Annotated in this window: 211 protein-coding genes, 4 tRNA genes and 1 pseudogene (2 of these 216 cut by a window edge); 82 read left to right on the top strand and 134 right to left on the bottom strand. The window is 67.8% G+C overall.

Annotated features, from left to right (window positions below; all coding sequences use genetic code 11):
• The 4 genes from NI1_RS07785 to mftF all read right to left on the bottom strand — a co-directional run.
• A protein-coding gene (locus NI1_RS07785; RefSeq protein ID WP_067816159.1) for a non-ribosomal peptide synthetase crosses the window boundary here: on the bottom strand, window positions 1-9938 show its 5' portion. Its footprint begins 9178 nt before the window's first position; only the first 9938 of its 19116 coding nucleotides appear in the window; it begins with the start codon at window positions 9936-9938; its stop codon lies off the left edge, out of view.
• Window positions 9938-21472, bottom strand: coding sequence for a non-ribosomal peptide synthetase (locus NI1_RS07780; RefSeq protein WP_245663124.1), 11535 nt, complete (start codon window positions 21470-21472; stop codon window positions 9938-9940). Before NI1_RS07780 ends, NI1_RS07785 begins: the two co-directional genes overlap by 1 nt.
• Before the next feature lie 514 nt (window positions 21473-21986).
• Window positions 21987-23342, bottom strand: a complete 1356-nt coding sequence (locus NI1_RS07775) for a GAF domain-containing protein (protein ID WP_067816156.1) — start codon at window positions 23340-23342, stop codon at window positions 21987-21989.
• Between the two features lie 210 nt (window positions 23343-23552).
• On the bottom strand, window positions 23553-24953 hold the full coding sequence (gene mftF / locus NI1_RS07770) for a mycofactocin biosynthesis glycosyltransferase MftF (protein WP_067816153.1): 1401 nt from the start codon (window positions 24951-24953) through the stop codon (window positions 23553-23555).
• A gap of 208 nt (window positions 24954-25161) precedes the next feature.
• On the opposite strand from mftF, the gene mftR2 reads away from it, so the two are divergent.
• On the top strand, window positions 25162-25782 hold the full coding sequence (gene mftR2 / locus NI1_RS07765; RefSeq protein WP_084522778.1) for a mycofactocin system transcriptional regulator MftR2: 621 nt from the start codon (window positions 25162-25164) through the stop codon (window positions 25780-25782).
• Between the two features lie 64 nt (window positions 25783-25846).
• Entirely contained in the window at window positions 25847-26902 is a 1056-nt protein-coding gene (locus tag NI1_RS07760; protein WP_067816150.1) for a ferredoxin--NADP reductase, read from the top strand.
• On the opposite strand, the gene NI1_RS38775 is transcribed toward NI1_RS07760, so the two are convergent.
• Both NI1_RS38775 and NI1_RS07750 read right to left on the bottom strand, forming a co-directional pair.
• Window positions 26899-27465, bottom strand: coding sequence for a transglycosylase SLT domain-containing protein (locus tag NI1_RS38775; RefSeq protein WP_218026712.1), 567 nt, complete (start codon window positions 27463-27465; stop codon window positions 26899-26901). The genes NI1_RS07760 and NI1_RS38775 overlap by 4 nt on opposite strands.
• A 300-nt stretch (window positions 27466-27765) precedes the next feature.
• The gene (locus tag NI1_RS07750) at window positions 27766-28473 is read right to left on the bottom strand and encodes a DNA alkylation repair protein (protein ID WP_157535055.1); all 708 of its coding nucleotides are present in this window, start codon (window positions 28471-28473) and stop codon (window positions 27766-27768) included.
• 163 nt (window positions 28474-28636) lie between these two features.
• On the opposite strand from NI1_RS07750, the gene NI1_RS39150 reads away from it, so the two are divergent.
• Window positions 28637-29305, top strand: a complete 669-nt coding sequence (locus NI1_RS39150) for a DUF3761 domain-containing protein (RefSeq protein WP_067816144.1) — start codon at window positions 28637-28639, stop codon at window positions 29303-29305.
• A gap of 202 nt (window positions 29306-29507) precedes the next feature.
• On the opposite strand, the gene NI1_RS07740 is transcribed toward NI1_RS39150, so the two are convergent.
• The 4 genes from NI1_RS07740 to NI1_RS07725 form a co-directional block, all read right to left on the bottom strand.
• Window positions 29508-29762 carry a hypothetical protein gene (locus tag NI1_RS07740; RefSeq protein ID WP_067816141.1) on the bottom strand — a complete coding sequence of 85 codons (255 nt, stop codon included), beginning with the start codon at window positions 29760-29762 and terminating at the stop codon, window positions 29508-29510.
• The gene (locus NI1_RS07735; RefSeq protein ID WP_157535004.1) at window positions 29762-31903 is read right to left on the bottom strand and encodes a hypothetical protein; all 2142 of its coding nucleotides are present in this window, start codon (window positions 31901-31903) and stop codon (window positions 29762-29764) included. Before NI1_RS07735 ends, NI1_RS07740 begins: the two co-directional genes overlap by 1 nt.
• Window positions 31904-32084: 181 nt before the next feature.
• Window positions 32085-32708, bottom strand: a complete 624-nt coding sequence (locus NI1_RS07730) for a TetR/AcrR family transcriptional regulator (RefSeq protein ID WP_157535054.1) — start codon at window positions 32706-32708, stop codon at window positions 32085-32087.
• 5 nt (window positions 32709-32713) lie between these two features.
• Window positions 32714-33067 carry an SPW repeat domain-containing protein gene (locus NI1_RS07725; protein WP_067816132.1) on the bottom strand — a complete coding sequence of 118 codons (354 nt, stop codon included), beginning with the start codon at window positions 33065-33067 and terminating at the stop codon, window positions 32714-32716.
• Window positions 33068-33223: 156 nt separating this feature from the next.
• Between NI1_RS07725 and NI1_RS07720 the strand changes: the two genes are divergently transcribed.
• Window positions 33224-34483 carry an NAD(P)/FAD-dependent oxidoreductase gene (locus NI1_RS07720; RefSeq protein ID WP_245663123.1) on the top strand — a complete coding sequence of 420 codons (1260 nt, stop codon included), beginning with the start codon at window positions 33224-33226 and terminating at the stop codon, window positions 34481-34483.
• A 59-nt stretch (window positions 34484-34542) separates the two neighbouring features.
• On the opposite strand, the gene NI1_RS07715 is transcribed toward NI1_RS07720, so the two are convergent.
• Window positions 34543-34905 carry a DUF1330 domain-containing protein gene (locus NI1_RS07715; protein WP_067816126.1) on the bottom strand — a complete coding sequence of 121 codons (363 nt, stop codon included), beginning with the start codon at window positions 34903-34905 and terminating at the stop codon, window positions 34543-34545.
• 144 nt (window positions 34906-35049) lie between these two features.
• On the opposite strand from NI1_RS07715, the gene NI1_RS07710 reads away from it, so the two are divergent.
• Window positions 35050-35814 (top strand): glutamate racemase, encoded by a 765-nt coding sequence (locus NI1_RS07710; RefSeq protein WP_067816122.1) that lies wholly within the window; start codon window positions 35050-35052, stop codon window positions 35812-35814.
• A 65-nt stretch (window positions 35815-35879) separates the two neighbouring features.
• A complete protein-coding gene (locus NI1_RS07705) occupies window positions 35880-36119 on the top strand; it encodes a hypothetical protein (RefSeq protein WP_067816119.1) in 240 nt (79 codons plus the stop codon).
• A gap of 75 nt (window positions 36120-36194) precedes the next feature.
• On the opposite strand, the gene tuf is transcribed toward NI1_RS07705, so the two are convergent.
• The 7 genes from tuf to hppD form a co-directional block, all read right to left on the bottom strand.
• Complete coding sequence (gene tuf, locus NI1_RS07700) at window positions 36195-37385, bottom strand: elongation factor Tu (protein WP_067816115.1); 1191 nt, start codon at window positions 37383-37385, stop codon at window positions 36195-36197.
• A gap of 116 nt (window positions 37386-37501) precedes the next feature.
• On the bottom strand, window positions 37502-39607 hold the full coding sequence (gene fusA / locus NI1_RS07695) for an elongation factor G (RefSeq protein WP_067816112.1): 2106 nt from the start codon (window positions 39605-39607) through the stop codon (window positions 37502-37504).
• Between the two features lie 155 nt (window positions 39608-39762).
• A complete protein-coding gene (gene rpsG / locus NI1_RS07690; protein ID WP_040813378.1) occupies window positions 39763-40233 on the bottom strand; it encodes a 30S ribosomal protein S7 in 471 nt (156 codons plus the stop codon).
• The gene (gene rpsL / locus NI1_RS07685; RefSeq protein ID WP_067816109.1) at window positions 40233-40607 is read right to left on the bottom strand and encodes a 30S ribosomal protein S12; all 375 of its coding nucleotides are present in this window, start codon (window positions 40605-40607) and stop codon (window positions 40233-40235) included. The genes rpsG and rpsL overlap by 1 nt, the downstream gene beginning before the upstream one ends.
• A gap of 279 nt (window positions 40608-40886) precedes the next feature.
• Window positions 40887-41453: a DUF3558 domain-containing protein gene (locus NI1_RS07680; RefSeq protein ID WP_084522777.1), complete on the bottom strand. Its 567-nt coding sequence runs from the start codon at window positions 41451-41453 to the stop codon at window positions 40887-40889.
• Entirely contained in the window at window positions 41450-41986 is a 537-nt protein-coding gene (locus NI1_RS07675; protein ID WP_067816103.1) for a DUF3558 domain-containing protein, read from the bottom strand. The genes NI1_RS07680 and NI1_RS07675 overlap by 4 nt, the downstream gene beginning before the upstream one ends.
• Before the next feature lie 36 nt (window positions 41987-42022).
• On the bottom strand, window positions 42023-43225 hold the full coding sequence (hppD, locus tag NI1_RS07670) for a 4-hydroxyphenylpyruvate dioxygenase (RefSeq protein ID WP_067816101.1): 1203 nt from the start codon (window positions 43223-43225) through the stop codon (window positions 42023-42025).
• 138 nt (window positions 43226-43363) lie between these two features.
• Between hppD and NI1_RS07665 the strand changes: the two genes are divergently transcribed.
• Window positions 43364-43882, top strand: coding sequence for an Lrp/AsnC family transcriptional regulator (locus tag NI1_RS07665; protein WP_067816099.1), 519 nt, complete (start codon window positions 43364-43366; stop codon window positions 43880-43882).
• 137 nt (window positions 43883-44019) lie between these two features.
• On the opposite strand, the gene NI1_RS07660 is transcribed toward NI1_RS07665, so the two are convergent.
• The 9 genes from NI1_RS07660 to NI1_RS38710 all read right to left on the bottom strand — a co-directional run bounded on the left by NI1_RS07660 (window position 44020) and on the right by NI1_RS38710 (window position 54573).
• Window positions 44020-44664, bottom strand: a complete 645-nt coding sequence (locus tag NI1_RS07660) for a GntR family transcriptional regulator (protein ID WP_067816097.1) — start codon at window positions 44662-44664, stop codon at window positions 44020-44022.
• A gap of 27 nt (window positions 44665-44691) precedes the next feature.
• Window positions 44692-45684, bottom strand: a complete 993-nt coding sequence (locus NI1_RS07655; RefSeq protein WP_067816095.1) for an isopenicillin N synthase family dioxygenase — start codon at window positions 45682-45684, stop codon at window positions 44692-44694.
• Window positions 45685-45710: 26 nt separating this feature from the next.
• Window positions 45711-46874 (bottom strand): nitrate ABC transporter substrate-binding protein, encoded by a 1164-nt coding sequence (locus tag NI1_RS07650; RefSeq protein ID WP_067816092.1) that lies wholly within the window; start codon window positions 46872-46874, stop codon window positions 45711-45713.
• Between the two features lie 42 nt (window positions 46875-46916).
• Window positions 46917-47705 carry an ABC transporter permease gene (locus tag NI1_RS07645; RefSeq protein ID WP_084522776.1) on the bottom strand — a complete coding sequence of 263 codons (789 nt, stop codon included), beginning with the start codon at window positions 47703-47705 and terminating at the stop codon, window positions 46917-46919.
• On the bottom strand, window positions 47702-48517 hold the full coding sequence (locus NI1_RS07640; RefSeq protein ID WP_084522775.1) for an ABC transporter ATP-binding protein: 816 nt from the start codon (window positions 48515-48517) through the stop codon (window positions 47702-47704). The genes NI1_RS07645 and NI1_RS07640 overlap by 4 nt, the downstream gene beginning before the upstream one ends.
• 105 nt (window positions 48518-48622) lie before the next feature.
• Window positions 48623-49963, bottom strand: coding sequence for an amidohydrolase family protein (locus NI1_RS07635; protein ID WP_067816089.1), 1341 nt, complete (start codon window positions 49961-49963; stop codon window positions 48623-48625).
• A gap of 390 nt (window positions 49964-50353) precedes the next feature.
• Window positions 50354-51463, bottom strand: a complete 1110-nt coding sequence (locus tag NI1_RS07630; RefSeq protein WP_067817882.1) for a winged helix DNA-binding domain-containing protein — start codon at window positions 51461-51463, stop codon at window positions 50354-50356.
• A 69-nt stretch (window positions 51464-51532) separates the two neighbouring features.
• The gene (locus tag NI1_RS07625; RefSeq protein WP_067816086.1) at window positions 51533-52507 is read right to left on the bottom strand and encodes an NADPH:quinone oxidoreductase family protein; all 975 of its coding nucleotides are present in this window, start codon (window positions 52505-52507) and stop codon (window positions 51533-51535) included.
• A gap of 83 nt (window positions 52508-52590) precedes the next feature.
• Window positions 52591-54573 carry a serine/threonine-protein kinase gene (locus NI1_RS38710; RefSeq protein ID WP_067816084.1) on the bottom strand — a complete coding sequence of 661 codons (1983 nt, stop codon included), beginning with the start codon at window positions 54571-54573 and terminating at the stop codon, window positions 52591-52593.
• 180 nt (window positions 54574-54753) lie between these two features.
• On the opposite strand from NI1_RS38710, the gene NI1_RS07615 reads away from it, so the two are divergent.
• Together NI1_RS07615 and NI1_RS37795 are read left to right on the top strand one after the other, a co-directional pair.
• Entirely contained in the window at window positions 54754-55527 is a 774-nt protein-coding gene (locus NI1_RS07615) for an acyl-[acyl-carrier-protein] thioesterase (protein WP_067816081.1), read from the top strand.
• 99 nt (window positions 55528-55626) lie between these two features.
• Window positions 55627-56100 carry a hypothetical protein gene (locus NI1_RS37795; RefSeq protein WP_157535003.1) on the top strand — a complete coding sequence of 158 codons (474 nt, stop codon included), beginning with the start codon at window positions 55627-55629 and terminating at the stop codon, window positions 56098-56100.
• Between the two features lie 58 nt (window positions 56101-56158).
• Here the strand turns inward: NI1_RS37795 and NI1_RS07600 are convergent, their stop codons facing one another.
• The gene (locus tag NI1_RS07600; RefSeq protein ID WP_067816072.1) at window positions 56159-57826 is read right to left on the bottom strand and encodes an FAD-dependent oxidoreductase; all 1668 of its coding nucleotides are present in this window, start codon (window positions 57824-57826) and stop codon (window positions 56159-56161) included.
• A gap of 224 nt (window positions 57827-58050) precedes the next feature.
• Between NI1_RS07600 and NI1_RS07595 the strand changes: the two genes are divergently transcribed.
• On the top strand, window positions 58051-58542 hold the full coding sequence (locus tag NI1_RS07595) for a SixA phosphatase family protein (protein ID WP_067816070.1): 492 nt from the start codon (window positions 58051-58053) through the stop codon (window positions 58540-58542).
• 13 nt (window positions 58543-58555) lie between these two features.
• Here NI1_RS07595 and NI1_RS07590 read toward each other — a convergent pair whose 3' ends face one another.
• On the bottom strand, window positions 58556-58756 hold the full coding sequence (locus tag NI1_RS07590; RefSeq protein WP_067816066.1) for a hypothetical protein: 201 nt from the start codon (window positions 58754-58756) through the stop codon (window positions 58556-58558).
• 72 nt (window positions 58757-58828) lie between these two features.
• Between NI1_RS07590 and NI1_RS07585 the strand changes: the two genes are divergently transcribed.
• On the top strand, window positions 58829-59197 hold the full coding sequence (locus NI1_RS07585) for a VOC family protein (RefSeq protein WP_067816064.1): 369 nt from the start codon (window positions 58829-58831) through the stop codon (window positions 59195-59197).
• Window positions 59198-59235: 38 nt separating this feature from the next.
• On the opposite strand, the gene NI1_RS07580 is transcribed toward NI1_RS07585, so the two are convergent.
• Together NI1_RS07580 and sigJ are read right to left on the bottom strand one after the other, a co-directional pair.
• Complete coding sequence (locus NI1_RS07580) at window positions 59236-60426, bottom strand: NAD(P)/FAD-dependent oxidoreductase (protein ID WP_067816061.1); 1191 nt, start codon at window positions 60424-60426, stop codon at window positions 59236-59238.
• Between the two features lie 81 nt (window positions 60427-60507).
• The gene (gene sigJ / locus NI1_RS07575) at window positions 60508-61512 is read right to left on the bottom strand and encodes an RNA polymerase sigma factor SigJ (protein WP_157535002.1); all 1005 of its coding nucleotides are present in this window, start codon (window positions 61510-61512) and stop codon (window positions 60508-60510) included.
• 103 nt (window positions 61513-61615) lie between these two features.
• On the opposite strand from sigJ, the gene NI1_RS07570 reads away from it, so the two are divergent.
• Window positions 61616-62059: a MerR family transcriptional regulator gene (locus NI1_RS07570; RefSeq protein WP_245663122.1), complete on the top strand. Its 444-nt coding sequence runs from the start codon at window positions 61616-61618 to the stop codon at window positions 62057-62059.
• Window positions 62056-63063: an aldo/keto reductase gene (locus tag NI1_RS07565; protein WP_067816054.1), complete on the top strand. Its 1008-nt coding sequence runs from the start codon at window positions 62056-62058 to the stop codon at window positions 63061-63063. Before NI1_RS07570 ends, NI1_RS07565 begins: the two co-directional genes overlap by 4 nt.
• 152 nt (window positions 63064-63215) lie before the next feature.
• Here the strand turns inward: NI1_RS07565 and NI1_RS07560 are convergent, their stop codons facing one another.
• The gene (locus tag NI1_RS07560) at window positions 63216-64019 is read right to left on the bottom strand and encodes a dioxygenase family protein (RefSeq protein WP_067816053.1); all 804 of its coding nucleotides are present in this window, start codon (window positions 64017-64019) and stop codon (window positions 63216-63218) included.
• Window positions 64020-64089: 70 nt separating this feature from the next.
• Window positions 64090-64746 carry a GTP cyclohydrolase II gene (locus NI1_RS07555; RefSeq protein ID WP_067816051.1) on the bottom strand — a complete coding sequence of 219 codons (657 nt, stop codon included), beginning with the start codon at window positions 64744-64746 and terminating at the stop codon, window positions 64090-64092.
• 100 nt (window positions 64747-64846) lie between these two features.
• Here NI1_RS07555 and NI1_RS07550 point away from each other — a divergent pair, with 100 nt between their 5' ends.
• From NI1_RS07550 to NI1_RS07535, 4 genes are all read left to right on the top strand, one after another.
• On the top strand, window positions 64847-65305 hold the full coding sequence (locus NI1_RS07550; protein ID WP_067816048.1) for a MarR family winged helix-turn-helix transcriptional regulator: 459 nt from the start codon (window positions 64847-64849) through the stop codon (window positions 65303-65305).
• A gap of 76 nt (window positions 65306-65381) precedes the next feature.
• Window positions 65382-65864: a carboxymuconolactone decarboxylase family protein gene (locus NI1_RS38635; protein WP_067817880.1), complete on the top strand. Its 483-nt coding sequence runs from the start codon at window positions 65382-65384 to the stop codon at window positions 65862-65864.
• Between the two features lie 3 nt (window positions 65865-65867).
• A complete protein-coding gene (locus NI1_RS38630) occupies window positions 65868-66179 on the top strand; it encodes a GNAT family N-acetyltransferase (protein WP_067816044.1) in 312 nt (103 codons plus the stop codon).
• Window positions 66176-67147 (top strand): pirin family protein, encoded by a 972-nt coding sequence (locus NI1_RS07535; RefSeq protein WP_067816041.1) that lies wholly within the window; start codon window positions 66176-66178, stop codon window positions 67145-67147. Before NI1_RS38630 ends, NI1_RS07535 begins: the two co-directional genes overlap by 4 nt.
• Before the next feature lie 21 nt (window positions 67148-67168).
• On the opposite strand, the gene NI1_RS07530 is transcribed toward NI1_RS07535, so the two are convergent.
• Window positions 67169-68008: a helix-turn-helix transcriptional regulator gene (locus NI1_RS07530; RefSeq protein ID WP_067816037.1), complete on the bottom strand. Its 840-nt coding sequence runs from the start codon at window positions 68006-68008 to the stop codon at window positions 67169-67171.
• A gap of 199 nt (window positions 68009-68207) precedes the next feature.
• Here NI1_RS07530 and NI1_RS07525 point away from each other — a divergent pair, with 199 nt between their 5' ends.
• Window positions 68208-69215: an aldo/keto reductase gene (locus NI1_RS07525; protein WP_067816034.1), complete on the top strand. Its 1008-nt coding sequence runs from the start codon at window positions 68208-68210 to the stop codon at window positions 69213-69215.
• Between the two features lie 110 nt (window positions 69216-69325).
• Here the strand turns inward: NI1_RS07525 and NI1_RS07520 are convergent, their stop codons facing one another.
• From NI1_RS07520 to NI1_RS07510, 3 genes are all read right to left on the bottom strand, one after another.
• On the bottom strand, window positions 69326-69796 hold the full coding sequence (locus tag NI1_RS07520; protein ID WP_067816031.1) for a PaaI family thioesterase: 471 nt from the start codon (window positions 69794-69796) through the stop codon (window positions 69326-69328).
• A 98-nt stretch (window positions 69797-69894) separates the two neighbouring features.
• Window positions 69895-71409 (bottom strand): malate dehydrogenase (quinone), encoded by a 1515-nt coding sequence (mqo, locus tag NI1_RS07515; protein ID WP_218026711.1) that lies wholly within the window; start codon window positions 71407-71409, stop codon window positions 69895-69897.
• 100 nt (window positions 71410-71509) lie between these two features.
• Window positions 71510-72040, bottom strand: coding sequence for a CGNR zinc finger domain-containing protein (locus NI1_RS07510; protein ID WP_067816027.1), 531 nt, complete (start codon window positions 72038-72040; stop codon window positions 71510-71512).
• 39 nt (window positions 72041-72079) lie between these two features.
• Between NI1_RS07510 and NI1_RS07505 the strand changes: the two genes are divergently transcribed.
• A complete protein-coding gene (locus NI1_RS07505) occupies window positions 72080-73018 on the top strand; it encodes an EamA family transporter (protein ID WP_067816024.1) in 939 nt (312 codons plus the stop codon).
• A gap of 114 nt (window positions 73019-73132) precedes the next feature.
• Window positions 73133-73780 (top strand): DUF8020 domain-containing protein, encoded by a 648-nt coding sequence (locus NI1_RS07500; protein WP_067816021.1) that lies wholly within the window; start codon window positions 73133-73135, stop codon window positions 73778-73780.
• A 4-nt stretch (window positions 73781-73784) separates the two neighbouring features.
• On the opposite strand, the gene NI1_RS07495 is transcribed toward NI1_RS07500, so the two are convergent.
• The 16 genes from NI1_RS07495 to rplJ all read right to left on the bottom strand — a co-directional run bounded on the left by NI1_RS07495 (window position 73785) and on the right by rplJ (window position 95264).
• Window positions 73785-74243, bottom strand: a complete 459-nt coding sequence (locus NI1_RS07495; protein ID WP_157535001.1) for a hypothetical protein — start codon at window positions 74241-74243, stop codon at window positions 73785-73787.
• A 153-nt stretch (window positions 74244-74396) separates the two neighbouring features.
• Window positions 74397-78350 carry a DNA-directed RNA polymerase subunit beta' gene (locus NI1_RS07490; RefSeq protein WP_067816015.1) on the bottom strand — a complete coding sequence of 1318 codons (3954 nt, stop codon included), beginning with the start codon at window positions 78348-78350 and terminating at the stop codon, window positions 74397-74399.
• A gap of 107 nt (window positions 78351-78457) precedes the next feature.
• On the bottom strand, window positions 78458-81943 hold the full coding sequence (gene rpoB, locus NI1_RS07485; RefSeq protein ID WP_067816012.1) for a DNA-directed RNA polymerase subunit beta: 3486 nt from the start codon (window positions 81941-81943) through the stop codon (window positions 78458-78460).
• A gap of 477 nt (window positions 81944-82420) precedes the next feature.
• Complete coding sequence (locus NI1_RS07480; protein WP_067816010.1) at window positions 82421-83113, bottom strand: hypothetical protein; 693 nt, start codon at window positions 83111-83113, stop codon at window positions 82421-82423.
• Between the two features lie 13 nt (window positions 83114-83126).
• Window positions 83127-83960, bottom strand: coding sequence for an Rv1363c family protein (locus NI1_RS07475; RefSeq protein ID WP_084522773.1), 834 nt, complete (start codon window positions 83958-83960; stop codon window positions 83127-83129).
• Between the two features lie 52 nt (window positions 83961-84012).
• Entirely contained in the window at window positions 84013-85251 is a 1239-nt protein-coding gene (locus NI1_RS07470) for an MCE family protein (protein ID WP_067816007.1), read from the bottom strand.
• Window positions 85248-86471, bottom strand: coding sequence for an MCE family protein (locus NI1_RS07465; RefSeq protein ID WP_067816005.1), 1224 nt, complete (start codon window positions 86469-86471; stop codon window positions 85248-85250). Before NI1_RS07465 ends, NI1_RS07470 begins: the two co-directional genes overlap by 4 nt.
• The gene (locus NI1_RS07460) at window positions 86468-87727 is read right to left on the bottom strand and encodes an MCE family protein (RefSeq protein ID WP_067816003.1); all 1260 of its coding nucleotides are present in this window, start codon (window positions 87725-87727) and stop codon (window positions 86468-86470) included. The genes NI1_RS07465 and NI1_RS07460 overlap by 4 nt, the downstream gene beginning before the upstream one ends.
• Window positions 87728-87729: 2 nt before the next feature.
• The gene (locus tag NI1_RS07455; RefSeq protein ID WP_067816000.1) at window positions 87730-88737 is read right to left on the bottom strand and encodes an MCE family protein; all 1008 of its coding nucleotides are present in this window, start codon (window positions 88735-88737) and stop codon (window positions 87730-87732) included.
• Window positions 88738-89826 (bottom strand): MCE family protein, encoded by a 1089-nt coding sequence (locus tag NI1_RS07450; protein WP_174564461.1) that lies wholly within the window; start codon window positions 89824-89826, stop codon window positions 88738-88740. It abuts the gene before it with no gap.
• Window positions 89823-91175, bottom strand: a complete 1353-nt coding sequence (locus tag NI1_RS07445) for an MCE family protein (protein WP_067817871.1) — start codon at window positions 91173-91175, stop codon at window positions 89823-89825. The genes NI1_RS07450 and NI1_RS07445 overlap by 4 nt, the downstream gene beginning before the upstream one ends.
• Entirely contained in the window at window positions 91172-92038 is an 867-nt protein-coding gene (locus NI1_RS07440) for an MlaE family ABC transporter permease (protein ID WP_067815997.1), read from the bottom strand. The genes NI1_RS07445 and NI1_RS07440 overlap by 4 nt, the downstream gene beginning before the upstream one ends.
• Before the next feature lie 3 nt (window positions 92039-92041).
• Window positions 92042-92836 (bottom strand): MlaE family ABC transporter permease, encoded by a 795-nt coding sequence (locus tag NI1_RS07435; RefSeq protein ID WP_067815994.1) that lies wholly within the window; start codon window positions 92834-92836, stop codon window positions 92042-92044.
• Between the two features lie 10 nt (window positions 92837-92846).
• Window positions 92847-93905 carry an ABC transporter ATP-binding protein gene (locus tag NI1_RS07430; protein WP_174564460.1) on the bottom strand — a complete coding sequence of 353 codons (1059 nt, stop codon included), beginning with the start codon at window positions 93903-93905 and terminating at the stop codon, window positions 92847-92849.
• Between the two features lie 357 nt (window positions 93906-94262).
• A complete protein-coding gene (rplL, locus tag NI1_RS07425) occupies window positions 94263-94640 on the bottom strand; it encodes a 50S ribosomal protein L7/L12 (RefSeq protein ID WP_067815988.1) in 378 nt (125 codons plus the stop codon).
• Between the two features lie 63 nt (window positions 94641-94703).
• Window positions 94704-95264 carry a 50S ribosomal protein L10 gene (rplJ, locus tag NI1_RS07420; RefSeq protein ID WP_067815986.1) on the bottom strand — a complete coding sequence of 187 codons (561 nt, stop codon included), beginning with the start codon at window positions 95262-95264 and terminating at the stop codon, window positions 94704-94706.
• 382 nt (window positions 95265-95646) lie between these two features.
• Here rplJ and NI1_RS07415 point away from each other — a divergent pair, with 382 nt between their 5' ends.
• Window positions 95647-95964 carry a hypothetical protein gene (locus tag NI1_RS07415; RefSeq protein ID WP_067815983.1) on the top strand — a complete coding sequence of 106 codons (318 nt, stop codon included), beginning with the start codon at window positions 95647-95649 and terminating at the stop codon, window positions 95962-95964.
• 111 nt (window positions 95965-96075) lie between these two features.
• Window positions 96076-96348 (top strand): hypothetical protein, encoded by a 273-nt coding sequence (locus tag NI1_RS07410; RefSeq protein ID WP_157535000.1) that lies wholly within the window; start codon window positions 96076-96078, stop codon window positions 96346-96348.
• A gap of 85 nt (window positions 96349-96433) precedes the next feature.
• On the opposite strand, the gene rplA is transcribed toward NI1_RS07410, so the two are convergent.
• From rplA to NI1_RS07360, 10 genes are all read right to left on the bottom strand, one after another.
• Window positions 96434-97144 (bottom strand): 50S ribosomal protein L1, encoded by a 711-nt coding sequence (rplA, locus tag NI1_RS07405; RefSeq protein WP_067815978.1) that lies wholly within the window; start codon window positions 97142-97144, stop codon window positions 96434-96436.
• Window positions 97145-97215: 71 nt separating this feature from the next.
• A complete protein-coding gene (gene rplK, locus NI1_RS07400; RefSeq protein WP_067716510.1) occupies window positions 97216-97650 on the bottom strand; it encodes a 50S ribosomal protein L11 in 435 nt (144 codons plus the stop codon).
• Between the two features lie 168 nt (window positions 97651-97818).
• Window positions 97819-98616, bottom strand: coding sequence for a transcription termination/antitermination protein NusG (gene nusG / locus NI1_RS07395; RefSeq protein WP_067815975.1), 798 nt, complete (start codon window positions 98614-98616; stop codon window positions 97819-97821).
• A gap of 119 nt (window positions 98617-98735) precedes the next feature.
• Window positions 98736-99125 (bottom strand): preprotein translocase subunit SecE, encoded by a 390-nt coding sequence (gene secE / locus NI1_RS07390; protein ID WP_067815972.1) that lies wholly within the window; start codon window positions 99123-99125, stop codon window positions 98736-98738.
• A gap of 29 nt (window positions 99126-99154) precedes the next feature.
• Window positions 99155-99227, bottom strand: a tRNA-Trp gene (locus NI1_RS07385).
• 244 nt (window positions 99228-99471) lie between these two features.
• Entirely contained in the window at window positions 99472-100530 is a 1059-nt protein-coding gene (locus NI1_RS07380) for a fused (3R)-hydroxyacyl-ACP dehydratase subunits HadA/HadB (protein ID WP_067817868.1), read from the bottom strand.
• 199 nt (window positions 100531-100729) lie between these two features.
• Entirely contained in the window at window positions 100730-100900 is a 171-nt protein-coding gene (gene rpmG, locus NI1_RS07375) for a 50S ribosomal protein L33 (RefSeq protein WP_029925945.1), read from the bottom strand.
• Window positions 100901-100944: 44 nt separating this feature from the next.
• Window positions 100945-101017: transfer RNA gene (locus NI1_RS07370), tRNA-Met, on the bottom strand.
• A 79-nt stretch (window positions 101018-101096) separates the two neighbouring features.
• Window positions 101097-101169, bottom strand: a tRNA-Thr gene (locus NI1_RS07365).
• Between the two features lie 266 nt (window positions 101170-101435).
• Window positions 101436-101518 (bottom strand) — tRNA-Tyr (locus NI1_RS07360).
• A 139-nt stretch (window positions 101519-101657) separates the two neighbouring features.
• On the opposite strand from NI1_RS07360, the gene NI1_RS07355 reads away from it, so the two are divergent.
• Window positions 101658-102149, top strand: a complete 492-nt coding sequence (locus NI1_RS07355; RefSeq protein WP_067815968.1) for a YajQ family cyclic di-GMP-binding protein — start codon at window positions 101658-101660, stop codon at window positions 102147-102149.
• 77 nt (window positions 102150-102226) lie between these two features.
• Here NI1_RS07355 and htpX read toward each other — a convergent pair whose 3' ends face one another.
• Window positions 102227-103108 carry a zinc metalloprotease HtpX gene (gene htpX, locus NI1_RS07350; protein ID WP_067817865.1) on the bottom strand — a complete coding sequence of 294 codons (882 nt, stop codon included), beginning with the start codon at window positions 103106-103108 and terminating at the stop codon, window positions 102227-102229.
• 196 nt (window positions 103109-103304) lie between these two features.
• Complete coding sequence (locus NI1_RS07345) at window positions 103305-104327, bottom strand: polyprenyl synthetase family protein (RefSeq protein ID WP_067815965.1); 1023 nt, start codon at window positions 104325-104327, stop codon at window positions 103305-103307.
• A gap of 169 nt (window positions 104328-104496) precedes the next feature.
• On the opposite strand from NI1_RS07345, the gene NI1_RS07340 reads away from it, so the two are divergent.
• Together NI1_RS07340 and NI1_RS39145 are read left to right on the top strand one after the other, a co-directional pair.
• Window positions 104497-105771: a geranylgeranyl reductase family protein gene (locus NI1_RS07340; protein WP_067815961.1), complete on the top strand. Its 1275-nt coding sequence runs from the start codon at window positions 104497-104499 to the stop codon at window positions 105769-105771.
• 69 nt (window positions 105772-105840) lie between these two features.
• A pseudogene (locus NI1_RS39145) lies at window positions 105841-105980 on the top strand (helix-turn-helix transcriptional regulator); the annotation flags it as partial.
• A gap of 6 nt (window positions 105981-105986) precedes the next feature.
• Here NI1_RS39145 and NI1_RS07335 read toward each other — a convergent pair.
• Together NI1_RS07335 and NI1_RS07330 are read right to left on the bottom strand one after the other, a co-directional pair.
• A complete protein-coding gene (locus tag NI1_RS07335) occupies window positions 105987-107630 on the bottom strand; it encodes a purine-cytosine permease family protein (protein WP_157534999.1) in 1644 nt (547 codons plus the stop codon).
• 230 nt (window positions 107631-107860) lie between these two features.
• On the bottom strand, window positions 107861-108364 hold the full coding sequence (locus NI1_RS07330) for a DUF2505 domain-containing protein (protein WP_067815955.1): 504 nt from the start codon (window positions 108362-108364) through the stop codon (window positions 107861-107863).
• Between the two features lie 72 nt (window positions 108365-108436).
• Here NI1_RS07330 and NI1_RS07325 point away from each other — a divergent pair, with 72 nt between their 5' ends.
• The 3 genes from NI1_RS07325 to NI1_RS07315 all read left to right on the top strand — a co-directional run bounded on the left by NI1_RS07325 (window position 108437) and on the right by NI1_RS07315 (window position 114447).
• Complete coding sequence (locus NI1_RS07325; RefSeq protein ID WP_245663163.1) at window positions 108437-108976, top strand: DUF3592 domain-containing protein; 540 nt, start codon at window positions 108437-108439, stop codon at window positions 108974-108976.
• Between the two features lie 37 nt (window positions 108977-109013).
• On the top strand, window positions 109014-109736 hold the full coding sequence (locus NI1_RS07320; RefSeq protein ID WP_067815952.1) for a demethylmenaquinone methyltransferase: 723 nt from the start codon (window positions 109014-109016) through the stop codon (window positions 109734-109736).
• A 154-nt stretch (window positions 109737-109890) separates the two neighbouring features.
• Window positions 109891-114447 carry a bifunctional nitrate reductase/sulfite reductase flavoprotein subunit alpha gene (locus NI1_RS07315; RefSeq protein WP_067815949.1) on the top strand — a complete coding sequence of 1519 codons (4557 nt, stop codon included), beginning with the start codon at window positions 109891-109893 and terminating at the stop codon, window positions 114445-114447.
• A gap of 6 nt (window positions 114448-114453) precedes the next feature.
• On the opposite strand, the gene NI1_RS07310 is transcribed toward NI1_RS07315, so the two are convergent.
• Window positions 114454-115488 (bottom strand): aldo/keto reductase, encoded by a 1035-nt coding sequence (locus tag NI1_RS07310; protein WP_067815947.1) that lies wholly within the window; start codon window positions 115486-115488, stop codon window positions 114454-114456.
• 82 nt (window positions 115489-115570) lie between these two features.
• Here NI1_RS07310 and NI1_RS07305 point away from each other — a divergent pair, with 82 nt between their 5' ends.
• Window positions 115571-116179 (top strand): TetR/AcrR family transcriptional regulator, encoded by a 609-nt coding sequence (locus NI1_RS07305; RefSeq protein ID WP_067815944.1) that lies wholly within the window; start codon window positions 115571-115573, stop codon window positions 116177-116179.
• Here NI1_RS07305 and NI1_RS07300 read toward each other — a convergent pair whose 3' ends face one another.
• Window positions 116180-116764 (bottom strand): TIGR03086 family metal-binding protein, encoded by a 585-nt coding sequence (locus NI1_RS07300; protein ID WP_067815941.1) that lies wholly within the window; start codon window positions 116762-116764, stop codon window positions 116180-116182.
• Between the two features lie 177 nt (window positions 116765-116941).
• Here NI1_RS07300 and NI1_RS07295 point away from each other — a divergent pair, with 177 nt between their 5' ends.
• Window positions 116942-117175 (top strand): DUF8836 family protein, encoded by a 234-nt coding sequence (locus NI1_RS07295; RefSeq protein WP_067815938.1) that lies wholly within the window; start codon window positions 116942-116944, stop codon window positions 117173-117175.
• A 94-nt stretch (window positions 117176-117269) separates the two neighbouring features.
• Window positions 117270-117539: an Rv3202a family protein gene (locus tag NI1_RS07290; protein ID WP_157534998.1), complete on the top strand. Its 270-nt coding sequence runs from the start codon at window positions 117270-117272 to the stop codon at window positions 117537-117539.
• 44 nt (window positions 117540-117583) lie between these two features.
• On the opposite strand, the gene menD is transcribed toward NI1_RS07290, so the two are convergent.
• Window positions 117584-119215: a 2-succinyl-5-enolpyruvyl-6-hydroxy-3-cyclohexene-1-carboxylic-acid synthase gene (gene menD, locus NI1_RS07285; protein ID WP_067815933.1), complete on the bottom strand. Its 1632-nt coding sequence runs from the start codon at window positions 119213-119215 to the stop codon at window positions 117584-117586.
• A 211-nt stretch (window positions 119216-119426) separates the two neighbouring features.
• On the opposite strand from menD, the gene NI1_RS07280 reads away from it, so the two are divergent.
• Complete coding sequence (locus NI1_RS07280; protein WP_067815930.1) at window positions 119427-120254, top strand: siderophore-interacting protein; 828 nt, start codon at window positions 119427-119429, stop codon at window positions 120252-120254.
• 113 nt (window positions 120255-120367) lie between these two features.
• Here the strand turns inward: NI1_RS07280 and NI1_RS07275 are convergent, their stop codons facing one another.
• Window positions 120368-120814 carry a DUF6918 family protein gene (locus NI1_RS07275; protein WP_067815927.1) on the bottom strand — a complete coding sequence of 149 codons (447 nt, stop codon included), beginning with the start codon at window positions 120812-120814 and terminating at the stop codon, window positions 120368-120370.
• Window positions 120815-121158: 344 nt separating this feature from the next.
• Between NI1_RS07275 and NI1_RS07270 the strand changes: the two genes are divergently transcribed.
• The 11 genes from NI1_RS07270 (at window position 121159) to NI1_RS07220 (ending at window position 130157) form a co-directional block, all read left to right on the top strand.
• A complete protein-coding gene (locus tag NI1_RS07270; RefSeq protein ID WP_067817862.1) occupies window positions 121159-122052 on the top strand; it encodes a 1,4-dihydroxy-2-naphthoyl-CoA synthase in 894 nt (297 codons plus the stop codon).
• Window positions 122053-122124: 72 nt separating this feature from the next.
• Window positions 122125-122520, top strand: coding sequence for a VOC family protein (locus tag NI1_RS07265; RefSeq protein ID WP_067815924.1), 396 nt, complete (start codon window positions 122125-122127; stop codon window positions 122518-122520).
• A gap of 98 nt (window positions 122521-122618) precedes the next feature.
• Window positions 122619-123863 (top strand): inorganic phosphate transporter, encoded by a 1245-nt coding sequence (locus NI1_RS07260; RefSeq protein WP_067815921.1) that lies wholly within the window; start codon window positions 122619-122621, stop codon window positions 123861-123863.
• Window positions 123864-123874: 11 nt separating this feature from the next.
• Window positions 123875-124144, top strand: a complete 270-nt coding sequence (locus NI1_RS07255) for a hypothetical protein (RefSeq protein ID WP_067815919.1) — start codon at window positions 123875-123877, stop codon at window positions 124142-124144.
• A gap of 25 nt (window positions 124145-124169) precedes the next feature.
• Window positions 124170-124553, top strand: coding sequence for a DUF3349 domain-containing protein (locus NI1_RS07250; protein ID WP_084522765.1), 384 nt, complete (start codon window positions 124170-124172; stop codon window positions 124551-124553).
• A gap of 104 nt (window positions 124554-124657) precedes the next feature.
• Window positions 124658-125794 (top strand): o-succinylbenzoate--CoA ligase, encoded by a 1137-nt coding sequence (gene menE / locus NI1_RS07245; RefSeq protein ID WP_067815916.1) that lies wholly within the window; start codon window positions 124658-124660, stop codon window positions 125792-125794.
• Window positions 125795-126130: 336 nt separating this feature from the next.
• The gene (locus NI1_RS07240) at window positions 126131-127141 is read left to right on the top strand and encodes an ATP-binding cassette domain-containing protein (RefSeq protein ID WP_067815913.1); all 1011 of its coding nucleotides are present in this window, start codon (window positions 126131-126133) and stop codon (window positions 127139-127141) included.
• A complete protein-coding gene (locus tag NI1_RS07235) occupies window positions 127138-127977 on the top strand; it encodes an ABC transporter permease (protein ID WP_067815912.1) in 840 nt (279 codons plus the stop codon). The genes NI1_RS07240 and NI1_RS07235 overlap by 4 nt, the downstream gene beginning before the upstream one ends.
• A gap of 75 nt (window positions 127978-128052) precedes the next feature.
• On the top strand, window positions 128053-128454 hold the full coding sequence (locus tag NI1_RS07230; RefSeq protein WP_067815909.1) for a hypothetical protein: 402 nt from the start codon (window positions 128053-128055) through the stop codon (window positions 128452-128454).
• A gap of 198 nt (window positions 128455-128652) precedes the next feature.
• Window positions 128653-129285, top strand: coding sequence for a DsbA family protein (locus tag NI1_RS07225; RefSeq protein WP_157534997.1), 633 nt, complete (start codon window positions 128653-128655; stop codon window positions 129283-129285).
• On the top strand, window positions 129282-130157 hold the full coding sequence (locus NI1_RS07220; protein WP_067815903.1) for a cytochrome c biogenesis CcdA family protein: 876 nt from the start codon (window positions 129282-129284) through the stop codon (window positions 130155-130157). Before NI1_RS07225 ends, NI1_RS07220 begins: the two co-directional genes overlap by 4 nt.
• Before the next feature lie 8 nt (window positions 130158-130165).
• Here the strand turns inward: NI1_RS07220 and NI1_RS07215 are convergent, their stop codons facing one another.
• Window positions 130166-133687 carry an AfsR/SARP family transcriptional regulator gene (locus tag NI1_RS07215; RefSeq protein ID WP_084522761.1) on the bottom strand — a complete coding sequence of 1174 codons (3522 nt, stop codon included), beginning with the start codon at window positions 133685-133687 and terminating at the stop codon, window positions 130166-130168.
• Between the two features lie 79 nt (window positions 133688-133766).
• On the opposite strand from NI1_RS07215, the gene NI1_RS07210 reads away from it, so the two are divergent.
• Both NI1_RS07210 and NI1_RS07205 read left to right on the top strand, forming a co-directional pair.
• The gene (locus NI1_RS07210) at window positions 133767-134222 is read left to right on the top strand and encodes an SRPBCC family protein (RefSeq protein WP_067815896.1); all 456 of its coding nucleotides are present in this window, start codon (window positions 133767-133769) and stop codon (window positions 134220-134222) included.
• Window positions 134223-134282: 60 nt separating this feature from the next.
• Complete coding sequence (locus tag NI1_RS07205; protein WP_067815893.1) at window positions 134283-135152, top strand: 1,4-dihydroxy-2-naphthoate polyprenyltransferase; 870 nt, start codon at window positions 134283-134285, stop codon at window positions 135150-135152.
• Here NI1_RS07205 and NI1_RS07200 read toward each other — a convergent pair.
• The 4 genes from NI1_RS07200 to NI1_RS07185 all read right to left on the bottom strand — a co-directional run bounded on the left by NI1_RS07200 (window position 135149) and on the right by NI1_RS07185 (window position 136825).
• A complete protein-coding gene (locus tag NI1_RS07200) occupies window positions 135149-135535 on the bottom strand; it encodes a phage holin family protein (protein WP_067815891.1) in 387 nt (128 codons plus the stop codon). The genes NI1_RS07205 and NI1_RS07200 overlap by 4 nt on opposite strands.
• Window positions 135536-135615: 80 nt before the next feature.
• Window positions 135616-136203, bottom strand: a complete 588-nt coding sequence (locus NI1_RS07195; RefSeq protein WP_067815888.1) for a Clp protease N-terminal domain-containing protein — start codon at window positions 136201-136203, stop codon at window positions 135616-135618.
• Window positions 136203-136424, bottom strand: coding sequence for a helix-turn-helix domain-containing protein (locus NI1_RS07190; protein WP_067817856.1), 222 nt, complete (start codon window positions 136422-136424; stop codon window positions 136203-136205). The genes NI1_RS07195 and NI1_RS07190 overlap by 1 nt, the downstream gene beginning before the upstream one ends.
• A 113-nt stretch (window positions 136425-136537) precedes the next feature.
• The gene (locus tag NI1_RS07185) at window positions 136538-136825 is read right to left on the bottom strand and encodes a hypothetical protein (RefSeq protein ID WP_157534996.1); all 288 of its coding nucleotides are present in this window, start codon (window positions 136823-136825) and stop codon (window positions 136538-136540) included.
• 140 nt (window positions 136826-136965) lie between these two features.
• Between NI1_RS07185 and NI1_RS07180 the strand changes: the two genes are divergently transcribed.
• Entirely contained in the window at window positions 136966-137850 is an 885-nt protein-coding gene (locus NI1_RS07180) for an MmyB family transcriptional regulator (RefSeq protein WP_067815882.1), read from the top strand.
• Between the two features lie 37 nt (window positions 137851-137887).
• On the opposite strand, the gene cds1 is transcribed toward NI1_RS07180, so the two are convergent.
• Both cds1 and NI1_RS07170 read right to left on the bottom strand, forming a co-directional pair.
• Entirely contained in the window at window positions 137888-138973 is a 1086-nt protein-coding gene (cds1, locus tag NI1_RS07175) for an L-cysteine desulfhydrase Cds1 (protein ID WP_067815879.1), read from the bottom strand.
• A complete protein-coding gene (locus tag NI1_RS07170) occupies window positions 138970-139278 on the bottom strand; it encodes a DUF4229 domain-containing protein (protein WP_369690126.1) in 309 nt (102 codons plus the stop codon). The genes cds1 and NI1_RS07170 overlap by 4 nt, the downstream gene beginning before the upstream one ends.
• Window positions 139279-139504: 226 nt before the next feature.
• On the opposite strand from NI1_RS07170, the gene NI1_RS07165 reads away from it, so the two are divergent.
• Together NI1_RS07165 and NI1_RS07155 are read left to right on the top strand one after the other, a co-directional pair.
• The gene (locus NI1_RS07165; protein ID WP_067716605.1) at window positions 139505-139738 is read left to right on the top strand and encodes a BldC family transcriptional regulator; all 234 of its coding nucleotides are present in this window, start codon (window positions 139505-139507) and stop codon (window positions 139736-139738) included.
• A 458-nt stretch (window positions 139739-140196) separates the two neighbouring features.
• Window positions 140197-140520 carry a hypothetical protein gene (locus tag NI1_RS07155; protein ID WP_067815872.1) on the top strand — a complete coding sequence of 108 codons (324 nt, stop codon included), beginning with the start codon at window positions 140197-140199 and terminating at the stop codon, window positions 140518-140520.
• A gap of 14 nt (window positions 140521-140534) precedes the next feature.
• Here NI1_RS07155 and ccsB read toward each other — a convergent pair whose 3' ends face one another.
• The 6 genes from ccsB to hemL all read right to left on the bottom strand — a co-directional run bounded on the left by ccsB (window position 140535) and on the right by hemL (window position 147060).
• The gene (ccsB, locus tag NI1_RS07150; protein WP_067815868.1) at window positions 140535-141521 is read right to left on the bottom strand and encodes a c-type cytochrome biogenesis protein CcsB; all 987 of its coding nucleotides are present in this window, start codon (window positions 141519-141521) and stop codon (window positions 140535-140537) included.
• Window positions 141521-143155 (bottom strand): cytochrome c biogenesis protein ResB, encoded by a 1635-nt coding sequence (resB, locus tag NI1_RS07145; protein WP_067815865.1) that lies wholly within the window; start codon window positions 143153-143155, stop codon window positions 141521-141523. The genes ccsB and resB overlap by 1 nt, the downstream gene beginning before the upstream one ends.
• Window positions 143155-143970, bottom strand: a complete 816-nt coding sequence (locus NI1_RS07140; RefSeq protein WP_084522943.1) for a cytochrome c biogenesis CcdA family protein — start codon at window positions 143968-143970, stop codon at window positions 143155-143157. The genes resB and NI1_RS07140 overlap by 1 nt, the downstream gene beginning before the upstream one ends.
• A gap of 5 nt (window positions 143971-143975) precedes the next feature.
• The gene (locus NI1_RS07135; protein ID WP_067815859.1) at window positions 143976-144575 is read right to left on the bottom strand and encodes a TlpA disulfide reductase family protein; all 600 of its coding nucleotides are present in this window, start codon (window positions 144573-144575) and stop codon (window positions 143976-143978) included.
• Window positions 144572-145177, bottom strand: a complete 606-nt coding sequence (locus NI1_RS07130) for a histidine phosphatase family protein (protein WP_067817850.1) — start codon at window positions 145175-145177, stop codon at window positions 144572-144574. The genes NI1_RS07135 and NI1_RS07130 overlap by 4 nt, the downstream gene beginning before the upstream one ends.
• A gap of 545 nt (window positions 145178-145722) precedes the next feature.
• Window positions 145723-147060 (bottom strand): glutamate-1-semialdehyde 2,1-aminomutase, encoded by a 1338-nt coding sequence (hemL, locus tag NI1_RS07125; RefSeq protein WP_067815855.1) that lies wholly within the window; start codon window positions 147058-147060, stop codon window positions 145723-145725.
• A gap of 427 nt (window positions 147061-147487) precedes the next feature.
• On the opposite strand from hemL, the gene NI1_RS07120 reads away from it, so the two are divergent.
• Entirely contained in the window at window positions 147488-147847 is a 360-nt protein-coding gene (locus tag NI1_RS07120) for a hypothetical protein (protein WP_245663121.1), read from the top strand.
• A 213-nt stretch (window positions 147848-148060) separates the two neighbouring features.
• Here NI1_RS07120 and NI1_RS07115 read toward each other — a convergent pair whose 3' ends face one another.
• The 4 genes from NI1_RS07115 to hemB form a co-directional block, all read right to left on the bottom strand.
• On the bottom strand, window positions 148061-148297 hold the full coding sequence (locus tag NI1_RS07115; protein WP_067815848.1) for a hypothetical protein: 237 nt from the start codon (window positions 148295-148297) through the stop codon (window positions 148061-148063).
• Window positions 148297-148842, bottom strand: coding sequence for a transport-regulating membrane protein Mce1N (gene mce1N / locus NI1_RS07110; protein ID WP_067815845.1), 546 nt, complete (start codon window positions 148840-148842; stop codon window positions 148297-148299). The genes NI1_RS07115 and mce1N overlap by 1 nt, the downstream gene beginning before the upstream one ends.
• Window positions 148843-149126: 284 nt before the next feature.
• Window positions 149127-149642: a hypothetical protein gene (locus NI1_RS07105; protein WP_067815842.1), complete on the bottom strand. Its 516-nt coding sequence runs from the start codon at window positions 149640-149642 to the stop codon at window positions 149127-149129.
• A 19-nt stretch (window positions 149643-149661) separates the two neighbouring features.
• Window positions 149662-150639 carry a porphobilinogen synthase gene (gene hemB, locus NI1_RS07100; protein ID WP_067817847.1) on the bottom strand — a complete coding sequence of 326 codons (978 nt, stop codon included), beginning with the start codon at window positions 150637-150639 and terminating at the stop codon, window positions 149662-149664.
• Window positions 150640-150835: 196 nt separating this feature from the next.
• Between hemB and NI1_RS07095 the strand changes: the two genes are divergently transcribed.
• Window positions 150836-151147 (top strand): hypothetical protein, encoded by a 312-nt coding sequence (locus NI1_RS07095; RefSeq protein WP_067817844.1) that lies wholly within the window; start codon window positions 150836-150838, stop codon window positions 151145-151147.
• Window positions 151148-151273: 126 nt separating this feature from the next.
• On the opposite strand, the gene NI1_RS07090 is transcribed toward NI1_RS07095, so the two are convergent.
• The 6 genes from NI1_RS07090 to NI1_RS07065 form a co-directional block, all read right to left on the bottom strand.
• On the bottom strand, window positions 151274-151510 hold the full coding sequence (locus tag NI1_RS07090; protein WP_157534995.1) for a hypothetical protein: 237 nt from the start codon (window positions 151508-151510) through the stop codon (window positions 151274-151276).
• A gap of 283 nt (window positions 151511-151793) precedes the next feature.
• Window positions 151794-153356, bottom strand: a complete 1563-nt coding sequence (locus NI1_RS07085) for a bifunctional uroporphyrinogen-III C-methyltransferase/uroporphyrinogen-III synthase (protein ID WP_067815836.1) — start codon at window positions 153354-153356, stop codon at window positions 151794-151796.
• A complete protein-coding gene (gene hemC, locus NI1_RS07080; RefSeq protein WP_084522759.1) occupies window positions 153353-154468 on the bottom strand; it encodes a hydroxymethylbilane synthase in 1116 nt (371 codons plus the stop codon). The genes NI1_RS07085 and hemC overlap by 4 nt, the downstream gene beginning before the upstream one ends.
• A complete protein-coding gene (locus NI1_RS07075) occupies window positions 154465-155850 on the bottom strand; it encodes a glutamyl-tRNA reductase (RefSeq protein ID WP_067815832.1) in 1386 nt (461 codons plus the stop codon). Before NI1_RS07075 ends, hemC begins: the two co-directional genes overlap by 4 nt.
• Window positions 155847-156698 carry a redox-sensing transcriptional repressor Rex gene (locus tag NI1_RS07070; RefSeq protein ID WP_067815829.1) on the bottom strand — a complete coding sequence of 284 codons (852 nt, stop codon included), beginning with the start codon at window positions 156696-156698 and terminating at the stop codon, window positions 155847-155849. The genes NI1_RS07075 and NI1_RS07070 overlap by 4 nt, the downstream gene beginning before the upstream one ends.
• Window positions 156699-157001: 303 nt before the next feature.
• Window positions 157002-157262, bottom strand: coding sequence for a glutaredoxin family protein (locus NI1_RS07065; protein WP_067815826.1), 261 nt, complete (start codon window positions 157260-157262; stop codon window positions 157002-157004).
• A gap of 103 nt (window positions 157263-157365) precedes the next feature.
• On the opposite strand from NI1_RS07065, the gene NI1_RS07060 reads away from it, so the two are divergent.
• The gene (locus NI1_RS07060; protein WP_439957235.1) at window positions 157366-158385 is read left to right on the top strand and encodes an HAD family hydrolase; all 1020 of its coding nucleotides are present in this window, start codon (window positions 157366-157368) and stop codon (window positions 158383-158385) included.
• A gap of 119 nt (window positions 158386-158504) precedes the next feature.
• On the opposite strand, the gene NI1_RS07055 is transcribed toward NI1_RS07060, so the two are convergent.
• The 9 genes from NI1_RS07055 to NI1_RS07020 form a co-directional block, all read right to left on the bottom strand.
• On the bottom strand, window positions 158505-159524 hold the full coding sequence (locus tag NI1_RS07055) for a lysophospholipid acyltransferase family protein (protein ID WP_067815820.1): 1020 nt from the start codon (window positions 159522-159524) through the stop codon (window positions 158505-158507).
• The gene (locus NI1_RS07050) at window positions 159521-160618 is read right to left on the bottom strand and encodes an NAD-dependent epimerase/dehydratase family protein (RefSeq protein ID WP_067817838.1); all 1098 of its coding nucleotides are present in this window, start codon (window positions 160616-160618) and stop codon (window positions 159521-159523) included. Before NI1_RS07050 ends, NI1_RS07055 begins: the two co-directional genes overlap by 4 nt.
• A gap of 149 nt (window positions 160619-160767) precedes the next feature.
• The gene (locus tag NI1_RS37010) at window positions 160768-160869 is read right to left on the bottom strand and encodes a 30S ribosomal protein bS22 (protein WP_003402602.1); all 102 of its coding nucleotides are present in this window, start codon (window positions 160867-160869) and stop codon (window positions 160768-160770) included.
• Window positions 160870-161065: 196 nt separating this feature from the next.
• The gene (locus tag NI1_RS37005) at window positions 161066-161311 is read right to left on the bottom strand and encodes a helix-turn-helix domain-containing protein (RefSeq protein ID WP_084522941.1); all 246 of its coding nucleotides are present in this window, start codon (window positions 161309-161311) and stop codon (window positions 161066-161068) included.
• Window positions 161312-161513: 202 nt separating this feature from the next.
• The gene (gene proC, locus NI1_RS07040) at window positions 161514-162332 is read right to left on the bottom strand and encodes a pyrroline-5-carboxylate reductase (protein WP_067815818.1); all 819 of its coding nucleotides are present in this window, start codon (window positions 162330-162332) and stop codon (window positions 161514-161516) included.
• A 27-nt stretch (window positions 162333-162359) separates the two neighbouring features.
• Window positions 162360-163253, bottom strand: a complete 894-nt coding sequence (locus tag NI1_RS07035) for a thioesterase family protein (protein WP_067815815.1) — start codon at window positions 163251-163253, stop codon at window positions 162360-162362.
• Window positions 163254-163375: 122 nt separating this feature from the next.
• Window positions 163376-164236, bottom strand: coding sequence for a sugar phosphate isomerase/epimerase family protein (locus NI1_RS07030; RefSeq protein WP_067817835.1), 861 nt, complete (start codon window positions 164234-164236; stop codon window positions 163376-163378).
• A gap of 70 nt (window positions 164237-164306) precedes the next feature.
• Window positions 164307-166334 (bottom strand): Rv0497 family membrane protein, encoded by a 2028-nt coding sequence (locus NI1_RS38625; protein ID WP_174564459.1) that lies wholly within the window; start codon window positions 166332-166334, stop codon window positions 164307-164309.
• Window positions 166331-167323 (bottom strand): Ppx/GppA family phosphatase, encoded by a 993-nt coding sequence (locus NI1_RS07020; RefSeq protein WP_067815809.1) that lies wholly within the window; start codon window positions 167321-167323, stop codon window positions 166331-166333. The genes NI1_RS38625 and NI1_RS07020 overlap by 4 nt, the downstream gene beginning before the upstream one ends.
• Before the next feature lie 65 nt (window positions 167324-167388).
• Here NI1_RS07020 and NI1_RS07015 point away from each other — a divergent pair, with 65 nt between their 5' ends.
• The 6 genes from NI1_RS07015 to NI1_RS06990 all read left to right on the top strand — a co-directional run bounded on the left by NI1_RS07015 (window position 167389) and on the right by NI1_RS06990 (window position 171298).
• Complete coding sequence (locus NI1_RS07015; RefSeq protein ID WP_245663119.1) at window positions 167389-168309, top strand: DUF3109 family protein; 921 nt, start codon at window positions 167389-167391, stop codon at window positions 168307-168309.
• Between the two features lie 109 nt (window positions 168310-168418).
• Window positions 168419-169057 (top strand): hypothetical protein, encoded by a 639-nt coding sequence (locus tag NI1_RS38705; RefSeq protein WP_067815806.1) that lies wholly within the window; start codon window positions 168419-168421, stop codon window positions 169055-169057.
• Window positions 169058-169096: 39 nt separating this feature from the next.
• Window positions 169097-169651, top strand: a complete 555-nt coding sequence (locus NI1_RS38620) for a hypothetical protein (protein ID WP_067815803.1) — start codon at window positions 169097-169099, stop codon at window positions 169649-169651.
• 109 nt (window positions 169652-169760) lie between these two features.
• The gene (locus tag NI1_RS07000) at window positions 169761-170297 is read left to right on the top strand and encodes a hypothetical protein (RefSeq protein ID WP_157534994.1); all 537 of its coding nucleotides are present in this window, start codon (window positions 169761-169763) and stop codon (window positions 170295-170297) included.
• An 11-nt stretch (window positions 170298-170308) separates the two neighbouring features.
• Entirely contained in the window at window positions 170309-170773 is a 465-nt protein-coding gene (locus tag NI1_RS06995) for a hypothetical protein (protein ID WP_157534993.1), read from the top strand.
• Window positions 170774-170965: 192 nt separating this feature from the next.
• Window positions 170966-171298 carry a hypothetical protein gene (locus NI1_RS06990; protein ID WP_067815794.1) on the top strand — a complete coding sequence of 111 codons (333 nt, stop codon included), beginning with the start codon at window positions 170966-170968 and terminating at the stop codon, window positions 171296-171298.
• Window positions 171299-171460: 162 nt separating this feature from the next.
• Here the strand turns inward: NI1_RS06990 and NI1_RS06985 are convergent, their stop codons facing one another.
• The 3 genes from NI1_RS06985 to NI1_RS06975 form a co-directional block, all read right to left on the bottom strand.
• Window positions 171461-172150, bottom strand: coding sequence for a winged helix-turn-helix domain-containing protein (locus NI1_RS06985; RefSeq protein WP_067815791.1), 690 nt, complete (start codon window positions 172148-172150; stop codon window positions 171461-171463).
• Window positions 172147-173394: a sensor histidine kinase gene (locus tag NI1_RS06980; protein WP_067815788.1), complete on the bottom strand. Its 1248-nt coding sequence runs from the start codon at window positions 173392-173394 to the stop codon at window positions 172147-172149. Before NI1_RS06980 ends, NI1_RS06985 begins: the two co-directional genes overlap by 4 nt.
• Window positions 173395-173619: 225 nt before the next feature.
• Window positions 173620-174006 (bottom strand): winged helix-turn-helix transcriptional regulator, encoded by a 387-nt coding sequence (locus tag NI1_RS06975; RefSeq protein WP_067815785.1) that lies wholly within the window; start codon window positions 174004-174006, stop codon window positions 173620-173622.
• 89 nt (window positions 174007-174095) lie between these two features.
• Here NI1_RS06975 and NI1_RS06970 point away from each other — a divergent pair, with 89 nt between their 5' ends.
• A complete protein-coding gene (locus NI1_RS06970; protein ID WP_067815782.1) occupies window positions 174096-174734 on the top strand; it encodes an NADPH-dependent F420 reductase in 639 nt (212 codons plus the stop codon).
• A gap of 73 nt (window positions 174735-174807) precedes the next feature.
• On the opposite strand, the gene NI1_RS06965 is transcribed toward NI1_RS06970, so the two are convergent.
• From NI1_RS06965 to NI1_RS06940, 6 genes are all read right to left on the bottom strand, one after another.
• Window positions 174808-176859 (bottom strand): CocE/NonD family hydrolase, encoded by a 2052-nt coding sequence (locus tag NI1_RS06965; protein WP_067815779.1) that lies wholly within the window; start codon window positions 176857-176859, stop codon window positions 174808-174810.
• Window positions 176860-177160: 301 nt separating this feature from the next.
• The gene (locus NI1_RS06960) at window positions 177161-177898 is read right to left on the bottom strand and encodes a phosphoglyceromutase (RefSeq protein ID WP_067815776.1); all 738 of its coding nucleotides are present in this window, start codon (window positions 177896-177898) and stop codon (window positions 177161-177163) included.
• A gap of 41 nt (window positions 177899-177939) precedes the next feature.
• Window positions 177940-178821: an ROK family protein gene (locus NI1_RS06955; RefSeq protein ID WP_067815773.1), complete on the bottom strand. Its 882-nt coding sequence runs from the start codon at window positions 178819-178821 to the stop codon at window positions 177940-177942.
• A 154-nt stretch (window positions 178822-178975) separates the two neighbouring features.
• On the bottom strand, window positions 178976-179521 hold the full coding sequence (locus NI1_RS06950) for a type III secretion system chaperone family protein (RefSeq protein ID WP_084522755.1): 546 nt from the start codon (window positions 179519-179521) through the stop codon (window positions 178976-178978).
• Window positions 179518-180885: a D-inositol-3-phosphate glycosyltransferase gene (mshA, locus tag NI1_RS06945; protein WP_439957234.1), complete on the bottom strand. Its 1368-nt coding sequence runs from the start codon at window positions 180883-180885 to the stop codon at window positions 179518-179520. The genes NI1_RS06950 and mshA overlap by 4 nt, the downstream gene beginning before the upstream one ends.
• A 90-nt stretch (window positions 180886-180975) precedes the next feature.
• A complete protein-coding gene (locus tag NI1_RS06940; protein ID WP_067815767.1) occupies window positions 180976-181800 on the bottom strand; it encodes an alpha/beta fold hydrolase in 825 nt (274 codons plus the stop codon).
• Between the two features lie 132 nt (window positions 181801-181932).
• Here NI1_RS06940 and NI1_RS06935 point away from each other — a divergent pair, with 132 nt between their 5' ends.
• From NI1_RS06935 to NI1_RS36995, 5 genes are all read left to right on the top strand, one after another.
• The gene (locus NI1_RS06935; protein ID WP_067815764.1) at window positions 181933-182667 is read left to right on the top strand and encodes an SDR family NAD(P)-dependent oxidoreductase; all 735 of its coding nucleotides are present in this window, start codon (window positions 181933-181935) and stop codon (window positions 182665-182667) included.
• Between the two features lie 116 nt (window positions 182668-182783).
• The gene (locus NI1_RS06930) at window positions 182784-183833 is read left to right on the top strand and encodes a 3-oxoacyl-ACP synthase III family protein (protein WP_067815762.1); all 1050 of its coding nucleotides are present in this window, start codon (window positions 182784-182786) and stop codon (window positions 183831-183833) included.
• Window positions 183834-183838: 5 nt separating this feature from the next.
• Entirely contained in the window at window positions 183839-184768 is a 930-nt protein-coding gene (locus tag NI1_RS06925) for a beta-ketoacyl-[acyl-carrier-protein] synthase family protein (RefSeq protein WP_157534992.1), read from the top strand.
• A 109-nt stretch (window positions 184769-184877) separates the two neighbouring features.
• Window positions 184878-185630: a glycosyltransferase family 2 protein gene (locus NI1_RS06920; protein ID WP_067815759.1), complete on the top strand. Its 753-nt coding sequence runs from the start codon at window positions 184878-184880 to the stop codon at window positions 185628-185630.
• Window positions 185627-187324, top strand: a complete 1698-nt coding sequence (locus tag NI1_RS36995) for a class I adenylate-forming enzyme family protein (RefSeq protein WP_084522752.1) — start codon at window positions 185627-185629, stop codon at window positions 187322-187324. Before NI1_RS06920 ends, NI1_RS36995 begins: the two co-directional genes overlap by 4 nt.
• Here NI1_RS36995 and NI1_RS06910 read toward each other — a convergent pair.
• The 3 genes from NI1_RS06910 to NI1_RS06900 form a co-directional block, all read right to left on the bottom strand.
• Window positions 187321-188292: a hypothetical protein gene (locus NI1_RS06910; RefSeq protein ID WP_157534991.1), complete on the bottom strand. Its 972-nt coding sequence runs from the start codon at window positions 188290-188292 to the stop codon at window positions 187321-187323. The two genes, NI1_RS36995 and NI1_RS06910, sit on opposite strands and share 4 nt — an antisense overlap.
• Window positions 188293-188358: 66 nt before the next feature.
• Window positions 188359-189597, bottom strand: coding sequence for a L,D-transpeptidase (locus NI1_RS06905; protein ID WP_245663118.1), 1239 nt, complete (start codon window positions 189595-189597; stop codon window positions 188359-188361).
• A 64-nt stretch (window positions 189598-189661) separates the two neighbouring features.
• Entirely contained in the window at window positions 189662-190786 is a 1125-nt protein-coding gene (locus NI1_RS06900) for a UDP-N-acetylmuramate dehydrogenase (protein WP_084522750.1), read from the bottom strand.
• A 41-nt stretch (window positions 190787-190827) separates the two neighbouring features.
• Here NI1_RS06900 and NI1_RS06895 point away from each other — a divergent pair, with 41 nt between their 5' ends.
• The 3 genes from NI1_RS06895 to NI1_RS06885 all read left to right on the top strand — a co-directional run bounded on the left by NI1_RS06895 (window position 190828) and on the right by NI1_RS06885 (window position 192633).
• On the top strand, window positions 190828-191313 hold the full coding sequence (locus tag NI1_RS06895) for a DUF2505 domain-containing protein (protein WP_067815751.1): 486 nt from the start codon (window positions 190828-190830) through the stop codon (window positions 191311-191313).
• 31 nt (window positions 191314-191344) lie between these two features.
• Entirely contained in the window at window positions 191345-191860 is a 516-nt protein-coding gene (locus tag NI1_RS06890) for a DUF2505 domain-containing protein (RefSeq protein WP_067815748.1), read from the top strand.
• Between the two features lie 68 nt (window positions 191861-191928).
• Window positions 191929-192633: a class I SAM-dependent methyltransferase gene (locus tag NI1_RS06885; RefSeq protein ID WP_245663117.1), complete on the top strand. Its 705-nt coding sequence runs from the start codon at window positions 191929-191931 to the stop codon at window positions 192631-192633.
• 147 nt (window positions 192634-192780) lie between these two features.
• Here the strand turns inward: NI1_RS06885 and NI1_RS06880 are convergent, their stop codons facing one another.
• A complete protein-coding gene (locus tag NI1_RS06880) occupies window positions 192781-194310 on the bottom strand; it encodes a hypothetical protein (protein WP_157534990.1) in 1530 nt (509 codons plus the stop codon).
• Window positions 194311-194387: 77 nt separating this feature from the next.
• On the bottom strand, window positions 194388-194987 hold the full coding sequence (locus NI1_RS06875; RefSeq protein ID WP_067815741.1) for a type IV toxin-antitoxin system AbiEi family antitoxin domain-containing protein: 600 nt from the start codon (window positions 194985-194987) through the stop codon (window positions 194388-194390).
• A gap of 113 nt (window positions 194988-195100) precedes the next feature.
• Here NI1_RS06875 and NI1_RS38765 point away from each other — a divergent pair, with 113 nt between their 5' ends.
• Window positions 195101-196342: an LmeA family phospholipid-binding protein gene (locus NI1_RS38765; RefSeq protein WP_218026710.1), complete on the top strand. Its 1242-nt coding sequence runs from the start codon at window positions 195101-195103 to the stop codon at window positions 196340-196342.
• Window positions 196343-196387: 45 nt separating this feature from the next.
• Here NI1_RS38765 and deoC read toward each other — a convergent pair whose 3' ends face one another.
• Window positions 196388-197047 carry a deoxyribose-phosphate aldolase gene (gene deoC, locus NI1_RS06865; RefSeq protein ID WP_174564458.1) on the bottom strand — a complete coding sequence of 220 codons (660 nt, stop codon included), beginning with the start codon at window positions 197045-197047 and terminating at the stop codon, window positions 196388-196390.
• A 71-nt stretch (window positions 197048-197118) separates the two neighbouring features.
• Between deoC and NI1_RS06860 the strand changes: the two genes are divergently transcribed.
• Window positions 197119-197661: a GNAT family N-acetyltransferase gene (locus NI1_RS06860; RefSeq protein ID WP_067815735.1), complete on the top strand. Its 543-nt coding sequence runs from the start codon at window positions 197119-197121 to the stop codon at window positions 197659-197661.
• 51 nt (window positions 197662-197712) lie between these two features.
• Window positions 197713-198594, top strand: coding sequence for a formyltetrahydrofolate deformylase (gene purU / locus NI1_RS06855; RefSeq protein WP_067815732.1), 882 nt, complete (start codon window positions 197713-197715; stop codon window positions 198592-198594).
• Window positions 198595-198683: 89 nt separating this feature from the next.
• On the opposite strand, the gene NI1_RS06850 is transcribed toward purU, so the two are convergent.
• From NI1_RS06850 to NI1_RS06825, 6 genes are all read right to left on the bottom strand, one after another.
• Complete coding sequence (locus tag NI1_RS06850; RefSeq protein ID WP_067815730.1) at window positions 198684-199685, bottom strand: alpha/beta fold hydrolase; 1002 nt, start codon at window positions 199683-199685, stop codon at window positions 198684-198686.
• A gap of 238 nt (window positions 199686-199923) precedes the next feature.
• Entirely contained in the window at window positions 199924-200901 is a 978-nt protein-coding gene (locus NI1_RS06845; RefSeq protein ID WP_067815727.1) for an alpha/beta fold hydrolase, read from the bottom strand.
• Between the two features lie 125 nt (window positions 200902-201026).
• Window positions 201027-201323, bottom strand: a complete 297-nt coding sequence (locus NI1_RS06840) for a DUF2516 family protein (RefSeq protein ID WP_067817814.1) — start codon at window positions 201321-201323, stop codon at window positions 201027-201029.
• A 60-nt stretch (window positions 201324-201383) separates the two neighbouring features.
• Complete coding sequence (locus tag NI1_RS06835) at window positions 201384-202055, bottom strand: heparin-binding hemagglutinin (protein WP_067815724.1); 672 nt, start codon at window positions 202053-202055, stop codon at window positions 201384-201386.
• A complete protein-coding gene (locus NI1_RS06830; protein ID WP_067815721.1) occupies window positions 202052-202600 on the bottom strand; it encodes a helix-turn-helix domain-containing protein in 549 nt (182 codons plus the stop codon). Before NI1_RS06830 ends, NI1_RS06835 begins: the two co-directional genes overlap by 4 nt.
• A gap of 123 nt (window positions 202601-202723) precedes the next feature.
• Window positions 202724-204064 (bottom strand): DUF445 domain-containing protein, encoded by a 1341-nt coding sequence (locus NI1_RS06825; RefSeq protein WP_067817811.1) that lies wholly within the window; start codon window positions 204062-204064, stop codon window positions 202724-202726.
• Window positions 204065-204212: 148 nt separating this feature from the next.
• Here NI1_RS06825 and NI1_RS06820 point away from each other — a divergent pair, with 148 nt between their 5' ends.
• From NI1_RS06820 to NI1_RS06810, 3 genes are all read left to right on the top strand, one after another.
• Entirely contained in the window at window positions 204213-204929 is a 717-nt protein-coding gene (locus NI1_RS06820) for a TetR/AcrR family transcriptional regulator (protein ID WP_245663116.1), read from the top strand.
• A 140-nt stretch (window positions 204930-205069) separates the two neighbouring features.
• A complete protein-coding gene (locus NI1_RS06815; protein WP_067815718.1) occupies window positions 205070-206497 on the top strand; it encodes an ABC1 kinase family protein in 1428 nt (475 codons plus the stop codon).
• Window positions 206498-206574: 77 nt separating this feature from the next.
• Window positions 206575-207816: a saccharopine dehydrogenase family protein gene (locus NI1_RS06810; RefSeq protein ID WP_067815715.1), complete on the top strand. Its 1242-nt coding sequence runs from the start codon at window positions 206575-206577 to the stop codon at window positions 207814-207816.
• A gap of 21 nt (window positions 207817-207837) precedes the next feature.
• Here NI1_RS06810 and NI1_RS06805 read toward each other — a convergent pair whose 3' ends face one another.
• Window positions 207838-209331, bottom strand: a complete 1494-nt coding sequence (locus tag NI1_RS06805; protein ID WP_157534989.1) for an NHL repeat-containing protein — start codon at window positions 209329-209331, stop codon at window positions 207838-207840.
• A gap of 270 nt (window positions 209332-209601) precedes the next feature.
• Between NI1_RS06805 and NI1_RS06800 the strand changes: the two genes are divergently transcribed.
• The 4 genes from NI1_RS06800 to NI1_RS06785 all read left to right on the top strand — a co-directional run bounded on the left by NI1_RS06800 (window position 209602) and on the right by NI1_RS06785 (window position 212772).
• On the top strand, window positions 209602-210282 hold the full coding sequence (locus NI1_RS06800; protein WP_067815712.1) for an ESX secretion-associated protein EspG: 681 nt from the start codon (window positions 209602-209604) through the stop codon (window positions 210280-210282).
• 49 nt (window positions 210283-210331) lie between these two features.
• Window positions 210332-211183: a polyphosphate kinase 2 family protein gene (locus NI1_RS06795; protein WP_067815709.1), complete on the top strand. Its 852-nt coding sequence runs from the start codon at window positions 210332-210334 to the stop codon at window positions 211181-211183.
• Window positions 211184-211417: 234 nt separating this feature from the next.
• Entirely contained in the window at window positions 211418-212206 is a 789-nt protein-coding gene (locus NI1_RS06790) for a DsbA family protein (protein WP_245663115.1), read from the top strand.
• The gene (locus tag NI1_RS06785) at window positions 212203-212772 is read left to right on the top strand and encodes a vitamin K epoxide reductase family protein (protein WP_369690125.1); all 570 of its coding nucleotides are present in this window, start codon (window positions 212203-212205) and stop codon (window positions 212770-212772) included. Before NI1_RS06790 ends, NI1_RS06785 begins: the two co-directional genes overlap by 4 nt.
• On the opposite strand, the gene NI1_RS06780 is transcribed toward NI1_RS06785, so the two are convergent.
• Window positions 212769-213872: a S1C family serine protease gene (locus NI1_RS06780; RefSeq protein ID WP_067815704.1), complete on the bottom strand. Its 1104-nt coding sequence runs from the start codon at window positions 213870-213872 to the stop codon at window positions 212769-212771. The genes NI1_RS06785 and NI1_RS06780 overlap by 4 nt on opposite strands.
• A gap of 65 nt (window positions 213873-213937) precedes the next feature.
• The gene (locus tag NI1_RS06775) at window positions 213938-214669 is read right to left on the bottom strand and encodes a ZIP family metal transporter (protein ID WP_067815701.1); all 732 of its coding nucleotides are present in this window, start codon (window positions 214667-214669) and stop codon (window positions 213938-213940) included.
• Window positions 214670-214734: 65 nt separating this feature from the next.
• Here NI1_RS06775 and NI1_RS06770 point away from each other — a divergent pair, with 65 nt between their 5' ends.
• From NI1_RS06770 to NI1_RS06755, 4 genes are all read left to right on the top strand, one after another.
• The gene (locus NI1_RS06770) at window positions 214735-215787 is read left to right on the top strand and encodes an NAD(P)-dependent alcohol dehydrogenase (protein ID WP_067817799.1); all 1053 of its coding nucleotides are present in this window, start codon (window positions 214735-214737) and stop codon (window positions 215785-215787) included.
• Window positions 215788-215907: 120 nt separating this feature from the next.
• Window positions 215908-217077 (top strand): AI-2E family transporter, encoded by a 1170-nt coding sequence (locus NI1_RS06765; RefSeq protein ID WP_067815698.1) that lies wholly within the window; start codon window positions 215908-215910, stop codon window positions 217075-217077.
• Window positions 217078-217218: 141 nt separating this feature from the next.
• Window positions 217219-219306, top strand: a complete 2088-nt coding sequence (locus NI1_RS06760; RefSeq protein WP_067815695.1) for a WD40 repeat domain-containing serine/threonine protein kinase — start codon at window positions 217219-217221, stop codon at window positions 219304-219306.
• A gap of 132 nt (window positions 219307-219438) precedes the next feature.
• On the top strand, window positions 219439-219654 hold the full coding sequence (locus NI1_RS06755) for a hypothetical protein (protein ID WP_067815691.1): 216 nt from the start codon (window positions 219439-219441) through the stop codon (window positions 219652-219654).
• A 100-nt stretch (window positions 219655-219754) separates the two neighbouring features.
• On the opposite strand, the gene NI1_RS06750 is transcribed toward NI1_RS06755, so the two are convergent.
• The 5 genes from NI1_RS06750 to aceA all read right to left on the bottom strand — a co-directional run bounded on the left by NI1_RS06750 (window position 219755) and on the right by aceA (window position 225254).
• Window positions 219755-219955 (bottom strand): antitoxin, encoded by a 201-nt coding sequence (locus NI1_RS06750; RefSeq protein ID WP_067815688.1) that lies wholly within the window; start codon window positions 219953-219955, stop codon window positions 219755-219757.
• Between the two features lie 47 nt (window positions 219956-220002).
• A complete protein-coding gene (locus NI1_RS39810) occupies window positions 220003-220128 on the bottom strand; it encodes a hypothetical protein (protein ID WP_281179483.1) in 126 nt (41 codons plus the stop codon).
• Between the two features lie 113 nt (window positions 220129-220241).
• Window positions 220242-222554 (bottom strand): 5-methyltetrahydropteroyltriglutamate--homocysteine S-methyltransferase, encoded by a 2313-nt coding sequence (metE, locus tag NI1_RS06745; RefSeq protein WP_067815686.1) that lies wholly within the window; start codon window positions 222552-222554, stop codon window positions 220242-220244.
• A 270-nt stretch (window positions 222555-222824) separates the two neighbouring features.
• Window positions 222825-223709, bottom strand: coding sequence for a 3-hydroxybutyryl-CoA dehydrogenase (locus NI1_RS06740; RefSeq protein WP_067815683.1), 885 nt, complete (start codon window positions 223707-223709; stop codon window positions 222825-222827).
• A gap of 255 nt (window positions 223710-223964) precedes the next feature.
• On the bottom strand, window positions 223965-225254 hold the full coding sequence (aceA, locus tag NI1_RS06735) for an isocitrate lyase (protein ID WP_067815680.1): 1290 nt from the start codon (window positions 225252-225254) through the stop codon (window positions 223965-223967).
• Between the two features lie 484 nt (window positions 225255-225738).
• On the opposite strand from aceA, the gene NI1_RS06730 reads away from it, so the two are divergent.
• Both NI1_RS06730 and NI1_RS06725 read left to right on the top strand, forming a co-directional pair.
• The gene (locus NI1_RS06730; protein ID WP_067815677.1) at window positions 225739-226887 is read left to right on the top strand and encodes a lipase family protein; all 1149 of its coding nucleotides are present in this window, start codon (window positions 225739-225741) and stop codon (window positions 226885-226887) included.
• A 112-nt stretch (window positions 226888-226999) separates the two neighbouring features.
• A complete protein-coding gene (locus tag NI1_RS06725; RefSeq protein WP_067815674.1) occupies window positions 227000-227476 on the top strand; it encodes a DUF1772 domain-containing protein in 477 nt (158 codons plus the stop codon).
• Between the two features lie 66 nt (window positions 227477-227542).
• Here NI1_RS06725 and NI1_RS06720 read toward each other — a convergent pair whose 3' ends face one another.
• Together NI1_RS06720 and NI1_RS06715 are read right to left on the bottom strand one after the other, a co-directional pair.
• Window positions 227543-227791: a hypothetical protein gene (locus NI1_RS06720; protein ID WP_067815671.1), complete on the bottom strand. Its 249-nt coding sequence runs from the start codon at window positions 227789-227791 to the stop codon at window positions 227543-227545.
• A 92-nt stretch (window positions 227792-227883) separates the two neighbouring features.
• Window positions 227884-230168 carry the 3' portion of a molybdopterin-dependent oxidoreductase gene (locus NI1_RS06715; RefSeq protein ID WP_067815668.1) on the bottom strand. 364 nt of this gene lie beyond the right edge of the window, so 2285 of the gene's 2649 nt are visible here — the last part of the coding sequence; the start codon falls outside the window, past its right edge — the gene reads right to left on this strand; it ends in the stop codon at window positions 227884-227886.

Genomic DNA, 230168 nt, shown 5'->3' with positions numbered 1-230168 from the left:
CGCGGGTCGCCGACCAGCGCGCGCAGCACCCGCTCGTACCGGGTCAGGAAGTCCGCGCTGGTCTCGGCGTCGAAAAGGTCGGTGGCGTAGTGCAGGTGGACGTCGATGCCCGCGGGCGCGCCGTCCTCGTAGCGGTCGGTCAGCGTCCAGTCCTGATCGAACTGGATCGGCAGCACCCCGGCGTCGAGGCCGGTGATGGACAGCTCACGCAGCTGGAAGTCCGGCTGCGCCAAGTTCTGCATGGTGAAGCCGACCTGGTAGATCGGCGAATGCGACTGGGAGCGCACCGGATTCAGCACGTCCACCAGCATTTCGAAGGGGACGGCCGAGTTGTCGAAGGCCGCGAGGTCGGCATCGCGGACCCGGGCCAGCACTTCCGACAGCCGCGCGTCCGGGGAGACCTCGGTGCGCAGGGCGAGCGTATTGACGAACATGCCGACCAGGTCGTCCAGCGCCTGATCACCGCGACCGGCGACCGGGGTGCCGACCACGATGTCCGCGGTACCCGACATCCGCGCCAGCAGTACCGCCAGCGCGGTGTGCAGCACCATGAACGGGGTGACCTGGTTGGCGGCCGCGAATTCGACCACGGCGGCGTGCAATTCGGCGTCCAGCACGGCGGTGCGGGCGTCGGCGCGGCCGGAGGCGACCGCCGGGCGCGGCCGGTCCACGGGCAGCGCCAGCACATCGGGAGCGCCGGTCAGCCGCTGCTGCCAGAACTTCAGCTGGCGGGCCAGCACCGAGTTCGCGTCGTCGGGCGAGCCGAGCGTATTGCGCTGCCAGATGGCGTAATCGGCGTACTGCACCGGCAGCGGCCGCCATTTGGGCGCGGTGTCGGCGCAGCGCGCCACGTACGCCTGGGCCAGATCCCGGGCCAGCGGGGCCAGCGACCAGCCGTCGGCGGCGATGTGATGCACCACGATGAGCAGCACGTGGGTGTTGGGTTCGTCCTCGACGCGCAGCAGCCGGGCGCGCAACGGCACCTCGGCGGTGACGTCGAACTCGGTGGTCGCCAAACCCGCTGCCAGCGCCAGCAATTCGGCCGCCGGGACGGGCTGTGGTTCCAGGTCTACCAGGCGGGTGCCGGCGGGCAGCACCACCTGCCGGGCCACCCCGTCCTGTTCCGGGTAGAGGGTGCGCAGGGTTTCGTGCCGATCGATCACATCGCCGACCGCGGCCCGCAGCGCGTCCACGTCGATCCGGCCGACCAGGCGCAGGGCGAAGGGCATGTTGTAGCCGCCGCCCGCGGTGTCGAACCGGTTCAGGAACCACATGCGCTGCTGGGAGATCGACAGCGGGACGATATCGCCGCGCTGCTGGGGCGTCACCGGCGGCAGCGCCGTCACGGTGTTCGCGGTCTCGTCGAGGCGGGCGGCCAGGTCACGCACGGTGGAGGCGTCGAAGACGGTGCGCAGCGGGATGGCCTGCCCGGTGGCCTCGGACAGCCGGGCCACCAGCTGGGTGGCGATCAGCGAATTGCCGCCCCGGACGAAGAAGTTGTCGGTCGCGCCGACCTCGGACAGGCCGAGCAGATCGGCGAAGACCGCGGCGACGAGAATCTCGGAATCACCGGCGGGAGCGATGAATTCGGCGGCCGCGAAGGTGGGCGCGGGCAGTGCGGTGCGATCGAGTTTGCCGTTCGCGGAGACCGGCATGGCGTCCAGGATCACGAAGCTGGCGGGCACCATGTAAGCCGGTAGTCGCTCGGCCAGGTGGGCGCGCACCGCGTCCAGGTCGATCCGCGCCGAGGGGACGGGCACCAGGTAGCCGATGAGCGACTCCCCGGCACTGTCCGCGGCGCGTACCAGCACGGCGGCCTGGGCGACCGCGTCGAGCGCCGACAGCGCCGCCTCGATATCGCCCAGTTCGATGCGCAGGCCGCGCAGCTTCACCTGGAAATCGGTGCGGCCCAGATACTCCAGCTCCCCGGCACTGTTCCACTTCACCAGGTCGCCGGTGCGGTACATGCGTTCGCTGGCCCCGAACGGGTTGGCCACGAAGCGATCCGCGGTCAGCGCCGTCCGGGCAACATAGCCGGTGGCCAGCTGCGAACCCGCGAGATAAAGCTCGCCGGGCACCCCGGCGGGTACCGGGCGCAAGCGCGAATCCAGTACGTAGACCCTGGTATTGAAGACCGGGCGGCCGATCGGCACGGAGAGTTCGTCCGCGTCGACGACCCGGTGATAGGTGACATCCACCGCGGCTTCGGTCGGTCCGTACAGGTTGTGCAGCTCCGCGCCGGTCAACTGGCGCAGACGCTGCGCGGGCTCGGCGGGCAGCGCCTCACCGGAGGCGAACACCAGGCGCAGCGGCAATTGCCGGCCGTCCCGGACCCCGGCGTCCAGGGCCGCGACGAAGACCGCGAGCATGGAAGGGACGAAGTGGGCGACGGTCACGCCGTCGCGAGCGCTCAGCTCGGCCAGGTAGGCGGGGTCGCGATGGCCGTCGGGGCGGGCCACCACCAGGCGCGCGCCGATCTGCAACGGCCAGAAGAACTCCCACACCGACACGTCGAAGGTGGCGGGCGTCTTCTGGAGCACGACATCTTCGGCGGTCAGCCCGTACTCGGCCTGCATCCAGACCAGGCGGTTGACGATGGCGGCGTGGCTGACCGCGACGCCCTTGGGGCGGCCCGTCGAGCCGGAGGTGAAAATGATGTAGGCGGTGTTCGAAGGCCGCAGCGGCGCAATGCGATCCGCGTCGCTGAGCGGGCGGTCGGAGTACTCGGCCAGCATGGCGCCGTCGCCCGCGCCCAGATCGTCGATGCGGATCTGCGGGACGCCGACCCCGGGCAGATCCTCGCCCGAGACCAGCACGCAGGCGGGGGCGGCGGTCTCGACGATGTAGCGGGTGCGCTCGATCGGATGATCGAGATCCAGCGGCACGTAGGCGCCGCCGGCCGCGACCACCGCGTACATGCCGATCACCAGGTCCAGGGAGCGGCGCATACCCAGCGCCACCGGCACTTCCGGGCCGACGCCACGCTCGACCAGGTAGCGCGCCAGCCGGTGCACGCGGCCGGAGAACTCGGCGTAGGTGAGGTATTCGCCCTCGAAGCCGACGGCGCGCGCGGCGGGGGCGGCGGCGAGGGCGGCTTCGAAACCGGTGAGCAGGGTGTGGGAGGCGTCCACCATGGCGGCGGTCGCGTTCCAGGTGTGCAGTACGCGTTCGCGTTCGGTGTCGTCGAACAGGTCGATATCGGCCAGGCGCAGCCCGGGGTCGGCGGCGACGGCGCGCAGCACCCGGTGCCAGCGGGTCACGAACGAGGCGGCGGTCTCCGGGTCGAAGAGTTCGGTGGCGTAGCGCAGAGCTCCGCCCAGTCCGCCGTCCGCGCCGTCCTCGACCACCAGTTGCAGATCGAATTTGGCCGTCGGATCGGGGAGCGGGACCGGCTGCACGGTCAGGCCGGGCAGCCGCAATTCCATTGCGGTGGTGGCGCTCTCGCCGAAGCTGAGCATGACCTGGAACAGCGGGGAGGCGCCGGTGCCGCGATCGGTCACCAATTCGTCCACGACCTGTTCGAAGGGCAGGTCGGCATTGGCGAAGGCGGCCAGGTCGGTGTCGCGGACGGCGGCCAGGAAATCGGTGAAGGCGAGTTCGCCCTCGACGCGGGTGCGCAGCGTCAGGGTGTTGACGAACATGCCGATGAGCGCGTCCAATTCGCGTTCACCGCGGCCGCCCACCGGGGTGCCGATGAGAATGTCGCCGGTGCCGGTCAGCCGGGCCAGGGTGGCGGCGAAGGCGGCGTGCACCACCATGAACAGGGTCGCGCCCTGAGTGCGGGCGAGTTCGCTCAGGCCGTCGGCGACCTCGGCCGGAACGGTGAAATCGATGGCCGCGCCGGTATTGCGGGGCTGGCCGGGGCGCTGCCGATCGACCGGCAGCGGCAGTTGCGCGGGCGCGCCGGCGAGGGTGTCGCGCCAGAATCCCAGCTGCTGGTGCGCGAGATCGCCCGGGGTGGTGGCGGTTCCGAGCACGGCGCGCTGCCACAGCGCGTAATCGGCGTACTGGACTTCCAGGGGCGACCATTCCGGGGCGGTGCCGGAGCGGCGGGCGTGGTAGGCGGTCATCAGGTCGGTGATGAGCGGGCGCACCGACAGGGCATCGGCATTGATGTGATGCACCACCACGACCAGGACGTACTCATCGGCGGGCGCGTCCGTGCCGGAGTCGACCACCAGCAGCGCGATGCGGGAGGGCAGTTCGCGAGTGACGTCGAAGGTCGCGGTCGCGAGGGCGGTGACCGCCGCGGTCACCTCGTCCGGCCGCACCGGCAGCGGGCTCAGACTCAGGCCGACCTCGGAAGCCTCCAGAATCTGCTGGTACGGGCCGGATTCGTCCTCGGGGTAGAGGGTGCGCAGCGATTCGTGCCGGGCCAGCACGTCGAGCACGGCGGCTTCCAGGGCGATCGCGTCGAGGTCGCCGGTCAGGCGCAGCACCGCCGGCATGTTGTAGAGGCTGCCGCCGTCCTGCTCGTTCTCCAGCCGGTTCAGGAACCACAGCCGTTGCTGGGCGGGTGAGAGCGGCAACCGTTCCGGGCGCGGGGCGGCGGTGAGGGCGGGGCGCGGGGCGGCATCGGCGAGAGAGCCGAGAGCAGCGGCGAAACCCGCGACGGTGCCGGCGTCGAAGAGCAGCCGGACCGGAACGCGCACGCCCAGTTCGGCTCCCGCGCGCGCGGTCACCTGGGTGGCCAGCAGCGAGCTGCCGCCGAGGGCGAAGAAATCGTCGTCCAGGCCGACCTGCTCGAGACCCAGAACCTCGCCGAAGACGCGGGCCACGACCAACTGGCGGGCGTCGACCGGAGCGCGGAAACGCTTGGCGGACAACACCGGAACCGGCAGCGCCGCGCGGTTCAGCTTGCCGCTGGTGCCGAGCGGGAACTCGTCGAGCTCGACCACGGCGGTCGGCACCATGTACGGGGGCAGCAGGGTGGTGAGCCGTTCGCGGACGGCATCGACGTCGAGTTCGGTTCCCTCCGAGCGGATCACGTAGCCGGCCAGGTAGTCGCCGGTCGCGGCGGTGATCAGCCGGACCGCCGCCCGCGCCACCTCGGGCAGGGTCAGCAGGGCGCTCTCGATATCGGCGAGTTCGATGCGCTGGCCGCGGAACTTGATCTGGAAGTCGATGCGGCCCAGGTAGGCCAGTTCACCGTCGGCGGTCCATTTGACCAGGTCGCCGGTGCGGTACAGGCGCGTGCCGGGCGCGCCGAAAGGATTGGCCACGAAGCGATCCGAGGTGAGGTCGCTGCGGCGGTAGTAGCCGCGCGCCAGCTGCACGCCGGCCAGATACAGTTCGCCGGGGACGCCGATCGGGGCCGGGCGCAGGCGCGAATCCAGCACGTACACCTGGGTGTTCCACTCGGGCTCACCCATCGGCACGGCGGGGGACAGCTCGTCGGCCTCACGGTAGGTGACGGTGACGGCCGCCTCGGTGGGGCCGTACAGGTTGTGCAGGGTGGCGTCGCAGACGGCGCGGAAAGCGGTGACCGTCTCCACCGGGAACGCCTCACCGGCGACGAAAACATCACGCAGCGAGGTCAATTCGGCGGGTTCGGCATGCTCGGTGAAGACCGCGAGCATGGAGGGGACGAAGTCGGTCAGCGTGACACGGTGCGCGGCAATGGTTTCCGCCAGGTAGCGGGCGTCGCGGTGGCCGTCGGGGGTGGCCAGGACCAGGGTCGCGCCGACCCGCAGCGGCAGGAAGTAGCCCCACAGCGAGACGTCGAAGGTGGCGGGGGTCTTCTGGAGGTAGACGTCCGAACGGCCGATGCCGTATTCGGCCTGCATCCAAGCCATCTGGTTGGCGATGGCGCGGTGGCTGACCGCGACGCCCTTGGGCTTGCCGGTGGAGCCGGAGGTGAACAGCACGTAGGCCGGGTGCTCGGGGTGCACGGCGGCGAGGCGCTCCCGGTCGGTGACCTTGCCCGCCCGATAGCCGGAGAGATCGACCTCGTCCAGCCGGACCAGCGGCGCGGCATCGGTGTGGAAGCCGTCGGCGGCGGTGGTGAGCACCAGCTTCGGGGCGGCGGTCTCCAGCACGTTCGCGATGCGCTCGGCCGGATGGCTCGGATCCACCGGCACGTAGGCCGCACCGGCGCGCAGCACCGCGTACATGCCCACCACCAGCTCCACCGAACGCGCCATGGCGAGCACGACCAGGGATTCGGGGCCGACGCCCGCCGCGATGAGCAGGCGGGCCAGCCGGTCGGCGCGCTCGGAAAGCTCCGCGTAGGTGAGGGTCTGCTCGCCGGCGATCAGGGCGACGGCGTTCGGGGTGCGCTGCGCCTGGGCGTCGAAGCCGGCGTGCAGCAGGGTGTCGGCGACCTTCGCGCCGGTGGCGTTCCAGCTCTCCAGCACGTAGTCGAGCTCACCGAAGTCCAGCACCTCGATATCGCCGATGGCGCGGTCGGCGTCGGCGGTGGCGGCGGTCAGCAGGCGCAGGAATTTGGCCGCGAACTCGCGCACGGTCGGTTCGTCGAAAAGATCGGTGGCGTAGGTGAAGTCGACGCGGTAGCCCGAATCCTGTTCGGTAACCTCGAGATTCAGGTCGAACTTCGCGAAGTCCAGGTCGAAGTCGACCAGTTCGGCGTTCATGCCGGGCAAGGCCATCGCCGGGATGCCCTGGTTCTGCATGAACAGCGCGACCTGGAACAGCGGGTGCCGGTTGCGGGCGCGCACCGGGTTGAGCACCTCCACCAGGCGCTCGAACGGCACGTCGCGGTGGGCAAAGGCGCGCAGATCCCGTTCCCGGGCATGGCTCACCAGCTCGGCGAAGGACTGTTCGCCGCGGACCTCGGTGCGCAGCACCAGGGTGTTGACGAACATGCCGATCAGATCGTCCAGCGCCGCCTCGCCGCGACCGGCGACCGGGGTGCCGATGGCGATGTCCGTGGTGCCGGAGAGGCGGGCCAGCAGCGCCGCGAGCGCGGCATGCAACACCATGAACGGGGTGGCCTGGGTGCGGGCCGCGACCGCGTCCACGGCGGTCCGCAGTTCGGTGGAGATGGTGGTGGAGAAGCTCGCACCCCGGTAGCTCGACTCGGCCGGGCGCGGACGATCGGCGGGCAGCTCCAGTTGCGCCGGGAGATCGGCGAGTTCCGCTGTCCAGAAGGCGATCTGACGGGCCGCGAGGGAGGCGGCATCGCTTTCGTCGCCGAGCAGTTCGCGCTGCCACAGCGCGTAATCGGCGTACTGCACCGCGAGTGGTTCCCAGCCGGGAGCGCTCCCGGCCTGCCGTGCCGCGTACGCCACCACCAGATCCCGGACCAGCGGTCCGAGCGAGAAGCCGTCGGCGGCGATGTGATGCACCACCAGCACCAGCACATGATCGTTCGCGCCCAGGCGTAGCAGCCGTAGTCGGAGCGGCACCTCTGCGGCCACGTCGAAGCCGCGGGCGGCCGCCGCCAGCACGGTCGCGGCCAGCGACCGCTCGTCGATCTCCACCGGAGCGAGGTCGACCATATCGGCGTCGAGTTCGGGCAGCGCGCGGATCAGCTGCACCGGGCCGGTGGACAGCTGGGGGTAGTAGGTGCGCAGAATCTCGTGCCGGTCCACCAGATCGGCGATGGCCGCGCCCAGGGCCTCGGTGTCGAGGGCGCCGCGCAGGCGGATGGCGGCGACCACATTGTCCACCGCCGCGGCATCGAAACCAGTTGCGGTGGCGCCGGATTCGGAGTTGGCCAGGTGGTTGAGGAACCACATGCGCTGCTGCGCGGGTGAGAGCGGAATCACCTCGGGACGCGGACCGGACAACAGCGCGGGCACGGAATCCGTTGCGGCGGGCGCATTCTCGGCCAGTAGGGCGATGGCCGCCACGCTGGGACGCTCGAAGAAGTCGCGGACGTCCACCGCCACGCCCAGCGCGTCCCGGATGCGGGCGATGGCCCGGGTCGCGATCAGCGAATTGCCGCCGAGCATGAAGAAGTCGTCGTCCAGGCCGACCCGCTCCACGCCGAGCAGCTCGGCGAAAACGGCGGCGACCTCGATCTCGGCGGGTGTCGACGGAGCCCGGTACGCGGCGGTCGCATCGGCGAACACCGGGGCGGGCAGGGCCCGGCGGTCCAGCTTGCCGTGCACGGTCACCGGCATTTCGGCCAGCTCGACCAGCAGCGACGGCACCATATAGGCGGGCACATGCGCCCGCGCCTCGGAAAGCACTGCCGCGGCGTCGAATTCGGCTCCGCGCGCGGGCACCACGTAGCCGACCAGCGCCTGCTCGCCATTGTCGCGGGCGTGCATGATCACGGCGGCCTGCGCGACGGCCGCCGCTTGCAGCAGCGCGGCCTCGACCTCGCCGAGCTCGATGCGCTGACCGCGCAGCTTCACCTGGAAGTCGCTGCGGCCCTGGAACTCCAGCACATCCGGGCCGCCTTCGCGGGCGGGCGCCCAGCGCACCAGGTCACCGGTGCGATACATCCGATCACCGGACGGGCCTTCGGGATTGGCGACGAAACGGTCCGCGGTGAGGTCGGGACGGCCGTAGTAGCCACGGGCCAGCTGCGGGCCGGCCAGATACAGCTCGCCCACCACGCCGGGCGGCACCGGACGCAGATCCTCGTCCAGCACCAGCAGTTCGCACTCGTCGGCGGGTCCGCCGAGCGGCACCGACTCGATATCGGCGGCGGTCACCTCGTGAATGGTGACCATCACGGTGGCCTCGGTCGGGCCGTAGATGTTGTACAGGGTGGCGCCGCTGACGCTGCGGAAGTCAGCGGCGGTGGCGGCGGGCAGCGCCTCGCCGCCGGAGTACACGAAACGCATGGAATCGGAGATCCCGGCGGGGTCCAGCGCGGCCTCCGCGGTCAGCACCGACAGCATGGACGGCACGAAGAACGCGCCGGTGACCTGCGCGTCACGCATGAGACGCAGCAGGTACGCGGGATCGCGGTGGCCGTGCGGGGCCGCGATCACCAGACGCGCGCCGGACTGCAAGGTCCAGAACACCTCCCACACGGAGGCGTCGAAGGTGATGGGGGTCTTGAAGAGCATGGCGTCCGAGGCGGAGAGCTGGAGCCGGCGCTGCTCGGATTGGAAGAAGGTGGTGATCGAGCGGTGCGCCAGCGCCACGCCCTTGGGGCGGCCGGTGGAGCCGGAGGTGAACAGCACGCAGACCAGGTTGTCCGCGCCCGGCTGCGCCAGCTCCGGATCCTCGGCGGGCGACAGCAGCTGGCCGCTCTGCGCGGATTCGCCCGCGGTGCGCTCGAATTCGTCGATGCGCAGCACCGGGAGGGCGGTGTCGATCGCGGGCTGATCGGCGGTGGTGGTGAGCAGCGCTACCGGCGTGGCCACCTCCAGCAGGTAGGAGATGCGATCGGCCGGGTGGTCGGGATCGATCGGCACGTACGCGCCGCCCGCCTCCAGGATCGCGTACATGCCGACGAGCAGTTCGAACGAGCGCCGCACCGCCAGGCCGACCAGCACATCCGGGCCCACACCCAGCTCGCGCAGCCGGCGGGCCAGCACGGTGACGCGGGCCGCGAACTCGGCGTAGGTCAGTTGCGCGCCTTCGAATTCCAGCGCCACCGCGTCGGGGGTGCGCCGCACCTGCTCGCGGAACTGGGTGATCAGGGTCTCGACCGGGGCCAGCTTCGGATCCAGGATGCCGGAGGCGGCCAGCACCGCGTCATCGACCAAACCCTCCAGCACGGCGGTCAATTCGCCCTCCGCGCCGTCCATCAGCGCGGGGAAGCGGCCCGAGACCACCACCTGCACCAGCGCCTCGGGCTCCAGGGCTCCGCCCATCGCCTCGCTCAAGCCCGCGAGCTCGGCGGCCAGCACCCCGTAGCTGACGGTCTCGCCGCCGTACTCGAGCGCGGTCCGCCCGGCGTCCAGCTCGGCCACCAGCGGGACCAGGCCGGGCAGATCGCCGACTCCGTAAGCTCGTCGCAAGGCCGTGACGCGGCCGGTTCGGGTGGTAGCGATCGACTCTGCGTACTGCATCAGAGGATTCCTTCCGACGTGCTTTCCGAACGTGAAACCAGTTGCCGGGCTTGCGCTGCGAGCGTGCCCAGCACCTGAGACAGACCGGCCCCGCCGAGGGCGGTCAGAATGCCGGGCACCAATCCGGCGAGTGCGACGTTCACCAGGGCATCCGGCTTGGCCGCGGCACCCATGGCGCGAGCGGTGATGCCGATCTTGTCGGCGAGCGCGCGATAGGTGACGGTGTGATCGCCGTGGGTGAGGGCGATCGCTTCGGGGGCGAGCGCGGCGGCGGCCGCGATCAGGGTGGGCAGGTCGGCCTGTGCGGCCGCATCCGCCGGTGCGGGAGAGGATTCCGCCGCGGTACCGGAGCGGCGGTTGCGTTCCGCCGCCGTCCGGATGTCGATGGAGCGCACCGGAGCCGCGGGATCGGCCAGAACGGCCTCCAGCACCAGCAGCAAACGCCGCGCCAAGAGGTTGACGGTGTCCGCGCCGAAAATATCGGTGGCATAACCGAACCGCAGGTTCAGCCCGGCCACCCGGCCGGCGTCGTCACGACGTTCGACGCAGGTGAGCTGGAGATCGAACTTGGCTTCGGTGAGCTCGGCTTCCAGGGCCTCCACGGTCAGGCCCGGCAGCTCCACCGCTCCGGCCGCGATGTTCTGGAAAGCGAACATGACCTGGAACAGCGGGGTGATCGAACCGGACCGGGCCCGGCCCTCGGCCGCCAGCACCGCCTCCACCACGCGCTCGAACGGCACATCGGCATTGGCGAAGGCGGCCAGATCGCGATCCCGCACCTGGCGCAACAGGTCCTGGAAGGACAGTTTGCCGTCCACCTCGGTGCGCAGCACCACGGTGTTGACGAACATGCCGATCAGGTCGTCGAGGGCGCGTTCGCCGCGACCGGCGACCGCGACACCCATCGAGATGTCGCGCTGGCTGGAAACCTTGGCCAGCAGGATCGCGAAGGCGGCGTGCACGACGCCGAACAGGGTCGCGCCGTACTCGCGCGCCAGCGCCGACAACCGTTCGACGGTGGCATCGTCGATCGCGAAATCGACGGTGGCGCCGCGCATATCGCGTCGGGCGGGACGCGGGCGATCGGTCGGCAGCGCCAATACCTCGGGGGCGGCGGCCAATTCGTCGACCCAGAACTTCAGCTGCCGCGATAGCAGGCTGTCCGGATCGGTGTCGGAGCCGAGCACCTCGCGCTGCCAAGCGGCGAAGTCGCCGTACTGCACCTCGAGCGGCTGCCAGCCGGGAGCCTGCTTGGCGGCCCGAGAGGTGTAGGCCAGCATCAGATCCCGGGTCAGCGGCACCACCGAATAGCCGTCGGCGCTGATGTGGTGCACCACCACGACCAGCACGTGCTGATCCGGAGCCAACCGGAACAACCGAATCCGCACCGGCGGCGCGGCGGTCACATCGAAACCGGCGGTGACGACTTCGAACAGCCGCTCGTGAATTTCGCTCTCCGACACCGGAACCGGAATCAGCTCCAGGTCGAGCTCGTCGACGCCCAGCACCTGCTGCACCGGCTCGTCGTTCTTCTCCGGGTACCGGGTGCGTAGAATCTCGTGCCGCTCCAGCAGGTCCCGCAGGGCGGCATCCAGCGCGGGCAGGTTCAGCTCACCGGTCAACCGGATGGCGGCCGGCACGTTGTAGGCGCCCGACTCCGGATGCAGGCGGTTCAGCACCCACATGCGCTGCTGGGCAAGCGAAACCGGAGCGGGTCCGGTGTCCTGCCGCTTGGTCAGCGCGGGGCGCGGTTCGGAACGATCCGCGGTGGCCAGCCACCGCGCCAGCTCCCCCACCGTCGGCGCTTCGAAGATCGCCGCCACCGGCACCCGCACGCCCAGATCCGAGCCGAGCCGCGCCGCCAGCCGCGTCGCCATCAGCGAATTGCCGCCCAGCGCGAAGAAATCCGAGTCCAGACCGATCAGCCCACCCGTGGGAGAACCGGCGGCTGCTGCGAAGGCGAGGTCGGACACACCGCCGGCGGCCGCCGCGTGGGTGGCGACCGGCCGCGCGACCGCATCGCCGATGCCGATGACTTCGGCGAAGCAGGCGGCGACCGCGCGCTCGAGTTCGGTGCCGGGCTCGCGATAGGCCGCGGCGGCGAAGACGGGTCGCGGCAGCCGCGCCCGATCCACTTTGCCGTTGGCATTGAGCGGCAGCGCGTCCAGCACGGTGATCGCCGCGGGCACCATGTACTTCGGCAGTTCAGCCGCGAGCGCCGCCCGCAGCATCGCCGAAAGCTCTTCGCGCCGTGCTTCGGTGACGTCCGGCACCGCCGCGTAGGCGACCAGCCGGGCACCCGCATCACCGGCGGTGTGCGCGACCGCGACCGCCGCGGTCACCCCGGCCTGCTTACGCAGCGCCGTCTCGACCTCGCCGAGTTCGATCCGGAATCCGCCGATCTTCACCTGGAAGTCGGCCCGCTCCACGTACTCGAGCGTGCCGTCGGGCAGCCAGCGCACGATGTCCCCGGTGCGGTACATGCGCGCACCGGTGAACGGATCGGCGACGAACCGGTCGGCCGTCAGCGCCGCGCGCCCGTGATAGCCGCGCGCCAGCTGCGCACCCGACAGATACAGCTCACCGGGCACCCCGACCGCGACCGGATGCAGCCGGTTGTCCAGCACATACACCCGGCTGTTCCACGCCGGAGCACCGATCGGCACCGCCTGCGCATGCCGCTCCCGCACCTCGAACGAGGTGATGGAAACCGCGGCCTCGGTAGGGCCGTACAGATTGAAAAGCTTTGCGCCCTCGGCACTCCGATCGAGAAAATCACCGGCGGTCGCGGCGGGCAACGCCTCACCGATCGCCAGCACGGCGCGCACCGACGCGGGCAGCTCACCACCGGCGAGCAGCATGCCCAGCAGTGACGGCACCGGATGCAGCACGGTGACGCCGTGCCGCTCGATCACCGCGCGCAGCCGATCCGGATCGCGCTCGTCCCCGGCGGCCGTGACCACCAGGCTGCCACCGGAGGTCAGCGGCGACCAGAACTCCCACACCGAAAGATCGAAGGTGGCGGGGGTCTTGAGCAGCGCGCGATCCGCCGATCCCAGCGCGAAAGTGCTACGCAGCCACTGCAACTGGTTGACGATCGCGGCGTGCGGAACGGCCACGCCCTTCGGCTGCCCCGTGGATCCGGAGGTGAAGATGACATACGCCGCATGCTGCTCGCGCAGCGGACGCACCCGCTCGGCATCGGTGATCGGCGCGGCCGAGAACCCGCCCAACTCGAGCCGATCCACCTCGAGCACGGGCGCGGCGGCGTCGGGCGTTGCCGACAGGAACGGGACGCCATCGACCGATGTGGTGAGAATCAGTGCCGGACGGGCGGTTTCGAGGATGTAGGCGATGCGGTCGGACGGGTGATCAGGGTCGACGGGGACGTAAGCGCCGCCGGCCTTGACGATCGCGTGCATGGCGATGACAAGGTCGAGCCCGCGACGCATAGCGAGTACGACCCCGGTTTCGGGGCCGACGCCGGAGGCGATCAGGCGGCGGGCCAGCCGGTTCACCCGAGCGTCGAAATCGGCATAGGTGAGCACGGTTTCCCCGTGGGCGTCCAGGAGAGCGGGAGCGTCGGGCGTGCTCGCCACCTGGGCGTCGACCAGATCCGCGAGGGTCGCGGCGGGCACCGGATGCGCGGTGGCGTTCCACTCCTCGAGCATGCGGTGGCGCTGGTCCGCGCCGAGCAGGTCGATATCGCCGATGACGGTCTCCGGCGCTGCCGCAACGGTTTCCAGGACGCGGACCAAGGCGTCGAGGGTCTGCCGGGCGGTGGACTCGGTGAAGAGGTCGGTGGCGTAGCCGAGGGTGAGGTCCAGGCCGGTGGGGGCGCCGGTTTCGGTGTAGCGGTCCCAGGCGAAGAGGTGGAGGTCGAATTGGGCGATGTGGTTGTCGAATTCGATCGGGGCGACCGTCAGCTCCGGCAGGCGCAGTTCGGCCTGCTCGTAGTTCTGGAAGGAGAGGCCGACCTGGAAGAGGGGGTGGCGGGCCTGGGAGCGGACCGGGTTGAGCACCTCCACCAGGCGTTCGAAGGGGACATCGGCGTGCGAGAAGGCGGCGATGTCCGCGGTACGGACACGGGCCAGCAGCGCGGTGAACGGGTCCGCGGCAACGACTTCGGTGCGCAGCGCCAGGGTGTTGACGAACATGCCGATGACGTCGTCGAGTGCGGTGTCGCCGCGGCCCGCGATCGGGGTGCCGATCGCGATATCGGCGGTCCCGGACAGGCGCGCCAGCAGCGCGCTGTAGGCGGCGTGCACCACCATGAACAGGGTCGCGCCGTTGCGCCGGCCGAGCTCGGCGAGCCGGGCGTGCAGGCCGCCATCCACGGTCAGGTGAATCTGCTTGCCGCGCAGCGTCTGCCGCGCCGGGCGCGAGAAGTCGGCGGGCAGGTCGAGCTGGTCCGGCAGCCCGGCGAGGGTCTCACGCCAGTAGGCGAGCTGCTGGGCCGCGATGGAGGCGTCGTCGTCCTCGGAGCCGAGCAGGGCGTGCTGCCACAGCGCGTAGTCGGCGTACTGCACGGCCAGCGGAGCCCATGCGGGTGCGGCGCCGGACAAGCGGGCGGCGTAGGCGAGCATGAAGTCACGCACGAACGGGACCACCGAGGAGCCGTCCGCCGAAATATGGTGCAGCACACCGGCGAGCACGTGTTCGCCAGAGAACTCACCGGCAGCGTCGAGCACCCGCAGCAGTTCCACGCGGACCGGCACCTGGGTGGTGACGTCGAACGTGGTGGTGAGGATCTGCGGGATGCGCTGGGCCAGTTCGGGTTCGGTCACCTCGGTGACAGTCAGGCCCGAGAAGACCTGTGCGACCGGAAGAATCACCTGGGCGGGTCCCTGCGGGGTCTCCGGGTAGACGGTGCGCAGCGTCTCGTGCCGCTCCAGCACATCGGCGAAGGCGGCATCGAGCGCATCCACGTCCAGCGCGCCGGTCAGGCGGAGCGCGACCGGCAGGTTGTAGGCGATGGATTCGCGATCGAAACGGTTGATGAACCACATGCGCTGCTGCGCGGGCGAGAGCGGCAGCCGCTGCGGGCGCTCCCCCGCGACCAGTGCGGGCCTTGCGGTTTCGCCGATGCCGGCATCCAGGCGGGCGGCCAGACCGCCCACCGTGGCGTCTTCGAAGAGCAGGCGCACGCCGACGGTGGTGCCGAGCAGCGAACCCATGCGGGCCACCGCCTTGGCGGCCACCAACGAGCTGCCACCGAGCTCGAAGAAGTCGTCGTCCACGCCGACCCGGTCCAGACCGAGCACCTCGGCGTACACCCCGGCCACCAGTTCCTCGGTGACGGTGCCCGGGCGGCGGTAGGCCGCTCCTTCGAACACCGGCTCGGGCAGCGCCCGCCGATCCAGTTTGCCGTTGGCGGTGAACGGGATCTCGTCGAGCACCACGAAGGCGGCGGGCACCATGTACGGGGCCAGGCGACCGGCGAGGCCGGCCTTGACCGCCGCCACATCCAGGTCGGCGTCATCGCTGACCAGGTAGGCGACCAGCTGGTCACCGCGCAGCTCGTGCCGGTGCAGCAGTACCACGGCCCGCCGCACCTGCGGCTGCTCGGCCAGCGCCGATTCGATCTCGCCGAGTTCGATCCGGTAGCCGCGCAGCTTGACCTGGAAGTCGTTGCGGCCCAGGCACTGCATGGAGCCGAATCCGGTCCAGCGCATCAGGTCGCCGGAGCGGTACATGAGTTCACCGGGCGCCCACGGGCAGGCGACGAAGCGCCCCGCGGTCAGACCGGGCTGGCCGCGGTAGCCGCGCGCCAGCTGCGGCCCGCCGATGTACACCTCGCCGACCGTGCCGACCGGCACCGGGCGCAACCGGTCGTCGAGCACCCACTCGTACACGCCCGCGAACGGCGGGCCGATGTGCAGTTCGTCGGTGACCGAGTAGGGGTTCGCCGCCTGCGATACGCAGGTGGTCTCGGTGGGCCCGTAGACATTCACGAAATCGCGTCCGGCCGCGGCCCAGCGCCGGGCCAGCTCGACCGGGCAGGGCTCGCCGCCGACGATCGCCACGCGGGTATCGGGCGCTTCGAGCGGATCCACCGTGCCGAGCGCCGACGGGGTCATGAAGGCGTGCGTAACCCGGTGGGTGCGCAGCACTTCCGTCAGCTCCGCCCCCATGGTCGCGTGCGGCGGCGCGATGACCAGCGTGGCCGCCGAATCGATGGCCATGGCGATCTCGCCCACCGAGATGTCGAACGCGGGCGAGGCCACGTGCAGCACCCGCGCGGTCCGGTCGAGGAAGAAGTGCTCGGTCTGCCCGGCCGCGAAGGACGGGATGCCGGCGTGGGTGATCATGACGCCCTTGGGCAGGCCGGTCGAGCCCGAGGTGTAGATGCAGTAGGCCAGGTTCGCGGGGTGCAGCGGGCGCACCCGCTCCTCGTCCGCGACCGGGCCGGCGGCGAATCGTGCGGTCTCACCCTGGAATTCGGCGTCGTCGACCACCAGCCAGGTCACCGCGGCGGGCAATCCGTTCGCCACGGCGGCCACGGTGAGCCCGTACGCGGCTCCGGAATCGGCGACCATGCGCTCGATGCGGTCGGCCGGATATGCCGGATCGACCGGCGCCCAGGCGGCTCCCGATTTGGTGATCGCCCACACCGCCAGAATCCACTCCAGCGAACGCGGCATACCGACGGCGACCAGATCGTCCGCGCCGACGCCGCGCTCGATCAGCAAACGCGCCAGGCGATTCGAGGACAGGTCGAGCTCGCGGTAGCTGATCTCGCGGGCGCCGTCGACGACCGCGATGCCGTCGGGATTGGCCGCGACCGCCGCGGCCAGCAGGTCCGGCAGGACCGCACCGGTCTGTACCGCACCGCCGGAACGTGTAGTCAGGTCGGCGTATTCGGCGTCGGAGAGCAGCGGCAGCGTATCGAGCACGACATCCGGGTCACCCGTGACAACCGTGAGGAACCGCTCGAAACGGGCGGCGAAGACGTCAATAGTGGCGGGGTCGAACAGATCTAGCGCGAATTCGATCTCCGCGTTGATCCCCGCCGGTGCCGGACCTTCCCCGGGACCGGCACCGACGAAGCTTTCGGTGACCGCGACCGAAAGGTCGAACTTGGTCACTCCGGTGTCCAGCGTACCCGCCGTGGCAAGCAATCCGGGCAGTTCGACACTGATATTCCCGGAGGCGGTGAACGACAGGGCAACTTGGAACAACGGGTGCCGGGATTGCGAGCGGGGCGGATTCAGTGTCTCGACGAGCTGTTCGAAGGGGACGTCGGCGTGCGCGAATGCGGCGAGATCGATATCGCGGACCCGGCGCACGAATTCGCGGAATCCGAGCGTGCCGTCGACCTCGGTGCGCAGCGGCAGGGTGTTCACGAACATTCCGATGAGGTCATCGAGTTCGGGCGCGCCGCGGCCGCCGACCGGAGTACCGATCACAATGTCGGATTCGCCCGACATGCGGGAAATCAATACCGCCAACGCGGCGTGTACGAGCATGAACGTCGAAACACCCTCGGCCCGGGCGGTTTCGGCGATGCGCGCGTGCAGTTCCGCCGGGAGTTCGAGCAGGCGCTTGCCGCCGCGGCCGGTGGCCACCACCGGACGCGGGCGGTCGCCGTTGAGCTCGAGCTGGTCGGGTGCACCGGCGAGGGTCTGCCGCCAGAAGTCCAATTGGGTGGCGAGCAGCGAGGCGGAGTCGGTGGCCTCGCCCAGCCGATCACGCTGCCAGAGTGTGTAATCGGTGTATTGCACCGGCAGTGCGGGCCACGCAGGCGACTCTCCGGCGGCCCGCGCGACATAGGCCCGCATGAGATCGCGAGCCAGGATCGGCAGCGAAAGACCGTCGGCGGCAATGTGATGCAGCACCATGGCGAGGGCGTAGCGCGGTTCCCCGAGCGAAACGGAACTACTCGGTACGAAATCGGGGGCGGCCTCCAGCACCGTGAAAACCTCCGCCCGGAACGGGATCTCGGCGGCCAGATCGAAGCCGCGGCCCGCGAGGGCGGTCAGTGCGGCCTCCAGTTCCGGGCCATCGGTGACCACCCGGTGCGATACCAAATCAAACTGTTCGGTCAGTTCAGCGATCGGCAGCACGCGCTGGAACGGCTGCCCCTCCGCACCGGACGGGAAGACGGTGCGCAGAGATTCGTGGCGCGCCAGCACATCCGCGACCGCCGCGCGCAACGCCGGCAACTCCGCCGCGCCGCGCAGGCGGACCACGAACGGCATGTTGTAACCGGCATCGGTGGTGTCGAAATGGTTCAGGAACCAGATGCGCTGCTGCGCCGGGGACAACGGCACGAACTCCGGGCGGTCCGCACCGTGCCGCGGCACCAGCGGCAGCGCATCCGAAGCGGCGTCGGCATCCAGGAATTGCGCATCGATGACGGCGGCGAGTTCGGCGACGCTGGTGGCCGCGAACATCTCGCGCACGGTCAACCGGCAGCCGAGTTCGGCATTAAGTCGCGCCGCCACCTGCGTCGCGATCAGGCTGTTGCCGCCGAGCGCGAAGAAATCGTCGGTGCGCCCGACCCGCTCGGCCTCGAGGGTCTCACCGAATACCCGGGCCACGGCGCGCTCGACCACCGTCTCCGGCTCTTCGTAGCGCGCGGCCGCCCGCACCGGCGCGGGCAGCGCGGCGCGGTCCAGCTTGCCGGAGGCATTGAGCGGCAGCGCATCCAGCACCACGAAGGCGCTGGGCACCATGTAGGCGGGCAGAGCGCGCGCCGCGATGGCCCGCAGGCGGGTGTCGTCGACGGGGGTGTGCGCCACCACGTAGGCGACCAGCTGGTCTTCCCGCACGATCACCACCGCGCGCTCGACCTCGGCCAAATCGCCCAGCACCGACTCGATCTCACCGAGTTCGATGCGCAGGCCGCGCACCTTCACCTGGAAATCGGTCCGGCCCAGATACTCCAGCTCGCCGTCCTCGGTCCAGCTCACCAGATCGCCGGTGCGGTACATGAGCTCACCGGCGGCATACGGATTCGCGACGAACCGCTCGGCCGTCAGGCCCGGTCGCGCCACGTAGCCCCGGGCGAGCTGAACCCCCGACAGATACAGCTCACCCGGGGTACCCACGGGAACCGGTCGCAGACGTGCGTCGAGCACGTACAACCGGGTGTTGAACACCGGCGCGCCGATCGGCACGGACCCGGTGTCGGCGGCCGTCACCTCGTGGAAGGTGACATCGACCGCGGCTTCGGTGGGGCCGTAGAGATTGTGCAGCCTGGCCCCGGTCAGCGTACGCAGCCGCTGGGCGGCCGGACCCGGCAGCGCCTCGCCCGAGGCGAAGACGTGGCGCAGCGAGGCCAGGTCAGCGGCGCGCTCGGCATCCAGCCCGGTGAGGAACACCTCGAGCATGGACGGCACGAAATGCGCGACCGTCACGCCGTACTCGGCGATGGCGGCACGCAGGTAGGCCGGATCGCGATGACCGTCCGGCTGCGCCAGCGCCAGCGTCGCGCCGATCTGCAACGGCCAGCAGAACTCCCACACCGAGACGTCGAAGGTGGCGGGGGTCTTCTGGAGCACCACGTCGGCGGCGGTCAGCTCGTAGGTGCGCTGCATCCAGACCAGGCGGTTGACGATGGCGGCATGGCTGACCGCCACGCCCTTGGGACGACCGGTCGAGCCCGAGGTGAAGATGACGTAGGCGGTGTTCGCCGGGCGCAGCGGGGACCGGCGCTCGGTGGCGGCGATCGGCGCGGCGGAGCGGGTACGCAGGTCCAGCTCGTCCAGGCATACCGCCGGAATCGTGTCCGCGGGACGATCCGCGGTCACCGTCAGAACCATTGCCGGAGCGGCGGTTTCGAGAATATGCCGGGTGCGCTCCACCGGGTGATCGGGATCCAGCGGCACATAGGCCGCACCGGCGGCCTGCACGGCGTACATGGCGACCACCAGCTCCGGCGACCGCCGCAGGTGCAGCGCGACCAGGTCTTCCGGGCCGACGCCCTGTGAAATCAGATGCCGGGCAAGCTGATTCACCCGGGCCGACAGGCCCGCGTAGTCCAGGTCCGGTTCACCTGCGAACCGCAGCGCGGTCGCTTCCGGCGTGCGCGCGGCCTGCGCCTCGAACATCGAGACCAGCGTCGCGCCGGTGTCCAGCGCACGGGCGGTGCTGTTCCAAAGCCGCAGCACCACTTCGCGTTCCAGCTCGGTGCTGACATCCAGGCTCGCGATGGGCGTGGCCGGATCCAGCTCGACGAGGCGCTCCAGGAAGCGCAGGAAACGGGAATGATGCCGGGTCAGCTCGCTGGCGCTGTACAGATTCGGGTTCACCTCGAAATCCAGGTGCACGCGATCGTTGTCGCCGTAGAAGACATTGAGGCTCATGTCCTCGATGGGCCCGGTCGACATGATGTGCAGCCGCCCGCTGATCTCGCCGAAGTCCAGGCGATTGTGGAAGAGCATGATGTTGACCATCGGCCCGTACAGCGCCCGGGAGGCCGGACGGCCTTCGCGCTCGGCGTCGTCGCGGCGAATGTCCTCGTGCCGGTAGCGCTGATGCCGCAGCGCGCCGGAGACCTCCACCCGCATGGCCGTCAGCAGATCCGCCCAGCTGGTGCCGGCATCCAGGGACAGGCGCAGCGGGACGATATTGGAGAGCATGCCGACCGAGCGCCGCATGACCGCGGTGGTGCGCGCCGTCACCGGCAGGCTGATCACCACCTCGTCCTTGCCGGTCATCAGGCTCAGGTACGCGGCGAAACCGGCCAGCACCACCACCGGGAGCCCGGAATCACTCTGCGCGCCAACGGCTTCGATGCGTTCTTGGAGGCGGGCCGGCAGCGCGCTGCCGTACACCCGGTTGCCCGCGCTGCGCGGCGCGGTGCGGGTATTGAGGGTGGTGGAGCCGTCCAGGCCGCGGGTGCGCTCGGCCCAATAGGTGCGATCGCTCTGGAACCGGGTGCTCTCGCGGTACTCGAACTCGCCCGCCACGATCTCCTGCGGCGTGCCCACCTTCACCGTCTCGGGCGTCTCGCCGCGCTGTAAAGCGGTGTAGCGCTTGGCCGTCCACTGCATGACCGTCATGGCGGCATAGCCGTCGCCGACGATGTGATGCGCGCGCACGAACCAGAACCAGCGCTGCTCGGCCACCTTGATCAAGGTGGGCGCGAAGAGCAGATCGGTCAGCAGGTGTACCGGGCGGGCCAGCTCGGCGCGCATCCATTCATGCGCCGCCGCAACGGGATCCGCCTCGCCGGTCAAGTCCAGGTAGCCGTGGTGGGAGCGCTGGTCGGACTCGTCCAGGTACTGGAACGGCTGCCCGTCGATCTCGATGAAGCGCAGCTGCGAGGAACGCCAGACCTGCACGCCTTCCTCGGAGACGCGCAGCAGCAGCTCCACGTCGAAGTCGCCCCGAATGTCCACGTACTGGGCCATATTCACCGGCACATCCGGTTCCAGCAGCTGCGCGTACCAGAGACCGACCTGCGCGGGGCCGAGCGGGAAGGGCTCGGTAGCACCCGGCGGGAGTGCCACGGAGCCGGTAGGCGGTGCGCCGACCGGCCGCGAAACCTCTTCCGGAACGGGCTTCCCCAACTCGGTACGGTGCACCAGAGCCTCCCTTGCTCTCACGAAATACTGTGTGGCCCAGCGTTTTCAGGGAGCACGAAATAGACCTGAGGTGCCGGGCGGACCGGCACCCAGGCCGCGGTAAACCGCACTGCCCCTGGGTGATTCGACGAATGCGCGACGTCCTCCGAGACGTACGCGCGGCTGATCAAACTAGTGCGCGAAACCGGCCGGGCCCTCGCTTGCGCCGACCGCGATGCGGGTGCCTCCGGGCCATCCGCATCCGAGTTGTGCTGCTCCGAATTCCTCCAACTTCACCGCTGCGGCGCGATCCCCGGCCGGGGCCCGAAATCGTGCCGGTGTTGCCTGCATCACAGGGATGCCGTCCATGCATTGCGAAGACTAGGCGGTCGGTGAATAAAACGGAACTTTTTCCCTAAAAAAAGTTGGACGAGCGTCTAGTTGGTTGAGAGGAGCGCGCCCGACGCGGGAGAAATGTGGGTGTGACCACATGACAGGGCGGCGGTGTGACCGACCGCACTTTCTGATGCGCAGACTATGAGTCGAAACGTTGCATCTGCGTTGCATCGGCGCCGAGGCGGCGATCGAGCACGCGAATCTTCGCTTCGATCTGCGCATACAAGGGTGAGTCCCGGTCAACGGTGGCGCGATAGACCGCCCACGCGGCCGCGTCGTCGCGCCCTTCCGCACCGGCCGTCCACCGGCTCAATACCGAAGCGTCACTGGAACGCAGCACCGCGGTCCGCAGGCGCACGCGCAATTCATCTCTTATGTCTATAACTCCCGGCGCATTCGAACGCGGCAGGACCGGACCCGAATACAGGCGCACGGCGGTATCGACATCACCGGAATCCAGGGCGGCGCGCAAAGCCTCCACATCGGTGGCGATCGGCACCCGCAAGCGGTAAGGGCGCGAGCCGAACACATTCGGGCCCACCACCGACCGGAGCCGGGACATGGCGGCGCGAATGGTGGCGTTGTCCAGATCGGCGTCGTCGAGCAGCAGCGCCAGGTGATCGGCGGACAGGCCCTCCGGATGCTCGGCCAGCAGCAGCAGGATCTCGGCGTGCCGCTGCGACAAGGGAACTCGCTCCCCCGCCACCGTCAGCTGCGGCTGCCCCAGGCCCAGCACCTCCAGCCCGAGCCGCTCCGGCGCGGGCGCGTCGACGCCGGAACGCCGATCCTGGCCCGAGCGGACCGCCGCCAGCAGCAGATCCATCTCCGCCGCGGTGGCGGCCGCCTTGACCAGCGCCAGGATCTCCGGGCGCGCCACCCGCACGCCGCCCGCGATCATCAGCACGCCCACCAGGCGGCCGTCCGGATCGTGAACGGGCGCAGCGGCTCCCGTGATCTGGTGCATGCGATGCAGGAAGTGTTCGGGGCCGTGGATCCAGGCAGCCCGGCCGGTGCGCACCACCAGGCCGACGGCATTGGTGCCGACGCGGCGCTCACTCAGGTCGTTGCCCTCGCGCAGCCCGGCATCGGACGCGGCTTGCACGCGGTCCGCGGTGCCGTGCACCGAGAGCACCCGACCGAATTGGTCGGCGACGACGACGATGAGACCGGTGCTGGTGGCATCGCGCAGCAGCAACTTGTCGACCAACGGCATCACCGCCGCGATCGGATGCGCGTCGCGATAACGCTCCAGATCCGCGCCGCGCAGTCCGCGACCGTCTCCGTCATCCAGGGGATCGACCCCGCCGCGTAGGGTGCGCAGCCACGATTCGAGCACCATCGGGCGCAGCAAACCTGCGAGCTGTCCCAATTGCTCGCCGCCGACACTCAAATACCCGTGGGCTTGAGCGGCATAGGCCTCCAGCGCGCCGAGCTGCGAGCCCGGTTCCACGCCGTTTTGCTGCGGGTGCCCCCCACCTGCGAGATTGCTGACCATTTGCCTTTCTTTCCGCCCCAAAGGGTACCGGTGGGGGTACCCCGGATTGGCGGAAGCCGAACGTTTGTCCCGCAGGTCACACCTCGACGGGAACCCCACGAAATGTGAGCTACGCAGCAATTTCTTAAACAGAAGCGATTCAGTTGACTGCTCGTGCCGCCTGCACAACTACTCCGGCCACGCCTTGGACAAGGTGCCCGACGTGCGGATTCAATTGGGCGGCAAGGTCGGTCGCAGCGAGGCGAAACTCCGCAGCCGAGCCGCTCCCCACCACAGGCCCGAGCCGTAGGCGACATCGTCCAAGCGTTTGCAGAGCAGATACCGGGCCGGATCCAGGCCGCCCTGTTCGCGGTGAATGAACCAGTCGGCCAAGCCGTCCGCCACCGCCATGGTGATAGCCAGCTGGCGAATGCGGCGCGAGCACAGCACCCCCAGCAGGGTCACCGGCCAATAGTGGCGGCACAGCGCCGAAGCCAGCCGCCAGACGCCGCCGGAGAAGCCGCGTGCCATATATATGGCGGAGACCCGGGTCGGATTGTCCAGTTCGGCGAAGACGCGGCGCAGCCGGAACAGGGTCGCCACCAGGGTGATCAGACCACCCAGCGCACCCCAGCGGGTGAGGGTGCCGAAGAGCAGCGCGGTCACCGCGGTCCAGATCGGCATCGACAGCGGGGCCGCCATCCCGGCGTGCCGCCGGCCGAGCGGCGCGACGCCGGTGCCGTGGGTCACCTTGTGCGCGAACCATTTCCGCAACGAGACCGGGTTGCTGTGAGCGACCCGGGCCGCCGGCTCGTAGCGCAGCCGCCAGCCGGCGCTGTCCAATCGCCAGCACAGATCGATATCCCCGCCCGCGCCCATGGATTCGTCGAAACCGCCCGCGCCGAGCAACGCCTGGCGGCGCACCAGCAGCGCGGTGCTCGGCACATACGGCACCGGGCCGTGCGCCTGCACCGCCGACTCGCGCCGGCCGCGATGCAGCGAACCGCGGGTGTGCTCATAGCGGGCGAGCATGGTCGAATCCGGATCCATCGCCAGGATGCGCGGGGCCACCAGCGCCACCTTCGGATCGCTGAAATGGCCGAGCATCACCTCCAGCCAGCCGATGCGCGGCACCACATCCGGGTCCAGGAAGGCCACGAATTCGGTTGCCGCGGCCCGCAGTCCGAAATTGCGGGCCGCCGCCGGGCCGTGCCGGTGGTCGCGGCGCAGCACCGTCACCCGGCAGCGATTCACGCGCGCCGACGGCACGCTGACCGGTTTGTCCGAGCCGTCGTCCACCACGAGCACGGTGTGCCCGCGCAGCGCGGAGAGCAATCGATGCAGGCCGGGGGTGTCGTTGTACACCGGGACGATGATGGTGACGTCCTCCACGGCGGGCAGCAGACGCGGACGCGGGTTTGCCACACCGGAATCGAGCAGGCGTCTGGCTACCTTGGCCGACGTAGGGTCGGTCACCTCGAGGTACCCGTCACCGATCAAGGCCGCAGCTTCCGGAGCGAGGCGTAGCAACCGCGTCGGCGAACCACCGACCAGGAAACGTCCACCGGAGTATGTGCGCACCCTGGGATCGATTCGCACCCCGAAACCATCGGGAAGGCGATCATGGCGCATTCCTGGAATGCTAGGTCAGCCAACACGCGGCAATCATGATTGGCGCGCCGCCCGCTATCCGGATCGTCCGGTAATCCGCGGCAGCGCACCCGCAGCGGGACCGGCGCGGGGCGCGGCGCTCTACACTTCGGTGGGAAATCCAGCAGGTGAACAGGCAAGGGACGGAAAACCGCCCCGCGGTGGCCGAGGTGGCATGGGAGTCGGACGTATGCAGACAAGCGGGGGCGGCAACACCCTCTCGGAATCCGAGATCGTCGAAGCCGCGCTGCGAGTGGTTCGTCAGGACGGCGTGGAGAAACTCTCCATGCGCCGGCTCTCCCGCGAACTCGGAGTTTCGCCGATGGCCCCCTATTACTACGTCGCCGACAAGCGCGAGCTACTCGACCTGGTCGCTACCGCCGCCCTGACCGGAGTCCGCAAGCCCCCACCGGAATTCGGCTCGTGGCAAATGCGGCTGCGGGATCTCATCGACCAGATCGACGAGAAATTGCGCAAGCATCCGGGGCTCGGCGACGTGCTGATCGAGCAGTTGCTGAGCAAACAGCTGGATCTGATCGCGGCCGTGATGGAGATACTCTTCGACGCCGGGTTCGACGAGCGCAATGTGCTGGCGTCCTACGCGACCATCCACACCTATCTGTTCGGGCGCTCGAAGGTGAACCCGCGCGATCGCACCGCGCTGCACGACCGGGTGCTGCCCGAAGCGGTGGAGCGGGCCACCAAACATATGGCGGACCTGCGTGGGAAATACTCTTACGACTTCTCCATGGATGTGCTGATCGCCGGACTCGAGGCTCAGCTTGTCCGGCAGCGAGACAGCCACGTATAGTGAAACTAGAACACGTTCTAGTTTGGGTAAGCCGTACCGGCCACGCCGGGTTCGAGAGGACACTATGACCACCGTCGACGTACCGCAGAGCTCACGATCGGCCGTGCTGCGGGTCTCCGCGGTCATCAACGAGACGGCCGACGCCTGTTCACTGGTATTCGACGTGCCCGAGGAACTGCGCGAACGCTTCGCATACACCCCCGGCCAATTCCTGACGCTGCGGATTCCGAGCGAGCTGACCGGATCGGTGGCACGCTGCTATTCGCTGGCGAGCTCGCCGCACACCGACGACAAGCCCAAGGTCACCATCAAGCGGACCGTCGACGGGTACGCCTCGAACTGGGTGTGCGACAACGTCAAAGCCGGGGACGAGCTCGAAGTACTGCCGCCCTCAGGGGTTTTCACACCCAAGAAGCTGGACGAGAACCTGTTGCTCTTCGCGGCTGGCAGCGGGGTCACGCCGGTCATGTCGATCCTGAAATCGGCACTGGCGCGGGGCAACGGCCGCATCGTGGTGGTGTACGCCAACCGCGATCACGACAATGTCATCTTCGCCGCCGAACTGCGGGAACTCGCGGACAAGCATCCGCAGCGGCTGGCCGTCATCCACTGGCTGGAGCATTTGCAGGGGCTGCCGACCGCCGACGCCCTGGCGACGCTGACCGCGCCCTACACCGAATACGAAGCGTTCATGTGCGGGCCGAAGCCGTTCATGGATCGGGTGCACGACGCACTGGCGCAGAACGGCGTGCCGCGCAATCGGACTCACGCCGAGGTGTTCAATTCGCTGTCGGGCGATCCGTTCGCCGAGGTGGCCCCGGCGGAAATCAGCGCCGAGGAAGAGGCCGATGCGGCGACCGTCGAGGTCGAACTCGACGGGCAGACGCACGAAATGAACTGGCCGCGTAGTCAGACGCTGGTCGACATCATGCTCTCCAAGGGGCTCGACGTTCCCTACTCCTGCCTCGAGGGTGAATGCGGTTCGTGCGCATGCACCGTGCTCGAAGGGACCGTCGAAATGGAGAACGCCGAAATCCTGGATCCCGAGGACATCGCCAACGGCTACATCCTCGGATGCCAGGCGCGGCCGGTGACCGACCACCTCAAGATTCAGTTCTAGTAAGCGCCGAAGACGTTGTCGATCGACCCGTAGCGGTGCGCCGCGTAGTTGCACGCGGCGGCGATATTCGCTACGGGATCGTAGATGTCCCAGGAGGTTCCGTCGACGTGGTACGCCTGGAAAGTCGGGTCGATCACCTGGAGTAGACCCTTGGACGGGATACCCGCCGCGGCATTCGAGTCGTAGAGGTTGATCGCCTGCGGGTTACCGCCGGACTCCCGCATGATGTTGCGGAAAATGCCTTCGTAGCTGCCCGGAATGGCGCGCTGGTTCATCACGTAGATGGCATTGCGAATCCAGCCGTCGAGATCGTTCCCGAAGACCGGCGGCAGCAGGCCCGAATACGGGGCCGGGAGCTGCTGCACCAGTTGCTGGACCTGATCCTGCTGCCCCTTCGGCAGGGATTGCTGCCACTGCCCGGCGGTTTGCTGGAACTGCTGGGCAGGTTGCTGGAGCTCGACCGGAACACCCGGCAGCTCCGCGGCGGCCTGGCCGGTGGTGCAGACGATGGCGGCGGCGATCAACGCCGAGGACGGCAGAACAAGCAGTTTTCTCAGAGACATAGCGCATTTCGGCAGCGCAGGACCCCGCGGCGGGCACCCCACGATGCTCGCCGATACGCTGCTGGGTTGTGAATTGGGTTGTGGGCGAACGGGATCCGGGGCTGACGGGGATCACCGCTCATACGCGCCACAACTCACGGGGCCGGACGCATGACCACTGGGGCTGATCACAGAATGATTGCGGAAAGTTAACGTAAACTGAATACGAGATGAACAAATGGGGTTTCCGGGCGTGTCAGCAGGGCTTGGTGCCTCGATTCGTGCATTGACCAGGCATTTGCCGCATAACTGCGGGATCGGTCACTTCGCGCGGTAGTGCGTGCGCTCTTCGACAGTCAGCTGCTCGGTCGCGTAGCTGAGCGCGGTCCGGCCCATCTCGGCGGCATGGACGTCCAGGAACGCGGTCAGCTGCGCCCGGTCCACCCGCTTGCCGATCTCGCGCAGCATCCAGCCGACGGCCTTCTGGATCAGATCGCGCCGATCCGGCAACAGCAGCTCGCACAGTTCGAGCGTGGTGCCGGTGTCGCCCGCCTTGATGAAAGCGAACGTGGTCAGCAGGGCCACCCGCCGCTCCCACAGCGACTCCCGCGCCGCCAGCTCGAACAGCAGCTCGCGAGGGCGCTCGAGCAGCCAGGGGCCGAGGATGAACTCGGCCGAGGCATCGACCAGATCCCAGTTGTTGACCCGGCCCCGCCGCACCGCCGCCAGATACCGATCGACGATCCGCTGCTGCAACTCCGGATCCGGGCCGCGCTTGCCGAGCGCCTTCGCCATCCGGGCGTTCAGGATCACCAGCCCCGCCAGCCGATGCTCGTGCACCGCACTGTCCAGCAACTTGTCGATCTCCGAAAGGTCCAGCTCCGCAAAGCCTTTCGCGACCTTCCGGGTCGCCGGTACCCGCACCCCGATGAACACGTCCCCCGCGCCGTACTCCCCCGGTCCCGTCTTGAAGAAACGTTGCAAGTGCACCGCATCAGCGGGGTCCGACACCTTCGCCAACTCCGCCATCACCGCGGCCGCCGTCTGCTCCACCCCACCATGATCGGCCACCCCACCGACACGCCCGCACTCCCACGCCGCGCCACGCCGCATCCGGTAATGCCGCCTCGGCAGGTCCCGATGCCCCCGACATCGGACGCGCACCCCGCGCAACCCCGGACCTGGAGCGACAGTGCACCTTCGATCTCGCAGGCGCGTCACCACCAGCCTCCTCGCCGCCCTTCTCGGTGCGATCACCCTGACCGGCTGCGCCCCGCACACCACCCCCGGCCGAGCCATCCCCGCGACCGTATCGGCCCGGGCCACCACCACTTCCGCGCCCGCAACGCTGGAACCGGCATCGGCGCCGGACCTACCCGTCACCACCATCGTTCCGGTCGCGGCACCACCCATCGCGACCGATCCGGCGACCACGCCGCCACCGGCCACACCCGTCGAGCAGGCCGCTCCCAGCACCGCTCCCCCGGTAGTCGCCGCACCGAAAGCCATTGCGGCAGAGACAGAAGCCGGCCGGTCCGCTGAACCGCCGGCGACCACCACCGAACCGGCAGCGGCGCAACCGGCCGAATCTCCGGCCGCCACCACCGAACCCGCCCCGGAGCCGACCACACCGTCGACGACGACCACCCCACCGGCACCGGCCGAGCCGCCCACCGCGACCCAATCCGGCTGCGGCAGTGGCTATTACCGCAATGCGAGTGGCAATTGCGTGCACGATCCCGTCACCGCCGCGGCGGCCCCACCCGGTGCGACGGCGCAATGTGGCGACGGCACCTACTCCTACAGCCAGACCCGCAGCGGCACCTGCTCCCACCACGGCGGCGTGTCCCGCTGGCTGTAGCCCCCGGGAAGTGGCGAGACGCGGTTACGCGCAATCGACTTCATCTGCTGTGCGCACACAGAGAACGAAGGGCCGATACCGGCACCGGTCGGGCTGACCCTGGATGGCATCGAGAAGACGGATACCTAAGTGGGACAGGCGGTTACGGCTGTCCGGATCACTGCGGGGGAATCGGCCGAAAGATGGCGCGGCGGCGGGCTTTTCATCCGGCCTCGGCGATATCCTCCGATTTCGGGGGCGTTTCGGATCTCGGCTGGTCGCCGTCGTAGCAGGCGGCGATGAGGTCGGCGGCCGCGTGGCGGGTGCGGCGGGCGGCGCGGGCCAGTTCGGAGACGGTGATATCGCCGGCCTCGGCGCGTTCGGCCGCGGCTTCCAGTTCGTGGCTGGCGATGAGTAGACGGGTGATCTCGGGCCACCGGACCGACGCTGCTCCTGGCTGGCCAACAGTGAATAGCATCAGGCGGTTTCACCCGCTGCGCGTAGCAGCATCTCTCCGAAGACGCGCATCTGATCGGCGCCGCCGTACCAGGCGGTCACCAGGTCCACCGCGGCGTGGCGGGTGCGACGGGCGGCGCGGGCCAGCTCCGAGACGGTGATATCGCCGGCCTCGGCTTGCAGGGCGGCAGCTTCGAGGTCCTGGCTGGCGACCAGCAGGCGCATGATCTCGGGCAGGCCGATCGAGGCCGAACCCGGCTCGCGGAATTCGGTCAGCGACGGGGGCGGGGTCGAATTCTCCTGGGCGCGTGCGCTTTCCCTGGCGGCTCGACGAGTCCTGGGCGGATCGCCCGCTGCGCGGCGCGGCACGGCCGCGGACTCCGAAACCAGACGCTCGGACGACAATTCGGATTCTCCCGTTCGATCCGGCGAAGTCTCGGACTCCGGTGCATCCCGGCGCGGCTCGGAGGCCACCGCGCGACTGGACGAAAACGTCTCGGCTGCTTCGGCATCCGGCGCGGACACCGGCTCCGGGGCAGAGTGTGAACCGAGCGGCTCGAGGGCAGGCGCCGGACGCGCATCGGCAGGCGTGCCGAGCGAAGCAGCCTCCTCCGCCGGCTCTACTGCGGCGCGCTTTCCACGCGAAGGGAGCCCCGGCAATGCGGCGGGCCGCTCCGCTTCGTTCGAATCCGGAGTCGTGGCCGAAAGACCGCGGCGCAGATCCAATTCCGCGGTCTGCGGCTCGGACTGTCCCGCCGCGGACGAAGCACCGCCGAGTTCGACATCGGCGCGCTCACCCGGCCGGCCGGATTGCGCGGCAACGGACAGCAGCCGCGATCCCGCCGCCAGATCCGCGGGTGGAAGCGAGGCGGTGAGTTCCAGTTCGGCGGTGGCGATCCGCGGTGCGGAAGCGGTTCCCGCCGCCACTCGGCGCGGGGACGGGAGGGAACCCGCGGCACGACGGGACTCGGTATCGGATGCCGCGCGAGGGGCGGCCGCAGCGGTGTCCACCGTCGGAAGGCTCAGCGAAGGAGTGGAATCGACGGGATCCGCAGCAGCGGAAGCAGATGTGAGACCGGAAGGGGCGATGGTGAAGTCCGGATCCGGGGCGACGGTGGATTCGTGGCGCGAGCGATGAGCGGCCAGGGCGGATTCCATGCGGGCGGAGACGGTTTCGGGGTCATCCGATGACATCAGGCCGGCCGCTACCGAATCCAGCAGGGAACGGTAGGACGACGACGAGGAATCCGCGGGCGGGAGGTAGGAATCCGAGTCCGTGGGCGATGCGGTCGCCGGGGGCGCGGCGGCGGGAGAGATTGCCGGGGGGATGCTGAAGTCCCGGGAAGTATTGAAAGTGGGGTCGGACGCGGGTGCCGAACCGGTGGCGGTGGAAGCCGATTCACCGATGGGGGCGTACGAGATCGGGGCGAACTCGCCCGGGGTGCGGGTCGGCAGCGCCGCGGGCGGCGGGGACAGGCGCGGGACCGGATGGGACTGTTCGGCCAGCGAGCGGTAGCCGAATGAGGCGGCGGAATCCGCGCCGTTCACACTCGAATCGGCGGAGGAGGAATCGAATCCGTTCACGCCCGGGTAGGCGGAGGCGGAGTCGACACGATTGACACTCGGATAGCCGGAGGCGACGGGATTCCCGTACCCGCGGAACGGATCGCCGGAATTCGTGTCGGCGTATCCGGAAACCAGGTCGGCGCTATTCACGCCGGTCGAACCGGAAGCCGGGCCACCGCCGTTCGAACCCGTCGAGCTCGACGACACGTCACTGCCGTTCACACCCGTGAAGCCCGACGACACGTCGCTACCGTTCAGACCCGTGAAGCCCGACGACAGGTCGCTGCCGTTCAGACCGGTGAACCCCGGCGTCGGGTCGCTGCCGTTGGCGCCGGTGAGGCCACGGGAGACGGGTGTGCCGGGGATGGTGTCGTTGCGGCCGGTGTAGGCGCGGCGCAGCACCGGCTCTGGGGCGGCGGGCGGGGTGGCGCGCGGCGTGGAGCCGTTGGTAAGGGCGCGGTTCGAGCCGGTATCGGCGCCGGTGAGCGGCGGGGTCGGTGCGGTGCCCGGGCCAGTGGGGTCCCCGTGAGTGAGGCGGTAGGTCTCCCGCCGGGCGTTCAGGGATTCACCCAGTCTGGTCGAGAAATCGGCATCCATGGCCGACATTCTTACCGTTGCACCGAGTCGGGTGCGACTCGGGATGTTACGAAAGCTATTCACAAGCAACGGTATTGGGGTATTGACGAATCGGCATTCAATAGGTGCTGATTCCCCTCGCAAGCGCGTATCCAGCCATAACAGGGCGGCCGGGGCGCCGATCGGTGAAACGAGCCGGTACTCAGCCCAACTGCGTCATGCCCGCCGCCACGACCTGGGCCACATTCATCACCTCATCGGCGGTCGGCAACGTCAAACCATCCAGCGCGTGCAGGCGATCGGTACTGGCGATGGCGAACATGGCCGACACCCACGCGGCCGCGCACGCGCGCAACGTACCCGGCTGCACCGGCACCGGCGCACTGGCCTGCAACACCCGGGCCGTCACATCCAGCAGCTGATCGCGCATACGGCGCAATTGCTTCCGCACATCCGGGTGGGTATCGGCCTCGCGCCACATGATCACCCGCAATACCGAGGAATGATGGTCGCGCAGATTCACCGCGGCATCCAGATTCACCAGACTCTTCGCCGGATCACCCGAGACGACCACCTCGAAAATGTCGTCGATCGGCTGCGGCGGCACCCGCTCCACCATCAAGGCCGACAGGATCGAATCCTTGGTGGGGAAGTAATAGAACACCAAACCCTTGGGAACGCCGGCCGCGGTCGCTATGGCCGCGGTCGGCGTGGCATCGAACCCCTGTGCCGCGAAAAGGGTTTCGGCGGCATCCAGGATGAGCTGACGGGCGTCGCCATCGGTCTTCTTGCTCCGGCGACGCCCCGCTCGGGGGGATCGAGGCATCTGCATCAGTGATGCGTCACCGCGTGCAGACGACCCGACACCGCCGGCATCGCCGCCAGTGCCATCACCACTGTCAGCGCGCCTACCACCCATGCGGTCCACGAGGCACCAGTGTAGTTATCGAAGCTCATCGCCCAGGGGGAGACGAACAACAGCACACCGAGCAGGCCGAGGGCGTAATCGGCGGTGGCGGAGCGGACCTTGGCCATGCGGCCGAGTCCGGTGGCGGCAATGAGCACGCCCAGGACCACGAGGGTCCACCAGGCCTTATCACTGTGCGCGACCCAGAGGGGGGACAGGGCGGTGAAAGCGCCGAGTACTACAGCCACAGCGTCCTGTGCGCGGCTCTCGGTGAACATGATGTGCCTCCTTAAAGGCTGAGGGTATGTCCTACCTTCCGTTGTATTCCTGATTGACCGCCCGATCAATAAATGCCCGGCTACGATTCAGCACCAGCTCGGGTGTGGTGCGGGACACAGCGCCGCGTGCCACGATGAACAGATATGGTTTGCGCTATGTCACAGTCGGTGGAACACGTTCTAATTGTTGGCGCGGGGCTGGCGGGCCTGCGCACCGCCGAAGAACTCCGCCGCGCTGGTTACGAGGGCGAACTCACCATCCTGGGCGACGAGGACCGGCCCCCGTACGACCGGCCGCCACTGTCCAAACAGTACGTTCGCGGCGAAACCGACGACACCGCGCTGCGGCCCGCCGAATTCTTCGTCGAACAGCGCATCACGCTCCGGCTCGGCACCGCTGCCACCGGTGTCGATACCGCCGCCCGCGAAGTGACGCTGGCCGACGGCGAGCGCATCGGCTACGACCAGCTCGTCATCGCCACCGGCCTGCGCCCGCGCCGCATCCCCGGCCTGCCCGCGGCCCGCGGCGTCCACGTGCTGCGCTCCCACGCCGATGCCGCGGCCCTGCGCGAACACCTCGCTACCGCATCGCACGCGGTCGTGGTCGGCGGCGGTTTCATCGGCTGCGAACTCACCGCCAGCTTCCGCGCCCGCGGCCTGGAGGTGACCCTCGTCGAACCCCAGCCCACTCCCCTGGCCGCCGCCCTCGGTACGGAGATCGGCGGTTTGGTGGCGCGGCTGCATCGCGAGGAAGGCGTGGACCTGCGCTGCGGCATCGGGGTCGCGGGCATCGTCACCGCGCCGACCGGCGGCGAATCCAGCGCGGCCGCGACGCCCTCGGCAACCGGAAACGACAGCGACGCAGCCGAATCCACGGTCGTCACGCGCGTGCAGCTCAGCGACGGCAGCGTGGTGGACGCCGACCTGGTGGTCATCGGCATCGGGTCCATCCCGGTCACCGACTGGCTCGCCGACTCCGGCATCCCGCTGGCCGCACCCGCCGAAGGCGGCGGCGTGATCACCGACGAAACCGGGCGCACCGCCGTGGACGGCGTCTGGGCCGTCGGCGACGTCGCCTCCTGGCCGCACGCCACCGGCCGCAACAAACGCGTCGAACACTGGACCAACGCGGGCGAACAGGCCACCCTGCTGGCCGCCGCCCTGCTCGGTGCGGATATGCCTGCGGGCGTACAGGTTCCATACGTCTGGAGCGACCAGTACGACATGAAGATCCAGGTCCTCGGCATCCCCGCACTGGCCGACGAAGTCCAGATCATCGAAGACAAAGGCCGCAAATTCCTCGCCCACTACTTCCGCGCCGGCACCCTGGTAGCGGTGGTCGGCGCCTCCATGACCGGCAAAGTCATGAAAATGCGCGCCCAACTAGCCGCCGGAGTCGCCGCCGCCGTCAGTTGACCCGTCGAGTGGCACACCAGTGCGGTGTATTCGGACGAATCCCGTCAACGGTGTGCCACTCAACTTGCGGCACCCGGCTGCGGGCTGGTCGCGGCGCGGAGTTTGGCGGCGCGTTCGCGGGGGTGGTAGTCGGGTGGGACGCCTTCGATGAGGAGGAGGTCGCCGTCTATGTGGTCGGTGCGCAGGTGGATGATCTCGCGGTAGGCGGGTGAGGCGTACCAGGCTCGGGCGCTGTCCAGGTCGGGGAATTCGATGAGGACCATGCTGCCGGGCCAGTCGCCTTCGACCACTTCGGCGGGTGGGCCGTGGATTACGAAGCGGGCGCCGAAGGGGTCCAGGGTGTCTTGGACTCGCTCGATGTATTCGATGATCTCCGGATGCGGGCGGCGGGTGCGCAGGTGGGCGAAACCGTAGGCGGACACGGGTACTCCTCGGGGTCGGATCGACTTTTCGAAGGTAGGACCGGGCGGAGCGGGAGCCAATTACCTCGCGGGTAAAGGGGCTCCGGGCGGGTTCGGGGACCCGCGGTTCGCGTCGGGGCGGGCCCTTTCATTACCGTGACTGGTGTGATCGTCGCGCTCATCGATTCCGGCCTGGGGCTGCTGCCCACGGCCGCATGGTTGCGGAAGCTGCGGCCCGATCTCGATCTGCTGCTGCAAACCGATCCCGACGGTGCGCCGTGGGGGCCGAAGCCCGAGCAGTGGGTCGTCGACCGGGTCCTCGAGACCGCGCGCACCTCCCTGCGCGAAGGGGCGGAAGTCATTGTGTTGCCCTGCAATACGGCCAGTGTGACGGCGCTCGAACAGGTGCGGGCCGAGGTCGGGCCGGAGGTGCCGGTGATCGGCACGGTGCCGGCCATCAAGCCGGCGGCCGCCGCTTGCCGGAAGGTTGCCGTCTGGGCGACCGCGGCCACCACGGCCAGCGCGTACCAGGCCGATCTCATCGCCAAATTCGGCGGGGACGCGGAAGTCACCGGCGTGGCGTGCCATGGGCTCGCCGATGCCATCGACCGTGGGGATCTGCCTACCATTACCGAGGCCATTGCCAGCGCGGCCGCGCGCACCCCGGCGGGCACCGAAGGCATCGTGCTCGGCTGCACCCATTACCCGCTGGTTCTCGATGCCATCCTGGCCGCGATTCCGCCCGGCGTGCGGATCTTCGACAGCGCCGAAGCCGTCGCGGGACAGACCCTGCGCCGCCTGGACGCGCTGGGCCGGCCCACCGCCGGATCGGGCACGGTACGAGTGCTCTCCTCCGGCCGTCCCGGTGAATTGCCCAGTGCCGCAGCGGCTTTCGATTCGGGACTACTGCTCGGCGCCTTGGCTGTCTGAGGAACAGCGCGCCGCTTCGCCGCCGTGACCCGTTTAACCCACTCCTGCCCGGGCAACACCCCCGCATGAGTGAAGAGGAACAACGGGTTCACGAAGAATCCGCGGAACAGGATGATGCCCGGCAGATGATCCCGGAGCCGGAAATCGAGGATAAACACCGCGAGAAAGCCCACGAGATGGCCGAGTCCTACAAGGACGAGCGCCCGCTGACCGTCATGCCCGGCACCGACGGCATGGTCTCCGGCACCGCGGTCACCGATTGGGTGGACGACCAGGGCGAGCCGATTTTCGATCGCGAGAACTGAAACGCAAACGGCGCCGCCCCTTTCGGAGCGACGCCGTCTGACAGCGATTCAGCGAATCACAAGTGGTTCAACGAATCACTTGATGATCTTGGTGACGCGACCGGCACCAACGGTGCGGCCACCCTCACGGATCGCGAAACGCAGGCCCTCGTCCATGGCGACCGGCTGGATGAGCTTGACGCTCATCTCGGTGTTGTCGCCGGGCATGACCATCTCGGTGCCCTCGGGGAGGGTCACGACGCCGGTCACGTCCGTGGTACGGAAGTAGAACTGCGGGCGGTAGTTGTTGAAGAACGGGGTGTGGCGGCCACCCTCGTCCTTCGACAGGATGTAGGCCTGGCCCTCGAACTCCGTGTGCGGAGTGGTGGTGCCCGGCTTCACGACGACCTGGCCGCGCTCGACATCTTCACGCTTGATGCCACGGACCAGCAGACCGACGTTGTCGCCCGCCTGGCCGTTGTCCAGCAGCTTGCGGAACATCTCGATGCCGGTGATGGTGGTCTTCGTGGTCTTCTCGCGGATGCCGACGATCTCGACTTCCTCGTTCACGTTGACGATGCCACGCTCGATACGACCGGTGACGACGGTGCCACGACCGGTGATCGTGAAGACGTCCTCGATCGGCATCAGGAACGGCTTGTCGGTCTCACGGACCGGGTCCGGGATCGACTCGTCGACGGCGTTCATCAGTTCGATGATCGACTCGGTCCACTTCGGGTCGCCCTCGAGCGCCTTCAGACCGGAGACGCGCACGACCGGCGCATCCTCGTCGAATTCCTGGCCGGCCAGCAGTTCGCGGACCTCCATCTCGACGAGCTCGAGGATTTCCTCGTCGTCGACCATGTCCGACTTGTTCAGCGCGACCAGGATGTAGGGCACGCCGACCTGACGGGCGAGCAGCACGTGCTCGCGGGTCTGCGGCATCGGGCCGTCGGTGGCGGCCACAACGAGGATGGCGCCGTCCATCTGGGCCGCACCGGTGATCATGTTCTTGATGTAGTCGGCGTGGCCGGGGGCGTCTACGTGGGCGTAGTGGCGCTTCTCGGTCTGGTACTCGACGTGGGAGATGTTGATCGTGATACCACGAGCCTTCTCCTCCGGAGCCTTGTCGATCTGGTCGAACGCGAAGGCCGCGTTCAGGTCCGGGTACTTGTCAGCCAGCACCTTGGTAATCGCCGCGGTCAGCGTGGTCTTGCCGTGGTCGACGTGACCAATGGTGCCGATGTTGACGTGGGGCTTCGTCCGCTCGAACTTCGCCTTCGCCACTGTTGTCCTCCTGGACTAGTTAGTGCGTGCTTTTTTGCAGCAGTGCGGTTTGTATTACAGGGGGTCGTTCGACGACCGATTCGGGACGGATTCTCGCAAACCCGTCCCGAGTGCGATTACTCGCCGGTCGCCTTGGCGATGATCTCCTTCGACACGTTGGCCGGAACCTCCGCGTACGAATTGAACACCATCGAGAAGTTCGCCCGGCCCTGGGTCTTGGACCGCAGGTCACCGATGTAGCCGAACATCTCAGAGAGCGGAACCAGCGCCTTCACGACACGGGCACCACTGCGTTCCTCCATGGCCTGGATCTGGCCACGGCGGGAGTTCAGGTCGCCGATCACTTCGCCCATGTAGTCCTCGGGCGTGGTGACCTCGACCGCCATCAGCGGCTCGAGGATCACCGGACCGGCCTTGCGGGCCGCTTCCTTGAGGGCCATCGCACCCGCGATCTTGAACGCCATTTCCGAGGAGTCGACCTCGTGGTAGGCGCCGTCGAGCAGGGCGGCCTTCACGTTCACCAGCGGGAAGCCGGCGAGCACGCCGTACTGCATGGCGTCCTGGATACCCGCATCGACCGAGGGGATGTACTCACGCGGAACGCGGCCACCGGTGACCTTGTTCTCGAACTCGTAAGTAGCGCCGTCCTCGGCGTCGACCAGCGGCGCGAGCGAGATGATGACGCGGGCGAACTGACCCGAACCACCGGTCTGCTTCTTGTGGGTGTACTCGTACTTGTCCACCGTCTTGGTGAGGGTCTCACGGTAAGCGACCTGCGGCTTACCGATGTTCGCCTCGACCTTGAACTCGCGCTTCATGCGGTCGACGTAAATGTCGAGCTGGAGCTCACCCATACCGCCGATGACGGTCTGGCCGGTCTCCTGGTCCAGCTTCACGTTGAAGGTGGGGTCCTCCTCCGCGAACTTCTGGATCGCGGTGCCCAGCTTCTCCTGGTCGGCCTTCGTCTTCGGCTCGATGGCCACCTCGATGACCGGATCCGGGAAGGTCATGGACTCCAGCACGATCTGGTTCTGCGGATCGCACAGGGTGTCACCCGTGGTGGTGTCCTTCAGACCGATGACCGCGTAGATGTGGCCGGCCACGGCCTCGGGAACCGGGTTCTCCTTGTTGGAGTGCATCTGGAACAGCTTGCCCAGACGCTCCTTCTTGCCCTTGGTCGCGTTGATGACCTGGGCGCCGGAGTCGACCTTGCCGGAGTACACACGGACGTAGGTCAGCTTGCCGAAGAAGGGGTGCGTGGCAATCTTGAACGCCAGCGCCGCGAAGGGCTCGTCCGAGGACGGCTTGCGGGTCAGCACTTCCTCTTCCTTGCCGGGGACGTGGCCGGTAACCGACTCCACGTTCAGCGGCGAGGGGAGGTAGTCGACGACGGCGTCGAGCATGGGCTGAACGCCCTTGTTCTTGAACGCCGAACCGCACAGCACCGGGTAGAGCTCGGAGTTGACGGTCATCTTGCGGATGGCGCCCTTGATCTCCTCGATCGAGAGCTCCTCACCGCCGAAGAACTTCTCCAGCAGCGCCTCGTCCGACTCGGCGACGGTCTCGAGCAGCTCCTGGCGGTACTGCTCGGCGCGCTCCTTGAGCTCGGCCGGGATCTCGGTGACCTCGTACTGCTCACCGAGCTTGGTCTCGCCGCGCCACACCTTGGCGTTGTTCTCGACCAGGTCGACGATGCCCTCGAAGGTGTCCTCGGCGCCGATCGGCAGCTGGATGACCAGCGGCTTCGCGCCCAGGCGGTCCTTGATGGTCTGCACGGTGAAGTAGAAGTCAGCGCCGAGCTTGTCCATCTTGTTCACGAAGCAGATGCGCGGCACGTCGTACTTGTCGGCCTGACGCCACACCTGCTCGGACTGCGGCTCGACGCCTTCCTTGCCGTCGAACACCGCGACAGCGCCATCGAGCACGCGCAGCGAACGCTCCACCTCGACGGTGAAGTCGACGTGACCCGGGGTGTCGATGATGTTGATCTGGTTGTCGTTCCAGTAACAGGTCGTCGCGGCGGACGTGATGGTGATGCCGCGTTCCTGCTCCTGCGCCATCCAGTCCATGGTGGCGGCGCCATCGTGAACTTCACCGATCTTGTAGGTGATACCGGTGTAGAACAGGATGCGTTCGGTGGTGGTGGTCTTGCCCGCGTCGATGTGGGCCATGATGCCGATGTTGCGGACCTTGTTCAGGTCGGTGAGCACTTCCTGTGCCACGGAAATCTTCCCCGCTCGTAGCTAGTTGGGATTCTCGGGAAGGCTCCGGATTTTTCCGGAGGCCATCGGTGTCAACGTCGGGCGCAGCGCGTAAGTGCCGCGCCCGACATGTGACTCGTTTCCCGGCAGCTCCGAACGGAGGGCCGGGCCACAGGTCACCAGCGGTAGTGCGCGAAGGCCCGGTTCGACTCGGCCATCTTGTGGGTGTCCTCGCGACGCTTCACCGAAGCTCCGAGGCCGTTGCTGGCGTCCAGCAGCTCGTTGGCGAGACGCTCGACCATGGTCTTCTCGCGACGAGCGCGGGAGTAGTTGACCAGCCAGCGCAGCGCCAGAGTGTTGGCGCGGCCCGGGCGAACCTCGACCGGAACCTGGTAGGTGGCGCCACCGACGCGGCGCGGCTTGACCTCGAGGGCGGGCTTGACGTTGTCCAGCGCGCGCTTCAGGGTCACGACCGGATCGGTGCCGGTCTTCTCACGAGCCTGCTCGAGGGCACCGTAGACGATGCGCTCGGCGGTGGACTTCTTGCCGTCCAGGAGGATCTTGTTGACGAGCTGCGTCACCAGCGGCGAGCCGTAAACCGGGTCGTTGATCAGGGGACGCTTGGGAGCGGGGCCCTTACGCGGCATTAGCTCTTCTCCTTCTTGGCGCCGTAGCGGCTGCGGGCCTGCTTGCGGTTCTTGACACCCTGGGTGTCGAGCGAGCCGCGGATGATCTTGTAGCGCACACCCGGGAGGTCCTTCACACGACCGCCGCGCACGAGCACCATCGAGTGCTCCTGGAGGTTGTGGCCCTCACCCGGAATGTAAGCCGTGACCTCGACCGCGCTGGTCAGGCGAACACGCGCGACCTTACGCAGCGCGGAGTTCGGCTTGTTCGGGGTCGTGGTGTACACGCGGGTGCACACGCCACGACGCTGCGGACTCCCCTTGAGGGCCGCAGTCTTGGTCTTGGCGACCTTGTCGCGGCGACCCTTGCGGACCAGCTGGTTGATGGTTGGCATAGACCGGCTTTCCTTATTAGTAACCAGGTGTCTGGAACTTCATGTCTTTGTCATTCGAGCGTTCCGCCCAGTTCACGTGGCATTTCGCGTCCACGAGGTCGGGCGTGTCATACGCAGCGCATAAACCCTTTTCAGGGCACGCTGGAGCGGTCAGCCGCTCTCGCTGGCCTACGTACTGCGCACAAACCTGCCCGAATGCTTCCGGGCACAGCGGTCCACGATACTCGGTGCCGTTTTCGGGGGCAAAAAGGGGTCCCTCGAGCACGGCTGGTAGAGCCGTTATCGGGCCAGGTTCAGGGTCAATTCCACCAGCTTCCGGGCCCCTTCGCAGGGGTCGGGGTGGCTGGAGCCGGCTCGATAGTTGATCCACCATCCGACGATGCCGGTGTCGGCGGCCGGTGCGCTCACTCCGCACGAGTCGGCATCGTTGGGCCGGCGGGTTTCCAGCGATCGGCGGCCCTGCACGGTTATGTCGTTCGTCACATAACCGAGCCGATCGTTGTTCTGCTTCTCGTTGCTCAGCGAGCCCTCTTCGTACCAGCTGAGCGTCACCATGCCGCTGCCGATGCTGCCGCCGTCCAGATCCCACATGCAGACCGCTCCGTTGAAGGAGGGGTTCACGTAGGTGCCTTCGCCGACCGCCTTACCGATCTCGTCGAGCGAGACCACTTCGCATTCGCGCAGCAGTTTGTCGAAATTGGTGTTGATCTTGGAACTGCCGCCGGTGCCGGAGCCGGCCGGGAGCGCGGTGCCGGGGACGGTCTTGCCGCAGGCCCCCAGCGTCGCCGTCAGGCCGAGCACCGCCAGCACGACCGCGCCCTTACGCCGCATATCGCGTCCCCTCATGAGCCGAGCCGCTGCACGGTCAGTTCCGCCATCTTGCGGGTGCGGTCACAGGGATTGCCCTGATTGCTCACCCCGAAGACGCCGTAGGACATGGACCATTCGAAGAAGTCGTCGTCGAGCTGCACCGCCAGATCGCAGACGCTGCCGCGCGGGTCCAGGGCCTGGAAACCCTTCTTCCCGCCCACCTCGATGGTCTGCGGATCGCGGCCGACGCTGTTCACCCACGCCTTCTCGCGATCGATGGGGCTGCCGCGGTACGAGGCGAAGGTGACGCTGGCGGAGCCGACGCCGCCGCCCTGCCAGTTGCAGCCGACCGCGTTCTTGAACACCCGCGAGACGCTGCCGAGGCCGCCGAGATCGCGCACCTCGTCATCGGTGAGGTGACCGCATTCGCCCACGAACGGGCCGAGCGTCGCGACCTTCGGCGGGGCTTTCACCGGCCCGGACGGCATGCCCGAATCGTCGCTCCCCCCGCAGGCCGACAGCAACAGCGCGAGGCTGAGCCCCGTGACAAGCGCCGACGTCATCCGCATGCCCCCACCCTACTGGCCGGGCAATTGGCGCGGGGCTCAGAGGTTTCCGCGTGCGTCCTGTTCGCGTTCGATGGCCTGGAACAGGGCTTTGAAGTTGCCTTTGCCGAAGCCCAGGGATCCGTGGCGCTCGATCAACTCGAAGAAGACCGTGGGCCGGTCGGTGATGGGTTTGCAGAAGATCTGGAGCAGGTAGCCGTCCTCGTCGCGATCGACCAGGATGCCGCGGCGCTGGAGTTCGTGCACCGGCACCCGCACGTGGCCGATGCGGGCGCGCAGTTCCGGATCCTCGTAATAGGTGTCGGGGGTGTCGAGGAATTCGATTCCCTCCCTGCGCAGTACGTCGACGGCGGTGAGGATGTCGTTGGTGGCCAGCGCGATGTGCTGCACGCCCGGTCCGCGATAGAACTCCAGGTATTCGTCGATCTGCGAGCGTTTGCGGCTGGGGGCGGGTTCGTTGAGCGGGAACTTGACGCGATGGTTGCCGTTGGCGACGACCTTGCTCATCAGCGCGGAGTAGTCGGTGGCGATGTCGTCGCCGACGAATTCGGCCATGTTCTCGAATCCCATGACGCGGCGATAGAACTCGACCCATTCGTCCATCTGCCCGAGCTCCACATTGCCGACCACATGGTCGATGGCCTGGAAGATGCGCGTGGGTGCGCCGGGCCGGTTGCGGTATTCCGAGCTGCGCGGCTGATACCCGGGCAGGTACGGCCCGTCGTAGCGGGAGCGGTCGACGAGGGTGTGCCGGGTCTCACCGTAAATGGCGATGGCCGCCGAGCGCACGGTGCCGTACTCGTCGGATTCGTCGTGCGGTTCTTCGAGCACGGTCGCACCCTGTGCGCGAGCGCGCGCGATGCACCGGTCCACGTCCGGCACCTCCAGGGCGATGTCCACCACCCCGTCCCCGTGCCGATCGTGATGCCCGACCAGCGGGCTGTCCGGGTTCACCGCGCCCTTGACCACGAATCTGGCTCCGCCGCTGCGCAATACGAACGCCTTGTGATCGCGGTTGCCGGTCTCGGGGCCCGAGTACGCCTCCAGCCGCATGCCGAAGGCGGATTGCAGGTAGTGCGCGGTCTGGGTGGCGTTGCCGACCGCCCAGACCAGCGCGTCCCAGCCGAGGACGGGGAAGGGGTCGGCGGCGGCATCGTGGTCCACCAGTCCGACGAGGCGGCGCAGTTCGTCGTCACCGGGAAGGTCACCGGAGCGGGGGGCGGCGGGCGTCTCGATGCTCATGTACTCAGGAAACTTCCGGCGGCGGCGACTAGGCAATATCGCCGAGATTCACTGGACACTCTGGTGAATTGCGTCACCTGGAGGCGCTGGGTGCTGGACAATTTGAATAGGAGCATCGAGCGCGAGCGGAGGTCCGCCATGGGACGCACACCCGCCAGACTGGACGAACTGGATCTGGCGATTCTGACGGCCATGCACGACTACCAGAAGGCGGGGATCCTGGAGCTGTCCCGGCGGACGCGGGTGGCGCGGGCGACGGTGCAATCGCGCATCGCGCGCATGGAGGAGGCGGGGGTGATCTCCTCCTACGATCCCCAGATAGATGTCACCGCAGCGGGTTTCGACGTGCAGGCGTTCGTGACCTTGGAGATCGCGCAGGGCGCGCTGGATGCGGTGGCGGCCGATCTCGAAGCGATTCCCGGGGTGCTGGAGGCGTACGCGACCACCGGCTCGGGTGATGTGCTGTGCCGGATCGGGGCGGACTCGCATGCCGGATTGCAGAGTGTGCTGCTGAGCATCGACCGCAGTACGGCGGTGACGCGCTCACACAGCGTGATCGTGCTCTCGACCGTGGTGCCGCAGCGCACCCTGCCCCTGTTACGCACTCTCACCCCGGCGGGATCCAGCAAGGCCCCTGCCTACCGCACCGCGCACTGATCCTTTCGTCATTCCGGCGTGCTCTTGGCCGGAATCTCACGGGCTACCGGTGAGATCCCGGCCAAAAACATGCCGGGATGACGAGGGGGACTCCCTGGATGACGAGGGTTCGCCGGATGACGAGGGCCGTACCCGCTTCAGCGGCGGTCGATGCGGGTGATGAGGCCGCAGACGTGGGCTTCGGCGGCGGTGCGGGCGTCGGCGGGGTGGCCGGATTCGAGGGCTTCGAGAATGCGGCGGTGTTCGCGCAGGGCGGTGGTGCGGTTGCGGGGGTGCTGCCAGAGGTCGCCGCGGTAGAGGTGTGCCTGGGCCTCCAGGCGGGCGAGTTCGTCTGCGAGCGTGCGGTTTCCGGAATGGTCGCGGATGAAGGTGTGGAATTCCAGGTCGAGGGCGGCGTCACGGGTGGGGTCGGCGTTGTCGCGCAGGTGCTGTTCCTGGATGGCGAGCATGGTGGTGAGCTTGCCGAGGTCGGCTTCGGCGAGCCGGGTGGCCGCGCCGGCGGCGGCGAGTCCGTCCAGGACGGCCCGGACGGCGAGCACCTCGCGGATCTGGGCGTCGTCCACCACGGCCACCCGGGCTCCCGCGTGCGGGACGTTCACGGCCAAGCCCTCGTAGATGAGTTGCTGGACCGCTTCGCGAACGGGGCTGCGGCTCACGCCGAGTCGCGCGGACAGGGCGAGCACGCTCAGCGGTGCGCCCGGTTCGAGTTCGCCGGACAGGACGAGCTGGCGCAGCTGCCGGTGCACGGTGAGGCCGAGTAGCTCGCCGTCCGGTTCGGTCATGGGGGATCCTTCCTGATCGGTTCGAAATTACCCTTGCGGCCGGTAATTGGCCTGCACGCGCTGGGTGAGGAAGTCGGCGGCGGTCACGGGCGGGTACACCCCGCGCGGGCCCGCGATGACGGCGTCGCGGTCGGCTTGGGCGAAGTAGGCGATGGAGTAGCGGTCGCCCTGGTATTCGTCCGCGCCGGGACTGCGCACCCGATGGAAGTTGGAGGGCAGCAGGTCATCGCTCCAGCGGGTGAGCATATCGCCGATATTGCAGGTGATGAGCGCGGACGACGGGGTGATGGAGGTCCATTGCTGGTTCTCCATCTCCTTGCCGGGGCACACCTGCAATCCGCCTTGGCCGTCGCGCTGGAAAAGCAGTGTGAGGCAGTCGAAGTCGGTGTGCGCGCCGGCTCGCCAGCGGCCGGGTACGTCGCGCAGCTCGGGCGGGACGGCGAAGTAGTGCAGCAGGCGCAGGGTGGACTGATATTCGGGTGATTCCGGATCGTGGGCCGCGGTGAAGTGGTCGCGGGGCAGTCCGAGCCGGTCGGCGAAGCAGGAGAGCACCCGCATGGCGACGGTCCAGCAGTCGCGTTCGAATTCCAGTATGGCGCTGACGAATCCGGGCAGTTCGGTCTCGCTGGGCCACAGCCCGGTCATGTGCGGGCGGGTGATCTGGTACGACTCCTTCTGGTCCGGGACGCCGATCGAAGGCCGCACCTGGCTCAGGCTTTCCCAGCCCGAGTTGTTCGCTTTGACGAGCGGGTACTGCGATTTCACCGATTCGTCGAGGGCGAAGAAGTCCGCCGTGCGCCCGAAGACGGCATCGATGCGGTCCTGCGGGATGCCGTGGCCGGAGAGCTGGAAGAAGCCGATCTCGGTGGCGGCGGTCCAGAGCTGTTCGGTGATCTCGGCGCGACGCTCCTCGAAATCGGTGAGGTCGATGACGCGGATCTCGCGGGCGTCGGTCTCCTCCCCCACCCCGCCCATGCGCTGTTCGCGGGCGACTTCGGACAGGTCGTAGCTGATGGTCATCGGATCTCCTTGCGGTCGAAGGGTTTTCACCCGGCGGTGACGGTGCGGTCCAGGAATTCGGTGTTGACGAGGTCTTTCGCGGTGAGCCCGGCGGGTACGTCCGCCCCGCCGCGCCGCAGGATGGGCGCGAATTCGTCGATGACCCGCTGCACCCGGGCGGTGTCGAAGCTGCCGATCACGCCGTCGGAGTCGGGGCCCACCAGCCCGTTGTCGATGAGCGTCCGGGAGCCGAAGGCGGCCAGGGCGGCGCTGTAGGGCGTGAACTTGGGCGACTTGGCGACGACATCGACCACCACATCGTCGACGTGACTCGGGTCGGCGCGGAATTCGGCTGTGGCCCTTTGGATCATGGGCACCAGGCGTTGCAGGCAGGGGCGCAGTTCGTTCAGTTTGTCGGCGCGGACGTTCACGGTGCGGGCGTAACCCTCGTAGCCGACATCACGCAGCAGCTGGTAGGCGATCGGCTTGTTCCAGGCCCGCACCTCGTGTTCGTAGACGTACGGTTCGGAGTTGGCGAAGCCCTGCTGGGCGAAGCTCGGATCGGTGACGAACCGGGAGGGTGAGTTGTCGTAGGAGGCGTCGAGCTGGCGGGCGTTGACCAGCCCGCGCGCCACCAGCCAGTCCGGATAGAGCTGGCCCTTCGAAACCACCACGGGCGCACCGGCTTTGCCGATATCGGCGATGCCGTGCCAGTCCGGATGCGATTTCGGATCCCACAGCAGCATCTGCGGGCTGTAGCGCAGCAGGGTGGTGACGGCGACCAGCGGCTGCTTCGCCGCGGCGGCGATGGCGTGCTCGGAATGGGCGAGCCCCAGGGTGATCGAGGGGTCCACGTACATCTGCGACGGCACCGACTGGAAGCCGATGGCCGGGCCGCCCGCGCGGATCTCCAGTTGCACGCCGGTGTCCTTGCCGCCGGCCACCAGCGGGCCGGTGACCTTGCTGTTGTCGGCGTCGACGCGATAGCCGGGGCCGAGCAGGCCGAAGATCGGACCGGAATCGGTCTCGGGTTCCCATTGCAGCTGGACGGTGACGGTTGCCGGGCAGACGCCGCCGAGTTGCTGTTCGGGTGCGGCCGGTTCGAGAGCGACCGCGGGGGTATCGGTTTCGGTGCCGGAGCAGGCGGTGGCGACGGTGACCACGAGCGCGGTCAGCGCGGCCACACCGCAGCGGCGCAACAGGGTGTGCATGAGTTCTCCACAGGGGGTTGATAATTCGCCGGAGCGCGGGGATCAGCGGCCGGAGGCGTGCCAGCGGCCGACGGTGAGGCGCTGGGCGGCGGTGAAGATCGCGAAGACGGTGACGCCGAACAGTGCGGCCAGCACCAGCGCGGCCAGCAGGTCTTCCGATTGCAGCCGGGCGCGGTAGGTGTCGAGCAGGGTGCCGATACCGGGTTGCCCCTTGGCGAAGAACATGTCGCCGATGACGGCCCCGGTCACCGAGAGGCCGGCGGCGGTGCGCAGGCTCGTCATGATGGAGGGCAGGGCGGCGGGCAGTTCCAGGGATATCAAGCGGCGCAGGCGATTCGCGCGGCCGAGCGTGAAGAGTTCGCGCAGGTTGGGGTCGACCGATTGAATGCCGAACAGGGTCATGGCGATGATCGGGTGCACGGCGATCAGCACGCACACGATGGTCCGCGCGGTGGGTCCGTACCCGAACCAGAGGCCGATCAGCGGTACCACCGCGAGCACCGGGATCGCCTGTAGGACAACCGCGTACGGGTACACCACCCGCTCGAATATCTTGGCCTGGCTCATGAACACCCCGACCGCGATGCCCAGTACCGCGGCGACCGACAGACCGGTCACCGCGATCCGGCCGGTGACGGCCAGGGCGCGCAGCATGGTCTCCAGTTTGGCGGGGTCGCTGAGTGATTCGGCGAATACCGTGTGCGGCGGCGGCAGCAGGAAGCGGCGCTCGGGGGCGAGCAGCACCAGCGACACCAGGTACCACGCGCCGAGGGCGAGTCCGGTCGAGAGCAGCGGCACCGCGACTTTGCGCGGCAGGGCGAGCGGGCTCATCGGCAGGCCGCCTGTAGCGAGTGCGATACCCGGGACACCAGGTCGTTGAAGGCCGGGTCGAAGCGCAGTTCGCGGTCGCGCGGGTACGGCAGGTCGATGTCGATCACCTCGTGCACCCGGCCGGGGCGCGCCGACATCACGACCACCCGCCCGGCCAGGAATACCGCCTCCGAGACCGAATGGGTGATGAACAGCGCGGTGAAGGCATTGTCGCGGTAGAGGCGCAGCAGTTCTTCCTGCATATCGAGGCGGGTGATCTCGTCGAGCGCGCCGAACGGTTCGTCCAGCAGCATCAGCCGCGGCTCCAAAGCCAGTGCGCGGGCCAGGGATACGCGCATGCGCATGCCGCCGGAGAGCTGGCCGGGCAGCTTGCCCGCGAAATCGGCGAGGCCGACGGCCGCCAGGGCGCGGATGGCGCGGGCGCGGCGGGTGGCGCGGTCGATGCCCTGTAGTTCGGCGCAGAGTTCCACATTGCGCAGTACCTTGCGCCAGGGCAGCAGGGTGGCGTCCTGGAAGATGAAGCCGACCGAATCCGCTTCCACCGCAATGGTTCCCGTGCTCGGCGTCTCCAGCCCGGCCGCCAGTCGCAGCAGGGTGGATTTGCCGCAGCCGGAAGGGCCGACGACCGCCACGAATTCGCCGGCGCGCACCTCCAGGTCGATCCCGGTCAGCGCGGTCACCGAGTCGGAATCGTCACGGCCGTAGCGCTTTCCGATGCCGGCGAAGGCGATCGCCGGCGCTTGCGGGCGGACGGGCGGCGGGGTGGTTCGCACCGGGGCGGTGCCGGTCTCGGGTCCGGACAACAGGACCATCGGACTCACCTACTCTCGATCAGATTGCGTGCACTGTGTGCATGAGTCCAGTGTTATCGACGGGGATTACATGCAATCGAGTCACTGTTTCCAGTTGATTAACTGTCATTGCATGTGATTCAGGCGCTTCGCCAGATCCGCGGCGTCGATCCGGGTGCTGCGGCCGTCACGCAGTACCGCGTCGCCGTCCACCCACACCGTGTCCACCACCCGCGGCGAGGCGGTGGTGAGCAGGCTCGCGCCCGGATCGCGCACCGGCAGGCAGGCGAAATCGCGATCGAAGCGCAGCAGGGTGAGGTCGGCGCGGTCGCCCACCGCGAGGCCGTCGTGGGTGGCCGGATCGCCGAGCGCGCGGGCCGCGCCCCTGGTGGCCAGCCGCAGCATGGCATCGGAATCCAGCAGGTCGGCGCGGCGATGCGTGACGCGTTGCAGATACGCGCCGATACGCAGCGCCAGCAGCATGTCCTGGGTGTCGTTGCTGGCCGCGCCGTCCACGCCGAGGCCCACCCCCACCCCGGCGGCCAGCATCTCCGGCACCGGGGCGACGCCGCTGCCCAACCGCATATTGCTCAACGGGTTGTAGGACACCGAGACTCCGCGTTCGGCGAAGCGCTCGCGGCCGGGTGCGTCGAGGTGGCAGCAGTGCACGGCCAGGGTGCGCGGGCCGAGCAGGCCGCCCGCGTCCAGGTAGTCGACGGCCGAACGGGCTGCATGCAATCGGCACATGTCGTCGTCGGTGGTGGTCTCCAGCAAATGAATGGAGAGGGTCTTGCCGGTGCGCGCGGCGAATTCGCGCACCTCGGCCATGCCGTCCGGGGTGAGGCAGCGCGGGTTCGGCACTGCGAGCGCGGTGCTGATCCGCGAATCCGCCAGGCGCGCATCCAGATCCGCGATATGCTCGAAGACCTGCGAAAGCGGTTGCAGCAGGCGCGGATCCATTCCCCACTTGCGCGAGGAATCGGATCTGTCCGCCAGGCCGCGCCCGAACACCACCCGGATACCCAGTTCGTCCAGCGCCCGCAACGCGGCGTCGTGCACCTGCTCCGACGGGTTCGGCCACATGTGCTCCACCACGGTGGTGACCCCGCTGCGCAACAGCTCCAGCCCGCCCGCGAGCGCCGCCAGATAGGTCTGTTCCGGGGTGGCGGCGACGGTGAATTCGCCGACGCAGTGCAGCCATTCGAGCAGCGGCAGCCCCTCCCCCGCCCCGCGCAGCACCGACTGTTGCAGGTGGGTGTGGGTGTTCACGAAGCCCGGGATCAGATGCCCGCCGCTGCCGTCGGTACGCGGCAGCCCCCGATCACGACCGGCACCCGGCCCGAGCGCGGTGATCCGGCCGTCCTCGATCACTACATCCAGGCCGGACGACCAGCGCGGACCTTCGGGAGTGGCGGCGTAGACGGTCACCGACTCGATGACGGCGGACAGCGGCGAATTGCGCACCATGCGGCATTCCTCCAGGAAATGCGGCTGGTTCGCCCACCGTATTCCGATGGTGCCCCGCGCCCGTTTCAGCCATGAGCGCCGTGCCGGAAAGCCTAGCGCCGCCGCATTTCCCGCGCGTTAAAGTTCCCTCACACACCCTGCGCACCCCGGCACCCGCTCGACCATGCCGGCGCGGTCCGGCACCCGATGGCCGACAGCCCGAGCCCCCGCCGCGTGGCCGAAGCCCGGGTGGACAGAAGCCCAGTGGCCCGAAGCTCGGTGGCGGGTAGCCGATCGCGGGTAGCCGGTGCGCGGAGCGACGCTATCCCGGCATGCGAAAGGTCGGGCACCTCATCGGCGGAGTGCCGCTCGGCCGCGAGCCGGTCGCCGGAGCGGAGTGCGATCGTCGGTTCAGGGCCGCAGGTCCGCGCCGACGTCGAGGATCTCCACGCTGGGGGTGCGGTCGGGTTCCACGAATCTCAGCAAGGCATGGGCTTCGGTTTCGACCTGGGCGCGTTCGGTGCGGGTCCAGTCCCGGCCGGGAGTGATGCGTAAGCGGGCGGCGCCGCGCTCGGGGAAGATCTTGTAGGTGCCGGCGAGGAAGCCGTCCACCAGGATCGGGGAGAGCTGGGTGGCGAAGGCGCGCAGGGGCGGGGCCAGGCCGTCGGGGACGATGCGGGTGCGGTCCTGGTGTGAGAGCACGGCATTGTCGTACCAGCCCAGCAGGCGCACGGGCGCGGGCAGATCCGGGTCGGCGAGCTCGGCGTCGGCGGCGTCGTAGAGGGTGCGGCCGCGCTCGTCGGTGTAGGTGCGGACGCGGTCGCCCAGGCGCGCCACCGCCGGTTTGAGGTTGGTGAGCTTGGACCAGGTCTGCATGTCCATGGTGGTCGCCGGGCCGAAGGCGCGTAGGTAGCGCAGCAGCAGTTCCTCCAGGGGATAGTCCGGGTCCAGAGGTGCGCCGAGCCACGGTTCGACGCGGGACCAGACCGGGCGGCTGCTGTCGCGCCAGCGGCCGCGCGGCGGGGTTTGCAGGACCGGGAGCTGGTAGAGCCAGGTTTGCAGGATGGCGCTTGGATCGCGGTCCGGGTAGATCTCGGCCGCGCGGGCCCGCAGTTCGGCGGCGGCCATGGGTTCGGCGCCCAAAACCTTCTCACCGTGGGCGCGGACCTCGTCCGGATCCAGGCCGACCATCGCGCCGTAGTTGAATCCCTTACGGAACGGGATCTTTTCGAGCTCCGGCTGGATGTGCGGGGCGATGCGCAGGGCGTCCGGCGGGGTGACCAGGTGAATCGTGCCGCGCATCAAGGTGATTCGCACCAGGGTGCGGTCATCGAGTCCGGCCGAGATGGCGGCCGGATCGAAATCCGTTGTGCGGCTCCACATGGCGAGGAAGGGCGGCAGCATATCCTGCGCCTGCAACCCGATCAGGTGATCGCACAGGTCGGCGACGCCCAGCTCGGACCGCTCCAGCAGGTGCTGGCGGGCCAGCAGGGTGCGGTTCAGGACCCGGGTGGAGAGCATCACGTTCGCGACGCTACGGCACCGCGCCGGCACTGTCGCGCCCCGTGATCACGGGGCGCGCCGGGCCGATCAGCGGATGGTGACGACGACCTTGCCGGTGGCGGTGCGCTGATCCAGTGCCGCAACGGCTTCGGCGGTGTGCGCGAGGGTGTAGAGGATCGGTTCCGGCGGGTTGATCTTGCCGTTGGCGAGCAGCGGCTCCACCTCGGCCCACTGTTCCTGGAGGTAGCCGGGGTGCGACATCACCCATTCGCCCCAGGCCGCGCCGACCACCTCGACGTTCTTGAGCAGCAGGCGATTCACCTTCACGGTGGGGATCTCGCCGGCGGTGAAGCCGACCACCAGCAGGCGGCCGCCGCCGGCCAGCGAACGGATGCTGTCGGTGAAGCGGTCGCCGCCGACCGGATCCAGCACGATGTCCACGCCGCGCCCGCCGGTCAGTTCCTTGACCGCGTCCAGCCAGCCGTCGGTGAGCACCACATCGGTGGCGCCGTTGTCGCGGGCCACCTCGGCCTTGGCCTCGGTGCTGACCACCGCGATGACGCGGCCCGCACCGAGCGCCTGCGCCATGCGCAGCGTCGAGGTGCCGATACCGCCCGCCGCGCCGTGCACCAGCACCGTCTCGCCCTCGGCCAGGCGGCCGCGATTGCGCAGGCAGAAGTGCACGGTGAGGTCGTTGAACAGCACGCCCGCACCGGACTCGAGCGACACGTTGTCCGGCAGCTTGAACACCATCTGCGCGGGCGCGACGGCGACCTCGGCGGCGGCATTGCCGAGCAGGGTCAGCGCCACCACCCGGTCCCCGGGCGCGACATGCGCATCCGCCGGGGCCTCACGCACGATGCCCGCCACCTCGCAGCCGACCACATACGGCAGCGGCGGCTTCATCTGATAGAGCCCGCGGGTCATCAGCACATCGGGGAACGCGATACCCGCCGCGTGCACATCGATGACCACCCCACCCGGATACGCCGCGGGTTCGGGAACCTCCAGCAACTCGATGGATTCCGGGCCCTCCAGCTTGCTCACGACGGCTGCGCGCATTCCCGATCAACTCCGATCAATCCACCTGCGGATACCAGCCGAACGTAACCGATCGCCCAGTCCGTTGCCAATGCCCCGCCGGGTCAGCGGTGCGCGTACTCGATCATCGTCTCGTTCGCGGCGACCTTCCCGCTCTTCTCGGTGATGACGAGGGCCGAGGAGGTGATGCGGTACTGGGTGCCGTCCTGCGGGTTGGTGACGGTGAAGCCGCCGCTGCCGTCGGAGGTGGGGTCGTCGAGTTCGATGCCCGCGCCATCGCTGATGCGGACGCCCTTGTAGTAGTAGCGGCCGACCCCGGTGCGGCAGATGAGCACGCGGGACGCGGCGGTGCGGCCGAGCGCGATGGCCGGGTTGTCCGAATTGCAGCGCGGTCCGCCGACGAAACCCTGTGTGTCCGTGCCGGATACGCTCCCGACCCACGGGGCCAGGGTGGTGGTGACGGCCGCCGTGGTGCTCCGCCCGCCCGCCGTACCGCCGCCGGCCGAACTGCCGCCCGCCTGGTCGCCGTGCGAACGGGTCACCGAAGCCGCCGAATTCGTGGCGCTGTCGCTGCCGCTCCACTTGCCGGACACCAGCACCCAGCCGAGAATCACGCCCAGCAGCAACACCACCCCCACCAGCGCCCCCACCAGCATCGGCACCGAACTCCGCTCCCGCGGCGGCAAAGGCAAAGGCGCCGAAGGATGTTCACGCGGCCCGGCGAACGCGGCCGGCCTGCCGATCTGCGTCGCCACATACTCTTCGGGCAGCGGCGAATACCCGCCCCGCGCCCCCGGATGATCCTCCGGCAACGGCGAATACCCACTCCGCGTCGGCGCGTACTCCCCCGAGCCCGCAGCCGCATAACCGCCCGTCCCAGGCGATTGCGCACCCTGCGGCGAATAACCACCCGGACCCGTGGGATTCGAGCCCTGCGGATGATCCACCGGCGCCGATGAATGACCCGCCGACGGCGAGTAATCGGCCGGGCCAATGGAATATCCACCCGCCGGCGGATGGACCGGACCCGAGCCGCTCCCGCCCTGCGGCGGATAGTCCACCGGTCCCGAAGCGCTCGCGCCTTGCGGTCCCGCGACCGGCGTGCCGGTACCTCCACCCTGCGACGAATAAGCGGCCGGACTGCCCTGCACATCGATGGGGGCGGACGGGGAGCCCGGCCACGGTCCGGGGGCGGGTGAATGTTGTTGCGGGGCGGGCGGGTACGGCACTGCGGTGGGGGCGGCTTCGCCGGGGAGGGCGGTGCGCAGGGCAGCGCGCGCGGCGCGGGCGAGCTGGCCGGCGGAGGTGTAGCGGTGGCGGGGGTCCTTCGCCATGCCGGTGGCGATGACGTGGTCGAGGGAGCCGGGGACGCCGGGGTGGCGGCTGGGGCTCGGGGGTGGGGTGAGCATATGGGCTCGGATGGTGCCGAGATTGCTTTCGGTGCGGAAAGGGGGTGTGCCGGTGAGGCATTCGTAGAGGACGCAGGCGAGAGCGTAGATGTCGGAGGCGGGGGCGACGGCGGCGTGGTGTTCGAAGCGTTCGGGGGCCATATAGGCGAAGGAGCCGATGGTGCTGCCGGTGCTGGTCAGCTGGGCGTCGGATTCGGTGTGGGCGATACCGAAATCGACCAGGTAGGCGAAGAGTTCGCCGGTGAGAATGATGTTGCCCGGTTTGATGTCGCGGTGCACCAGGCCGGTTTCGTGGGCGGCGTCCAGTGCGGCGGCGACCTGTTCGACCACCGAGACGGCGTCCGCGGGCGGCATCGGGCCGTCTTCGTGGATGTACGCCTTCAGGTCGCGGCCGCGCACCAGGCGCATGTCGATGTAGAGGACGCCGTCGACCTCACCCCAGTCGTGCACGGGGATGACATGCGGTTCCTGCAACCGCGCCGCGGTCCGTGATTCGCGCCGGAAGCGCTCCACGTAGGTGGCCGACTTGGCGAGCTCGACATCGAGCAGCTTGATCGCCACCACGCGATCGCGCACGGTGTCGTACGCCTCGTACACCTCGCCCATGCCGCCGACGCCGAGCAGTCGCCGCAACTCGTACTGCCCGAACCGCGCACCGGCCCGATCGCCTGCGGCCACCCGTCGCCTCCCCGTCGTCAGCCGTGTCACCCGCAAGGCTACGGCCCGCCGCCGCCGAGTTCCACGTCTCGAGCAAGTACACCCGACTCGACGCGTGTGTGCGACGCCCGCACCGTAAAGTCTTGTTTCAGCAAGCACCGCACGAAACGCGGCACACCCAGTGCAGCGCGAGGAGCACCAGTGTCACTCGATCAGCCACTCGCCCCGCTTCCCCAGGAGGGCTCGGGGTTCTCCGCGTCGTGGCCGGTCCGGGCCGGCGATGTGGACCCCTATCAGCGGCTTCGTTTCGACGCCACGGCCCGCTATCTCCAGGACATCGCCTGGGAGGAAATGCATTCCGGGGCCTTCGAGGTCTCCGATCCGGCGTGGATCGTGCGCCGCACGGTGATCGATGTGGTGCGCCCGATCCACTGGCCGGACCGGGTGCAGCTGACCCGCTGGTGTTCGGCCATGTCGACGCGCTGGACCAATATGCGGGTCCGGATCACCAGCGAGAACGGCGGATTGATCGAGACCGAGGGGTTCTGGATCAATATCAACGAGTTCACCAATATGCCGACCCGGATCAGTGACGACATGCTGGCCCAGCTGTCGCGCACCACCGACGAGCATCGGCTGCGGTGGCGGCCGTGGCTGACCGATCAGACGCCGCCGGAGAACGACACCGATCTGCCGTTCCCGGTGCGCTCCACCGATATCGACCAGTACAACCACGTGAACAACGCCGCCTACTGGCAGGCCGTGGAGCAGTATCTGGTCGATTACCCGAAGCTGGTGGCCGGACCGCATCGCGCGGTGATCGAGTACATCGCACCGGTGTGGGCGCGCCAGCACATCGCGGTGCGCAGCCGGTACGAGCCGGGCGACCGGACCGGGCATCCGACTCTGCGCCTGTGGTTCGTGGTCGGCGGCGTGACCACCACCGCCGTGCGGATCGGGCCGCTGCCGAGCTGAGTCCGCCGGGCGCCCGCACCGGCCCGGGAATCGGCCCCAGGCCCGACATTCCCGGCGAAATGGCCGTCGCTGAAAGTTTGCCTGGCAGACTCGCCCGGTATGAGACTCGCGCATTTCACCCTGCTGGCCGCCGCGCCACTACTGGTAGCCGGGCTGACCGCGTGCGGTCACTCCTCGGATTCGAAGGACGCCGCGAAGACCACCACCGGTGCGTCCGCCACCGCCACCTCGGCGCCGGCGCCGACCACGACTTCGAGTCCGAAGCCGTTGCCGCCCAATCCGATCACGACATCGCCACCCAGCACCACGACTTCGCCGGAGCGGATCGGTGATGCCGACTGCGGCGCCGTCATCGACGCGGGAGGCGGCACTCGCACCGTGATCGCGGTGGGCACCCCGGCGGGTCGCGTCGGCTGTACGGAGGCCATCAATGTGGCCACGAAGTATGTGCAGACCATCAGCGATACCGATGTGATGGTGGTCGACGGCTGGCAGTGCAATGCGCAGCCCGATCCGGCGGTCCCGTCCATGTGCGCCAAGGACGGCCTGCTCATCGACCTGCGGGCGAGCTGAGCCACGGAACGAGTGCGGCCCCGTCCGAAAGGGCGGGGCCGCACTCGTTCTCCGGTATCTACCCCTTGGCGGCCTTGAGCAGGTCCTCGAGGCTGGTGAACTTCACGCGGGGGCGACCGGCGGCCTTGCCCGCGGTCTTCTCCGCCTGGTCGATGGCCTTCCAGCCGTCCCGGCCGACCTGGTCCGGCTGCCGTTCGGTGAGCAGCGCGTCGAGCGCGGCCCGATCCGCCTGCGGCGCAGCCAGTTTCCCGGCCGTGAAGTCCTCGATGAGCTGATCGACGGTCTCCTGCGAATCGACCCGGTTGGAGCCGATGACGCCGCGCGGCCCGCGCTTGATCCAGCCGGAGACGTACACGCCCTGAACCGTGTTGCCGTCCAGCAGCACTCGGCCCTTGTCGTTCGGGATGACGCCGCGGTTCTCGTCGAACGGCACATCGGCCACGGGCTCGCCCTTGTAGCCGATGGAGCGCAGCACCAGCGAGGTGGTCAGCACGCCGGTCCGATCCGAGGCGACGGCCCGGGTGACCCCGTTCTCCTGCACCAGATCGTTGTGCACGTACTCGATCGCCTCGACCTTGCCCTCGCCGGTGACGGCGGTGGGAGAGACCAGGTAGCGGAACACGATTCGCTTGTGGTCCGGGTTGCGCTTCCCGGCGGCGTACTCCTGCGCCAGGGTGTACTTGAGCCGCAGCGACGGCTCGACCTCGGCATCGTCCAGCTCGGCCTGCGAGGCGGGATCGAGCTCCAGGTCGACGGGATCGACGAGCACGTCGACGCCCTTCAGGTGCCCGAGCGCCAGGAACTCCGACGAGGTGTAGGCGGCCTGCAACGGCCCGCGCCGGCCCAGCACCACGACTTCCTTGATATTGCTGCGGCGCAACGCATCGAGGGCGTGATCGGCGATATCGGTCTTGGCGAGTTCGTCCGGCGAGACGGTGAGCACGCGCGCCACATCGAGGGCCACATTGCCGTTGCCGACGATGACGGCCCGCTCGCCCGAGAGATCGAATTCGCGATCGGCGAAGTCCGGATGCCCGTTGTACCAGGCCACGAACTCGGTGGCGGAGTAGGAACCGGGCAGGTCCTCACCGGGCACGCCGAGCTTGCGGTCGGTGGCGGCGCCCACCGCGTAGATCACCGCGTGGTGGTGCCGCAACAGCTCTTCGTGCGAGATGTGCTTGCCCACCTCGACATTGAGCCGGTATTGCAGCGCCTCGCGCCGGAACGCGGACTCGAAGAGCGAGGCCACCGACTTGGTGCCCGGGTGGTCGGGCGCGACGCCGGCGCGCACCAGGCCGTACGGCGTGGGCAGCCGGTCGAACAGCTCGACCTCGACGTCGGCGCGGCGCAGCAGTTCCTCGGCCGCGTAGCAGGCGGCCGGGCCGGCGCCGATGACGGCGACGCGCAGGGTGCCCAGGTCCTTGGGCGCGCGGCTCGGGGCGACGAGGGGCTCGAAGTTGGATTCGAGCGGATGCCGCTGGAAGTACGCGGCATTGATGTCGCGGAACCGGGCCAGCGATGCACTCAGGTCGTCCTCGGAGAAGATCGCGTCGACCGGGCAGGCGTCGACGCAGGCCCCGCAGTCGATGCAGGTGTCCGGGTCGATGTAGAGCTGTTCGGTGGTGGCGAACTCTCGTTGCTCCGGAGTGGGACGAATGCAATCGACCGGACACTCGGGTACGCAGCTGGCGTCGTTGCAACAACGCTGCGTGATCACATAGGCCATATCTCGCAGATCCTCGAAACAGTCGCGTGGTGCTACTCAGCTCGGGTTCGAGCAGGGTCGGTAGAACACGTTCTAATATAGGCGGCGTTCCGGTGCGTGCCAGCCCCGGTGTGACGCCACCTTCAGTGTGCCTCGAGTGTGAGGGTCGTCTCTCGGCAGCGTCGGAGTAGAACATTGTGGCACCGGCCTCCACCTGTCAACTCGCCGCCGCTTAACGTATCGGTATGGTGCGGACTCTGATCCTCATGCGACACGGCAAATCCGGCTATCCGGAGGGTGTGGACGACCATGAACGCCCGCTCGCGCCGCGTGGCCGCCGCGAGGCCGCACTCGCCGGAGACTGGCTGCGCGAAACCCAGCCGAAGATCGACGCGGTGCTCTGCTCCACCGCCACCCGCACCCGGGAAACCCTCGCCGCCACCGGCATCACCGCCCCGGTCACGTACGAGAGCGCGATCTACGAAGCGTCCCCGCACACTCTGATCGAAATGGTGCAGCTCGCCGACGAATCCGTCGAAACGCTGCTGCTGGTCGGCCACTCCCCCGGAATGCCCTGGACCGCATGGGAATTGGCGGCCAATCGCAGCTCCGCCGCGGCCGAGGAGATGAGCCGCAAATTCCCGACTTCGGCGCTGGCGGTGCTGGAATTCGACCGCCCCTGGGCGGCCGCCGACCCGGGCACGGGCGAGTTGGTCCGCTTCCACGTGCCCCGCTGAACCCGTTCCCGGGTTACCGCAACAGCCGGCCGCGCCACACCGCGACACCGCCGAGCGCGATCAGCAGCAGCAGGGCCCAGCCCCAGCCCGCCACCACGCCCACGATGCCGAGGATCACCAGCACCGGCAGCGCCGCGATTGCCGCGATGACCGGCTGTTCCTTCACCGATTCCAGGGCCGAACGAGCCCGGACGCGGTCGATCTCTTTAGCCATGACCCCAGGGTACGGGCGAATCTTGTTTCCGATCCGCCCGTTTCGGCCGGTGCCGAGTGGGACCCTCGAACGATGGATTGGAAAATCGAACTCGTCGCCCTGCCCGTCTCCGATGTCGATCGTGCCAAGGACTTCTACGTCAAGATCGGTTTCAATGCCGACCACGACCACTCCCCCAGCCCGGATATCCGCTTCGTGCAGCTGACCCCGCCCGGTTCGGGGTGCTCGATCTGCATCGGGAAGGGCATCACCTCCGCCGCGCCCGGCAGCGTGGAGGGCATGCAGGTGGTGGTGGAGAGTGCGGAACAGGCCTACCAGCAGCTCATCGCGGCCGGGGTCGAGGCGACGCCGGTCAAGGACGAGGGCTGGGGCCTGTTCACGTACTTCGCCGATCCGGATGGGAACAAGTGGGCCGTTCAGGAACTGCCGCAACAGTTCTGACGCGCAGACCGTGGTGAGCACGGTCCACGATCCGGGGTTCAGTTCGCCATGACGGCGGGCTGCGCCGCGGCGTTCGCGACCACGCGCCGGCGACGGCTCGGCACCATCAGGGTCGGGTTGCGGACGCTCCAGGCGGCACCCTTGCAGATCAGTTCCTTGATGCGCGCGGCCTTGCGGCCCACGTCGACCTTCGAGGTCGGCTGATCCTCCTCGGTCACTTTCTGCACGATGGCGTCGCGGCGGCCCAGGCTGATGCACTGGCTGTTGTAGCCGATCGGGGTGTCGGGGACCGCACGTCCGGTCAGCCGGGCGGCGATGGCGTCCGCGCCCAGCCAGGCCATCGGCGAGGCGGTGGCGCAGCCCATGCGCAGCGTCTTGCCGCCCACTCCGGCGGCGTGCGCGGCATCGCCGAGCGCGTAGACGTCGGGGTGCGAGACCGAGCGCAGGGTGGCATCGACGACGATGCGGCCGGCCGCCGAGACGGTGAGCGTGCTGGCGGCCGCGATCTCGTGTACCGCGAAACCCGCTGTCCAGACGGTCATCCGGGCCGGGATCTCCGCGCCCGCGGCGGTGACCACACCGTCCGCGGTGACGCGGGTGACGTCGGCGTGCTCGTGCACGGTGATGCCGAAGCGTTCGAACGCGGCGTGCAGGTGCGCCTGCGCCTTTTCGTCGAGCCAGTCGCCGACACCGCCGCGCGCGGCCATTGCGACTTTCAGGTCCGGTCGCGCCTCGGCGATCTCGGTGGCGGCTTCGATGCTGGTCAAACCGCCGCCCACGATCAGCACGGTCTCGCCTACGCCCAGTTCCGCCAAGCGCTCCCGCAATCGCAGCGCGGCCTGCTTGCTCGCCACATGGTGGGCGTACTCGGCGACGCCGGGGACGCCGTAGTCGGCGATGGTGCTGCCCAGGGCGTAGACCAGGGTGTCGTAGGCCAGGGTCTCGGATCCCTGCTCGCCATCGAGCGTCACGGTCTTGCGATCCGCGTCGACCGATTCGACCCGGGCGATCCGCACCTGAACGCCGGTGCCCGCGAACAGCTTCCGCAGCGGGCGCACCGGCACTTCCTGACCGGTGGCGACCTGGTGCAGGCGGATCCGCTCGACGAAATCGGGATCGGCGTTGACCAGGGTGATGTCGATATCGTCGCGGTGCAGTCGCTTGGCCAGGCGGCCGGCGGCGATGGCTCCGGCGTACCCGGCTCCGAGGACGACGATGCGGTGCTTCATGGTGTGGCTCCTGTCTCGGTGGGTTCGGTACCTGAACCGGACAGGGTCACGAATGCTGACAGCGGCGGACTGTGATGTGGGTCACCACAATTCGGGCAGCGGCGCTCCCGGCTCGTAGGTGGCCCACTGCCGGGTGGCGTGCGCCAGTTTCTCCGGGTTGGCCTGGGCGTGCACGGCCGCGATGCCGTCGGCGCTCATCTCCAGGACCACCACCGCGACCACCCGATCGCCGGTGACGAGCACGAGCGCGGGCATGCCGTTGGCGATGACGCCGAACATGGCGGGCTTGCCGCCGAGCTTGTCCCAGGTGCCGTTCGTCGGCTTGATGGCCATGCGGACGAACCGGGCGATGCGTTCCGCGCCGACCAGCGGCCGGTTCAGCGTCGGGATGAAGCCGCCGCCGTCGCCGATGATCGAAGCATCGTCGGCGAGCAGCTGCACCAGCATGTCCGTCTGCCCGCTGACCGCCGCGACCAGGAACTCCTCCACGATCCGGCGAGCCGCGGCCTCGTCCACCTCGATGCGCGCCCGCTCGGTGGCCAGATGCTGTTTGGCGCGGCGATAGACCTGCTGGCAATTGGCTTCGGTGATGTCCAGCAGTTCGGCCACCTCTTGATGCGAGTAGCCGAAAGCCTCGCGCAGCACGTAGACCACGCGCTCCTTGGCGGTGAGCCGCTCCATCAGCGTGAGCATGGCCATCGACACCGATTCGCGCTGCTCGACCGTGTCGGCCGGGCCGAGCATCCGGTCACCGGCCAGCACCGGCTCCGGAAGCCATTGCCCCACATAGGTTTCCCGGCGGGCGCGGGCCGAGGTGAGCTGGTTGAGGCAGTAGTTGGTGAGCACCTTGGTCAGCCACGCCTCGGGCGTCTCCACGTATGCGCGGTCGGCGGCCTGCCAGCGCAGATAGGTCTCCTGCACCGCGTCCTCGGCGTCACCGGCGGAGCCCAGCAGGCGGTAGGCGATCGCCTCCAGGCGGCCCCTGGAGCTTTCGAAGAGGTCGACCTCGCGGGTGCGCAACATGCCGAAATGGTCGGCCATGCGCACCGGGCGTGTCCACCCCCGCTCCCGGCAGGGCCTTCGCATCCGCGCGAGAATAAGGCTTGCTTGGAGTGCACTCCAGGTGGCTAGCGTTTGAGCGGTTCCGAGAGACAGGGGCGAGACGATGGGCGCGACAGCAGCAGCGGAAGTGACACAGCCGCACGGGGCCGACTACGAGCGGCCGCGGTATTCGATCGGGGAGGTCTCCGAGCGGAGCGGGCTGACCCGCGACACGCTGCGCTGGTACGAGCGGATCGGGTTGATGAACTACGTGGGCCGGGATCACTCCGGGCAGCGGCGGTTCAGCGATCGCGATATGGATTGGCTCGAGCTCATCGGGCGGCTGCGGCGCACCGGGATGTCGGTGGCCGACATGGTGCGCTACGCGGAGCTGGTGCGGGAGGGAGATTCGACCTTTCCGGAGCGGCTGGAGATGTTCCGGCAGACCCGCACCGAAGTACTCGCCCAGATCGAGGAATTGAAGCAGACCGTCGCCGTGCTCGACTGCAAGATCGCCCTGTACGAGGGCAATCCGGCGGCCGACTGGCGGACCGTGTCGAAACAGGCTGCTAGCGAAGGGGTTCAGGCATGACCACGGCACAGGCTCTTCCCACCACCGCACTCGGCGAAATCCGGGTCGGGGCACAGGGTTACGGGGCCATGGGGATCAGCGAGTTCTACGGGGACAGCGATCTGGCGGAGTCTCGGGCGACGCTGGAGCGGGCGCTGGAGCTGGGCGTGACGCTGTTCGACACCGCCGACGTGTACGGCGCGGGGCACAACGAGGAATTCCTGCGTGACTTCGTGCGCGCCCACCGCGAGAACGTCGTGCTCGCAACAAAATTCGGGATCGTGCGCAAGGCCGAGGATCCGGCCTACCGCGGCACCGACAATTCGCCGGAGTACATCCGGGCAGCGGTCGAGGCCAGCCTGCGCCGGCTCGGCATCGACGTGATCGACCTTTACTACATGCACCGCAAGCAACCGGGCGTCCCGGTGGAGGACACCGTCGGCGTGCTCGCCGAACTCGTGGCCCAGGGCAAGGTGCGGCAGATCGGGCTCTCCGAAGTGACGGGCGCAGAACTGCGCGCGGCATACGCGGTGCACCCGATCGCGGCCGTCCAATCGGAATGGTCGCTCTTCTCCCGCGACGTGGAGAACACCGTGGTGCCCGCCGCGGCCGAACTCGGCGTCACGTTCGTCCCGTATTCCCCACTGGGACGCGGCTTCCTGACCGGCGCCGCCCCGGTCGGAGACCTTCCGGAAGGCGATATCCGGCGCACCATGCCCCGCTTCACCGGCGACAACGCCGATCGGAACACGGCCCTGCTGGCCCCGCTGCGGGCGATCGCCGAAGCACGCGGCCACACTCCGGCCCAAATCGCGCTGGCCTGGGTGCATGCCCGCTCGGCCGTGCACGGACTTTCGGTGGTGCCGATCCCCGGCACCCGCAGCCGGACCCGGGTGGCGGAGAACATCGCCGCCGCGACGGTCGAGCTGACCGCCGAGGAGCTGGCAGCCCTGGAGCCGATCGGCGCGCAGGTCGCCGGAACCCGCTACGCGGACATGAACTTCACCGCGGTCGCCCGCGAATAGCCCTGCCACCCTTGCCATCCCGGCATGCCACCCCGTCATCCCGGCATGCCACCCCGTCATCCCGGCATGCTTTCAGCCGGGATCCACACCCCAGCGAACCGTGTGGATTCCGGCCAAACCCACGCCGGAATGACGGGGGTTGGCGATCGGGCTCAGCCGAGCTGGATCGAGCGTTTCGCCAGGCCCAGCCAGAAGCCTTCGATCGGGGTGCGCTGGGCGGACAGGTCGGATTCGCCCGCGCCGAGGGTGACGAAGAGCGGGGCGAAGTGTTCGGTGCGGGGGTGGGCGCGGAGGGCGGCGGGGGCGGTGTGGCGGAAGTTCAGCAGGGCGTCGATATCGCCGGAACGCAGGACTTCGCTTCCCCAGTGGTCGAATTCGCGCGACCAGGCCGGGGCCTCGTCGGGCGCCGCGCCGAAATCGGCTTCGCGCAGGTTGTGGGTGAAGAAGCCGCTGCCGACGATGAGCACGCCCTCGTCCCGGAGCGGGGCCAGGCGGCGACCCAGGTCGTAGAGGCCCACTGGATCCAGGGTGGGCAGGGAGACCTGGAGGACCGGGATATCGGCGTCGGGGTACATCTCCACCAGCGGCACGTACGCGCCGTGGTCGAGGCCGCGGTCGGGGGCGTCGTGCACGGCCTGGCCCGGTTTCGCCAGCAGCGCACGGACTTTCGCCGCCAGTTCGGGTGCGCCCGGGGCGGCGTATCGAACCTGGTAGTAGTGCTCCGGGAAGCCGCCGAAGTCGTAGATCAGCGGCACCGTGGTGGTCGCGCCGAGGGTGACCGGCGCGTCCTCCCAGTGCGCGGAGACCATGAGAATGGCGGTGGGCCTGGGCAATTCGGCCGACCAGGCGGCGAGCTGGCCGGGCCAGACGGGGTCGTCGGCCAGCGGCGGTGCGCCGTGGCTGAGGTACAGCACCGGCATCCGGGCCGCCGGATCGCGAGTCATGGTCGCGGACATGGGTTTTCCTTTCCGGTCGGCGATGCCGCGGGCCGATGACCGGCGCGGCGGATCGACGGAGGGTGGCGGTTCAGCCCGCCAGGGTGGCGGCGGCCGAGTCCGCCAGAATCAGGGTGTGCCCGGTGTGCTCGACCTTTGCCCGCAGGTAACGCAGGTTGGTAGCGGTGGCGTGCACACCGGTGGGCACCGTTGTGCGGACCGCCAGTCCGAGCCCGGCGAGCTGTCGCGACTTGTCGGGGTTATTGCTGAGCAGATCCAGTTCGCCGATGCCCAGCGCGGTCAGCATCTGCGCGGCGGCGGTGTAGTCGCGGGCATCCTCGGGCAGGCCGAGCGCGGTATTGGCTTGGTAGGTATCGAGACCGGAGTCTTGCAGCGCGTAAGCGTCGAGCTTGTTGTACAGCCCGATATCGCGGCCTTCCTGACGCAGGTAGAGGAGCACGCCACCGGTCTCGGCGATCCGCTCCACGGCCTCGCGCAATTGCGGGCCGCAGTCGCAGCGGGCCGAGCCGAAGACATCGCCGGTGAGGCATTCCGAATGCAGGCGCACCAACGGCACATTCGCGGATTCGGTCGAGAAGTCGCCGAGCACCAGGGCGAGGTGTTCCCGTCCGTCGCTCAGGCCGTCGAAGGTGACCGCCTCGGCGGTGGTCGAGTAGCCGTCGGCGAAGGTCAGCGGGATGCGCACGCGGGTACGGACGCTCGCGCTGGCGATGCTCGTGGTGCTCATGGCTGCTCCATGGGGGGGTATGGGGACGCGTTCCGATCAACCAGAACCTCCGACCCCGCCCGGTTATTCCAATTCGAACTATGGGCGGTAACCTGGGCTTATGGGTCCGCGATGGCTGAACGAGGAGGAGCGGCGCGCCTGGCTGGCCTTACTCGGCGCGGCCGGGCAGCTGAACCGGCGGCTGGACCAGCAGCTGGAGCGGGATGCGGGGCTGTCACATGTGCAGTACGAGATCCTGGTCCGGCTGAGCGAAGCCCCGGACGGGGAGCTGCGGATGAGCGAATTGGCGGCGGCGTTGCTGGATGCCAAGAGCAAGCTCACATATCAGATCGATCGGCTGGAACGCGCCGGGCTGGTGCACCGGCGCTCCTGCCCGGCCGATCTGCGCGCGGTGTACGCCAAGCTGACCGAGGCGGGCCGGCGCAAGCTCGAATCGGCCGCGCCGGGGCATGTGGAGCTCGTGCGCGAACTCTTCGCGGATGTACTGACCGCCGAACAGCTCACCGCCATCGCGGATGGGCTGGGGGAAGTGAATCGGCGGCTACGCGAGCCCGAATAGCGCGGAACGACTTCGCGCGCGGTAATTCTCAGACTGGACGGCAGGTTTAACTTTGAACGCTTACGATGCCAGCACTATGCAGTCCGCAGCGGTGCACGATCGAGTCTGGCTCGACAAGCAAACTCCCGAGATCTTCCACGCGCTCAACAGCGTGGCACTGGCGGTCCGCACCGCCGCCGCGGCAGCCGGTTTGAGCCGCGCGGTCATGGAACTGGTGAATGTGCGCGTCTCCCAGCTCAATCGCTGCGCCTTCTGCCTGGATCTGCATTACCGATACGCGCGCGATGCCGGAGTCACCGCCCAGCAACTGGCGGTACTGGACGCTTGGCGACGCGCCCCCTACTTGTTCACAGAACAAGAACGCGCGGCACTACAACTCGCCGAAACAGTGAATTCGCTGCCGGACGACGAGATCACCGATGGTGAGTATGCTGCTGCGCGGCAACATTTGTCGGATGACCAGATATCGGTTTTGATCTGGGCCGCGACCACGATCGGCGCGTTCAACCGCGTGTCGATCATGAGCAAACATCCGGTGCGGGTGCGGAAGGAGAACTGAACAATGAGCGAACAGGCCGTGGCGGCCGCCGTCGTTCGTAATGACGCGCAACACCGGTACGAGGTGTGGTACGGGAGCTCGCTCGCCGGTTTCACCGAATACCGCGAGCGCGACAACGACACCGTGTTCATCCATACCGAGGTGGACAGCGAATTCAGCGGCAAGGGGCTCGGCAACCTGCTCGCCCAGGAAGCGATCACCGATGTGATCGCGCGCGGCAATGTGATCGTGCCGCGCTGCCCGTTCATCAAGGGCTGGCTCGACAAGCACCCCGAATACGACGAGCACGTGGTCGGCAAGGGCATCAAGCGATGAGCGACCTGGAGCCGAAACCGGAGGAGTCGCTCTGCGAGTGCTCCGGGCGTCCGGGACCGCGCGCGGATTTCCATCCGGCGCGCGAGGTGCCGCTCGGCGGCGTGCGCGGGGTCACCGTGCACCGCTCGCTGCCGCAGCGCGATCTGCCGACGGTGGGCGCTTGGTGCTTCCTGGACCAGTTCGGCTCCAGCGGGCCGGCCACGCCCGAAGGCCATGACATCGAGCCGCATCCGCATATCGGATTGCAAACCGTCACTTGGCCTTTGGACGGGCGCATCCGGCATCGCGACAGCGTGGGGTCGGATATCGAGATCGTGCCGGGGCAGCTGAACCTGATGACCTCCGGGCACGGGATCGCGCATTCGGAGTACCGGGTGCCGGGGAATCCGAACGGCGCGGGCCTCCAATTGTGGATCGCCCTGCCGAACGAAAGCCGTTCGGTGGCACCGCATTTCGAGCAGCACAAGGATCTGCCGGTCCTGGTGCTGCCGGGCCTGCGCGCCACCGTCCTGATCGGCACGCTCGGTGACGCCACCTCGGCGGCCACCGCGTACACCCCGATCGTGGGCGCGGACCTGCTCATCGACGCGGGCGCGGAGGTGACGCTGCCGGTGCGCGCGGACTTCGAGTACGCGGTGCTGGTGGTCAGCGGCGACCTCGCCGTCTCCGGCATCGACGCGCAATCCGACGGCCTGCTCTATCTGGGCAGCGATCGCGACGAATTGGTGCTGACCAGCACGGCCGGGGCTCAGGTCCTGTTGCTGGGCGGCGAACCGTTCGGCGAGGACCTGGTCATGTGGTGGAACTTCGTGGCGCGCAGTCACGAAGAGATCGTGGAAGCCCGAAATGCTTGGGAGAACCGCGATCTCACACGCTTCCCCGACATCGCCGGGCACACCCCCGAACAGCGAATCCCCGCACCCCCGCTACCGGGCCTGCACCTGAAGCCGCGCAAACGGCGCTTCTGATTCCCTCCACGAAGGGGGCACTCAGCCGCTCGTGAGCGTCTGAGTTCCGATGACGCGCAATAGGTCCAGCTTGTCCTGGGTATCGGTACTCGCCTTCGGGTAGTAGACGAGCAGGTAGCGGGTGGCGCTGGCGGTGAGCAGCGGTTCGCAGATCATCTCGAGCATTCCGACCTGCGGATGCTGGATGCGCTTGTCATGGCCCGCGCCGGTGCCCACCACGTGCTCACCCCACATCCGTTCGAACTCGGGGCTGGTAGCTCGCAGCCGGGCCACCAGTTCGGTGATATCGGAATCGCCGGAGCGACGGCCCGCGGTGGCACGCAGATCGGCAACATGCTTGCGGCCCAAGGCTTCCCGATCCTCGACGGGGAACAACAGCCGCTCCTCCGGCTGGGTGAACCAGCGCCACGGGATGCTGCGCTCCAGGCCACGCCGTTGCATCAGATCACCGAAAAGCAGTGCGTGCATGCGGTTTTGGACCAGCACCTCACCCAGATCGGAGATGACGCAGGCGGGGGTGTCGTCCAGTTTGGCCAGCACGTGCAGGATGCCCGGACCCACGTGACCGTCGCCGCCACGCGCGGGCGGCTGCTGCCCGGCCAGGTGATAGAGGTGATCGCGTTCGCTCTCGGTCAGCCGCAGGGCGCGGGCCAGCGAGGCGAGCACCTGAGTGGATGGGCGCGGGCCACGCGCCTGCTCGAGCCGGGTGTAGTAGTCGGTGGACATGCCCGCGAGCATGGCCACCTCGTCGCGGCGCAACCCGGGCGTGCGGCGGCGCGCACCCGGAGCCAGCCCGACGGTGCCGGGTTGCAGCTGCTCGCGGCGGCGGCGCAGAAAGTCGGCCAGCTCTTCTCGATCCACGCTTCCACTCTGCCGCGCCCGGCCGGCACTATCCAGGTACCGGCACTCCCACTCTCGCACCCCGTCGGCGCCGCACGGCCGTCCGACCCGGTCACGGCAGCTGTTCGCCCTGGATCGAGGCGGCGATCAGCCTGGTATCGGTGATCCCCCGATAAGCGATCCTCTCCCGGTCCCCGGATCGGCGGCGCAGGCTCGAAGCATGACGAAGAACATCGACACCGTCCGGCTCGGCGCGACCGGACCCGCGGTTTCCCGTATCGGCCTGGGCGCGATGGGCATGTCCGGCATGTACGGAGCCTCCGACGACGCCACCTCCATCGCCACCGTGCACGCGGCCATCGATTCGGGGGCCAATCTCATCGATACCGGCGATTTCTACGGGATGGGGCACAACGAACAGCTGATCCGGCGGGCGCTCACCGAACGCAAGCGGGAGGATGTGCTGCTGAGCGTGAAGTTCGGGGCGATGCGCGGACCCGACGGGAGCTTCGGCGGCGTGGACACCCGGCCGGCCGCCACCAAGAACTTCCTGGCCTACTCGCTACAGCGGCTGGGCACCGATTACCTCGATATCTACCGGCCGGCGCGGCTGGATCCGAATGTGCCGATCGAGGAGACCATCGGCGGACTCGCGGAAATGGTGCAGGCCGGTTTCATCCGGCACATCGGTCTCTCGGAGGTGGGCGCGGAGACGCTGCGCCGGGCAGCGGCCGTACACCCGATCGTGGATCTACAGATCGAATACTCGCTCATCTCGCGCGGAATCGAGGACGAGATCCTGCCCACCGCAAGGGAACTCGGCATCGGCATCACCGCCTACGGGGTGCTCTCGCGCGGACTGCTGAGCGATTCCCTGCGCGGCGGCGCGCAGTTCGCGGCCACCGACTTCCGGGCCCACAGCCCGCGCTTCCAGGGCGAGAACCTCACCGCCAACCTGCGATTGGTGGACGCCTTGGCCGAGATCGCCGGACGGCACGAAGTGAGCGTGGCACAGCTGGCGATCGCCTGGGTGCTCTCGCGCGGCGAGGACATCGTGCCGATCATCGGCGCGCGCCGGCCCGAGCGCTGGGCGGAAGCCGTTGGCGCACTGTATATCAAGCTGTCGGAAGACGAGCTGGCAGCGATCGAGGCCGCGGTGCCGGTCGACCAGGTCGCCGGTGAGCGCTACGCCACTGCTCAGATGGCAATGCTCGATAGCGAGCGATGACCCGGCGTCCGCCCGGCTTCCCCATCGTCATCCCGGCACGCTTTTGCCGGGATCCACACGCCCACCGTGTGGATTCCCGCTAAAAGCACACGGGAATGACGGGGTGAACGCTACTTACGGCGCGGGCGGATGACCGCGGTGAAAGTCGCTGCGGCTACCGACTTTCCGGTGCTGTCGGTGATGTCGACCGGAACCGCGAGTTCGATTTCGCGCTGACCCTGAATGTCGGCGCGGGTCTGCTCGATGAGTTCCGGCGACAGCACCGAAGTGGCCAGGAACGGGCCCAGCTCGCCCTTGGCGCGAGCCAGGTACTCGATGCGGCCGTCACGGGCGACGATGAACGTCTCGCCCATCAGGTCGACGATGCCGGAGATGGACGCACCCATGGCGGCCGTCTCGGCCAGGCCGAAGAGCAGCGCCGCGTGAATATCCCCGTTGTGGTTGAGGTGCTCCGGCTTGGGCGCCATGCTCACCACATTGCGGCCGCTGGCGAATTCCACCGCCTCGATGCCGGTGAACTGGATGAATCCGAGCTTCTTGAAGCCCGCCATCACCAGATCACCCATGGTGGCGCTGTCCATCGTGTCTCCTGTCGACCCTGACGAAATTGAAACTTGTTCTAATTTCATACCGAGTGCGGCCGGAGATGTCCATGGCGGGGCAGGAAACTGCCGCGTGCTCAGCCGGGCAGCGGCGCGGCCAGGTTCAGCGTCTCGGCGGTGCGCGAGATGGTCTGCTTCGCCAGCCGGGTATCGCGAATCAGGCTCTGCCCGAGGGTCGGGATGAGCTGCCGCAATTTGGGCTGCCAGTACGGCTGATAGCGCGGGAAACAACGCTCCAGCACCTCGAGCAGAATAGCGGGCGCGGTCGAGGCCCCGGGCGAGGAACCCAGCACCGCGGCGATCGAACAATCATGCGCGGCAACGACTTCGGTACCGAATTGCAGCACTCCCCCGCGCACCGGATCCGCCTTCACGATCTGCGCCCGCTGGCCCGCGGTAACCATTTTCCAATCATCGGAAACGGCGGCGGGCGCGAAATCCCGCAGGGCGGCCAGCTTTCGCTTGCGGGTACCGGCCAGCTGACCGAACAAGAGCCACATCAGCTCGCGATTGTCCTTGATCGCCGCGGAGATCGGCTTCACATTGTGCGGCCGCAGCGTAGCCGGAGCATCGAACAGCGAACCCTGTTTCAGGAAGCGGGGATTCGCGCCCGCATACGGCCCGAAGACCACCGCGCGCCGGCCGTCGACAATGCGAGTATCCAAGTGCGGCATGGAAATCGACGGTGCGCCGGCGGGCGCACGGCCGTACACCTTGGCCACGTGCCGCTCCACCACCGCGGGATTGTCGCAGCGCAGGAACCTGCCGCTGACCGGCAGCAGCCCGTAGCCGCGCGCTTCGGGAATTCCCGCCTTCTGCAACACTTTCAGCGCCCAGCCGCCCGCGCCGGCGAAGACGAAACGGGCATCGACCTTGCGGGTGATGTGGTCGCTGCCGGTATTCCAGTCGATGCGCAATTGCCAGGTGCCGTCATTGTTGCGGCGCATCCCGCGCACTTCGCAATTGCGATGGATCTCCACGTCCTGCCAGCGCAGATGATGGAACAGCTGCCGGGTGAGCTCACCGAAATCGATATCGCTGCCGGTGATGTCATGGGTGGCGGCAATGCTCTCGCCGCTGTCGCGATCCCGGATGAGCAGCGGCGCCCAATCACCGATGACCCGATGCTCGTCGCTGAATCGCATGGACCCGAACAGCGGATGCGCGCTGAGCGTTTCGTACCGCTTGCGCAGGAATTTCACATCGTCGTCGCCGCGTACGAAGGTCATATGCGGCACCGGATTGACGAAGGTCTCCGGTTTCCCCAGAATTCCGGCCTCGACCAGCGCCGCCCAGAACTGCCGGGTCTGCTGGAAGCGTTCGTTCACCTCGAGCGCGCGGGTGATATCGAGGGAGCCGTCGGGCAATTCGGTGGTGTAGTCGATCTCGCACAATCCGGCGTGCCCGGTGCCGGAATTGTTCCAGGCCGCCGAGGCTTCCGAGCCGACCTCCGGCAAACGCTCGAATACCGCGATGGTCCAACTGGGTTCCAGGTGTTTCAGCAGCATCGCGAGCGTGGCGCTCATGATTCCGCCACCGACCAGCACCACATCGTAGGGACGCAGGGCCGCTTGGGTGTTCATTACTTGCATGCCCCCATCGGACTCGTACAGCGTAGGGGCACGCTAACACCGAACAGGTGCCGCCGGTATTCGAGGCTCCGGCTCGCCGAATGGCCGCGCCGAGCGGGATTCAGCGGTTGCGCGCCCGATACGCGGCGACGGCATTGCGGTTGCCGCAGGTGGTGCTGCAATAGCGGCGGGATCTGTTGCGGGACAGGTCCAGCACGATGCCCTCGCAGGTTTCGTCGGCGCAGACGGCGAGGCGGCTGAGTTCGTCGGCACGAATCAGGTCGATCATGGCCACGGCGGTCTCCACCGCGATCCGCACCGCCAGCGGCGCCTCCGCCGGGACCGCGTGAATGTGATAGTCCAGGTCGTCGTGGCGGACCAGCCGCGGCACCGCGCGATGGGTGGCGAGGATTTCGTTCACCAGCTCGACGGCGGTATCGCGGTCGGCGGTGAGCAGCCGCCGCATGGGGGCGCGCTGGGCCCGGACGGCGGCCAGTTCGGCGGCGGTGTGCTCGTGGCCGCCGGTATAGCCGTGGCGGGTGAAGAACTCGTCCAGCTGCGCGATCTCGGTCATGGTGTCGGGATCTTCCGCGGAGTTCACCAGATCGACGGCGGCCGCCATGGAAGCGACGGTGTCATCACCAAAAAGCATGTTGACATATTACATGACAACCACTTAGCGTCATTAGTCATGGCGACGTTGACTCATGACACCGCGGTACTGCGGCGGGGTAACCTCCGGTCCGGACTGCTCGCGGCCGGTTTGTCCGCCGCCTCCTTCGGACTTTCCGGACCGCTCGCGCGCGGGCTGATGAACGCGGGGTGGAGTCCGGCCTCGACCGTCATCCTGCGGGTGCTGCTGGGCGCGGTCGTACTGCTGCCGATCGCGCTGTACCAGCTGCGCGGGAACTGGAAGTTGTTGCGGCAGAACGCGCCGCTGCTGATCGGGTACGGGCTGCTCGCCGTCGCCGGGGCACAGCTGTGCTATTTCAACGCCGTCAACCACATGGAGGTCGGGGCGGCACTGCTCATCGAATACACCGCGCCGATCGCGGTGGTCGGGTACCTGTGGCTGCGGCACGACCAGAAGCCCACGCGCGCAACGGTGCTCGGCGCGGTCATCGGCATCGCGGGGCTGGTGCTCGTGCTGGATCTGACCTCCGGCGTGCGGACCAGCTGGATCGGCATCGCCTGGGCCTTGGGCGCGATGGTCGGCGCGGCCGGGTACTTCCTGCTCTCGGCGCACAGCGGCGACACCGTGCCCGGCACCGTGCTGGCCACCGGCGGGCTGCTGGTGGGCGGGCTGGGCATTCTGATCGCGGGGCTGATCGGCATCGTGCCGCTGCGCACCACCAGCGAACCGATCGTTTTCCAGGGCTTCACCACCCAGTGGTGGGTGCCGCTGGCCGGGCTCGGCATCGTCACCGCCGCGCTCTCCTACGTGACCGGCATCGCCGCCACCCGTCTGCTCGGCTCCCGGCTGGCCTCCTTCGCCGCGCTCACCGAGGTGCTCGCGGCCATCGTCTTCGCCTGGCTGCTGCTCGGCGAAACGCCCCGCGCCATCCAGTTGCTGGGCGGCGCGCTGATTCTCACCGGCGTCATCGTGGTCCGGCTCGGCGAACCCGACTGACCCGGTCGCCCGGAACGGCGCATATGGGACGAACCGCTTCCGATCTCGCGCGGCCCCCGGTACGTTTTCAGCAAACGCCGGGGGGCCTTGTCCGAACGCAGCGAGAGACAGACCATGGCTATCACCAAAAAGCTTGTACCCGTCCTGCTTTGCCTGAGCGCCGCCCTCCCCGCCGGGGTCGCCGCCGCCGAACCCGCTGCGCCCCAGCAAAATCCGGGGCTCCAGCTCGAAGGCGCCGCCACCGGCGTCGCCTACCGCTCCGTCCTCAGCGACGACAAGCGTTCCGCCGTCACGACTTTGAATGCCGGACGGTTCCTGGCCACCTGGGACGGCCAGTCCATCCTGGTGACCGATGACGCCGGCCTGGAAGTCACCAGCGTGCCGCTGCGGTACGAGATCGCGGGCAAGACCCTCGCCCTCAGCCCGGCGATCGCCGACGACAACCGCCGCCTCACCCTCACCCCGGTCGGCGAATCCCCCGTCCCGCTGCGCGATATCAACGCCCAGCAGAAGTTCTTCGACCTGGTCCAGGCCAACCTGCCCATGGTCGGCGGCGGCGCGGCCATCGGAGCGGCCATCGGCTTCCTGATCGGTTTCCCCGCCGGCGGTTTCGTCCTCGACTTCATCACCATCCCGATCACCACCGTCCTCGGCGCGCTCATCGGCGCTGCCGCCGGGCTCTATCTGGCGGGCGGCCAGCCCGCCATCGACGCCGCCGTGGAGTACGCGGTCTCGCTGGCCCCCGGCGCCGCGCCCGCCTGACCCGTCACCGCACCACGGTCAGCGAATCGATCGCCATGGAGTTGTCGGTGTAATACCAATCGCCGTTCATCTCCATGGCGAGATCGAAGCGCAGCACATGCCCCTCCCCCGGGCCCGACGTCACCGTCCACAGCGTGTTCGGCAATCCCGTCACCGCGCTGACCCGGCCGTCAGACCAGGTGAAGGACCCCGTAGTCGCCGTTCCGAAACCGAGCCAAGGCAATTCGACCCGGAACCGCCCGCCCGTCACGCCGCCCAACACCGGACCGGCGCAATCCCACACATCGCCCTGCCGCCGCACACTCTGCCCGGCGCTGCCGGTCCCCGGAATCCGTTCCCCGGTAAGCACATTCCCGCGATAGCAGCCGCCGAGATCCCGCCCCGGCGAAGCGGCGGCCGGAGCGACCGCGGGCAATACCGCGCAACCCAGCGCGAGCAGCAGCAAACCGTGACGAGCAGACATGACGCCACCTCTCCGGCGAGGGCACTACCAGGTCGTTTCGGGTATCCAGCAGCGTACTCGCCGATCACCCGGCCCTCGCCGAAAACGGATCCGGGAAAACGAACGGCCCCCGCTCCGAAGAGCGGGGGCCGAAAGTTTCTGCCCGGCTATGACTTAGCGGTAGTCGCTGAAGCCGTAGTCGTCCAGCGGAACCGCGGCACCGGTGGTGGTGCCGAAGCCGTCCGGGGTGTAGTAGGTGTCGTCGTAGGACGGCACCGCGTACGCGGCCTGACGGGCTTCCTCGGTCGGCTGCACCTGGATGTTCCGGTAACGGTTGATACCCGTACCGGCCGGGATGAGCTTACCGATGATCACGTTCTCCTTCAGGCCGATCAGCTTGTCGGAGCGGCAGTTGATCGCGGCGTCCGTGAGCACGCGGGTGGTCTCCTGGAAGGAGGCCGCCGACAGCCACGAATCGGTCGCGAGCGACGCCTTGGTGATACCCATGAGGACCGGACGACCCGAGGCGGGCTCGCCACCCTCCGCGACCACGCGGCGGTTGGCGGACTCGAACTCGGCGCGCTCCACCAGCGAACCCGGGAGGAACTCGGTCGCACCCGAATCGATGATGGTGACGCGGCGCAGCATCTGGCGGACGATCACCTCGATGTGCTTGTCGTGGATGGACACACCCTGCGACCGGTACACCTCCTGGACCTCGTGAACGAGGTGGATCTGCACCTGACGCGGGCCCATCACGCGGAGCACCTCGTGCGGGTCGGCCGAGCCCTCGAGCAGCTGCTGGCCCACCTCGACGTGGTCACCGTCGGCCAGGAGCCGCTCGGAACCGTCGTCGTGCTTGTAGACGCGCAGACGCTGACGCTTCGAGAGCTTGTCGTACAGGACCTCGTCCGACCCGTCGTCCGGGATGATCGTGATCTTGTAGAAGCGGTCGTCGTCCTCCAGCCGCACGCGGCCGGAGACCTCGGCGATGGGCGCCTTGCCCTTGGGCACACGAGCTTCGAAGAGCTCCTGCACACGGGGCAGACCACCCGTGATGTCGTCACCCGCGACACCACCCTGGTGGAAGGTACGCATGGTCAGCTGGGTACCGGGCTCACCGATGGACTGCGCGGCGACGATACCGACGGCCTCACCGATGTCCACCAGCTTGCCGGTCGCCATCGAGCGGCCGTAGCAGGTCGCACACACGCCGGTGCCGGTGGTGCAGGTCAGCACGGAGCGGACCTTCACCTCGGTGATACCGGCCTCGAGCAGCGCCTCCAGGGCGGGATCGCCCAGGTCGTGGCCCTTCTCGATGATGACATTGCCCTTGGCGTCGAGCGCGTCGGTGGCCAGCGTACGAGCGAAGGTGCTGGTCTCCACGTGGGCGTCCCGGATGAGCGAGCCGTCGGCCTGCTTCTCCGCGATCGGCACCACGATGCCGCGCTCGGTGCCACAGTCGGTCTCGCGCACGATGACGTCCTGCGACACGTCCACCAGACGACGGGTCAGGTAACCCGAGTCGGCGGTACGAAGCGCGGTGTCGGCCAGGCCCTTTCGCGCACCGTGGGTGTTGATGAAGTACTCCAGAACCGTCAGGCCCTCACGGAAGGAGGACTTGATCGGCTGCGGGATGAACTCACCCTTCGGGTTGGTCACCAGACCCTTCATGCCCGCGAGGGTTCGCGTCTGGGTGAAGTTACCCGTGGCGCCGGAGTCGACGATCGTGATGATCGGGTTGTCGGCCGGGTAGTGCGCACGCAGCGCGCGACCGACCTCTTCCGTCGCTTCCTGCCAGATCTTGACCAGGGCGTTGTTGCGCTCCTGGTGGTCCAGAGCACCACGCTGGTACTTCTTCTCGATCTGGTCGGCCTGCGCCTCGTAGCGGCCCATGATCTCCGCCTTCTCCGGCGGCACGAGCACGTCCGACATGGAGACGGTGACGCCGGAACGCGTGGCCCAGTAGAAGCCCGAGTCCTTCAGCTTGTCGACGGTCTGCGCGACCACGATCATCGGGTAACGCTCGGCGAGATCGTTGATGATCGCCGCCTGACGCTTCTTCGGCATCGGCTCGTCGATGAACGCGTAGTCCGCCGGGAGCAGATCGTTGAAGATGACACGGCCCAGCGTGGTCTTGGCAGTCCACGCGTCGCCCCGCTGCCAGCCGTTCGGGAACAGCTCGGCCTCGATGTCCTTCGGCGGGCGCTGCTCGGTCAGCCGGATCTTGATGAGCGAACGCACGGTCAGGTCACCGCGGTCGACCGCCATCTGCGCCTCGGCGGGCGAGGAGTAGACGCCGAACTCGGCCTCGTCCTTGGTGGCCGGCCGGTACTCGCCGACCGCGCCCTCGTTCAGGCGGGTCAGGTAGAAGAGACCGGTCACCATGTCCAGACGCGGCATGGCGAGCGGACGACCCGACGCCGGCGACAGGATGTTGTTCGAGGACAGCATCAGGATGCGGGCCTCGGCCTGCGCCTCCGCCGACAGCGGCAGGTGCACGGCCATCTGGTCACCGTCGAAGTCGGCGTTGAACGCCTCACACACGAGCGGGTGCAGCTGGATGGCCTTGCCTTCGACCAGCAGCGGCTCGAAGGCCTGGATACCCAGGCGGTGCAGGGTGGGCGCACGGTTCAGCAGCACCGGGTGCTCGGAGATGACCTCTTCGAGGACATCCCACACCTGGGGACGCTGACGCTCGACCATCCGCTTGGCGGACTTGATGTTCTGCGCGTGGTTGAGATCCACCAGACGCTTCATGACGAACGGCTTGAACAGCTCGAGCGCCATCAGCTTCGGCAGACCGCACTGGTGCAGCTTCAGCTGCGGACCGACCACGATGACCGAACGGCCGGAGTAGTCGACACGCTTGCCGAGCAGGTTCTGACGGAAACGACCCTGCTTGCCCTTGAGCAGATCCGACAGCGACTTGAGCGGACGGTTACCGGGACCGGTGACCGGCCGGCCACGACGGCCGTTGTCGAAGAGCGCGTCGACCGACTCCTGAAGCATGCGCTTCTCGTTGTTCACGATGATCTCGGGCGCACCCAGATCGATCAGTCGCTTCAAACGGTTGTTGCGGTTGATGACGCGGCGGTACAGGTCGTTCAGGTCGGAGGTCGCGAAGCGGCCACCGTCCAGCTGCACCATCGGGCGCAGCTCCGGCGGGATCACCGGCACGGCGTCGAGGACCATGCCCATCGGCGAGTTGCCGTTGGTCTGGAACGCGGCGACGACCTTCAGACGCTTCAGGGCGCGCAGCTTCTTCTGGCCCTTGCCCGTCCGAATGGTCTCGCGCAGGTTCTCGGCCTCGGCCGCGATGTCGAAGGTCTCCATGAGCTTCTGGATGGCCTCGGCACCCATTGCGCCCGTGAAGTATTCGCCGTAGCGGTCCTGCAACTCGCGGTAGATCACCTCGTCGATGATCAGCTGCTTCTTGGCCAGCTTGGTGAAGGTGGTCCAGATCTCGTCGAGACGATCCAGCTCGCGCTGGGCGCGGTCGCGCAGCTGACGCATTTCGCGCTCGCCGCCGTCCTTGACCTTGCGGCGGACATCGGACTTGGCACCCTCGGCCTCAAGCTCGGCCAGGTCGGCCTCGAGCTTCTGGGCGCGGGCCTCCAGGTCGGCGTCACGCTGATCGGCGACGGTCTTCTTCTCGACCTCCATCTCCGCCTCGAGCGTGGAGAGCTCGTTGTGGCGGAGTTCGTCATCGACATTGGTGATGACGTAGGCGGCGAAGTAGATGATCTTCTCGAGATCCTTCGGCGCCAGGTCGAGCAGGTAGCCCAGGCGCGAAGGCACGCCCTTGAAGTACCAGATGTGAGTGACCGGAGCGGCCAGCTCGATGTGGCCCATCCGCTCACGACGCACCTTGGCGCGGGTCACCTCGACGCCACAGCGCTCACAGATGATGCCCTTGAAGCGGACGCGCTTGTACTTACCGCAGTAGCACTCCCAGTCCCGGGTGGGACCGAAGATCTTCTCGCAGAAGAGGCCGTCCTTCTCCGGCTTCAGCGTGCGGTAGTTGATGGTCTCCGGCTTCTTGACCTCACCGAAAGACCAGTTGCGGATGTCTTCAGCGGTGGCCAGGCCGATCCGGAGTTCATCGAAGAAGTTGACGTCTAGCACGTAACTTCCTTTCCCCTGTTCGGGTTGAGTATGAGCAAAAGTCGCTAAATCCGTTGCCCGGGAAGGCCGTTCGTAAAGGGTGAACGGCCTTCCCGGACCGATCGCTCTTACTGCGCCAGGTCGTCGACCGTCGCAGCCTCGTTGCGGGACAGGTTGATACCCAGGTTCGCCGCGGCACGCTCGAGGTCTTCGTCATCGCCGTCGCGCATCTCGATGGCGGCGCCGTCCGAGGACAGCACCTCCACGTTGAGGCACAGCGACTGAAGCTCCTTGAGCAACACCTTGAACGACTCCGGAATACCCGGCTCCGGAATGTTCTCGCCCTTGACGATGGCCTCGTACACCTTCACGCGGCCGACCACGTCGTCCGACTTGATGGTGAGGAGCTCCTGGAGGGTGTAGGCCGCGCCGTACGCCTGCATGGCCCAGCACTCCATTTCACCGAAGCGCTGGCCACCGAACTGCGCCTTACCACCCAGCGGCTGCTGCGTGATCATCGAGTACGGACCGGTCGAACGCGCGTGGATCTTGTCGTCGACCAGGTGGTGCAGCTTCAGGATGTACATGTAGCCGACCGAGACCGGGTACGGGAACGGCTCGCCGGAGCGGCCGTCCAGCAGGATGGCCTTGCCGTCGTCGTTGATCATCTTGTCGCCGTCGCGGTTCGGCAGAGTCGAACCGAGCAGGCCGGTCAGCTCTTCCTCGCGCGCGCCGTCGAACACCGGGGTGGCGATGTTCGTGTCGGCGGGCTGGCCGATCATCTCTTCGGGCAGGTTGCGGGCCCAGTCCGGGGAACCGTCGACCTGCCAGCCGGTCTTGGCGATGTAACCCAGATGGGTCTCCAGCACCTGACCGATGTTCATACGACGCGGCACACCGTGGGTGTTCAGGATGATGTCGACCGGCGTGCCGTCCGGGAGGAACGGCATGTCTTCCTGCGGCAGGATCTTGCCGATGACGCCCTTGTTGCCGTGGCGGCCGGCCAGCTTGTCGCCGTCCTGGATCTTGCGCTTCTGCGCGACGTAGACGCGCACCAGCTCGTTCACGCCGGGGGGCAGATCGTCGTCGTCGTCACGCGAGAACACGCGCACGCCGATGACCTTGCCGGACTCACCGTGGGGCACCTTGAGCGAGGTGTCGCGAACTTCGCGCGCCTTCTCACCGAAGATGGCGCGCAGCAGGCGCTCTTCGGGGGTCAGCTCGGTCTCACCCTTCGGGGTGACCTTGCCGACCAGGATGTCGCCGTCACGGACCTCGGCGCCGATGCGCACGATGCCACGCTCGTCCAGGTCCGCGAGGACCTCGTCGGAGACGTTCGGGATGTCCCGGGTGATCTCCTCGGCGCCGAGCTTGGTGTCGCGAGCGTCGATTTCGTGCTCTTCGATGTGAATGGAGGTGAGCACGTCGTCTTCCACGAGGCGCTGCGACAGGATGATCGCGTCCTCGTAGTTGTGGCCTTCCCACGGCATGATCGCCACGAGCAGGTTCTTGCCCAGGGCCATCTCACCGTTCTCGGTGCAGGGGCCGTCGGCGAGCACGTGCCCGGCCTCCACGCGCATGCCCTCGTCCACGATCGGACGCTGGTTGGCGCAGGTGCCCTGGTTGGAGCGCTCGAACTTACGCAGGCGGTACGAACGGCGGGTGCCGTCGTCGTGCATGACGGTGATGAAGTCGGCCGAAACCTCTTCCACCACACCGGCCTTCTGGTTCACGACCACGTCACCGGCGTCGACGGCGGCGCGCAGCTCCATACCGGTGCCGACCAGCGGCGACTCGGAACGGATCAGCGGCACGGCCTGACGCTGCATGTTCGCGCCCATCAGGGCACGGTTGGCATCGTCGTGCTCGAGGAACGGGATCATGGCGGTCGCGACCGAAACCATCTGGCGCGGCGAGACATCCATGTACGTGACCTCGTTGCGGTCGACGTACTCCATCTCCTCGTCACCGCGACGCGCGAGCACGCGCTCCTCGATGAAGTTGCCGTCCAGGTCGACCGGCGAGTTGGCCTGGGCGCGGACCTCGCGGTCCTCCTCGTCGGCGGTGAGGTACTTGACCTCATCGGTGACGCGGCCGTTCTCGACCTTGCGGTACGGGGTCTCGATGAAACCGAACGGGTTCACGCGGGCGTAGACCGAGAGCGAACCGATCAGGCCGATGTTCGGGCCTTCCGGGGTCTCGATCGGGCACATGCGGCCGTAGTGCGACGGGTGGACGTCTCGGACTTCCAGGCCGGCGCGCTCACGGGACAGACCACCCGGGCCCAGCGCCGAGAGACGGCGCTTGTGGGTCAGACCCGAGAGCGGGTTGTTCTGGTCCATGAACTGCGACAGCTGGGAGGTTCCGAAGAACTCCTTGATCGCGGCCACGACGGGACGGATGTTGATCAGGGTCTGCGGCGTGATGGCCTCGACGTCCTGGGTGGTCATGCGCTCACGCACGACACGCTCCATACGCGAGAGGCCGACCCGGATCTGGTTCTGGATCAGCTCGCCCACGGTACGCAGACGACGGTTGCCGAAGTGGTCGATGTCGTCGACGTTCACCGGCACCTCGGAGCCGCCGGGGGCGGTCATGAGGCGGTCGCCCTGGTGCAGACGCACCAGGTACTCGATGGTGGCGACGATGTCTTCCTTGGTCAGCACCGAGCCCTGAACCGGCTTGTCCAGGTTCAGGCCGAGCTTCTTGTTGACCTTGTAGCGGCCGACGCGGGCCAGGTCGTAGCGCTTCTCCTTGAAGAACAGGTTCTCCAGCAGGGTCTGCGCGGACTCCTTGGTCGGCGGCTCGCCCGGGCGCAGCTTGCGGTAGATGTCGAGCAGCGCCTCGTCCTGCCCCGGAGTGCTGTCCTTCTCCAGGGTGGACATCATGATCTCGGAGAAACCGAAACGCTCGGTGATCTCCTCGGCGGTCAGGCCGAGCGCCTTCAGCAGCACGGTGACCGGCTGGCGACGCTTGCGGTCGATGCGCACACCGACGGTGTCGCGCTTGTCGACGTCGAACTCCAGCCACGCGCCGCGCGAGGGGATGACGCGCACGGAGTGCAGCGTCTTCTCGGTCGACTTGTCGATGGTGTCGTCGAAGTACACGCCCGGCGAACGGACCAGCTGCGAGACGACGACGCGCTCGGTGCCGTTGATGATGAACGTGCCCTTGTCGGTCATCATCGGGAAATCACCCATGAAGACCGTCTGAGACTTGATCTCACCGGTGTTGTTGTTGATGAACTCCGCGGTGACGAAGAGCGGCGCCGCGTAGGTCATGTCCTTGTCCTTGCACTCCTCGATGGAGGCCTTGACCTCTTCGAAGCGCGGATCGGAGAAGGACAGCGACATGGAGCCGGAGAAGTCCTCGATCGGGGAGAGCTCCTCGAGCACCTCCTCGAGGCCGCCGACGGGATTGACGTCGCCGCGCGCGGCAGCACGCTCACGCCAGTCCGCTGAGCCGACCAGCCAGGCGAAAGATTCGGTTTGTAGATCGAGAAGACCGGGAACCTCCAGAGGTTCACGAATCTTCGCGAAAGACACCCGCTTCGGGGCTCCGGGAATACCGGCCTTGGTCTGGGTGGAGACTGCCAAGATGCGTCCTTCCAGCACCTAACGCGCGTCGCGTGGTGGTCCGCGACCGTCGCTTGTCTGCTACGAATTCCGCTGGTTACGACCCGAACGAAGCCCGAACAGGCAACAGCGGAAGTAACACCGGAAGGTGGAACTTTCGTCGTAGCGATCGAGGTGTGGACAGGAGGCAGCCAGCGCAACGTCCAAAATTACACCCATACCCCAGGGGGTGTCAAAGTACCACCGCTCGCGTCACCTGCAATGACCGGCGCGCCGGGTGTTATGTGGCGGATTTCACACCGTAATCCGACGCGATCCCGGGGTCCGCTGGCTGCGCTTCCCAGTCACCGTCGGCGTCTGGTCCCCTGTGACAGCCGCCGCTGTTGTGAATAGCGTGACGGCTGGAGCGAAACTCGTCAAGTGGCGGCCCGAGTTGACAAAACGCGAGATCCACTGTCCCAGTGCAAGATCACGAGCGGACGTCGCGAAATGCCCTCGTACCGGGCACGACGGCGACTACTTGTCGGCGATCTCCGAGGCCAGCCACTTGCCGTCGACCTTCTGCATGCGCAGCACGATCGGACCCGCGGCCAGGGCCTGCGGACTGCCGTTCTTGACCGCCGAGATATTGAGGTTGACCAGCAGTTCGGCGCGATCTTCGGTGAGCAGGGTGACGCCCAGCGGGTCGGTGGTGACCTGGGTGTCGGTGGAGGTCTGCTTGATCACGTCCAGGCCGGTGTCGGCGTACTTGTCCAGATCGGCCAGCATCTGGCCGGTGAGGACCGTCCGCGCGCTGTCCTTGAACTTGTCGATGTCCTTGGCCTTGTAGCCGTACAGCGTCGTCAGGGCGTGCTGGGCGGCCGCTTTCACCTCATCGGTGGCGGAGTTGTCGACGTAGGCCAGATTGCCGTCGTCCACGCCGGGGCGCAGGAAGCCGACGATGGCCAGCACCGCCAGCGCGACGGCCGCGAGCCCGCAGCACAGCGCGACGCGCCAGGTCTGCCAGAAGCTTGCGGACGAGCGCCGGCGAGCGGCCGGGCGGGAAGCGTTCTTCGGCGTCCGGAGCTTGGCGCCCGCGGACTGCGGAGCGGTGTTCTCGGACTGCCGCTGGTTCGGGCGCGCGGTCGTTCCGCCGACGCGGCCGGAGCTGCGCTGGGCGGCCGGGCGGCGCTTGGAGGTGACGCGATTGACGGGTCGTTTGTTGGCCATGGATCGCTCCCTCCTAGTTGCCGGGGGCCGGGTTGGCGGTGGTCGACGGTGCCGGGGTGGCGGGCGCGCCGTTCTGTTGCAGCGCACCGGAGTCCAATGCCACCGGATTGCCGAGGTTCTGGGCCTTCTCGGCCTTCCAGGTGTCGCCGACCTTCACCATGTCCAGGGACCAGGACTGCCGGAAGGCGGCGGGCTGGCCGCCGGGCCAGCTGCGGTTGATGCGCAGCACGACATAGGCCGAGGCGTGGTCGAGTTCGCTGTTCAAAGAGGTCAGCGTCGCGCCTTCGACGGTCGACTGCATATTCGTCTTGGCCTCGGTGACCTGCTGCTTCAGTGATTCCAGATCCTTGGTCTGCTCATCGTGCAGCTGACCGGTGGTGGAGGAGATCATGTTCTGGAGCGAGCCGTCGACATTGTTGGGGTCGAAGGTCATCAGGTTGATGGCGGCCTGCCGGGCGTCGGTGAGCGCGGCGTCGCGGGCCTGGGCGCGCGGGCGGTCGTGCATCAGCCCGCCGACGATCCAGGTGCCGCCGAACCAGGCGGCGGCGACGGCGGCGACCACGGCCACCGCGATCGCGCCGATGGTGACGGCCTGCTTGACGCCGGAATCGACCGCGCCCGCCGCGGGTGCGGACTTCGCCGATTCGGACTTTACGGCTGCGGCCGGCTTCGCGACCTCCCGCTCGGGTGCCGGATCGGGCGCGGCGGTCTTCTCCAGGGACGGCGCGGCCGTCTGCGACTGAGCCTCGGCATCGGGTCCGGCGGTGCTGGTTTCGTTCGCGGGCGCCGTCGTCTCCGTCGGCTGATCCGGGTTCTCCCCCAGTTCGCTGTCCTTTTGCTGGCTCACGCCGCCACCATACTGTCCTCTCCGCGTAGTAACGCTCGGGCTGCGGGCATCATCACTTCGGGGTGACGCCCATGAGGGTCGCCAGCTGGGTGGCGACCGGGTTCAGATTCAGCTTCTCGGGGTCGTACTTGGGCTTGTCGTCCCACGGCTGCGGAACCGACGGATCGGCCAGTTCGGCGCGCGCGCCGCCGCGGACGGCGGTCTCACTGCCTTGCGGCACAGCGCATTTGGCTTCGGTATTGAACGGGAAGTCGTCGCGCGAATCGTCGAAATTGGGGTTGCGCGCCTTCTCCTGAGCCAGGATCGCCTGGGTGCCCTCGTAACCGACCGTGCAAGCCGGCGGGTTGTTGGTCTCCAGCACCAGCCCGAAGTGGGTGGTGCCGTCACCGGGAGCGGTGGCCGACGCGCCGATGGACAGCAGCGGCAGCATCTGGAGCACCGGTCCGAAGGCGTAGAACTTCGGCGAGACGGTGAGCAGCAGGGCGCGCAGGTTGGTCAGGTCCTGGGTCAGGGCCGGACCGCTCTCCTGGAGCAGCCGCTGGAGCTGATCGCCGGCATCGGTGGAGGTGCCGATCAACCGCCGGATATCCGGATCGTTGGAGCGCAACTGCGCGGTCAGCTTGTCCAGGCCGTCGCTGAAGGTGCGGATGGACGAGGACTGCTCGGATTGCGTGTTCAGCGCGGTCCGGGCATTGCGGATCAGGGCCAGGGTCTGTGGCAGGTTCTCGATGCCGGTCTGGGTGAACTTGTTGAGCGAGTCCACCAGCACCTTGAGATTGTCGCCCTGCCCGTTGAACGCCTTGCCGAGCTCGGTCACCGTGGTGCTGAGCGCCGCGAGGTCGGTGGTGGCGACGAAATGGTCGACGCTGGAGAGCAATTCCTCCACCGGGATCGGCAGCGTGGCGCCGACGATCACCGAACCGTCCTTGAGATACGGCGAGTTGTTGTTGTCGGGCAGCAGATCCACGTACTGCTCACCGATGGCGGATCGGTTGGCCACCACGGCCTTCGCGCTCGCGGGCACCTTGGGCGCGCCGGAGTCCATGTCGAGGGTGACGACCACGCCGTCGGAGGAGATCTCCAGATCCCCGACCCGTCCGACGGGCACGCCGCGGTAGGTGACCTCCGCGCCCTTGGACAGGTTCGCGGTCTGCGGCATCTGTACCTTCACGTGGTACATGCCGAAGCCGAGCATATTGTCCAGCCGCACGTACTTGGCGCCGACGAAGGCGACGCCCAGCACGGCGATGACGGCGAAGGCGATCAGCTGGTTGCGTACCAGTTTGGTCATCGCGGTGCCACTCCCAGCTGCTCGAGGATGGAGCCGAGCGGATCGGTGGGCCCGATGCCGGCGGCCGGCGCGACCACCGTATTGGGCAGCGGCAGCAGCGAAACGGTGGGCCAGCCGCCACGCGGGCCGTTGCCGTTGTAGTACGGGTTGGTCGGATCCACGTTCACCTGCCGGCCGTTCGGCGGGATGTACACCGGATTCGGTTTGCCCACACCGAGATTCGACAGCAGCGTGCCGATCTCCAGGTCCACCGAAAGCCAGGTGTTGACCTGCCCGCCGAACGCCGACTTGATGGCCTCGTCCGGGAACGGATAGGTCGGGACCAACGGGAACGCGGTGACCAGGTCGTCGGCGGATTTGCCGAGCTCCTGAAGCGTGGGCCGCAGCGAGGACAGATCGGTGATCAGGTTGTCCTTGGAGTGGTTGAGCACGTCGAAGCCGGCCTGCCCCACCCGATCCAGCTGCGTCAGCAGCGCGATCAGCTCCGGCCGCTGCTCGTCGAGGATCTTGATGCCCTGGGGCAGCTCGTCGAGGATCCCGGCGATCTTGTCGGTCTGCTGCCCGACCCGGCTGCTCAGCTTGTCCAGCCCGTCGAGCGCCCGGGTGATGTCCTCGACCTGCTTGTTCAGGCCGTCGATCAGGGTGTTGGCCTGCTCCAGCAGCGACCGCACCTTGTCGGCGCGCCCGTCCAGGGTCTTGTTCAGCTCGGTCACGATGGGCTGCAATTGCGCCACGCCGCCGCCGTTGAGCAGCAGCGACAGCGCACCGAGCACCTCTTCGGTCTCGGTGGCGGTGCGGGTGTTCTCGACCCGGATGGTCGAGCCGTCCTTCAGCTTCTCCGAGGAGGGATCGTGCGAGGGCGCGGAGAGTTCGATGAACTTCTCACCGAGCAGGTTGGTCTGCTTCACCTCGGCGCGGGCATTGGCCGGCAGGTTCACATCGCTGTTGACGACGGTCTTGACCTCGGCCGTCCAGCCCTCCGGGGTGAGCTCGATCTTGTCGACCCGCCCGACCGGGACGCCGTCCACCTTCACGGTGGACTGCGGCACCAGGTCCAGCACATCCGAGAACTGCACGTTGATGTGCATCGGATGGTCGCCGACGTTCGGCCCGCCGGGCAGCGGAATGCTGTACGCGCCATTGCCGCAGGCGGTCGCGAGCAGGGTTACCGCGCCGAGCGAGGCCGCCACGGCGACGGTGCGAATGCGCTTGGCGCTCATCGCTGTCCACCTTCCTGCTGCGACGGCGCTTCCTGGTTGGAGGGAGTGCCCGGGACCGAACCCGGCACCGCGTTGCGCTGGATGTTGTCGCCGCTGAGGATGCCGAACGGCAGCACCAGCGACGGCGTCTTCACGCCCGCGGTGAGCTGACCGGTGATGGTGGTGCAGGCGTCCAGGATGGGCCGCATCTGCGCCGAGATGGCATCGAACTTGGGATCGCCGGGCCGCAGCTTGCCCAGGTCCAGCATCTTGCAGATGACCCCGAACGGGTCCTGCAAATCGGTGAAGTTGGGCCGCATGTCCAGGGTTCCGGTCTCACCGTTGTGGACGTTGATCAGGTTGCTGAGCGCGGTCGGGATGAGCGGCAGCGCCTTGGCCAGATCCTCGCGCTGATCGGCGAGGGTCTTGGTGAGCGTGGTCAGCGCTTCCGCGTTGGACGCCACCAGATCCCGGTTGTTGTCGATGAACCGCGCCACGTCGCCGAGCGCGACCGACAGCAGGCTCAGCGCATCGCCGAGGTTCTGCCGCTCGCCCGCGAGGAAGCCCGAGAGCGAGGCCAGCTGTGTGTTGAATTCCCGTACCTGGCTGTCGTTCTCGCTCAGCATGCGGACGAATTCGTTGAGGTTCTTCACCGTGTCGAAGATGTCCGTGCGCGAATCCGACAGCGCCTTGGCGGCTTTGGAGAGCTGGGTGAAGCTGTTGCCGAGCGCCTCACCGTTGCCGGCCAGGTTCGCCGAGGAGGTGCGCACCAGTTCGTTCAGCGCCCCGTCCTTGTTGGCGCCGTTGGGGCCCAGCGCATCCGAGAGTTCGGCGATGCTCTTGTAGAGCCGGTCCACCTCGACGGGCGTGGCGGTGCGGTCCTTGGGGATGGTGGCGGTGCGCTCCATCTTCGGGCCGCCCTTGTACGCCGGGGCGAGCTGGATGTACCGGTCCGACACCACGGACGGGGTGATCTGCGCGGCCTTGGCGTCGGCGGGGATGTCGTAGCGACGATCCACATCCATGACGACCTTGACCTGTTCGCCCTCGGGCGTCACCTCTTTGACCGAGCCGACCGGCACGCCGAGGATGCGGACGTCCGAACCCTCGTAGATGCCGACCGACTTGTCGAAGTAGGCGGTGATGGTGGTGGTGTTGAGCTTGTCGAAGCCCCACCACGCGATGCCGGCGAGCAGTACAGCCACGGCCACGACGCCCGCGGTGATCTTGCTCTTCCGGCTGGACGCCTGCATGGCGGCGAGCGGATTCTTCGCCATGATCAGCTCCCCATCTTGCGAATCGGCGCGCGGTCGCCCGGAATCTCGGGCAGCGCGGGCGGAATCAGGTTGGTGATCACCGCGTCGAACCAGCGACCGGTGCCCAGCACGTTCGCGTACAGCCCGTAGAACGGGGCGGCGAGGGTCAGCGTCTTGGAGATATCGGCCTGATGGTCGTTGAGGATCTCGATGGTCTTGCGCAGGTTGGTCAGCGCCGGGCCGATCTGCTCCTCGTTGTCGGCGACCAGCGCGGACAGTTCGGCCGCAATGGTTTTCGCGCCGGTGAGCAGCTGCGAGATGGCCGACTGCCGCACGTTCAGCTCGGCCAGCAGCTGTCCGCCGTTGGCCAGCAGCCGCTCGAATTCGGCATTGCGATCGGCGAGCACCTTGGAGGTCTTCTTGGTGGCGGCGAACAACTGCTTGAGTTGATCGTCACGCTTGGCGAGGGACTCCGAGAGCCGCGCCACGCCGTCGATGGAGCCGCGCAGCTCCTGCGGCGTCCCGGAGAACGCCTGCGACAGCACCTTGAACGACTGCGCCAGCTGATCGGTGTCGGTCTCCTCGACATTGCGGGCGGCATCGCTGAAGGCGTCCACCACGTCGTAGGGAGATACGGTGCGCGACAACGGAATCGCCTTCGAGGGATTCGCGGCGTGCGCACCCTTGGGATCCAGCGCCAGGTACTTCTGCCCGAGCAGCGTCTTGATCTGGATGGAGGCGGTGGTCTCGTCGCCGATCCAGGCGTCCTGGGTGCGGAAGCCGACGAGCACCTTGTCGCCGTCCAGGCTCACGTCCTGCACGGTGCCGACCTTGACGCCGGCGATGCGCACCTCGTTGCCCTTCTTCAGCCCCGCGGCCTCGGAGAACTCGGCGGTGTACTTGGTGCCGGCGCCGATGATCGGCAGCTTGTCCAGGCTGAACGCGGACACCGTCACCAGCACCACCATCAGCAGGCCGATACCGCCCATGAATGCCGGACTGCGCTTGCCCAGCACAATGCGGTCGTCCATCTAGCGGCCTCCCTTCCCGTGGCAGCGCGGCGCCGGGTTCGTGTAGATCGGCTGGTTGACCGTCGGCAGATTCGCCACGGCGGCAGGCAGATTCAGGCCCTGCGCATCCGGCAGGCCCGGCCCGGCGACGATGTCGATGCCGCACAGATAGAACTGGAACCAGGAACCGTAGGAGGCGGCGCGACCCAGCTTGTCCATCTTGATGGGCAGGTTGGTCAGGCCCTCGTCGACCTCGTCCTTGCGGCTGTTGAGCGTGCCGGTCAGCTGGTTCAGCCCCGCGATGGCGCCCTGTAGGTTCGGCCGCACCGGCACCAGCAGGTCCGCGGTGGCCGAGGCCAGATTGCCCAGCGAGCTGACGGCCGAGCCGATGGTGCCGCGCTCGGCGTTCAGACCGGTGATCAGCGCCTCGGTGTTGACGATGAGCTGGTCGAGCTGCCCGTCGCGTGCGTTGATGGCATCGAGCACGGCATTCAGGTTCTTGATGACCGCACCGATCACCGCGTCCTTGTCGGCGATCTTGTTGGTCAGCGAGGCCGTGTTCCGCACCAGCTCGGTGATGGTGCCCGACTCGCCCTGGAACACCTGAATGATGTTGTAGGACAGCTTGTTCACGTCATCCGGCGTCAGCGTCTGGAACAGCGGGCGGAAGCCGTTGAACAGCTCCGTCAGGTTCAGCGCGGGCGTGGTGCGCTCCAGCGGGATGGTGGCGCCCTTGGTGATCTTGCGCCCCTGCTGGCCGGTGCCCTGCTCCAGCGCGATGTAGCGCTGGCCCACCAGGTTCCGGTACTTGATGGTCGCGGTGGTCGAGGCCGGCAGCCAATCGCGGTCGGTGATCTCGAATTCCACATTGGCCAGGCGCTTGTCCACGATGGACACCTTGCTCACCTTGCCGACCCGCACACCCGCGATGCGCACTTCGTCACCGGGGTTCAGCGAGGTCACATCGGTGAACCGGGCATTGAACTTGGTGCCGCCGCCGCCGTAATTGGCGATGGTCAGCGCGAGCACCGTGGTGGCGGCGACCGTCACCAGGATGAACGCGATCAGCTTGGTCAGCGTGCCGCCGAGGCCGCGCAGCAGATCCTTCATCGAACGCTCACCTCACTGCCGCGGAAGGCCGGAGCCGCGATCTTGGTGATCCAGCTCGGCACCTGCTGTGGCGAAACACCGTGCGCCGCACCGTAGATGGTGCCCAGGGTCTGCTGCTCCTGCTTCGATCCGGCGGTGGTCACGTCGTACGGGCCGTAGGTCCGGTACTGCGGCGACGGCTGCAAGCCGATGGCCATGTCACCGGGGGTACGGCTGGGCGGCTGGTAGGAGCCGTCATTGGCGGACCCGTTGGTGTACTGGCCGGGATCGACATTCAGCGGATACTCCGGAATGCACATGGCGCCACGCGGATCGAACCAGCGCGGCTCGTCCTGATTGGGCACGTAGCGGCCGCGCGTATTGACGATCTCGACGGTCACCCGCGAACCCGGCAGATCCGTGCCCTTGCCGAACAATTCGTCGATGCGCGGCTTCATCTGCGCGAAGTTCTTCAGCGCGCAGGTGTAGCCGGGCGAGTACTTGGCCAGCGCCTCCAGCGCGGGCCGCGAATCCGCCGCCACGTCGATGATGTTGTCGCGGTTGGTGAGCAGGAAGTCGGCCAGCGTCGCGGAGCTGGGGGTCAGCACCGCGAGCATGGTGTCGATCTGCGAACGCTTCTGCACGATGGTGGCATTGGTGGTGCGCAGGTTGTCCAGCGCGTCCACCAGCTGCGGGGCGGCATCGGAGTAGGTGTCGGCGACATCCGCGAACAGCCGCAGATCCTCCTGCAACGTCGGCAGTTCCGTGTTCACCTGCTTGAAGATCTCGTCCAGCCGGTCCACCGTCTTGCCGAGCTCCGCGCCCTGCCCCTGCAACGCCTGCGAGAGCGCGCCCAGGGTGGAGGAGAGATACTGCGGCGGAATCGCCTGCAAGAGCGGCAGGATGTGGTCGAGCAGCTGGCTGACCTCGATGGCATTGCCGGTGGTGTCCTGGTGCAGGGTCATGCCCGCGCTCAGGTGCCCGCTCGGGTTCTCCGGCCACACCAGGTCGATGTAGCGCTCACCGAAGAGCGTCTTGGGCAGCAGTCGCGCGGTGACGTTCGCCGGGATCTGATCGGCCTTGGCCGGATCGATGGCCAGGTCCAGCGTGACGTTCTTGCCGTCGTACGAACTGGACCGCAGCTCACCGACATTCACCCCGCGCACCTTCACGTCCGCATTGCGGGTGAGGGCATTGCCGACGGTGTCGGTGATCAGGTTGACGCGAACGGTGTCCACGAACTGCTTGTTGTAGATGGCGATGGTGGTCCACAGGAACAGCGCCACCACCACGAAGAAGAGCACGCCGAGGGTCCGGCTGCGCAGCTTCTCGGTCTTGCGCCAGAACTGCACGCGCTCGGGGTTCGTCATCCGGCCACCCGCACCGTCGTGGTCGTGCCCCAAATGGCCAGGGACAGGAAGAAATCGAGCACGTTGATCAGCACGATGGCGGCGCGCACCGCGCGGCCCACGGCCACGCCGACGCCCGCCGGGCCGCCACTGGCATTGAAGCCGTAGTAGCAGTGCACCAGGATGATGACGAATGCGAAGACCAGCACCTTGAGGAACGAATAGACGACGTCCTCGGGTGGCAGGAAGAGTTGGAAATAGTGGTCGTAGGAACCGCTGGATTGACCGTTGAAATAAATACTGATCAATCGTGAGGCCACATATGTGCCGAGCAGGCCGACCACGTACAGCGGAATGACCGCGACGAATCCGGCGATGACGCGGCTGGTGACCAGGAACGGCACCGACGGCACCGCCATCACCTCGAGCGCGTCGATCTCCTCGGAGATCCGCATCGCGCCCAGCTGGGCGGTGAAACCACAGCCCACCGTCGCCGAAAGCGCCAGCGCCGCAACCAGAGGCGCGAGCTCACGGGTATTGATGTACCCGGTCAGGAAGCCGGTGAGCACTCCGGAGCCGAGGGCGTCGAGGGCCTTGAAGCCCTGCAATCCGACGACCACGCCGACCGACGCCGACATGAAGACGATCACGCCGATGGTGCCGCCGATGACCGCCAAGGCACCCGAACCGAAAGTCACTTCGGCCAGCAGCCGCATGACTTCCTTGCGGTAATGCACGACGGTTCGCGGAATCCAGGCGATGGCTCGCGAATAGAACGACATCTGGTCGCCGGCTCGGTCGACCAGGCGCACCGGCGCTTTGAGGGCACCGGTCACCCGGCGCGCCGACCGGGTGATAACGGTGGTGCGCTGCGAAACAACCATGGATCACGCGCCCTTTGCGGGGACGACCTGAAGATAAATCAGGGTCAGGATCAGATTCAGGAAGAAAAGCGTAAGGAACGAGATCACCACGGATTGATTCACCGCGTCGCCCACTCCCTTCGGTCCCCCCTTGGGATGCAGCCCCTTATAGGCCGCGATGACACCCGCCACGAGCCCGAAGATCAAAGCCTTCAGCTCGCCGATCCAGAGGTCCGGCAGCTGCGCCAGCGCCGAGAAGGACGCCAGATACGCACCGGGAGTACCGCCTTGCAGCAGTACGTTGAAGCCGTAGCCGCCCATGATGCCGACCACGGAGACGAGTCCGTTGAGCAGCAGCGCGACCAGCATCATGCCGAGCACACGCGGAACCACCAGGCGCTGAATGGGATCGATGCCGAGGACCTCCATGGCGTCGATCTCCTCGCGAATGGTGCGCGAGCCGAGATCCGCGGCGACCGCGGAACCGGCTGCGCCCGCGATGATCAGAGCGGTCACCACGGGTGCCGCTTGCTGAACGGTTGCGAGAACACTGGTGGCGCCGGTGAAGTTCTCGGCGCCGAGCTGCTTGATGAGGGAGCCGGTCTGCAAAGCGACCACGGCGCCGAACGGGATTGCCACCAGCGCGGCCGGGAGGATCGAGACAGACGCGATGAACCACGACTGCTCGATGAACTCACGGAACTGGAAGGGCCGGCGGAACGTCTTACGGACTACGTCCAGAAGGAGTGCGAAGACGTTGCCGGCCTGGGCAAGACCCGACTCGACCGGGGTGCGCAGTCGTGTCAGGGTTTGATTCACGCCGCGTATGTTACCCGTTAGTCAGGTTCTGTCGAACCGTGGTGTCGTACGAGCCCTGGTAGGCGGGAATCACCTGCGTGTCGTCGTCGCCGTTGGTCTCCATCGACTCGCGAATCGCCTCCTGCGCGGCGGGCGGCAGGGTGTGCAGAATCTGGCGCACGCGCTCACGGCGACGGTGCACCGCCTGCCGCACCGGCATGCCCGGCTGCGCCCGCATCTGCGGGATGATGCCCTCGACCTCTTCGGCGCCACCGGCGTGGTGACCCGAGTCGAACATGGCCTGCTCGCGGGCCATCTGGGCTTCGTCCTTCTCCTCGGACATACCGATGGGGCCCTGCATGCGGCCGTTGAGGAACTGCTTGACCACCGGCTCCTCCGAGGTGAGCAGCACCTCGCGGGGGCCGAACATGACCAGGTTCCGGCGGAACAGCATGCCGATGTTGTCCGGCACCGAACGGGCCAGGTTGATGTTGTGCGTGACGATCAGGATCGTCGCGTCGATCTGCGCGTTGATATCGATCAACAGCTGCGAAAGATAGGTCGTACGAACGGGATCCAGACCGGAGTCGGGCTCGTCGACGAGGATGATCTGCGGGTCCAGCACCAGCGCGCGGGCCAGGCCGGCACGCTTGCGCATACCGCCGGAGATCTCACCGGGCAGCTTGCCCTCGGCGCCGAGCAGACCGGTCAGCTCGAGCTTCTCCATGACGATCTTCTTGATCTCGGATTCGCTCTTCTTGGTGTGCTCGCGCAACGGGAAGGCCACATTGTCGAACAGGTTCATCGAGCCGAAGAGCGCGCCGTCCTGGAAGAGGACGCCGAACAGCTTCCGGATCTCGTAGAGCTCCTTGTTGGAGCAGGTGGTGATGTCGGTGCCGTCGATGTAGATCGAGCCCTTCTCGGGGCGCAGCAGACCGATCAAAGACTTCAGGAACACGGATTTACCGGTACCGGAGGGGCCGAGCAACGCACTGACTTCCCCCGACGGCAGGGTCAGAGTGACATCCTGCCAAATTCGTTGCGAACCGAACGACTTGGTGATGCCCTCGGTCCTGACCTCGACGCCCACGCCAACCTCCACAATTCTCAGACGAGCGCACTACTGCGGCGACCACTCGTTAACTGAACGCGCGGTGTGGCGCGTCACAGTAGGTTCGGTCACTGTATCGCATAAGCCCCGTCTCGGACACCGGGACCTGACTCGCCAGTAGAAACATTCGCATCGAGTTGCGAATAACGGGCAGATTACAACTCCCGAATACGCGAAAAAGGCGGTCCCCCAAAGGGAACCGCCTTTTCGTACATCAGGTCGCGGGGCAAAGCCCCGCGGGGGCCTCCCCCTCCAGGGGGTGTGGGGGCGAAGCCCCCACGAACCTCCCCGTCCGGGGGTGTCGGGGGCGTAGCCCCCGACTGAGCTCACACCGTCTTACTTGACGGTGATCTTGGCGCCGGCCTCTTCGAGCTTCGCCTTGGCGGCCTCGGCGGCATCCTTGGCGACCTTCTCCAGGATCGGCTTCGGGGCGCCCTCGACCAGGTCCTTGGCTTCCTTCAGGCCCAGGCCGGAGACGATCTCACGCACGACCTTGATGACCTGGATCTTCTTGTCGCCAGCCGACTCCAGGATCACGTCGAACTCGTCCTGCTCTTCGGCGGCCTCGGCCGGAGCAGCGCCACCGGCGACGGCAACGGCGACCGGAGCGGCAGCGGTGACCTCGAACTTGTCCTCGAACGCCTTCACGAACTCGGACAGCTCCAGCAGGGTCATGCCGGCGAAGGTCTCGAGCAGCTCATCAACGTTGGCCATTGATATTTCCTTTCGGTAGTTCATCCTCGCGCGAGCGACGACGAAAAGTTTTGGGGTGGTTTATTACTCGGCGTCGACAGCAGCCGGAGCAGCCTCGGCAGCGCCACCTTCGGCGCGCTTCTTCTCCTCCAGGGCCGCGGCCAGACGGGCGATCTGCGAGGCCGGGGCGGCGAACAGCCCGGCAGCCTTCGACAGGTTGCCCTTCATGGCGCCGGCCAGCTTGGCCAGCAGCACCTCGCGCGACTCGAGGTCGGCGATGCGCTCGACCTCGGACACGGACAGCGCAGCGCCGTCCATGTAGCCGCCCTTGATGATCAGCGCCTTGTTGTCCTTGGCGAACGCCTTCAGCGCCTTCGCGGCGTCGACCGGCTCACCCGTAATGAAGGTGATGGCGGTCGGACCGACGAACAAGTCATCCAGGCCTTCCACGCCCGCCTCAGCGGCGGCACGCTTGACCAGGGTGTTCTTGGCGACGGAGTAGGTAGCGTTCGCACCGAGCGCACGACGCAGTTCAGTGATCTTGCCGACCGACAGGCCACGGTATTCCGTGACAACAGTCGCCGTGGACGCCTTGAACTGCTCAGTGATCTCCGCAACCGCGGTGACCTTCTCAGCCTTTGCCATACTTCGCCTCCTCTCTGGATGGTCGGTTCTCGTATGAACTACCGAGTTCCGCCACAGGGGCCGGCGACAAAGCAAACGCCCCGGACGCAAGGTGGTCCCGGGGCGCACAAGAAACGCGATTTCTCGCAGGTTTCCCGACCTCGGCTCTCCCTGCGTGGGCCGCCGGCAATATCGCCGGACCTTCGACTACCCGGAGGGCAGCAACCAACGGTCTTCGGTAGAACGATTTGGGTTGATCACCGAACGAAATCAATGACCGTCGACCAATATAGCGGACCCGCATCTATCCACCAAAACGGGGGTTCCGACGCCGCTGCCCCACCGCGGGTCCCGCCCCGGAAACCCCGCGCCACCGGGCGGCGACGTGTGATACAAGTCCGGAATGACGGAACCGAACGGGCGCAAGGTCAGCCTGGTCGCGGTGAACGGCTGGTTCGTGGGCGCTCGTCTCAACGACCGGGGCGATCTCATCATCGACGGCCAGGATCTGGGCGGCCCATACAGCGAATACGAATGGGCCTGGGCGTTTTCCAGCTCCACCTTCTCGATGATCAAGGCCCGGCTCGGGGTGGATACGGATATGGACATCCTCGACGCGCTGCGAGAGTCGTTCTCCAGCAACGAACTTCGCGATCCCGGACGCTGGTTGCACAAGGAGGCCGGGATTCCGGCGGAGTTCTGGAGCCGGGTGGAGCCGTAGACCGGCACCGTGCCATCGAATCTTCGGGGACGACAGACTCTAAAATCTAGGTATTTCAAAATGGGGATATCTCGGTAGGGTCCGACGCATCAGACATGGAGGTGCTCCCCTATGAGCCGAATGCTCACCAAATCCCTTGCTGCCGTGATGCTTTCCGCGGCCATCGCCGGCGTCGCGGCGGCGCCCGCGGCCCAGGCCGCACCGGCGTCGGCGCCGCAGCCGGTGGCCAGCTCCGGCTCCGGCCAGGTGCTGGCCATGCCGATCGGATTCATCTACCTCGCCATTTGCGGTATCTGGGGTAGCAGCCAGCCCGATACCCGGCCGGTGTGCCTGGCCCTGCAAAGCCTCGCCAGCGGCAGCGCCGAGCTCGGCTCGGGTTCCTGAGACGGGAAAAGCGAAGGGCCGGCACGCGTCAGCGTGCCGGCCCTCGTTCTTGCTATGCGTTGCTACGCAAGTCGCGAAGAGACTCTCAGTCTTCTTCGGCGAAGTTGCGGGTGCGGTTCGGATCCACCGGGATGCCCGGTCCGGTGTTGGTCGAGAACGTCACCTTCTTGACGTAGCGGCCCTTCGCGGTGGAGGGCTTGACGCGCAGGATCTCGTCGAACGCGGCGCCGTAGTTCTCGGCCAGCTTCTTCTCGTCGAAGGAAGCCTTGCCGATCACGAAGTGCAGGTTGGCCTGCTTGTCGACGCGGAAGTTGATCTTGCCGCCCTTGATGTCGTTGACGGCCTTGGTCACATCGGGGGTGACGGTGCCGGTCTTCGGGTTCGGCATCAGGCCACGCGGGCCCAGCACGCGAGCGATACGACCGACCTTGGCCATCTGATCCGGGGTGGCGATGGCGGCGTCGAAGTCCAGCCAGCCGCCCTGGATGCGCTCGATCAGGTCCTCGGCGCCCACGGCGTCGGCGCCGGCGGCCTCGGCCTCGGCGGCCTTGTCGCCGACCGCGAACACGATGACGCGGGCGGTCTTACCAGTGCCGTGCGGCAGGTTGACGGTGCCGCGGACCATCTGGTCGGCCTTACGGGGATCGACACCCAGGCGAACGGCGACCTCGACGGTCGCGTCGGTCTTGGTGGTGGCGGTCTCCTTCGCGAGCCGCACAGCGGCCAGCGGGGCGTACAGCGCGCTCTTGTCGACCTTGGCGGCCGCCTCGAGATAAGCCTTGCTTCGTTTTGCCATGATTCTCTGTCCTTGTCTAAGTCAGAAGTGGTGCGGGACTGGCCGTCCCTCCCACGAGAGCCGGAAGGCTCTTACTCCGCGATGGTGATACCCATCGAGCGGGCGGTACCAGCGATGATCTTCGCCGCGGCGTCGATGTCGTTGGCGTTGAGGTCTTCCTGCTTGGTCTTGGCGATCTCACGGATCTGATCCATGGTGACCTGCGCGACCTTGTTGCGGTGCGGCTCGGCGGAGCCCTTCTGCACACCGGCGGCCTTCAGCAGCAGACGCGCGGCGGGCGGCGTCTTCAGCTTGAAGTCGAACGAGCGGTCTTCGTAGACCGTGATCTCGACCGGGATGACGTTGCCACGCTGCGACTCGGTCGCCGCGTTGTACGCCTTGCAGAACTCCATGATGTTGACGCCGTGCTGACCCAGCGCCGGACCCACGGGCGGAGCCGGGTTGGCGGCACCGGCCTGGATCTGGAGCTTGATGAGCCCAGCGACCTTCTTCTTCTTCGGGGGCATCTTTCTTCCTTGGTTTAGGTTCCTTACGGAATCCCGTAAGCCTTCTCAGGGACTTGCGCCCGGACCTCCGGCGAGAGCCGAAAGCGCCTAGGCACAACCCGACAAGTCTATGTGAACGCGAAAAAGGCGGTGACACCGGGGCGAACCCGGGCCACCGCCTCGACGCGATTAAATCTTGGCGACCTGCGTGAACGCGAGTTCCACCGGGGTCTCGCGACCGAAGATCGAGACCAGCACCTTGAGCTTCTGCTGCTCGGCATTGACCTCGGAGATGCTGGCCGGCAGCGTCGCGAACGGGCCGTCCATCACGGTCACGGACTCGCCGACCTCGAAATCGACCTCGATGGTCGGCTTCACGATCGGGGTCTCGCCCGAGGTCTCGCCACCCGCGGCGGCAGCGGCGGCCGGCGCGGCGGCCTTCTTCTGCTGCGCGGCCGGGACCAGGAACTTCACCACATCGGCGATGGTCAGCGGCGACGGACGCGAGGTGGCGCCGACGAAACCGGTGACGCCGGGGGTGTTGCGAACCGCACCCCAGGACTCGTCGTTCAGCTCCATCCGGACCAGGATGTAGCCCGGCAGCACCTTGCGGTTGACGTTCTTGCGCTGACCGTTCTTGATCTCGGTGACCTCTTCGGTCGGCACCTCGACCTGGAAGATGTAGTCCTCGAGACCGAGGTTCTGCACGCGGGTCTCGAGATTGGTCTTCACCTTGTTCTCGTAACCGGCGTAAGAGTGGATGACGTACCAGTCACCGGGGGCGCGACGCAGCGCGGCGGTCATCTCGGCGACGGGGTCCAGCGGCTCGGCGGGCTCGGAAAGCTCGGCCTCGGGCTGTGCGGGCTCGTCCTCTTCGGCATCCACGGAGGCGTCGGAGTCCACCAAGTCGTCGGCGTCGGCGGCGGCCTCTGCCACCGTCTCGTCGATCTCGAACTCGTCGGTCGTACCGTTCTCCGGGGTGCTCACTGGGGCACTCGCCTTCCTTGTCGTCACGTAATCCTTTGCGCGCCGGGGGAATACACCCCGACGGATGGTCCGCCCCTACGCCTCTGCACGAGGGACGGTGAACCAGCGCCGACGGTCAGCTAGCCGAACAGCCAGTTGACACCCTTGATGAACGCCAGATCCAACCCGCTGATGAACGCGACCATGAAGATCACGAACACCAGAACAACGCTCGTATAGGTGACCATCTGCTTGCGGTTGGGCCAGATCACCTTGCGAAGTTCGGAAATAACTTCCTTGAGGAACTTCACCAGGCGCTTGAACGGATTGCCCGTACCGCTGCGGCCGGCCTTGCCGGACTTCTTGTCTGCCTTCGTCGTCGACGAGGGCCGATCGGCTACCGCGACAGTCGCGGCGGACGACGCGGTGCGTGACCGCCGGGCGGTGCGCTTACCGCTCGGCCGAGCCACCGCGGTGTCATCGCCGTCTTCGGCATGCGCGCCGTGGCGAGTATCCCGCTCGTCGCTCACGTCGATCCTCTCTCGTCGCCGGCATAGGGCAGGGGCGACAGGACTTGAACCTGCAACCTGCGGTTTTGGAGACCGCTGCTCTGCCAGTTGAGCTACGCCCCTTCGGCTGAACCATCGATCGGTTCGGCCACTGTTCTATTCAGTTATACAACCTGGTCTTCACACAACATACGCGCCGCTCCTCGGAGCAGCGCGCATCGGCTGGTGACCCCAGACTGCCGAGTCTACGGTACACGACTCGGCAATCGCGAATCGGGGCCATCTCCGTCATCCCGGCATGCTTTCAGCCGGGATCCACGGTGGATTCCGGCTGAAAGCATGCCGGAATGACTGACTGACGGACGTCTCAGCCGAGTTGCACGGTGGCGGTGGCGCGACCGAAGATCTTGCGCCCCTCCGACTTCGCCACGATGGCGATGACCGCGGTCCGGTTCTCGGCGTCCACGGACTTCACCTTGCCGGTGTATTCGATCTCCGCCGGGCGATCCACCGGGACGTAGACCGGGCTGGTGAAGCGAACGTTGTACTCCTTGACCGCACCCGGGTCGCCGAGCCACGAGGTGACGAAGCCGCCGCCCAGGCCCATGGTCAGCATGCCGTGCGCCACAACGTTTTCCAGGCCGACCAGCTTCACGACATCGTCGCTCCAGTGGATCGGGTTGGCGTCGCCGGAGACGCCGGCGTAGTTCACCAGATCGCCGCGGGTCAGCTTCACCACACGCGCGGGCAGCTCCTGGCCGACGGTCACATCCTCGAAGCGGACGGCATGCTTGCTCGCCACGATGGAGCCGGTGCTCGGCTTCACCGGTTCCGGATCCGCGGTCACCGGGTTGGCCTCCTCGCGCGGGGAGTGCGCGGGCGCCTCGTCCGGGCCGACACCGTGCATGAGCACATTGCGCACGGCGTCACCGATATTGGGATCGATGTCACCGCCGCTGCGGCCGATGAGGGTGGTGTAGGTGGTGAGCACCAGCTCGTCGTTCTGCGCGACCACGTCGTTGCGGGTGACGATGATGTCGCCGCCGAACGCCTGCCGGAACGAGTGCAGGTAGACGATGCAGGAGAGCTGGTCACCGGCCTTGATGGGGCGGTGGAACTCCAGGATCTGATCGGTCTGCATGATCTGGCTCAGGTCGTAGCCGGTGACGATCTGCTCGAAGAGCTTGCGCTGGGCCAGGATCCCGACCAGGGAGATGAAGGTGAGCGGAGCCACCAGGCCGTCGTAGCCGTACTCCCGGGCGATGCTCTCGTCCCAGTGCACCGGGTGGTAGTCCTGCACGGCGCGGGCGTACTCACGCACCTTCTCGCGGCCGACTTCGTAGTAGTCGTCGACTCGGTAGTGATGGCCGACCATGGCGGCGGCGTGGGCAGCGGGATCGAAAGCCGCTTCGGCTTCTTCGATCATTTCGACCTCGGTGTCAATCTCGGTGTTGATCGTCACGGCAGGAAGTCCCTTATCTGATCCCGGACCCGGAATCGGCGGAGCGCTGAACCACCGCTATATACGCCAAGTGCCGGACCGGGGCCACTGTCCCTTTGTGTGGGGGACGAAGCAGCTTACCGATCCGGCACTTCTTCCACGCGGTAGAGCGCGCGGGTTTAAGTTAGCGGGATTCGCGATGCGCCCGGTGCGTACCGCAGTTGGGGCAGAACTTCTTCAGCTCCAGGCGGTCCGGGTCGTTACGCCGGTTCTTCTTGGTGATGTAGTTACGGTGCTTGCACTGCTCGCAGGCCAAGGTGATCTTTGGCCGGATATCAGTGGACTTCGCGGCCACGATTTGCCTTCCTTCCGGACAGCCTGATGGGAATATCAGATATGTAGCGATGGCCGGACTTGAACCGGCGACACAACGATTATGAGTCGTTTGCTCTACCGACTGAGCTACACCGCCATCATGTGCGGACTAGACGGCGGGGAAAGTCCCGGGTCCTGCACGAGAAGCCGAGTCGGTCACCACCGGCAATCCGGCGAGCCCCCTAACGGAATCGAACCGTTGACCTTTTCCTTACCATGGAAACGCTCTGCCGACTGAGCTAAGGGGGCGTGTCTGTCTTGCTCCGGTCCAGGACCGGGGCGCTGAAGACTTGAACGAGATTACACAACATCCGGACCACATACCAAACCGGGTGGTCAGAGGCGGTTTTCTGCGCGATTCCAGCCAAGGACACGCTGGAATGACGAAGGGTGCCACCCCGCCCCGCGGGAGGCGTGGCTCTCGTCATCCCGGCATGTTTTTGGCCGGGATCCACACGGTTCCGCCTCCAGAGACGGCGAAACCCCCGGGGACTGTGTCCTCGGGGGTTTCTCTGTGGCAGATGTAGGATTCGAACCTACGTAGGCTTTCGCCGACGGATTTACAGTCCGCTCCCATTGGCCGCTCGGGCAATCTGCCGTGCGCCGCATTCGGTGCGCTGAAAGAATACAACGAACCCACGCCCCGAATGCAAACCGGCTGGATACGGCGGTCGCGGACCGGCTAGCGTCGGTGGGGGAACCTTCGGAAAACTTCCGATCTTCGACAGGAGCAAAGCGTGGCCGATTCGTCGTTCGATGTCGTCAGCAAGGTCGACCGCCAGGAGGTGGACAATGCCCTCAACCAGGCGGCCAAGGAGCTGACCACCCGCTACGACTTCCGTGGCACCGGCGCGAGCATCGAGTGGTCCGGCGAGGACAAGATCATCCTGACCGCCGAGGCCGAGGAGCGGGTCAAGGCCGCGCTGGACGTGTTCAAGGAGAAGCTGATTCGCCGGGACATCTCGCTGAAGGCGTTCGACGCCGGCGACCCGCAGCAGTCCGGCAAGGTGTACAAGATCACAGGCACCATCGTGCAGGGGATCACCTCCGAGAACGCCAAGAAGATCGCGAAGAAGATCCGCGACGAGGGTCCCAAGAGCGTGAAGGCGCAGATCCAGGGTGAAGAGCTCCGGGTCACCAGCAAGAACCGCGACGATCTTCAGGCCGTCATCGCGCTGCTGAAGAAGTCCGATCTGGATATCGCCCTTCAGTTCGTGAACTACCGCTGACGTGCGGGATCGTGGGGCTTCGCCTCACACCCCGAAACGAAAAGGGGGTCCGGGACAATGTCCCGGACCCCCTTTTTTCACAGGTTTCGGGTACCGCCTGCCATTTCCTCGAGGCGGGCGATACGGTCCGCCATCGGGGGGTGGGTCGAGAACCATTTCGCCATCTTGTCGCCGGCCCGGAAGGGGTTGGCGATCATCAGATGCGATTGCGCGGTGAGCTGCGGCTCGGGCGGCAGGGGCGCCGCCTGGGTGCCGCGCTCGAGCTTCCGCAGGGCGGACGCGAGCGCCAGCGGGTCACCCGTCAGGACGGCTCCATCGGCATCGGCTTGGTACTCGCGAGAGCGCGAAACGGCCAGTTTGATCAGCGATGCGGCGATCGGCCCGAGTAGCGAAACCAGAAGCACGCCAATGATATTCGGTCCTTCGCCATTCCCGCGACCACCGAAGGCGCTGGCGAAGAACGCCAGGTTCGCCAAACCGGAGATCACCGAGGCCAATGCGCCCGCGACCGAGGAGATCAGGATGTCGCGGTTGTAGACGTGCGAGAGTTCGTGCCCCAGCACCGCACGTAGCTCTCGTTCGTCCAGCAGCTGGAGAATCCCGGTGGTGCAGCACACTGCCGCATGACGCGGATTACGGCCCGTGGCAAAGGCATTGGGGGCATTGGTGGGGCTGATGTAGAGCCGCGGCATCGGCTGCCGTGCGGCGGTCGCCAATTCACGCACGATGCGATACATGACCGGCGCTTCCAACTCGGTCACCGGCTGCGCGTGCATGGCCCGCAGCGCGAGTTTGTCGCTGTTGAAATACGCGTAGGCATTCATGCCTATCGCGAGCACGACCGACAGCAGCAGAATCATCGGACTGCGGAACAGCGCCCCGGCGAAAACGATCAGCGCCGACATACCGACCAATAGTCCGAACGTCTTCAACCCGTTCGCATACCCGTGCGAGTGCATATCCGCCTCTCCGCGACTCATGCCGGCAGTTCACTGCCGGGAGACTTGATCACCGGGCTCACGGAGAGCAATCACCCGGGTTGTGGGCGTCCCCGATGAGTTACCCGGACCCTCACCAAATCAGTAGTCCCGTTTTCGATACAGCAGATCAACGATGCCTGGGCGGGCGAAGTTCCCTTCGCCCGCTTTGCGGTAATCAGCCGACGCGTTCGATGGTGTAGCGCACCAGGCGCTCGAGGGCCTCGTTGGCGGGGCCGCCGGGGAGGGCGGAGAGTTCGGCGTGTGCGATATCGGCGTAGCCCTGGAGTTTCTCCTTGGCCAGCACCATGCCGCGGGAGCGGGAGAGCAGGTCGAGCGCTTCCTCGACTTCGCCGTCGGTCTCCAGGGGCTTGGCGAGCAGCTTGCGCAGGCGGTCACCCTCGTGGCCCTCGTCGCGCAGCGCGTAGAGCACAGGCAGGGTGTGCACGCCCTCGCGCAGATCGGTGCCGGGGGTCTTGCCGGACTGTTCGGAGACCGAGGAGATGTCGATGATGTCGTCGGAGATCTGGAAAGCGGTGCCGACCGCGTCGCCGAGCCGGGCCAGGCGTTCCACGTGCTCGCGGTCCGCGCCGGAGAAGGTGCCGCCGAAACGCCCCGAGGCGGCGATCAGGGAACCGGTCTTCTCCCACACCACCCGCAGGTAGTGCTCGACCGGGTCCTGGGACTGCTTGGCGCCGATGGTCTCCCGCATCTGGCCGGTGACCAGTTCGGCGAAGGTTTCGGCGATGATCCGCACCGCGTCCGGGCCGAGGGTGGAGACCAGGCGGGAGGCGTGCGCGAACAGGTAGTCGCCGGCGAGGATGGCGACGCTGTTGCCCCAGCGCGAGTTGACGCTGACCGCACCGCGCCGCATGGGGGCCTCGTCCATGACGTCGTCGTGGTAGAGCGTCGCCAGGTGCACGAGCTCCACGACGGTGCCCGCGGTGACCAGGTCGGGACTGGTCGGATCGGGACCGAGCTGCCCGGTCAGGATGGTGAACAGCGGCCGGAACCGCTTGCCTCCGGCGCGAGCCAGATGCAGCGCGGCTTCCTGAAGGAACTCCTCACCGTCGGAAAGCTCGGTGATCAGTAGGTCTTCGACTTCGACCAGACCTTTACGCACGGTCGCAGCGAGCTCGGGATCACCAAGATCCACCCCCGCAACCACGGTGCTCTCATCGCTCACAGCCGATGCGCTCATTCCATCTCCCAGTGCCGCGTCCGACCCCACGCCTAAAGAACCTAGCGTCTCGGTCGATCACCCCCTACGGACACCACCGTAGTGCGACGCACCAGACACTGCATCCGGCTGCGGCCCGTGCGCCGGGTCGCATCGACACGGATGTCGATGTGCTGCAAGTATTGGGGCCATGGGTTCTCCGGATGTCGCGCCCGAGCAGGGGAAATCGTCGGATGTGTTGCCTGCGCACGCCGAGGTGCTGGTGGTCGGTGCGGGGCCCGCGGGCTCGGCCGCCGCGGCCTGGGCGGCCCGGGCCGGACGTGACGTATTGCTCACCGACTCGGCCGTGTTCCCGCGCGACAAGACCTGCGGCGACGGCCTGACGCCGCGTGCGACGGCCGAACTCGAACATCTGGGACTCGGGGATTGGGTGCGCACGCACACGGTCAACAAGGGTCTGCGGATGGCCGGTTTCGGGCGCGAGGCGCTGCTGCCCTGGCCGGACGGGTCCTTCCCGAGCTACGGAAGCGCCGTTCCGCGAACCGAACTCGACGACAAGCTGCGCGAGACCGCGGTGAAGTCGGGTGCGCACATGGTCGACGGGGCCAAGGTGATCGAGGTGGCGCGCGACGGCGATCTGGTCACCGGCGTGACCATCAAGACCGATGCCGGATTGCGGGCGGTGTCCTGCAAGACGCTGATCGTGGCCGATGGCGTGCGCTCCCCCGTCGGAAAACTGCTGGGACGCACCTGGCATCGGCAGTACGCGTACGGGACCGCGGCGCGGGCCTACATCAAGTCCGCGCGCAGTGACGACCCGTGGATCACCTCGCATCTCGAATTGCGGGACGCGCAGGGCGAATTGGTGCCGGGCTACGGGTGGGTGTTCCCGCTCGGCAACGGCGAGGTGAATATCGGGGTCGGGTCGCTCGCCACCGAGCAGCGGCCGTCGCATATCGCGTTGAAACCGCTGATCCAGCACTACATTTCGGAGCGCCGCGCCGAATGGGGTTTCGAAGGCGAAGCGCGGGCGGTGGCGTCGGCGCTGCTGCCCATGGGCGGCGCGGTGTCGAATGTGGCCGGGCGCAATTGGGCGCTGATCGGTGATGCGGCCGGCTGCGTGAACCCGCTGAACGGCGAGGGCATCGACTACGGGCTCGAGGGCGGGCACATGCTCTCGGAGATCCTGGACGAACCGGATCTGAGCAAGATCTGGCCGGAGCTGCTGCGCGCCCGCTACGGCAAGACCTATTCGGTGGCCCGGCGCTTGGCCGCGCTGGCCACCCATCCGCGCACGGTGCCGCTGGGCGGCCCGCCGGTCATGCGCTCGAAGCTGTTGCAGCGCACCGCGGTCCGGGTGATGGGCAATCTGGTCACCGATGAGGATCTGGACCTGACCGCCAAACTGTGGCGGGGTGCGGGCCGCGCGTCCATGCGATTCGACAAACTCCAGCCGTTCGCGTGACCACCAGGCCCGTCCCGGAAGACCTACTGCCGCATCTGCGGCGGGCCCGGGACCTGGCCGACCGGAATTTCGTTCAGCCGCAAGTTCACCGAGCTGGTGGGATGTCGCCCTCGGCGTATCAGGCCGAGTTCGCCGCCGAGGGCGCACCCCATATCCCTGGTTGCTACGTGTTCATGCACGGGCTTTCGGATCGAAAGCCTTTGCGGTAGCGGGTCTTACTGGCGCGGCAGGATGTGCGCGCCCGCCTTGTCCGTGGAGAGCGCCAGCGAGCTGATGTACTGGATCTCGCCCTCGGGCCCCGGCACCGCCGAAGCGATCATGTCGGGCCGCTCGAACTCCATGCCGGTGGCGACACAGGTCAGGGTCTCCCCCGACGGATTCCCGTGCTCGTCGAACATCGGCAGGTCGATGCCGTCGTCGGTGCGGCGCAGGTAGTACTTGCCCTTGGTGAGGATCGCGGTGAGCGGGGTGGCGACGAACGACACCACCACGGCCACGATGGGCGAGTACGGCTTCAAAGTCTCGCCGAAGATCCCGAAGAAGGTCATGATCGACAGCACCGCCGAGAGACCGAAGCCCACCAGGCCGACCGGATTGAAGTCGTAGAGCATGCCGCGGCGGAATTCGGGTTCCTTGGGCGAGATCTTCAACAGGTACTTGTTGACCGCGATATCGGTTGCGACGGTGACGATCCAGGCGATGCCGCAGTTGGCGTAGAAGCCGAGAATATTGTTGAGGAAGTCGAACATGTTGGCTTCCATCAGGATCAGCGCGATGACCAGATTCAAAGCCAGGAAGACCAGGCGGCCCGGATAGGTCTTGGTGACGCGGGTGAAAGAGTTCGTCCACGCCAGCGAACCCGAATAAGCGTTGGTCACATTGATTTTGATCTGCGAGATGACGACCAGCACCACGGCCAGGGTCATGGCCAGCCAGCCCGGCATCATGTCGCGGTAGATCTCCAGGAACTGGTGCACCGGCTGATTCGCGATGTTCTGCGCGCCGGGCAGATTCGCGATCAGGTAGACCGCGAGGAACAGACCCACGACCTGCTTGGCGGCGCCGAAGAGTACCCAGCCGGGGCCCGCGAGCAGCATCCAGCCCCACCACTTGCCCTTGTTCTCCGGGGTTTTGGGCGGCATGAAGCGCAGGTAGTCGATCTGCTCGGCGATCTGGGCGATGAGCGACAGGCAGACGCCGGCGGCCAGCAGCGCGCCGGACAGGCTCACCCCGTCGCCGTCCTTGCCGCCGAAGGCCAGGAAGGTGTCGACCGATTCGGGGTGGCGCACCAGCAGGAACGCGAACGGCAGCACCATCAGGATCAGCCACAGCGGGGTGGTCCACACCTGGAGTTTCGCCAGCGTGTTCATGCCGTAGATGACCAGCGGGAAGATCATCACGGTGGAGATCAGATAGCCGATCGGCAGCGGTATGTGCAGGCCGAGTTGCAGGCCCTGCGCCATGATCGAGCCCTCGAGCGCGAAGAAGATGAAGGTGAACGAGGCGAACACGATATTGGTGATGACCGACCCGTAGTACCCGAAGCCGCTGCCGCGGGTGATCAGATCCAGGTCGATGTTGTAGCGCGCCGCGTAATAGGCCAGCGGGAAGCCGGTCAGCATCACCACGACCGTGAAGATGCCGATGCCCAGCAGCGCGTTGCCGGTGCCGTGCTCGATACCGATATTCGCGCCGATGGCGAAGTCGGCCAGGTAGGCGATGCCGCCCAGCGCGGAGACGCCGACCACCGCCGGGCTCCATTTGCGATAACTGCGCGGCGCGAACCGCAGCGTGTAGTCCTCCAGCGTCTCCTTCGACGCGGTGACCGCGTCGTTGGTGCGCGATTCGACCTGAACCACCGGCAAACTCCTCGTTTCGGGTTCATCACCTGCTGTATACGTTCACGAGACTGGTGTCCGATTGTTGATCTCGGGCTTCCGAACCGTTTCCGACGAGTTACGTAATACTCACCCTTGTTACGTTCGGGTTGACCGCGACACCGCAATTTCGGAGAAGCGAACCAAGCGTGATTCGAAAAGAAGGGGTCCGGAGGCAACGCCCCCGGACCCCTTTGCTGCCGTGCTGTGGCTCAGGCGTTCTGAGCGGCGAACCAAGCCTCGACGGACTTGCGCTCGCTGTTCATCACCTTCTCGAGGAGGTTCTCGACCAGCGGCTCGATGGCGCCGCCGACCAGCGACACCTTCACGTCGATGGTGCCGGAGGCGGCGATCTCGGAACCCTCTGCGGTGGGCCGCAATTCGAAGGAGCCCGCCATCTCGGTGGTGATGCCGCCGGACGCGCCCTTGAAGGTGCCCTTGGCGATGTCACCCTCCAGCGGACCCCAGGTGTCGGTGCGCTCGAGCATGAGATCGCTCTTGAGCACCTTCTTGACCAGGCCGGGAATCTTGTCTTCGGGAGCTTTTTCGGTCATATGAATGCGAATGGTGCCGGGCCCGTCCGGGTGGGAGAGGTCCAGCGTGGCGGTGGTCGCCTCGGCGAAGCGCGCCTGCCACATCTCGTCGTTGGTAAGTGCCCGGTGAAGCTCTTCGACCGGGACGCTGTACTGCACGGTGAAGCTGAATTTACGGGACATGGCGGCAACGGTAGCCCAGTCATGGAATAGCCTGCTGAAGTGTCGGAAACTAGCCAGTCTGCAAGCACCGCGCTGCGGAGTGTCGATCCCGCACAGCGGCGCGCGAATCGCCTGCGGCGCGCCCGGATCGGGGTGGTGATCACCGCGACGGCGTTCAGCGTGCTGGCGGTGCTGCTGGTGCTCGCCGCCTGGCGCGACGACCACCTGATCAGCGCCGACAAGGGCACGACCAGCGCCGAGGTGCTGTCGGCGGGCCGGTTGCGCTCGGCGGTCATCTACGTGACCCCGGACGGTCAGACCCACAATCCGAAGGTCGGCGTGCTGTATCCGACCAAACTGACCGCCGGCGAGCGCATCAATGTCGAATACCGCCGCAGCGATCCGGATCTGGTGCGGGTGGCGGGGCGCGATGCCAGCGTCGCGGTCATCCCGGCCGCCTCGGTGATCTTCGTGAGTTGGCTGATCGCGCTGCCGCTGCTGTTCCTGCTCGGCTTCCGCCCCACTGTCGAATCTCTGAAGAGGGCATTCAAGGTTCGCGGCCCGGCTCGTGCTGGACCGAGTGGAGCGGGGGAGCGAAGCGGAGGAGCAGAGGGAGGGAAGAACGAGACTTAGGGGCCGCGAACCCGCCCGGAGCGAAGCGGAGGGCAGAATGGGCACCGTGGCGAAAACAGAGCGGCGGGAATCGTTTCGGGCCTCGTTGGAGAAGCAGCCGCACGAGGTCGCGTCGATGTTCGACGGGGTCGCGAAGCGGTATGACCTCACCAATACGGTGATTTCCATGGGGCAGGACCGGTATTGGCGCTGGGCGACCCGGCAGGCGCTGGGCTTGCGGCCCGGTGAACGGGTCCTCGACCTAGGGGCCGGAACCGGTGTTTCCACGGTCGAATTCGGTAAGTCCGGTGCGTGGTGTGTTGCCACCGACTTCTCGCAGGGCATGTTGCAGGCGGGGCGATTCCGGAATGTGCCGATGGTCGCGGGCGATGCCATGGCGTTGCCGTTCGCCGACGAGTCCTTCGACGCGGTGACGATCTCGTACGCACTGCGCAATGTGTCCGATCCGGATCTCGCGCTGCGCGAGATGCTGCGTGTCACCAAGCCGGGTGGACGCCTCGTGGTCGCGGAGTTCTCGACCCCGACGTTCGGGCCGTTCCGGACCATCTACATGGAGTACCTGATGAAGGCGCTCCCCAAGGTGGCGACCGCGGTCTCCAGTAATCCCGATGCCTACGTCTACCTCGCCGAGTCCATCCGCGCCTGGCCCACCCAGTCCCAGCTGGCTCTGCGCATCGCCGATGCGGGCTGGTCTGCGGTGAAATGGCGCAACCTGAGCGGTGGCGCGGTGGCCCTGCACCGGGGTTTCAAGCTCGGCTGAGCCTTGGAAAGGGGGTCCGGGGCAAGCCCCCGGACCCCCTTTTCTTTCCCAGAGACGGGACTCACAGCCGAAAAATAGGGCTGTGAGGTGGAATGTCATCTGGAGATAACTTTCGGTAAATCCGTCGCAATCCCCGGTCGGGAAGATCGGGGGCATGGCGGATCCGACCAAACCCCAGGCGAGCACGCGAACACAGTGCTCGTACTGCGGGGTGGGGTGCGGAATTACCGTCGAGACGCGCCCCGACGCATCCGGGTTGCCGGTAATCGCGAAGGTCAGCGGCGACAAACTGCATCCAGTTAACGCTGGGCGACTATGCACCAAGGGTGCGACGCACGCGGAGATGATGGCCGCCACCGAAGGGCGCATGGCTACCGCCCATCGCCGTCCCGAGCGCGGTGCGACGCCGGAACCCCTCCCCGTGGATGCCGCGATTCAGGAAGCGGCCGACCGGCTTCGGGTGATTCTCGACACATATGGACCGGATGCCATCGCGCTCTACGTCTCCGGGCAGATGTCGATCGAAGCCCAATACCTCGCCACCAAATTCGCCAAGGGTCATCTGCGGACCGTGCACATGGAGGCCAATTCGCGGCTGTGCATGGCGAGTGCGGCGACCGGCTACAAGCAGTCGCTGGGCGCGGACGCCCCGCCCGGCTCCTACGACGATCTCGATCACGCCGACCTGTTCTTCGTGATCGGCGCGAATATGGCCGACTGCCATCCGATCCTGTTCCTGCGCATGGCCGATCGGCTCAAAGCGGGCGCGAAACTCATCGTGGTGGACCCGCGCCGCACCGACACCGCCGCGCGTGCGGACCTGTTCTTGCAGATCAAGCCGGGCACCGATCTGGCGCTGCTGAACGGCCTGCTGCACCTGCTGGTCGAGAACGGCGCTATCGACGCGGAATTCATCGCCGCCCACACCGACGGCTGGGACGGCATGCCCGACTTCCTCGCCGGCTACACCCCGGACCTGGTCGCCCAGGCCACCGGGCTGGCCGAGGCGGATATCCGCACGGCCGCCGAGTGGATCGGCGCGGCCGGGGAGTGGATGTCGTTGTGGACCATGGGCGTCAACCAGTCCACGCACGGCACCTGGACCACCAATGCCATCTGCAACCTGCACCTCGCCACGGGAGCCATCGGCCGCACCGGTAGCGGGCCGTTCTCGCTGACCGGTCAGCCCAATGCCATGGGCGGGCGCGAAATGGGTTACATGGGACCGGGATTGCCCGGCCAGCGCAGCGTGCTGTCGGCGGCCGACCGGGAATTCGCGGAGACGGTGTGGGGACTCGAGCCCGGCAGTATTCGCGCCGAGGGCGGCCCCGGCACCATCGAGATGTTCCGTGGCCTCGCCGAGGGGCAGATCAAAGCCGCCTGGGTGATCTGCTCCAATCCCGTTGCCACCGTGGCCAATCGCAAGACGGTGATCGCGGGCCTGGAAGCCGCCGAACTGGTGATCGCGCAGGATGTGTACACCGAGACGGCCACCAACACCTACGCCGATGTGCTGCTGCCCGCGACCCTGTGGGCGGAATCCGATGCGGTGATGGTGAATTCGGAGCGCACCATGACGCTGCTGCGGCAATCGGTGCCGCCGGTCGGTGCGGCGCGGCCGGATTGGCAGCTGATCGCACAGGTCGCCACGGCCATGGGCTTCCCCGGCTTCGACTACGCCTCCAGCGCCGAGATCTTCGAGGAGATCCGGCGTTTCACCAACCCGGTGACCGGCTACGACCTGCGCGGTATCAGTTACGCCGCGCTGGCCGAAGGGCCGATGCAGTGGCCGTGCCCGGATCCGGCGCAGCGGCGCAATCCGATTCGCTACGTCAACGACGGTGTCAGCCCGGAGCCGTACATCGATGCCGACGGGAACCAGCCGCGGCTGGCCTTCCCGACCCCGAACCGCCGCGCCGTTTTCTGGCCGCGCCCGCATCTGCTGCCCGCCGAGATGCCCGATGACGATCATCCGTTCGTGCTCAATACCGGTCGCCTGCAACACCAGTGGCACACGATGACCAAGACCGGGAAGGTGGCCAAGTTGACGAAACTGAACGGGCAGCCGTTCCTGGAGATCCACCCCGATGATGCCGCGAAACTCGAGGTCCGCGCGGGTGATCAGGTCGAGATCGGCTCCCGGCGCGGGCGTGCGGTGCTGCCCGCGCGGATCAGCGACCGGGTGCGCCCGGGGGAATGTTTCGCGCCGTTCCACTGGAACGACGAGCACGGCGAGTACCTGACCATCAACGCGGTCACCAATGACGCCGTGGATCCGGATTCGCTGCAACCGGAGTTCAAGGCGTGCGCGGTGCGGCTGCGCAAGGTGGCGGCGATGCGCGGCGCCGATGCTCCGGCGGCCGAACCGATTCCGAACAACGCTGCCGCCGAACCGAGTTCGAGCACCGGTGGCTCGACCGCGCGTCCGGCCGGTGCCGCGATCCCGCATCCGGCCGGATCCGCCATGCCGCCGGTTCCGGCGGGTGCCGCGTCGCCGGTGTTCCCGGCAGTGGCCGGAGCGGGCGCGCCCCAACCGCATCCGCTGGCCGTCATGCTCGGGTTGGAGCAGGCCACCTCGACGCCGACGCTGAGCGAAACCGAATCCATCTACCTCGGTGGGTATCTCGCGGCCTTGCAGTCGCTGCCGATCAGCGGCGTACCGGTGCTACCCGAGACCGCGCCGCTGACCGAGCGCAGCCGGATGTGGCTGAACGGGCTGCTCGCCGGCATGTATTCCCGCTCCGCGCCGGGCGAACCGGCGACCGCTCCGGCGAGTGTCACGGCTGGCAGCGGGCATCCCGAGGACTCGGCGAGCGAACTGCCGCCGATCGTGACCGTGCTGTGGGCCTCCCAGACCGGCACCGCGGAGGATCTGGCGGCCGCCGCGATCACCAAGCTCGCCGACGCGGGAGTCGTCCCGCGCCTGCTGGATATGAACTCCGCCGAACTGTCCGACCTGACCGGCGATGTACTGGTGATCAGCAGTACCTTCGGCGACGGCGGGCCGCCGGACAACGGCGCGGATTTCTGGACCATGCTGTCCGACAGCGAAACCCGGCTCATCGGGATGCGGTACGCGGTGTTCGCACTCGGCGACTCCTCCTACGACGACTTCTGCGGGCACGGTCGCAAACTCGACGAACTGTTCGCCAAGCGCGGTGCGACCCGGCTGCTGCCCCGGGTGGACAGCGAACCCGATCACGACGAGCTGTCCGAGGCGTGGCTGGACGAGATCGCCGATGTCTTGCTCGCCGCCGGCGGCACCGGGTCGGCAGCAGGCGGGTCGGCGCGGGGCGACGGCCTGCCCCCGGCCGCCGGTTCGAGCGGGTACGGGCCCACCGCACCCGGCATGGGGAACCTCGGGTCCGCGCGCCCGGGCGGCGGCTTCCGGTCCGCTCCCGGCGCGAACGACTTCCAGTCCGCCATGTCCGGCGCGAGCGGCTTCCCGTCCGGTCCCGGCGCGAACGACTTCCGGTCCGACGCGTCCGGCGCGGACGACTTCCTGCTCACCGCGCCGGGCGATCCGGTGCGCAGCCATCTGGGTGTGCGCACCCGGACCTCGGTCGCGACGGTATCGCCCGCGAAGTTCACCCGCACCTCGCCGCTCTCCACCAAATTGCTGCGCAACGACCTGCTCTCGCGACCTGGCTCCGGAAAAGAGGTGCGGCAGTTCGGGTTCGATCTCAGCGGCAGTGCGGCCACCTACGAGGTGGGCGATTCGCTGGGTATCCGGCCCACGAATTGCGATGCGCTGGTGGCGGAATGGTTGCAGGTGACGGGGCTGGACGGGCACCGGGGCATCGAGCTGGACGAGCGCGAGGTGCCGCTGTCCGACGCGCTGCGCACGCGCTACGACATCACCAAGGTGAGCGGGGATCTACTGGCCTTCATCGCGGAGCGCAATTCCAGTGCGCGACTGGCGAAACTGCTGCGCCGCGACAATCGCAACGAGCTCGACAGCTACCTGTGGGACCGGCAGGCCGTGGACGTGCTGCGCGACTTCCCGGTGCAGGCCGATCTGGTGGAGTGGCTCGGCACGCTGAAAAAGCTGCAACCGCGCCAGTATTCGATCTCCTCCAGTCCCCTGGTGAGCCCGCACGAAGTGCAGTTGACCGTGAGCGTGGTGCGCTACGGCGATCCGGCGGCCATCGGTTCGGCGGCCCGGCGCGGTGGAGTGTGCTCGAGCTTCCTGGCCGATCGCGCCGATGCCGATATCCCGATCTTCCTCCAGCGGTCCCCGCACTTCCGCCCGCCGCTGGACCCGAACGCGCCCATGATCATGGTCGGCCCGGGCACCGGTATCGCGCCGTTCCGCGGCTTCCTCCAGGAGCGGAAAGCCCTGGGCTGCAAGGGCCGCAACTGGCTCTTCTTCGGCGATCAGCACGCCAAGGACAATTTCTACTATCGCGCCGAGCTGGAGGACATGTTCCGCTCCGGCTTCCTGACCCGCCTGGATCTGGCCTTCTCCCGCGATCAGCGCGAGCGGATCTACGTGCAGCACCGCATGATCGAGCACGGCGCGGAGCTGTGGGCCTGGTTGCGGGAGGGCGGCCACTTCTACGTCTGTGGCGACGCCTCCCGCATGGCCAAGGATGTGGACGACACCCTGTTGAAGATCGCTCGCATTCACGGGAAGTTGAGCGAGGACGGAGCGCTGGCCTTCAAGAAGCAGCTGGTGGCCGAGAAACGCTACGTCCGGGACGTGTACTGAGATCGCTTACACGGCAGGCGGATTGAGCCGGGCGAAGTCCCCGAGCCGGTAGTACGGGTAGTAGGGGTACGGCGGGGTGACCGCGCTCGCCTTGTCCAGGCGGGCGATCTGCTCGGCCTCCAGGCTCCAGCCGATCGCGCCGAGGTTCTGGCGCAGCTGCTCCGCATTGCGCGCGCCGACGATCACGGTCGCGACGGTCGGGCGGTTCAGCAGCCAGTTCAAGGCGATCTGCGGGACGGTGCGGCCGGTCTCCTCCGCCAGCTCGTCGAGCACCTCGACCACGTCGTACAGCAGTTCGTCATCGACCGGCGGCCCGGCTTCGGCCGTCTTGTGCAGTCGGCTGCCCGCCGGAAGCGGCTGCCCGCGCCGGATCTTGCCGGTCAGCCGGCCCCAGCCGAGCGGGCTCCAGACCACCGCGCCGACGCCCTGATCCCTGGCCAGCGGCATCAGCTCCCATTCGTAATCGCGGCCCACCAGCGAGTAGTAGACCTGATGCGCGACATAGCGCGGGAAGCCGTGCTCGTCCGCCGCCGCAAGGGATTTCATGAGCTGCCAGCCCGCGAAGTTGGAGGCGCCGACGTAACGGATCTTGCCCGCGCGCACCAGGTCGTCCAGCGCCGCGAGGACCTCCTCGACCGGAGTGCCGGCGTCGAAAGCGTGCAGCTGGAACAGATCGAGATGGTCGGTGCCCAAGCGGCGCAGCGAACCCTCCACCGCGCGGATCAGCCGCGAACGGCCGGAGCCGGCGTCGAGCGGGCCGGGACCGGTGGGCAGTGACGCCTTGGTGGAGATGAGCAGATCGTCGCGACGGCCCCGGATCGCCGCGCCGAGTACCTCTTCCGAGGCGCCGTCGGAGTAGACATCCGCGGTGTCGAAGAGGGTCACGCCCGCCTCCAGGGCGATGTCCACCATGGCGCGCGCCTCCCGCGCATCGGTGTCACCCCAGGCGGAGAAGAGTTCGCCGCGACCACCGAAGGTGCCCGCGCCGAAGCTCAGAGCCGGCACCAGCAGTCCTGACGCACCCAGCCGACGGTATTCCATGACAACCCCTAACGGAACTACGGTTTCATTAACACAGCCGACGTTACACTCCGATCGCCGCAAATGAAACTGGAGGCCCGTTATGGATCAGGATTCCGCCGTACCCGGCTCGATTCGCCCGGGTGGACGCACCGCCCGCGTCCGCGATGCCGTGCTGCGCGCCGCCGGCGATCTGCTCGCCGAACAGGGCTTCGCGCGCCTGGACCTGGCGGAGGTGGCGGCGCGAGCCGAGGTCGGCAAGACCACCGTCTACCGCCGCTGGCGCACCCCGGCCGGACTGGTGGCGGACCTGCTGGTCGAAATGGCGGAAACCTCACTCCCCCACAGCAATACCGGTTCGCTGGCGGGCGATCTGCGCGCCAATGCGCGACTGGTCGCCGAGACGCTGACCGACGACCGGCAGGGCCGCCTCTTCCGCGCCGTCATCGCCGCCGCCACCAGCGACGCCACCGCCGCGACCGCCCTGCACAACTTCTACGACACCCGCCTGACCGAATGGTCGCCCTGCGTGGCGGCCGCGATCGCCCGCGGTGAAGTGCCGCCCGGCACCGACCCGCGCGCGGTGCTCTCCGCGGTCTCGGCCCCGCTCTACTACCGCCTGCTGGCCAGCGGCGATCCGCTGGACGACGAAACCGTCACGGCGGCAGCCGAAGCCGCCGCCGTGGCCGCCCGCGCGGGCGTGTTCGCCTGATCACGCGTGGCTGGCGGTCCAATCCGGATCGCGGCCGGTGAGCCCCAGCAGGCGATCGAGGGAGGAGGCGTTGTCGGGGACCGCGACGACCGGACCGAACAGACCGGGAGTGCCTTCGATCGGGTTGTCCTTCATCATCTCCAGCAGAATCGCCAGATCATCGGAGTCGGGAGCGTAGGGCTGCGAGGTGGCGCGCGCCAGATCCCAACCGTGAATGACCAATTCGTCCAGGGCCACACCGGCCATGGCGGGCGCGGGCAGGGTGACGCCGCCCGCCTCGGTGTCGCCGGTCCAGGCGGCCGGTTCCTGCCAGGCCGCGACCAGCGCCTTGAGCTGAGCGGGAATCACGGTGCGCCAATCGTTTCCGAGCACCGGCGCGACCGAGGTCGGCGGGACGGAACTGCCGACGGCCTCCTTGGTGGCGGCCTGCCGGAACGCCTCGGTGAGCATGGTGACGTGGGCCAGCAGGTCACGCACGCTGGCGCCGGTCGGGGTGGGGAGTGCGAGTTGTTCGTCGGCGATGCCGGTAACCACTGTTTCCAGCCCGATAGCGGCGGGCTCCAGGTCGAAGGACGGATGCTGCACGGGATCCTCCCGGTTCAGTAGCGGACGCCGGGGCGGCGGCCTGCTCCCGAATGTGGACTACCCGGTTCGGCGGAAATCATCGCGGTTTTCGGCGAAATGCGATTACACCGGCCGGTCGCAACCGCATCGTTAGCCCCGAGAACCCCCAAAAGCCCTGGTAGCGGGGAGAATTGATAGATGAAGGGTGATCGAGTGGAGATCGTCATCGACGCCGGTGACGGATCTCGCAATTACGAAGTGACCGCCACCCGCGCGGGCCGGCGGGTCGAGGTCCGCATCGCGCGCGGGGTGGTCGAGGTCAGCGAAGTGACCAGAACCGGCAGTGCGGTGCGAATCGCGCGGTTCCTGGCGACCCGGGTGCTGGCGCTGGTCGAGCATCCGGCCCAGGACACGGCCCTGCCGGACGAGTGAGCGAGGAGGTTGCCTATTCGCCGCGATCGGGGGCATTCTCGAAATGTCCGACTGCATGCCGGCCCCGGCCGACCCCGGCAGAGAGGAGTATCCGATGTCCGATCGCAGCATCGAATCCGTGCCCGAAGCCGATTTCGTCGAACAGCGCACGCCCGCGTATCCCGGCGAGGAACCGTATCCCGACGGCGACGCCTATCCCGATCGGGATGTGCTCGCCGATCCGGTGCTCGAATCCGGCGGCGACATCACGCCGCTGCCCGAGGGCGAGCTCGGCTGGAGCGCCAACGAGGCGGATCTCATCGAGCAGGCGATTCCGGTGCCCCTCGACGACGACTACGACGAATCCCTCGGCGACGACGACTGATTCCGGGAAGGCGGCCGCGCGACCGGGTCGCGCGGCCGCCCGGCTCAGCCCGCGACGCCCGCGCGCACGGCGGCGTGCAGTTCCCGCAGGCTCGACCGCTCGGTCGCGACCTCGAGCACCCGGATGCCGTGCGCGCTGCCGGTGAGTTCGACGGCCAGCTGGGCCGGATCGACCTGGCGGTGCGGCACGCGGTAGGCGGCGCAGAGTGCGGCCAGATCCATGCCGTGCGGGGTGCCGAAGACGCGTTCGAAGACGCCCGCGTACTGCGGATCGCCCTGTTCCAGCAGTTCGAAGATGCCGCCGCCGTCGTCATTGGCGACCACGATGGTGAGGTCCTCCGGGCGCGGTTCACCGGGGCCGATGAGCAGGCCGGAGGCATCGTGCAGGAAGGTCAGGTCGCCCATCAGCGCGACCGTGCGGCCGGGATGGGTGAGCGCCGCGCCGACCGCCGCGGAGACCGTGCCGTCGATACCGGCCACGCCGCGATTGGACATCACCCGCACCCCGGCGCGCGGGGCCGAGACCAGGGCGGCGTCGCGGACCGGGTTGGACGCGCCGAGCAGCAGCTGATCGCCCTCGTGCAGGGCGTCCATCACCACGGCCGCCACATGCAGTCCGGTCGGCTTCGGGTGTCCGGCCAGTTCGTCGCGAACCACCTTGACGGCCTTGGCATTCAGGTCGCGGCAGTGTTCGAGCCACTGCGGGCGCGGCGCACCGTAGGTGACCGCGCGGGTGCCGGTGCCGACCACATTGCCGGAGACATCGGGCCAGCGCGGGCCGGTGGTCAGCGCGTACACGGTGACCTCGGGGTCGGCGAGCAGCCGCGAAACCGGCCGGTGCAGGGTCGGTCGCCCGGTGATGATGGCCTGCTTGGGTTTCAGCAGCGGCAGCGCGAGCGGATGCAGTGCCGGGCCGTGCATGGGGGCGGTCGGTTCGGCCACCGTCGGCAGCGTGGCCAGCTCCGGCCGATGCCCCGCGCCGTGCCCGGAGATGACCACCGTGTCCGGTGTCAGATCGATGTCCAGGGGGACGTCCAGGGTCGCGTATTGCGTTGCGGTCCACGGCCGATCGCCCGCGCGCCCCGCGGGCAGCAGCGCGCCCGCGCCGTCCGGGACCAGGGGTTCGCGCAGCGGAATGTCGAACTGCACCGGCCCGGCGTTGCCGGAACGGGTACCGCGCGCGGCGGCCAGCACCCGGCACACCGCCGAACGCCACACGCTGTTCTGCTTGGGGTACAGGTCCGCGCCGTCCTCCTGCTCGGCCAGCCCGAGGCTGATGGCCGCGCGCACCTGGCTGCCGAAGAGGCCGAACTGCTCGACGGTCTGATTCGAGCCGGTGCCGAGCATCTCGTACGGCCGGTTGGCGCTGATCACGATGAGCGGAATCCGCGCGTAGTTGGCCTCCAGCACGGCGGGTCCGAGATTGGCGACGGCGGTGCCGGAGGTCATGACCACGGGCACCGGCCGGCCGGCGGCCACCGCCAGGCCGATCGCCAGGAAGCCCGCGCTGCGTTCGTCGATGCGCATGTGCAGCCGGATCCGCCCGGCCGCGTCGGCGGCCTGTAAGGCGAAGGCCAGCGGCGCGTTTCGCGATCCGGGGCACAGGACCACGTCGCGTACGCCACCGCGCGCGAGCTCGTCGACGACGACCTGCGCCTGTGCTGTCGAGGGATTCACAACTCCCAGCCTCTCAGACAGTCGATCATCGCGCTGCGTCACCCCGCTCACAGTGTTTCCTGCGCTCCGCTTCGCTCCGGGCGGGTTTGCGGCCCTTATGTCCCGTTCTTCCCTCCCTCCGCTCCTCCGCTTCGCTCCCCCGCTCCACTCGGTCCAGAACGGGACGGCCGCAAATATTATGGTATTAGTTAGGGTTTGCTAACCTAAGCGCATGGCGAAGCGCACCAAGTACCTGAAGCCCGAGCAGCGGGCGATCCTGACCCCCGAAGTGCTGGCTAGCAAGCGGATCAGCCCGAACTTCGTTCGCGTCACGCTCGGTGGCGAAGGGTTGTCCGGTTTCACCGCAATGGGATTCGACCAGTGGTTCCGGCTGTTCATGCCCGGCAAGGACGGGAATCTCAAACTGCCGACCTCGACCGCCAGCCTGGGCTGGTACGCGCAGTACTTGATGATGGGCAAGGAGCACCGGCCGCTGGTGCGCAACTACACCGTGCGGGATTACCGCGCTGCCGGTTTCGGGGAGTTCGGCAGCACGGCCGAGCTCGATATCGATTTCGCCGTGCACGCCGAGGACAGCCCCGCCGCCGCCTGGGCGAACAGTGCCACGCCGGGGGCGAAGGTGGGGCTGCTGGACGAAGGCATCACGTACCAGGCGCCGGAGCACACCGAATGGTCGCTGCTGGTGGGTGACGAGAGCGCGCTGCCGGCCATCGGCGGGATTCTGCGGTCCGCGCCGCGCGAGCTGAAGGGCGCCGCGTACATCGAGATTCCGAGCGCGGACGACAAGCAGGACCTGGATGCGCCGGAGGGCGTCGAGGTGAATTGGCTGATCCGCACCGATGCACAGGCCGAAGCCGGCGCGCTCTGCGCGGATGCGGTGCGGCAGGCCGAGATTCCCGCAAGAGGGGTTTACGCCTTCGTCGCCGGTGAGCAGAAGTTGTGCGCGAGCGTGCGCCGCTACCTGGCACAGGAGCGGGAAATCCCGAAGGCCGACATCGTTTTCACCGGTTACTGGCGAGTCGGCAAGGCCCAGGGGTGAATTCGAAAAAACGGGATCGATCCCGCTAGGGATCGATCCCGGGGGCGATCGTGCATACGATCGTCATGAAACCGAGTTCGCGACCCCCACCGGGTCGCGAACCGGTCAGTTTGTTAACCCGCGTGGCGCTGAATGAGCGCGCCGACGCGCGGAAGAGCCTCGGCGACATGCTTCTTCGCCGAACCGCGCATCGAGTTGTAGACCTTGGTCAGCGCGGGGCGCGAGGACGACTCGGCACGCGCGTCGGTCACCGCGAGCAGCGCCTCGGCAACCTCGTCCTGCTTGGCGACCAGCAGGTCGGCGAAGGAGCCGGCGCCGGAAGCCTGGAACTCGGCCCAGTACGGATCCAGCTGCGCGACCAGCTTGGGTGCGAACGACTCCAGCGCGTCACCCACGATCGAAGGGCTGACCTTCTTGATCGCGGCGTAGCCACCCTTCACGGCGAGGCCCGACGCGCCGCCCTTGTCCGACACCTCCTCATCCAGAACCTTCTGCGCGTCGGCGATGAAGGCCGGACGCTTGGCGTCATCGAGCAGGGATTCAGACAGTGCTGCAACCACTTTCAGGTTCCTCCGGATAGTTTTTCGATGAACGAGCGCACGCAACTATACGCACCGGTGACCCCGCACACACGATGCCGTCATGCGTCTCACTGCCAGGGCAGCAACAGCACTGTAAAGCACCCGCAATCGATTGGCAGCGTTTCACTTTCGGCTCTCGTTTGACCGGCGTTCACTTCCCACACACTGCGAAGGCCGGCGAGCGTCATTCGGGTAACCCGGTCCGCTATCGATCAGCTCCCTTATCGCACGACCGAAATCCGCGACCAGCGAAATACACAGGGATCGAAATCACCCTGGTGTGGCTGCACCACGGGCGCGGGCTCACCAGTATGTTCGAGGCCGTGACCTTCAATTCCGCGCTGTGGCGGCCCGTGCCAGGGTTCGAGAACCTCACAGACATCACGTATCACCGGCACATCGAGCAGGGCACCGTCCGGATCGCCTTCGATCGTCCGGAAGTCCGTAATGCCTTCCGGCCGCACACCGTCGACGAGCTCTACAACGCGCTCGATCACGCCCGCATGAGCTCCGATGTGGGCGCGGTCCTGCTCACCGGGAACGGGCCCTCGCCCAAGGACGGCGGCTGGGCCTTCTGCTCGGGCGGCGATCAGCGCATTCGCGGGCGCAGCGGATACCAGTACGCGACCGGCGATACCGCCGACACCGTCGATGTGGCGCGCGCCGGACGACTGCACATCCTCGAGGTGCAGCGGTTGATCCGGTTCATGCCGAAGGTCGTCATCGCGCTGGTGAACGGCTGGGCGGCGGGCGGCGGGCATTCGCTGCACGTCACCTGCGACCTCACTCTGGCCTCGCGCGAGCACGCCCGGTTCAAGCAGACCGACGCCGATGTGGGTTCGTTCGACGCCGGCTACGGCAGCGCCTACCTCGCGAAGATGGTGGGGCAGAAGTTCGCTCGCGAGATCTTCTACCTGGGACGGCCGTACACCGCCGAGGAGATGCATCGGATGGGCGCGGTGAACGCGGTCATCGACCATGCCGAACTCGAGGATGTGGCCCTGGAGTGGAGCGCCGAGATTCTCGGCAAGTCGCCGCAGGCCATCCGGATGTTGAAGTACGCCTTCAACCTTCCCGATGACGGACTGGTCGGTCAGCAGCTCTTCGCGGGCGAGGCCACCCGGCTGGCGTACATGACCGATGAAGCGGTCGAAGGGCGCGACGCGTTCCTCGAGAAGCGCAAGCCGGACTGGAAGCCGTACCCCTGGTACTTCTGATATTCCGAGACCTTCGGGGGTTTTCGGGGGCTTTGCCCCCGAACCCCTTTTCGCATCTGCCAAGGTGGCCTCATGGAGATACTCAGCAGTCGGTTGATCCTGCGTCCGGTCGATTACGAACGGACGCTGGAGTTCTACCGGGATGCGCTGGGGCTGGCCATTGCCCGCGAGTATCCCGGTGGGACAGTGTTCTTCGCCGGGCAGGGGCTCATCGAGGTCGCGGGTCACGGACGCGCCGCCGACGCTCCCGCGGGCTTCTCCGGCGCGATCTGGTTGCAGGTGCGCGACTGCACGGACGCGGCGGCCGAGCTGGCGCTGCGCGGCATTCCCATCGATCGGGCCCCGAAGCAGGAGCCGTGGGGCCTGATCGAGATGTGGCTGCGCGATCCGGACGGGGTGCCGATCGTGCTGGTGCAGATCCCCGCAGACCACCCGATTCGCCGGGACAGCCGGGCGAAACCGAACTGAATCTCGTTGCGCGAAAGCCTTAGCAAACGGGTTGCTGTGAGATGCGTCCGGGGGTGTCGGTTAACACGCCGTGAACGGCGTGCCGCAAACTGAACGGTGTGTCTGCCGAACTGCTCGTTCTGCTGATCGTTGTTCTCACTGCGCTGGCGTTCGACTTCACCAACGGATTCCACGACACCGCGAACGCGATGGCCACCTCGATCGCCACCGGTGCGCTCCCCCCGCGTACGGCCGTACTCCTCTCCGGAGCGCTGAATCTCGTCGGAGCCTTCCTCAGCGTCGCGGTCGCCGCCACCGTGGCGGAGGGCATCGTCGACCTCTCCGAAGTCAGCGGGCGGTCACTGCTCGACATCGTCTTCGCGGGACTGGTCGGCGGCATCCTGTGGAATCTGTTCACCTGGCTGCTGGGTTTGCCGTCGAGTTCCTCGCACGCACTCTTCGGCGGGTTGATCGGCGCGACCATCGCGGCGCTGGGCTGGGACGGGGTGATCTGGACCGCGGGCAGCAAGGGCGTGCTCGCCAAGATCATCATTCCGGCACTGCTGGCTCCGGTGGTGGCGGCGCTGGTCGCGGCCATCGGCTCGTGGGTGGTGTACCGGATCACCCGGGGCAGCAACGAGAAGACCGTGGATCGCGGATTCCGGTGGGGGCAGATCGGTTCCGCCTCGCTGGTCTCGCTCGCGCACGGCACCAATGACGCGCAGAAGACCATGGGCATCATCTTCCTGGCGCTGATCGCGCACGGCTCCGCCAAGGCCAGCGATCCGCTGCCGCTGTGGGTGATCGTGTCCTGCGCGGTCGCCATTGCGGCCGGAACATGCTTGGGCGGCTGGCGCATTATCCGCACGCTCGGCAAGGGCCTGGTGGATATCGCGCCGCCGCAAGGCTTCGCGGCCGAATCCACCTCGGCGGCGATCATTCTCACCTCGGCGCACTTCGGGCTGCCGCTCTCCACCACCCAGACCGTGACCGGATCCATTCTCGGGTCGGGACTGGGACGGCCGGGCGCGGAGGTGCGCTGGGCGGTGCTCGGGCGCATGGTCGTGGCCTGGGTGCTCACCCTGCCGCTGGCCGGTGTGGTCGGCGCGCTGTGCTGGGCGCTGCTGCACGGAATCGGCGGGCTCGCGGGCGTATTGGTGGTCTTCGCGCTGCTCATCGCCATGGCCGCGATGATCTGGATGCGCTCGCGGCACACCGCGGTCAACTCGCACAACGTCAATGCCGAGTGGAAGGGCGGAACGCCCGGCCCCGGCGACTCCGGTCCGGGATCGGGCGGGGCCGCCGGAAACGCCGTGCCACCGCTGCGGCAGGACGGCGGCACGGTCAGCAACGGAATCGGTTAGGGGCCGCGAACATGCACACGTTCCTGAACAACCTCACCGATCTGTGGCAGGTCACCCTGGCCGCGCTGCTGTTCGGCGCGGGCCTGCCCACCATCTACGCGATCGGGATTCGCTATCGCGCACAGGTGGATTCGGGCGCGACCGGCGGCACCCGATCGATCGCGCTGGCCGTCTCCTCGATCTGCTTCGCCGTGGTCATGATCGCGGTGGTGGTGGGTGTGCTCTTCATCGCACGGGCATTCCTCGCCTCCCGACTGGGTATCCATCTGCTCGGCGCGTGACGCCGCCGTACCGAAAGGCACGCTGATGAGCAATCCGGAACAGCCGAACGCCCCCGATTCGGCCGAACCCGCCCGCCCGGCCGAGCCCGCGCGGCCCTCGCTACCGCTGGCCGGCGTCCCGCAGAAGGTGCTGGCCTGGCTGAAAGCCGGATATCCGCAGGGCGTTCCGCAGTCGGACTATGTGGCGCTGCTCGCGGTGCTGCACCGGCGGCTCACCGATTACGAGGTGCATCTCATCGTGGAGGAGCTGGTGAACGAGCGCGTCGCCACCTCGGAGATCGAGCGCACCGATATCGAGGCCGCCATCGCCCGAGTTGCCAAGGAGCAGCCCGGCGAGGACGATATCGCTCGGGTGGCCTCCCGGCTGGCAGCCGGTGGCTGGCCGCTGGCGACACCGACGTCCGACTGACCGACCGACCACCATCGAATCCGGGCGCCGAGCCCCTCTCGCGCGCCGCCCTCCATCGAAATGGCACGATCGCGAACGTGAGCAATACCCTCCGCACCCTCCCCATGCCCACCGGCTCAGCCGTCGGTGACGTATTGCCGCACCTGCGGGAAGCCTTGGAGGGCAACGGCCCCGCCTGGCTGCCCATCCCCACCACTGACCGCCGTGAGGCGCAACGCCTCTCGAGTTCGCTGCGGCCCGGCGAGTCCATCGACGACGAGGTGGCGCTGGTGGTGACCACCTCCGGGACCACCGGAGTTCCCAAGGGGGCCATGCTTTCCGCGGCCGCCCTGCGGGCCAGCGGGGACGCCACGCACGAGCGGCTCGGCGGGCCGGGCCAGTGGTTGCTGGCCTTGCCGACCCACCACATCGCGGGCATCCAGGTGCTGTTGCGCAGCATTCTGGCCGGGACCGAACCGGCCATGCTGGACGTCTCCGGCGGGTTCCTCCCCGAGGGACTGGCCAGCGCGATCGCCGGTATGCGGGGTCCGCGCAAGTACACCTCGCTGGTGCCGACGCAGCTGATCAAGGCCCTCGACGAGCCGATCGGGCGCGAGGCGCTCGCGAGTCTCGATGCCGTGCTGGTCGGCGGAGCCGCCACGCCCGCACCGGTTTTGGCGCGCGCCCGCGCGGCCGGGATCAACGTCGTCCGCACCTACGGCATGAGCGAAACCTGCGGCGGCTGTGTGTACGAGGGAGTACCTCTGGCGGGCACCGAAGTTCGCATCGATGACGGACGCGTCCTGCTCGGCGGCGCGACCCTCGCGATGGGATACCGCGGCCAACCCGACCACGCCGCCTTCGCCGAACCCGGCTGGTTCCGCACCGAAGACGCGGGCTTCCTCGAAGACGGCGTGCTGACCGTCACGGGCCGTTTGGACGAAGCGATCATGACGGGTGGCCTGCTGGTCATCCCCCAGGTCGTCGAAGCCGTCCTCATCACCCACCCGGCGGTCTCCGAAGTGGTCGTCCTCGGCCTCCCGGATGCCCGCCTCGGCCAGCGCGTGGCCACCGCGATCGTCCCCGTGGCGGGCGTCACTCCGCCTACCCTGGACGAACTCCGAGACCACGTGGTGGCCGAACTCGATGCCATCGCGGCCCCCCGCGAACTAGCCGTCCTCGACGAACTCCCGCTCCGCGGCCCAGGCAAGCCCGACCGCGCCAAACTGCGCGAACACCTGCTCGCCGACTCCGCTCACTGAGGGTTAAACAACTCTCGTAGCTCTCAGGGGCTTCGCCCCTGAAACCCCAGGCCCCGGGCGGTCCGTTCCCTCTTCAAAGGGGCTCACGGGCTTTGCCCCCTGAAGCCCCAGGGCCCAGGGCGGTCCGTTCCCTCTTCAAAGGGGCTCACGGGCTTTGCCCCCTGAAGCCCCAGGGCCCGGGGCGGTCCGTTCCCTTGTGAAGGGGGTTTGGGGGCTTTGCCCCCGTCTCCCTCTTCCTTGCCCTGACAGGGGCGGAGGCTCGTGCAAGCCCGCTTGCGTTATCCACGCAATCGCCGTGCAAGGGCGGTGAAAGGCCGGGAACGCACAGTTCTCGGCATGACTTCTTTCACCTCTGCTGAGACGCTCGCCATCGAGGCGGACGGACTGGTCAAGGTCTTCGGGGAGCAGCGGGCCGTCGACGGCGTCAGTCTCGCGGTTCCGCGGGGGGCTGTGTACGGCGTGCTCGGTCCCAACGGAGCCGGCAAGACCACGACCATCCGCATGCTCGCCACCCTGCTGCGGCCCGACGGCGGCAGCGCCCGGATCTTCGGGCGGGATGTGCTGGCCGAACCGACCGCGGTGCGGTCGCTGATCGGCGTGACCGGTCAGTACGCCTCGGTCGACGAGAAACTCTCGGCCACCGAGAATCTGATCATCTTCTCCCGGCTGCTCGGGCTGTCCAAGGCGGATTCCCGGCGCAAGTCGGCCGAACTGCTGGAGGAGTTCGGGCTCACCGAGGCGGCCGACAAGCCGCTGGAGAACTTCTCCGGTGGTATGCGGCGCCGGCTCGACCTGGCCGCCAGCCTGATCTCGCGCCCGCCGCTGCTGTTCCTGGACGAACCCACCACCGGTCTGGATCCGCGCACCCGCGCCCAGATGTGGGACACCATCCGCCGCTTGGTGCGTGAGGGTTCCACGGTGCTGCTGACCACGCAGTACCTGGACGAGGCCGATCAGCTGGCCGACCGGATCGCGGTCATCGATCGCGGCAAGGTCATCGCCGACGGCACCTCGAACGAACTCAAAGCGTCCGTTGGCCTTTCGGCGCTCCAGCTGACCCTGGCCGACCGCGCGCAGATCGACGAGGCGCGAATCCTGGTGGGCGAGTACCTCTCCCGCGCCGAAGGTCGCGTCGTCGAGGCGACCGTGAGCCCGGAAGCGGGCCGGATCACGGCGCCGCTGCCCGACCCCGCCATCACCACCGACATCCTGATCCGGTTGCGCGAGCACGACATCCGGATCGACGAGATCAATGTCGCCAAGCCCTCCCTGGACGAAGTGTTCTTCGCCCTCACCGGACACGGGGCCGACGACGAGAACGACAGCACCGAACGGAGCGCGGCATGACCACGACACTCGACGCCCCCAGCGGACGGCACGCAGCCGTCCAGACCCCGATTCCCCAGGTGAGCAATCACGTTCCGCTCAAGCAGACGGTGGCGAACTCGCTCACCATGGCCTACCGGGGCATCCTCAAGATCAAGCACAATCCGGAACAGCTGTTCGACGTCACCGTGCAGCCGATCCTGTTCACCGCGCTGTTCGCCTACATCTTCGGTGGGTCGATCGGCGGCAACGTGCACGACTACCTGCCCATCCTGATCCCCGGCATCCTGGTCCAGACCGTGGTGCTGACCTCGGTCGTCACCGGCACCCAGCTACGCGAGGACATGGACAAGGGCGTGTTCGACCGCTTCAAATCCCTGCCCATCGCCCGCATCTCGGCGCTCTCGGGAGCCTTGATCGCCGATATGGTGCGCTACGGCCTGGCCACCACGCTCACCATCACCATGGGCCTGATCCTCGGTTACCGTCCGCACGGCGGCGTGCTCGCGGTGCTGGTCGCCGGGCTGGTCGTGGTGTTCTGCTCCTTCGCCATCAGCTGGATCTGGGCGCTCATCGGCATCACCGGCAAGAGCGCCCCCGCGGTGCAGGGCATGTCGATGATGATCATGTTCCCGCTCACCTTCATGTCCGGCGCGTTCGCTCCGGTCTCCACCATGCCGGGCTGGTTGCAGGGCATCAACAAGGTGAATCCGATCTACTACATGGTCAATACCGCCCGCGATCTGATGAACGGCGGCGTGTACAGCACCGACCTGCTCTGGTCGCTGGTCGGTTCGGTCGCGGTGATCGCCATCTTCGCGCCGCTCGCGGTGCGGGCCTACATGCGCCGCGCCTGACAAACCCGCTCGTCGAGCGAGAAACGCCCGCCCACCGGGAAATCGGTGGGCGGGCGTTCTGTTATGGTCGGTCCAGTGAATTCCGCCACCGCCCCGCTGAGCCGAAAGTCCGTTCGGTTCTATCGCGCTGTGCTGGTCACCGGAATTCTCACCGTGCTCGGGCTCTTGGTGGCGGTGGCGGAATGGGGTTCCACCCAACAGGTTTCGATGGGCACCGGGGAATACTCGGTTTCCTCGGGACTGTCGCATGTGGTGCTCGACACCACACCGGCCTGCGGTAAGCGCGATCCCGGCGCGGCCGATCCCATCGCACCCCTCGCCGCACCGCCGCGGGCGGCCGGTGACCAGCTGATCACGCCGGTCACCAGCATGGTTCCGGAATTCACCCCGCAGCAAAGACTTTCGATCGACGCCCGGCCGCGCGCACCCGCCGTGCCGGTGGCGGCTCCCCATCTGACGACGGTGCTGATCATTTAGATGATCCGGCACGATTCTCCGTGCCGTCCGCGCATTCATCCCCGATTCGGATAGTCGCCGTTCAGGAGTATTCCCATGTCTCGAAAGAGCGCTGCTCGAAAGTCCCCTGCCCGAAAAACCCCGGGCGTCGATCGGAAATGGCTCGGCGGAGCGGCATTGGTGGCCGCCGCCGTATTGCTCGGTATTGCCGTGTTCCAAATGAGCGATGGCGAGAAAGCCGATGCCGCATCGCAGCAGTCCGCTGCCGCGGTCGATCCCCGGTACGCGGAACTGGCGAAGCTGGCCCGGCGCGACGCCGCCGATCCGCTCGCCCAGGGCCGCGCGGACGCGCCCGTGGTGATGGTCGAGTACTCCGATTTCCAGTGCCCGTTCTGCCGCACCTTCGGCCGCAAGATCGAACCGCAGCTCATCGCCGACTATGTGGACAAGGGCGTGCTGCGCATCGAATGGCGCAACTATCCGATCTTCGGCGAGGAGTCCACGACCGCGGCACACGCCGCGTGGGCGGCCGGGCAGCAGGGCAAGTTCTGGGAATTCCACGACACCCTGATGGCGAACGCACCGGAGAAGAAGAACACCGGCGCGCTGACGCCCGATCGCATGGCGGAGCTGGCCGAACAGGCCGGCGTGCCCGATATCGCCAAGTTCCGGACCGATCTGGATTCGCCCGCCGCGGCCGCCGCGGTGCAGCGGGATGTCACCGAGGCGTACTCGCTGGGTGTGTCCTCCACGCCCGCCTTCCTGATCAACGGCCGCCCGGTGCTGGGCGCGCAGCCGATCGAGCAGTTCCAGGCTGTGATCGAACTGGCCGCCCGGGACGGTCAGGAATGAGCGGCACCGTCGGCTATTTCGCCGCCTTCCTCGGCGGGCTGCTGGCGTTGCTGAGCCCGTGCAGCGCACTGCTGCTGCCCAGCTTCTTCGCCTATTCGTTCCAATCGCAAGGCAAGCTACTGGCCCGCACCGGTGTGTTCTACCTCGGCCTGGCCACCACCTTGGTGCCGCTGGGCATCGCGGGATCCTTTGCCGGACAGCTGCTTTCGGGGCATCGCGAGCTGCTGATCACCATCGGCGGCTGGACCGTCATCGCAATGGGTCTGCTCCAGATCTGCGGCCGCGGTTTCGGTTTCGGCTTCGCTCAGCGCGCCGCCGCCCGACAGGGCCGTCCCGAACGCACCGGCCCGGTCTACCTGCTCGGCCTGGTCTACGGCCTTGCGGGCTTCTGCGCCGGGCCGATTCTCGGTTCGATCCTCGCCGTGGCGGCCGTCGGCGGCTCACCGGTCCAGGGCGGCATCCTGCTGGCCGTCTACGCTCTCGGCCTGGCCGCTCCGCTGTTCGTCATGGCATCGCTGTGGGACCGCTACGGTCTGGGTAGGCGAGGGTGGTTGCGCGGCCGCAGTTTCCAGCTCGGCAGGCTCCAGCTGCACACCACCTCGCTGCTGTCGGGCGGCTTCTTCATCGTGCTGGGCGCGGTCTTCCTGCTCTTCGACGGTGCGTCCGCGCTCCCCGGAATAGTGAACGCGGACACCGAATTCCAGCTGGAATCGGCGGTGCAGCGGCTCGGCTCGGCAGTCTCCGACAGCACGGTGCTATTGATCGCCGGCGCGGTCGCCCTCGGCGCGGTGGCTCGGCGGCTGCTCCGCACCGACGGCGCGGCCGAAGCGGAGACCGGAAGCCCGGAGCGACGACAGCTCGAGGACGCCTGAACGCCGGTCTACTGCCGGGCGTGGAATTCGTTCACCAGCTCCATGATTCGCTCGGCGGCGGCGCGACGCCCCAGGTGCGCGGTCGATTCCAGGGCCGCCGCGATGCGTTCGTCGCCGAGCACCGGACGGTGCAGGTCCAGGTGCCGTTGCAGACGCATCGACGGGTAATCCTGCCGGGCGACGACTCTCGGAGCCAGCGCGATCATCTGGAGACCCTGCTCGCGAAATTCGCCCATGGCCAGCAGATAGGTGCCGATCGCGCACGAGACCGCGCCGATCTGCGGCAGGTCCCAGTACTGGGCCAGCCGCACCACCGCCAGATCGGCCAGCTGCACGACCAGCTTGTGCACCTCGTCGGCGTGCCCGTGCACCACGTAGGCATCGACCACCGCGGAGGCGAGCATCAGTTCGCCGGGTCCGGGCGAGAGCCCGCCGCTGGGCCAATCCAGCAGTGCCAGCACCCGCCGGTACCGCAGCAGCCCGGTCTCGATATTCCCTTCGGCCAGTTCGACTTCCGCCAGACCGGAGGTGACGACCGCCCGGCGATGATTCGGTTCGAGGCTGGACCGTTCCAGTGACCGGGCGACGCCCACCATGCCCATCAGCGGTTCGAGTTCCCGGCGCGCCTGTTCCACCTTTCCGACACCGGCCAGCGAGACCGCCAGATAACTGCGGAGTTCGACGCTCTCTTCGTACGCGTGCAGGCGATTCATGAGGTCGGCCGCGCGGCGGTAGTAGTCGACGGAGTCGGCATAGCGCGCCGACTGGCCGTACATGCTGCCGAGATGCTGGCTGACCATGGCGGTGCCCCAGGTGTCCGCGCTGATACCGGCGTGCAGGGCGAGCTCGGCATCGCGGATGGATCCGTATACGTCCCCGGAGTTCTCACGCAGGTTGGCACGCAACAGCAGCGCCGCGACCCGGCTGGCCCGGTCGGTCGCGCGGGCGCCCGTGCAGAGCTTGCGGGCCAGCGCCCAGGAGCCACCGCGCACATCCATGGTGGCCAGCTCACCGAGGTACCGGAATACCGGCGTGAAGGGCAGGCCGGAATGCAGCAGCTGCTTGATGCGGGCGCGCACCGTGCCCACGCCGCGCAGACCACCGGTCCCGCCGCTGATGAACATCATGTGCAGGCCGAGGACCAACTGACCGAACATGAGCAGATCGGCTTCCTCGTTGGACTCCACCCCGATGTACAAGGGCAGGGCCATGATTCGAGGCGCCCAGCTCAGCAATTCCACGTGCGCGCCGCGCATCACCCACAGGCCGGCCAGCAAGGGATACACCGTGTGCACCGTGCGCGTGTCGCCGCGGTCGAGTGCGTAGCGCAGCACGGCGACCAGGTTGTCGATCTCGGCGACGGTGGCCAGCACCGCCAGAATCTGGTCCTCGGTCGGATACCGGCGGGCGGCCTCCAGCGCGAACGCAATGCCCCACTCGGACATCCGGCGCATGACCAGTTCCGCTTCCCCGGCGAAGGCGAGCTGTTCCTCACCGAATTCGCGCACGGTTTCCAGCATCCGGTAGCGGGTGCTCTCCACCCCGTCCTGATCCTCACCGATCACGGAGAGCAGTGATTGACTCACCAGACCGTCGACAGCCGTTGCGGCGTCCAGGATTTCGGTTCCGGCGCAGACGGCTTCCGCGGCCGCGAGCGTGAATCCGGCCGGGAACCGGCACAGGCGGCGCATGGCCACCCGTTGTTCGGTGTCGAGCAGATTCCAGCTCCACTCGATCACCGCGTGCAGCGTGCGATGCCGCTGCGGCGAACCACGATCTCCGCTGCGCAGCAAGGTGAATCGGCGATCGAGCCGGGATTCGATCTCCTCCACGCTCATGGTCCGCACCCGTGCCGCCGCGAGCTCGATGGCCAGCGGCAAACCGTCCAGGGTGTGACACAGTCGCGCCACCACCTCCGGATCCAGCCGCACCGACGGCCGCACCGCCCGCGCCCGCGCCGAGAACAGTTCCGTGGCCGGCGATCCGGCCGAATCGATCAGCAACGGCGGCAACGGGTAAACGGTCTCGGCGGAGATCTCCAGTGGAGCCCGGCTGGTCGTCAGCACCGTCAGCTGGCTGGTCACTCCGACCAGATCCGCCACCACCTCGGCCACCGCTTCGACCAGATGCTCACAGTTGTCCAGAATCAGCAACATCGGCCGCGAGGCCAGCGCCTCCCGCAACCGCACCCGGATATCCCGGGATCGATTGGGCCGCAATACATTCGAATCCCGATTCAGCTCCCCCACCCCGAGCGTGGCCGCGATGGCGGCCTCGATCTCGATCCGCGTCTCGCCCACCCCGCCGGGATCCGGTCGCAGCGAAGCCAATTCGACCAGCGCCACCGTCTTCTCCACCGAAAGGCGAACCCCCAGCTCATTGGCGACCCGCGTCTTCCCGGTCCCACCCGGGCCCAGCACCGTGGTCACCCGCGCCTGGCGCAGCAATCCCTCCAGCGCCGCGAGATCGGCCTCCCGCCCGAGCAGCGGATTCGGCGCGACCCGCAACCCGATCGCCACCATGGGAACGCCGGTATCATCATGCGCGGCAAGATAATCCGAATCCCAGCCGGTCGCCGCCCCGTTACCGTATACCGCCGCGCCGAGTTTGCCCGTCGCACCGGCCCCGGACGACCCCGCCGGGGCCCGACCCGTCGCGGGTTCGCCCACACCGGCCGCGTCCCCGGAAGGCGCACCCGTGCCCTGCTGACCATCGGCGGGCGGGAGCGCACCCGGTAGCGGTTCGCCGCGCAGGATGGCGGTATTCATGGCGACCAGGGCGGGACCGGGGTCCGCGCCGAGCTGGTCTACCAATCGCGTACGCAGCGAAGCGAATACGTCGAGGGCCTCGTTGGTGCGGCCGGCGGTGGCGAGCAGGCGCATGAGGGTGGCGTGGGCGGGTTCGTCGAAGGGGTCGGCAGCCGCGGTCCGGCGGGCCAGCTCGGTCGCGCCGACGAGATCGCCCAGGGTTTCGCGCGCCGCCAGTTCGAGGCTGTCGAGGGCCCGTGCGCGCGTCGCGGCGAGACCGGCCAGCTCGTCGGCGACGGGGCCGGGCGGCAGGTCGGCGCCGGGTTCGCCGCGCCACAGCTCGCGGGCGGCGGTCACGTATTCGAGGCAGCCGGCGTCGTCGCCCGCCGAATGGGCTTGGCGGGCCTGCTTTTCCAGCCGCTGGGCCAAGGTCAGGTCGATCTGTTCGGGTGCGAGAACCAGCCGATACCCGGCGGGCCCGATTTCCAGCACGCCCTCGGGCAGCGCCGAACGTAGTCGCGAGACCTGGGTGTGCAGGGCGTTCATGGGTGCGCGTGGCGGTTCGTCACCCCAGACGTCGTCGATCAGTGCCTGGGCATTGCGGCTGCGGCCCGGATGGGTGGCGAGGGCGGCGACCAGCAGGCGCGCGCGAGTTCCGGGTACGGGTACGAGCACGCCGTCGCGGCGCAGCGCGACCTCGCCCAGCAGGGCCACCAGGACCGCGTGGTGCGCGGTAACCGGCCGGGTGTTCCCGGCACCAGAACTGCCTGTTTGCGAATACATTCCTTGCCAATCGTAGGTGAGCGGCGATGCCGTCGCCGGATTCGGCCGATCTGCCGGTGCGGTCGCCTAGGCTCGGCGCATGGCCGAATTCGACATCCAGCGGGAAACGGTCATCAAGGCCGATCCCGGGCAGGTCCAGGCGCTCATCGACGACTTCCACCAGTGGCGGAAGTGGTCGCCGTGGGAGGGCATGGACCCGAATATGGAGCGCGTGTACAGCGGAGCCGATCGCGGTATCGGCGCCCGGTATTCCTGGAACGGCAACCGCAAGGCCGGCAAGGGTGACATGGAGATCACCTCGGCGACCTCGGAGGCCATCGGTATTCGCCTGCGTTTCGAGAAGCCCTGGAAAGCGACCAACGACGTCACCTTCGAATTCGCCCCGCGGGGCGATGCCACCGCCGTGACCTGGCGCATGACCGGACGGCACAGCGGCCCGATGGCGCTGCTCGGCCGTTTCATCCCGATGGATCGCATGGTGGGCAACGACTTCGAGAAGGGCCTGGCGCAGCTGAAGGCCGCGGCCGAAGTCTGATCCCGACGTCACCTCGCGCGGGGCAGCGCCGGGCTCGCCCCGCGCACTAGGCTGCGGTGCATGGCTACAGCAGCACAGTGGATCGAGGGCGCGCGGCCGCGCACACTTCCGAACGCGGTCGCCCCGGTCCTGGTCGGCACGGGGGCGGCGGCCTCGATCGACGGCGCGAACTGGTGGAAAGCGGCGCTGTGCCTGCTGCTTTCGGTGGCGCTGATCATCGGCGTGAACTACGCCAACGACTACTCCGACGGCATTCGCGGCACCGACGACGATCGAGTGGGCCCGTTGCGGCTGGTCGGTTCCAAGCTGGCATCTCCGGCCGCCGTACGCAATGCCGCCATCGGCTGCCTGGTGCTCGGCGCGATCGTGGGCCTGGTGCTGGTGGCGACCAGCGCCTGGTGGCTGCTGATCGTCGGCGCGGCCTGCCTGGCGGGGGCCTGGTTCTACACCGGCGGCCGGAACCCGTACGGCTACAGCGGTTTCGGTGAGATCGCGGTCTTCGTGTTCTTCGGTCTGGTCGCGGTGCTCGGCACCGAGTTCGTCCAGGCCGGGAAGATCGATTGGGCCGGGCTGGCCGGGGCCGTGGCGGTGGGTTCGTTCTCCAGCGCGGTGCTGGTCACCAACAACCTGCGCGATATCCCCACCGATTCGGTGACCGGCAAGACCACCCTCGCCGTCAAGCTCGGCGATACCCGCACCCGCACTCTGCATCTGGTGCTGATCACGGTCCCGTTCGTGATGAGCCTGGCGCTCGTGGCCCGCACCCCGTGGGCGCTGGCGGGCCTGATCGCCCTCCCCCTGGCGTTCAAAGCCAACGAACCGGTGCGCACCGGCAAGAACGGACCCGGCCTGATCCCCGCCCTGGCGGGAACCGGCCTGGCCCTGCTGGTCTGGTCGCTCGCGACCGCGGCCGTCCTGACCCTTTCCTAATCGTTGTCCGGCACCAGGATCCCGAGAATCCAGTTCACCAGCGAGATGATGATGCCGCCCAGCACGGCGGCCCAGAACCCGTTGACGTGCAACTGGTAATCGGTGGTCTCGGTGATCTTCGAGGTCAGCCACAGCATCAGGGCATTGATCACCAGCAGGAACAGGCCCAGCGTCACGACCACCAACGGCAGCGACAGCAACTTGATGATGGGCTTGACCACCGCGTTGACGACGGCGAATACCACCGCCGCGATGGCGACCACGATCAGCCTGGCGGTGGTGGTGTCGTTGTCCGGGGGTGTCACGATATCGATATCGCCCACCCAGGCGGCGGCGAGCCAGATGGCCACACCGTTGATGATCAGGCGAAGCAGGAGCGTCATGCTGCGATGGTAGGGCGCGATCGTGTCCAGGGCCCGGCATCACGCCCGGCCGACCGGTCACAATCGCGTCCCCGGGCGTATCAGGCCGCGTGGTCGAGGTAGCCCCCCACGGCCTCGCGCACCGCCGCGATTCCGGTCTCCCCGCCCAGCAGCCGCCGGGTGGTGTCATTGGGCGCGCGCAGCACCCCCAGCAGCACATGCCCGGCCTCGATGCGGTCGTCTCCGCGCGCGATGGTCTCGCGTAGCGACAGTTCGATCACCTTCTTGGCGTCCCGGGTGAACGGAATGTGCCCGGTGCTCATGCCTTTCGAGCTGCGGAAGATTCCCCGCCGTTCCTTTTCGGCGGGCACCGCGCGCTCCAGCGCGTCCTCCCCGAACATGGCCTCCAGGCTTTCCCGCACCGCGTCCAGGTCGATTCCGATGGAGCGCAACGCTTCCGCGTCCTCCTCCCCCAGCGGCTCCCCGGTTCGCTTGCGGCACAGTTCGGCTCGCACGCCCTCGGCCGTGATGCCTTGTCCGGCGAGCACTTCCCGCAGCCCCTGGTCCGGCGCGACCAGCAGCCCCAACAGCACGTGCTCGACCTGGATGGATGACGATCGCAACTCCCGCGCCTCCTCCTGCGCCACCACGATCGCGTATTTGGCCGCCTTGTCGAATCTTTCGAACATCAGCGGATACCGCCCTTCCGGTTGTACTTCTGGTGGACCGCCTGCCGGCTGACCTCGAGCGCGTCGGCGATGGCCTGCCAGGACCAGCCCTGCCTGCGGGCATTGGTGACCTGGATGGCCTCGAGCCGCTCGAGCAACCGGCGCAGTGCGAGTACCGCCCGGAGCCCGACCTGGGGGTCGGGGCTACCGGCGGCGGCCGCCAGAGTCGTTGCCTCACTCATGTATGTCAATTTACGTTGACATCCCCGAGCTGTCAACGAAAATTGACACCGGGCGCGGAAAGAAGGCCCGAAGGGAACTCCCCTCGGGCCTCGCAATGAGGTGTACGGACCACTCAGTACCAGGTGGTGAACGGTGCGTAGTCGCACACATGCCCATCGACCCAGCCCCATACGGTCTCCGGATCGACCTCGACCCCGCCTTGCAGACGCAGCAGCCAGCCGCTGGGTACGCGCTCCCAGATATCACCGTCACGATCGCGGTACAGCCCGCAGGCCACGGGCTCCCACGCGTGCCCGAACTCCACCGATTCCGACCGGATGGTCTGGTCATTCCCGTAGGTGAGGACCCATGGCCCGACTGTGACATTGACGTCCATGACCGATCGCGGATGCTGCCCCAACTCGACTCCTGATTTGTTGTTGTTTCAAACTATTGGAGCAGAACGGGATACCGCACACCCCCATGTGCGGCGACCGTGCGTGTATCACCGGCCAACCGCGCGTGTACCAGACGGCTATACAAGTAAGGTCACCCTAAGTAATGAATGGAGTTCCAACGTTCGGCGAGTTCATTCGCCAACGGCGCACGACCGCCAGCCTGACCCGCCCCCAACTCGCCTGGCTCGCCAACCTCTCGGTCCCCTATCTGACCAAGATCGAAGGCGGCGCCACCCCCTCCCGGCGGGTCGTCGAATCCCTCAGCACCGCACTGGAACTACTGCCCGCCGAATTCGAGTACGCCCTCGTCCTGGCCGAAGGACCAAGTCCGCGAATCGAACCCGACCAGCCCACCGCCGTCGACCTCGAGTACCTCGAGCTGCTGAATCCCAAGATCGCGGCCTTCGTCACCGGCGCCATGGACATCATCGCCGCCAATACCGCCCACGAAGAGGCGTTCCCGCAATTGGTTCCGGGCACGAACTACGTCGAGTGGATCATGCTCAACCCCATCTCGAAAACCGTACTGGTCGATTGGATGGGCGAGGCGAAGCAGGCGGTCAAGTCCTTCCGGATCATGCTGGCGCGCAACGGTCCCAGCGAGCGCACCCGGCAGATTATCGAGACCTGCCTGGAGAGTCCGGAATTCGCCGTCCTGTGGCGCGGCGACGCGGTCGCCAACGAGCGGCCGGATCGGACCAAACTGGTGCGCAATCCGAAGACGCTCGCCATCACCGAACTCCGGATGAACATCTGGCGCACCCAATCCGCCTTGCAATCCTGGATGCTCGTGCTCGGCACGAGCGTGGACCAACCCATGGCGGTCACGCGTCCAGTCCTCCGCGAACGGCCCCACACGTCAAGGGCTGTTAACAGATCCGAGGGCCCCGACACCCTCGTAATGCGCCCGCGACCCACCCCCGAAGGGCGCGAACCCCTACCTACACAACCACTTCAGCAAATAGTCAGCAATCTGGAAGATGGGTGATCAACGGTTCTCACCCGATCGCCGTGCCGTGCGAAAACTATCCGGACCAATGACCGGTAGCGATGAATTCCGAGATGACCGCGGTGGGCTCCGCGAGGCTCAGCCCCTGACCGGCAACCCAGTCGTCATTGAAATAGGTTCCGGCATAACGGTCCCCGCCGTCACACAGCAGGGTAACCACAGAACCCCTGCGACCTTCCGAAATCATGTCGGCTATCAGGGCAAATGCCCCCCACAGGTTGGTTCCGGTCGAACCGCCCACCCGCCGCCCGAGCGCCGCACTGGCCACCCGCGTCGCCGCGATCGACGCCGCGTCCGGCACCTCGATCATGCAGTCCACGACCTGACCGACGAAGGACGGCTCCACCCGCGGCCGCCCGATTCCCTCGATCCGCGAAGGCATTCCGGTCTGATAGTCGTAGTCGCCGAGCTCGTAGCCGCCGTAGAAGGCCGAATTCTCCGGATCCACCACCGCGAGCCTGGTGGCATGCCGCCGATAGCGCAGGTAGCGGCCGATGGTCGCGCTGGTGCCGCCGGTACCCGCACCCACCACCACCCACTCCGGCACCGGATGGGTCTCCAACTCCATTTGATGGAAGATGGATTCGGCGATGTTGTTGTTCCCGCGCCAGTCGGTGGCCCGCTCGGCATAGGTGAACTGGTCCATGTAGTGGCCGCCGCACTCGGCCGCCAAACGCGCTGCCTCCGCGTAGATATCGGGCGCCTTCTGCACCAGATGGCAACGCCCGCCCTGCGCCTCGATCAGCGCCAGCTTCTCCGGTGAGGTCTTGGCCGGCACCACCGCCACGAACTCCAGGCCCAGCAGTTTCGCGAAATACGCCTCGGAGATCGCGGTCGAACCGGAGGAAGCCTCCACCACCGTGGTGCCTTCGACCACCCAGCCGTTGCAGATGGCGTACAGGAAAAGCGATCTCGCCAGCCGGTGCTTGAGACTGCCTGTGATGTGGGTGGATTCGTCCTTCAGATACAGCTGAACGCCCCACTCCGGCGGCAGCGGATAGCGCAGCAGATGGGTGTCGGCGCTGCGCTGGGTGTCGGCATCGATCAGGCGAACCGCGTTGTCGGCCCAGGCCCGGGGCGTGGAGCGCTCGCAGCGCTTCACGCGTCGCCGCCCTGCAAGCGCTTCATCAGCTGCTCGCGGTCCCTGCGGCGCTTCTCGTCCACCGCGGCGATGTCCTTGTTCACCTGCGCGCGCAGCTTTTTGAACAGCACCAGCGACAGCGGCATGGCGATGAGCAGCGCGAACAGCAGCGCGACGATGAGCGGGATGGACACCTGCACCAGCGCGGCCACGCCCAGGATGATCGCGGCGATGACTACCACCAGGCCCAGCCGGGCCACCGTGTAGAGGGCCAGATTGCGAGCCAGGCGACGGCCCGCGCTCGGGGTCGGGGATGCGTCAGACACGGCCCTCAGCCTAGGTGACACCGATCCGCACATTCCTCGCACCCTCCTGCTGGAGGTCGCTGAAAGTTCGCTGCAACCCGGAAAACCGTGACCGTAAACACATAACGGATATCCGTTTTGTCTATTACTTCCCCTTTACCAAATCGAGACTGTTCGAACACTCGGGGGTCGCAGTGCAACGATGTCGCTACTGATGAGGGATCTGTCGATACGGAAAGGTTTGCGAATGACTGCGTTCACCGCGGTACCCCGCGTATTGGGTTCCGTCACCGGCCAGGACACCCTGCTCACCCCGGGCCAAGTGGCAGCCCTGTTCCATGTGGATCCGAAGACCGTTACCCGCTGGGCACATGCGGGACGGCTCGGCTCCTTGCGTACCCCAGGCGGTCACCGCCGCTTCCGCGAATCCGAAGTCATGCAATTGCTCAAGTCCCTCACCACCGAGGCGACCCGCGTGTAACCCCTATTTCCAGTTCCACAGTGTCAGGGGTACGTAACCCGACTACCCTCGTTCGCAGGAGGTGAGCGACGTGGCGTACCTGTTGGCACTCATCGCGGTGGTGGCCGTCGCGATGTTGTGCTGGAAAGCTTTCGGGCCCCAGCGATCCGCCGGCACCGGTCCAGCACCCACCCGGCGTACCCGAATAATCGGACCCGAAGACGATCCGGAATTTCTACGCCGGCTCTCACGAGAGCATCGCGACGGCGAATCGACCTGATGAACCGCTAGAGCTCGCGACCGAGCTCCGCTATTGGCAATACCTTCGACCGTCCCCCAGCCGATCCGACCTGCATCGGATTGACCGGGGGACGTTTCATTTTCCGCCAATCCTGAGTTCTGCTAACTCTCCCGGGGGCATACTCGATCTTGATTCCTCGTTTTTCCCAGGTTTTCCAACCAGCACGGAAGAAGGAGCGATGAAGATCAAGCGATTCACAGCAGCCGCCGTGCTCGCCATCTCGGCCACGGTTCTCACCGCCGGAGCGGTCGGCGCGGAACCCGTCGCGGTGGATCCGGCGCCCCCGGCCGCCGAACCCGTCTACGACCCCGCTGTCGACGATCCGGTCATGCACCAGTGCAACGCCATCATCGGCGCGCTGGTGGGCGGCGTCATCGGCGGCAGCCTCAGCGCCGTACCCGGTGCGGCCCTCGGCGCGGCGATCGGCGCGGCCGTCGGCTGGTCACTGCTCTACCCGCCCGGACCGCCGCTGGCCTGCTGGCGCCCCTCCGAGCATCCGTGATCCGGTAGCCGGGGCTAGTTCAAGCCCGCATAGCTGTGCAGACCGCTCACCACGATATTGATGATGAACAGGTTGAACAGCATGGCTACGAAACCTGCCACATTGATCCACGCGGCCTTGGTGTCTCGCCAGCCGGACGTCGCGCGGGCGTGCAGGTAGGCGGCGTAGAGGACCCAGGCGATGAAGGAGACCGTCTCCTTCGGGTCCCAGCCCCAGAAGCGGCCCCAGGCGGCTTCGGCCCAGATCGCACCCAGGATCACACCCGCACCGAAGATCGGGAAACCGATGATGGTGGTGCGGTAGGCCAACCGGTCCAGGGTCTGGGCGTCCGGGAGCCGGCGGGCGAGATTGCCGAGCACGCCGGTTGATTCCTCGCCCGCGGGCTGCCGCAGCCGGAACAGGAACAACAGGCTGGCCACACCCGAGACCAGGAACACGCCGCTGCCGATGGAGACCACGGTGACGTGCACCGGCAGCCAGTACGACTTCAGCGCCGGAACCACCGGGGCGGCATCGGCGTGCAGGACGGTGCCCGCCAGGAACATCAGGATGAGCACGGGCAGCAGCAGGAACGCCCACATGCCGCGATAACGCTGATCGCGCAGCAACACCAGACCGAGACCGACGGCGGCCGCACAGGCCATGCTGACGAACTCGTACATATTGCCGAGCGGGAAACGGTGAGTCGCGAAGCCGCGCAACACGATCGAGGCCGCGTGCAGGCCGAAGGCGACGAACAGCACCGCGAAGGCCATATTGCCCAGGCGTTCCGGGAACGGGCGCTGCGGGCGTTCGGTGCGGACCACCTTGCCGGGTACGCCGGCGGGCGGCGGGGTTTCGTCGCTGCCGCCGCCGACCGTGACCAGCTTGCGGGCGGTTTCGGGGACCGTGCGGGTGATCGCGAACTGCCAGATGAGCATCAGGCAGACCAGCGCGTAGATCACGATGGCCGACTTGAAGGCGAGATCGCTGTAGGACGCGAGAGTCTCGTCGATCGGCATTACTTCTCTCCCGGGTTGTCGGTCAGCAGCCGCTCACGCAGGCGATCGAATTCGCCGCCCCAACCGGCTTGGTCGGTGCGGGCCAGTCCGCCCATTTCTACTACGGTACGTCGTTTTTCGGAAGGCTCGGCGGCGGGGTAGACGCGCAGCCAGATGCGGCGGCGCTTGATCAGCAGCGAACCCAGCAGGCCGGCCATCATGGTCAGGGCGCTGACCAGCACCCACTGCTGCGCCGGATCGTGCGAGACCTGGAGGTTCACGAACTCCTGGGCGCCATCGAAAGTGACCTTGGTGCCGTCGGCGAGGGTCGCGCCCTCGCCGGGCTTCAGGTTGACGCGCTGTTCCTTGGTCAGGCGGCCCTGCTTGATCATCTCGGGATCGAGGGAGAACAGCGACTGGGCGCGGCCGGTGTCCAGGCCCGTCTCACCGCGATAGATGTCGACGGCGACCATCGGATCCTTCATGGCCGGATACGCCGAGGTGAGCAGCGAACCGTGCAGCAGGGCGGTCGGGGCGAACAGACCCTGGATCGCTACCTGGTGCTTACGGCGTTCCGCCTCGGTCGGGTACATGCCGCCCGGCGGATCGATGCGCAGCACGCCCGAGGACAGGAAGGTGGTCGCGTCGTCCGGCCGCCACTGGATGGTCTCGGTACGGGTCTGGCCGTTGGGGAAGGTGACCGTGAAGGTGGGCGCGAAACCGTGGCCCTGCAAATAGATTCGATCGCCCGCCAGCCGCAGCGGATGGTTCACCTGCACGGTGGTGTCGCGCCAGGTGCCGGTGTTCAGGTCGTCGCCGGCCTGATACTGGAGGTCGGAGGTGAACATCTCGGCCTGGCCGTTCGGCAGGTAGTCGGCCTTGAAGTTCTTGACCCGCACGCACATCGGGGTCAGGCCGGTGCCGTCGTTGACATTGCCGGCGCGGAAGGAATCGAAGACCGCCGGGGAGGTGGTGCAGAAACCCGGGCCGTCATTGGCGATCACCACCACGTTGCCCTCGTAGCCGAACAGCTTGCCGATGGCGATGGCCGCCAGCAGACCGACCAGGGCCAGGTGGAAGACCAGGTTGCCGAGTTCGCGGCTGTAACCCTTCTCCGCCGAAAGGGTCACCTCCCCTTCACGATTGCCCGGCTGCACCACGGTGCGCCAGCCACGCAGACCCGTGCGGACCCGTTCGATCACCTCGTCCGGGGTGGCGGTGTCGCTGCCCTCGAAGTGGTGCGGCAGGCGGGAAAGATTGCGGGGAGCCTTGACCGGCGGGGTGCGCAGCGCCCGATAGTGATCGAGCACGCGCGGCAGGATGCAGCCGACCAGCGAAACGAACAGCAGCACATAGACGGCGGTGAACCAGAAGCTGGAGAACACGTCGAACAGTTCGAGGCGATCCATCCACGGGCCCAGCTTCGGGCGGTCCGCGATGTACTGATCCACCTTCTGCGCGTTCAGGCTCCGCTGCGGCAGCAGTGCGCCGGGGATGGCGGCCAGCGCCAGCAGGAACAGCAGCATGAGCGCGGTGCGCATGCTGGTCAAGCCACGCCAGGCATTGCGCAGCAGGGCCAGTGCGCGCCGCGGCGGCGATTGGCGCGGCGGGCGAACGGGTTTCGGGGCGGCGGGGGTTTCGGTGGTCACGGTCATCAGATCGGCAGGGTCACATTCGAGACGAAGGCGTCCCGGACCCAGGACACGAACTGGTCCCAGGCCCCGGTCACCAGGGCGAAACCGACGGCCACCAGCAGGATGCCGCCGATCACCTGAATGGTGCGGGAATTGCGGCGCAGCCAGCCGACCCCGCGCAGTGCGGTGGCCGAACCGAACGCCAGGATCACGAAGGGCAGGCCCAGGCCCAGGCAGTAGGCCACGATGAGGGCGACGCCGCGGGCGGCGGTGGTGCCCTCGGTGCCCGCGGAGACGGCCATCACGCCGGAGAGGGTGGGGCCCAGGCAGGGGGTCCAGCCGAGCGCGAAGACCGCGCCGAGCAGAGGTGCGCCGACCAGGCCGGAGAGGCGTCGCGGCTCCATGCGGGTGTCGCGTTGCAGAGCGGGGATGAGGCCGATGAAGGCCAGGCCCATCACGATGGTCACCACGCCGCCGACGCGTTGCAGCAGTTCACGATTGACGTTCAGCGCCTGGATCGCGCCGAAGACGGTCGCGGACGCGAGCACGAAGACGACGGTGAAACCGGCCACGAACAGGCCCGCCGCACCCGCCACCCGCATCCGGCCCTGACGCTCCAGAACCTTGGTGCGCCGGGCGGATTCGACCGAGGCGGGCGGGGCCTCCGCGCCGACCACACCGGCCAGATACGACAGGTAACCGGGGACCAGCGGCACCACGCACGGGGAGGCGAAGGAGACCAGGCCCGCCAGCAGGCAGGCACCGAGCGCGAGCAGCAGCGGGCCGGTAGCGGCGGTCTGCTGGAACGACTCCCCCACGCTCGCAAGCACTGTCACCTCGTTCACGCCGGCTCCCGGGTCAGTTTGTCCAGGGTCGGGCGCAAGTCCTCGGCGAGCAGTGAGCGCAGGTACACCGCGGCGACGCGATGCTGTTTGTCCAGCACGATGGTGGTGGGGATGACGCTGGTGGGGAATTTGCCGCCGAGCGCGAGCAGGCTGCGCATGGACGGGTCGTAGACGGACGGGTAGCCGACCTTGTTGTCGGTCACGAAGTCCTGCGCCTTGTCCTGCTGGTTGTCGCGCACATTGATGCCCAGGAAGGCGACGCCCTTGTCCTTGTACGCCTCGTAGACCTGTTCCAGCGCGGGCGCTTCCGCGCGGCAGGGGCCGCACCATTGGCCCCACAGGTTGATGACGACGACCTTGCCGGGGAAGTCGTCCACCGAGGTGGTCTTGCCCGCGGTCATCAGATCCGGGCCGGCGAGCTTGCCGATGGTGCCGCGCGACTCCGGCGGATCGTAGAAGATGTCGGTCTTACCGCCCGGCGACACGAAATCGAAGGTGCCGCCCTGCGCCACCGCGTCCTTACCGGCGGTCGAGCAGCCCGCGAACGCCGCGATGACAGCGACGCTCGCCAGCAGGGACGCGATGGCGCGTCTCATGCTCCCGACACCTTGGGATCGGAGGCCCCGGCGGGCTCCGAGTACACGATGTCGATCAACGTATCGCCCTGGTAGACCAGCGAAGTCAGCGAAGCCAGCGAGCACTGCCGATTGCGCGGATCGTGCCACAACCGCTGCCCCTGCAAGAACCGGCGCAGCGTCCACACCGGCAGCTGATGCGAGACCAGCACGGCCTCGCGCCCCGCCGCCTCGACGCGCGCCTTGTTCACCGCGGCCAGCATGCGATGCGCGATCTGCAAATACGGCTCACCCCACGAGGGCGTGAACGGATCCCGCAACTTCCACCAATGCCGGGGCTGCCGCAGCGCGCCGTCCCCCACGGCCACCCGCAACCCCTCGAAAATGTTCCCGGCCTCGATCAGGTTCTCATCCGTCCGGATGATCGCCCCGTGCTGCGCCGCAACCGGTTCCGCGGTCTCCTGCGCCCGCTGCAACGGCGAAGCCACCACCAGCGCGATGTCGTGATCGGCCAGCGACCGCGCCACAGCCTGCGCCTGCGCCCGCCCCGTCACCGACAACTGGAACCCGGGCAACCGCCCGTACAGAATCCCCTTCGGATTGTGCACCTCACCGTGCCGCATCACATGCACGATGGTCTCGACATCATCCGCGACCTCACCGGGCAAGACGAAACCACTTGCGGTCAAGGCGGATTCACCTGCACCCGCGCCGGCAACAGCGTCGTCGGCAACAGCGGCGTCGCTCTCCGTGGCAGCGTCCTCGGCGACAGCCACACCCTCACCGGCATCCTCGGCGACAGCCACATCCACGCCAGCGGCCTCGGCGGCGGCCGCGGCTGTGCCGGATTCAGCAGTGTGGCTCGCGCCGTCAGCGGTTGCCGCTTCGGCCGAGGAGGCCATTGAATCGTCCGCGTGGTTCGTCGCTTCGGCGGCTGCGGTCGAATCGCTCACTGTCACGGCCGAGTCGGCTTCGGCATTCGTGGCGGCGGAATCCGTTGCGGTGGTGGGGGTTTCGGTCGGGGCGACGGCGATCTGCTCGCCGGTTTCGGCGAGGTCGGCTTCGGCCTGGCGGATGGAGTCGAGGAGGCGGGCGGCCTCGTTGGGGGAAAGCGGAACCTCGTGGGGGCTGGGGGCGGGGAGTCCGGTGTCTGGCTGCTGGGTGGAGCTCACGCGGCGGATCCTTCGGGGGTGGCGGCCGCCGCGGCGCGCGCGGCGGCGGGGAGGGCGGCGGCGATGCGATCGAAAGCGTTCTCGTCGAGAGCGGCGGAGACGAACCAGGCTTCGAACGCGCTCGGGGGCGCGTACACGCCACCGTCGAGCAGGGCGTGGAAGAAAGCGGGGAAACGCCAGGTCTGACTGGCCTTGGCGGCGCTGTAGTCGGTGACCGGGTTCTCGGCGAAGAACACGCTCACCATATTGCCCGCGAATTGCACATGGTGCGGAACGCCTTCGGCGTCCAGGGCCGAACCGAGCAGCTTGCCCAGGCGCTCCGAATTGCGATTCAAGGCGGCGTACACCTCGGCGTCGGCGGTGCGCAGGGTAGCGAGACCGGCCGCGACGGCGACCGGATTTCCGGAGAGGGTGCCGGCCTGATAGACCGGGCCGAGCGGGGCGAGATTGTTCATGATGTCGGCGCGACCGCCGAACGCCGCGGCGGGCAGACCACCGGACATCACCTTGCCGAAGGTGTAGAGGTCACCGGCGACACCCTCGACGCCGTACCAACCCGCGGCGCTGACGCGGAAGCCGGTCATCACCTCGTCCATGATCAGCAGCGCGCCGTTCGCGTGCGCGAGGTCGCGCAGTCCGGCATTGAATCCGGGCACCGGCGCGACCGCGCCCATATTGCCGGCGGCGGCTTCGGTGATGACGCACGCGATCTCACCGGGATTGGCGGCGAAAGCGGCGGCCACGGCCTCGAGGTTGTTGTACGGCAGCACGATGGTGTCCGCGGCCTGCGCACCGGTCACGCCCGGCGAGGTCGGCAGCCCCAGCGTCGCCACGCCCGATCCGGCGTCGGCGAGCAAGGCATCCACGTGCCCGTGGTAACAGCCGCTGAACTTGATGATCTTGGAACGCCCGGTGAACCCGCGCGCCAGCCGGACCGCGCTCATGGTCGCCTCGGTGCCGGAGTTCACCAGCCGCACCCGCTCCACCGGATCCACCCGCGCCGCGATGGCCTCGGCCAGTTCGATCTCCGCCTCGGTCGGCGCGCCGAACGACAGCCCATGGGTGGCGGCCGAGCGCACGGCCTCCACCACGGCCGGGTGCGCGTGACCGAGAATCATCGGTCCCCACGAACACACGAGATCGACATAGTCGTTCCCGTCCGCGTCGGTGAGCGTGCACCCCCGGGCCGACGCGATGAATCGCGGTGTCCCGCCCACGGAATTGAACGCCCGCACGGGCGAATTCACACCGCCCGGGATCACCGCCGCGGCGCGTTCGAAGAGTTGGGCCGAGACCGGCACCGATGCCTGGCTCACACGCGGAGAAGAACTCACGGCACCCAGTCTCTCAGCCGCCCCGTCCCCCGTCGACGACAGGGTGTAGTCGAGTGTCCTGCCCCACAGCAACCCGCCATCCTCGCACCCCGCGCGGCTCCGCGCATCTCATCCGAATCCGAACCCGCCTCCGAGCAACCCGCGCGGCAGTCCACCCGTCATCCCGGTATGAGTCGTCCTCGTCATCCCGGCATGTTTTTGGCCGGGATCTCACCGCCGAAGTGAGATTCCGGCCAAAACCGCGCCGGAATGACGAGGGAGGGCGCGCCGGAATGACGAGAGGGTGGGAGAGAACGCAACACGCCGGAATTCACGATGGCGCGGGATAGATCGCTGAGGGGTTGCTGGTGCGTAATCTCGAGCCCAGGAAGGGGACGGCGGCGAGAGTGGGAGCGACGGTATGCGGGTCGTGCGTTTCGGAGTGGGAATGGTTGCGGCCGTTGCGGTCGCGGGCGTGATCGGAGCCGGTGCGGCGCGAGCGGGAGCGCCGATCGTGCAGATCGATCAGGGCCGGATCGGCGTGCAGCTGTCACACGACGAGACGGCCGCCTTCGCCGGTGGCCCGGCACCCGCGGTGGTCAGCATGATCGTGCCCTTGAGCCGGATGGGCGCGGGCCTGCACCAGGAGACGCAGATCTACAAGGACGACAACGGCGGCGTGCACGCCTCGCTGCGGCAGGTCGTCATGGAGGCCGCCCAGCATCCGGACGGCACCGTGGTCATGTTCCTCAATGCTCCGGGCACCCGGGGTGGCCGAGTGCTGGATGTTTACCAGAGCTGGAACTGAGGCTCAGGAACTCACGACAGCGGCACCCCTAGGCAGAATGCCGCCCAGCCGGTCGAGAACAGGCAATTGAGCTGCGGCGGCAGGTAGTCGAGCCAGGAAATCGGGACGAGATACGGGCTCCTCATGTGATCTATTCTGCGTCCGATCACCCGCGAGCGCCGGATGAAACACCGACTTCGCGTCCCCCGACCGGGCGTGTCGCGGTCGCGGCGCTCAGCGCGCCAGGCGGTACACCCGGTTCAGCAGATCGATGAAGATCACCCCGGCCACCGTCACCAGCACGGCCGCGAACGCCAGCCACGGCCCCGAATACCGGGTCGCGGTGAATCCCGGTGTCTCCCCGGCCGCCTTGAACCATCCGGTATGAATGCCGTTGCGCCAGCACCACACCGCCGCGAACCCCAGCAGCGGTACGAGCACGACCTCGGCGAGCACGGCGAGCCACCGCATCACCGCGCCTCCTTCTCCTCGTCACCGCCGGGCTTGTCCAACTCGACGGCGCTCTCCGCGGGCACACCGGCACGCCGTTCCAGCGCCGCGGTCAGCTCCGCCCGCAGCGTCCGGTGATCGCGCGCCCAAGCCTGCACCAGCGATCCGTCCCGCAGCTTCAGCCCGAAGCCCTTGCGCCGCCGCGGTACCCCGGTGAGTTCACCGAGCGCCCGCGCCGATTCCCAATCCTCATCATCCCAGGACTGCTCGTCAGGTTCCGGCAACACCTCGGCGATAGTGCTCAGCGACACGACTTCGGTGCCTTCACGCAGCGTGTCGCCGGTGAGTTCGACGCTGATGTGACGCCGCCCGGCGATCACCTGCAACCAGACGAATCCGCCCAGCAGCACCGCGCAGAAGACCAATCCGAACCAGTGCACGTCGCCGCCGCGAATCAGCTCCAGTACCAGGATGATCCCGCACAGCGCCGGTCCGTAGGCGATGGTGCGCCAGCGCGCGCCTGGTTCGGCGAACAGTACGGCCGCGGGGGCTCCAGCCTCACTCATAGGCCGCACATTACGGGCATACGGGTCAGCCGACGAGACCTGGAATGAGAAGTACGGCGAGAGTGAGCAGTCCGAAGAGGAACAGCAGACTGAACGCCATGACATCGCGCCGCAGGCTGTGTGGCTGCTGGATCACCACTCGCATCGTTGCCTCCACTCTCGGGCAGAACCCCGGGTTCGAAGGCGCTATACCTCAACGGTCGACGCCCGGTATCCGGTTCCGGAATTCTCTGTGACAACCCTCACCATACCGGTTGGTAGGGCTGGGACAAACTCCGGCGCCCTCAGTGTGCTACCGGCCGGAAGTACTGCTCGGATTCCTTTCGATAGCAAAGGAATACGGCACCGCAGGCCGCCACCGCCTGCACGATCCCGGCCCCGCCCGCGACCGCGCCGACCACTCCCGGCATGCCGCTGCCGGGTGCGAACAGGGTGCCGAGCGCGCCCAGGGTCAGGAAGACCGCCAGCGCGGTGAGAATCGCACGCGCCCAATTCTTGCCGTGCCGCATGAGATACACCATCGCGGCCGCCGCACCGGTCAGGATCAGCCAGAACAGCGCCATCACCACCAGCAGCACCACCGTCCAGAACTGCACCTGCGCCTCGGTGATGACGGGCTGCTGATCACGCAGCTGCTCGAGCATCTTGCCGGCCAGTTCACGGCGCTGGCCCAGCTGAGCGATCAGGGTGGCGCTCAATTGCACGACACCCAGAACCAGTGCGGCCCACCAGAGTTGGGCGGCGGTGCGGACATCCTCGGGCACGGGACGCGGGCCCGCCGGGGGCACGATCGGATTCACTTCTGAGCAGTTCCCGAGTTCACGAAAGCCAGTGTGCGGCTTCGGTCGCCCAGTAGGTGAGCACCATATCCGCTCCGGCGCGGCGGATTCCGAGCAGCGACTCCAGAATGGCGCCGCGCCGGTCGATCCAGCCGTTCTGCGCCGCGGCGGTGATCATCGCGTACTCGCCGGAGATCTGATAGGCCGCGACCGGCACCGTGGAGCGGTCCGCCACATCGCGCAGAATGTCGAGGTAGGACATGGCGGGCTTGACCATGACGATGTCCGCGCCCTCGGCCAGGTCCAGTTCCAGTTCCCGGACGGCTTCCCGGCGATTGGCCGGATCCTGCTGGTACGTACGGCGATCGCCCTCCAGCGAGGAGCCCACCGCCTCGCGGAACGGACCGTAGAACGCCGACGCGTACTTGGCGGCGTAGGCCAGGATGCCGGTGTCGGTGTAGCCGGCGGCGTCCAGCCCGGCGCGGATCGCGCCCACCTGGCCGTCCATCATGCCGCTGGTGCCGAGCAGGTCGGCTCCGGTTTCGGCCTGCGCCAAGGCCATATCCACATAGCGCTGAAGGGTGGCGTCGTTGTCGACCGCGCCCTCGGGGCTCAGCACGCCGCAATGCCCGTGCGAGGTGAACTCGTCGAGGCAGGTGTCGGCCATGACCACGGTCGAATCACCGACCTCGTGCGCCAGCGCGCGCAGGCCCCGGTTCAGGATGCCCTCCGGATCGCTGGCCTGGCTGCCCAGCGGATCCTTGTCCTCGGCCTTGGGCACGCCGAACAGCATGAGCCCGCCGACGCCCGCCGCGACCGCCTCCACCGCCGCCTTGCGCAGCGAGTCCATCGAATGCTGCTGCACGCCGGGCATGGACGAGATCTCGCGCGGTTCGGCGAGCCCGTCGGCGACGAACATGGGGAGAATCAATTGCCGTGGCTGGAGCGTGGTTTCGGCCACCAGCCGGCGCAGCGCGGGAGTACGGCGCAACCGCCGTGGGCGGTCCATTCCGGTCATGCACGCATGATATGCCCGTCCGGATTCCCGGGTGCGCGCGGCCGCGCGCACCCGGGCGGACGATTCGCCGGAGCGCCGGTGAGCAGCGGATTTTGTCGGTGGGGGACGGTAGAATCGAAGATGTGTTCGAGAGTTCGACGCGGTGTTCGAGGAGGTCGGATACCGCCCGGCTCGGATCGCGACGGGAGGATTGGTCGTGCTCGCAGCAGTGAAGAGCTTGTCCGACAAGGCAGTAGGAGTTCCGAAGCGGGGGGAGGTCATCGATCATCCGTGGATGCCGCTGGCCAAGCAGCCATTGCCGGCCGGGCGCCCGCGCTCCTGGTACATCTCGCACAACCGCCGGTTGAAGGCCATGCGTCTGGCAATCGCGCTATTGGATTCGGGGGCGTTCGCCGCGGATCAGGCGAGCAACGAAAAGATCAGGGAGACCGCCGAAGTCATCGGGGTGCACTGGCCTTCGGATGCCACCTGCCGCATGGTGCGCCGAATGATGCAGGCGCAGCGCTGAATTCGGATCGGTCCCGGCACAGCGGGCCGGGACCGATCCGATCCGGCCACGTTCCCCGCACCATTCGATGCGCGACCCGTCACCGGTAGCGGCCCGGTGGCGCAGCACCGGAATTCCGGCATCAGGTCAGACCGAGCACACCTGCGGGGAAGTCTCGGTGGAGGCGCTGGTGCCGCCCTGCAAGGCGCACAGCAGCACCTTCAGCAGGCTGTCGGCCGAACCGGTGCTCGCCCCGGCGGCCGGGGCGGCACTGCCTGCCACCGGATTCGCGGTCGGCGCGGCGGTGGCCTGGCCACCGACGCCCGCCAGCAGCCCCGCCGAAACCGCGGTCAGCGCCACGGCATTCGCGATCATTCGCTTCACGTCACATTCCTTTCGGCCCCGCGCGGTGCGGGACGCAGGAAACGCTATCCGCGGGCAAACGGCGTGAAACGACGGAATTTCCAGGGGCGGTACCGCTATGGGCACCGCCTCGGAAACGCTCCGCGATTTCGCGGATGCACGCGGTCGCCGCAACGCGCCGGATTCAAGAGGTCGGGTCGACCGTGTCGTTCGCGATGCGGCGAGTGGCCTCCGTGTCCAGCCACGGCGGCCGAAAACCGAACGGGCCCCGCATCATCGATGCGGGGCCCGTTAGAACCGGCGACTAGCGGCTGCGGCGGCTCTTCTTGCGCGGCGGCGGCAGCAGGCCCTCGGCGCGCAGATGCGCGGCGTGCTCGGCGAGGGCTTCGACGAGCGGGCCGACCTGGGCGATCTCCGGCTGCACGTCCACGCGCAGGCCGAATTCGATGGCGGTCTCGGCGGTCTTGGGGCCGATGCACGCCACGATGGTGCGGGCGTGCGGCTTACCGGCGATGCCGACCAGGTTGCGGACCGTGGAGGACGAGGTGAACAGGACCGCGTCGAAACCACCGGTCTTGATCATCTCGCGGGTCTCGGCCGGCGGCGGGGAGGCGCGGACGGTGCGGTACGCGGTGACGTCGTCGATCTCCCAGCCGCGGTCGCGCAGACCCTCGGCGAGCGTCTCGGTGGCGATGTCCGCGCGCGGCAGCAGCACCCGGTTGACCGGATCGAAAACGTCGTCGTAGGGCGGGAAGTCGGCCAGCAGGCCCTCGGAGGACTGCTCACCGCTGGGCACCAGTTCGGGGTTGATGCCGAAGGAGCGCACCTTCTCGGCGGTCGCCTCACCGACACAAGCGATCTTGACGCCGCTGAAAGCGCGTGCGTCCAAACCGAATTCGCCGAACTTCTCCCACACCGCGCGCACCGCGTTGGTGGAGGTGAAGACCACCCACTGGTAGCGGCCGTCGACCAGGCCCTTGACCGCGCGCTCCATCTGCGCGGGCGAGCGCGGCGGCTCGACCGCGATGGTGGGCACCTCCATCGGAATAGCGCCGTGCATGACGAGCTTCTCGCTCATCTCACCGGCCTGCTCCTTGGTGCGCGGCACCAGCACGGTCCAGCCGTACAGCGCACGCGACTCCCACCAGGAGGTCTTGGCCCGCTTCTCGACCTCTTTGCCGACGGTCACGACCAGCGGCCCGACCATCTCGGAGGCGGCATTGTTCAGCGTCGCCAGCGTCGCGTCGATGGTGCGCTGCTGCCGCGTGGTGCCGCGCACGGTCACCGCGACCGGGGTCTGCGGCGCCATCCCGTGTTCGACCAGCGCCGAAGCGGTTTCGGCCAGATGCCCCGAAGTCGCGTGCAGCACCAGCGGTCCCGGCGCGGCCGCCACGGCCGCCCAATCCACCTCGCCGCGCACATCGACCTCGGTGTGGCTGGAGCCGATCTCGATACCGGCGTACGCGGGCACCGTGGTGCCGGCCGACAGACCCGGCAACACCTCGAACACCATGTGCGAACGGGTGACGGCATTGACTTCCTGGATGACCGAATCGGTGGTCATCGGATCGCCGGAGACCAGCCGCACCACGTCGTTGCCGTTGCGAGCCTCGGTGATCAGGGTCTTGGCGACCTCGGCGGCATCGCCCAGCGCGGGGCGCACGTCCACCGGACGCTCGCCGTCCAGGCCGGGTTCCACGGCGAGGCCGATCAGGGCGAGCACGCCCTTGTCCACATCCGGATCGGTGAACGCCAGCTCGGCGCGGGCCAGCACCTCGCGGGCCCGCACGGTGAGCAGCGCCGGATCACCGGGACCCGACCCCACGAAGAGGATCCGACCGGGGTGCTTCTTCGTCGCTCGGCTCATCGATTGTTCTCCATTGGGCTGGGATTGCTGCTGCTGTTGTCATTGACGGCGGCCGAGGACCGCTCCACTTCCGGTGAGCCACCTGATGATCCGGCCGCTTCCGGTGCACTGAGCAGTTCACGCGCCCCCAGCTCCAAGAGCTCACGCGCCAGTGCGCGGCCCAGCTGCTCAGCGTTCTCGAGCGAGCCGACCGCCGATGCCCGGATCACGTCCGAGCCGTCGATCGCCGCCGCGCAACCGCGCAGCGACAGTTCGTCCACCACTCTGCCGTCGTCGTCGAGGGATTCGACGACCTCGGCCAGCGCGCCGATCGGGGCGGTGCATCCCGCCTCCAATTCGGCCAGCAGCGCCCGCTCCGCGGTGATGGCGGCACGGGTGCCGGCATCGTCGAGGGCGGACAGGATGGTCACGAGTTCGGTGTCCGCGCTGCGGCATTCCACCGCGAGCGCGCCCTGCGCGGGAGCGGGCAGCATCTGCACCGGCTCCAGCGCTTCGGTGACGGCGTCGAGGCGGTCGATGCGGGACAGCCCCGCCCGCGCCACCACCACGGCGTCCAGCTCACCCTTGGCCACCTTGGAAAGTCTGGTGTCGAGATTGCCGCGCAGCGGGACGATCTCGACCCCGAGGCCGAGCGCCTTCAACTGCGCGGAGCGCCGCGGCGCGGAGGTGCCGATGACCGAACCGGCGGGCAGCTCGCCCAGCACCAGTCCGTCCCGGGCGACCAGCGCGTCGCGCGGATCCTCCCGCGGCGGGATCGCGGCGATGGTGAAGCGCGGGTCCTGCGCGGTCGGCAGATCCTTGTAGGAGTGCACCGCGATATCGACGCTGCCCGCGGCCAATTCGTCGCGCAGCGCGGCGGTGAAGACGCCGACGCCGATCGTCTGCACCGGGTCGACGGCGTTCTGGTCACCGGCGGTCTTCACGATGATCAGCTCCGCGATCTGCCCGTTGGCGATCAGCTCGTCGCGCACGGTCCCGGCCTGGGTCAGCGCCAGCAGACTGCCGCGAGTGCCGATGCGCCACGGGTTCTCGGCGGTCCCCTTGGTCGTTCCGGTCTGGGTGGTCTCGCGCACAGCGTCCTCTGTTTCGTGCACCAAGGCATCGGTGGTCATGCGTTTCGCCCCTGTTCGTCGCCGGGGTGGGCGGCGGTGAAGTCATCGGCCAGGGTGGCCGGCGCCGCGATCTCCATCGGCGCGGCGACCGCTTGGGCCGCACCGGGTTTCAGTTCGAACAATTCGCGCAGGGCGGAGGCGTAGCTGTCGCCGCCCGGGGTGGAGGCCAGCTGTTTCACCCGGACGGTCGGCGCGTGCAGCAGCTTGTCCACCACTCGACGCACGGTACGGGCAACTTCCTCGCGATCGGTGGACGCGAGTCCCGGTAGTCGGGAATCCAGGCGTAGCAATTCGGATTCGACCACGTCCGCGGCCATCTGCCGGAGCGCGGCCACGGTCGGGGTGACCTCGGCCATGCGCTGTCCGGCAAGGTATTTCGCCAGCTCGTCGGCGACGATGGCGCGCGCGGCGGCGGTATCGTCGGCGGCCGCGCCGGCCGACGGATCGCGCTGGAGGGTCTCCATGTCGATGACGGTGACGCCGGGCAGCCCGGCCACCGCGTGATCCACATCGCGGGGCAGGCCCAGATCGCAGATGACGAGCTGATCGTGGGAGCCGTTGGTCGCCAGCGCGCGGTGCACATCGGCGATCGACACCACGGTGCCGACCGCGCCGGTACAGGTGACGACCACTTCGGCGGCGGCCATCGCCTCGGCGAGCCGCTCCATCCCGACGGCCTCGGCCTCGACGCCGTGCATGGTGGCGGCCGTATTGGCCAGTCGCTCAGCGCGTTCGAAGGTGCGGTTGGCGACCAGGATCTTGCCGACCCCGGCACGGGCGAGCTGCGCGACGGCCAGGCCGCCCATGGCACCGGCGCCCAGCACCAGCGCGGTGCGCCCGGCCAGCGGACCCAGCACCAGCTGCGCGCGATCCAGCGCCACCGACACCACCGAGGCGCCCGCGCGGTCGATCCCGGTCTCCGAATGCACCCGCTTGCCCACCCGCAACGCGGTCTGCGCCAGCTCGTGCAGGGTGCGCCCGGCGGCCTGCTGCGAATCCGAGGCGGCGTAGGCGGCGCGGATCTGGCTCAGCACCTGCTGCTCGCCGACCACCATCGAATCCAGGCCCGAGGCCACCGCGAACAGATGCTCGGCGGCGGCTTCGGCATAGCGCACGTAGGCGTGCTTGGTCAGTTCCGGCAGCACCAGACCCGAATGCTTGGTGAGCAATTCGCTGATCTCGCCCAGCGCCGGGTGGAAGGCGTCGACCACCGCGTAGATCTCGACCCGATTGCAGGTGGAGACGATCATCGCCTCGGAGACGTGGGTCGAGGCCAGCATCTTGTCGGTCAGCTTGGGCCGGTCGTGCTCGGTGATGGCGATCTTCTCCAACACCGCGACGGGTGCGCTGCGATGCGATATCCCGACGAGAAGCACACTCATGGCTGGACCACCGCTCCCTTGCTGGTTGCCTCCGTGCCGCCCGACGGGCGAACTGCCGCGTGAGAAGAAGTCTGGGGTGCCACCCGGGTCAACCGGCTCGACACCACGCTCACCGTGTCCCCGGCGGCCAATTCGTCGACGGCGGCGAGTTCGGCCGCGGCCGATTCGGCCGAGCGGGCCCGATCGAAGGACAGCAGCTGCATTTCCACCGCGAGGTCCACGCGCCGCACCTCCACGTGCGACGGGGCGTCCAGCGCGATCGGCGAGAAGCTCAGAATGTGCTGCATCCCGGCCGCGACCAGCAGATCGCAGACGCCCTGCGCGGCCCGGTCCGGAACGGTGATGACGGCGATGGTGGGCTCCAAAGCGGCCATCGCACCGGCCAATTCGGCCACATCGCGAACGACCAGTCCGCCCGTGGTGCCGGGCAATTCGGTGCCGATGACCGCGGGATCGTTGTCGAACACGCCGACCATGGCGAAACCGCGCCGGCGGAAACCGCCGTAACCGATCAGCGCGCGACCCAGGTTTCCGGCTCCGACCAGCACCACCCGGTGTCCTTCGGAGAGCCCGAGCACATCCTCGATGCGGTCGCGCAGCTTGATCACGTCGTAGCCGACGCCGCGTACGCCATTGGGTCCGAGGAAGGAAAGATCCTTGCGCAACTTCGCGGAACCGACACCCGCCGCGACAGCCAGTTCCTCACTCGATACGATGGCAACAGCGTCGTCGGCAAGCACGGCGAGCACACGGAGATATGTGGCCAGCCGGGCCACCGTGGCCTGCGGGATGTCCTTCTGCAGAGCCTTGGAGACGCCGGCAGTCGGCGTCTCGTGTTGCTCTGTCACGTCGCTTGCGCTCCTCGTCCGGCCGGGGGTAGATGTCCGGGTTCTATTTCTCGACCCGAGCCGGACCGTCGCGGGGCGGTCGTAGTGGCGAGGTCGAGTCAGTCAGGGGGTCGCTTCCGCTGCCCGAAAGGCGGGTTGCGTGCCACCACCGTAACCGCTTGTGAAGCCCTGCACAAAGTCGGTGAATTCAGTCACTTTGCGGTGGGCTCCAGCCCCAAGGTCATTCAACCCTTATCAGGTCGAACCCGCTACGCAACGCGCCGGTAATCCGGCACGCTGACACGCCCGTTCGGGATGGACCGTTCAGCGGGCCAGATCGGCGCGCAGGCGCGGTTCGTCCACATCGAAATAGCTGTGTTCACGGCCGTCCAGCAGCACCACCGGCAATCGATCGCCGAACTCGGCGCGCAGCTCCGGGTTGGTCGGCGCGACCTCGTCCACATCCACGATCTCGACCTCGATGCCGAAATCCGCGCAGATGGGACGCAATTCCGTCAGCGCGACCGTGCAGAAGCTACAGCCGTTCCGGGTCAACAGGGTCACCGCGTGCGGGGAATCGCTCATAGCCTCCATCTAACAACTCTCCTGATATGTCAGTCAGCGTCTACGTGCTGTCTACCGGTGGGCGTTACTGTGGACTTGTTCGCGCTAACAGGCGGAGGTACTGGTGCCGGAACGTTCTAAAGAGGCGAGGGCTGGATTGATCGCGGGACGATTCGGGGAATTCCCGGCCCGCTGGGCAGAGGGTCTACAGGACCAGTTCACCCGGATCACGCGCAGCCCGTTCGGACCCAGCGAGGAAGAGGTCCGCGCCAACCTGGCCGGCGAGGCCAGCGCCGATGCCGCATTGGCGCTGCACGACGCCGAACTGGCGCTGTACGAGGACACCGCCGAGCCGCCGGTCCCCCGCGACCTGACCGCCGCCGCGTTCTTCGATGTGGACAACACCATGGTGCAGGGCGCCTCGATCGTGCACTTCGCGCGCGGGCTGGCGGCGCGCAAGTACTTCAAGACCTCCGACCTCGCCGATATGGCCTGGAAGCAGGTCAAATTCCGGATCACCGGCAAGGAATCGCATTCGGATATGGCCTCCGGCAAGGAGAAGGCGCTGTCCTTCATCGCCGGCCGGCCCACCGCGGAACTGGCCGCGCTCGGCGAGGAGATCTACGACGAGATCATCGCCGACAAGATCTGGCCGGGCACCCGCGCGCTGGCGCAGATGCACCTGGACGCGGGCCAGCAGGTCTGGCTGGTGACCGCGACGCCGGTCGAGCTAGCCCAGGTGATCGCCAAGCGGCTGGGGCTCACCGGAGCGCTCGGCACCGTCGCCGAGAGCGAAAACGGGCTGTTCACAGGCAGATTGGTCGGCGATATCCTGCACGGGCTGGGCAAGGCGCACGCGGTGCGCGCGCTCGCCATTCGCGAGGGATTGAATCTCAAGCGCTGTACCGCCTACTCCGACAGCCACAATGACGTTCCGATGCTGTCACTGGTCGGCACCGCGGTGGCGATCAATCCGGATGCGGATCTGCGCGAGGTCGCCAAGAACCGCGGCTGGGAGATCCGCGACTTCCGCACCGGCCGCAAGGCCGCGAAAGTCGGCGTGCCCACGGCACTCGCGCTCGGCGCGGCGGGTGGTGCGGCCGCGGCCGTGCTCTCGCGCAAACGCGAAGCGCGCGCCAGCTAGCCCGCGAGACTTCGAAAGATGATGAGGGCCCGGTCCTTACGGACCGGGCCCTTCCACGTGAAAGAGGCGGGTGGCCCGGCAATTCCGGCCGCCTCTTCTTTTCACACGGCGCGAAATGCTTATCCCGTGAAGGGATTACGGCGCTTGATCACCAATTTGTAGAGGGTCTGCTGAATGGTTTCGCGGACCTGATCGGTGACTTCGAACATGGTCATCGGATCGTCGGCATCGGTGGGCTCGTAGCCGGTGGTCGAAATCGGCTCGCCGAATTCGATGTACCACTTGGACGGCAGCGGCAGCGCGCCCAGCGGTCCCAGATGCGGGAACAGCGGGGTCACCGGGAAATACGGGAGACCGAGCAGGCGGGCCAGCGGCTTGAGATCGGCGAGCTTGGGGTAGATCTCCTCCGAGCCGACGATCGAAACGGGGATGATCGGCACGCCGGTGCGGACCGCCGCCGAGACGAAACCCCCACGGCCGAAACGCTGCAACTTGTAGCGATCGCCGAACGGCTTGCCGATGCCCTTGTAACCCTCGGGGAAGACGCCCGCGATTTCGCCTGCGCGCAACAGCCTTTCGGCATCGGCGGGGCAGGCCAGGGTGTGCCCGGCCTTGCGCGCCCACCCGCCGACCAGCGGCGTCTCGAAGATGAGATCCGCGGCCAGAATGCGCAGGGCGCGCTGTTTGGGATGCCGGTCGTGCACGGCGAGCTGGAGCATCAGGCCGTCGAGCGGAACCGTGCCGGCGTGATTGGCGACCAGCAGCGCGCCGCCGACCTCCGGAATGTTCTCGGTGCCGGTCACTTCCACCCGGAACCAGAGGTCCGAGAGTGGACGCAGCAGCGGCAGGATGACGTTCTCGAGCAGATGCTCGTCCAAGCCGAATTCGTCGACCTGATAGTCACCGGTCAAGCGGCGGCGGGCGAAATCGGCGGTGCGGCCGACCCCGTCCGCCACGGCCCCGCGAATCAGCTCGCCGAAGGATTTGGGCTGACGCGCTTCGACTTCGGCGAGCCGATCGGTCAGCGAGGTCACCGGGGTCAGCGCCGAATCGCCGGGGCCGGGCCAGGCCCGCTGCGGCCGATGGCGCGCCTCGAAATCCACGTCGTGAAGACGAATCACCTTCGCTACGTCACTCATTGGTGTGCTCCCGTCCCGGCCCCGAGCAGACCGAGAAGTTTGTTCTCAGCGGCGTCGATCCAATGCGGATCGATCACGGGCCGCAACGCTGCGCCCCCTATGAAGTCGTCGAATGCCTGCACTGTGGTCCAGCGCGGCTGAAATCCGAGTTCGGTGCGCATCCGGGTGGTGTCCAGACCGCAGCCGAAATGGAAGTAATCCATCTGTTCGGCGGTGAATTCCCGCATCACCGGACCCATCAGGCTGCGTCCGGCGGTACGGAAAACCGTGTAAGGGACCGGTAATTCGATCCGCCCGGCCCGGCGGATGGCCTGCGACAATGCCATGGCACCGTCCCCGGCCACATTGAAAGTGCCGCCCGGAGCCGTCAAAGCGGCCTGGGTGAGGGCGGCGACGGAATCCTCCTCGTGCAGGAACTGCAAGCGTGGATCGCGCCCCAGGATGGTGGGGGTGATCGGCGAACGGAAATACTGCACACCACGTTTCGCCAGCTGCGGTCCCACGATCGGCGGAAGACGCAGAATGGCTGCCGAGATATCGGGCCGGCGCCGCGCGAGACCGCGGACGAAACCCTCCACTTCGATCATGTCGCGGGCGAACCAGCCGCGCGGCGGGGTGCGCGCGCTCATCTCCTCGGTGAATTTCACCGGATCCTTGGCACTGCATCCGTAGACCGCGGACGAGGACCGCACCACCACCCGGCGCACGCTGGAAGCCTTGCGGCACACCGCGAACAACTGCATGGCGCCGAGCACGTTCATATCTTTCATGGCGGCCCGGCCGCCACCGGCCGGCGGCCGCGACAGCGCCGCGGGATGCACCACCGTGTCCACCTGATTACCGTCGATCACCTTGCGTATCAACGGATTTCGAATATCGGCGCGGACGAATTCGGCGCGGCCCATGCGGCGCAGCAGTTCCCGGCTGGGCTGTTTGGCGTCGACGGCGATGATGCGCTCCACGGCCGGGTCGGCCGCCAGCCGGGCCACCACATTGCCGCCGAAGAACCGGCTCGCACCGGTTACCAACACCACCTTGGGCGCCTGCCCGTCCCGGGTACCCACCACGCCGGATCCCAACTCGCCAGCCCCCATCATTATTGTTTTCCCGCGTGTCCCAGGGTAACTGCCACACCTGGTGTCACCGAAGGGTATTAACCAGGATCTAACGATGAGTTCGGTCACCTGATAAATAGCGAAAGCCCGCCACCGATCGGTGACGGGCTTCAGCTACGTCTCAGCGCTTACTTGCCGAGTTTGCGACGCTGAACGCGTGTGCGACGAAGCAGCTTGCGGTGCTTCTTCTTCGACATGCGCTTGCGGCGCTTCTTGATCACAGAACCCATAGGGTTGTTCCTCGCGTTCTCTCGGGTCGCCCCACTTGCGCGGGGAGCACACTTACTGACCCTGCACAGTCCCTACCCGAGACGAGCCGAGTCGGACCCGACGGCACCAACCGGCACGTACAGGATGCCGGTCCATGTTACCGGGCCACTCTCCGGCGAACGAAACGGGTCGGGGCCTGGGGACTTACCGCGACGCCTACCCCGCGTCGAAGTAGGACGTCTCCAGGTAGTCGTGCACCGCTTTGGCGTGCACCCGGAAGGATCTGCCGACCCGCACCGCGGGCAGCTCTCCCGAATGCACCAATCGGTACACCGTCATTTTGGATACCCGCATCAGATTCGCCACTTCGGCGACAGTCAGGAACTGGGTTCCTCCGCCGATGACGTTTCCTGCGCTGATGGGGGTGTTTGCGGACCTCGCTTGACTGTTTCCAGACATCATTGCGCCACTGACCTCCGGCACGTCCGCGCCGCCGGCTTCCCCACCGGCGGAACAGACACGCACGTGCTCCTTGAAGCTTAGCGGGACCAGTGGGATTGCTGCGACGGGTGTGAGAAATCAGCCTTTGCTGTGGCGAGTCGCCCTCCGGCAGCAAACCAGCTACTCCCCCGCCCAGCGCATCAGCTGTCGCCTACCGACAACGTTAGTCGGCGGTCGCGCCCTGTTCGGCGGAACGCCGTTTTGCGGCATTCAGCGCCTCGTAGAAGGACGAGCGCAGTGCGCCGCGCTCCAGTTCCCGGACGGCGGCGGCGGTGGTTCCGGCGGGCGAGGTGACGGCCGCGCGCAACTCCACCGCGGACTGGCCGGACTCCTCGAGCAGGGCGGCGGAACCGAGCATGGTCTGCTGCACCAGCTGGGTGGCGACATCGCGGGTCAGGCCCAGTCCGACGGCGGCGTCGATCATGGCCTCGACCACCAGGAAGAAGTAGGCGGGGCCGGAACCGGAGACGGCGGTGACGGCGTCCATCTGCGATTCGGCGACGGTCGCGACCTGGCCGACCGACTCCAGCAATTCGCTGACCTGCTGGAGTTGCTCCTTGCGAGCGTGGCGGCCGGGCGAGATGACGCTCATGCCCTGGCCGACCAGCATCGGGGTGTTCGACATGACCCGGACCACCGGGAAACCGGCGGGCAGCTTGGCCTCGAAACGAGTGGTCGGGACGCCCGCGGCCAGCGAAACCAGCACCTGATCGCGCTCGTCGTCCAGCCCCGCGCGCGCGACCTCCGCGACGACGCCGTCCACATCGTGCGGTTTCACGGCGATCACGATCAGATCGGCGGACTTGGTGGCATCGGCGATGCTGTCGGTAGCGCGAATCCCGAACCGCTGCCCCAGCAACTCCGCACGCGCCGGAACCGGCTCGACCACCACCAGATCTTTACTCGCCCGCCCGGATTCGAGCAGGCCGGCAATCAGCGCCTCCCCGATCCGGCCTCCACCGATTACCGCAATCCTCGTCATGGGAACCAAGGCTAGCGGGGGAAGCGATTACCGCGATTGGGGGATCAGGGCTAGCTGCCGGGATTGGGCGACGATGGCTCCGGTGGAATCGATGACCAGTTGGTCTTCGTCGAACATGCGGCCGCCCACTTCGCGGGCGGTGGCGATGACGCGGAGCCAGCCGGGGGCGGGGCGGCGGCGGAGGTAGGTGGTGAGTTGGACCGTTGGGGCCCAGCCGAATTGGCCGAGGTTCATCGGGACCGGCGGGGACATGTCGGCGGCCATCATGGCGAAGTAGGCGGCCACGTCGGGGTCCTGTTCGTCGCCGGGACGCGGGCGGATCCACAGGCGCAGGCGGGGTTCGGCGGTTTCGCCGCGCAGGAAGGCGGCCCATTTCGGGTCGATGGCGACCGCGGAGCCTTCGGCCACGTGCACCAGCTTGCCCATGGGGTTCTCGGTGTCGTAGTGCAGGGCGTCGGCCGGGGGTGCGGCGGGCATATCGCCGGCGTGGTCGGCGGAGTAGGCCGGAACCGTGTCGTCCAGGTGGCTGAACGTGAAGGCGGTGTGGACGAGGACGCGGCCGCCCTGGCTCAGGCTCGCGTCGATCAGGCAGATCTGGCGGCCGATCTTGCGAGTGCGGACGACGTACTCCACCTCGCCCGGATCGGGCGCGCCGAGGAAGTCGGTGCTGGCGGAGATGGGGAACATGGCGGAGTGCTCGGGGGCGGTCTTGCGCAGCCATTCGGTGGCGGCGGCCGCGCTGCCCGCGACCATGGTGCCGCCGTGCACCTTCGGGCCGATGGTCCAGGTGGGGTCGATGATTCCGGCGTAGCGGCCGAGCTCCGGGTCGTCCGAGGGGAGTTCGGCGAGCGTGCAGACGCGGCTGAACGGGGCGTCGGCGAGGCGCGCCGGATCCAGGTCGACGGTCAACTCCGTTGTCATCCGCTGCTTCCTTCCACTGTGGGGTTTGTACAGCGTACAAGCCAGTCACGGATCGAACGCACACGTGGTGGGATGAATCACTGACCCCTCGTCGGGCCGACGCGACGCGGGACGGCGGACGCTCAGCCGCGATGCGCGCCCGAGGGTTCGGGTTCCGGCACGCTCACGCCGTTCAAGTGCTCGCGGGCGAAGGTGAGGGCGCGGTTGAGCATGGCGGCGCGATCCATGGTGGTGCGGGCCATCTGGGTGTTGACCTCGATGACGGCCTGGCCGTCGAAACCGTTGGCCACCAGCTTCTCGCAGAGCTGGGTCAGCGGCTGGGTACCCTCGCCGGGGATCAGGTGCTCGTCGGTCGCCGCGCCGCGACCGTCGGCCAGGTGCAGGTGAGCCAGGCCCGAACCCATGCGCTCGGCCAGGTCCAGCGGATCCACGCCCGCGGTGGCGGTGTGCGAGCTGTCCAGCGTGTAGTGCCGGAAGCCGGTATCCGTCGGGTCGTAGGACGGACTGAAGGTGGTGATGGACGGGCCGGGGCCGCCGCGGCGTTCCAGGCGGCGCACCGAGCTGCCCCGGAACAGGGTGTCGGCGCGCATCGGGAACATGTTCTCCACCGCCACCGAGATGGGGCCGGCGTCCTCGAGCTCGGCCACCTGGCGGGCGAAGCCCTCGGCGTAGCGGCGCTGCCAGCGGAAGGGCGGATGCACGACGACCGTGGCCGCGCCGAGCGCCTCGGCGGTGTGCACGCTGCGGGTGAGCTTGGCTACCGGGTCCGACCCCCAGACCCGTTGCGAGATCAGCAGACACGGCGCGTGCACGGCCAGCACCGGGATCTCGTAGCGATGCATCAACTGCTGGATCGCCGAAATAGATTGGCTGACCGGTTCCGCCCAGACCATCAATTCGACGCCGTCGTAACCCAATTCGGCCGCGTAGCGGAACGCGGCCTCGGTGTTCTCCGGATAGACCGACGCGGTCGAGAGTCCGATCCGGACTTCCCTTCGCCCGCCCCGGTTCTCGGTCGCCCCCTGCGCACTGTTCCCCACTGCTGCTCCCTGCTCAGTTAGTACTGAGTAGAAAGGCTAGCGGCCCGAGCGTCACAAAGACGCCCACGACGACGGCAATCACAGTGCTGAAAATATCGTCGGTGCGGCGCAGCACCCGCACGAGCGCGACCAAACCGAGAATCACGACCATCGCCAAGGCCAGGGCAACCCAGGGGAGCAATTCCCACATGCGCTCGAAACCCTTGAACAGCAACATTCCCGCCACCGCGGCGCCGGCGCTCTGCCCGGCCAGCACCATCCACTGCCGGCGATTCTCGTCGTCCTCGGAGAGGCGGTTGCCGCGCCCGCGAGCCGGGGCGGAGCGGGTGCTCCGGGTGGCCTTCGACGCCAGCGCCGACAATCGCCCGACCACGGAAGTTCGTTCGTCGTCGGGGATTTCGTCGTAATCGTCGATGGGGTCGTAGAAATCGGTGAGCTGATCATCGGGATCGGGCTCGGCCACGGGTGCGCCCCGGCGGCGCGAACCACCGGCGCGACGTTTGCCGCCGCGTCGCGAATTCCGTTCGGCGCGTTCGTCCTCGCGATCGCGGGCGTCGCGGAGCAGATCACCGGCAACCGTCTCGCCGGAGAGCAGCTGCTGATCCTGCTCGGCCATCGCCCAGGAATCCTCGGGATGGTCGTGCTCGTCCGGTTCGGCCTCGGCCTGCCGGCGGCGGGCCGTCCAATCGGCCAGTGCGCCCTTGCCGCGCCGCGCATCGTCCGCGCGCGCATCGCGGGCCGGGCCGCGGCCGTTGCGGGCCTCGGGGGCGGCCATCTCGTCACGACCGGAACGGCCGTTGCGGGCGCCGAATCCGGGGCCTCGGTCGAGACCGCGCGGGTCCTGGCCGAAGCGCGGGTCCGGGGTCTGGCGGTCGGCCTCGGCCTGGCGCTGCGCCTCGGCGTGGCGGCGGGCGGAGCGCGACATGGGCGGGGCGGCCGGGGCGGGCGCGGGGGCCGGCATCGGCGCCGGGGCCGGCGCGGCGGACTGCATCGGATCGAAACCGGGTGTGCGCGAATCCCGGAACGGGGCCGGCGGTGCGGCGGGCGCGGACCAGGACGGCCCGGCATCGCCGTGCTGGAGGCGACCGGCGGCCTCACCGCGGAAGGGATGCACCTCGTCGGTGGACTCGTCGTCCGGATCGAATCGGCGTCGGCGGCCGCCCTCGCGAGGGGCTTCCGGCGGCGCGGGAGCGGTGCCGTCGAGTTGGCCGAGAGAGACGTCGGAATCCAGCGGGTCGGGCTTGCGGCGGCGACCACCGCGCGATTTCCCGGCGGCCGGGGGCTGCCCTTCGAGGAGGGCGGCGGCATCGAAGGAACCGTTCGCCCCGTTCTGATATCCGTTGTGGGACGGGGCGGCGTAGTCGTCCGGGGACTGGTAGCCGTTCGGCGCGGCATAGCCGTTGGCGGACTGTCCCGCATAGCCGTTCGCACCGGCGGCCGGGCCGGCATAGCCGTTCGCGCTGTAACCGCCCGCGGGATTGCCGTTCGCGCCGTAGCCGTTCGCGCCCTGGCCGTTCGCGCCGTAGCCGTTCGGGGCGGCCGGGGGCGTCTGCGCGGGGGGCCAGTCGACGCCGCTGGACCAGCCGTAGCCGGACGGCTCGGATAGGGAACCGGAATCGGGCTGCTCGGTGGGGGCCAGCGGGTCGTAGAACGAAATCGGGCCGGAGAGGGGGGAATACGCGGGTTCCGAATCGGGTACCGAGTAGTTGGAGTAGTCCGGCTGCGAATCGGCGGAACCGGAGGAAAAGTCCGAGTAATCCGAAAAGTTCGAATAGTCAGAATAATTCGGGAAGTTCGAATAGTTGGAAAAGTCCGAATCGGTGGACGTAGGTTCGGGCGCCGCGGCGGCCACCGCCTCGTCCGGCGCGGCGTGCGAGGAGGCCCCCCGCTCCACCACCGGGATGTCCCCGGTGAGGTCCGCTACCGAAATCCCGCGGCCGCTTCGCCTTCTGCGCCCACCGCCGCCGTTGGCGGGCGCCGCTTGCTGCCCGTTCCGCGCCAATAGCTCGGCAACGGAGAGCTGACTTACATCCTCGGTCATCGAGACACCGTTTCGATCGTGCCCGACGCAGCGCCGTTGGGGCCACCGGCTATCGGTTCGCTATCCAGGTCGGTATCGAGTTTTCGCAATATCAATCCCTCCCGGAGAGCCCAGGGACAGATTTCCAGCGTGTCGAGCGACAGGGCCCGCATGCTCGCCTCCGCGACCAACGCGCCCGCCACCAGCTGCTGGGACCGATCAGAACTTACGCCTTCCAATTCTGCCCGGTCGGCGGCTGTCATTCTCGATATGAACGCAATCAGCTGCCGCAGGCCGGAACTGGTGAGGGTACGCCGAACCCGGGTGCCCGCGGTAGAGGGGGCGGCGCCGGTGAGGCGAGCCAGCGAGCGGAAAGTCTTGGAGGTGCCGACCGCTAAGTCCGGTTTGCCGATTTCCAGCATCTGCTTCGCGGGCACCACCAATTCCGCGTCCAGCCAGTCGCGCAGCACCGCGACCCGGCGCTTGCCCGGCGGATCGTGCCGCAGCCAGTCCCTGGTGAGCCGGCCCGCGCCCAATTGCAGCGACAGCGCCAGATCCGGATCCTCGTCCGCGCCGTTGCTCAACTCGAGCGAACCGCCGCCGATATCCAGATTGAGAATCCGCCCGGCGCTCCACCCGTACCAGCGGCGCACCGCCAGGAAGGTGGACCGGGCCTCGTCAACCCCGGACAACACCTTCAGGTTCACTCCGGTCTCGGTGCGCACCTTGGCGAGCACCTCTTCGGAATTGGTCGCCTCGCGGACCGCGGAGGTGGCGAAGGCCATCAACTCCACGCAACCGGAAGTCCTTGCGATACTGGCGAATTCGGCCACGGTGGCGGTGAGCCTGGCGGCCCCGGCGGGCGTGATGCGCCCCCGGTTGTCCATGCTCTCCGCGAGCCGCAGCGTCGCCTTCGTAGAGGACATCGGCAGCGGATGGCCACCGCGATGCGCGTCCACCACGAGCAGGTGGACGGTATTGCTTCCCACATCGAGTACACCGAGCCGCACAAGAACACGGTACTGGGTGCGTCACGACTTCAGGCCAGGCGACTGAACTGTTAGCGTTCCGCGGTGTGACGGCAGGTGCATCGGCGAGCGGGCCGACCGGGCTTCGACCAGCGGCGAAGATCGCCCCAGCCCCGGAGGTCGAGCTCGACTTCCCCAGGGAATGGATCGAGTTCGTGGATCCAGCTAATGACGAGCATTTGATCGCGGCCGATCTGACCTGGCTGTTGTCGCGCTGGACGTGCGTATTCGGTACGCCGGCGTGCCAGGGAATTATCGAAGGCCGCATCGATGACGGCTGCTGTTCGCACGGAGCATTCCTCTCCGATGAGGACGACGCGAAGAAGCTGCACAAGGCTGTGAAAATGCTCACACCCGAGGATTGGCAGCTGATGCCGGAGGCCACCGACGACTCCGGGAAGGTGCGCAAGAAGCTGTATCTGGAGGAGGACGACCTCGACGACGAACCGGCGGTGCGCACCCGGCGTGTCGATGGCGCGTGCATCTTCCTGAACCGCCCGGGCTTCGCGAACGGCATCGGCTGCTCGCTGCACACCATGGCCTTGCGCAAGGGCCTGGAGCCGCTGACGGTCAAGCCGGAGGTCTGCTGGCAGCTGCCGATCCGGCGCACCCAGGAGTGGGTGGATCGGCCGGACGGCGTGGAGATCCTGCGCACCGTGGTGACCGAATACGACCGGCGGGGTTGGGGACCGGGCGGTCTGGACTTGAACTGGTACTGCACCGGATCGCCGGACGCGCATGTCGGCACCCGGCCGGTGTGGGAGGCGTACGCGCCGGAATTGATCGAACTGCTCGGGCAGCCCGCCTACGACGAGCTGGCGCGGCACTGCCGGCGCCGGCAGGGGCTGGGGATCGTGGCCGTGCATCCGGCGACCGTGGTGGCCGGGGAGAAGGCCGCCGCCGCGGCCGCGGCGAGCGCGCCCGCCAAGTCCGGTAAGGCCAAGGTCGGTACGGCCAAGGCGAAATAGCCGGAGTTGACCGGCCGGTAACTTTCTGAAAACTGGTATTTTCAGATAGCTGCTCACTTACTGTGCGACAGACCCATAGCCCCTCGTGGGTCGCAGCACAGGAGAACACATGAGCACAACCAAGCCCGGCCGGCGTTATCTCGGCCTCGGCATCGCCGGGCTCGCCGTCGCCACCGGCGTGGGCGCCGCGGCGCTCTGCGCGCCGACCCCGGAGGCGAACGCCGCCGTCGACACCATCACCATCTCGGCATCGGAGCTGAAGGTCGGCGGCACCTACACCCTGCACGCCGATCTCAGCGGTGCGAGCTTCGGCCTGCTCGTCTACTGGGGCGACAACGGCGAAAACCTCACCCCCGCGGGCAAAGTGCCGTGGCCGCCCTACAACGCCAGCTTCGACTGGACCCCGAAATCCGTTGGGCAGCACACGCTCACGGCCAAACAGGGCAGCAGCACCAAATCGCTCGTCGTGAATGTCACCGACGGCTCGACCACGCCGCCGACCACCACGGTGCCGCCCACCACGACCGTGCCGCCGACCACGACGGTCCCGCCCACCACGACGGTGCCGCCGACGACGACCGTCCCGCCCACGACGACGGTGCCGCCCACCACCGAGCCGCCGACCACCACGGTCCCCCCGACCACAACGGTGCCGCCGACGACGACCGTTCCGCCCACCACCACGGTGCCGCCGACCACCACCAAACCCGGCGGTTCGGGCAGCTTCGACGGCCTGCCCTTCCTCTGATCGCCTGATCGTCCCCTGCTCGCAGCACAGGAGAACACCATGAAAGTCACGCCGGCCAGTCGTATCGGCATCGGCATCGCCGGGCTCGCGGTCGCCGCGGGCACCGCGCTCGTCGTCGGCAATTCGCCGGAGGCCGCGGCCACCGTCGACACCATCAGCATTTCCAGCACCGAGCTGGTGGCGGGCCAGACCTACAGCCTGCATGCCGCGCTCAGCGGTGCGTCGGTCGGTCTGCTCGTCTACTGGAACGACAACGGCGAGAACCTGACTCCCGCGGGCAAGGTGCCGTGGCCGCCCGGCGAGGCCAATTTCGACTGGACCCCCAAGACCACCGGGCAGCACGTCATCACCGCGTCCCAGGGCGGCAGCACCAAGTCGGTCGTGGTCTTCGTGACCGACGGCTCGGGCACCACCACGCCGCCGACCACCACGCCCCCGACGACGGCGCCCACCACGCCGCCGGTCACCACCGAGCCGACGACGCCGCCGACCACCACCACCAAGCCGAGCAGCGGCAGTGGCGGATTGGGCAGCGGCTCAGGCGGTTCCGGCAGCGCGGGCAAGATCCTCGGCGGATTGCTCGGCAGCAGCTAGACAGCCGTCCCGCGACAGCAACCCGGCGGATCGATCCCCTCGGATCCGAATCAGGTTGCGGCGCAGCGCGGTACGGCGGCTCGCGGGCAGTGCGAGTCGGAAGGTGGGCGTGACGAGTTTTTCCCTGAGGCTCGTCACGCCCACCGAAACCAAGCGGACGCTTGCTTCAACACAGGAGAACAACACCATGCGCATCACCTCGCGCCCCGGCGTGCGTCGCGCCGGCCTCGGCGCCACCGGCTTCGCCGCGCTGGCCGCCGCCGCGGTCCTCGCCGCGCCCGCCGCCCTGGCCTCGGTCGACACGGTCACCGTGGAAGGCTCCGGCTACACGGTCGGCAAGGAATACACGATCTCGGTCACCGTCAGCGGCGCCGCCGCCGGTCTGCTGGTCTACTACAGCGACAACGGGGACTTCATCGGCAGCCCGAAAGTGCCGTGGCCGCCGGGCAAGTCGAGCATCGCCTGGACGCCCGGCACCACGGGGCAGCACACCATCACGGTCGAGCAGGGCGGGTTCACGCGCTCGGTGGTGGTCGAGGTGAAGGACAAGCCGATCGGTTCCGGCAGCTCCTCCAGCGGCAGCGGCTTCGGGCCCGGCGGGCCGCTGGGTAGCGGCAGCAGCGGCACCACGCCCGACAACAAGTGACAGGACGCGTCATGAGCACCTTCTCCCATCGGATGGGCACGGCCGTCGCCGGCGTGGCCACCGCGGCCGCCGTGGCGGTCATCGCGGCCCCGCAGGCGCAGGCGACGGTCGATGCCGTGGCGATCTCGGGCAGCGCGCCGTACCGGATCGATACCGAGTACACGCTGACGGCGAACCTGAGCGGCGCGGGCATCGGGCTGCTCGTGTACTGGTCCGACAACGGCGAGAAGCTCACGCCGGCGGGCAAGGTGCCGTGGCCGGTCGGTGAGTCCAGCATCAGCTGGAAGCCGGCCACCGCGGGGCAGCATCTGCTGACCGCCGCGCAGGGCGGGAGCACCAAGACCATCACCATCAATGTGGTGGATCCGTCGAGCCCCGGTAATCCGGGCACGCCGGGCGGCGACTCCGGTACCGGCAGTGCGAGCAAGGGCCTGGGCAGCATTCTGGGCACGCTCACCGGCAGCGCGGGGTCTTAGAGCCGATCCGCATGAGTGCGGGTGTCCGGCAGGTGAATTTCCGGGGTTCGGCGCGGCCTTTCCAATCAGGCTGCGCCGAACCCGTTTTCGCGCCGCCTCATGGCTGATGACCTGGCGCTGTGAGTAGCCGGAAGTATGCGTGACACCGTTCGGCTATTGCGAATTCACCCGGACGTGTTAGACATCCAGGCCATGATCAAGAAAACCCTTACCGTCGCCGCTCTGGTCGCCGGTGCCGCTGTCGCCCTCGCCCCGATCGCCGGAGCCGACAGCGTCGATCCGACCAAGTTCTCCGACCGCACCGCCGACTTCGTGCCCTACAACGATCCGGCCGCGCTGAACGCCAAGGCCAACGGCAAGCTGCTCATCGTCAGCCCGTCCGGTGTCAACGGCACCATCGCCTGCCGCGGCAACGGCGTGGACGTCGCCTGGTACGACTGCATGCAGGAGGACGCCTACGGCTGGGTCTCGCTCAAGGAGATCGACACCCCGCTGGGCAAGGCCTGGACCACGCTGCCGCTCTGACGAACACCATTCGACGGTCGGGGTGAAAGAGACTTGTTCGCGCCCGCTTCGGTAGAAGCGGGCGCGAAACTCTGTGCGGGGGACGGCGAGAACCTCTCGGGAAAGTGTTCGGAGCCCGCTGCGTAGGCGCAGCGGGCTCGAATCGTGTTCACCGAGGCGGTTTTACGCTTCCAGCTTGTAGCCCAGGCCGCGCACCGTGACCAGGTGCTCCGGCTTGGCCGGATCGGCCTCGATCTTGGAGCGCAGGCGCTTGACGTGCACATCGAGGGTCTTGGTGTCGCCGACGTAGTCCGCGCCCCAGACCCGGTCGATGAGCTGCCCGCGGGTCAGCACACGGCCGGAGTTGCGGAGCAGATACTCCAGGAGATCGAACTCCTTGAGCGGCAACGTCACCGACTTGCCGTTCACCTGCACCGTGTGGCGATCCACGTCCATGCGGACCGGGCCCGCCTCCAGGACGCTGGTCTCGCCGCCCTGATCGGCCTCCTCGCCCACGCCGCGGCGCAGCACGGCGCGGATGCGCGCGATCAGCTCACGCGACGAATAGGGCTTGGTGACATAGTCGTCGGCGCCCAGTTCCAGGCCGACCACCTTGTCGATCTCGCTGTCGCGCGCGGTCACCATGATGACCGGGACGCTGCCGCGAGCGCGCAGCTGCTTGCACACGTCGGTGCCGCTCATGCCGGGGAGCATGAGATCGAGCAAGACGATATCCGCGCCGGAACGATCGAATTCGGACAGCGCCGAGGGGCCGTCACCGACCACGGTGACTTCGAACCCTTCCTTGCGCAGCAGGAACGCGAGCGGATCGGCCAGCGACTCCTCGTCCTCGACGATCAGCACACTCGTCATCGGGTTGCCTCCACACCGTTGGTTCTGGCCCGCCCGAGGGGGCGCGTGCCGTTTTCCTTCTTCACCGCCGGAATGCCGGCGGAGAGCTTCTTGTCCGCGCCGTTCGGGTCGGCGGGGTGGGCGGGGATCCGCAAGGTGAATGTGGATCCGGTGCCCAGCTTGCTCCACAGGGTGATCTCACCGTTGTGGTTGGCGGCCACGTGCTTGACGATAGCCAGCCCGAGCCCGGTACCGCCGGTGGCGCGCGAGCGCGCCTTGTCGGCCCGGAAGAATCGTTCGAAGACCCGTTCCTGATCTTCTTTGGCGATGCCGATACCGCGGTCGGTGACGGCGATGTTCACGTACCCGCCGCGCAGCGACCGGCTCACCGAGACGTGCGAACCGCGCGGCGAGTACGCGATGGCGTTCTCCACCAGGTTCGACAGCGCGGTGACCAGCAGGGTGGTGTCGCCGAGCACCTCGAGGCCGCTGTTGGCGTCGGTGCTCACCGTGATGCCGGCGGCCTCGGCCACATTGCGGGAGCGCTCGAGGGCTTGGGTGACCACGGAATCGACGTCCACGGCCTCCAGTTCGGGCAGCTTCTCCGCGCCTTGCAGCCGGGACAGCGCGATCAGTTCGGTGACCATCTTGCCCATGCGGCGGGCCTCGCCGTGCAGGCGTTCACCGAAGTGCCGCACCGAATCCGGATCGTCGGCGGATTCCAGCAACGCCTCGGCCAACAGGCTCATGGCGCCGACGGGGGTCTTGAGCTCGTGGCTCACGTTGGCGACGAAGTCGCGCCGGGTGGCCTCCATGCGGGCCTGCTCGGAGTCGTCGTCGGCGAACAGGACCACGAAGTTCGTGTTCTCCTGCGAGAGCGGGCGAGCAACCCCTCGGACAGCGAGGCGGGCGCGGCCGGGCATGGGGATCTTGGCGGTCAGCTCGAATTCCACGTCCTGGCTGCCCGAGAGCACCTGTTCGACGGCGGCCCAGGCGCGTTCGTCGAGCAAACGGTCGTGCACCACGCCCAGCTCCTCGGCGCGCGGGTTCACCAGCACCACGTCGCGGTACTGGTCGACCACCGCGATACCGCTCTCGGAGGCGAGCACGATCAGGTCCAGGACCTGCGACATGGTGAGCCCGGGGTCGGCCGCGGCGCGCAGCCGCTCCTGCCGGGCATTCACATACGGGATGAGCAATCCACCGACGGCCAGTCCAACTACGGCCGCCAGGACTGCCAGAAGCACGGCCTGTGGAACGCTCACATTCTGAATCGTACGGTCGCCGACACGCGGGCCAACCCCGGGTGTTGGAAGTTTCACCCAGGTCACGGGCACTTCCATACACGTTATCCCGCCGTTCACGTGCTGTTCGCACTCGGCGTGGCGAATCTTCCGCGAACCTCGGGCGGGAAAGGGGACGCTTCCGGGGCAAGCCCTTGAAACCCCAGCTGGGAGTGCGAGACCCGGCGGATCGGGCCGGCGGCCGGGTCAGTCGTCGGGATCGCCGTAGCGGGCGGCGCGGACGGTGTCGCCGTGCCGGTCGGCCCACTCCCCCAGGGCGAGAATCGGAATCAGCAGATCGCGGCCCGCCGGGGTGAGGGCGTACTCCACGCGCGGGGGCGCTTCGGCGTAGCGGCGACGTTCCAGCAATTCCATGCCCTCCATCCGGCGCAGGGTCTGGGTGAGCATCTTCTGGCTGATCCCGCCGATGGCGCGCCGCAATTCGACCGGGCGCATGGGGCCTTCGCGCAAGGTATAGACGATGACCGTGAGCCACGAGTTTCCGAAGATGTCGACCGCCAGGCGTGCGGGGCAATCGGATTCGTAATCACCGTAGGCGGGAAACTGCACCACGTTCGGTTGCGGCGGCGTCATGGCTCCAGCCTGCCAGCGTTGTTGCGCACCCGCGGGTGCCTATCGGAATTCCTAGCGTCTGAGGAGTACGACGACCTAGGAGTTCAATCATGCGAATCGGAATCATCGGCGCCGGGGCGATGGCACGGGCACTCGGCGGCGGCTGGGCGGCGGCCGGGCACGAAATCCTGGTGGGAGCAAGGGATCTCGGCAAGGCGGCGGAGACGGCCGCCGTCATCGGGCACGGCGCGCACAGCGGATCCATCACGGCGGCAGCCGAATTCGGTGAGACCGTATTGCTCGCCGTCCCGGTGTCGGCACTCGCCGACATCTCGGCGGTGCCGCTCACCGGCCGCACGCTCATCGATTGCACGAATGCCTTCGCCCCGGACTCCGGCGGCTTCATCCTCTCCGAAGACGCTGTCGCGGAACGGATCGCGGCGACCGTGCCGGGAGCGAAGGTGGTGAAGGCCTTCAATCTGTGCGCGGCCGAGGTGTGGGAAGGGTCCGCCCGCGAGTTCGAGGGCCGCCCGCTACTGGTCCCGCTGTGCGGCGACGACCCGGACGCGATCACGCTGGTCGCCGCTCTGGCCGAGGATCTGAAACTGCGCCCGGTGCATGCGGGCGGCCTGCATCGGGCGCGCTATCTGGAGGCCACGTCGGCTTTCGTGGTCGGGCTCTGGTTCGGCGGCCAGGACGCCCGCGCCATGTTCCCGCCGCTGGAGGCGACTTTCGCGGACGCCGACTAGCCGATGAAAGCGAAAACCCCGGATGCGCACGCCGTTGTGCACATCCGGGGATTTCATTCCCGGCGAGGCGGTTTCACCAACCGGTATTGCCGCGGACCGGGATATTCACAAAGCTCGGGCGGTTCGGATCCAGCTGGATGTGCTGGCTCTTCAGACCGGTGTCATTGAGCATGGGCAGGATCGGCAGCCCCTTGGGGAAGTTGCCGGCGAACACGTCCACCCGCAGGCGATGCCCCGGCTGCAACACCGCCTGGGTACCGGAGAGCGCGATATCGAGCGTGGTGGCCTCACCGGGCACGGTCGGCTGCTGCTTGTCCAGCGAGGTGAACGAGCGCGGGTCGGTGTAGTCGCCGTTCTCGGAGCGAGAGCTGTTGGCCTCGTCCACTTCTCGCAGCGATGCCATCAGCTGCCCGGAGGTCAGCACGGTGGAGGTGCCATCGGGGGCGACATCGTTGACGGTGACGGTCCAGTAGCCGTCGGTGGCGTCCTGAACGGTGTTGAGCCGCACCGCGATCGGGCCGGAGACGGTGGTGGCCTCGGCGACCGGCGCGCTGGTGAAGGTGAGCGCGTTGGTCTCGGCGATGCGAGAGTCCTTGGCGCAGAAGTCGAGCAGCGACAGGAAGCCCGCGGTGGCCTGAGCGGCATCGTTGGAGCAGATGGTGGTCAGGCCGGGTGCGACCGACAGCCGGTCGGTGTCGCCGTTGGCGTCGCCGGTGAGCGAGCCGTCGAAGAGGCTGTTGGCGGTGCCGGAACGCTGGCCGGACAGGTACATCCGGCGGTACCGCGAGGCTTCCTCGGCCGGCGCGGATTCACCGAAACCGCCCTTGGTCACCCAGCCGCCGCCCTGTTCGCGCAGCGTCACCGGGCCGTAGCTGTCGATCCCGTTGTCGATGCCCTTGAGCCACTTGTCGAACCAGGCGCGCTGGAGCACGTCCAGGCGCGGCGGCAGGCCCGGCTTACCGGCTTCGGCGCCGGAGGTGATGTGGTAGCCGTTGCCCATGAGCAGCTGCTTGTCGCCGGGCGCGGCCGGAATCTCGTTGTAGATCTTGGATTCCGAGTAGGTGAACAGGTCGTGCCAGCCGCCGACCACGAAGGTCTTGGCCTGGATCTTGCTCGGATCGCCGAGCCACGCCTGACGTTCCGCGGACAGGTCGTTGAGCATGGCCTTCACGCGCGGGTCGAGGCTGTTCATATCGGTGCTGGTGTAGGCCGACATGAGCACGTCGAGGTAGGTGAAGGGATCGGCGGCGCGATCTTGCAGCCACTTGAAGTCGAACTTGCCCTGCGCGACGGCGGCCAGGTCCGGCACCCATTTGAGGCCGTTGATGGCGCTCAGCCACAGCGGGATGAAGTTGAAGCCGAAGCCGCCGCCGGGCGCGAGCACGTCGTTGACCAGGTCGCTGCCGGGCACGATCGGGAAGATGGCCTTCAGCGCGGGCGGCTGCTGCTCGGCGGCCTGCACCTGGTTGATGGCCGAGTAGGAGATCCCGGTCATGCCGACCTTGCCGGTGGACCAGCCCTGCTTGGACGCCCAGTCGATGACCTCGACGGTGTCGGTCTGCTCGCGGGTGCGCAGCATGTCCCAGGCGCCCTGGCTGAAGCCGGTGCCGCGGACGTCGACGACGATCTGGGTGTATCCGGCCTTGACGAGCTGGCGGTCGACGGAGAAGTTGCGGAGTTCGCCGTTGCCCGCGGCGTTCAGCAGTTCGCCGAAGCCGGAAATCGGTGTGCCGGAAAGGTTGATGCCGCGGAACAGGTTGACCAGCGCATCGCCCAGGCCGGGAATGGCGAGCGCGCTGTCGGCGACGTTCGACACCAGCTTGGTGTACGGGGTCATGTTCACCACGGCGGGCGTCTGGGTGTCGACGGGTCGCCCGGAGGCGTCGGCGGGGTGGTAGACGTTCGCCTTGAGGACGGTGCCGTCGCTCATGGTGATCGGGACGTCCCATTCGATGAAGACGTTCGGGTATTGCTGTTGCCCGTCCTCGGCGGCGGTCCAGGCCGCGCCCGCGGCGCCGCCGTCCGGACCGATGGACGTGGGGGCCGCATCAGCCGCGATACCGGTCACAGGTAATAGCAGCGCGGCGGCAGCGGCCAGCACAGTGGCCCGAAGCGTGTTCCTCATCGAACGTGATCTACCTCTCGCAAATGGTCGAACGACCAGAGCATATCTACTCCGAAGTAAGTTGCAAACCCCGGTTACACGTACTCCTTTTAAAGGAGCAATGCTTCGGCAAATTTGATTGCGAGAGAAAGAAATACCCTACGGAACCGTAGTGAGATGCAGCTCACATCACGATGATGATAAAAGAAAAACGCGCTGCCGCCGAGTAATTCGGCAACAACGCGTATTTCGTTTCACCGGGCGCGGCCCGAGTATTCGCCAGGCGTTTCAGGGGTGAAACCCCCGAGTGCCACGAGAGTTGTTACTTCGCACCCTGATTCGCGACGGCGGCGGCGCCCGCGGCGGCGGCTTCGGGGTCCAGGTACTCGCCCTTGCCGATCGGACGCAGGTTCTCGTCCAGCTCGTACTTGAGCGGAATGCCGGTGGGGATGTTCAGCCCGGCGATGTCCTCGTCGGAGATGTTCTCCAGGTGCTTCACCAGCGCCCGCAGCGAATTTCCGTGCGCGGCAACCAGAACCGTCTTGCCGGCGCGGACATCGGTGGAGATGGTGTCCTCCCAGTACGGCACCATGCGCGCCACGACGTCCTTGAGGCATTCGGTGGCGGGCACGTCGATGCCGGCGTAGCGCGAGTCGCCGTCCTGGCTGTACTCCGAGCCCAGCTCGATCGGCGGCGGCGGAGTGTCGTAGCTGCGGCGCCACAGCATGAACTGCTCGTCGCCGAACTCTTCCTTGATCTGCGCCTTGTCCTTGCCCTGCAACGCACCGTAGTGGCGTTCGTTCAGGCGCCAATCCCGAACTACCGGAATCCAATGCCGGTCGCAGGCGTCGAGGGCATTGTTGGCGGTGGAGATCGCCCGGCGCAGCAGCGAGGTGTAGACGATATCGGGGAGAATCCCGTGCTCGGCCAGCAATTCGCCGGCACGCTTGCCTTCGGCCACGCCCTTGTCGGTCAGGCGGACATCCACCCACCCGGTGAAAAGATTCAGGGCATTCCATTCGCTCTCGCCGTGGCGCAGCAGCACGAGGGTGTACGTCATGGCGTCATCCTCCCACGTGCGGATTCATCCCAGGACTGGGCCTACCGGGTCGCCAGCAGGGCCGCACCGGCCAGGGTGGCCTGGTCGGTGAGCTCGGAGGGGACGATCCGCAAGCCACGCAGAAAGCTGAGCCGGGCATGCCGGGCGGCGCTCGCGCGCAGCGGCTCCCACAGCGGTGCGCCGGATTGCGCGAAGCCGCCGCCGATCACCACCAGATCGGTGTCCAGCAGTGCGGCCGCCGAGGAGACGGCGACCCCGAGCGCGGTTCCGGCGCGAGCCAGCGCCGCCACCGCGATCTCGTCACCGGCGTGCGCGGCCCGCGCGAGTTCGATGCCGTCGCCGCCGCTCCAGCCCCGCCGGCGCGCCCAGCGCACCGCGGAAGGGCCGCTGGCCACCGCCTCGACACAGCCGAAACCGCCGCAGGCACAGGGCTCTTCGTTGCCGGGCACCACGATATGGCCGACGTGCCCGCCGTTTCCGGTGCGGCCCGTCACCACGCGCCCGTCGGACATGACGCCGCCGCCGATGCCGGTGGACACCGTGACGGCCAGGAAATCGGGCACGCCGCGGGCCGCGCCCCAGCGCTGTTCGGCCAGCGCGAGCGCCACCCCGTCGATGGCGAAGCGGATCTCGGCGGCGGGGAACAGCTTCCGGATCGACTCCACGATCGGGAATCCGGCGGCCCATTCGGCGATATTCAGCGGACCCGCCACCCCGGCGGTGACATCCACCGGCCCGGCGGATCCGATGCCGATCGAAGTGACCTCGGAATCCCCGGCCACGGACAGCAGCAAATCCCGGCAGGCCGCCCAGACCTGCGCGGGCGGGACGGCGATGCGCTGCGCGCCGACCGGCCGGTCTTCGGAATCCACCAGCGCGGCGGCGAATTTCGTGCCGCCGATATCCACGGCCAATGCCACCATTGCCGCGCCTCCTTCCGCCGATACACGTGTCCCCCACCGCCGGACGGCGAAGGGGGACTTCGGTTCGAGTCGAATCTACGCCGGTTACCGACCGGCGGAATTGCTCAGGTGGCCGCCGGGCGGCTACCGCCGCGACCGGCACGACCGCTCCGGGTCATTTGTCTTCGGCGTCCACGAGGTGTTCGAAGGCGCGCAGGTTCTTCAGCGATTCGCCGCGCGAGACCCGCCATTTCCATTCCCGGCGAATCGATTCGGCGAAACCGAGTTCGAGCAGGGTGTTGAAGTCGGCGTCCACGGCCTCGAGGATCTGGCCGAACCAGCGGTCGAGTTCGTCGGCGGTGACGCGTTCGTTGGACATGCGGCCGACCAGGTAGATGTCGCCGACCTTGTCGAGGGTGTAGGCCACCCCGTAGAGCCGGCGATTACGGCGCAGCAGGAATTTGTAGACGCCTCCGAAGTTCTCGTCCGGCTTGCGGCAGACGAAGGACTCCATGCGAATGCCGTGCTTGCCGACGGAAACGCCGATAACGGTCTTGAGCTTGCGCTCGCCCGGCAGCACCACCACGAACAGGTTGGCCGCTTCCCGCGAGTACTCGATCTCACGATCGCGCAGCGTCTCGTCGATGAGTTGCGCTGTGGCGCGGGCGGTCTCGTCGTTCAGCTGCCCGCTGCTCTCGTGCGGGCGTTGGGTTTCGCTCATCGGCGTACTGCTCCCATCCGGCGGCGCCACAGGGACTGCGATCGGGCGTGATTGCTGTCGGTGTGCAGGCTACCGGTGCGGGGCCGCGGGATGCGCGTCTGCGCCATGGCGGCGGCATAGCTGTCGAGCATGCCCTCGGCGGTGTGCGCCCAGGAGAAGTTGGCGGCGTGGTCGACGGCGGCCGCGCCCATGAGATCCAGGCGCGCCGGGTCGGTCAGCAGCGAGCGCAGCGCGTCGGCCCAATCCTGGGTGCGATGGCCGGGCACCAGCAGGCCCGAAACCCCGTCGCGGACAGCGGTTCCCAGTCCACCCACATCGGCGGCGAGCACCGGCGTGCCGCTGGCCTGCGCTTCGATGGCGACCAGGCCGAACGACTCGTTGTAGCTGGGCACGGCCACCAGATCGGCGGCCCGATAGACCTGCACCAGGCGCTGCGGGGGCTGCGGCGGCAGGAAGGTGACGCGATCGGAAATGCCCAGCGCCCTGGCCAATTCGATCAGCGCGTCGGGGCGTTCCAGCCCGCTGCCGGAGGGTCCGCCGACGATCACCACGCGCAGCGGACGCCGCGGCGGAACCGGCAGTGCGGCCTCGTCGGCGAGCATCTGCGCGGCGGCGCGGATCAGTACGTCGGGAGCCTTCAAAGGCTGGATGCGGCCCACGAACGCGACGACGCGCTCGTCATCGCGCAGCCCGAATTCGGCGCGCGCCGCGGCCTTGTCGCCCGGGTTGTAGCGGGACAGGTCCGCACCCGGCAGCACCACGTCGATGCGCTCCGGATCGGCCCCGTAGAGCTCGACGAGCTGGCGGGCCTCCTCGGCCGTATTGGCGACGAGCCGGTCGGCCTCGGCGACGATCTGCTTCTCGCCGATCTCGCGGGCGGCCGGTTCCGGCGTATCGCCCTCGGCCAGGTAGGCGTTCTTGACCGCAGCCAGGGTGTGCGCGGTGTGCACCATCGGTACCCGCCAGCGATCGCGCGCCAGCCACCCCACCTGGCCGGAGAGCCAGTAGTGGGAGTGGATCAGGTCGTAGTGGCCGGGCAGGTTGCGAGCCTCGGTGCGCAGCACCTCCGCCGCGAACGGGCACAACTGCGTGGGCAGATCGTGCTTGTCCAGACCTTCGAACGGTCCGGCCACCACGTGGCGCACCAGGACGCCGGGCGCGGCCTCGACGACGGGTTCGTCATTGGAGGAGGTGGCGCGGGTGAAGATCTCGACCTGGGTGCCGCGGCGGGCCAGTTCGACGGCGGTTTGCAGCACGTAGACGTTCATGCCGCCCGCGTCGCCGGTCCCCGGCTGAGCGAGAGGTGAGGTGTGCACCGACAGCACGGCAATCCGTTCGGGCCGTAAATCGGAACGTTGACTCACCACTCCAGTGTGCACGCAACCCGCTACCCGGCCTACGTGGGTTACCCGACCAAGTGAGCTGAGTCACAAGCACTCTCGCCGTAATGCGGCTCAGTCCAGGGAGTTCACGAATGCGGTGAGTTCGCTCACGAAGCGATCGGGGTCCTCCACGAACAGGCCGTGCTGGGCATCGGGCCAGTAGGAGGTGGTCGAGGTGGGCACGGTGTCGGCGATGTAGCGGCCGTTCTCGATCGGAACCACCGGGTCGGCGGCGCCGTGCATGACGAAGACGGGGACATCGAGGGTGCGCAGGGTTTCGGTGTTGTCGACGGTGCGATAGAACAGCGCCTTGCGCACCCGCGGACGGGTGGCCAGGCTGCCGCCGAACAGGCGCTGGGCATCCTCGCCCTTATCGCGGCCGGGGCCGGTATTGGCATTGCCGAAGGCGGCGAAACCGCGGTTCGCCCGGCCGGCGCTCTCCTCGAAGACATCGGGGATGGCCTTCTGCATGGCGGGGCCGGGCTCCGCGCCCGGGACGCCGCGGCCGATACCCGCCTGCGAGCCGGTGTAGACGACGCCCGCGATCGCGCTGGTGCCGTAGGCGGTGAGGTAATCGGTGAGCACGATGCCGCCGTAGGACCAGCCGAGCAGGATCGCGCCGGTGCCGATGCGCTCGGCGGCCAGGACCGCGGCCACGTCGGCGGCCCAGTTCTTCGGATCGTCGTAGCCGGTTTCGGGGGCATCGGAGTAGCCGTGGCCGCGCAGGTCCAGCGCGATCACCCGGAAGGTGCGCGCCAGCTCCTCGGCGGCCCGCCCCCAGCAGCGCAGATTGCCGGACCAGCCGTGCAGCAACACCAGTGGCCGCGCGCCTTCCGGGCCGTCGACGCTGTAAACGAGATTCGTGCCGTCCGCGCTAGCTACTTCCTTGATCGCCATGTAAGTGAGGCTAACCACCCGGGACGCATGTCCGATACGCCGTGCTTAAGCTCTGCGTATGAACGGTCAAGCCCGGAGGAGGCAGCGCGGCGTAACCACGCAGGGCTCCGTTCATGCGCGAAAGGACACTGCATGAGCACTCGTACCGCCGTCGTGACCGGGGCCAGCTCGGGCATCGGGGAGGCCACCGCCCGCGAACTCGCCAAGCAGGGGTATCACGTCTACGTCGGCGCGCGGCGGGTCGAGCGGCTGGCGACCCTCGCGGCCGAGATCGGCGGTACCGCGCTGGCGCTGGATGTCACCGACGAAGCGTCGGTCCGGGCGTTCACCGATGCGGTCGAGAGCTGCGATGTGCTGGTCAACAATGCCGGTGGCGCAAAGGGTTTGGCGACCGTCGCCGAGGCCGATCTGGATGATTGGCGCTGGATGTGGGAGACCAACGTGCTCGGCACGCTGCGCATGACGAAAGCGTTGCTGCCCAAGCTGATCGAGTCCGGGGACGGGCTGATCGTCACCATCACCTCGGTGGCGGCGTTCCAGGCTTACGACAACGGCTCGGGTTACACCACCGCCAAGCACGCACAGGCGGTATTGCATCGGACGCTGCGCGGGGAGCTGCTGGGCCGGCCGGTGCGCTTGACCGAGATCGCGCCGGGCGCGGTGGAGACCGAGTTCTCACTGGTGCGTTTCGACGGCGATGCCGATCGGGCGGCGAATGTGTACAAGGGCATCGATCCGCTGGTGGCGCAGGATATCGCCGAGATCGTCGGGTTCGTGGCGTCGCGGCCGCCGCACGTCAATCTGGACACCATCGTGGTCAAGCCGCGCGATCAGGCCGAGGCGGGGCGTTTCGCGCGGCGTAGCTGAATCCGCCCGCGCCGCACTGTAGTTCACCTCACACAGTGTGAATCAAGCATTTTTCAGACCACGTTCCGGGGCGCTGCTAGCGTCGCCCGAAACTGTGGGCTGTCTGGAGTGAACACATGGCGAGAGCACGAATCGAGGCGGTGGGTTCGTATCTGCCGGCCACCGAAGTATCGACGGCGGAGCTGCTCGCGCAGCTGAAAATCGAATCACCCATCGACTTGGAACGGGTCAGCGGGGTCAGGCAGCGGCGGCGGTGCGGCGTCGATACCGAAGGGCAGCGGGAGGATTCGTTCACGCTGGCCCTGGCGGCGGCTCGGTCGGCGCTGGCGAACTCCGGTTACCAGGCGGCCGAGCTGGATATCGTCATCTCCTGCTCGATCACCCGCATTCGTGGCGAAGAGTTCTGTGTCGAACCCTCTTTCGCGCTCATGCTGCGCAATGAACTCGGTGCGCGCGGGGCGCTGCATTTCGACGTCTCCAATGCCTGCGCGGGCATGATGACCGGAGTGCTGGTGCTGGAGCGCATGATTCGCGCCGGGATCGTGCGGCGCGGGCTGGTGGTATCGGGTGAGTACATCACGCCCATCGCCGATACCGCGGTGCGGGAGATGTCACGCAAATACGATCCGCAGTTCGCCTCGCTCACCGTCGGGGACGGGGCGGCGGCGGTGCTTCTGGACGACCGCGGAAACGATACCGAGGGCATCGATTACGTGGAACTCGATACCAGCGCCGAGTACGCGCAGTTGTGCCTGGGAATGCCGTCGGACCGGAGTCCGGGTATCGCGCTCTATACCGATAACCGGGCCATGCACAATGAATCCCGCTATCTGCTGTGGACCAATTTCCAGCGGGATTTCCTGGCCGCGCGGGGTAGCAGTTTCGCTGCGGAGGGCTACGACTACCTCATCCATCACCAATTCAGCGGTCCCGCAGTGGAATTGATCGGCAAGATAGCGGAGCGCGAATTCGATGCCGCCATGCCGACCGGTCTTGCGGTGCTGGAGCGATACGGAAACACCGCCTCCACCTCGCATTTCGTGGTTTTGCACGATGCGCTCCAGCAACAGCGGATAGCGTCCGGTTCGAAGGTACTGATGGTGCCCGCGGCCTCCGGCGTGGTGGCCGGGTTCCTGTCGGTGACTCTCGGCGAACTTCGGGTGTGATCAGCATGGCAGTCATCATTTCGGCCGTAGCGGTGGAGACCGGCGGCGGCAGCTCCATCGACCAGGCCGCGGCCGCCGCCGTGCGGGCCGTCGCCGCGGCGGGCAGCACGCCCGAACACATCGACGCGCTGATCAATACCGGCGTCTATCGCGATTCGAACATGGTGGAACCGGCCATGTCCGCGCTCATCCAGCAGGCCGCGGGCATCGGACTGGAGTACCGCAGCGGGGAAACGCCCTGCCTGTCCTTCGATCTCATGAACGGCGCCACCGGGGTGCTCAGTGCCATCCAGGTGAGCCAGGCCCTGCTGGAAGCGCCGACGGTGCGGCGGGTCGTGGTGGTGTCGGGCGACGCGCATCCGTCCATGTCGCCGCATCCGGTGCCCGACTTCCCGATCAAACCGGTCGGGGCGGCGCTGGTGCTCGAAAAGAGCGAGCAGCCGATCGGATTCGGGGCGCTGCACATCAGCGCCACCGACGGGCAGCCCGCCGCGACCGGCTTCGTCCGGTTGGCCGAGATGGGGACCGGCGGGCGCGAATCCATCATCGTGGACCGCTCGGGCACCCCCGTCGAGGAGCTGCTGCACCACGCCGAGCACGCGGCGGCCGAGGCCCTCGAAGTCGCCGGCGTCTCCCCCTGCGAGGTGCTCCTGCTGTGCGGGCGACCCACCCCGGAGTTCCCCGGACTGCTCGCCGCCCGGCTGGGGATCGCCGCGGACGCCGTCTGCACCGACGACGACCGCTACCCCGACGACCGGACGGGCAGCGGCGGCGCGAGCTTCCCCGGCGACGCCCACACCTCCGCGTTACCCGTCGCCTACCTGGCGGCCCGGGACAGCGGTCGCCTGGAACGCTTCGCCGTGGCATTGTTCGTGGCGGCGGGCGCGGGACCGTCCGCCGCGGCCATCACCTACCGCCTGCCGGCGGCCGGGTGAGGCACTCGGGTTCGCGGCCCACCGCCGGGCCGCGCCCCTTCGGGCGAGCAGAGCCGCTCCCATCCCGGTGGACCCGGGACGTGCGAACATCCGGCGAAAGGGGGGTGGCATGAGCAAGCTCTGGGTGGTGGTGCCCGCGTACAACGAGGAGCAGGGCATCACGGCGACGCTGGAAGCGCTGGCGGCGCAACGCGATCGCGATTTCACGCTGATCGTGGTGGACAACGATTCGACCGACGCGACCGCGAAAGTGGTGCGGGAGTTCGCGGATCAGCATCCGGCCATGGCGATCGAGATCGTGACCGAGGCGCAGAAGGGCACCGGCGCGGCCGCCGATACCGGGATGCGGCACGCCATCGCCGCCGGGGCCGGGCGTTTGGCGCGCACCGATGCCGACTGCCTGCCCGCGCCGGACTGGACCCAGCGCGTACACGCCGCCTTCGATTCCGGGCTGCGGTTGGTCAGCGGGCAGTTGATCCCGCGCACCGACGAGGACGTGTCGTGGGTGGATCGGACCGTCATCCGGGTGGCGCTGGAAGTAGCGTCGACGTTCGGGAAGTTCCGGCCCGGGAATCAGGATCCGCGTTATCTCGGGCCGTATGTGATGACGCCGGGCTGCAATATGGCCATCACCGCCGAATTGTACGAAGCGGCAGGCGGATTCCCGCGCACCGCGATCGAGGACCTGCACGAGGATCGGGCGCTGGTGAACGCGGTGCGTATGCTCACCACCGACTACGGATTGCGGCGGGATGTGCGGGTGTACGGGTCGAATCGGAGAGTGCGGGCGTGGGGGGTGCGGCGGACCCTGGAGTGGTACGCCGACCATCGGTACAAGCCGGAAGTGGTCGATATCCGGTGAGCGGCAAGGACTTCATCGAACAGCTGCGTGAGCGCGGGCGGGAGCAGCCGCTGGCGGCGGCGCTGGGCATGATCGGGCAGCCGGCATTGACCTACGCGCAGCTCGCCGAACGCGTCGACAGTGTCGCGGAGCGCCTGCACCAGAGCGGATTCCGGCCCGGGGACCGCATGCTCTTCTCGATTCGGCCCTGCGTGGACGCGGTCTTGCTGATACTCGGCACCATCGCGGCGGGCGGCACCATCGTGTTCGTGGATCCGGGTGTCGGGCCCGAACTCTTCGCACGCCGCATCGCCTTGACGCGACCGGCTTGGGCGGCAACCGAATCGCTGCTCTACGCACTTGCCGGACCCCTGCAACGAGCCGGGCGGCGACTCGGCTTGTCGCTGCCCGAGTTCGCGAAATTACCTGTGCGGCATATCCACAGCGGTCCGCGCCTACCCGGCACTCCCGGCGGATCGATCTCGGCGCAGTGGCTGCTCGCGCCGAATCCGCGTCCGGCCGGACCGATGGGCGAAGCGACCGCCGTCGGCCCGCACGGCGGCAGGGACACCGCCGCAAGTGACCGGACAGGTTCGCCCGACGAGCAGTTCGCGCACGCGTGGACGCCGCCGGAGCAGACTCCGCACGAATGGCTGCGCGAGGCCCCGGCTCCGGTCGCACGTCCGGTGGCCAACCCTGATGCCGAGGCGCTCATAGTCTTCACCTCCGGCACCACCGCCGCACCGAAAGCCGTTGTGCACACCCGGGGTTCGCTCGGGGCCGGGCTCGCGGCCATGAGCGGGCGCAGCAGTGTGGCGCGCGGCTCGCATCTGCACACCGAGCAGTTGATGTTCGGGCTGCCCGCACTGATGGCGGGCGCGCGGTGGTCCATGCCGCGGTATCCGCGATTCGGGACGCATATCGATCCGCTGCGGTTCGCGCGGTCGCTCGGCGCGGCCACGCACGCTTTCTTCACCCCGGCGGATCTATCCACAGTTCTCACAGCTGTGGAATCCGGGAAGCTGCGAGCGCCCGGGCGGTTGCGGGAGATCGCGCTCGGCGGTGCGCCGGTCACCGCCGCGCTGTTGCGACGGGCGGTGCGCGCACTGCCGGAGTGCGAGTTCCTCGCCATCTACGGGATGACCGAGATCCTGCCCGTGGCAGTCGTTTCGGGCGCGGAGAAACTCGCCTACCAAGGTTCCGGCGATCCGCTCGGCGCACCGGTGGACGGCATCACCGCGCATATTTCCGGCGACGGGGAACTGATCCTGTCCGGGCCGAACCTGTGCCGCGGCTATCTCGGGGAGGAACCGCTGACCGAGATCGCCACCGGCGATCTGGCGCGGTTCGACGGGGACACCCTGGTGCTGATGGGCCGCAAGAAGGACATGATGATCCGCGGCAAGACCAATATCTATCCGGGGCTGTACGAACCCGCCATCGCGTCGGTGGCCGGGGTGCGGCAGGCCGTCATGGTCGGGATTCCGGACGAGGTCGGGGACGAGCGCATCGTGCTCGCGGTGGTGCCGGAGCCCGGGGCCGGCGGGATCGAACAGCGGCTGCGGCACGAATTGCCCGCGCTCATCGATATTTCCGCGCTGCCGGACGACATCGTGACGGTGGCGGAGATTCCGGTGAGCGGGCGGACGCGTAAACCGGATCGCGCCCTGCTGCGGGCGCTGCTGGCCGATCAGGCGGCGCGGGCGCGGCTCTAGGCGCGGCGTTCGAGCAGCCGGGCCAGGGTGTCGTCGGCGAAGGCTTCGGCCTGCGCTCGGCTCAATATGCCTGCCGCATAACAGAATCCGATGCGCAGCTCACCGTGCGCGATGGTGACGGCGACGGTGAGCGCGCTGACGCAGGAATTCGAGGCCGCCAGCGCCGGTCCCGAAAGCCGCAGCGCGCCAACCTGTTCCGGCAGCTCGACGCGTCCCGGATCGATCACCGCGATATTCCAGGCCGCCCGGCGCTGCACCGATTCGACCAGCGCGCCGTGCACTGTGACGCCCGCCCGATGGCAGTCGGCGCGCAGGGCCGTCAGCCGCGGCGCATCGAGCACCCGGTACACGACCTTGGTCGGCCGGTCCGATCTGGTGAGGAAGCAGCGCCAGAATCCGCGCGCCGGAATCGGCATCAACTCGTTCGCGGGCGGGATGGGCATGCGGGCGGCGCGCATCGGTTCGCCCGCCGCGTATTCGACGAGTTCACGCAGCGCCACCATCGCCGAACGACCGTCTCCGATGAGACGTGACATGGTCAGGATGACGTCGTGATATTCGGCGGGGGTGCCGGTCCGCCCGGCGATCACGGCAATGCGGGACAGGCCCGCCCGCACATCGAACGGCCGGGCGGTCTCGGCGTCGATCTCATGCTGCCACGCGTCCGGATCATCGGATTCGACGCGCCGCACCGGAATCACCGGATCGGCGAGCGAGGCCAGCCAGGGATCACCGGCCGGACCGCGGACCACGGCCCGCAGCAGGCGGCTCCCCGCCACCAGCGCGGCGGCCGCGAGCTCCAGCCGCTCCGGCGGCAGCGCGCCGTGCACCCGCACGCGCGCAACACAATTGGCCGGGGAGATCCCGTCGATGATCCAGAACCAGCGCTCCGCCGGGCTCAGCGGGCGCGCAAACCCCCGATGAGCCCGCGCGAATCCGGTTGCAGCCGTTGCCGCCCCACTCGCCACCGGGCCTCCTCACCACCGAAGCCAGTTCCGTCAAGAACATAACCCGGAAAGCGGCAGCCCGCTCGGTCAGCGCGTGCCGCCCGGAGCCTGCGGCGGCATCGGAGTGGCGGATACGACCGGGGACGGATCGCCCTGGAGCGCGGACATGCTCTTCCAGGTGCTCCAGTCGATGGTCCAGTCGTAGAGGTCACCGTCGGCGGCCGACAGGTTGATGCGGGTGCCGGTCACCTCGACCGGGTCGCCGTAGAGGGCGGTCGGGAAGTAGGACGAGGCGTCACCGTTGCTGAGGTTGATGCAACCGTTGGTGACGTTCGTATTGCCCTGCGCCCCCGAGGACATCGGGTTGGCGTGAATGAATTCGCCGTTGTTGGAGATGCGCACCGCCCAGCGTTCGCGGACATTGGTGTAGTACGGCGGATTCGACATCATGAAGTCTTCGTACTTCTCGGTCACCACGTGCACGCCGGAGCGGGTGACATTGCGGTCCTCATTGCCCTCACCGTAGGAAACCGGGAAGTCGAAGACCACCTGTCCGTCACGAACCACCTGCATGCGATGGCTGGGGGCGTTGGCCTTCACGATCTGCGAGCGGCCGATGGTGAAGTCGGAGGTGATGTCGGAGTCGCCGTACACGCCGCCGCCCAGGTTCAGGCCGTACAGCTTGGCCGCCACCTGCACCTTGGTGCCGGGCTGCCAGTATTCGCGGGTCCGCCAGTGTGCGCGGGAGCCGCCGTTGTCGTCGGGCAGCCAGGCCCACGCGCCTTCGTTGTTCGGGGTGGTGGTCACCGTGAGGGCGCGTTCGACCGCGGCCTTGTCGCTCACGTGGCCCTTGAATTGCAGGATGATCGGGGCTGCGATGCCGACCTCCTGACCGTCACCGATATTGAGAGTCGCGGTCGCGGTGCTCTTGGGGGTGACGGTGCTGAACTTCGAGTCGATGGCGACCGGCTTGCCGTCGGTGCCGGTGGCGGTGCCGTTCCAGGTGTAGGTGATGCCGTAGCCGAGCGGCTCGGTCACCGTGAACTTGGTGTGGTCGGGGGTGAATTCGCCGGCGACCTGCTTGCCGTTGGGATTGGTCAGCGCGACCTGGTCGATGCGGCCGCCGGTCACGGAGACCGAGACGGCGGTCTTGGGGTTGACGTCGGTGGTCCCGTTGCCGGGATCCACGGTGACCTTGGCGGCAGGCTCGGCCTCTTTGCCCGAAGAGCCGGCCTTGTCGGATGTGCATCCGGCCACCAGCGCGATAACGGCCACCAACGCGGCCACTGCGGCGGCCGACCGCCGCGACACTCTTCGATTGCTCACTTCCTCGACGTTACCCCCGCAAACCGGGTCCCCCGGTCTGTGCGGAAGTGGTCCATGACACGAATTACAGGGGCACACCCACGGTCACGGGCTCCGGTTCCAGGGTGATGCCGAAGCGGTCGGCAACCCCTTGGCGAACGGTGCGCGCCAGCGTCGCCAGATCGGCCGCGGTGGCGGCGCCCCGATTGGTCAGGGCCAGGGTGTGTTTGGTGGACAGCCGCGCCGGGGCGTTCGCGTCGGGGTAGCCCTTGCCGAAACCGGCGCGTTCGATCAGCCAGCCCGCGGAGAACTTCACCCCGCCCTCGACGGGCCAGGTGGGGACGGCCACATCGGGGCCCACATGTGTGGCGATCGCCGCCAGGACGGCCGGGACCTCGGTGTCCGGAACGACCGGATTGGTGAAGAAGGAGCCCGCCGACCAGGTGTCGTGGTCCGCGGGATCGAGCACCATGCCCTTGCTCGCGCGCAGCCGCAGCACCTCCGCGCGCACGGCGGCGGCGGGCCGCGATTCGCCCTCCCGGGCATCGAGGGCATTGGCCAGCTCGCGGTAGCCGAGCGGTTCGCTGGAACCGTCCGCGCGCAACGCGAATTCGACGGCCAGCACCACGCCCGCATCGCTGTGCTTGAGAACCGAAGTGCGGTAACCGAATCCGAGCTCCGCCGGTTCGACCCAGCGGATCTCGCCGGTGGCGCGGTCCAGCAAACGCACCCGGCGCAGCAAACTCGCCACTTCGACGCCGTACGCGCCGACATTCTGGACCGGGGTGGCACCGGCGGAACCCGGAATACCGGACAGGCATTCGAGGCCGCCGAACCCGGCGGCGACCGTCTCGGCCACCACCGCATCCCAATTCGCGCCGGCCTCCGCGACCACGAACACCTCGTCCTCGTCGTCCTCGGCACCGCCCGCGGTCACGATGCCGACGCCCTCGGTGGCGATCCGGACCACCACCCCGTCGAAACCGGTGTCGGCGATCAGCAGATTCGAGCCACCGGCGATGAGCAGCAGCGGAATTCCGGCCGCGTCCAGCTCCCGGACCGTCGCGACCAGCGCTTCGGTGGTCTCACAATCAGCCACCACGGCGGGGCCGCCCACCCGCAGCGTGGTCAGCTCCGCCAGCGACGCCGACTCGCGCAACCGCGCCCCGGTCGCCGCCAGCAGGTCCCGCAGTTCGTCGAACGACACCACCCGAGAAGTACGCACGACCACAGACGGTAGCCTGTCCCACCATGGCGACACCTCTGGCCTTCACCGCGCACTCGACTCATCCCATGGCCGCGGTGCGTGCGGCGTTCGCCGATGAGCAGTATTGGAAAGACCGCATCGAGGCCGTCGGCGGCCCGGGCGCGCGCATCGACAGCATCTCCATCTCCGGGGACAACGTACGGGTGGAGATGGTGCAGGCCATCTCGCCCGAGGAGCTGCCCGCGCAGATCACCGCCATCAAGCCCGAGGGCCTGATCATTCCGCGCATCGAGACCTGGCACGGCAGCGGCGGCACCGTCGAGGCGCACGTGGACGGCGCGCCCGCGAACGTGAACGGCACGCTGACCGTGAGCGACGACGGCAGCGGTTCGACCTTCGTGGTGGACGCGTCCATCGAGGTGAAGATCCCGCTCTTCGGCAAGAAGATCGAGGCCGCGATCCAGCAGCACCTGACCGAATTGCTGGAGCGCGAAGCCGAGTTCACCGACAATTGGCTGACTTCGCACTGACGGGGCCTCCCCGGCAGTAACCTGAGCGATCGTGCCCCGCCGACTGGACTACTCCGCACGCTATCCGCTGCACACCACCAAAGAGGTGTACGCGGCCTTGATGAACCGCGACCACTGGGAAGCGCGCATCGAGGAGATGCGGAAACACTCGCCGAACGACATCGTCAGCCTGGAGGCCGGCGATCACGGCATCGCCATCGAGACGCGGCACGTGCTGCCGCGCGAGAAGCTGCCGGAGATGGCGCAATTGGTCATGCACAAGGACATGGTGATCACCCGGCGAGAGACCTACGGGCCGTTCGGACCCGAGGTGACCGGCGAATACACCGCCGAGATCCCGGGCGGGCCGGGCACGCTCGGCGGCACCATGCGACTGTTCCCCACCGAGACCGGGTGCACCCTGCGCACCTCCTCCAAGGCGACCGTGACCGTTCCGTTCTTCGGGCGCAAGCTCGAACAGGTGATGCTGGTCAACCTGATCGACCTGTTCCGTGCCGAAGCCGAGGTGACGCTGTCCTGGCTGGATCAGCAGCATCCCGTCGGCTGAACAAGCCGATCGGGACGATCACCCGCGGTACCACCGGGATCAACCGCCTGCGGCGCGGAGACCGGTGGATGATGCACGACCCCTTGATAACTCAGCGCTTGCTGAACGCTTCGGATCCGCTCGTAGTGGACCTCGGCTACGGCGCCAGCCCCGTCACCACCTTGGAAATGGCGGGGCGACTGCGCACCGTGCGGCCGGACCTGCGCGTCGTCGGCCTCGAAATCGATCCGGAGCGAGTGGTGCCCGGGCGCGACGGAGTCGAATTCCGGCGCGGCGGTTTCGAACTCGCCGGTCTGCGGCCGATCCTGGTGCGCGCCTTCAACGTGCTGCGCCAGTACCCGGAGTCCGCGGTACCCGATGCCTGGGGCACCATCCTGTCCGGACTGGCTCCCGACGGGCTGCTCCTCGACGGCACCTGCGATGAGCTCGGACGGCGGTGCGCGTGGGTGCTGTTGGATCGATCCGGGCCGCGCTCACTGACCCTCGCCTGGGATCCGTTCACGGTCGCTACGCCCTCCGATATCGCCGAGCGGCTGCCGAAAGCGTTGATCCATCGCAATATTCCGGGCGAGCCGATTCACGCCCTGCTCACCGCGGCCGATCGCGCCTGGTCGCATGCGGCTCCGCTCGCCCCTTACGGACCGCGGGTGCGCTGGCGGCGTGCGGCGGATCTACTGCGCGAGCAGGGCTTTCCGCTTCGGCCCTATCGCCGGCGGCTGCGCGACAACCTGTTGACGGTGCCCTGGTCCGCGGTGGCTCCCGGAAGCGGTTGAGCCTGGATGGCATTGGGAACGGGGCTACGCTGTCTTACAACGGTCCCCGAACCCCAGCCCCTTCGCGGGGCGCATCGGCCGACCGCAGGCTGCGATGATTCGCGTGTAGGCGCGCGGATCATCGGAGCTTGTGGAGCAGGGCGGGGGTCAGATGCGAGTGGTGATCGATTCGGCTGCGCGACTGAACAATCCGAGGGTGCGATCGCGGAATTCTTGCACCGAGCCCGATATCGCGGCGGGAGCCAGCAGGGAACGGGGGGCGAAGGGTTGACGCCATAGGCCGCCGTGGGCTGCGCCTTCGGCGAACAGGGCTTCGGGATTCGAGGGGGCTTCCCGGGGCGGAGCGACGAGGTCCGCCACGAGTTTGGCGGCCAGCAGGGGGCGGGCGGTGGCGGGGTCGAAGACTTCTACCCCGAAGGTGGAGACGGCGCGGTATGCGGCTCTGCGCCAAGGGGTTTCGTGGACGGCGGCGGTCCAGGCGGGGGGTGCGACCGTGTAGGAGGTGGTGGTGCCGGTGGATCGGGCCAGGACTGCGCGCCAGCGGGGGAGGCGGTGGGCCAGGGCGTAATCGGCGCCGGACAGGAGGGGGAGGTTGTCGAAGAGGCCCCAGGGGTTGGCGTCCGCGTCCAGGACGGGGTTGTCGTAGTTGGGGCTGTAGAAGGAGGTGGCGGCGACTCGGTGCAGGAGATCTTGTGCCGCGCCTCGGAATCCGCGATGGGCCAGGCGGTTGCGGGCGGCGGTGAAGACCGGTTCGGGGACGGCGTAGCAGTCGGTGGGGGAACCGAGGAAGGCCAGGGCGGTGTCGGGGTGGCGGCGGAGGAGGGATTCGGCGAGTACGTCGGAGGCGGCCGCTACACGGAGTGCGCCCGCGCCGGGGAGGCCCGCGTACATGCCGAGCACCGGGCGGGCGTCGGATCGACCGGCGAGCCAATGGGTCAGGGCTGGAAGGCTTCTCGCGATGTCCGCGCCGGGGCCGGCCGAGGTGATCGGGTAGAGCATGCGGCCGGCGCGCGAACGGGCCTGTGCGAGAAGTCGATTCCAGCGGGCACGACCGGGACGATCCACCGCGACCACCTCCGCACCCCAGTCCAGCAGCGGGCGCAGCGGGCCGAGTTCAGCGGCCGCACCCAGCGCGATCAGCCGGAAACCCGGCAGCCGCAACCATTCCGGATGATCGATCACCTGCTCTACAGCGGCAGCGAAGGCGGGCTCGACGATCCCGCGGCGCTCCCACGCGGCCACTTGCCGACGCAACGCCTCCCCGGTCAGCACCCGCCCATACCAGGGCACCTCCAACTGGGCGACCGCCCTCCCCGTACCGGCCACTTCACCCGTCTCGATCACCCCCGCACCGGATTCCGCCTCCACATCGAGCGCATCGAGCGTGGTCACCGCCCGCCCCGAGGCAAACCGCAGCATGCTCCGCGCGGACCGCAAACCCTCCCCCGCGATCTCCAGCGACACCTCCGGCGCGGTAACCGCCAGCCCGGTCATGCTCCGAAACACCCAATGATGGCGGTACCGCCAATCCCGGCAGGTCTCCACGGACTGCGCCAGATCGGCATCGACCCCTCGCACCGCGTCAGCGACAACCGCGGCGGTGACCATATCGGAAACCCGATCCGGCGGCCCCGACGGAAAAACGAGGTCCCACATCCCATCACCGACGGTCCCCATGATCAGCACCCTGCCACGAAACCACCCCCCGCAAAACTCGAAACCTCACTTCGAAGCCTCGCCGCAACCTTCCCTGCTCAGGCGCGGGTCAGCGCCCGATGCAACCGCGCGGCCGTGGGAGGGGGCAGAGCCGCACTGGCGGAACGTATTTCGGCCCGCGCACAACGATGGATCGCGACCGCGTCGGCGACCACTTCATCCAGAGCCGCCTGACCGATGCCCGCTTCGGCCAGGTCGAGAACCGTACGCAGCGGAGTGGTGACGAGGAACGTGCCGGCCGATTCGACCTCGTTGCGGGCGAAGGCGCGGCGTAGCACTACCAGACGCGGGGATAGCGGAAAGCGGCCGACCCGGGCGGACATGTGGACGAAGCGCGGACGCAGCCGGCCCAGCCCGTGCAGTTCGGCGGCACTGTGATGGGAGACAGCCGCCGCGCCGTCGAACCAGGCCGACCACATGGCGTATTCGTCGAGCGGCCCGTCCGGCCAGGCGCCCAGCCGGAGCAGACCCACCCCCGCGCGCAGCACGGTGCCGTCCCGCAGGCCGTCCCGGATCCGGGCCTCACATCCGGTGCGCAGCACTTGGCGGGTCGTGAAATACCCCGCGTGTTGCCCCGCCACTTCTTGCAGCGCCTGCCAGCCGTGCTCGTCCGGCTCCGCTGCGGGCTTCCCAGCCATGCCAATCAGGCTACGCCAGCCTCCTGTGTGTTATGTCACAATCGCGCGGGGTGACGCGACACCCTCACCGGAAGCACAGAACTCACACAGAAAGCTCGGGAAGAATCGGCGGCATGAGTTCGAAACCGACCTCGGACGACGCGACCGATCCCCCGCAGCCCGGGACCACTCCCGGCTCGGACGACCAGACGGTACGCGCCGGCGGCCACGGGCCCGAAAACCCCGGCGCGGAAACCGAAGTAATCGCCCCCGGGGAGGGCGCGGCGACGAAATCCACCGACTGGTGGGACACCGAACAGGAACACACCACCCAGGTCCTAGGCACGCCGGGGACCGAGGAGACCCGGCCCACCGAGGTCCTGGGGCCGCGGGAGACGGGCGCAACCGGCTTCAGCGGCCCCCAGCCCACCGAAGTCCTCGGCTCGCCGGAGGCCGGTGCGCCGGGATTCAGCGGCCCGCAGCCCACGGAGGTGCTGGGCGCCACCGGGTCGCACCCGACGCAGGCGTTCGGCGCCACCGGCCCGAACCCCACCCAGGTGCTCGGCACCGATCCGGATGCCGCCTACCCCGCCGGTCCCGGCGGCACCGTGCCGCCCGGCACTCCCCCGCCGACCGGAACCGGTGGCGGAGAAGGAGGTTCGGGCAAGGCGCGGCGCACCCGGCGCACGGTACTGATCGTCGCCCTGGTGGTGGCGCTGCTCGCGGTGGGCGGGGTGGCGGCCGGTGAGGTCTACACCCGGCGGACGATGGAGAACTGCATCAGCTCCCAGTTCGAGAAGGAGATGGGCTCCAAGATCGATGTGTCGTTCGGCTGGAAACCCCTGCTGCTCACCATGTTCGACAACAAGGTGTCGTCGGTGACGGTGGACAGTGACGACAGCAAGTTCGGCCCGGCACAGGGCATGGAAGTGCACGCCACCTTCAACGACATCGAGGTCAAGGACAACGGCAAGCAGGGCGGCACCATCGGCAGCTCCACCGCCGACGTCACCTGGAGCACCGACGGCATCGTGAAGACGCTGGGCGGCTTGGTCTCCGGCGCCGAAGGCGATCCGGCCAAGGGCACCCTCGACTTCGCGGTGCTCGGCGGGCTCGCCCAATTGCAGGTGAAGCCGAAAATCGTCGGCGACAAGGTCGAGGTGGAGACCATCCAGGCCGCGCTGCTCGGTTTCGGCCTGCCCACCGATCTGGTCTCGGGCATCGTGGAGGTCATGACCGAGAGCTTGCAGAGCTACCCGCTCGGCATGAAGCCGACCAAGGTCGAGGTCACCAAGGACGGCCTGAAGGTGCATCTGGAGGGCGGACGCTCCGAACTCCAGTCCGCCGACGGCAAGAACACCTCGGTCAGCTGCTGATTCGGCAGCAACGGCCCGCCACTTCGAAGTGGCGGGCCGTTTCGTTCACCCCGGAAACCCTTCCAGCACTTCACGACTGCGGGACAGCCCCAGCCGGGTGGCCCCGGCCGCGATCATCGCCGCCGCCGCGGCCGCATCGCGAATGCCGCCGCTGGCTTTGACGCCGAGGCGGCCGCCGACGGTCTCGGCCATCAACCGCACCGCGTGCGCGCTCGCACCCCCGGCGGGATGGAACCCGGTGGAGGTCTTCACGAAATCGGCCCCGGCCTGCTCCGCGGCCCGGCAGACCGCCACGATCGCCTCGTCGCTCAAGGCCGCGGATTCGATGATCACCTTGAGCACCGCCCGGTCCCCGACGGCCTCGCGGACCGCGATGATGTCGCTCAGCACCGCGTTGTAGTCACCGGCTCGCGCCGCGCCCACATCGATCACCATGTCCACCTCGGCCGCGCCCTGCTCGACCGCGAGCCGCGCCTCCGCGCCCTTCACCAGCGAATGATGTTTGCCGGAGGGAAAACCCGCGACGGTCGCCACCACCAGCGCCGGCGCGCGCACCGGCAGCATGGACGGCGACACGCAGATCGCGTACACGCCCAGCTCGCGCGCTTCCTCGATCAATGCCGAAACATCCGCGGCGGTCGCTTCCGGCGCGAGGAGGGTGTGATCGATCATCGCCGCCACGTCCCGGCGGGAAATCTCAGCCATGAGCACCGAGTTTGGCATATGCGTGGCGAATTTCGTTGCGAGCCGCCACCGATCTCCCGCACACTCGTAGGGTGCTGATCCGTCGTGAACGTCCCGGCGACGCCGCCGCGATCGACGCGGTGCACCGCAGCGCATTCGCCCGCCAGTACGCCGGCAGCAACGGCGATACTGCGGGGAGTGCCATCGAACCGCCGGAAGCCGGCCTGGTCCGGCAGCTACGCGACAACTCCGGCTGGATGCCGACACTCTCCATGGTCGCCGAATTCCGGGACCAGGTCGTCGGCCATGTCTGCCTCACCCGCGCCGGTATCGGGCCCTTCCCGGTGCTGGCGCTCGGCCCGATCGGGGTGCGGGAGGACCAGCAGGGGGCGGGCGTCGGCTCGGCCCTCATGCACGCCGTGCTCGGCGCCGCGGACGCGCTCGACGAGCCGCTCGTCGGCCTGCTCGGCCACCTCGACTACTACCCGCGCTTCGGCTTCGTGCCGGGCATCCGGCTGGGCGTGGTCCCCGACCAGCCCGACTGGGCCTCGCACTTCCAGGTGCGCCCGCTGGCCGCCTACGACTCGGAGATCAAGGGCGAGTTCCGCTACGCCGACCCGTTCTACGAGCTGTAGCGGAGCTGACCCGGCAATTCGATGGCATATCGGGGCTGGGAGGATGGCGGCATGAGTTCCACCCCCGATGATCGCCGCTTCGTGCTCACCCTGGGCTGCCCGGACCGTCCCGGCATCATCGCCCGCATCACCTCGTTCATCGCCGACTTCGGGGGGTCGATCGTCGAGGCCGGATACCACTCCGACCTGGACACCGGATGGTTCTTCACCCGGCAGGCGATCAAGGCGGCGACCGTGCCGTTCTCGCTGGACGAGCTGCGCGACCGTTTCACCGCGGTGGCGGCCGAACTCGGGCCGGAGACCGAATGGCAGGTGCACGACACCGGGGAGAAGCGCCGGGCCGTGCTGCTGGTCAGCAAGGACGGGCACTGCCTGCACGATCTGCTCGGCCGGGCGGCATCGGGCGAACTGCCGGCCACCATCGAGGCCGTGATCGGTAACCATCCCGATCTCGCGGGCATGACCGAGGCGCACGGCATCAAGTTCCACTATGTGCCGTTCCCGACGGATCCGGCCGAGCGCGGCCCGGCCTTCGAGCAGGTGCGGGAACTGGTCGACGCGCACGATCCGCACGCGGTGGTGCTGGCGCGGTTCATGCAGGTGCTGCCGGAGTCGCTGTGCGAGCACTGGGCCGGGAAGGCCATCAACATCCATCACAGCTTCCTGCCGTCCTTCGTCGGCGCGCGGCCGTACCACCAGGCTTTCGCGCGCGGCGTGAAGCTGATCGGCGCGACCTGCCACTACGTGACCGCCGAACTGGATGCGGGGCCGATCCTCGAGCAGGACGTCACCCGCATCGATCACGCGGACACCGTGCACGACATGGTGCGCCAAGGCCGGGATATCGAACGCGTGGTGCTGGCGCGCGGGCTGCGCTGGCATCTGGAGGGCCGGATACTTGTACACGGCCGCCGCACCGTCGTTTTCGACTGAGGCGGGTTCGAAAACACAGCGCCTGGAACGGGAACGCCCTCCGCATTTCGATGCGGAGGGCGTTCCTTTTGCGGCGGTGATCTTTTCGATCAGCCCGCTACGGCGACGCTGCCGCGGCGACCCGAACGGATCACCCGATGGAGCTCGTTGTTGAAGGCGTGCTCGGCCTCGATGTTCACCAGGTGCCCGGTGGGCAGGATGGTGTAGCGGTCGAGGTATCCGGCGTCGGCCAGGGTGTCCGCGATCTCGCGCGAATGCAGTTCCGGCAGCAGGCGATCCGCGGATCCGGCGATCACCGTGGTCGGGACCGTCAGGTTCGCGGCCGCACCGTGCAGGTCGAGGCGCAGCAGACCGCGAGCCACGGCCGCCCGCGCCGACGGACGGCAGGAACGGACGATCGAGGTGCCGAAGGCGACCTGGTCGGCGGTGGCGGTGCGGGTCATCAGGCGGCTCTTGGCCACCATGTGCACCGCGCGGCCGCCGGGCAGCGGGAGCGGGGTGCCGAACATGACCTTGGCGACCCAATCCGGCGCCGGCACAACATCGTTGAGCAGCGGGATGACGGTCGCGCGGCCCGGGATCTCCCGGGCGGCGGTGGTGGCCAGCAGCACCGCGGAGGCGCGCCGGGCGACCTGCTCGGGGTAGTGTTTGGCCCACGCCTGAATGGTCATGCCGCCCATGCTGTGCCCGGCGAGCACCGCGCGCTGACCCGGACGCAGCACCGCGTCGAGGACCGCGACGAAGTCGTCGGCGAGCTGCTGCGAGCCGAAAGCCCGGGTGCCCATGGTGGATTCGCCGTGGCCGCGCTGATCGTAGGCGACCACGCGGTATTCACCGGCGAAGGCATTGATCTGGGGATTCCAGTACTCGATGGCGCAGGACCAGCCGTGCACGAGGACGATGACGTCGCCGTCGGCGGGACCGTAGGCGTGCACACGCAGCTGCGCGCCATCGGCGGTGGTGACGGGGGTGACCGCGTCCGGAACCGGGGTGTTGAACGATTCGGTCGCGTAGGTCCGGGACCGCAGTGCGGTTCGGAAGGGGGCGGTCAGCAAATCGGCGGCGCCCGCCTGAGGCAGCTTTACCAGCATGAGCACTCCTTTGTGTTCCAGGCCACACTACCGCGCTAGCAGCAGTGCTTGCTAGTGCAAGCGGCACGATATTTCGATCCTGCGGCGTTGCGGCCCGCCATTACCGAATACCCGTTCCGGCGCAGTGGCATTCATCTATTTCCGCGCCGGGCCAGGGGACTTCTGTTATCTACAACACAGTTTGGGGCCGATTCATGCCCCGGATAAGGACCCCAAGGGGTGGGCGGAACCCACCCGCTCAGGCCCCCACCGCCGTCGCAATCCCGAACGCCGCCTTGGCAACTCGCGCGAGTTCACCGTTGAACTCCGCGTACGCCTCGACATTGCCGAGATGGCCGGTCGGCAGGACCAGATAGCCGTCGAGACTGCCGGTCTCGCGCAGCATTTCGACGATCCGCTCCGAATGCACCACGGGCGTCATGTCATCCAGCGAACCGGCGATGACGGTGGTCGGCACGGTCAGGTTCGCCGCGCCCCGGCCCACGTCCAGATAGGACAGCAGGGTGCCGAACTTGCCGCGCACCCGCGCCGGGCAGGACCGCACGATATTCAGGCCGAACTCGGCGATATCGCCGACCGAGCTCAGGCTCATGATCTGCCGCCGGAAGATCCACTTCACCGGCGCGACGGGCGCGAACAGGATGGGCGCGCTCAGCCCGAGCAGGCCGATCACGAAGGGCAGCTTGGCGATACCGCGATTGAAGAACGGCACCACGGTGGTCTCGGCGATGAGGTTCCCTGCGGCGGTGTTGGTCAGCAGCACCGCGTGCGCGCGCTGCTGGACCTGCTCCGGATAGCGTCCGGCCCAGCCTTGAATGGTCATGCCGCCCAGGCTGTGCCCCACCAGCACCGCCTTCTGCCCCGGCTTCAGCGCGGCGTCGAGCACGGCCGAAAGGTCGTCGGCGAGTTGATCGGTGGTGAGCGGCGCGATGCCCGGCTCGCTCTCGCCGTGCCCGCGCACGTCGTAGGCGACCACACGGTATTCACCGGCGAAGGCATTGATCTGGGGGTTCCAGTACTCGAGGCAGCAGGTCCAGCCGTGCACCAGCACGATGACGTCGCCGTCGGCGGGACCGTAGGAGTGCACCCGCAGGTGGGCTCCATCGGTGGTGGTCACCGCGATGACCTCGTAGGGCCCGGCAGGCGGGTTCAGGTCCGCAGTGCCGTACGTCCTGGTCCGCAGGTCAGCCCGATGGTTACGCAGCATTGCGCGCATTGGACACTCCTTTGTGTTACTGCTCGATACAGTAACCCCGGACCCGCCCTGCTTGCTAGAGCAAGCACCAAAAAAATTCGGCCGCCACCCAATCGGGCGACGGCCGAAACCGAAACGAGCTGGGACTACCAGCGCGGACCGCGCTGGATCTCGTCCACCTTGGGCCGCACATCGGCGAGATACACACCGGTCGCGACGATGGCCGCGATGCCGAGGATCCCGACCGGCGTCCGGGCCAGCAGCAGCCCGATCAGCGCGGCACAGAGAATGCCCACCCACATCGGCTTGGTCAGCTTGTCGACGGCGGTGAAGGCGTCCGGGCGCTGCCGGATGGCGTGCACCAGCGCGAACACCGTCATGGCCAACGCGGCTAGTTGCAGCACCCACAGAATCAAGGACGGAATCGCGTTCACCCGCCCCATCATACGAGCGAAGCCCCCGGGTACCAGGTACACACGGGGGCTTCGAGCGATGAAATCGCGTTACTTCTTGGCGGCCGGGGCAGCCTTCTTGGCCGGAGCCTTCTTGGCCGGAGCGGCCTTCTTGGCGGCCGGCGCGGCCTTCTTGGGGGCCTCGGCCGGCTCGGCCTCGGTGGTCACGCCCACGACCTCGGCGTCGACGGTCTCGACGACCTCCTCGGCCTCTTCCTTGGCGCGGCCCAGCAGCGGCGCGACCTGGTCGGTCACCTTGCCGAACACGTCCTGGGTCTGCGCGAGCAGGTCGTTGTAGAGGCCCTCGGCCTGCTCGAAGCGCTCCTCGAAAGCCGGGTTGCTGCGCAGCTTCTCGACGGTCTCCTCGCCGCGGGCGGCCAGGTCGGCGTACAGGTCGAGCAGCTGGTGGTAGTACTGGTCGACCAGCTTGCGCAGCTCTTCCGGGGTGGCCTTCTCGCGCAGCTCGGCCAGGTCCTCGGGCAGCTCGGAGGGCAGCGCCTGCACGCGCTGGCGCAGGGTCTCGAACTGGCCCTGGGCGTCGGCCGGCAGGTTGGCGAAGCGCTCGCGGGCCTCTTCGACGCGGCCGTTCACGTCCACGGCGGCCGCGCGGTCCTTGAGCTGCGCGTAGACGTCGAGGACGGCGGCGTAGACGGCGTCGCCCGCACCCACGGTGGCGTAGATCGGCTTGGTCACGGTAGCGGTGCTGATCTTGGGTTCGGTCATGATGTTTCGTTCTCCTGGCGTGGCGGAACTTCGGTCGTGCGGTGCGGAACCTCGTTGTCCCTCAGGGCGTTTCCGCCCTGGATCCCCCCGGGAACGCCCCCTTGGTGGTCCGTCGCGTCCCCTTCGTTCTCGTTCGCCTGGTTCTCTCGGCGAAACGATTCGTAGATGTCCAGCAGCACCTGCTTCTGACGTTCGGTGAGACCTTCGTCGTTCAGCAGTGCGTCCCGGACCGGACCGTGCGGCCTCTGCTCGAGGTACCCGGCCCGCATGTACAAGACCTCCGAGGAGACCCGCAGACCCTTCGCGATCTGGGCGAGCACCTCGGCGGACGGGTTGCGCAGCCCTCTCTCGATCTGACTGAGATACGGGTTGCTCACCCCCGCCAGCGCGGCGAGCTGGCGCAAGGAAACCTGAGCGGCTTCGCGTTGCGCCCGGATGAAGCCCCCGATGTCGTGAGCCGCGTTGGCTACGCGGCCCGGCCGATCTTCGGCAGCGGACGTCTCCGTGCCGTCGCTCGGTTCGGGAACCTCGGGGTCGTGTGTCATCACTCACCTTCCGGCGGTTGTGGGGTCAATTCTAAACGGGGGTGCTAACTCTTGCAAGCAGTCTGTTAGCACCATTACGGCCAACGTCCGGCGCCACGCCCGCGAGCCATTTTGGACAATCGATCAGCCATTGAACAGCAAATGTGAAATGGCGTAGATCGCGAGGCCCGCCAGGGAACCCACCACCGTGCCATTGATGCGAATGAATTGCAGATCCTTGCCGGCCGCCAATTCGATCTTCTTGCTGGCCTCCTCGGCGTCCCAGCGGGCAACCGTGTCGCTGACCAGGGTCGCGAACTCGGCGCCGTAGTTGGTGACCAGGTACCGGACGCCGCGCTCCAGCCACCCGTCCACCTTGTCGCGCATCTCCGGATCCGCCGAGAGCCGCTCGCCGAGCTGCTGCACGTTCTCCGTCACCTTACGGCGCAGGGTGGAGTTCGGGTCGTCCGCCGACTCCAGGATCATCCGCTTACCGGCGCGCCAGGTGGCGTGCGCCATACCGGTGATCTCCTGGCGGCCCATCAGCTCGGTCTTGATCTTTTCGGCCTTTTTGATCATCGCGTCGTCGAATTGCAGATCGTGCGCGAAATCCTCCAGGAAACGATTGGCGGCCAATCGCACTTCATGATCGGGCTGGGTCCGCACTTTCCAGGTGAATTCCACCAGCTCGCGGTAGATGCGTTCGGCGAGGAGTGAATTCACGAATTTCGGAGCCCAGGACGGCGCGTCGCGATTCACGATGCGGTCCAGCGTCTCCTGCGAATCCAGCGCCCACTGATGGGCGCGCTCGGCCAGCAGATCCAGTAGCGGCGCCTGCCGGTTGTCGGCGATGAGCTCGTTGAGCACCTTGCCGATGGGCGGTCCCCACAGCGGTTCGGCGATGCGCTTGACGATGGTCTGGTCGATGATCTGCTCGACGTCCTCGTCCCGCAGCGCTCCGACGACCGCGCGCAGGATGGTGGAGCTCTCGTCCGACACCCGCGCGGCGTGCGCCGGATCGGCCATCCAGCGGCCGAGCCGGAAGGAGATCTGCGCCGAATTCAATTTCGCCGCCACCGCATCGGGGGAGAGGAAATTGGTGCGCACGAAATCGCCCAGGCCCGCGCCCAATTGATCTTTCTTCTTACGGATGATGGCGGTGTGCGGAATGGGGATACCGAGCGGATGGCGGAACAGGGCGGTGACCGCGAACCAGTCGGCGAGTGCGCCGACCATGCCCGCCTCCGATGCGGCTTTGACATAACCCACCCATTCGCCGCCGTCCCCGCGCGATTGATACCACGCGCAGAACAGGTAAATGAGGGTTGCCGCCGCCAAGAAGCCGGTGGCGATGGCCTTCATCCGCCACAGTTCGCGCTTCTTGCCCTCTTCGTCCAGCAGGTCGGCAAACGCCCCGCCGGAGGTGGTGACCGGTTTCGTCGTCTTCGCTTCGAGTACCCCGGCACTGCCGGCAGGTTGCTCCATAACCTCCATTCTGCTGGTTTCTCCGACAAGTTCCCGGCCACCGGGCCGGTCCCGATCGGCGACCAGCGACGCCATGCGAGGCTTAAGCTGAATAGGCCCAGCACAACCCGCGAACGAGGAGTCCACCCTGTCGACTACGAAGGGCACCGTGAGCGCCGCCATCGACGCCGCCGGAGGCACCCGCGGTACCGGCGGTCGGGTGGACGGCCGCAAGCGCCGCTGGCAACAGCACAAGATCGACCGCCGGGAAGAGCTGGTGGACGGCACGCTGGCCGCCATCCGCAAACGCGGGGGCGACGCGGGCATGGACGAGATCGCCGCCGAGATCGGCGTCTCCAAAACCGTGCTCTACCGATACTTCTCGGACAAGCAGGATCTGACCCGCGCCACCATGGAGCGGTTCATCGAGACCACGCTGATGCCGCGCATCTACGAGGCCATCAGCGACGACCTCGATGAATATCAGCTGGTCCGCAATACTTTGGCCGCCTATGTGCACACGGTGGACGAGGACACCGACGTCTACCGCTTCATCATGGGCAACGGCTCCTCCACCGACACTTCGACGCTGGCGGACTTCGAGAAGCTGTTCGCGCAGGTGGTGTCGGCGGTCATCATCGACAAGGCCTTCGACCGCGGCGTGCAGACCGAGGGCGCGATGCTGTGGGCGTATGTGCTCGTCGGCGGCGTGCAGCTGGCCACCGACTGGTGGATCACCAACCGCACCATGTCCAGCGAGGAGATGCTGGACTATCTGACCATGATGGCGTGGTCCGCCATCGAGGGCATGGTCCGGGCGGGCGGCGACCGCACCTGGTTCAACTCGAAGCAGCACATGCTGCCGGATCCAGAGAATACTGACTAGTTCGTATTGCGCCATGAAATCCGTCCTGCCAGCACTGGGCTGGAAGATCGGGTTGTGGTTAGGCTGAACGAGGCGGGTGCACCAGGGGCCCCGCCGCGTCGGCACCAACGGGGGTGTTTGACTCCGATGGAGGGTCAGTGATGGCGAAAGAGCTGCCTACATCCAGGCTTGCCCGGGGGACGAAGCTGGGTATGGCCGTCGCCGGTAATGCTTTGCGCGCGCAGAAGACTCGTCGATCCATGCGGGGTAGGTCCGAGGCCGTGCGCGCCCGGATGGCCGAAGAATCCATGCTGCGCTCCACCGAGCAGATGGTCATGGTGCTGGGCACCATGAAGGGCGTCGCCATGAAACTCGGCCAGATGCTCTCGGTGCTCGACCTGGATCTGGTGCCGCCGGAGCATCGCGAGCGCTTCCAGCGCCGGCTGGCGGTGCTGCGCGACAGCGCGCCCAGCGTCTCCTTCGAGACCATGAAGGCGGTCATCGAGGAGGACTACGGCAAACCGCTCGCCGAGGTCTTCGCCGAATTCGATCCCGAACCCATCGCCGCCGCCTCCATCGGGCAGGTCTACAAGGCGACGCTGACCGACGGCCGGGTGGTGGCGGTCAAAGTGCAGTACCCGGGCGTGGACGCCGCGGTGCGCGCGGACCTGAAGAACCTGGCCATGTTCCGGCGCATCCTGCAATCGGCGATGCCGTGGGTGACGCCCGCGGTGCTGGACGAGCTGCGGCTGAACCTGGAGAGCGAACTCGATTACGTCGCCGAGGCGACCACCCAGGCGCGCATCGCGAAGGTGTTCGCGGGGCATCCCTTCATCTTCGTGCCGGACACCATGCCGGAGCTGTCCACCCAGCGGGTGCTGGTGAGCGAGTACTTCCCGGGCAAGGGTTTCGAGGAGATCCGGCAGCTGCCCGACGCGGAGCGGGATCGGATCGGCGAGATCATCTACCGGTTCTATGTGGGTTCACTGTTCACCTTCAACGAATTCTGCGGCGATCCGCATCCGGGCAATCTGCTGCTCGGCGCGGACGGGCGGGTGGCGTTCCTGGACTTCGGGCTCTACAACCTGATGGATCCCGAGCACGTGCAGTTCGAGGCCACCTGTATTCGCGCCGCCGCCGAGGAGCGGGCGGAAGACCTGCGGGACTTGATGATTCAGCGCGGGGTCATCGAATCGGCGGATGAGATCACGCCGGAGGAGTGCCTGGAGTACGTGCTCGCGGCCTGCGAATGGTCGCTCATCGACCAGGATCTGACCATTACGCCGGAACTCGCTTCCGGCGCTTTCGTGCTGGCGGTGGATCCGCGGGCCAGCGAGTTCGCCGGGATGAAGCAGCAGAATCTGCCGCCGGAGCATCTGTTCTCGCGGCGCGCGGACTTCCTGACCTTCGGCATGCTCGGGCAGCTGGAGGCCACCGGGAACTGGCATCGCATCGCACGGGAATGGCTGTACGGCGACGAGCCCGTCACCGAACTCGGTCGCGCCCATCACGAATGGCTGGCGGGGCGGCCCAAGCCGGAGCCCGCCGGCACCGCCAAGAAGGCTCGCAAGCGCGCCGCCAAAGCGTGAAAGACCTCGGAACTCTCGAGGGCTCTCAGGGGCATCGCCTCTGAACCCCAATCTCAGGAAGCAGGCGAGGAAAGATCATGGCAGACAGGGAATTCGACGTCGTCCTATTCGGGGCGACCGGCTTCGTCGGCAAGTTGACCGCCGAATATCTGGTGGGGGCCGCACCCGCCGGGGCGCGTATCGCGCTGGCGGGCCGCTCGCCGGAGAAGCTGGCCGCCGTCCGCGCCGACCTGGGCCCGCAGGCCGCGGATTGGCCGCTGGTGCAGGCGGATTCGAACGATCAGGCCAGCCTGAACGCCTTGGCCGCGCGGACCAAGGTCGTGGTCACCACGGTCGGGCCGTACCTGCGTTACGGCCTGCCGCTGGTGGAGGCGTGTGCCGAGAACGGCACCCACTACGCCGACCTGACCGGTGAGCCGCTGTTCATCCGGGAATGCATCGACCGCTTCGGCGAGCGGGCCACGCAGACCGGCGCGAAGATCGTGAATTCCTGTGGCTACGACTCGATTCCGTCGGATCTGAGCGTGTACCAGCTGTACCGGCGCAGCGTCGCGGACAATACCGGCGAGCTCACCGACACCACCCTGGTGGCCTGGCTCAAGGGCGGGGTCAGCGGTGGCACGGTGGATTCCGGCCGCGCCATGATGGAGGCCATCGCGGCCGACCCGTCGAAGGCGTCGATCATGTCGCACCCGTATTCGCTGAGCCCCGACAAGTCCATGGATCCGGATGTCGGCCGCCAGACCGATCAAGCGCTGCAACGGGCTTCGGCCATCGACCCGAGCCTGCACGGCTGGGTCTCGACCTTCGTGATGGCCGCCCACAACACCAAGATCGTGCGCCGCTCCAACGGCCTGCTCGGCTGGCCGTACGGCAAGAACTTCCGCTACCGCGAGGTCATGAGCGCCGGCTCCTCCCCCACCGCCCCGCTGGTCGCGGCCGGTATGGCGGGCGGCATCGTGGCGGGTATGGCGGCGGGCGCGGTGCTGTCGCGCGTCGAACTCGGCCGCAAGCTCCTGGACCGGATCATGCCCAAGCCCGGCACCGGCCCGAGCGAAAAAGCCCGCAACAGCGGTTGGTTCACCATGCGCACCTTCGCCAACACCACCTCCGGCGCGAAGTACGTGTGCACCTTCGCGGGCAAGGGCGATCCGGGCTACCAGGCCACCTCGGTCATGCTCGGCCAGGCCGGCCTGTGCCTGGCCTTCGATCAGCTCCCGGAGCTCGCGGGCATCCTGACCCCGGCCTCGGCCATGGGCGACGCCCTCACCGACCGGCTGCGCAAGGCCGACATCACCATCGAGGTCGAACCGGCCTGATCGAGCCGGTCGGCGGCCTGGTCAAGACCCGTCGTGCAGGGAGATCAGGCCGCCGAGTACGCCGAGGTAGGCGGCGCCGTCCGGGCCCAGCGCCAGTCCCGCGTAGTTGTTGTTGAACAGCGGGCCGGTCCCGGATCGTCGCTGCCACACCAGGTTTCCGGTGTGGAAGTCGAGGGCGGTCCAGTACCACGGGTCGGTGACTTCGCTGCCTTTGGTGTAGGTGTAGATCAGGCCGGTGGCGAGCGAGAGTTTCGGCACCGCGGTGGGTGCGGCGACGGTGGTGTTGGTCCAGGTGAGGTGGCAGCCGCTGCCATCGGGGTCGATATCGACGCGGGCGAAGCCGGGGGTGGTGGTTTTGCCCGCCAGCGTGGCTTCGGGGCCGGTGTAGCCGTAGTTGTTCTCGACGATCAGGGAATTGCCCGCGCCGATCAGTGAATTCTCGGTATTGCCGGCGCCTTTCGCGAATACCGGGACGGCGCAGACCTCACGCTGGGCGGCGGCCGGATCGGTGCGGTAGACGACCACGTTCATGGGATCGGCATTGTCGGTGATGGCCACGTAGCCGCCGGGCAGCACGGTGGGCGTGGTGCCGGTGCCGTCGTCCACCTGGCCGGGCTTGTGCTGCCCGCTGTTGGCGTAGGTGACGCGCCAAGTGACCGCGGGCGCACCGTCCGATCCCGCGTCCAGGCGCAGCATCTCGCGATCGGTGGCGATGTACACCTCACCCTCGACGCCGACCGCGAAGGAGTTCTCGATCTCCCCCTCGCTGCCCGCGCCGAGCCGGATCACCTGCACCGCACCGCTTTCCGGATCGATGGTCCCCACCACGCCGTTGTTCTTGGCGACGAACCACAGCCGCCCGTCCGAATCCGGCAGCACCGAATTCAGCGTCTCCCCTTCCCGTAGCACGCCGGTCAGGTCGTAGTCGTGTTCGAGGACGAAACCGTCCGCACTCGCGTTCTCGGCCAGCACCATGACGTGCCCGGTGCTCGCCCCGACCACCGCGCGATCGGACCGGTCGAGGTAGAAGTACGCGCCTCCGCCGAAATTGGTGAACGCGCCCGGCTTCAGGAACTCCCCGGCTCCGCGGCCCGGCAACGGGTACTTGCCCAGCACCCGCATCGCACTCGGATCGATAAGGTAGAGACCGGGATTCAGTCCCGGGCAGGTGGCGACGATGCGCCCGGCGCGATCGAACGCGATCGATCCGCATTCGCTGCCGAGCAGCAGCGAATCCACCCGGGTGTCACGCCCCAGGGGTCCGGGCCGGGTGTAGGTGTCGCTCATCCAGCCGTCGTTGTGGATGCCGGAGTCACCGTTGCCCGCCAGTCCCGGATGCTGCGGCACCGCGGGCACACCGGTGACGGGCCGGGCCACGGCGGGCGTCCCGAGGAACTCGGATCCGGCGGCCGGTACGGCCGGAATGGGCACCGCGGCCGCGAGAGCTGTCCCGGAGCTGACAATTACGACGCCGGCACCGACAAATCGTGCCATCCACATGCGGGCGGTCGCCATCGCCACCTCCGGGTTTCCGCTTGTGGCGCAAGGCCACACAACTCCTGGTCAATCGACCGGACGGGCTCGATCCGCACGTCCCGGGCGGGACCCTACCGGGCATTCGCCGGATCGGAGCGGCCGGTCCGACGCAGCGCGACCGGACCGACGCTCGGGTAGGGTCGCGATCGGGACGGAGGGTCGTACACGGAAAGGGGGGACACCCGATATGTCCACTTCGGACATCGGGTCAGGTTCGACTGGCCCCGCCTCCGCTGGAGGCCGGCCACAGTGAAATGGATCCTGACCCCTGATGAGTTCGCACTGGTCTGGACCCGTGAAACGCAGCGTGATCGCCACCCCTATCCGCTCGACACGACGCCGCCCGTCCCGGAGAACCCCGCCGCCACACCGCGATTGGCGCACCGCTACCTGCGCCGCACCGATCCGGACCTGGCCGCCGCGCTGGCCCTGTGCGCCCGCAGCGACACCACCACGGTCACCCTCTACGGCGAGCGCACCAGCCCCGAATCGCGCCGCATCCTGGCCTTCGCCGCCGTGGCCCAGCAGCGCGCGGGCATTCTGGTCGGCCTGCCCGATACCGTGACCGTCTCGGTCTGCCCGGCCGATCAGCTGGGCCGGGAACTGGTGGAGATCATCGGCTCGGCACCGCCCGGCCGGCTCGCCCCCATGCAGGAGGCCCAGAGCGCGGTACTGCAACCCGATCCCGCCGAGGGTCCGGACGGGGCCGATCGCTTCCGCAGCAAGCTCCGCGATCCGGTGGACGGCCGCGGATTCATCACCGTCTCGGTGGAACCGGCGAATCCGCTCTCCCCGCCGACCCGGCATCGCACCTGGCTCGATTTCTCCGGCGACGGCCGCTATCTGCTGACCACCGCCGCGGATCTGACCCTGGCCCCGGTCAGCGACGAGGAGTTGGCCGATCATCTGGTCCGGCTGGCCCGAGTCTGATTCGGCGAGGTTGCCTACGCGAACCGGCACCTCGTGTTAACCATGGAGGATGGCGAAAGCGACTACCTGGTCGAAACCGGTTTCGAAAGCCCTGCGCGCCGACGGCGTGCGGGTCGAGGATTTGAACACCGCGGCAACCCCGGGATTCAAGGGCGATAAGAAGGCCGGGGAGAAATTCCTCGAGGAACGCCGCGAGGTGCTCTCGGATCTCCAGGAAAAGCTTTACGCCAACGGCCGATCCGGCGACAACCGCAATGTGCTGCTGGTGTTGCAGGGCATGGACACCGCCGGCAAGGGCGGCATCGTGCGGCACGTGATCGGCTCGGTCGATCCGCAGGGCGTGGACCACGCGGCCTTCGGGGTGCCGACCGCGGAGGAGAAGAAGCACCACTTCCTGTGGCGAATTCGCAAGCAGCTGCCCAGAGGTGGGCAGATCGGCGTCTTCGATCGCTCGCACTACGAGGACGTGCTGGTGGTGCGGGTGCACGATATGGTCCCGCCCGAGGTGTGGGGCAAACGCTACGACGAGATCAACAAGTTCGAGCGCAAGCTGACCGACGAGGGCACCACCATCGTGAAGGTGGCCATGTTCGTCTCGCTCGACGAGCAGAAGAAGCGGCTGGCCCAGCGGCTGGAACGCACGGACAAATACTGGAAGTTCAATCCGGCCGATATCGACGAGCGGGCGTACTGGCCCGCGTATCAAGAGGCGTACCAAGCGGTTCTGGATCGCACCAATACCGACTACGCCCCGTGGTTCGTGCTGCCCTGCGATTCCAAGTGGTACGCCCGCCTGGCCGTCACCGAATTGCTGATCGACGCATTGCAAGGCTTGAAGCTGGACTGGCCGCCCGCCGCATTCGATATCGAAGAGCAGAAACGGCGGCTTGCCCAGGCGTGATTCGTGCCACTTCTACACGGCCACATCAAGGTGACCGCCAGCGCCCGGTTCGCGGCCCGTCTCGTTCTGGACTGAGTGGAGCGGGGGAGCGCAGCGGAGGAGCGGAGGGAGGGAAGAACGAGACCTAGGGGGCCGCGAACCCGCCCGGAGCGCAGCGGAGGGCAATAGATACAGCAATCTCTCAGGTTTGCGGGCAAAGATGGGCCCGCAGGACGTGACACGACGGAAGGCGTGGTGAGCGCTCAGGTGAACAAGAATTCCGGCAATAATCCGCTGGCCAAGGCGGCGCAGGCCGACCGCAATCGCAAGATTCTGATTCAGGTCGGCGTGGCCGTCGTCCTGATCGGATTGGTGGCCGCCATCGGCATCGGATTGGCGATGCGCAAGTCCGACAAGGACTCCGGCGGTGACGCCACCAGCGCCTTCGCCCCGACCGTCACCAGTTCGGGCGCGATTCCGGCGAATGTCACCGCGGGCGGCGCGATCCGGCTCGGCAAGGCCGATGCCAAGGTGCGGGTCCAGGTCGTCGCCGACCTCCAGTGCCCGGCCTGCCAGATGTTCGAGCAGGCCAATGCCAAGACCCTCGAGGAGGAGGTGGCCAATGGCACCGCCTCCGTCGAGTACAACATCATCTCGTTCCTGGATCGCGCCTCCAACGGCAACCAGTACTCGAGCCGCGCGGCCAATGCCGCCTATGTGGTCGGCTCCGCGGACCCGGCCAAGTTCCAGAATTGGCTGGCCACCATGTTCGCCAAGCAGCCCAAGGAGGGCGGCAACGGCATGACCGACGACCAGCTGATCCAGATCGCCACCGAGGCCGGGTACACCGATCCCGCCATCGCCGACGCGATTCGCGGCAATGTCTACGCCCAGTACGTCAAGGACGAGACCACCGCTGTCTTCGGCACCGGCCTGAAGTCCACGCCGAGCGTGTACGTGGCGGGTAAGCAGGTCACCGACGGTCAGGCGCTGATGAGCCAGGGTGGTTTGAAGCCGGTCATCGAGGCCGCGGCGAAGCAGTGATCACCGCGGCTCCCCCCAAGTCCGCCTGGCCCTTGCTGCTGGGCGGACTGGTCGGCTGGCTGGCGTCGGTGACGTTGCTGGTCGACAAGTTCAAGCTCTTCACCGAACCCGGGTTCAAGCCGCTGTGCAGCATCGATCAGGTGGTGGCCTGTACGACCATCATGGAATCGGATCAGGCGGCGGCGTTCGGGTTCCCGAATCCGATCATCGGGGTGGTCGGGTTCTCGGTGGTGGTGACGCTCGGGGTGCTCGCGGTGGCGAACATCGGTTTTCCGACCTGGATCTGGGGCGGGCTGTGGATCGGCCTGGTCGCGGGGATGGGGTTCATCGGCTGGCTGATCTATCAGGCGGTCTTCCAGATTCACGCGCTGTGCCCGTGGTGCATGGTGGTGTGGGCGGTGACCCCGGCGCTGCTGGCGATCGTGACGGGTCAGCTGTGGGGACGATCCAAGGGTGTCTTGCAGGTCATCATGGAATGGCGCTGGACCGTGGTCGCGGTCTACTACGCCGTGGTGATTCTGATCGTCTACATCCAGTTCCAGGATTACTGGCGCGACAAGCTCTAGTTGGGCGGGCCGACGGTGAGCGTCACGCTCACCGTCCGCTGCGTCCCGCCGGGTTCCGAAATATCCAGTCGGACAGCATCTTCGGGCTTGTGCAGGTTCAATGCGGATTTCAGGGCCTGGGTGCTCGCGATCGCGCGGCCGTCGACGGCGGTGATCACTTCCCCTTCGGTCAGTCCCGCCGAATATGCGGGCTGCCCGAAGACCGCGACGTCTATGCGCGCGCCCGCCGGTTTGGCATCCGAGGTGACGATGCCCAGGGTGGCGGTCGGCCCCACGTGCACGCTGTCGGTCGGTGTGCCGGAACGGATCTGGCGGACCACGCTCATGGCGGCGTCGATCGGCACCGCGTAACCGTTCGGCCCGTGCCCCAGCGCTTTCTGCAATTCTCCCGAGGCGGCCGTGACCACGCCGACCACCGCCCCGTAGCGATCCACCAGCGCCCCGCCGGACTGCCCCGCCGCCACCCGCGCCGCCACTTCGATCATGCCGCGCAAGGCTTTTCGCGACAGGTCGGCCGAATCGCGCGCCACGATGGAGGAATCCAGCCCGGTGATGCTCCCGCCCACCGCGGTCGGCGATCCGGTGCCGCCCGCGTTCCCGATGGCCAGCACCTCATCCCCCAATCGCAAGGGCGCGGAACTGCCGATCCGCGCCACCGGCAGGCCACTGGCGCCGGCGAGTTCCAGCAGCGCGATATCCGCGCCGGAGTCGTAACCGAGCACGGTGGCCTGATACACCGCCCCGGTGCCGATATCCGAAACCGATACGGTCTCCGCGCCTTTGATGACGTGATGGCTGGTCAGCACCTGCCCGTCGGCGGTGAGCACGATGCCCGACCCGGCCGCGCCCAGCCCGTACGGCCGCAGGCCCGCGGTGATGTTCACCAGCGCGGGCTCCACCTCGCCGGCGACCACCTCGGTGTTCAGCGGTGGCAGCGGCGGCCCGACCAGGCTGGCGGTGCCGGAGTCGGCGCGCAGCGACCAGTGGGAGAGTTCGCCGTGATAGCCGAGGAAGGCGGTGCCGGCGAGCACGGCTGCGACGATCAGGGCCAGGACGCGCCCGGCCCAGCTGGGTCGCGTCCGGCGCGAGTCGTCGTACATGGACCCTCCCGACTGCCGTTCGCCCGCGGGCTCGAGCATCTGTCATCTACTGGTGTACCAGTTTTTCAGTGGCTGAGTGCGGCGATCCCGAGCATGAAGATCACCCCGGCCAGCGTGCAGAACAGCGGTCCTTTCGAAGGTTTGCCGGCATGTGCCTCGGGCAGAATGTCGGCGGTGGCGAGGTAGAGCAGGAAGCCCGCGAAGTAGCCGAGATACAGCCCGACCAGTTCGGTCGGCACCTTCACCAGGGTGCCGATGATCGCGCCGGCCACCGGTGCGAGGGCGTCCAGGCCGAGCATGATCAGGCCGCGTTTGCGGGCATTGCCGTAGAGCGTGGTGATGGTGAAGGTATTGAAGCCGTCGGCGAAGTCGTGGCAGATGACCGCGATGGCCACCGCCGCGCCGATCGCCGAACTCGCCTGGAACCCGAACCCGATGCTCAGGCCGTCCAGTGTCGAATGGAACACCAGCCCCGCGCCGGCCAGCATGCCGACCGAAGCGAAATCGTGCTGGTGCGAACCGAATTCGTTCTCGTAGCCGGTGTGCAGCGCCACCGTCCGCTCGATGATGTGCACGGTGAAGAAGCCGACCACCGCGGCCAGCAACGGAATCGGCACTCCGAGCGCGATGCCCGTCTCCGCTTCCAGGGCCTCCGGCATCAGGTCGAAGGCGACCACGCCGAGCATGACGCCCGCGGCCAGCCCCAGGACCAGGCGTTTGCGCTCTCCGATCCGGACCGCCAGCAGGCCGCCGATGAGCGTCGCGCCCATCGAGAGCAGGGACAGCAGGATGGCCATCGATCCAGCATGCCGAGCGGTTGCCGGTCCGGCGGCACGCCACACCGCGTGCCATGCTGGAATCCATGAGCACTGCTGCCGCGTATGCCGTATCCAGCCCCGAGGGGCCGTTCGAGAAGGTCGCCGTCGAGCGCCGTGAGCTGGGGCCGCACGACGTTTTGATCGACGTGAAGTACGCCGGGATCTGCCACTCCGATATCCACACCGCCCGCGACGAATGGGGCGGGACCCGGTATCCGTGCGTGCCCGGGCACGAGATCGCGGGGATCGTGGCCGGGGTCGGCGCCGAGGTGACCCGGCACCAGGTCGGCGATCGGGTCGGGGTGGGCTGCATGGTCGATTCGTGCGGCAAATGCGGGCCGTGCCTGGCCGGTGAGGAGCAGTACTGCGAGCCGGGCGCGACCATGACCTACAACTCGCCGGTCACGGCGGAGTTGCAGGTGAACGGGTACACCATGGGCGGTTACTCCACGCAGGTCGTGGTGACCGAGGGCTTCGTGGTGTCGATTCCGGAGGGGATCGGGCTGGATGTGGCCGCGCCGCTGCTGTGCGCGGGCGTCACCCTGTTCTCGCCGCTGCGGCATTGGAACGCCGGGCCGGGCAAGAAGGTCGCCATTATCGGGATGGGCGGGCTCGGGCATATCGGGGTGAAGCTCGCCGCGGCCATGGGAGCCGAGGTGACGGTGCTGTCGCAGTCGCTGTCCAAGCAGGAGGACGGCAAGAAGTTCGGGGCGGCGCACTATTACGCGACGGCCGACAAGCAGACCTTCAAGGATCTGCGCGGGGAGTTCGATCTGATCCTCAATACCGTCTCCGCCGATCTGCCCATCGACAGCTATATGAAGCTGCTGGCTCTGAACGGCACCCTGGTGATTCTGGGTCTGCCCGAAAAGCCTTTGGCGGTAAAGCCTTTCACCCTGGCCGGCTACCGTCGCTCGCTCGCCGGTTCGATGATCGGCGGCATCGCCCAGACCCAGGCCATGCTGGACTTCTGCGCCGAGCACGGCATCGGCGCGGAGATCGAGGTCATCTCGGCCGACCGCATCGACGAAGCCTACGAACGCGTGGTCGCCAGCGACGTGCGCTACCGCTTCGTCATCGACGCGGCGACCATGTAGTAGGGACAACTCTCGGAGCTCTCAGGGGCTTCGTCCCCGAACCCCCGGGATCGGGGACGGGCCGCGGCCCTGCGCGCGCCGATCCCAGCGTGAAGGCCGTCGCCGACTACGTTTGCCCGTGTGTCCGAGGATGATCGTGTACCCGAGGAAGAGATAGCCCGCGAGCCGGTTCCGGTCTCGTCGATGCTGCCGCCCTGGCTACCGCGGGCGTATCTGCTCGCGGCCGTCACGGTGGCGGCGGTGATCATCACCTTCTGGGTGTTGCTGCAATTGCGCGGATTGCTGACCGTGCTGGTGGTGTCGCTGTTCCTGGCCTTCGCCATCGAACCGGCGGTGAACTGGCTGGCGAGCAAGGGCTGGAAACGCGGGCCCGCGACCGGAGCGGTGTTCGCGGGCGTACTGGTGGTGCTGGTCAGTTTCGTATGGACGCTGGGCGAGCTGGTCGTGAATCAGGTGACCTCGCTGGTGCGCAATGCCCCGCGCTATGCCGACGACACCGTGGATTGGATCAATTCGACCTTCCACACCGATCTTTCGGCCGCCGACATCACCGAGCGGGCCGGGGAGGTGAGCTCCTCGCTGGAGGGGTACGTGGTGGGGCTGGCCGGTGATGTGTGGGGTATCGGCACCACCGCCATCGGGGTGATCTTCCAGGGTTTGGGCGTGCTGCTGTTCACCTACTACTTCGCCGCCGACGGTCCGCGCTTCCGTAATGCCGTCTGCTCACTGCTGCCGCCGCAGCGGCAGGTGCCGGTGCTGCGGGCCTGGGATATCGCGGTGGAGAAGACCGGCGGATATCTGTATTCCCGTGCGCTGCTGGCACTCTGCTCGACGATCGCGCACTACGCGGCCATGCGGATCATCGGGATTCCGTCGGCGTTCGCGTTGGCGCTGTGGGTGGGCGTGGTCTCGCAGTTCATTCCGACGGTCGGCACCTATCTGGCCGGGGCGCTGCCGGTGGTGGTGGCGCTGGCGCAGCAGCCGCGGGACGCGCTGTGGATTCTGGCGTTCATCGTGGTCTATCAGCAGTTCGAGAACTATGTGCTGCAACCGCGGATCACCGCGACCACGCTCGATATGCATCCGGCGGTGGCCTTCGGGGCGGTGCTGGCGGGTGCGGCCCTGTTCGGGGCGACGGGCGCGCTGCTGGCGATCCCGGTGACGGCGACCGCGCAGGCGTTCATCGGCGCGTACATCCGCCGCTACGAGGTGGTGCCCCCGGATGCCGTGAAACCGCAAGGCAGGCGGCGGAAATCGCTGCGGAATCGGCTGCGCGCCCCGTCCTCCTGAACCCGTCGCCGGCCCGGCGCGTATTACCGCGGCGAGGGGGTGTGGGGGTGCCGCCTCCGCACCCCCTTTTTGTTCGGCCGAAGGCCGGGCGGCGGCGTACTGTAACGGCACGGCGCGTGTATCAGGGGAGGTAGGTGCCCGATGCGGTTCCGGCCGGGAGCGAGGTTCGCGGGCTACACCATCGAACGCCAATTGGGTGCGGGCGGAATGGGTGTGGTGTATCTGGCGCGGCATCCGCGTTTGGAGAGACTGGTCGCCCTCAAAGTTCTGAACGAGAGCTTCGCCGACGACGAGAAGGCGCGCGCCCGGTTCGAGCGCGAGGCGTCGATGATCACGGCGCTGGACCATCCCAATATCGTCCCCATCTACGACCGCAATTCGCCCGACGACGATGTGCTCTGGATTTCCATGAAGTACATCGAGGGCGGCGACGCCTCCGGACTGCTGCACACCTCCGGCGGCCGGATCCCGGTGACCCGCGCGGTCCGCATGATCGGCGATGCCGCCGCCGCGCTCGACCACGCGCACCGCTACGGCATCCTGCATCGCGATGTGAAGCCCGCGAATCTCCTTGTCGAACAAGAGGATTACGAACGCACCCTGGTCACCGACTTCGGCATCGCACGCAGCCTCGACGACACCGAAACCGGTTCGCGGGTCTCGGCGACCGTCGCCTACGCCGCCCCGGAACGCTTCAGCAGCAACCCCGTCGACCATCGCGCCGACATCTACTCCCTCGGCTGCACGCTCTACAAACTCCTCACCGGCGAGGCCCCGTACCCGCGTCCCGACGAGGCAGCGATCATGGCCGCGCACCTATACTCGCCGCCGCCGCGCCCCTCCGATCGATATCCGGATCTGCCTGTCGCACTGGACGAAGTGTTCGCCACGGTGCTGGCCAAGCATCCCGACGATCGCTACCCCGACTGCACCAGCATGGCGCGCGCGGCGCATGCGGCCCTGGTCACCATGCCCTCGGGGAATACCGAGACCCGGCGCTACGTGCCCGCCGCGGACGAGGACACCATCACCACGCCGCCGCACGAGCCGGGCACTCCCCCGCCGGGCCGCCCCCCGGGATCGAATCCCTCCGGGCCTTCGATCGGCTTCTACCAGCCGGAACGGCGTACCCCGACCGCACCCGAAGGCATTGCGGCACCACCTCTTCCAACCGAAGCAGCACCCCCGCGCCGCCTGATCACCCGTCGCCGCCTGCTCATCGGCGGGGCCGCGGCGGGGGTGAGCGCGGCCGTCGCGGCCGCCGCGGTGACGCTGACCGGCCGGGACTCGGATCGCTCCGACCAGAAGGACGCCGGCTCCCAGGTCGCCGCACCGAAAACCCCTGCGCTGCTGTCGCTTACGTCCCAGGTGCTGGCGCTGACCTTCACCCCGGACGGGGGCATGCTGGTCACCGGGGGCAAGGACAATACCGCCCGCTTCTTCGAGGTCGCCTCGGGCAAGGAAGTCGGCACTCCGCTTTCCGGGCACAGCAATTCGATTCGCGCCGTAGCGATCAGCCCCGACGGCACGCTGCTGGCCACCGGCAGCGAGGACATGAGCGTGCGCCTGTGGGATGCGCACACCCGCCAGCCGGTCGGCGGTCCGCTCACCTCACAGACCAATGCCATTCGCGCACTGGCGTTCTCGCCCGACAACAACCTGCTCGCGACGGCATCGGAAGACACCACCGCGCAATTGTGGACGGTGCGATCCCGGCAGCCGGCGGGCGCGCCGTTCACCGGGCACACCGGCGCGGTGCGGGGCGTGGCCTTTCACCCGGACGGCGCCACGCTCGCCACCGGCAGCGCCGACACCACGGTGCGGCTGTGGTCGGTGCAGTCCCGCGCCGGAGTGGCCACGCTGACCGGTCACAACGGGCAGATCCGCACGGTCACCTACAGCGCCGACGGGAAACTGCTCGCCTCCGGCGGCGACGACGCCACCATCCGGCTCTGGGCCGACCGCGCGGCCTCGGGCAAACCGCTCAGCGGCCACGCCGAACCCATTCTGAGCCTGGGTTTCAGCCCCGACGGCACGCTGCTGGCCAGCGGCAGCCGCGACGGCACCGCACGGTTGTGGAGCGTCGCCACCCGGGAGCCCATCGGAAATCCGCTGACCGGCCACACTTCTCCCGTGCACACGCTGGCCTTCAGTCCCGACGGGAAGCTGCTGGCCACCGGCAGCGCCGATGCCACCGTGCGGCTCTGGCGGGTAGCGGAACTGCGCTGACCACCCCGCCCGCCGACTGTCGGGGCGAACACACTTCCTGCGTCAACGGGCGAACAGAGAATATCCACGCTGACCAGCACTATTGCTTGCAAGGGAAACACCCCGGATCCCAAGGCAATAGGAGTTCATCAGATGAAGACCACCGCCAAGCGCATCGCCACCGTCCTGGTCGCGGCCGCCTTCGCCCTCCCGGTGGGCGCGGGCGTCGCCGCCGCGAACAACGACGACTACTACCACTACTACTGCGATCGCGACAGCCGCGGCTACGACTGGAACTACTGCTGGAGCCATTACAAGGATCGCTGGCAGTCCGAGCACGGCAGCCACGATCACGGCCGCAGCTGGTGAACCTCCCCCGGGGAGCGTGGCCTTACCGGCCACGAAAGGCGCTGCGGCAGTAGCGAACCGGCGGCAGCGTAGCCGCCGGCCGCTCGACGACGAGTACCCGCTACTGCTGCCCCGCCTGTTCGTGCAACGCCTTCTTGGCCGCGTCCTGCACCTTGTCGACGTGCTCGGCGAATTTACCCTCGGTCCGCTCGTCCACGACGTCGCCGACCTTGTCCACCAGCGGATCCAGTTTGTCCGCGTGCTGTCCCGCCAGTTCGGCGGCCTTCCCGGCGGCATCCTTCAAGTTGTCGAACAGACCCACGGTTCCACTCCCATCTCGAAACGAACCCGCCCAGAGTAACCCTTCGGCTAACCCGAGGTCTTCCACGGCGTTTCGGGCGGAACCCGGTCGCCCTTCTCGTCGTAGCTCTCGTTGTACTGCTTGGCCCGTTCCGGCTCCAGCTCCGGCTGATCGCCCTTACCCGTCGGGTCCATTCCGGCCTCCTCCTCGAAAAATGGTCGTCGACAGGTTATTTCGCGCTCCGTGACCGATTGATGACGAAGGGGCGGCGCGGACCGAAGTCCGCGCCGCCCCTTGCCGGGTAACGCTATTCGCCGCGTTCGGCCGCTTCGGCCCGGCGGCGGACGCGGCGCGCGGCCGCGACCATATTGCGCAGCGACGGGTCGAGCTGCCAGTGATGGCGGGTCTTGAGCCCGCCGTCCGGGTTGGCCCACAACCGCTGCGGGGTGACGGCTTCCGCTGCGGCGGTGAGCAATTCGTCGAGCTCGTCGATGTCCGGGATACGCGCCGAACGGGACTCGTACACGCCCGGGCCGACACCGTGGGTGAGTCCGCGGCCTTCCGCGCAGTCGTCCTTCAGCGATTCCAGCACCCATTCGATGGAGCGGGTGGCGACGATGGCGGTGACATCGGCGTCCAGCTCCTCGATGGCCTGCACCACGTCGCCGCGGCTGGAATAGCCGATGTGCGTGTGGATCTGGGTCTCCGGCTTGACCCCGGAGGTGGCCAGCTTGAACGCCCCGACCGCCCAGCGCAGATACTCGGCCTGCCCCTTCTTGCGCAGGGGTAGCAGCTCGCGAATGGAGGGCTCGTCCACCTGGATGATGGGGATGCCCGCCTTCTCCAGGTCCACGACCTCGTCGCGCACCGCGAGGGCCACCTGATCCGCCGTCTCGTACAGCGGCTGGTCCTGCCGCACGAACGAGCGCGCCAGCATGGTGACCGGCCCGGTGACCATGCCCTTGACCGGCTTGTCGGTGAGCGACTGCGCGTAGGCGGTCCACTCCACCGACATGGCCTTGGGCCGGGACACGTCGCCGTACACGATCGGCGGCCGCACGCAACGGGATCCGTACACCTGCACCCAGCCGAAGTGAGTGGTGGCGAAGCCGTCGAGCAGCTCCGCGAAGTACTGGATCATGTCGTTGCGCTCGTGCTCGCCGTGCACCAGCACATCCAGGCCGATGTCCTCCTGCAAGCGGATGGTGGACTCGATCTCGGCTTCGATGCGCTTGCGGTACTCGTCGTAGGAGAGCCGCCCCTGACCGAGGTCGTAGCGGGCCTGGCGCGCGGTGAAGGTCTGCGGGAACGAGCCGAGCGTGGTGGCGGGCACCAGCGGCAGGTTCAGCTTGGCCTGCTGCGCGGCCCGGCGGGTCTCGTAGGGTTCGCGTTCGCGCATCTGCGGCGTGACCGCGTACACCCGCTGCCGCACCGCGTGCTTCTGCTTGAAGTGCACCGCGGTCGGCACCTTGCGCCACTTCTCCGAGGGCCCCTCGGTGAGCGCTTTGGCGAGCGAAACCACTTCCAGCACCTTCTGTTTGGCGAAGGCGAGGCGGTCGGCGACGTTCTCCTCGAGCTCGTACTCGACGAGGGTGTCGTAGGGCACGTGCAGCAGCGTGGAACCGGTGGAGACCACCATGTCCGGGCAGACCTGGGCCAGTTTGTGCAGGTAGTCCAGGGTCCGGTGGCGGTCGGCGCGCCACACGTTGGTGCCGCTGATCACGCCCGCGTACAAGCGCTTCCGCTTGATGCCGGGGATCTCGGCCAGGTCCGCCGGGTCGATCCGATGGCTGGCCAGATCGAGCCCGATGGCCTCGACATTGGATCGCGCCAGCACCGCGAGCGCCTCGCCGAAGTCACCGTACTGCCCGGTGACGAGCAGCCGCGGCCGCAGCGGAGCCTTCGAAAGCCGCTGGTACGCCTTCTCGAACAACTCGATGGTGGAGGGCGACCGGTCGCTGGTGAAGCACGGTTCGTCCAGCTGCACGCAGGTCGCGCCGCGCTTGGCGAGCACCTCGAACAGCTGCTCGTACACCGGCAGCAGCTTGTCGAGCAGCTTCAGCTTGTCGAACTCGGTCTCGCCCGGGACGTGCCCGGTCTTGGACAGCAGCAGCAGCGACAGCGGCCCGAGCACCACCGGACGCAGCTCGATACCGGCGGCCTTGGCGCGATCGAATTCGTCGAGCAGCGCCTCGGGATGCAGCGAGAACTCGGTATCGGTCGCCAGCTCCGGCTGCCGGTAGTGGTACGGGGTATTGAGCAGGCGCACCAGCTCCAGCGGCGGCAGGTCGGGACGGCCGCGCGCCATCAGGAAGTAGAAGTCCAAGGGGTGCAAGCCTTCTCGCTCCGCCTCGAACCGCTTCGGGACCGCGCCGAACAGCAGCGCGTTGTCCAGAATGTGGTCGTAGAAGGAGAAGGTGTTACCGGGAACCTGGGTGAGACCGGTGGCGGCCAATTCCAGGTACTGGCTCTCCTGAATCTCGCGTCCGACGGCAATCAGCTCGTCGCGCGAAAGCGTGCCGTGCCAATAGGACTCCAAAGCACGCTTGAGTTCCCGGTGCTGTCCGATCCTCGGGTAGCCCAGAATGCTGGACCCGAAGCCGTCACTGACATTGACCATGTGCGGGACACTCCCTTTCCGAGCTGCCGGTCCGACTCGACCTGTTTGCAGCTTATGCCCGGTGAAGATGGACGCCACCACATGCCCGGCAACGTGCACCTTGGGTAAAGAATGGTCAGCGCTCTCCAGCGCCCGGGCTATGCCCGGCGAGTCCCCGAAACGCAACATCTGATCTCGCGAGATCGGGGTAACTCACCGGGGACGCCCACAATCGGTTTGGCACCCAGCCGCCGGCACGGGTGCCCGACGCCGACGGCTCTCTGCCACCCGCTAAGTACGCGGAGAGGCGGAAGAGTACTGGTAGAAGCCCGCGCCGGTCTTCTTTCCGAGCAGTCCGGCCTCGACCATGCGCATCAGCAGCGGCGGGGCGGAGTACAGCGGCTCCTTGAACTCCGCGTACATGGAGTCGGCGATGGACTTCACGGTGTCGAGGCCGACCAGGTCGGTCAGAGCCAGCGGCCCCATCGGGTGGGCGCAGCCCAGCACCATCGCCTTGTCGACGTCTTCCTTGGTGGCGAAACCGGATTCGACCATGCGGATGGAGGAGAGCAGGTACGGCACCAGCAGCGCGTTGACCACGAAGCCGGAGCGGTCGGCGGAGCGCACGACCTGCTTGCCCAGGACGTCGGCGGCGAACTGCTCGGCGCGCTTGGTGACGACGTCGGTGGTCTTGAGCGTGGTGACCAGCTCGACCAGCGGCAGCACCGGGACCGGGTTGAAGAAGTGCATGCCCACGACCCGCTCGGGGTTGTTGGTGGCCACGGCGATCTTCATGATCGGGATGGAGGAGGTGTTGGAGGCCAGCACCGCATTGGGATCGGTGACGACCTTGTCGAGCTCGGCGAAGATGGCGGTCTTCACATCTTCGTTCTCGACGACGGCCTCGACGACCAGCTGGCGATCGGCGAAATCGCCCAGGTCCGAGGTGAACCGGAGCCGCCAGGCGGTCTGCTCGCGCTCACGCTCGGTGATCTTGCCGCTCGACACGCCACGATCCAGCGACCGCAGGATGCGGGCGCGACCGGCGGCGGCGAGTTCACGAGTCTGCTCGAAGACGAGTACATCGACATGTGCCCGGGCGCAGACCTCCGCGATGCCCGCACCCATCTGTCCCGCGCCGATGATTCCGACGCGCTGAATCTTTTCGCTGCTCACGTCCCGCTCCTGCTGGTTGTTGGCCGTCGTGGCTCGTGGGTGAAGGCGTCGGACTGACTGGTGACCCTGCGCCTTCTTAAGGTCTTGATTTCGAAGCTATAGGAAAAAACCCTCCCCGCCGGGGCTGTCGACGGGAAGGGTGGTGAACACCGTCGAGAGGGAATCGCTCCCCTCTCGACGGGTTCGAGGCCCGGCGCGGCGGAAGGTGTGATGCGACTACCGCGCCGGGGTTGGATCCTCAGAACCGATTGCGGCTCAGTGGAACTGGCCCTCTTCGGTGGAACCCTTCAGCGCAGCGGTGGAGGTGTTGGGGTCAACCGTGGTGGCGATGGTGTCGAAGTAGCCGGCGCCGACCTCGCGCTGGTGCTTGACGGCGGTGAAGCCACGCTCGGCGGCGGCCTTGAACTCGCGCTCCTGCAGGTCGACGAAGGCGGTCATGCCCTCACGGGCGTAGCCGTACGCCAGGTCGAACATGCCGTAGTTCAGCGAGTGGAAGCCGGCCAGGGTGATGAACTGGAACTTGAAGCCCATGGCGCCCAGCTCACGCTGGAACTTCGCGATGGTGGCGTCGTCCAGGTGCGCCTTCCAGTTGAAGGACGGCGAGCAGTTGTAGGCCAGCAGCTGGTCCGGGAACTCGCTGCGAACCGACTCGGCGAACTTGCGCGCGACCTCGAGGTCCGGCACGCCGGTCTCCATCCAGATCAGGTCGGCGTAGGGGGCGTAGGCCTTGGCACGCGCGATGCAGGGCTCGATGCCGTTCTTGGTGCCGAAGAAGCCCTCGGCGGTGCGGGTGCCGTCCAGGAACGGGCGGTCGCGCTCGTCCACATCGGAGGTGATGAGGGTGGCGGCCTCGGCGTCGGTGCGCGCGATGATGACCGAGGGGACACCGGCGACGTCGGCCGCGAGGCGAGCCGAGGTCAGGGTGCGGATGTGCTGCTGGGTGGGGATCAGCACCTTGCCGCCCAGGTGGCCGCACTTCTTCTCGGAGGCCAGCTGGTCCTCCCAGTGCACGCCGGCCGCACCGGAGGCGATCATGGCCTTCTGCAACTCGTAGGCGTTCAGCGCGCCACCGAAGCCGGCCTCGGCGTCGGCGACGATCGGGGCCAGCCAGTTGGCGACCGAGGTGTCACCCTCGACCTTGGCGATCTCGTCGGCGCGCAGCAGCGCGTTGTTGATGCGGCGCACCACGGCCGGAACCGAGTTGGCCGGGTACAGCGACTGGTCCGGGTAGGTGTGGCCGGACAGGTTCGCGTCACCGGCGACCTGCCAACCGGACAGGTAGATGGCCTTCAGGCCGGCGCGGACCTGCTGCACGGCCTGGTTGCCGGTGAGGGCGCCCAGGGAGTTGATGTAGTCCTCGTTGTTGACGAGATCCCACAGGATCTCGGCACCACGACGGGCGAGGGTGTGCTCCTCGACAACGGTGCCCTGCAACTTCACGACCTGGTCGGCCGTGTAGTTACGGGTAACGCCCTTCCAACGCGGGTTGGTGTCCCAGTCCTGCTGGAGCTCCGCAGCGGTCTTCGGGGTGCCGACGTTCGACATCTTTGACTCCACTTCTTCGTTCGGTCTCGGTAGCCCCGCCGGTCCTGAATCTCTCGCGATGATTCGGACACTGCTGGAGCGGCAATTTGCAGACTTGCTAGGCCCGCGAGGTGTACTTCCACACGATGGCACAGGAAAAAATGTGCGTCTACCTGTTGCAAGTGTGAATCCCGGCTAGCTTTCGCGGACCTTTTGCTAATCGTGCGAAATTTGCTTGTTAATAGCAGCCGGGCAATCTACTTGCCAGTAGCTCTGACATGCGGTTTTGCATAACGCGCGTACTGTTTGCGTGATCGCGGCCACCGCCGGCCGACACGCCGGGCGCCGGGGTGGTGTGAGCACCTTCACAAGCAAAACTCTCGGCGGTGATGTGGGCCGTGCCACTCCGCCGTCGGTCGATAGCCAACGCCTACGCTGAGCGAACGTCCAGTCTTTCAGCAGTCTTCGCGCTGGATGTCGCGGCACCACACCCCGGGAGATATCGATGCGGACACGATGGGCTGCCTCGGCGGCGCTCACCCTGACCACCACTGCGGCGCTGATCAGCGGCGGTACGACCGCGCTGGCCGACCCCGCCGGCGAGGTCGGCACGGTCACCTCGACCGCACCGCTCGCGGCCGTCGCCACCCCACCCGGCTCGGTGAATTCCGAGCGTTTCCTCTACTCCACCACCACGGCCCGCGAGCAGGGGACAACCGCGAGTGCCGCGGTTTACTTCCCGCCCGGCCCCGCTCCGGCGGGCGGCTGGCCGGTGATCGCCTGGGCGCACGGCACCATCGGACTCGGTGATCGATGCGCGTATTCGATCGACGGACCCGCCGCGCGCGAACGGGATTGGGCCTACCTCGGCACCTGGCTGAGTCAGGGGTACGCGATCGTTGCCGCCGACTACGCGGGGCTGGGCACGCCCGGTGACCATCCCTACCTGAACGGCACGGTCGAGGCCCACAATGTGGTCGACTCGGTCAAGGCGGCTACCCGGCACTACCCGTCGCTGTCGAAGAAGTGGGCGGTGATCGGGCAGTCGCAGGGCGGCGGGGCGGCGGTGACCACCGCGCGCTACGCGACCGAATTCGGCGGCCCGGAGCTGGATTACCGGGGTGCGGTCGGCACGGGCGTACCGGCCTATATCGAGGACGCGCTGCTGGCCGTGGGCCCGCAGGTGCCGCCGTTCAAACTGGGATCGCACACCACCGCCTACGTGCTGTACATCCTCGCCGGGCTGCGCACCACCTATCCGGAGCTGAATATCGAGTCGTATCTGACGGATTCGGGCCGGGACTGGCTGAACCGGGCGAACCAGTCGTGCCTGGAATCGTTCGGGACGGAGCTCGCCGCCGGGAATGTGGTCATCGGCGATCTGTTCGCGCGGCCGCTGGCGCAGATCCCCGATCTCCAAGGGCTGCTGACCCGGTATATGGGGGTGCCCGAATCCGGTTACGACAGGCCGGTGTTCATGGGCCAGGGGCTGTACGACACCGATGTGCTCACGCCCGCGACGCTGGCCTTCGCCGCCAAATTGCAGGCGGCCGGGGAGCCGGTCACGCTGCGCACCTATCCGACCGATCACAGTGGTGCGGTGAACGCATCGCTGGTGGACTCGGTTCCGTTCGTGCGCAACCTCTTCGGGTGATCAACGAGTCCGATCCGGACTAATTTCTAGCAGCGCTAGACAAGCGAGCTCTAGCGCTGCTATCTTTGCTTCAGTTCCTAGCGATGCTAGATATCGAAGAAGAGGTTCGGAAATGCTCATCACCCTCGGCACGATCACCGCCGCTCTCGCCGTCCTCGGCAATGGCGTCATCTACGGCACCGACGCCTGCGCGGGGCTCATCATGCGCTCGGTCTACAAGCGGCTCGACGACGCCACGGTGACCGTGAGTGCCGGGTGGGGCCACTACTACGGCGACAAGCGCATGCCCATCTTCGGGGCGGGCGGCGCCGTCACGGCGGTGCTCACCCTGGTGATCGCGGTGCTGGCCGGGCAGGCCGGCGCGGCCGTCGGGGCCGGGATCGCGGTGGTCGCGCTGTTCGTGTGGCTGGGGCTTTACGTGCGGGTGGCCAAGCCGGTCAACAATGCGCAGAAGGCCGCCGCGATGTCGGGCATCATTCCGCCGAACGCGCGTGCGCTGCAAGACAAGTGGGACAGCATCATCTGGGTGCGCATCGGTTTGCAGGGCATCGCCATCGCCGGGCTGTGCGCCGCGCTGGCCCTGTTCTGAATCGGCCGGATACGTGAAAGCCCCGCACTCCGAGTGCGGGGCTTTCACGTGTTCGCGGGTCGCGGGTCAGCGCGCCGAACCCGAGTGGTGGTGGTGATGGCGCACATCGGTGCAGAGGCCGGAGAGGTCGACATTGTCGGAAACCACGGCGCACACCGGGTCGGCGGTGGCGACCTCGGCGGAGACGGCCGGGGCCTCGGTGAGCTCGAGGCCCTCCGCGGTGGCCGACGGCGCGACAATGCTCAGCGTGGCGGCCGCCGCGGCGACCAGACCGGCGAATCCGGCGGCACGACGACGAGAAACGGTGTTGTTCATAGCGAATCCTCTGTTCCGAGAAAGCATTTGGTCGTGAATGGAAACCAGCTCGGAGTCCCCACCCCGCGACGGACCATATCATCACGACGGGATCACACAAATTCTTTTTCGGATACCGCCGAATCTCGCAGGTCGCGCCAGATTCGATCGGCGGACATCGGAAGCCGTTGCGGGCGAACGCCTGTGGCATCGCGAATGGCATTGGCCAGCGCGGGCGCGACCGGGTTATAGGGGGATTCGCTCATCGATTTCGCGCCGAGCGGGCCGAGCGGATCGGTGGTCTCGGCGAAATAGACCTCGGTCTCGGGAAGATCCGCGAATTGCGGAATGTGATAGTGGCGCAGAGTTTTTGTGGCCACTTCACCCGAGGCGACCCGGACCTCCTCGTAAAGGGCGCTGCCGATGGCCTGGCCCACGCCGCCCTCGATCTGGCCCCGGCACTGCGCGGGGTTCAGCACCGTACCGGCATCGGCGGCCTGAATCGATTGCAGGATGCGGACCCGGCCGGTGGGTGGATGCACGGCGACGCGGCAGGCGTGCACATTGAAGGCGACCGTGCGGGGCGTGCCGTCGTGAGTGGCGGTGGCGTGCCGCGGGCCGCCGGTGCGCAGTTGCTCGCGCAGCGCCAGGCAGGCGGCGTGGGTGGCGCGGCCCGCCACCGTGATGCCGGTGGAGCCGAACGCGCCGGTGTCGTGGCCGGTCACATCGGTGTCCGCGTGCCGGACCTGGATTCGGTCGAGGCCGACGCCGAGCGCGGCGGCCGCTATCTGGACGTGCACGGTGGTGGTGCCGTTGCCGAATTCGGCGGTGCCGACCCGGATTTCGTAGTTGCCGTCCGGGAGCAGCGCGGCATGCGCGGTGGAGTGATGGCCGCGCGGCGGAATGGTGGCGATCATGGCGGCGGCCATGCCCTCCCCCACCAGCCAGTCCGGCCCGGGGGCGGCGACGCCGTTGCCGCGGCGCAGCGCCCGCTCGGTCAGGTCCAGGCACTGGTCCAGGCCGTAACTCACGATCGAGAGATCGGCCTCCCGATGGCAGAATCCACCGATCAGATCGTCACCGGGCCGGACCACATTGCGGCGGCGGAATTCGAAGGGGTCTACGCCGATTCGGCGGGCCAGTTCGTCCAGGGCGGATTCGATGCCGAACATGACCTGGCCGAGGCCGTAGCCGCGGAAGGCGCCGGAGGGCACATTGTTGGTGTAGACGGCGCGACCGTCGACCCGCTTGTGCTCGCACCGGTACAGGGCGACGGATTCGGTCAGTCCGTGGAAAAGCACTCCGGCACTGTGGTTTCCGTACGCACCCGCGTCCGAGAGCACCTGCACGGCCAGCGCGGTGAGGGTGCCGTCGGCGTCGGCTCCGGCGGTCACCTCCACCCGCATGGGATGGCGAACCGTGGTGAGGAATTCGTCGGATCGGGTGAGCTCGTACCGCACCGCTTTTCCGGTCTTCAGCACCGCGAGCGCGACCAGGTCTTCGGTGAACATCTCCTGTTTGCCACCGAATCCGCCGCCCACCCGGGCCGCGAACACCCGCACGCGCTCGCGCTCCAGCCCGAAGATGCGGCCGATCTCGTCCCGGACCAGGAACGGGACCTGGGTGCTGGTGCGCAGCACCAGGCGGCCGTCCGCATCCAGCCAGCCGATACTGCCGTGCGTCTCCAGGTGCACGTGCTGTACCCGCTGGGTTTCCCACACCCCGTGCACGACTTCGGCGGCGGCGCGCAATCCGGCGGCGATATCGCCGGTGCGGCCGTGCACCTCGGCGACGAGATTGTGCCCCGGATCGGCGATCCGGGCCGCTACCGGCTTGTCCGCGTGCAGCTTCGGCGCGGCCGGCGCCATCGCCTCGGCGGGCGCGAAAACCGCCGGCAGCACCTCGTATTCGACCCGCAGGGCGCGGCAGCCGGCGCGGGCGGCGGTCAGCGAATCGGCGACCACGGCCGCCACCCGCTGCCCCCGGAAGCGCAGTACCCGATCGAGTACGACGGTGTCGTCGGGATCGTCCTCGCGGATCTCGTGCCGGGCGGTGGAGAAGGCCACCGCGGGCGCGTCGGCGTAGGTCAATACGGCTCGCACACCCGGAATCGCCTCTGCCGCAGCGGTATCGATGGCCAGAATGCGCGCATGGGCGTGTGGGCTGCGCAGCACTTCGAGGTGCAGCGGCGGTTCCGGCGGCAGGTTCTCCGGGCGCTGCTCCATCGAGGAATCGGCATTCCGGCACGGGGCGTCCATGGTGAAAGGTTCGGTGCCGCTGACGATTCGGGGACCGGCGAGAGCGCCCGGCCCGTCGTCACCCGTTTCCCGCGCTCCGGTGAGGGCTTCGGCAATGGCCCGGTAGCCGGTGCACCGGCACAGGTTGCCCTTCAGCGTTT

This window comes from Nocardia inohanensis NBRC 100128 (assembly GCF_001612945.1).
Lineage (GTDB): Bacteria > Actinomycetota > Actinomycetes > Mycobacteriales > Mycobacteriaceae > Nocardia > Nocardia inohanensis.
Note: the sequence above shows the minus strand (reverse complement) of the source record. Positions and strands in the feature narration are given on the sequence as shown.

Excerpts from the sequence above, each read along its gene's own strand:
- aceA (WP_067815680.1), bottom strand. The coding sequence starts at position 225,254 with ATGTCGAACGTCGGCACCCCGAAGACCGCTGCGGAGCTCCAGCAGGAC.
- NI1_RS06730 (WP_067815677.1), top strand. The coding sequence starts at position 225,739 with ATGCGGACACGATGGGCTGCCTCGGCGGCGCTCACCCTGACCACCACT.
- NI1_RS07625 (WP_067816086.1), bottom strand. The coding sequence starts at position 52,507 with ATGCGCGCAGCCGTCGTGAGCAAGCTGGAGGGCCCGGAATCCATCGAG.
- NI1_RS07085 (WP_067815836.1), bottom strand. The coding sequence starts at position 153,356 with ATGAGCCGAGCGACGAAGAAGCACCCCGGTCGGATCCTCTTCGTGGGG.
- NI1_RS07775 (WP_067816156.1), bottom strand. The coding sequence starts at position 23,342 with ATGGTCAGCAATCTCGCAGGTGGGGGGCACCCGCAGCAAAACGGCGTG.
- NI1_RS06795 (WP_067815709.1), top strand. The coding sequence starts at position 210,332 with ATGGCGAAAGCGACTACCTGGTCGAAACCGGTTTCGAAAGCCCTGCGC.
- sigJ (WP_157535002.1), bottom strand. The coding sequence starts at position 61,512 with ATGCGAAGGCCCTGCCGGGAGCGGGGGTGGACACGCCCGGTGCGCATG.
- NI1_RS07195 (WP_067815888.1), bottom strand. The coding sequence starts at position 136,203 with ATGTTCGAAAGATTCGACAAGGCGGCCAAATACGCGATCGTGGTGGCG.
- NI1_RS38630 (WP_067816044.1), top strand. The coding sequence starts at position 65,868 with ATGAGCGAACAGGCCGTGGCGGCCGCCGTCGTTCGTAATGACGCGCAA.
- NI1_RS07225 (WP_157534997.1), top strand. The coding sequence starts at position 128,653 with ATGAGCGATGGCGAGAAAGCCGATGCCGCATCGCAGCAGTCCGCTGCC.
- NI1_RS06835 (WP_067815724.1), bottom strand. The coding sequence starts at position 202,055 with ATGACCGAACCCAAGATCAGCACCGCTACCGTGACCAAGCCGATCTAC.
- NI1_RS07440 (WP_067815997.1), bottom strand. The coding sequence starts at position 92,038 with ATGGTTGTTTCGCAGCGCACCACCGTTATCACCCGGTCGGCGCGCCGG.
- NI1_RS38625 (WP_174564459.1), bottom strand. The coding sequence starts at position 166,334 with ATGACCGAGGATGTAAGTCAGCTCTCCGTTGCCGAGCTATTGGCGCGG.
- mqo (WP_218026711.1), bottom strand. The coding sequence starts at position 71,409 with ATGCAAGTAATGAACACCCAAGCGGCCCTGCGTCCCTACGATGTGGTG.
- NI1_RS07760 (WP_067816150.1), top strand. The coding sequence starts at position 25,847 with ATGACCACCGTCGACGTACCGCAGAGCTCACGATCGGCCGTGCTGCGG.
- NI1_RS07445 (WP_067817871.1), bottom strand. The coding sequence starts at position 91,175 with ATGACGAACCCCGAGCGCGTGCAGTTCTGGCGCAAGACCGAGAAGCTG.
- NI1_RS06950 (WP_084522755.1), bottom strand. The coding sequence starts at position 179,521 with ATGAGCGAAACCCAACGCCCGCACGAGAGCAGCGGGCAGCTGAACGAC.
- NI1_RS07190 (WP_067817856.1), bottom strand. The coding sequence starts at position 136,424 with ATGAGTGAGGCAACGACTCTGGCGGCCGCCGCCGGTAGCCCCGACCCC.
- NI1_RS07465 (WP_067816005.1), bottom strand. The coding sequence starts at position 86,471 with ATGAGCGCCAAGCGCATTCGCACCGTCGCCGTGGCGGCCTCGCTCGGC.
- NI1_RS07660 (WP_067816097.1), bottom strand. The coding sequence starts at position 44,664 with ATGACCGAACCGGACGGCGAGCTACTCGGCCTCACCGTGCACCGGCAG.
- proC (WP_067815818.1), bottom strand. The coding sequence starts at position 162,332 with ATGACGAGGATTGCGGTAATCGGTGGAGGCCGGATCGGGGAGGCGCTG.
- NI1_RS07290 (WP_157534998.1), top strand. The coding sequence starts at position 117,270 with ATGTCCGATCGCAGCATCGAATCCGTGCCCGAAGCCGATTTCGTCGAA.
- NI1_RS07310 (WP_067815947.1), bottom strand. The coding sequence starts at position 115,488 with ATGGAATACCGTCGGCTGGGTGCGTCAGGACTGCTGGTGCCGGCTCTG.
- NI1_RS06885 (WP_245663117.1), top strand. The coding sequence starts at position 191,929 with ATGATGCACGACCCCTTGATAACTCAGCGCTTGCTGAACGCTTCGGAT.
- NI1_RS07120 (WP_245663121.1), top strand. The coding sequence starts at position 147,488 with ATGGTTGCGGCCGTTGCGGTCGCGGGCGTGATCGGAGCCGGTGCGGCG.
- rpsL (WP_067816109.1), bottom strand. The coding sequence starts at position 40,607 with ATGCCAACCATCAACCAGCTGGTCCGCAAGGGTCGCCGCGACAAGGTC.
- NI1_RS06895 (WP_067815751.1), top strand. The coding sequence starts at position 190,828 with ATGGCGACACCTCTGGCCTTCACCGCGCACTCGACTCATCCCATGGCC.
- NI1_RS06755 (WP_067815691.1), top strand. The coding sequence starts at position 219,439 with ATGAAGACCACCGCCAAGCGCATCGCCACCGTCCTGGTCGCGGCCGCC.
- NI1_RS07555 (WP_067816051.1), bottom strand. The coding sequence starts at position 64,746 with ATGAGCACCACGAGCATCGCCAGCGCGAGCGTCCGTACCCGCGTGCGC.
- NI1_RS07735 (WP_157535004.1), bottom strand. The coding sequence starts at position 31,903 with ATGGATGCCGATTTCTCGACCAGACTGGGTGAATCCCTGAACGCCCGG.
- rplL (WP_067815988.1), bottom strand. The coding sequence starts at position 94,640 with ATGGCCAACGTTGATGAGCTGCTCGAGACCTTCGCCGGCATGACCCTG.
- NI1_RS07500 (WP_067816021.1), top strand. The coding sequence starts at position 73,133 with ATGGCTATCACCAAAAAGCTTGTACCCGTCCTGCTTTGCCTGAGCGCC.
- NI1_RS07665 (WP_067816099.1), top strand. The coding sequence starts at position 43,364 with ATGGGACGCACACCCGCCAGACTGGACGAACTGGATCTGGCGATTCTG.
- NI1_RS06875 (WP_067815741.1), bottom strand. The coding sequence starts at position 194,987 with ATGGCTGGGAAGCCCGCAGCGGAGCCGGACGAGCACGGCTGGCAGGCG.
- NI1_RS07205 (WP_067815893.1), top strand. The coding sequence starts at position 134,283 with ATGGCTACAGCAGCACAGTGGATCGAGGGCGCGCGGCCGCGCACACTT.
- NI1_RS07650 (WP_067816092.1), bottom strand. The coding sequence starts at position 46,874 with ATGCACACCCTGTTGCGCCGCTGCGGTGTGGCCGCGCTGACCGCGCTC.
- NI1_RS07380 (WP_067817868.1), bottom strand. The coding sequence starts at position 100,530 with ATGATCGAAGAAGCCGAAGCGGCTTTCGATCCCGCTGCCCACGCCGCC.
- NI1_RS06760 (WP_067815695.1), top strand. The coding sequence starts at position 217,219 with ATGCGGTTCCGGCCGGGAGCGAGGTTCGCGGGCTACACCATCGAACGC.
- NI1_RS07455 (WP_067816000.1), bottom strand. The coding sequence starts at position 88,737 with ATGGACGACCGCATTGTGCTGGGCAAGCGCAGTCCGGCATTCATGGGC.
- NI1_RS07595 (WP_067816070.1), top strand. The coding sequence starts at position 58,051 with ATGGTGCGGACTCTGATCCTCATGCGACACGGCAAATCCGGCTATCCG.
- NI1_RS07305 (WP_067815944.1), top strand. The coding sequence starts at position 115,571 with ATGGATCAGGATTCCGCCGTACCCGGCTCGATTCGCCCGGGTGGACGC.
- rplK (WP_067716510.1), bottom strand. The coding sequence starts at position 97,650 with ATGCCCCCGAAGAAGAAGAAGGTCGCTGGGCTCATCAAGCTCCAGATC.
- NI1_RS38635 (WP_067817880.1), top strand. The coding sequence starts at position 65,382 with ATGCAGTCCGCAGCGGTGCACGATCGAGTCTGGCTCGACAAGCAAACT.
- NI1_RS07210 (WP_067815896.1), top strand. The coding sequence starts at position 133,767 with ATGGCCGAATTCGACATCCAGCGGGAAACGGTCATCAAGGCCGATCCC.
- mce1N (WP_067815845.1), bottom strand. The coding sequence starts at position 148,842 with ATGAGTGAGGCTGGAGCCCCCGCGGCCGTACTGTTCGCCGAACCAGGC.
- menE (WP_067815916.1), top strand. The coding sequence starts at position 124,658 with ATGCCCACCGGCTCAGCCGTCGGTGACGTATTGCCGCACCTGCGGGAA.
- NI1_RS06990 (WP_067815794.1), top strand. The coding sequence starts at position 170,966 with ATGATCAAGAAAACCCTTACCGTCGCCGCTCTGGTCGCCGGTGCCGCT.
- NI1_RS38705 (WP_067815806.1), top strand. The coding sequence starts at position 168,419 with ATGAGCACAACCAAGCCCGGCCGGCGTTATCTCGGCCTCGGCATCGCC.
- NI1_RS07630 (WP_067817882.1), bottom strand. The coding sequence starts at position 51,463 with ATGCTCTCCACCCGGGTCCTGAACCGCACCCTGCTGGCCCGCCAGCAC.
- NI1_RS07480 (WP_067816010.1), bottom strand. The coding sequence starts at position 83,113 with ATGGCCAACAAACGACCCGTCAATCGCGTCACCTCCAAGCGCCGCCCG.
- NI1_RS07410 (WP_157535000.1), top strand. The coding sequence starts at position 96,076 with ATGAGCCGAATGCTCACCAAATCCCTTGCTGCCGTGATGCTTTCCGCG.
- NI1_RS38620 (WP_067815803.1), top strand. The coding sequence starts at position 169,097 with ATGAAAGTCACGCCGGCCAGTCGTATCGGCATCGGCATCGCCGGGCTC.
- NI1_RS07550 (WP_067816048.1), top strand. The coding sequence starts at position 64,847 with ATGGGTCCGCGATGGCTGAACGAGGAGGAGCGGCGCGCCTGGCTGGCC.
- htpX (WP_067817865.1), bottom strand. The coding sequence starts at position 103,108 with ATGCACTCGCACGGGTATGCGAACGGGTTGAAGACGTTCGGACTATTG.
- deoC (WP_174564458.1), bottom strand. The coding sequence starts at position 197,047 with ATGGCTGAGATTTCCCGCCGGGACGTGGCGGCGATGATCGATCACACC.
- NI1_RS37010 (WP_003402602.1), bottom strand. The coding sequence starts at position 160,869 with ATGGGTTCTGTGATCAAGAAGCGCCGCAAGCGCATGTCGAAGAAGAAG.
- NI1_RS07320 (WP_067815952.1), top strand. The coding sequence starts at position 109,014 with ATGGGCACCGTGGCGAAAACAGAGCGGCGGGAATCGTTTCGGGCCTCG.
- mftF (WP_067816153.1), bottom strand. The coding sequence starts at position 24,953 with ATGCGCCATGATCGCCTTCCCGATGGTTTCGGGGTGCGAATCGATCCC.
- NI1_RS07055 (WP_067815820.1), bottom strand. The coding sequence starts at position 159,524 with ATGAGTGACGTAGCGAAGGTGATTCGTCTTCACGACGTGGATTTCGAG.
- NI1_RS06930 (WP_067815762.1), top strand. The coding sequence starts at position 182,784 with ATGGCGAGAGCACGAATCGAGGCGGTGGGTTCGTATCTGCCGGCCACC.
- NI1_RS07655 (WP_067816095.1), bottom strand. The coding sequence starts at position 45,684 with ATGACCATCAGCTACGACCTGTCCGAAGTCGCCCGCGAACAGCGCATG.
- metE (WP_067815686.1), bottom strand. The coding sequence starts at position 222,554 with ATGGTCAATGTCAGTGACGGCTTCGGGTCCAGCATTCTGGGCTACCCG.
- rplA (WP_067815978.1), bottom strand. The coding sequence starts at position 97,144 with ATGGCAAAACGAAGCAAGGCTTATCTCGAGGCGGCCGCCAAGGTCGAC.
- rpsG (WP_040813378.1), bottom strand. The coding sequence starts at position 40,233 with ATGCCGCGTAAGGGCCCCGCTCCCAAGCGTCCCCTGATCAACGACCCG.
- NI1_RS06920 (WP_067815759.1), top strand. The coding sequence starts at position 184,878 with ATGAGCAAGCTCTGGGTGGTGGTGCCCGCGTACAACGAGGAGCAGGGC.
- NI1_RS07565 (WP_067816054.1), top strand. The coding sequence starts at position 62,056 with ATGACCACGGCACAGGCTCTTCCCACCACCGCACTCGGCGAAATCCGG.
- NI1_RS07220 (WP_067815903.1), top strand. The coding sequence starts at position 129,282 with ATGAGCGGCACCGTCGGCTATTTCGCCGCCTTCCTCGGCGGGCTGCTG.
- NI1_RS07720 (WP_245663123.1), top strand. The coding sequence starts at position 33,224 with ATGTCACAGTCGGTGGAACACGTTCTAATTGTTGGCGCGGGGCTGGCG.
- NI1_RS07155 (WP_067815872.1), top strand. The coding sequence starts at position 140,197 with ATGAAGATCAAGCGATTCACAGCAGCCGCCGTGCTCGCCATCTCGGCC.
- NI1_RS06845 (WP_067815727.1), bottom strand. The coding sequence starts at position 200,901 with ATGCGCGCAATGCTGCGTAACCATCGGGCTGACCTGCGGACCAGGACG.
- NI1_RS06805 (WP_157534989.1), bottom strand. The coding sequence starts at position 209,331 with ATGGCGACCGCCCGCATGTGGATGGCACGATTTGTCGGTGCCGGCGTC.
- NI1_RS07250 (WP_084522765.1), top strand. The coding sequence starts at position 124,170 with ATGAGCAATCCGGAACAGCCGAACGCCCCCGATTCGGCCGAACCCGCC.
- NI1_RS07050 (WP_067817838.1), bottom strand. The coding sequence starts at position 160,618 with ATGGGGGCTGGCGAGTTGGGATCCGGCGTGGTGGGTACCCGGGACGGG.
- NI1_RS07635 (WP_067816089.1), bottom strand. The coding sequence starts at position 49,963 with ATGGTGCGCAATTCGCCGCTGTCCGCCGTCATCGAGTCGGTGACCGTC.
- NI1_RS07255 (WP_067815919.1), top strand. The coding sequence starts at position 123,875 with ATGCACACGTTCCTGAACAACCTCACCGATCTGTGGCAGGTCACCCTG.
- NI1_RS37005 (WP_084522941.1), bottom strand. The coding sequence starts at position 161,311 with ATGATGTCTGGAAACAGTCAAGCGAGGTCCGCAAACACCCCCATCAGC.
- NI1_RS07165 (WP_067716605.1), top strand. The coding sequence starts at position 139,505 with ATGACTGCGTTCACCGCGGTACCCCGCGTATTGGGTTCCGTCACCGGC.
- NI1_RS06815 (WP_067815718.1), top strand. The coding sequence starts at position 205,070 with ATGGCGAAAGAGCTGCCTACATCCAGGCTTGCCCGGGGGACGAAGCTG.
- NI1_RS07295 (WP_067815938.1), top strand. The coding sequence starts at position 116,942 with ATGAAGGGTGATCGAGTGGAGATCGTCATCGACGCCGGTGACGGATCT.
- NI1_RS07725 (WP_067816132.1), bottom strand. The coding sequence starts at position 33,067 with ATGTTCACCGAGAGCCGCGCACAGGACGCTGTGGCTGTAGTACTCGGC.
- NI1_RS06825 (WP_067817811.1), bottom strand. The coding sequence starts at position 204,064 with ATGGAGCAACCTGCCGGCAGTGCCGGGGTACTCGAAGCGAAGACGACG.
- NI1_RS38765 (WP_218026710.1), top strand. The coding sequence starts at position 195,101 with ATGAGTTCGAAACCGACCTCGGACGACGCGACCGATCCCCCGCAGCCC.
- NI1_RS07460 (WP_067816003.1), bottom strand. The coding sequence starts at position 87,727 with ATGGCGAAGAATCCGCTCGCCGCCATGCAGGCGTCCAGCCGGAAGAGC.
- NI1_RS06985 (WP_067815791.1), bottom strand. The coding sequence starts at position 172,150 with ATGACGAGTGTGCTGATCGTCGAGGACGAGGAGTCGCTGGCCGATCCG.
- NI1_RS07520 (WP_067816031.1), bottom strand. The coding sequence starts at position 69,796 with ATGGACAGCGCCACCATGGGTGATCTGGTGATGGCGGGCTTCAAGAAG.
- mftR2 (WP_084522778.1), top strand. The coding sequence starts at position 25,162 with ATGCAGACAAGCGGGGGCGGCAACACCCTCTCGGAATCCGAGATCGTC.
- NI1_RS07115 (WP_067815848.1), bottom strand. The coding sequence starts at position 148,297 with ATGCGGTGGCTCGCCGTGCTCGCCGAGGTCGTGCTCGTACCGCTGCTG.
- NI1_RS07640 (WP_084522775.1), bottom strand. The coding sequence starts at position 48,517 with ATGGTCCTGTTGTCCGGACCCGAGACCGGCACCGCCCCGGTGCGAACC.
- NI1_RS06880 (WP_157534990.1), bottom strand. The coding sequence starts at position 194,310 with ATGGGGACCGTCGGTGATGGGATGTGGGACCTCGTTTTTCCGTCGGGG.
- NI1_RS06965 (WP_067815779.1), bottom strand. The coding sequence starts at position 176,859 with ATGAGGAACACGCTTCGGGCCACTGTGCTGGCCGCTGCCGCCGCGCTG.
- NI1_RS07135 (WP_067815859.1), bottom strand. The coding sequence starts at position 144,575 with ATGAGACGCGCCATCGCGTCCCTGCTGGCGAGCGTCGCTGTCATCGCG.
- NI1_RS07345 (WP_067815965.1), bottom strand. The coding sequence starts at position 104,327 with ATGAGCGCATCGGCTGTGAGCGATGAGAGCACCGTGGTTGCGGGGGTG.
- NI1_RS37795 (WP_157535003.1), top strand. The coding sequence starts at position 55,627 with ATGAGACTCGCGCATTTCACCCTGCTGGCCGCCGCGCCACTACTGGTA.
- NI1_RS07535 (WP_067816041.1), top strand. The coding sequence starts at position 66,176 with ATGAGCGACCTGGAGCCGAAACCGGAGGAGTCGCTCTGCGAGTGCTCC.
- NI1_RS06960 (WP_067815776.1), bottom strand. The coding sequence starts at position 177,898 with ATGACGTACACCCTCGTGCTGCTGCGCCACGGCGAGAGCGAATGGAAT.
- NI1_RS38775 (WP_218026712.1), bottom strand. The coding sequence starts at position 27,465 with ATGTCTCTGAGAAAACTGCTTGTTCTGCCGTCCTCGGCGTTGATCGCC.
- NI1_RS07415 (WP_067815983.1), top strand. The coding sequence starts at position 95,647 with ATGACGGAACCGAACGGGCGCAAGGTCAGCCTGGTCGCGGTGAACGGC.
- NI1_RS07330 (WP_067815955.1), bottom strand. The coding sequence starts at position 108,364 with ATGTCCCGTAAATTCAGCTTCACCGTGCAGTACAGCGTCCCGGTCGAA.
- purU (WP_067815732.1), top strand. The coding sequence starts at position 197,713 with ATGAGTTCCACCCCCGATGATCGCCGCTTCGTGCTCACCCTGGGCTGC.
- NI1_RS07130 (WP_067817850.1), bottom strand. The coding sequence starts at position 145,177 with ATGCGGCACGGTGAGGTGCACAATCCGAAGGGGATTCTGTACGGGCGG.
- NI1_RS06725 (WP_067815674.1), top strand. The coding sequence starts at position 227,000 with ATGCTCATCACCCTCGGCACGATCACCGCCGCTCTCGCCGTCCTCGGC.
- NI1_RS06970 (WP_067815782.1), top strand. The coding sequence starts at position 174,096 with ATGCGAATCGGAATCATCGGCGCCGGGGCGATGGCACGGGCACTCGGC.
- NI1_RS07340 (WP_067815961.1), top strand. The coding sequence starts at position 104,497 with ATGGGTTCTCCGGATGTCGCGCCCGAGCAGGGGAAATCGTCGGATGTG.
- NI1_RS07585 (WP_067816064.1), top strand. The coding sequence starts at position 58,829 with ATGGATTGGAAAATCGAACTCGTCGCCCTGCCCGTCTCCGATGTCGAT.
- NI1_RS07240 (WP_067815913.1), top strand. The coding sequence starts at position 126,131 with ATGACTTCTTTCACCTCTGCTGAGACGCTCGCCATCGAGGCGGACGGA.
- NI1_RS06925 (WP_157534992.1), top strand. The coding sequence starts at position 183,839 with ATGGCAGTCATCATTTCGGCCGTAGCGGTGGAGACCGGCGGCGGCAGC.
- NI1_RS06995 (WP_157534993.1), top strand. The coding sequence starts at position 170,309 with ATGAGCACCTTCTCCCATCGGATGGGCACGGCCGTCGCCGGCGTGGCC.
- NI1_RS07235 (WP_067815912.1), top strand. The coding sequence starts at position 127,138 with ATGACCACGACACTCGACGCCCCCAGCGGACGGCACGCAGCCGTCCAG.
- NI1_RS07680 (WP_084522777.1), bottom strand. The coding sequence starts at position 41,453 with ATGAGGGGACGCGATATGCGGCGTAAGGGCGCGGTCGTGCTGGCGGTG.
- NI1_RS06975 (WP_067815785.1), bottom strand. The coding sequence starts at position 174,006 with ATGACGCCGCCGCAACCGAACGTGGTGCAGTTTCCCGCCTACGGTGAT.
- rplJ (WP_067815986.1), bottom strand. The coding sequence starts at position 95,264 with ATGGCAAAGGCTGAGAAGGTCACCGCGGTTGCGGAGATCACTGAGCAG.
- hemB (WP_067817847.1), bottom strand. The coding sequence starts at position 150,639 with ATGACCGGAATGGACCGCCCACGGCGGTTGCGCCGTACTCCCGCGCTG.
- NI1_RS07180 (WP_067815882.1), top strand. The coding sequence starts at position 136,966 with ATGAATGGAGTTCCAACGTTCGGCGAGTTCATTCGCCAACGGCGCACG.
- hemC (WP_084522759.1), bottom strand. The coding sequence starts at position 154,468 with ATGACCACCGATGCCTTGGTGCACGAAACAGAGGACGCTGTGCGCGAG.
- NI1_RS06940 (WP_067815767.1), bottom strand. The coding sequence starts at position 181,800 with ATGGCGATCAAGGAAGTAGCTAGCGCGGACGGCACGAATCTCGTTTAC.
- NI1_RS06810 (WP_067815715.1), top strand. The coding sequence starts at position 206,575 with ATGGCAGACAGGGAATTCGACGTCGTCCTATTCGGGGCGACCGGCTTC.
- NI1_RS06780 (WP_067815704.1), bottom strand. The coding sequence starts at position 213,872 with ATGTACGACGACTCGCGCCGGACGCGACCCAGCTGGGCCGGGCGCGTC.
- NI1_RS07740 (WP_067816141.1), bottom strand. The coding sequence starts at position 29,762 with ATGCTATTCACTGTTGGCCAGCCAGGAGCAGCGTCGGTCCGGTGGCCC.
- NI1_RS07075 (WP_067815832.1), bottom strand. The coding sequence starts at position 155,850 with ATGAGTGTGCTTCTCGTCGGGATATCGCATCGCAGCGCACCCGTCGCG.
- NI1_RS07645 (WP_084522776.1), bottom strand. The coding sequence starts at position 47,705 with ATGAGCCCGCTCGCCCTGCCGCGCAAAGTCGCGGTGCCGCTGCTCTCG.
- NI1_RS06840 (WP_067817814.1), bottom strand. The coding sequence starts at position 201,323 with ATGGGGCGGGTGAACGCGATTCCGTCCTTGATTCTGTGGGTGCTGCAA.
- NI1_RS07580 (WP_067816061.1), bottom strand. The coding sequence starts at position 60,426 with ATGAAGCACCGCATCGTCGTCCTCGGAGCCGGGTACGCCGGAGCCATC.
- NI1_RS06955 (WP_067815773.1), bottom strand. The coding sequence starts at position 178,821 with ATGGTGGCATTGGCCGTGGATATCGGCGGCACGAAATTCGCCGCCGCG.
- resB (WP_067815865.1), bottom strand. The coding sequence starts at position 143,155 with ATGACCGTGACCACCGAAACCCCCGCCGCCCCGAAACCCGTTCGCCCG.
- NI1_RS06850 (WP_067815730.1), bottom strand. The coding sequence starts at position 199,685 with ATGCTGGTAAAGCTGCCTCAGGCGGGCGCCGCCGATTTGCTGACCGCC.
- NI1_RS07315 (WP_067815949.1), top strand. The coding sequence starts at position 109,891 with ATGGCGGATCCGACCAAACCCCAGGCGAGCACGCGAACACAGTGCTCG.
- NI1_RS07065 (WP_067815826.1), bottom strand. The coding sequence starts at position 157,262 with ATGAGCGATTCCCCGCACGCGGTGACCCTGTTGACCCGGAACGGCTGT.
- hppD (WP_067816101.1), bottom strand. The coding sequence starts at position 43,225 with ATGAGCATCGAGACGCCCGCCGCCCCCCGCTCCGGTGACCTTCCCGGT.
- NI1_RS06775 (WP_067815701.1), bottom strand. The coding sequence starts at position 214,669 with ATGGCCATCCTGCTGTCCCTGCTCTCGATGGGCGCGACGCTCATCGGC.
- NI1_RS07495 (WP_157535001.1), bottom strand. The coding sequence starts at position 74,243 with ATGTCTGCTCGTCACGGTTTGCTGCTGCTCGCGCTGGGTTGCGCGGTA.
- NI1_RS06770 (WP_067817799.1), top strand. The coding sequence starts at position 214,735 with ATGAGCACTGCTGCCGCGTATGCCGTATCCAGCCCCGAGGGGCCGTTC.
- NI1_RS07590 (WP_067816066.1), bottom strand. The coding sequence starts at position 58,756 with ATGGCTAAAGAGATCGACCGCGTCCGGGCTCGTTCGGCCCTGGAATCG.
- NI1_RS06830 (WP_067815721.1), bottom strand. The coding sequence starts at position 202,600 with ATGACACACGACCCCGAGGTTCCCGAACCGAGCGACGGCACGGAGACG.
- NI1_RS06720 (WP_067815671.1), bottom strand. The coding sequence starts at position 227,791 with ATGAACAACACCGTTTCTCGTCGTCGTGCCGCCGGATTCGCCGGTCTG.
- NI1_RS07215 (WP_084522761.1), bottom strand. The coding sequence starts at position 133,687 with ATGTATTCGCAAACAGGCAGTTCTGGTGCCGGGAACACCCGGCCGGTT.
- NI1_RS07705 (WP_067816119.1), top strand. The coding sequence starts at position 35,880 with ATGAGTGAAGAGGAACAACGGGTTCACGAAGAATCCGCGGAACAGGAT.
- NI1_RS06935 (WP_067815764.1), top strand. The coding sequence starts at position 181,933 with ATGAGCACTCGTACCGCCGTCGTGACCGGGGCCAGCTCGGGCATCGGG.
- NI1_RS39810 (WP_281179483.1), bottom strand. The coding sequence starts at position 220,128 with ATGGACCCGACGGGTAAGGGCGATCAGCCGGAGCTGGAGCCGGAACGG.
- ccsB (WP_067815868.1), bottom strand. The coding sequence starts at position 141,521 with ATGCCGATCGACGAGACTCTCGCGTCCTACAGCGATCTCGCCTTCAAG.
- NI1_RS07265 (WP_067815924.1), top strand. The coding sequence starts at position 122,125 with ATGGAGATACTCAGCAGTCGGTTGATCCTGCGTCCGGTCGATTACGAA.
- NI1_RS07200 (WP_067815891.1), bottom strand. The coding sequence starts at position 135,535 with ATGACGCTCCTGCTTCGCCTGATCATCAACGGTGTGGCCATCTGGCTC.
- NI1_RS07470 (WP_067816007.1), bottom strand. The coding sequence starts at position 85,251 with ATGACCAAACTGGTACGCAACCAGCTGATCGCCTTCGCCGTCATCGCC.
- NI1_RS07280 (WP_067815930.1), top strand. The coding sequence starts at position 119,427 with ATGGCGAAGCGCACCAAGTACCTGAAGCCCGAGCAGCGGGCGATCCTG.
- NI1_RS07675 (WP_067816103.1), bottom strand. The coding sequence starts at position 41,986 with ATGCGGATGACGTCGGCGCTTGTCACGGGGCTCAGCCTCGCGCTGTTG.
- NI1_RS07035 (WP_067815815.1), bottom strand. The coding sequence starts at position 163,253 with ATGACAACGGAGTTGACCGTCGACCTGGATCCGGCGCGCCTCGCCGAC.
- NI1_RS07730 (WP_157535054.1), bottom strand. The coding sequence starts at position 32,708 with ATGCCTCGATCCCCCCGAGCGGGGCGTCGCCGGAGCAAGAAGACCGAT.
- NI1_RS07510 (WP_067816027.1), bottom strand. The coding sequence starts at position 72,040 with ATGCTTTTTGGTGATGACACCGTCGCTTCCATGGCGGCCGCCGTCGAT.
- NI1_RS07450 (WP_174564461.1), bottom strand. The coding sequence starts at position 89,826 with ATGAAGGATCTGCTGCGCGGCCTCGGCGGCACGCTGACCAAGCTGATC.
- NI1_RS07600 (WP_067816072.1), bottom strand. The coding sequence starts at position 57,826 with ATGGCCTATGTGATCACGCAGCGTTGTTGCAACGACGCCAGCTGCGTA.
- NI1_RS07750 (WP_157535055.1), bottom strand. The coding sequence starts at position 28,473 with ATGGCGGAGTTGGCGAAGGTGTCGGACCCCGCTGATGCGGTGCACTTG.
- NI1_RS07560 (WP_067816053.1), bottom strand. The coding sequence starts at position 64,019 with ATGTCCGCGACCATGACTCGCGATCCGGCGGCCCGGATGCCGGTGCTG.
- NI1_RS07525 (WP_067816034.1), top strand. The coding sequence starts at position 68,208 with ATGACGAAGAACATCGACACCGTCCGGCTCGGCGCGACCGGACCCGCG.
- NI1_RS07505 (WP_067816024.1), top strand. The coding sequence starts at position 72,080 with ATGGCGACGTTGACTCATGACACCGCGGTACTGCGGCGGGGTAACCTC.